Genomic DNA, 225,057 nt, shown 5'->3' with positions numbered 1-225,057 from the left:
CCGGCGCTGCGAAAGCGGCGAGGATCTCGAAGCGGTCTACCGGCTGCGCTACAAGGCCTTTCATACACACGGCCTGCTTGACACCATTACCGAACAGAAGCTCGTCGATCACCTTGACGAAGTGCGCAATTGCTACTGTTTCGGCGTCTTCATGGATGGCGAGCTGGTCAGCACCGTCAGGCTCCACCATTTGACCCGTGAGACCCCCGAAGCGCCGATCATGACCGTTTTCGGCGACCGGCTGCTGCTGCGGCTGGCGCGCGGTGAAACCTTCATCGACCCGAGCCGGTTGGCGATCGATCCGCAAATGTCGTCGGCCAACCGCGCCCTGCCCTATGTCACGCTGCGGCTCGCGGTTATCGCCAACACCTTCTTCAACGCCACCAGCTGCATTTCGATGATCCGCGAGGAGCACACGGCCTTCTACCATCGCATCTTCGGATCGGTGCAGGTCGGCGAGCCGCGCCTCTACCCGCCCTTCACCATGCCGATCTTCTTCTATGAATCGATCTGCGAGCAGAACATGGCCCCGACGCTGGAGCGCTTTCCCTTCTTCCAGTCGACGGCGCTGGAGCGGCGTATGCTGTTTGCCAAGGCGCCGGCCGGCGAGCTCGCGCCGCTGACCATCCTGCCCACCGCTAAATATTTTCGCGAAGCAGCGTAATGTCGGCAAAGCCGGCGCACTTTAGCGCCCGGTGCGAGGAGCTTTCCGGCCGCTTCGGCGTTCTGGACGTCACGACCCCGACGCGGCCATAGAAAGGAACCGACATGCATATTCCCGAGCTAGCACTGACCCCGCTGATCTCGCTGATTGCCGGCGTGCTGATCCTGGTGATGCCGCGGCTGCTCAACTACATCGTCGCGCTCTATCTGATCGTCATTGGGCTGCTCGGGCTGTTTCCGCATCTAGCCGGTTGAAACGCAAAACCCTCAACGTTCGACGTTAGGCCGGCGACAAGAGCCCATACCGCCGGCTTTCAACATTCTTTGAGGCTGTTGTCGCTGGTCGTGCGGCAATAGCGCCATTGCTCTTGGTCCAGCTTTTCGCTATGTGCCTCAAAGATGTCTTCGAAGGGGTATTCCTATGGCTGATCACACGCCGACCGGTCCTGTCGAACTGGGCGCGAAGATGGACTATGCCGAACATGACCGCACCTATCATGGCTTTCTGGCGCTGGCCAAATACGGCTCGCTGTTCTGCGGCGCCCTGCTCCTGGCCATGGCTTTCGGCTTCTTCGCAGGCGGCTTCTTCTCCGCGACCATCCTGTTCGTGCTGATCCTCGCCCTCGGCGCCTTCATTCTCCGATAGTCTCTTCAGACCCTTGCCAAGGGCGTAGCCGGACATCCGGCCGCACTCTTTCGCAAAGCCGCACTCTTGCGCAAACAGGTTCCAGCCGAAAGGATCATGCGGTGGGACAGACGGTTTTCATCCCTCGCGAGCTCGATGCCAGCGAGCCTCGTGTCGCGGCCTCGCCCGATACCGTGAAGCGGCTGGCGGCGCTGGGCTTCGACGTCACCGTCGAGACGGGCGCCGGCACCAGGTCGCGCATTCCCGATGAGGAGTTCGCCAAGGCGGGTGCCGCGATCGGCAAGGCTTCGGATGCGAGACGGGCGGATGTGGTGCTGAAGGTGCGCCGGCCGACCGACGCCGAGCTGAAGGGCTACAAATCGGGTGCGGCGGTCATCGCCATCATGGATCCCTACGGCAATGATGCCGCGGTCGCGGCGCTTGCCGAGGCTGGGGTCACCGCCTTCTCGATGGAATTCATGCCGCGCATCACCCGCGCCCAGTCGATGGATGTGCTGTCGTCGCAGGCCAATCTCGCCGGCTACCAGGCCGTGATTGACGGCGCATCGGAGTATGACCGCGCGCTGCCGATGATGATGACTGCGGCCGGCACCGTGCCGGCGGCGAAGATCTTCATCATGGGCGTCGGCGTTGCCGGCCTGCAGGCGATCGCCACGGCGCGCCGTCTCGGCGCTGTCGTCACCGCCACGGACGTTCGTCCCGCCGCCAAGGAACAGGTGGCGTCGCTTGGCGCAAAGTTCCTCGCCGTCGAGGACGAGGAGTTCAAGGCGGCCGAGACCGCCGGCGGCTACGCCAAGGAAATGTCGAAGGAGTACCAGGCGAAGCAGGCAGCGCTCACCGCTGAGCACATCGCCAAGCAGGACATCGTCATCACCACGGCGCTGATCCCCGGCCGGCCGGCGCCGAAGCTGGTGTCGGCGGCGATGGTCGCCTCGATGAAGCCGGGTTCGGTGATCGTCGACCTCGCCGTCGAGCGCGGCGGCAATGTCGAAGGCGCGGTTGCGGGTCAGGTGGTGACGACGGCCAACAACGTTAAGATCGTCGGCCACCTCAACGTGCCCGGCCGCGTCGCCGCATCGGCCTCGCTGCTCTACGCCAGGAACCTGTTCGCCTTCCTCGAGACGCTGGTCGACAAGACCAGCAAGACGCTCGCCATCAACCGCGAAGACGATCTGGTTAAGGCGACGATGCTGACCGACGCTGGCCGCGTGGTGCATCCGGCCTTCGCCAAGGCGGCGGAACAGCCCCATATCGAACCGGCGGCCATTCCGGCCGAGACCATGGTGGCTGATGCCACGCCGAAGAAGGCTGCACCGAAAAAGGCGTCCGACAAAGCCACTGCCGGCAAGTCCGCCGCCAAGCCGAAGGGGATCGCGTGATGGATCAGACCTTGCAGAAAGCCCTCGATCAGCTCGACCAGGCAAGTGCCGCCGTCCGGCTGGCTGTGCAGAACCTGGCCAACGCGCCCGGTGGCGCCGATGCGGCGGGCGATGCCGCGCACGCACTGTCCGGCGGCGCCATCGATCCCTTCGTCTTCCGCTTCGCCATCTTCGTACTTGCGATATTCGTCGGATACTACGTCGTCTGGTCGGTGACGCCGGCGCTGCACACGCCGCTGATGGCGGTCACCAACGCCATCTCCTCGGTCATCGTCGTCGGCGCGCTGCTGGCCGTCGGCATCTCGGCCTCCGGCATTGCCACCGGCTTCGGCTTCGTCGCGCTGATGCTGGTCTCGGTCAACATCTTTGGCGGCTTCCTGGTCACCCAGCGCATGCTGGCCATGTACAAGAAGAAGGACCGGTAGAGAGCCATGAACGCCAACTTCGCGTCCTTCCTCTACCTGGTCTCCGGCGTCCTGTTCATCATGGCGCTGCGCGGCCTGTCGCATCCGACCACCAGCCGCCAAGGCAATCTCTACGGCATGATCGGCATGGGCATTGCCATTGCCACCACGCTGGCGCTGGCGACTCCGTCCGCCGGGCGCTTCGGCCTGATCGTGCTTGGTCTGGCCATCGGCGGCGGCGTCGGCGCCGTTACAGCGCGCCGCATCGCCATGACTTCGATGCCGCAGCTGGTCGCCGCCTTCCACTCGCTGGTCGGCCTTGCCGCCGTCATGGTAGCGGCAGCCGCCATCTACGCGCCGGAAAGTTTCGGCATCGGCACGAATGGCGACATCCACGCCCAGGCGTTGATCGAGATGAGCCTTGGCGTTGCCATCGGCGCCATCACCTTCACCGGCTCCGTCATCGCCTTCCTCAAGCTCGATGGCCGCATGTCGGGCAAGCCGATCATGATCGGCGGCCGTCACATCATCAACGCGGTCCTCGGCATCGCGCTGATCGTGCTGATCGTGCTTCTGGTCACCACCGAGGCCAAGCTGGTGTTCTGGCTGATCGTCGCGGCTTCGCTGGCGCTCGGCGTCCTCTTGATCATCCCGATCGGCGGCGCCGACATGCCGGTCGTCGTCTCGATGCTGAATTCCTATTCCGGCTGGGCCGCCGCGGCACTCGGCTTCACGCTTGGCAATCTGGCGTTGATCATCACCGGCGCGCTGGTCGGCTCGTCCGGCGCCATCCTGTCCTACATCATGTGCAAGGGCATGAACCGGTCGTTCATCTCGGTCATCCTCGGCGGCTTCGGCGGCGAGACCGCGGCGGTTGCCGATGACGGCATCGAACGCACGGTCAAGCAGGGCTCGGCCGACGACGCTGCCTATCTGATGATGAACGCACAGAAGGTCATCATCGTGCCGGGCTACGGCATGGCGGTCGCCCAGGCCCAGCACGCGCTGCGCGAAATGGCCGACAAGCTCAAGGCCAATGGCGTGGATGTCAAATACGCCATCCACCCCGTGGCCGGCCGCATGCCCGGCCACATGAACGTGCTGCTCGCCGAAGCCAATGTTCCCTATGACGAAGTGTTCGAACTGGAAGACATCAACTCCGAGTTCGCGCAGGCCGATGTCGCCTATGTCATCGGCGCCAATGACGTCACCAATCCGTCCGCCCGCGACGACAAGTCGTCGCCGATCTACGGTATGCCGATCCTCGACGTCGACAAGGCCCGCACCTGCCTGTTCGTCAAGCGCTCGCTCGGCTCGGGCTACGCCGGCATCGACAACACGCTGTTCTACAAGGACGGCACCATGATGCTGCTCGGCGACGCCAAGAAGATGACCGAGGAAATCGTCAAGGCCATGGATCACTAAGCCGCCGCAACCTTCCACTGGAAGGTTGTCGGTCCATCATCGGAAACAAAAAAGCCCGGTTCGACCGGGCTTTTTGATGTTGAAGACCGGTTCAGCGGCTGGTCAGGAAAACCGCTTCCTCGTCGTCGCGCTGCCTGCCGCCCAGGGCTGCCGCAGCGCTGGCGATGAAGGCGCCGATAACCAGCGACAGGGCGCCAAGCAGGGCGAAGGTGGCGCTGCCTTTCCGCGCGGCGTCGGCGGCCTGCTTTGCCTTGACCTTGGCGTCCTCGACCCTGGCCACCAGGGCGTCGACACGCGCCTTGGCGTCGGCCTCGGAAAGCCCGGTGCGGGCGGCGACCAGCTGCGACAGATAGGTCTTGTCGTCAGCCGAAACTTCGCCTGCCGCCGCACTGGCGATGAGGATGCGCGAAGCCTGCCCGGCCGCAGCCGCATCGCTGTCCGGATTGGCCGCCGCGAGCCTGGCGGCATCAGCCGGACGGAACAGCGTATCCACGAGATAGGACGTTGCATTGTCGGCCGGTGCGCTGCCGGCATTGGCGGACGCGCCGGCCGAAGCACCCATGGCGGCGCCTGAGGCAACAGTAGAAGCCGCCTGCACGCCTGAACCAAGCACTGCCGACAGCGCCGACCCGAGAATGCCGACGACCAGCAATGTCGCCAGCGCCCAGGCGAGGAGGCCGTGCGCGGTGTCACGGAAATAGACCTCGTCGGTGTGGATGCCGACCCATTTGGTGCGCAGGCGTCCGGCAAGATAGCCACCGACCCCGGAGGACAGCCATTGCACGATGATGAGCCAGATGGCGCCGGACACCGCGAAGGTGGTCAGCGAGGCACTGGCGCCGGACCACGGCGAGACCATGGTCAGCCCCAGCCCCGAACCGAGCAGCATGAGGATGAAGGTCAGCGTCGAGGCCGCGAAGGCGCCGGCGATGATCGGACCCCAGCTGACGGCCGGGGCGGAGGATTCCGTTGAGGCGGATACGTCGACAGCCGATACGGTGGACTGCATCGACGCCTCCTACCGTACGAACAGCATGATGAGAATGATGATCGGGATCGGAATACCGAGCAACCAGAGCAAAATACCGCGTCCCATAAAGAGCCTCCCTGCGAGAAATTGATCGATGTCGTCACAATGTTCCTGAGCGATTTCCGTTCCGAAGGGCAATGAAATGATTTGCTTGCCGGGAACGGAACTATTTTCCGCGCGGCCCGAGGCACAACTGCGAAACTGTGGATTGGTTCACGGAGTTCCACATGGGCTGCCGTGTATTGTTGGCTCGGTGAGCCGGGGGTAGCATGAGCGATCCCGCCGTCGGATGTCGTCAACGGAGACGCTGATGCCCAAGACTGTCGCATCGCTGGCTTACAAAAAGGCGCAGCCCGGCCAGGCGGTGGTGATCGTGCACGGCATGGGCGAGCAGCGGCCGATGGGTACGCTGAGGGGATTCGTCCAGGCGGTCTGGAGCAGCGATCCCACCCGTGCTCCACCCTACGCCCAGATTCCCGATCCGGCCGTTTCCGGCGCCACGATCAACCAGAGCTGGATCACGCCCGACAGCCGGACCAAGTCACACGAGCTGCGCCGCATCACCACGCCCTACGACGTCGATGGCCGCCGTACCGATTTCTACGAGCTTTATTGGGCCGACATCACGCAAGGCACGACGCGCGGCCGGCTGGCCGCCTGGGTGACGAACCTGTTGTGGCGCAAGCCCGCCGACATTCCGCTCGACGCCCGCAAGCTTTACGTCGCCACACTTCTGATCGTTATCGTCATTCTGGGCGCAGCACTCGTGCTGGCAACATCGGTCTGGCAACAGGCCGTTACCTTGACGACCGGCCTGATGATCACCACCCTCGCTTCTTTTGTCATCTGGGCGGTGGATCAGTTCGCCCTGCCCTATTTCGGTGACGTCGCCGCTTATGTGCGCGCCGAGGCGGCGACGATCGAGAAGCGTGCGCTGATCCGCGACAGAGGCCTGACGTTGCTCAAGACGCTGATGAAGGACGATGCTTACGACCGCATCGTGCTGGTCTCGCACAGCCTTGGGTCGATCATCGCCTATGATTTGCTGCAGATCCTGTGGGCCGAGTTCCGGCCGCGAAGGCTGGAAGCGGTCCGCGACAAGGCCAAACTGGCGGCGGTCGAGGCCGTCGACAAGGCAACGCTCGGCTCTGATGGGTCAGCGTGGCCAAAGAACCTTGAAGACCTCGCCGGATTCCGGCGCGGTCAATGGGCGCTCTACCAGCAGCTTCGGACCAAGGACGCCGACCACCCGCTGCCCTGGAAGATCAGCGATTTCGTCACGCTTGGCAGTCCGCTCTCCCACAGCGAATTCCTGGTGACCTACAATCTCGCGGAATTCAGGCGTGGCCTTGCCGAGCGCCTGTTCTCGGCTTGCCCGCCGATTGCCGATGACGGGCGCCCCGGCGGCACCGTGCTTTACCGGGAAGGACACAGCCAAGGCAAGGCGCAGCGCGCGGTGCATCATGGCGCGGTGTTTGCGGCAACGCGCTGGACGAACGTCTACGACCGCGGCAATGGCTGGGCGACAGGCGATCCGATTTCCGGTCCGATGACGGAAAACTTCGGCCCCGGTGTGGAGAACATCCAGATCGAGCTTCGCAGCTCACTTGGCCGTATCTTCACCCACACGCTTTATTGGTCATCGACGGCAAACGGCGTCGAAATCGCCCTGCCGGCGGGCACCGCGCCGCGCTCGCATCTGCAAGTGCTGCGCGACGCGGTGGACCTTGGTCGGAAGCTGGAGCCAAAGGCCTGACCCGGAGTGGAGCTCCGGCGGCAAGGCCCCCAGCCCTCAAATGTCCAGATTGGCAACTGACAGCGCGTTGTCCTGGATGAATTCGCGCCGCGGTTCGACCTCGTCGCCCATCAGCCGCGAAAACAGCGAATCCGCATCGGTGGCGTCATTGACCTTGACCTGCAGCAGCGAACGCACATTCGGGTCGAGCGTGGTTTCCCAGAGCTGCTCGGCATTCATCTCGCCGAGGCCCTTGTAGCGCTGCATGGTCAGGCCCTTGCGGCCGGTCGCAAACACCGCGTTGAGCAGCGCCAGCGGCCCCGAAATGGTTTCGGAGACATCCTTGCGGCGCAGCACCGGCGGCTCGCCATAGACTTCCATGAGGCGCGGGGCATAGCGGTCGAGCTGGCGTGCGTCGGCCGAATTTATCAGCCCGGCATCGAGCTGCGCGAATTCCTTGACGCTGCGCACCGTGCGTTCGAACACATAGCCGCCGACGCCTTCATTGGAGGTCGACAGCCGGCCGGTCCAGCCGCGCTCGGTGTCCTCGGCAATGATGTCAAGGCGCTGGGCGACGCGTTCGGCCATGGCATTGGCGCGGCCGAGGTCGTTTAGCACATCGGCGTTGAGCGCGCCGGCGATCGCCGCCTGTTCGACCACGCCCCTGTTGTAGCGCGTGTGCAGCCCGTTGATGAGCTGGCGCACGGCCAGTGCATCATCGATCGAGCCGCGCAGATCCTGTCCGGCCCGCGCCTCGCCGGAGGCAAGCGTCAGCGACGCCTCCTCCAGCCCGGAGCCGATCAGGAACTCCTCGAAGGCGCTCTCGTCCTTGATGTATTGCGAGCTTTTTCCGCGCGTCACTTTGTAGAGCGGCGGCTGGGCGATGTAGAGATGGCCGCGCTCGATCAGCTCCGGCATCTGGCGGAAGAAGAAGGTGAGCAGCAAGGTCCTGATATGGGCGCCGTCGACGTCGGCGTCGGTCATCAGGATGATCTTGTGGTAGCGCAATTTGTCGGCGTTGAACTCGTCCTTGCCGATCGAGGTGCCGAGCGCGGTGATCAGCGTGCCGATCATCTCGGAGCCGAGCATGCGGTCGAAGCGCGCCCGCTCGACATTGAGTATCTTGCCGCGCAACGGCAGGATTGCCTGGTTCTGGCGCGAACGGCCGCCCTTGGCAGAGCCGCCGGCCGAGTCACCCTCGACGATGAAGATTTCGGATTTCGCCGGGTCGCGTTCCTGGCAGTCGGCAAGCTTGCCAGGCAGAGAGGTGACGCCGAGCGAGCTTTTGCGGGTGATGTCTCGGGCCTTGCGCGCGGCTTCGCGCGCCGCGGCCGCCTGGATCACCTTGTCGATGACCACCTTGCCCTCGGTCGGGTGTTCTTCCAGCCAGGTGCCAAGCGCCTCGTTGACCAGGCCTTCGACCACCGGGCGGACTTCCGACGAGACCAGCTTGTCCTTGGTCTGGGAGGAGAATTTCGGGTCGGGAACCTTGACCGACAGCACCGCCGTCAGGCCTTCGCGGCAGTCGTCGCCGATCAGCGCCACCTTTTCCTTCTTGGTCAGGCCCGACGATTCGCCATAGCCGGTGATCTGGCGCGTCAGCGCGCCACGGAAGCCGGCCAGATGGGTGCCGCCATCGCGCTGCGGGATGTTGTTGGTGAAGGCCAGCACGTTCTCGTGGTAGCTGTCGTTCCACCACATCGCCACTTCGACGGTGATGCCGTCGCGCTCGGCCTTGATGGCGATCGGCTTGTCGATCAGCGGTTTCTTGACCCGGTCGAGATATTTGACGAACTCTTCCAGGCCGCCATCATAGTGCAACTCGTGGCGCACGAGATCGGCATGGCGGGCATCGGTCAAAATGATGCGCACGCCGGAATTCAGGAAGGCGAGCTCGCGCAGCCGGTGCTCCAGCGTGCCGAAGTCGAACTCGACCATGGTGAAGGTTTCGGACGACGGAAAGAAGGTGATCTCGGAACCGCTGCGGCCCTCATAGGTGCCGGGCTGCTTGTTCTGCTCATAGCTGCCGGTCGCCTTGAGCGGCGCATCGGCATTGCCATGCGTGAAGCTCATCTCGAAAATCTGGCCGTTGCGGCGGATTTTCAGCTTCAGCCAGGCCGACAACGCGTTGACCACCGAGACGCCGACGCCGTGCAGGCCGCCAGACACCTTGTAGGAATTCTGGTCGAATTTGCCGCCGGCATGCAGCTGCGTCATGATCACTTCGGCCGCCGAAATGCCTTCGCCAGTGTGAATATCGGTCGGAATCCCGCGGCCATTGTCGATAACGGTGACCGAACCGTCGGGATTGAGCGTCACCGTGACCAGATCGGCATGGCCGGCCAGCGCCTCGTCGATGGCGTTGTCGACCACCTCATAGACCATGTGATGCAGGCCCGAGCCGTCGTCGGTGTCGCCGATATACATGCCCGGCCGCTTGCGGACAGCGTCCAACCCCTTCAAAACCTTGATGGAATCGGCGCCGTATTCGGCCTCAGCGCCGTTGGCGTTGTCGCTTTGATCGCTCATGAAAACCTGTCTGATTGATGCCGCATGCTCAGCGCGAAAAAATGGCTTCGAATCACGCCGCTTTGATGTCCTAGATATAGGCGCAAAAGGCGGTTTTTCCAAGGTTTGCGGGCATTTCAGGGCTGAATCCCGAGCTGGCAGCCGGCTATTTTTTCGCGGCTTTCAATTTGGCCAGAAGACGGCGCAGATATTTGATCGTGGGTTTGTCCCTCGGCGCCAGTTTGCCTGTGCGGTCAAGCTCCAGCGTCAGGTCTAGCGCCTGCGACAACACAGCCTTCGGATTCTTCGCCACATAGGCATAGTTGATATAGGCCTGTACCAGATCGAATTGCCAGATCGCATTGTCCGGATCGGACAGGGCCAACCGCTGGCGGATGGCCAGGCTGGCTTCGAAGGCCTTCTTCGAGCCCTCATAGTGGCGCTGCTTGGTCTCCAGCAGGCCTATTTCCTCGAACGTGATCGACAGGTCGCGCTGCCAGTCGGAATTGCCCGGGTCGAGATTTGCCAACCGGTCGGCAATGACGAGACTGTCCTGGTAGTTCTGCAAAGCACCGGCGATATCGCCCTGGGCATCAAACACGCCGGCAATTTTTTCCAGACAGACCGACAGGTCGCGCTGCCAATCGGTGTTGCCTGGGTCGCTGGCGGCAAGGTCTCGCGCCGTGGCCAGCGCCTGCTGGTAGGCCTCCAACGCGAATGGCCAGTCCTTCTGGTCGCCGTAAGCATTGCCGATCTTGGCGTAACCGACCGACAGGTCGCGCTTCAAATCGGTGTCGTTTGAGTCGCGGCGCACCAGCGCTTCGGCGATTATTTGGCTCTTGTTGTAGGCGTCGAGCGCGCCCGCAGCGTCGCCACGCTCGCGCAGGACGTCGCCGATCCTGGTGTAGCTGACGGAGACGGCGCGCTGATGCCTGGGGTCGTCGGGGTTGTTCTGCGCCAGCGCCAGCCGAATTCTCAGGCTCTCTTCGAATGCAGTCTGGGCGCCATCCAGCTGGCCGGCGGTACGGGCAAGACCGCCGATTTCGTCGTAGGTAATGGTCAGGTCGCGCAGCAGATAGACGCTGTTCGGCTCGGCATCGGCCAATTGCTGCTTGATGGACAGGCTTTGCTGGTAGGCCTGGGCTGCCGCACCCAGGTCGCCTTGCGTGGCCAGCACATTGCCGATCTTGTCATTGGCCATGGCGAGATCGCCGAGCCAGTCCTTCTTGTCCGGCACGTCTGTGGTCAGGCCCTGCAACATGTCCCTGGCCGCCTCATAGTTTTGCAGGGAGGCCGGCAGATCGCCTTGCGCCATCTTGATGTTGGCGAACTTGATATGGCCGATGGCGAGGTCGCGCTTGACGCTCGGATCGGTTTCCTGGCGCGCTCGCTGCTCAAGATTGGCGACCAGCGCCGCAAAGGCGCGGCCGGCGGCGTCGGTGTTGCCGACCGTTGTGTAGAGGATGCCGAGCTCTTCCAGCGTGCGGCTTTGGCGGTCGGCCTGTTCCAGGCTGAGCGAGGTCTGCCCGGCTTCGCCATAGAGCGCCAGCACCGTTTCATAGTCCTTGATGGCGGTTGCATAGTCCAGGGTGGCACGCGCCGCGCCGCCCGAGAGAAATCGCGTCGCGGCTTCGGACAGGGTGCGGCTGACGAAATTGGCCTTCAACGCCTGGCGCGAGACATTGTCGACGTCGGCGGCCTTGGCGAGGATCACGCGTGCACCATCGAAAGCGCCGAGCGCCAACTGTTCCTCGGCCTGGCGGCGCAGTTCGGTCACCTGCGGGTCGTCGGCGGCCAGCGTCTTCATCTCGCCGCGCACCTTGACGAAGGCGTCGGCCGCCTCGCGCAGCTTGGCGTCCAGGCTTTCGCCGGAGAGATGGCTGGTGTCGGAACTGATCAGCGCGCCATAGAGCGGCGCCAGCGGCATGTCGGCATCGCTGGCGACCCGTTCGACCGCGCCGCGCATTTCCGGCGTCACATCGGCCATGGCAAGCAACAGCCGCTCGCGCTCCGGCAGTTGTTCCTTGGCCGCCGAGGCGAAGAACAGCTTCGGCAGCCCGCTCTCGACGTAGGGCAGCTGTTTTCCGCGCGAAAGGTCGTAGACCTCCTGCTGCACCAGCGTCAGCACCGAGCGGATTTCGAGCCCGTCGGTGCCGAGGTATTTGATCAGCGCCGCTGTAAAGGGCGAATTCGCACCGGTACCGTCGGCAGCCGTCTCGCCGGGCGCCGCCGAAAAGGCGAACAGGATGTTTTCCGCCTTGCCGACGCGTCCGAGGCCCGGCTTGATCTTGTCCACCAGGTCCTTGATCAGCGATGTGGCGCCACGCCCGTCGCCGTTGCCGCCTGTGAACGGATCGCTGCGGCAGGCGTCGAGCACGATCAGCCCGACCTTCGCCGTGGCGGCAACCGCATCGCGCACTTCCTCCAACGGCAGGCTGGTCTTCTCCAGCTGGTCGAGCGAGGAGGCATCGGCATCGACCGGCAGAAGACGGTTGTCGCCGGAGATTTCGACGCCATGGCCGGAGAAATACACCAGCGCCACGTCGGCGCCCATGGCGTCCTCGCGAAAATCGTCGAGAGCCCGGCGCATGCGCCTGAGATCACGATTGGTCTCGACCACGACCTCGAAGCCGAGCTTCTTCAGCGCCACTTCCATCACCTCGCCGTCATTGACAGGATTGGCCAGCGGCCGCACCAGCCGGTAGTCGTCCTCGGCAATGACCAACGCCACGCGCCGCTCCGCCACCGCTGTGGCGGTGGTCGCAAGCATCAACAGCAAGGCAAACAACAGGCGCAAATCGAACCGCCCCCGGCTCAGTCACCTGCCGACCATTCCACCTCTTTATGGCATGAGCAAGCCGGGGCCGGCTGCGTTACGTAGCCCGCATCGGCTTCAGCGCCCCGCTCCAGCGCGAGAGCTCGTCCAGCATGGTCTTGGTCCCACCCTCTACCTGCTCACTAGCCTGGAAGGAGCCGTCGCTCTCCAGCAGTTTCTGATACATCGGCAGCGCGACGCCTTCCGAGATGGGCATGACGCCCACCGCGGTCAGCAGCGGCTTCAGCGCCTGCGCGGCGCGCAGGCCTCCGGAAATGCCGCCATAGCTGAAGATGGCGGCTGGCTTGTATTTCCATTCGCGCGCAAGGTAGTCGATGGCGTTGACGATCGCAGGCGCCACGAAATAATTGTACTCCGGCGCCACGAACACGAAGGCGTCGGCGGCATCAATGACCTTCGACCAGGCTTTGGTGTGGTCGTTCTGGTAATTGCCGAGCCTGGGGTGATGCGGCTCGTCCAGAACCGGCAGATGGAACGTGGCAATGTCGGTCAGCACCGGTTCGAATTTGCCGTGCTCGCGGGCAAAATCCTCCAGCCAGTGGGCGAAGACCGGCCCGGCGCGGCCCGGCCGCGTGCTGCCGATTATGATGTTCAGCTTGTGCTTCAAGCGGACTCTCCTGGGCGATTGGCAGTAGCTGTTGGTAACTGTCACCTATGGCAGAGTGTCCAACCGGACAAGCCGCAACCGTTTCACCGGCGGTCACGATCCGATGAACACACCGTCTGTCGGGCACACCGGGCGCTGCAGCGTTTCAGTTTGCCGTTCGGTCACATGGACGCCCGGATTGCCAGCCACTACATCTGAGCTATCAGCGGAGCACCTCATGGACACGCAGCCCGTCCCCTTCGTGCCGCCGGCGCCCAGGCCGCGCACGACGCCGCCTTCGACGCTGGAGATGATGCGGATCGTCTACCGCAATCCGCTCGAACTGTGGGGCGAGCACACCTACAACGAGCCCTGGATTTCGGCGAATGGCGTCGGCGGGCATCTGATCGTCGCCAACGATCCCGGCCTTATCCGCCACGTGCTGATCGACAACGCCAAGAACTACAAGATGGCGACGGTGCGCCAGATGATCCTGCGACCGATCTTGCGCGACGGGCTGTTGACCGCCGAAGGCGAGGTGTGGAAGCGCTCGCGCAAGGCGATGGCGCCGGTGTTCACGCCGCGGCATATCTTCGGCTTCGCCGAGCCGATGCTGCGCCGCACGATGCAGTTCGTCGCCCGCTATGACGAAGGCGGCATGACCGATGTCGCCCATGACATGACGCTGCTCACCTACGATATCCTGGCCGAGACGCTGTTTTCGGGCGAGATTGCGGGCGAGCCCGGCAGTTTCGCGCAGGAGATCGACCGCCTGTTCGAGACCATGGGCCGCGTCGATCCGCTCGACCTGTTGCGCGCGCCCGAATGGCTGCCGCGGCTGACCCGCATCCGCGGCCGCAAGACCATGGCCTATTTCCGCAAGATCGTCACCGATACGGTCAAGATGCGCGAGGAGCGGCTGAAGCGCGACCCCGACACCGCGCCGCAGGATTTCCTGACGCTTCTGCTGCGCGCCGAAGGCCCCGACGGGCTGACGCGGGCGGAAGTCGAGGACAACATCATCACCTTCATCGGCGCCGGCCACGAGACCACCGCGCGGGCACTGGGCTGGACGATCTACTGCCTCGCCGAAGCGCCGTGGGAGCGCGAAAAGGTCGAGCGCGAGATCGAGGCCGTGCTGGCGCGCGAACCCGACCCAACGAAATGGCTCGAGGCAATGCCGTTCACCCGCGCCGCCTTCGAGGAGGCGCTGCGGCTTTATCCGCCGGCGCCGTCGATCAACCGCGAGCCGATCGAGACGGAGACCTGGAACGATCTGGTGCTCCCCAAGCGCGCGGCCGTACTGGTGATGCCTTGGGTCGTCCACCGCCACAGAAAACTGTGGGACATGCCCGACGCCTTCATGCCCGAACGCTTCCATCCGGGAAACCGCGAGAAGATCGACCGCTTCCAGTATCTGCCGTTCGGCGCCGGTCCGCGCATCTGCATCGGCGCCAGCTTCGCCATGCAGGAGGCGATCATTGCGCTGGCCATCATGCTGTCGCGCTTCCGCTTCGATGTGACCGCCGAGACCAAGCCGTGGCCGGTGCAGAAACTGACGACACAGCCGCAGGGCGGCCTGCCGATGCAGGTCACGCGGCGCGTTTAACGGCGCACGCCTTGTTACGCGATACCGGCGGGCTTGCGCTGGAACTGGCCTGCGGCGCGGAAGCGCCAGAGATAGCTGGGCAGGATGGTGCCGATAGACTGCGGCTGGATGTCGAGGCCGGCAAGGTTCCGGTTGGCCTTGTTGGCCTCCTCCGACACGATGTTGGGCTGGCGCAGCAGCAGCACCTGGTCCTTGGTCAGCAACGGGTTGGGCAGCAGGCCGAGGATCGAGGCCTGCAGATTGGCCATCCACCACGGCACCGGTACCAGGAGCCGCTTGCGCTCGATGACGGTCAGCAGCTCTTCCATGCACTGCTTGAAGGTGAGCACTTGCGGCCCGCCGAGTTCATAGATCTGGCCACCCTTGACCTTGCCCTCGACCGAACGCGCCACGGCTTCGGCGACATCGCCGACATAGACCGGCTGGAACTTGGTCTGGCCGCCGCCGATCAGCGGCAGCACCGGCGAATAGCGCGCCATGTCGGCGAAGCGATTGAAGAAACTGTCCTCCGGTCCGAAATTGATCGACGGACGGAAGATGACGGCGTCCGGGATCGTCTCCAGGACGGCCTTTTCGCCGAGCGCCTTGGTGCGGGCATAGTCGGATTCGGCGTTGAGGTCGGCGCCCAGCGCCGAGATGTGGGTGAGCCCTGCGCCGACCGAGCGTGCGGCTTCGGCGACGGCGCGGGCGCCGAATTCGTGCACGGTGTTGAATTTCTGCCGGCCGCTTTCATGCGGGATGGCGACCAGATTGATGACATGGTCGGCGCCCTGCACGGCGCGGTCGACCGACCAGCGCACGCGCACATTGGCCTGCACCGGCTGGATCTGGCCGACATTGCCGAGCGGCTGCAGATGTCCCGCCAGATCGGGCCGGCGCACCGCCACCCTGATGCGGTAGCCGCGCTTGGCCAGCGCCCGCACGATGTGGCGGCCGACGAAGCCGGAGCCGCCGAAGACGACCACGAGCTTGGGGATCTGCAGGATTTCGGTCATGGCTGGCTCCGGCGCTCGAAAGCTTGGCTGAAGCCGTTTCATAGTCCGTTTTGGGCCAAAGGCAAAGGGTGACGCGTCGTCGCTGCCACCCTCTTATAGACCCTTCAGAACGCCTTGCCGAGGCGCGCGTCGACCGACTGGCGGTTGCCGCCGCGGATAACGAAGAACAGCAGGATCGCCGCCCATAGAAGCGACTTTTCAGCGCCGGAAAAGCCCTGGCCGACAGTGATCCAGTGGAACCAGACGGTGACCAGCAGCACGATCATGCCGGCAAAGGCGGCGGGCCGAGTCAACAGGCCGATGGCGATCAGAATGCCGCCGAAGAATTCGGTGCAGGACAAAAGCAACGACCAGAACGCGCCGGGATAGAAGCCGAGGCCTTCGACCATCTCGGCGGCGCCGAAAGGGTTGGTGATCTTCTGCGAGCCGTGAATGGTGAGAAACCCGCCGGCGACGACGCGCAGAAGGGTTTCGGCGCCGTCATGCAGCGACGAGTACAGGCGGCCAAACACCGGAATGATCAGTCTGCCGCGGGAGGCGTCGGTGGTTGCGGACATCGTAGCTCCTGTTGTTGTGATGACCTCTCGCAAACGCCCGATGGTCCCATCAAGTCAAGTTAACAAAAGTTAACTTTCACCGTCATGTTTATTGCTCACGGAGGGATGAAACGCAGAAAACCCCGCCGAAGCGGCGTTTTCCGGGCAGCATCAGGACGAAGCCAGGGGCCGACGGAGCGGCCTGACCTGAGACGGTATCAGGAGGGCGTGAAGCAAGTACGCCCACCCCAGCCCTGGACATCCGACATGGTGCCGCCGACCTGCTTGCAGGCCGCGATGAAGTCGGCGCTGCAATTGGCAAATTTGGCGTGGCCGTTCTTGCAGTAATGGTCCTCGGTTGCACCGCCGCTCGGAGCCGTGATGACGCCGGCCGAAGATGGCTTGACCGGCGCGGCCTTCAGGGAGGCCGCCTGGGTGGCGCCCATGAAAGAACCGAGCAGAAGGACTGCTATCAGCAGGGTGGTCTTGGTGTTGGTCATGATGATTTCCTTTGATTGCGGTTGATGTTTCCGGAGCGCAAAGGGCACACCCTTCGCGTGAAGCAGGCTTTCGATTTGGTTGGGTGTTTCCTCCGGTCTGGTTCGGGCAAGCTCACCTTGCCCTGGACAAGGATGGGTCGCCGCAAGACGCAAGAAGGTTCAGCAGGCGGCGCAAATGCGCGCCTGCCCGTCGCCAACCGGAAGGTCAGTTTAAATTGTTTGATAAAGAAGGATTCTTCAGCCCGAATAGCGCTCGGCGAATTCGGAAATGCGCTGCACCACGGCTTTGGGGGCGTTGATGCCGCGCGCCTGCGCCTTCTCCGCCGCTTCGGCCCGCGCCCGGCCCGGCACGTGCACGCCAAAGCGCCGGCGCAGCCGGTCGAGCTGGTCCTTCATGCGCTGCTCAAAATCCGGGTCGAGCAGCTTGGGCTCGACGGCGAGCACGAACAGGCCGGTTCCCGGGCTGTCCGGTCCGCCGGAGAACCAGGGCGCGTCGAGCGACCAGTTGGCGCCCGACAGGCCAGCCGCCAGCACTTCGACCATCAGCGCGATGTTGGCGCCGCGCTGGCCGCCGAAGGCCAGCATGGCGCCCTTCATGGCCGCGGCCGGATCGGTGGTCGGGTTGCCGCTGGCGTCCAGCGCCCAGCCTTCGGGGATCTTCTTGCCGTCCTCGGCCGCCTTGCGGATGTTGACGAACGCCGTGGCGCTCGACGACTGGTCGATGACCAGCGGCGCGCCATCGGCGGTGGGTGCCGCAAACGACATCGGGTTGGTGCAATAGACCGGCTTGACCGAGCCCGAGCCTGCCAGCACCGCCGGCCCGTTGGTGGCGGCGAAGGAGACCAATCCCAGCTGCGCCAGACGCCCGGTGAAATAGCCGAGCGCGCCGCAGGTATAAGCGTTCTTCTGCGAGAAGATGGCGACGCCGAACAGCTTTGCCGCCTTGGCAAGGTCATCGATGGTGCGGTCGAACCCGGTATGGGCGAGGCCGCCACGCGCATCGGAGAGATAGACGGCGAGCGCCGGCCTGGTGATCACCGGATCGGCATTGCCGTCGATGCGGCCGGCTTCCAGCGCTTCGAGGTAATCGATGAAATGGGTCAGCCCGACGGTCGAAAGCCCTTCCGCCTCGGCGGCAATGATCGAGGCGGTGAGCGACCGCGCCGCCTCCTCATTGGCGCCGGCGCCGAGCGCCGCCATCCGGCACAGCCCTGTTGCCTGGTCGAGAGAGAGTTGCATGGTGCGGACCCGATTGGTGGTGAGAGTGAGTAGGGAGTAGTCAGTAGGGAGTAGCGAAAGCAAGCGGTTTCCCGGTCATATGCTGACTACTCACTACTGCCTGCTCACTATTCCCTAGCCCACCTTGTTCGGTATGCGCGCTTCGATCTTGCTGAATGCAAACACCAGTATGCCGGTGATGATCATGTAGATCAGCGCCAAAAGCAGCAAGGGTTCGTAGGTGAGGTAGGTGTCCTGCCGGACCTTGGACGAGACTGCGAAGATGTCGATGACGCTGATCGTCGCCACCAGCGGCGTCGACTTCAGCTGCAGCACGGTTTCGCCGGTCAGCGTCGGCAGCGCCCGGTAGATGGCCTGCGGCAGCCAGATGCGGCGGAAAATCTTCCAGCGGCTCATGCCGAAAGCGCGGGCCGCCTCTAACTGCCCCTTCGGCACGCCGGCAAAGGCGCCGCGCATTACTTCGCCCTCATAGCCGGCGAAGGACAAGGTCAGTGCCAGCACGCCATAAGGCCAGGCTTGCCTCAGATACGGCCACATCCAGGATTCGCGGATCCAGGGAAATTGCGGAAACAGCGAGCCCAGCCCGTAATAGAGCAGCCATAGCTGGATCAGCAGCGGCGTGCCCCTGATGACGGTGCAGAATGTCCTGGCGGGCGCGGAAAACCAGAACGGGCCGGCGGCCTGCGCGAGCCCGAGCGGCACGGCGAGCAGGAAGCCGAGAAAGCAGGTGACGGCCAGGATCCACAGCGACCGCCAGATGCCGAGAAGCCCCATTTCATAATATTGCGGCAGCCAATCCCAGCGCATGAAGAAGGCTGCGCCGAAAACCAGCGCGATCGCGACCAGGATCAGCACGATGCGATGCGGCTGCAGCCACAGCGACGTGCGCGCGGCAGCGTTGATGATGGTCGCTTCTCCGGCCATCAGCGCGCATCCTTGAGCGACGGCATACCGCGCCGCGACCAGGCCTCGAGGCGGCCGATGAGCAGGTTGGAGACCAGCGACAAGATGAGATAGAGCACGCCCGCGGCGAAAAAGAAGGTGAAATAGGCTTTGGTGACGCCCGCCGCCTGCCGCGTCGCCAGCGCCAGTTCGTAAAAGCCGACGACCGCCAGAAGGGCCGTATCCTTGGTGGCGATCAGCCACAGATTGGCGAGCCCGGGTATGGCGAAGGGCAGCATTGCCGGCAAGGTGATGCGCCGCAGCATGAGCCCGGGTGACATGCCATAGGCGCGGGCGGCTTCGATCTGGCCCTGCGGTATGGCCAGGATGGCGCCGCGGATCACTTCGGTCGAATAGGCGCCCTGGACAAAGCCGAGCACGGCGATGCCCGCGGCAAGGCCGCTGATGTCGACGCGCTGGTAGCCCATAGCGGTCAGCGCCTGGTTGATCAGGTCTGTTCCGGCATAATAGAGCAGCAGGATCAGCACCAGTTCGGGCACGGCGCGCACGATGGTGGTGTAAACCGCCAGCAGGTCGCGCACGACAGGACCGCCATAGAGCTTGCCAAAGGCGCCACCGGTGCCGATCAGAAGACCGAGGACCGTGGCGCCGAGCGCGATCTCGATCGAATGGAGCAGCCCAAGCAACAGCGTGCCGCCCCAGCCCGGCGGATTGGGCGAGAGAAGTTCTATGATGCCGGCCGCCGAGGCCGAAAGAAGTGCGTCGATCAGCGTCGCCCCCGGATTGCTGGGTCCAACCACCGCCGTCGGCAGCGCGGGCGGCAAGCATGTCTGGGAAAGGTCGGGCAGGAGGGGCATGGCGTTGGCGCCATGCCCCTCAGCTCATGCGAGGATCGTCAGTTCGACTGCGCGCCGCCACCACCGTAAATGTCGAAATCGAAGTATTTCTTCGATATCTCGTCATATTTGCCGTTCGAGCGGATCGCCTTGATGCCGGCGTTGATCTTGGCCTTAAGGTCGGTGTCTTCCTTGCGCACGCCGGCGCCCACGCCCGGTCCGAGCACTTCATCGTCCGGAGCCACCATGCCCTTCAGATCGCAGCAGGCCTTGCCCTGGTCCGACTTCAGGAATGCGTCGAGCGCGATCGAATCCGCCTGGACGGCGTCGAGGCGGCCTGCGGCCAGATCGTTGTTGGCTTCGTCCTGCGTCTGGTATTCCTTGATCTCGGCGGCCGTGGGGCCGAAATGCTTCTTGGCATAGGCCGAATGGGTGGTCGACACCTGCACCCCGAGCACTTTGCCCTTGAGATCGTCCGGCGTGGCGCCGAATTTCTGGTCCTTCGGCCCGATGATGGCGGTCGGCGTGTTGTAGTACTTATCCGAGAAGTCGATGGTCTTCTCGCGTTCGGCGGTGATCGACATCGAACTGGCGATGACGTCGATCTTCTTGGTCGTCAGCGCCGGGATGATGCCGTCCCAGGCGACAGGCGTGATGACGCAGTCGAGCTTCTCCTCGGCGCAGACGGCGTCGATGAACTCGATTTCCCAGCCAACCCATTTGCCGGAAGCGTCCGGCGAGGTGAAGGGCGGATAGGGCTCGGCGGCGACACCGATCTTGACCGGATCGGCCTTGGCCACGCCCATGGCGGCAACGCCGAGCAGCAGCGCTGCGGCGAATGTTTTCAGAACAGTCTTCATGTCACGACTCCCAGTTTGTTGTTGGTTCCCGGTTTTCTTCCGTCCCGGCTTGTCCTAGCCGATGTTGCGGATGAACTGCTTCAGCCTTTCGGATTTCGGTGCGCCGAATATCTGCTCCGGCGGCCCCTCTTCCTCGACCAGCCCGTTGCAGAGGTAGACGACATGGGTCGCGACCTCGCGGGCGAATTTCATTTCATGCGTGACCAGCACCATGGTGCGGCCCTCGCGCGCCAGGTCGCCGATCACCTTCAGCACCTCGCCGACCAGCTCCGGGTCGAGCGCCGAGGTCGGCTCGTCGAACAGCATGACGCGCGGGTTGATGGCCAGGGCGCGGGCGATCGCCGCGCGCTGCTGCTGGCCGCCCGAGAGATAGGCCGGATAGACGTCGCGCTTTTCGGCCAGGCCGACGCGCGCCAAAAGCTTTTCGGCTTCCCTGATCGCCACGTCGCGCCTGACGCCCAGAACATGCACCGGAACCTCGATGACGTTCTCGATCAGCGTCATGTGGCTCCACAGGTTGAAGTTCTGGAACACCATGCCGAGCTTGGCGCGGATGCGTTCGATCTGCCGGCGGTCGGCGGGCATGGTGTGGCCGTGGCTGTCGGCCTTGAGTTTGATCTCCTCGCCATTGACGCGGATGATGCCGCTGGTCGGGTTTTCCAGGCAGTTGATGCAGCGCAGCAGCGTCGACTTGCCGGAACCCGAGCCGCCGATAATGGCGATCACCTCGCCGTCGCGCGCCGACAGCGAAACGCCTTTCAGCACATGCAGATGGCCGAATTTTTTGTGCAGGTTCTCGACATGGATGGCTTCGGCGGCGCCGTCCTGCGCCTTGCCGGATTGGACTGCGGCGGTTCCCGCCGCGCTCACCGGGGAACCTCTGCCACAGGGTCCACGGCAGATCGTCGAACGTCTATCCGGCTAATCAACATACGCTGTAATGCCCACTCCAGACTTCAGCATGGACCCAACAGCGCGAGCCCGTCAATCCCGCTCATTACGGCACTTGCGGCCTTATTGTGCAAGTGTATAAATAGCCTCCGATGAAATTTTTTCCATTTTTTTCACCTTGAACACGGCATTGAAAAGGGCACTGATGAGCGCTTTCGGATCACAATCCATGGCGGCGCCGTTGCGGCGCGTGCTGATGCGGTCGGCGGCCAATGCCATGCGCGGTGCCGACCGGGTTATCTGGCACTATGGCCCGGGTTTCGACCCGGCGAAAGCGGCGGCGCAGCACGCGGCTCTCGCTGAGCTGGTGACGGCGTCCGGCGCCGAAATCGAATGGATCGATGACAAGGCCGATGGGCTGTCGGATTCCGTATTCACCCACGACCCGTCGCTGATGACCGACCGCGGCGCGCTGATCCTGTCCATGGGTAAGCCATTGCGCGCCCGGGAGCCATCGCTGCATGAGGAAACCTACACACGCCTGGGTATTCCCATCCTCGGCCGCGTCCAGGCTCCCGGCCAGGTCGAAGGCGGCGATTGCGTATGGCTGGATGCCAGCACGCTGGTGATCGGACGCGGGGTGCGCTCCAACCAGGAAGGCATACAGCAGGTTTCCAACCTGCTGACGCCGCTCGGCATTTCCGTCTACGGCTTCGATCTGCCGCTGTGGCAGGGCGAGGAGGCGTGCCTGCATCTGATGTCGGTGATCAGCCCGCTGGCCGACGACCTGGCCCTGGTCTATTCACCGCTTTTGCCGGCGCCGTTCTATCAGTTGCTGAAGGCGCGCGGCATCCGGCTGGTGGAAGGCGACGCCGAAGAGTTTGCCGCGTCCAACGGCCTCAGCCTGAACGTGCTGCCGACCAGCCCGCACAAGGTCATTGCCGTCGCCGGCTTTCCCAAGACCAAGGCCGCGATGGAAGCCGCCGGCTGCACGGTTCAAATCTTCGAGGCGGATGCCCTCTGCATCGCCTGCGAAGGTGGGCCGACATGCCTGACGCGGCCCATCCTGCGGCAATGAATGAGCGCCGCAAGTTCCGCCGCGAGGGCGAGGAGCGGCGGCGGCAGGATTTGATCGACGCGACCCTGGACAGCGTGGCCGAACATGGGCTGGAGGGCGCCAGCCTGCGCACCATCGCACTGCGCGCCGGCGTCACCGCGGGGCTGATCCGGCACTATTTCCCCGGCAAGGAAGACTTGCTGCAGGAAGCGTACGCGGCGCTGATGGGCCGTATGACCGAGCAGGCGAAGGCAGCATTGCTCATGGAAGACGCCGCGCCGCGCCAGCGCCTTGCGGCCTTCGTTACCGCCAACCTCAACGCCCCGATCATCGATGCACGCGTGTTTTCGCTCTGGGCAACCTTCATCGGCCGCGCCGGCGCGGATCCGAGCCTGGCTCGCGCCCACCGCGAAGGCTATCTTGGCTTTCGCAACGAGGTGGAAGCAGTCGTTGCTGAAGTGCTCGGCGCCGAGCAGCGCAGGCCAAACGCAAATGAACTGCGCCGCCATGCCATTGCCATCAACGCGATCATCGACGGGCTCTGGATCGAAGGCTGTATGGCCGCAGAGATGTTCTCGCCTGGCGAATTGGCGGCGATCGGCGTCAAAGCCATAGAGGCCGAGCTCGGCCTCGCACCGCAAAAGGGAGAGAAGCCATGACCACCATCGGCGAAGCGCTGATCACGCTGCTCGAAGCGCATGGCGTCGACACCGTTTTCGGCATTCCTGGCGTCCACACTGTCGAGCTTTACCGCGGGCTGGCGCGTTCAAAGATACGCCATGTCACGCCGCGTCACGAACAGGGCGCCGGCTTCATGGCCGACGGCTATGCCCGTGCCAGCGGCCGGCCGGGCGTTGCCTTTGTCATCACCGGACCGGGGCTGACCAACACCATCACCGCAATGGGCCAGGCGCGCGCCGATTCGGTGCCGATGCTGGTGATTTCGGGCGTCAACGCGATGCCGACGCTGGGAAAGGGGCTGGGCTTCCTGCACGAACTGCCGGACCAGCGCGGCATGATGGAGAAGGTGGCGCTGTTTTCGCAGCGTGTCACCGAGGCCAGCGAATTGCCTGGCGCTTTGGCGCGGGCCTTCGCGCTGTTTTCGTCGTCGCGGCCGGGCCCCGTCCATATCGAGATCCCGACCGACGTCATGGTCAAACCGGCCGACGGCATCGCTGCTTCGCTCACCAATGCAGCGCCGCCGGCGCCGGATGGCGCAGCCATTGCCGAGGCAGCCAAACTGATCGCAGCCGCGCGCCGGCCGCTGATCCTTGCCGGTGGCGGCGCCAAGCGCGCCGAACAGCCACTGCAGCGCCTGGCCGAGCGGCTCGGCGCACCTGTCGTCCAGACCGCCAATGCGCGCGGTCTGCTGCACGCGCATCCGCTTTGCGTGCCGGCCAGCCCCAGCCTGAAGGCGGTGCGTGCGCTGATGGCAGACGCCGATCTGGTCATCGCCGCCGGCACCGAATTCGGCCCGACCGACTATGACGGTTACAGCGACGGCGGCTTCGTGCTGCCCGCCAATCTGATCCGCATCGATATCGGCGCCGACCAGCTCGCCCGCCGCCCGGTGAGCGTCGGCATCCAGGCCGATTGCGCGGAGGCGCTTGGTGCACTGCTAGGCGCGCTCCACCCTGATCATGCCGCAGCGAAGGACGGCGAGAGCCGCGCAGCCGCGTCGAGGAAGGCGGCCTTTGCCGAGCTCAGCCCGGCCTATGCCGCGCAGGTGCGTGCGGTGGAAACCATCCGCGACGCACTGCCGGGCGCCATCATCGTCGGCGATTCCACGCAGCCGATCTACGCCGCCAATCTCTATTACGACCATGACCGGCCAGGCGGCTGGTTCAACGCCGCCACCGGTTTCGGCGCGCTCGGCTACGGGCCGCCGGCGGCGATCGGCGCAGCGCTCGCCACGCCCGGCGTGCCGGTGGTTTGCCTGACCGGCGACGGCGGCTTCCAGTTCACCTTGTCGGAGCTAGGCGCGGCGCTCGATGCACCCGCACCGGTCATCTTCGTCGTCTGGAACAACAGAGGCTATCGCGAGATCGAAACGTCGATGCTCGATGTCGGCGTCGAGCCGGTCGGCGTGTCCCCGGCGCCGCCGGATTTCTGCAAGCTGGCCGAGGCCTATGGCATATCAGCCGAACGGGTTGCCGGTACTGCCGGTCTCGCCGATGCGCTCAAACGCGCACGCGCAACGGGCATGCCTCACGTCGTCGAAATCACCATCGACTGACAGCTGGCCGCGCGCCGGATGTCCATGCGCGGGGGTCGGAAGGGGCGGTCGGCGACTTCGAGCGATGCAAAGACGCAACAACTGCCATGTCGAGATGTCGGTTGAGTGATCGTGCAAAAGGCGCGACGCTCTGCGTCGGCGCGGCACGACAAGCGACATAATCACAAGAAACGACAGGAGCGTCCAGGATGACGGAAACAGTTCAGGGCAAGCATATCGTGGTGACCGGTGGCACTGGGGCGCTGGGTGCCGCGGTCGTCGGCAAATTGCTGGCGGACGGCGCGATCTGCCATGTGCCCAATGCCCACGCGTCGGCCCCCTCGCATTTCCCCTTCGCGGCCCATGATCGCGTCCGGCTGGCGCACAATGTCGATCTCGCCGATCCTGCCAAGGTCGATGCCTTCTATGACAGCGTTCCCGAATTGTGGGCCTCCATCCATCTGGCCGGCGGCTTTGCCGCAGCCCCGGTCGAGAAGATCGAATCCGCATCCTTTGCCGAATTGATGGACACCAACGCCCGCACCGCCTTTCTGTGCTGCCGCGCTGCGGTGCGCTCCATGCTGGGCTCGGCCACTGCAGGCCGCATCGTCAATGTCACGGCGCGTGCTGGGCTCGATCCGCGCCGAGGCGCCGGCATGGTCGCCTATGCCGCCAGCAAAGCGGCAGTGGCAGCGATGACCGTGGCGATGGCGGAAGAGCTGAAGCACAAAGGCATACTGGTCAACGCGGTGGCGCCCTCGACGCTCGATACGCCGGCCAACCGCGCCGACATGCCAGACGCCGATTTCGGCAAATGGGTCAGCCTCGAAGCCGCCGCCGAGGCAATCGCCTATCTGGCATCACCGGCCAATCTGGCGATGAACGGCACGCTGGTGCCGCTCTACGGCCGCGCCTGAAGTTCCGCCGCGCAGGCGACTCATTTGGTTTGGCTTCCGATGGCGGTCTTTGCCGACCTCGCCTGAGTCTACAGCGGAGGTTGGCCATTCAATCATGGCGTCCGCCGACGCCTCCACGGCATTAGAAGGCCTGCGACTACGTCAGGTTCGAGACGCCCGCTTCCACGACCTCGACTGCGTCGCCGATGGCGATCGCGCCGGCGTTGTTGGGAATCGCATTCTGGCCGAAGATGATGCCGCCCTTGGCGGAGCGGTGGAGTTTGCCAAGCGTCTGCAACGGCTCGCGCGGGTCCGGCTGCTCGCCGCTCAACGGATCTCGGGTGGTGATGACGCAGCGCGAGCAGGGCTTTGCGATCCGCAACTCCACCGTGCCGATGCGGATCGTCTTCCAGCTGTCTTCAGGCCATGCGCCTTCTGCGTCGACGACGATGTTTGGCCGGAACCGCGCCATCTCGATGGGCCTGGCAAGATGGCTGTTCAGATGGTTCAGCGAGCCTGTCGTGGCGATCAGCAGCGGAAAACCGTCGGCAAAGCCGACGAAATCGCCGGGCTGGCCGAATTCCGCATCGACCGGCCGGTTTTGCGGATCGTCGAAATAGACGAGATCGACAGGCCGGCCAAGAATAGCCGAGAGATAGGCGCCGGCGGCCGGATCGCCCGGCCGCGCGGCAGCCATATCCTTCCAGATCTTGACTTGCCGGAGCGCGGTGCCGGGAGCCGGAGCCTCGACGAAGTGCGAGCCATGCCTGTCATGTTTCAACAGGATGCCCGTTCCGCGATGCTCGACGTCGATCGTCGTCATATCAGGTATCTGGCGAATGGTGAGGAACTGCCCATCCTTGTCGACGACCATCCAGCGGCGGTCGCCTTCCATGCCCATTGTCTCGATGTCGGCGCTCGGCACGGCATGGCCGCGCAGGCTCTTGACCGGATAGCGATAGAGTTCGACGACCTTCATCCCGCATGCTTCTCCGTTGCCCGAAGGGCCGGACTTCCGTGTTTACGTCTGCAACGACGGCCGAGCCTACAACCGCGCGTGCGGAATTGAAGGGGTTGCACAGTCTTAGTCTAGTGCCAATCGCGCAGCCGAGCATGAAAAACCCGCGAGCCTTGCGGCCCGCGGGTTTTCTTGTTCAGGCTGCGCGCGAGGCGCAGCCGAGGCTTACGCTTGCGCGAAGCGGCTTACGCGCTGCGCGCAAAGCGGCTTAGCTGCCCTGCTTCTTCAGCGCGGCGCCAAGGATGTCGCCCAGCGAAGCGCCGGAGTCGGTAGAGCCGTACTGTGCGACGGCTTCCTTCTCTTCGGCGATTTCCAGCGCCTTGATCGAGACCTGCAGCTTGCGGGTCTTCTTGTCGAAGGCGATGACGCGGGCGTCCAGCTTCTGGCCGACCGAGAAGCGCTCGGGGCGCTGCTCGTCACGGTCACGGCTGAGGTCGTTGCGCTTGATGAAGGTCTCTATGCCGCTGTCGACCAGCCGCACTTCCAGGCCGCCATCCTTGATGCCGGTGACTTCGCAGGTGACGACCGCGTTCTTGCGCAGTTCGCCTGAAGTCGCCGCTTCGCCGACCGTATCCTTGGCCAGCTGCTTGATGCCGAGCGAGATGCGCTCCTTGTCGATGTCGACGTCGAGCACCTGCGCCTTGACCATGTCGCCGCGATTGTACTCTTCGATGACCTGCTCGCCCGGACGGGTCCAGTCGAGGTCCGAGAGGTGCACCATGCCGTCCACGTCGCCTTCAAGGCCGATGAACAGGCCGAACTCGGTCTTGTTCTTGACCTCGCCCTCGACCTGGCTGCCGACCGGATGGCTCGCGGCAAAAGCCTGCCACGGATTCTCGAGCGTCTGCTTGAGGCCGAGCGAGATGCGGCGCTTGGCCGGATCGACCTCGAGCACGACCACGTCGACTTCCTGCGTCGTCGACAGGATCTTGCCGGGGTGCACGTTCTTCTTGGTCCACGACATTTCCGAAACGTGGATGAGGCCTTCGATGCCCGGCTCCAGCTCGACGAACGCGCCGTAGTCGGTGATGTTGGTGACGGTACCCTTGATCTTCTTGCCGATCGGGAACTTGGTGCCGATCTCGGACCACGGATCGCTCTCGAGCTGCTTCATGCCGAGCGAGATGCGGTGGGTTTCCTGGTTGATGCGGATGATCTGCACCTTGACCGTCTGACCGATGTTGAGGATCTCGGTCGGGTGGTTGACGCGGCGCCATGCCATGTCGGTGACATGCAGCAGGCCATCGATGCCGCCGAGGTCGACGAACGCACCGTAATCGGTGATGTTCTTGACGACGCCTTCGACAACCTGGCCTTCTTCGAGGTTCTGCACGATTTCCGAACGCTGTTCGGCGCGGCTTTCCTCGAGCACGGTGCGGCGCGACACCACGATGTTGCCGCGGCGGCGATCCATCTTGAGGATCTCGAAGGGCTGCGGGTTGTGCATCAGCGGAGAGACATCGCGGATCGGGCGGATATCGACCTGGCTGCGCGGCAGGAAGGCCACGGCGCCGTCGAGGTCGACGGTGAAGCCGCCCTTGACCTGGTTGAAGATGACGCCTTCGACGCGCTCACCCTTGGTGAACTTCTCTTCGAGCTTGACCCAGCTCTCTTCGCGGCGGGCCTTGTCGCGCGACAGGACGGCTTCGCCCAGCGCGTTTTCGATGCGCTCGACCATGACCTCGACCGTGTCGCCGACCTTGAGCGTCGAGTCCTTGCCCTTGACGCCGAATTCCTTCAGCGGCACGCGGCCTTCGACCTTGAGGCCGACATCGATGATGGCCATGTCTTTTTCGATCGCCAGGATCGTGCCCTTGACGACCTGACCTTCGCCGGAGTGACCGGTGGTAAATGATTCTTCGAGCAGGCTCGCGAAATCGTCGCGAGTGGGATTTGCAGCTGACATATTTTCTCCTGGAGTGCCCCGCATCTGAAGCGGGACGGGCGCCGTGGGTTAGCGTTGCGTTGGCCTGCCGGCGTTCCGGGCTACAAAAGCCCTGGGCCGCCTAAGCGGCAATTCCGGCGCATGAAGAATGTTGGCAGGCTGGTTCGTGCCCGATATGGGTATTTTCTTCGCTTCCGGCAATCGGTGGAGCGGGAAAACCCTGGATCAGGCTTTGTCTCTCTTGGCCAGGGCGTCGTCGATGATCGCTTTGGCCGCCAGAAACGCGGCCTCTATAGCCATTTCGGAGGTATCAAGCAAGTGCGCGTCCGCCGCCGGCTTCAGCGGCGAGTCGGCGCGGCCCATGTCGCGCTCGTCGCGGCGCACAATATCGGCAAGAATTTCGGCGAAATCGGCGGTGCCGCCGATGCTTTCGATCTCGGCCAGCCGGCGCTGCGCCCGCACTTCGGCGCTCGCCGTCACATAGAGCTTTATGTCGGCGTCAGGGCACACAACCGTGCCGATGTCGCGCCCGTCGAGCACCGCGCCTGGCGGTGTCCTGGCGAAATCGCGCTGCTTTTCGACCAGGATGCGCCGGACGGTAGGGTAAATCGCGACCTTCGAGGCCGCCTCGCCAACCGCATGCGCCGACAGCACCGCACGGTCGAGCTTTGCCAGATCGACCTGGCGTGCGGCGGTTTCGGCTGCTGAGACATTGTCGAGTGGCAGCGCGTGCCGGATCAACGCATAGGCGACGGCGCGGTAGGTGAGGCCGGTGTCGAGCAGGTTGAGGCGGTAGTGGTCGGCCAGACGTCGGGCCAGCGTGCCTTTGCCGGCGCCGGCGGGTCCGTCGATGGCTATGGTGAAGGTCATTGGCGGGCCAACACGAAAGACAGACGCCGCGATCCTTCGCGCCCCCCTCTGTCCTGCCGGACATCTCCCCCTCCAGGGGGGAGATCAGAAGCTTCTGCGCCCCACTCTTTCCTGCAATTTCGAAAACTGGCGAAAGCCGCTGTGACGGCCGATCTCCCCCCTTGAGGGGGAGATGTCCGGCAGGACAGAGGGGGGCGCTGTCCCGCCGACATCTCTGCTTGCTTTGCGCTTGGCATCAACCTACCCGATCTCCGCACCGAGCCCCGTCATCAGACCCATGAACTCCGGGAAACTCGTCGCGATCATGGCGGCGTCGTCGATGGTCACCGGCTTTTCCGTTGCCAGCCCCATCACCAGGAAGCTCATGGCGATACGATGGTCGAGATGCGTCTGCACCGTCGTGTCCTGGCCGTTGGGATGGCCGCCCAGCCCCTTGCCGCCGGGCTTTCCGCGCACCGCGAGCGAAGCTTCGCCTTCGGTGCAGTCGACGCCGTTGAGCTTCAGCCCATTGGCAACCGCTGCCAGTCGGTCGGATTCCTTCACCCGCAGCTCTTCCAGCCCCTGCATCAACGTCTCGCCCTCGGCGAAGCTCGCGGCAACTGCCAGCACCGGATATTCGTCGATCATCGACGGCGCCCGCTCGGGCGGCACGGTGACGCCCTTGAGCTCGGAGTAGCGCACGCGCAGATCGGCGACATCCTCGCCGCCGGCATTGCGCGGGTTCAAGATGTCGATCTGGCCGCCCATTTCCTGCAGTGTCAAAAGCAGGCCTGTGCGGGTCGGGTTCATCAGCACGTTCTCGATGAGGATGTCCGAACCCGGCACGATCAGGGCCGCGACCAGCGGGAAGCCGGCCGAGGAGGGGTCGCCGGGCACGGCGATGGTCTGCCCCGTCAATTTGCCCTGGCCCTCGATGAAGATGTGGCGCACGCCGCGCTCGTCGGTCTCGACCGAGAGATTGGCGCCAAATCCCCTAAGCATCTTTTCGGTATGATCGCGCGTCATCACCGGCTCGATCACGGTGGTGATGCCGGGCGTGTTTAGGCCTGCCAGCAGCACGGCCGACTTCACCTGCGCCGAGGCCATCGGCACGCGGTAGGTAATGGGTGCGGCGTGTTTCGGCCCATGCAGCGTGATCGGCATGCGGTCGCCCGGCGTCGCCTTCAGCACCTGCACGCCCATCTGGCGCAAGGGTTCGAGCACGCGGCCCATCGGCCGTCCCGACAGCGATGCGTCGCCGATGAAGGTGGTTTCCATGTCGTAAGTGCCGACAAGGCCCATTGTGAGGCGGGAGCCGGTGCCGGCATTGCCGAAATCGAGCGGGCCTTCCGGCTGCAGCAGCGCGCCATTGCCGGTGCCGCGGATCACCCACTCGGCGCCGCGCTTCTCGATATGCGCGCCCATCGCCTTCATGGCGGCAGCCGTGCGCATCACATCCTCGCCTTCGAGCAGGCCGGTGACGCGGGTTTCGCCGGACGCGAGCCCGCCGAACATCATGGAACGGTGCGAAATCGACTTGTCGCCCGGCACCCGCGCGGTGCCGGAAAGGGCAGATGATTTGCGGGCGGTGGCCGGCTTGGCAGCGGCGGCGTGAGACATGGAATTTCCCTGGACGGAATGCCGGCGCACCGGCGCTTTTCATTTGTTGCGGCGGTCTCGTATCACGGCGGGGGGAAATGGTCATCCCCATGGTCGCCGCTTGGCGCGAGGCCTTTCAGTGCTTGGTTTTGTGACGCCGGCTTTTCGCTTTGACAGCGCGGTAAACTGTGGTTAAGGGGACCACTCTTTTACTGACGAGGCTTGACGTGGCAAAAAACGAACTTGGCACAAAGCGTGTCGACCCTGAAACGGGCCGAAAATTCTACGACCTGAACAAGGACCCTATCGTCTCGCCCTATACGGGCAAGACGTATCCTCGTTCCTATTTCGAGGACGGCAAGATCGCCGCCCTCGAAGAGGAAGAGGAAGTGGCCGAGAAGGAAGTGGACGCCGAGGAAGAAGAAGGCGTTGAAGTCGTCTCGCTTGAAGAGGCCGACGAAGACGTCAAGGCCGGCGACGAGCTTCCCGACCTGGGCGACGACGAGGACGATGTCGATCTAGGCGACGATGAGGACGATACTTTCCTTGCGGACGAAGAGGAAGAAGACGACGATGTCGCCGACATGATCGGCGTCGGCGACGACGACGACGAAGTCTAAGAACGCTTCGAACGCATGCATTTAGCGGCGTTCACGGGCTATGACGAAAAAGCGGCCCTCGAAGGCTTGATCTTCAGGGAAGGCGGGGTTAGAAGCCGCCTGCACTAAACGGCGCGGTCCTGAAACCCGCGCCGGACCTCTCGCCGGCAACGGCGACGGCTGACTGCCGGAGTGGGGCCATAGCTCAGTTGGGAGAGCGCTTGAATGGCATTCAAGAGGTCGTCGGTTCGATCCCGATTGGCTCCACCAAACAGTCTGCAATGTTTCCATGCATTTAGCATCGCGGCTGGCTTAACGCTGTTACTGTGATTAGTTCCGGGGCACCGCAGTGTTTCACGTCGACGGATTCCACTGCGGGCACACTTTGCCGACAGGTGTGGCTTCCTAGCTACATACAAAGTTGCAGGCATATTCTACTAGTTGCCTGACATTCTGCTGGGGATTCCGATGAAAGCCTTTCTTTTCGCTTCACTTATCGCGCTTTCGGTGACCGCGCCGGCAATCGCCGCCGACACCATTACTGCTCCTGTGGACACCCCTGAATGGACCTGGCAAGGACCTTACGCTGGTATCTTCGGCGCGGGAACGCTGGAGCACTACAAGATCCATGAGCCGAACATTGGCGCCGGAGCTACCCACAGCCCCGGCTCGGCAACAATCGGCGGCTTTGCGGGCTATAACTTCCAGTCGGGCAAGATTGTCTACGGCGTCGAAGGCGAGCTTGGGTATCGCTTCAAGAAGAACACCTTCAACGACATTCCTGGCCCAGGCGTCCTCGACGCTTCCACCGGGTTGTTTGGCTCTGTAAAGGGTCGAGTCGGAATGGACATGGGAGCGTACATGCCGTTCGTCACGGCGGGGGTAACCGCCGCAAAGTTGAAGACGTTCTATCCAGGTGGTGACGCGGAGCGCGATGCCACCTTGGTAGGCGGCATCGTTGGAGCAGGTTTAGACGTCGCACTCACCCACAACGTGTTTTTGCGCGGAGAGTATGATTTCTCCTTCTTTGGCAAGAAATCGCTCGAATATTGCGGTGGCGGGTGCACACTCGAACACACGGTTCAGACGCACGACTTCCGCGTCGGCGTCGCGATGAAATTCTAGCTGTTAGCAGCACGAGCCTTGCTGAACTGGTCGCGTGTGCGACTTGCCGCAAAGGTCGACCTTAGCGGAATGGCGATCAGCGGTCTCGAGAACGGATTCAGGAAATCGCGTCCTCACGATATCGCGGCAGTCCGCAAAGCGTTTGAAGAGGCCGGAATCGTCTTCACCGTCGAAGGCACTCCCTCGCTAGCCCGCTCAGAAGGTGATAGCGGCCTCGCCACCGACAACAGACAGTGGCGCCGGCGGCAGAGAAAATAATAAGGGCGAAAAGCACGGGCGACCGATGAAGAACGTCCGGGTGCGACTGAACATCCTCGCTCCAAGGATGTTCTTGGGCCGCACGAAAAAGCCCGCCAGCTTGAGCTGGGGGCAATCGGTCTGGAGTAGCTGGAATGAGCCAGCATAGACGAACGAGCGGCGGGTTGGATGGTCCCTTTACCTGCCTGGCTTACCAGCCACCGCTCTCCAAGGCTCCCATAGACCTACGCCTGCTAAGTCGTCACGTCGAGCGCGTGAGTGGCCGTCACCTTGCCAACCTTGGCAATTGTCACGCAGATCGCCCGGACCAGGCTCGGTAGCGCAAGATAACACGAAATGCCGCCGGTGGCGCGAACGCGAAGGCCAAACCCGATCCGCTCGCTGTCGAATACAGAAGTCCGTGCCGTTCGGCTTCGTAGCGCCCACCACGCGCTTTGTGATTTTGACTGATTTGGCGCCTTCGGACATACTGTGGCACCGCTTGGAGGGTCGGGGCACCGCCAGGGCACCATAAAATAGACAACCCGGCGACACTCACGGAAGCACCGTAGCTGATTTGCGTTGAAACTAATAACTTCCCGGACACTGGCTGCAACGCACGGAAACAGAACGAAAGAAAGGCCCTATGAATGGCATTCAAGAGGTCGTCGGTTCGATCCCGATTGGCTCCACCAAACAGTCTCTTTCCGACGCTCGGTTTCGCGGCATTCATGCTTGTCGCCTGCCAGTCGGCGCCTGAACCATCATCGCCGCCGCCAGCGCCCGCACCTCAGCCCATGGCGCCTGCCGCGATCTCTGCTCCGGATGGTGCGGCGGTCCTCGATCCATCCGTGCGGGTCATGCCCCCGGGCGAAGGCGTCCCGGCCAAATATGTCGCGTTTTCCGGCATATGGGGCGGACAGCTGGACGGGATGTATGACGGCAAGCTCGCCGTGCTGACGATTACGCGCGGCGGCAATGTCACCGCCACCTATGCCTGGGGCAATGTCGGCGACAACAAACCGGGCGTGGCAGATGGCGAAGGCAAGATTTTCGGCAACACGCTGAAACTGCGGCGCCTTCCCAATGGCGCGGACGTCAGCGCGGTCATTCAGGCGGACGGAACGCTGGCCGTCACCTATGGGCTTGCCGACCGCACCTATACGGGCACGTTCACCAAGCAGTAATCGCGAGAGCGAGTGTCAGCCTACGGTTCGCGCCTGCCCCGATCAGTGCAGGCCGAATTCGCGCAGCAGTTCTTCGCGATAGCGCACGAAGCGGCTCTCGCTGCGCTCGCGCGGGCGTGGCAGGTCGATGTCGATCAACCGCGCCGCGCCGCCTTTCTCCTTGGGCAGGATCAGCACGCGGTCAGCCAGATAGATCGCCTCCTCCAGATCGTGGGTGACCATCACCATGGTGACGTTCTCTTCGCTCCAGATGCGCGCCAGTTCCTCCTGCATGCCGATCTTGGTCATGGCGTCCAGCGCCCCGAGCGGCTCGTCGAGCAGAAGGATTTCGGGCTGCACGGTGAGCGCCCGGGCGATGCCGACGCGCTGCGCCATGCCGCCGGAAAGCTGGCTCGGAAAAGCATCCGCGAATTCGGCAAGGCCGACCAGGGCGACGTAGAAGCGGGCGCGTTCCTCGGCCTGCCTCTTGGGAACACCGCGCACTTCGAGGCCGAACGCGACATTGCCGAGCACGCTCAGCCACGGCAGCAGCCGCGGCTCCTGGAAGATCACGGCACGCTCGGCGCCGACGCCATGCACCGGCTGGCCGTCGATCGCGACACCGCCGCTGTCGGCCGCCTCCAGCCCGGCCAGAATACGCAGCAGCGTGGTCTTGCCGGAGCCGCTGGCGCCGACAATGACCAGGCATTCCCCCGAACGAATGTCGAGGTTGAGCGTCCGCAGCACGGCAAGCTGGCGCCCGCCGAGGCTGAAGGATTTGGACAGGTCGCGGATCGAGACCTCCCCGCCGCGGTTGGAACCGGTCATCTCATCTCTCAGCTATTTCAGAGCTCAGTTGATCTTGGTTTCGCCGGGCCGGTACAGAATGTCGGCGGCTTTCAGCTTGCCCTTGGCCAGACGGCCGTCGCGCTCCAGCACGGCGACCCAGAAGTCGATGTCGCGGTCGGTCGCCTGCGCACCTTCGCGCAGACCAAAGCCGGTCCAGTAGCGGGCGAGATCGCCGTTTTCACCGCGCTTGTCGAGGATAGTGGCCAGCACCTTGCGGGCTTCGTCCGGGTTCTGGCGCGACCAGTCCGAGGCGCGCGCCGACTGTTCGACGAAGTTGCGCGCCGCATCCGGGTTGGCGGCAATGAAGTCGCGCCTGAGCACGACGAAGCCGCCGGCGAGTTCGCCGAGCACCTGCGTGTCGTCGAACACGCCGCGCACGCCGCCATTGGCGACCAGCGCGCCGGCAAAGGTCGCCTGCCAGTAGCCGAGGCCGGCAATGTCGACTTGGCGCGAGCGCAGCGTCTGCTCAAGCTGCGGGCCGGGCACGACAATGAGGTTGGCGGCGGTCGGCGGCAGGCCGACGCTGTGCAGGGCCTCACGCACCGTATAGTCGAGATGAGCGCCGAGCGTGTTGACCGAGATGGTCTTGCCGGCAATGTCGGCGATCGATTTGATCGGGCTGTCTTCCAGCACGTAGAAGACGCTCTTCACATCCTTGTTGATGCCGTTGCTCGGATACGCCGCGACGAAGTCGTTGCCGCCCGACATCGAGTTGATCACCGCCGCGGTGGCGGCCGAGCCGATGTCGACGCTGCCGGAAGACAGCGCAAACAGCGATTCCGGTCCACCCGAGGAATAGCCGACATTCTCCAGCTCGACGCCGAGCCCTTTGAAGTAGCCGAGCTCGTCGGCCAGCTCATGCGGGGAGATGCTGCCACGGCTGGCGAGGTAGCGGAACTTGACGGCTGCGGCTTGCGCAAAGGCCAGGCGCGGCAGGCCGGCGGCGATGAGGCCGGCGGCAAGCGGCGCGCCGGCAAGCAGCGAACGGCGGGTGATTTTCATGATCGGGTCCTTGTGAGGTAAACGGTGAGGGGCGGACTGCTCAGTTGACAGGATTGCTCCAGCGACAGAGCCGCCGCTGCAGGGTGACCAATGCCTGATTGGCGATCAGGCCAAGCCCGGCGAGGATGACGATTGCCGCAAACATCAGCGGGATCTGGAAATTGTACTGCGCGTTCATCACCTGGAAGCCGATGCCCTTGTTGGCACCGATCATCTCGGACGCGATCAGCAGCAGCAGCGCCGTGGTGGCGCTCAGCCGCAAGCCGACGAAGATCGACGGCACGGCGCCCGGCAGTACGACGCGGCGAAACACGGTGAGCCGGCTCGCACCATAGACGCGCGCCATTTCAAGCAGCTTGGGATCGACTTCCTTGACGCCGCTGGTGGTGTTGAGCAGCAGCGGAAACAGCGTCGCCCAGAAGATGACGAAGATCTTCGAGGTCTCGCCAAGTCCCAAGAGCAGGATGAACACCGGGTAGAGCGCCAGTGCAGAGGTCTGCCGGAACACCTGCAGGATCGGATCGAGCGCGGTTTCGACCGGGCGCACCTGGCCCATGAACAGGCCGAGCGGAATGGCGACGGCGACGGCTGCGGCAAAGGCGATGCCGGCGCGCTGCAGGCTGATGGCGATGTCGCCGAGCAGGCTGCCGCCGGCAAGCCCCTTCCAGAGCGCTTCGACGATCATGTCGATCGGCGGCAGCACCGCCGCGTTGACCCATCCGACGCTGCTCGCCACCTGCCAGAGCGCCAGGAAGCCGGCAAGCACGCCGTAGCGCTTCAGGAAGCGAAAAGCCGCCTTGCTACCGAGGTTCAGGAAGTCGGTGCCGAGCCCGGTTTCGCCACCACCGCGGCGAACCGTGATTTGCCGATCGATGTGCTGCAACGTCATTGCTTCACCCCTTCGATGCCAAGGTCATTCGGCGGCAAGGACGGTCGAGCGGGCGACGGTCCATGGATTTTCCGGGCGCCTGAGGCCGAGATTCTCGCGCAGCGTGCGGCCTTCGTAAGCCGTGCGGAACAGGCCGCGCCGCTGCAGCTCGGGAATGACCAGGTCGACGAAATCGTCGAGCGCGCCGGGCAGCCAGGGCGGCAGGATGTTGAAGCCGTCGGCCGCGTCGCTGGTGAACCATTCCTCCAGCTGATCGGCGACCTGCCTGACGCTGCCGACGATGGTGTAGTGGCCGCGCGCCGTCGCTACCCATTGGTAAAGCTGGCGGATGCTGAAATTGTGCTCGTCGGCAATCTGCCGGATCAGCGCCTGGCGGCTCTTCATGCCTTCGGTTTCCTTGCTCGGCGGCAACGGGCCGTCGAGCGGATAGCCCCTGATGTCGAGCGTCTGGCCGGCAAGACCGTTGAGGAGCGCAACACCGTCCTCGGGCAGGATAAGGTCGTTGAGCTGTTGGTATTTGGCGCGGGCCTCGTCCTCGGTGCGGCCGACGAAGGGCGCGACGCCCGGCATGATCAGCACCTGGTCGGGATCGCGGCCGACTTCAGCCACGCGCGCCTTGATGTCGCGGTAGAATTCCTGCGCCGTCTCGAGCTTCTGATGGGCCGTGAAGATGACCTCGGCCGAGTGCGCGGCAAGCCCACGGCCGTCTTCCGACTGCCCCGCTTGTACGACAACCGGATGTCCTTGCACCGGGCGCGGCACGTTGAGCGGACCCTTGACGCTGAAATGCTCGCCCTTGTGGTCGATGTCGTGCAATCTGTCCTTGTCGTAGAAACGGCCCGACTGCTTGTCGCGGATGAAGGCGTCATCCTCCCAGCTGTCCCACAGCGCCTTGACCGTCTCGACATGCTCATGCGCCCTGGCATAGCGCTCGGCATGGCTGGGCTGGACGTCGCGGTTGAAATTGCGTGCCGTTTCGTCGCCGGCCGAGGTCACCACGTTCCAGCCGGCGCGGCCGTTCGACAACAGGTCGAGCGAAGCGAATTTGCGCGCCAGCGTGTAAGGCTCCTCATAGGTGGTGGACGCCGTTGCGATGAAGCCGAGATGCGTCGTCAGCGGCGCCAGCGCCGCAAACAGCGTCACCGGCTCGAAGCCGGCGATCTTGGCGTTGCCGCCCTCGCGGGCGCCGAGGCCGACGGTCAGGTTGTCGGCCAGGAAATAGGCGTCGAACAGGCCGCGCTCGGCGGTCAGCGCCAGTTGCTTGTGGACTCGAAATTGGTGGCGCCGTCGGCCGGCGCATCGGGATGACGCCAGGCGGCAATATGCTGTCCGCCGCCGGGCAGGAAGGCGCCGAGCTTGATCTGCCGCGGTTTGCTATCGGACTTGCTGGCTCGAGTCATTTGCAGGCGTCCTTCTGGTCTATGCGGGATGGAATATTGCGTCGCGGATCGTTGGTTTTCAGGCGGCAAGGACGACGCTGTAGGGCACGCCGGCCACCCGGCATGCCTCGGCGACCGCCTGCCGGGCTCGCGCCTTGACTGCCTCTGACACCAGCACGCCATCTGCAAAGTCCTTGTCCGAGGCGTAGATCGCGGTCGGCAGGGTCTGCGCCTCGAAGAAGCCGAACAACGGCCGCAACTGGTGTTCGACGACAAGCGAATGACGCTCGCCGCCGCCTGTTGCCGCCAGGATGATCGGCTTGCCGCGCAGCGACGACGGGTCGAGCAGGTCGAAGAAGTGCTTGAACAGCCCGGTGTAGCTGCCCTTGAAGGTCGGGGAGCCGACCACCAGCACGTCGGCGCCGAGCAGCTGCTCGATAATACCGCGCGCCGCCGGATCGAGATCGCCAAGCTGTCTTGCAGGCGCAAAGGACGGGCCGAGATCCTCGATGTCGAAAACGCTCAAAGCCGAGCCGGCCCGGCTCGCCACCTCACCGGCGATGTGGCTGACGAATGCCTTCGTCTTGGACGGACGGGTCAGGTTGCCGGACCACCCCACCACCAGCTTTTTTGACATCCGAGGCTCCTTCTCGCAAACGCACTATCCGCATTAAGCCTACCGATTTTGTAGAATTAAATGAGCGAGAAGATTTCAAAACCGGGCTCTGAAGCGAATGGAGTTTGCGGTACATCGCCTTTGGTTGGTTCATTTGGCCCCAAAAGCGCCGCGGCAGATGCTGACGCGGTCGCGAAAGGCATCGCCGGGGACCATGGCCTTGGTCCTTTGCGCACTGATGGGTATCGTCGCGAAACCGTCAAGGGCCGGCGGCATTGACACTGCGTTGTGTGAGTGTCGATTGAACCCGATCGCGTGGGCGATGAAGTAGGCAACTGCAATCAAAGAACAGGATGCGCGCATGAAAAAGATCGGCTTTCTTTCCTTCGGCCATTGGTCGCCCTCGTCGCAATCGCAGACGCGCTCGGCGTCCGACGCGCTGCTGCAGTCGATCGACCTGGCCGTCGCCGCCGAGGAGCTGGGCGCGGACGGCGCCTATTTCCGCGTCCATCATTTTGCCCGCCAGCTCGCTTCGCCGTTTCCGCTTCTGGCCGCGGTCGGCGCCCGCACCAGCCGCATCGAGATCGGCACCGCCGTCATCGACATGCTGGCCGAGGATGCGGGTGCTGCCGACCTGATCGCCGGTGGCCGGCTGCAGCTTGGCATCAGCCGCGGTTCGCCGGAGCAGGTGATCGACGGCTGGCGCTACTTCGGCTACGTGCCGCAGGACGGCAAAAGCGATGCCGACATGGCGCGCAACCATGCCGAGGTGTTTCTGGACGTGCTGCGCGGCGAAGGTTTCGCGCAACCCAATCCGCGGCCGATGTTCCCCAATCCTCCGGGAATGCTGCGGCTCGAGCCGTTCTCGGCCGGCCTACGCGACCGGATCTGGTGGGGCGCCGCTACCAACGCCACCGCCGAATGGGCGGGCAAGCTCGGCATGAACCTGCAAAGTTCGACGCTGAAGTTCGATGAGGGCGGCCAGCCGCTCCACATCCAGCAGGCCGAACAGATCCGCGCTTATCGTGCGGCGTGGAAGGAAGCCGGCCATACACGCGAGCCGCGCGTGTCGGTCAGCCGCAGCATCTTTGCGCTGGTGAACGACCGCGACCGCGCTTATTTCGGCGGCGGCAGCAGCGAAGATCATTTCGGCTATATCGAGCCTGAGAAGCTTGCCGTCTTCGGCCGCTCCTATGCCGCCGAGCCCGATGTGCTGGTCAAGCAGCTGAAAGAGGATGAAGCGATCGCCGAGGCCGACACGCTGCTTCTGACCGTCCCCAACCAGCTCGGCGTCGAGTACAACGCCCACGTCATCGAGGCGATCCTGAAGCACGTCGCGCCAGCTCTCGGCTGGCGCTGACAAGAGGCGCCAGCCGCCGGGCAAACAAAGAGATAGACCGTTTCGCCGGCAAACGGTGAAACGCTCTAAGGGAAGAGGCGGCTAGGCATCCGCCTTGAAGGTCTGCTTCTGCTGGCCGAGCCCCTCGATGCCCAGTTCCACCACATCGCCAGCCTTCAAGAACACCGGCGGCTTCATGCCCAGCCCAACGCCGGGTGGCGTGCCGGTGGAGATGATGTCGCCGGGGTGGAGCGACATGAACTGGCTGAGATAGGAAACGAGATAGGCGACGCCGTAGACCATGGTCCTGGTCGAGCCGTTCTGCATCGTCTTGCCGTTGACCGTCAGCCACATTTTGAGGTTCTGCGGATCGGCAACCTCGTCCTTGGTGACAAGCCACGGCCCGGTCGGACCAAACGTGTCGCAGCTCTTGCCCTTGGTCCACTGGCCCTGGCGCTCGGCCTGGAAGGCGCGCTCGGACACGTCATGGGCAACGGCATAGCCGGCGACATAATCCAGCGCATCGGCCTCGCTGACATATTTGGCTTTTCTGCCGATGACCACGGCGAGTTCAACCTCCCAGTCGGTCTTTTCCGAGCCGCGCGGGATCAGCACATCATCGTCGGGGCCGACAATGGCCGAGCTCGCCTTCATGAAGATGATCGGCTCCGGCGGCACGGTGGCGCCGGTTTCGGCGGCATGGTCGGAATAATTCAGGCCGATGCAGATGAACTTGCCCGTGCCGGCGACGCAGGCGCCGAGGCGCGGCTTGCCGGAAACCGCCGGCAGCGAGTTCGGATCGAGCTTCGACAATGTCTCGAGCGACGCCGGATCGAGCGCCTTGCCAGCAATGTCGGTGACATGACCCGAAAGATCGCGGATCGTTCCATCCGCATCGAGCAGGCCGGGGCGTTCGCTCCCTATCTCGCCATAGCGCAGCAGTTTCATCTTGCTCTCCAAATTGCGGCCCAAGGCCGTTTTCAAAACTCGCTCCGCCAAGCGATGACTGGGCGGACTCTGGCTATCGGACCCGACCTGGGGCAAGCCGGACTTTAGAACTGTTCGAGCCTGGACCTGCGGATCGAGGCTATTGCTCAGATCGACCAGCCGCCGTCGATATTATAGGCCTGGCCTGAGGTGTACGTGGCGCCGGCGAGGTAGACGGCAAGGTCGGCGATTTCCTCGGGCGTGCCGAGACGGCCCATCGGCTGGCGGGCAATGAAGGCCGCGCGGGCCGCCTCGTAATCGCCCTGCGCATGCATGCGGTCCTGCAGCGACGGGCTCTCGACGGTGCCGGGGCAGATGGCGTTGCAGCGAATGCCCTTGGCGACATAGTCCGCGGCAACCGCCTTGGTGAGACCGATCACGGCCGCCTTGGAGACGCCATAGGCGAAGCGGTTGGGCACGCCCTTGCCGGCGCCGGCGACGGACGACATGTTGATGATCGAACCATCGCCGCGTTCCAGCATGCCGGGCAGTACGGCCCGAATGGTTCGGATCATGGCGCGGACATTGAGGTTGAAGGCGAAGTCGAGATCGGCATCCTTCATCTCGAGGATCGAGCCGGAATGAACGAAGCCAGCGCAGTTGAACAGCACGTCGACGCGGCCGATTTCAGCGAAGCCCGATGTGACGGCATCATCGTTGAGGACGTCGAGCTTGCGGGTCTTGATGCCGGAGGTCTTGGCGAGTTCGGCCAGCAGCGCCTCGTTGATGTCGGTGGCGTGCACGACGGCGCCTGCCTTGGCGAAGGCCAATGCGCTCGCCCTGCCGATGCCTTGCGCCGCCGCCGTGACGACAACGACCTTGCCTGCCAGATCCGCCATGCGTTTCTCCTCGCCCTCTTTGGCCACTTCTCGGCCCGATTTAATGCCGGCTGACCGGGGCGTCCTGTGCCAGACAGGCGAGACTATGCGGCCTGCACAATCCATCAGTCCAAAATAACAAATGTTTTTTCTGGTTAAAGAACACACGTCCGGGCGTCAAGCCCGAACGCGATCACCTTCACGACGGCCGATGTAATGCACATCGCTTGCTCTGATGCAACAACATGTATGACAACCGGGCAACGAGTGACGCTGCCATGGTTCGCTCAAGCACAGCGCGTTTCAGGCGGCATTAGTCGCCGTATGGCACCCAGACGTTCTTCACTTCGATGGCCCGCCGCAACAGGGCATCGCCGGCGGCCTCGTCGGAGGCCCAGTCGAGGCTGCGGCCGTTTCCGGTCCAGACGCGCTTGAGATTGCCGATGGAATCGGCCTCCGCCCTGGCGCAGGTGTCGGCATCGGCGAACAGCCACAACCCGTCGACATCGTCATGCTTGGCCAGCACGCCGGCAAGCTCCGCCGTGCGGCCGGTGACGATGTTGATGGCGCCTGCCGGAACGTCGGAATATTCGATCACCTGGTAGAGATCGGTGGCGAGCAGCGGGTATTTTTCCGACGGCACGGCCACCACCGTGTTGCCCATGGCAAGCGCAGGTGCGATCAGGGAGATCAAGCCGAGCAGCGGCGCGCTGTCCGGGGCGACGATGCCGACGACGCCGACCGGCTCGTGCAAAGCGAGCGTGACGGCGCGGGCCGGTGGCTGATGCACCCTGCCCTCATACTTGTCGGCAAGGCCGGCATAGAGGAACAGGCGCTCGATCGATTGTTCCACTTCCTCCCGCGCGGCCTTGGCGTTGGCGCCGGTCAGTTCGGTCAAGCGTGCGGTAAACTCGCCGGCACGGCCGGACAGATTTTCGGCGAGATAATATAGCACCTGGGAGCGATTGTAGGCGGTCGCCTCCGGCCAGGCCTTGCAGGCGCGGGCGGCGGCAACGGCGTCGCGGATGTCCTTGCGGCTGCCGAGACCGACTTCGCCGGCGAGCTTGCCCTTGGCAGTGGCTATCGCCAGCGAATAATTGCCGTCGGGCCGCACCTGCTTGCCGCCGATGAACAGCTTTGCGGTACGATCGATGGCGCCGCCATCCGATTGCTCGACCGGCTGCGCCGAAGCCGCCGTCGGCTTGATCACCGGGCCGAGCGGCAGCTTTGCCGAGAGATACTCGAACATGCCCTCGCGCCCGCCCTCGCGGCCAAAGCCGCTTTCGCGATAGCCGCCGAAGCCGCAGGCGGCGTCGAACATGTTGGTGCCGTTGACCCAGACGACGCCGGCCTTCAGCTGCGGCGCGACATGCAGCGTGAGGTTGATGTTTTCGCTCCACACCGAGGCGGCCAGCCCATAGCGCGTGTTGTTGGCGAGTTCGACCGCTTCCTCGGTGTTGCGGAAGGTCATGGTGGCCAGAACCGGGCCGAACACCTCTTCCTGCGCCAATATATTTGCCGGCGAAACACCGGTGGCGAGCGTCGGCAGGTGGTAGTAGCCGGAAGACGGCAGCACCGCGTCGGGCTGCCAGCAGACGGCGCCCTGTCTGGCGCCTTCTGCGACCAGGCCCTTGACGCGGTCGAGCTGTGTGGCGTCGACCAGCGGTCCGATATCGGTGTTCTTGTCGAGCGGGCTGCCGACGCGAAGCCGGCTCATCCTGACCTTGACCTTTGCGATCAACGCGTCGGCAATGCCTTCCTGCACCAGAAGCCGCGAGCCTGCGCAGCAGACCTGGCCCTGGTTGAACCAGATGCCGTCGACCAGTCCTTCGACGGCGCTGTCGAGATCGGCGTCCTCGAAGACGATGAAGGCCGATTTGCCGCCAAGCTCCAATGACAGCTTCTTGCCCGATCCAGCCGTGGCTTTCCTGATGATCTTGCCGACCTCCGAAGAGCCGGTGAAGGCGATCTTCTGGATGCCGGGATGGTTGACGATGGCGACGCCCGCTTCCGGCCCGCCCTGGACGATGTTGACGACGCCCTTGGGCACGCCGGCACGCTCGCAGATCTCGGCAAACAGGATGGCGGTGAGCGGCGTGAACTCGGCCGGCTTCAGCACCACCGTGCAGCCGGCGGCGAGCGCCGGCGCAATCTTCCAGGCCAGCATCAGCAGCGGGAAATTCCATGGGATGATCTGGCCGACGACGCCGACACCCTTGTGGCCTGGGAAATCCTTGTCCAGCGCCTGCGCCCAGCCGGCATGATGGATGAAATGGCGGATGGCCAGCGGCACGTCGATGTCGCGGCTTTCGCGGATCGGCTTGCCGTTGTCGATTGACTCAAGCACTGCGAACAGGCGCTGATGACGCTGCATCGCGCGGCCAATGGCGTAAAGCACTTTTGCGCGCTGGTAGCCCGAGGATGCCGACCATTTCGGCAACGCCCTGGTGGCTGCGGCGACGGCTGCGTCGATATCGGCGGCGCCGGCATCGGAGATCTTGGCCAGCAGCTTGCCGGATGAGGGTTCGCTGGTCTCGAAGGTCTTGCCGCCGCCTGCTGCCTTCCAGCCGCCGTCGATGAACAGCGCCTTGCCGAAATCGCGTCCGGCAAGCCAGGCATCGGCCTCGGTGCGGGCTTCCGGCGCCGGGCCGTATTCCATGGCGTGATAGCGTTCGAGAATGTTCATGACGCGCTCCAGATAATCGTCTTGGCAGGCGCTCTGTGGCGCCCCCCTCTGTCCTGCCGGACATCTCCCCCACAAGGAGGGAGATTAGCCTTCGCGCCTGTCGGCTCTGAAACGTCGACAATTGGCGAAATCGCCGACGTTAGCCAATCTCCCCCCAAGTGGGGGAGATGTCCGGCAGGACAGAGGGAGGCGCGAAGGAACACGACGTTCAAGGCCTTCATCCGCCTCACGCCATTGCGTGGCGGTGATTGGCCGAATAATGCCCGGTCAGATGATGCTCGAGCTGGCGCTCGATATCGGTGAGGAGGCTCGAGGCGCCGAAGCGGAACAGGTCTGGCTCCAGCCAGGGCCGGCCGAGCTCCTCCTTCATCAGCACCAGCCAGTCGAGCGAGGCCTTGGCGGTAGAGATGCCGCCGGCCGGCTTGAAGCCGATGAGAAAGCCGGTCTCCTCGAAATAGGCTCGGATGGCGCGCACCATGGCAAGGCCGACGGGCAGCGTGGCGTTGACGCTTTCCTTGCCGGTCGAGGTCTTGATGAAATCGGCGCCGGCCATCATCGCCACCATCGAGGCTAGCATGACATTTCGCAGCGTGGCGAGGTCGCCGGTGCCGAGAATGACCTTGAGATGCGCATCGCCGCAGGCTTCGCGCATCGAGACGATCTCGTTGTAGAGCTCCTGCCACTTGGCGCCGAAGACCAGGCCGCGCGGGATGACGACGTCGATCTCGTCCGCGCCGTCGCGCACCGATGCCTCGATCTCCTGCAGGCGGGTCGACAGCGGCGCAAGGCCGTGCGGGAAAGCGGTGGAGACGGCGGCGACATGGATGCCGGTGCCGCGCACGGCATCAACAGCCGTCGCGACGAATGGATGATAGACGCAGACCGCCGCCGGGCGGATTTTTTCGCCCTCGATGCCAAGCCCCTCGACGATGTCGCGGCGGAACGGGTTGATCGCCTTGGCGCACAGGCGGCGGACGCGCTCTTCGGTGTCGTTGGAATTCAGCGTCGTCAAATCCATGCAGGAGACGGCGCGCAGCAGCCAGGCGGCCTGGTTGTCGGCCTTGATCGAACGACGCTTGGTCAGGCTGGCGACGCGGCGCTCCAGCGCCGAGCGATTGACCGAGCGCACCGATTCCATGAAGCCGAGATCGAGCCGCATGCCGGTGTTGCGGGCGATGCCATGCGATTGCGGAACGGGCGTGTTGGCTGCGGCACGCGCCGGCAGCGGCGTGACCTTGGACCCGCCGAGATCGGCTTCGCGGATTGTGCTGCTCATCTCCTGCCCTTTCGCTCGACGATTTTACGTCGTGGTGCGTGTCGTTGCTCCCGGACCGCATGGCGGCTTTAGGCGACGCACACCGAAGATAGCTCGTGAAGCATCGCTTCACGAGTCCTTCAAGCGGTCATAGCAGAAAAAGGCGGCGAAAGCAGCTGAATTTTGACCGCATGGTCAAAATTCCAATCGAGAAGCTGGCGCCGAGGCGCCTGCTGATGTCAGCCGACGAAAGCGCGCTCGACGACGAAGGTCGAGGGATGGCTGAGCGAGCCCTCATGGAAGCCGAGGCTTTCGGCCATTTCCTTGACGTCCTTCAGCATATGCATCGAGCCGCAGATCATGATGCGGTCCGTCTCCGGATTGAGCTTCTCGATGCCGAGGTCGGCGTAGAACTTGCCCGAGCCGATCAGCGCCGTGATGCGGCCCATGCGCGCCGATTCTTCGCGGGTCGTCGAATTGTAGAGGGTGACGCGGCCGCCGGTCAGTTCGCCGATCAGGGGATCGTTCTCGAGCGCGGCCACCAGTTCCTGGCCATAGGTCAGTTCGGCATTGTCGCGGCAGGTGTGGGTCAGGATGACCTGATCGAATTTTTCGTAGGTATCGGGGTCGCGCAGAAGGCTGGCGAAGGGCGCAATGCCGGTGCCGGTCGAGATCATGAACAGGCGCTTTGCCGGGGTCAGCGCGTCGACAACCAGCGTGCCGGTCGACTTCTGGCGCATGATGACGGTGTCGCCGACCTGGATCTTCTGCAGTTCGGAGGTCAGCGGACCATCCGGCACCTTGATCGAGAAGAATTCCAGCTCCTCGTCCCAGGCCGGGCTGGCGACCGAATAGGCGCGGTACACCGGCTTTTCGGCATTGGGCAGACCGATCATGACGAACTCGCCGGAGCGGAAGCGCAACGACTGCGGGCGGGTGATGCGGAACGAGAACAGGCGGTCGGTGTAATGCTTCACCGAGACGACGGTTTCGGCATAGACATTGGCCGGAATCGGGAACTGCAGCGGACGGGCGCCGGCGGTGTTGAGTGCGGATGTGGTGTTCATCAATCCAACTCTGTCTTGCCCAAGCCACTACGCGGGCGCCAAACCGTTTCCTGCGCGCCCAGACCCTTCAGGTCCCGGCGCGCCGTCCACACACTCCAAAGCAGTAAGCTCTTGTGTCCCAAATTTATTAGTATACAAACGATATTTGTGTCAAGATACCACGCTAAAACAGCATTCCAAACTGCGGCATATTCATAGTCCTGGCATTTCGGGTTTCGACAATGAAAGAGAATTTTTCGGTGAAGCAGCCGGATTCCGCGGGCGACGTCGTTGCCGGCATCGATGTCGGCGGAACCTTCACCGACCTCATTTTGATCGACGGCAAAGATGGCGGAAAGGTGCATATCGCCAAGACGCCGACGACGGTCGACAATCAGGCGTTCGGCGTGGTTTCAGCGCTGGGCGCCACAGGCTTTGCCATAGACGGCATCGACCTCATCGTGCATGGCACGACCACCACCACCAATGCGGTGCTGGAACGCAGGCTGGCGAAAACCGGCATGATCACCACGCGCGGTTTTCGCGACGTGATCGAGCTTGGCCGCCGCACACGGCCGCAGCCCTACGGCATGACCGGAAGCTTCGTTCCGATCATCCCGCGCGATCTCCGGCTCGAAGTGTCGGAGCGCGTCGAAGCATCCGGCGCGGTGCGCACGCCGCTCGACGAGGCCGAGATGCGCGACGCCGTGAAGACGCTGATCGGGGCCGGCTGCGAGTCCCTCGTCATCCATTTCCTGCATTCCTACGCCAACCCTGGACATGAGCGGCGCGCCGCCGAAATCGCCGCCGAGCTTTGGCCGAACGGCTACATCACGACTGGCCATGCGCTGCTGTCGGAAGCGCGCGAATTCGAGCGCGGTGTGACCGCCGCGGTCAACGCGTCGGTGCAGCCGGTCCTCGAGCGCTATGTCGAGCGGCTGCGCAAGGAATTGGCCGCCAAGGGCTATGCCCGCGACTTCCTGATCATGAACGGCAATGGCGGCATGATCTCGGCCCGTTTCGTCACCAGGGAATCGGCCAAGACCGTGATGTCCGGACCAGCCTCGGGCGTCATTGCCGCGGCCTATACGGGCAAGCGCGCCGGCTTTGAAAACCTCGTCACCTACGACATGGGCGGCACCTCGACCGATGTGGCGCTGATCCGCAATGCGGAGCCCGCCGTCTCCAACGAGATCGAGATCGAATATGCGATGCCGATCCATGTGCCGATGGTGGCGGTGCATACGGTCGGCGCCGGCGGCGGCTCGATCGCCCGCGTCGATGCGGCCGGCCTGATCCAGATCGGCCCGGAAAGTGCCGGCGCCAATCCCGGCCCGATCTGCTACGGCCGCGGCGGCCTGGAGCCGACCATCACCGACGCCAATCTGGTGCTCGGGCGGCTGGCGCCGAAAAAGCTGCTGGCGGTCGAAAATCCGGTCACCGTCGAGCGGGTCACCGGCATTTTCGAAGACAGAATAGGCAAGGCCGCCGGCCTCTCCGGCGTCGAAGCGGCGGGCGCGGTGCTGCGCCTGGGCAACATGAAGATGGCCGGCGCCATCCGCATGGTCTCGGTGTCGCGCGGCCATGATCCGCGTGATTTCGCGCTGTTCGCCTTCGGCGGCGCCGGGCCGTTGCATGCCTCCGCCCTGGCGCGCGAACTCGGCCTGCCCCGTGTGCTGGTGCCGGCCCGTCCGGGCATCACCAACGCGCTCGGCTGCGTCGTCGCCGATCTGCGTCATGACTTCGTCAACACCATCAACCAGCCGGTCGCCGTGCTCGATGAAGCCAGGCTTCGCGAGGTGCTGGAACGTCACCGCGGGGAAGGCGACGAACTGATCGGCAAGGAAGCGGTGAAGCCGGAAACGATCCGCGTCACCCATTCCGCCGACATGCAGTTCGTCGGCCAGACCCACATCATCAACGTGCCGTTGCCGTCTTCATCGGTGACAAGGCAGGAGTTGCAGGCGCTGTTCGAAAAAGCCTATTTCGCCCGCTTCAAGGTCGAGCTGCCGGAGATCCGCGCCAATCTGGTCAACCTCAACACGTCGGTGACGGGCGTGCGGCCGGCGATCGACCTGTCACGGCTGATCGACCCGGCCGGACGTACAAAGACGCTAGACGAGGCGCTGCGCGAAACAAGGCCTGTCTGGTACGCAGGACGCTGGCACGATACGCCGATATACGCACGCGAAAAGCTGCCGCCCGATGCCGTCATCGAAGGGCCGGCGATCCTCGAACAGATGGACGCCACCACCGTGCTCGAACCCGGCGACCGCGCAAGATCGGACGCCGACGGCAACATCATCATCGATATCGGCGAGGCCTGAGATGCAAAAGCTCGACGCCATCACGCTTTCGGTCCTGCAGGCTGCCCTCCAGCAGGTCTGCGACGAGATGGATCTCACTTTCTCCCGCGCGGCCTTCTCGCCTGTCATCGCCGAAGCCAATGACCGCTCCGACGGCATCTACTCGGCCGTCGACGGCTCGCTGATCGCACAAGGCAGCCAGGGCCTGCCGGTGTTCGTCGGCGTCATGCAGTATTCGACCAGGACGGTGATCGAGATGATCGCCGCCGGCCGCTGCCTGCCGCCTGAGCCGGGCGACATCTATATCGTCAACGATCCCTATCTCGGCGGCACGCATCTGATGGATGTGCGCTTCGCCATGCCGGTCTATCGCGACGGCAAGATATTTTGCTGGCTATCGAATACCGGCCACTGGCCCGATATCGGTGGCTCGGTGCCGGGCGGCTTCTCCGCTTCCGCCACAGCCGTCGAGCAGGAAGGCCTGCGGCTGCCGCCGGTCAAGCTGTTCAAGAAGGGCGTGCTGGACACGGAAATCTACGCCATCATCTGCTCCAACATCCGGGTCGCCGACCAGCGCATCGGCGATATAAGGGCGCAGGCCGCGGCACTGCTGATCGGTCAGGACCGGCTCAATGGAATCCTCGATCGTTACGGCAACGAAACTGTTGTCGAGGCGATCGCCGAACTGCGTCGCCGCGCCGCCGAGCAGATGCGCGCCAACATCTCCGCCATTCCCGATGGCACATACAGTTCGAAGGCCTTTGTCGACTCGGACGGCGTGGTCAACGAGCCGCTGACCATCGCGCTCGCCGTCGACAAGCAGGGCGACACGCTGACCTTCGACTTTACCGGCTCGTCAAAACCATGCGCGGGGCCCATGAACAGCGTGCTGGCGACGACCTTGTCGTCGGTCTATCTAGCCATGCGCCATATTTTCCCTGATGTGCCGATCAGCGCCGGCGCTTTCGAGCCGCTGATCGTCAAGCGGCCGGAAGGCACGTTCCTCGACGCCAAATACCCGCGTCCCGTCTCCGGCTGTGCGGCTGAAGTCTCGCAGCGCATCGCCGAGGCGGTGTTCGCGGCGATGGTGCAGGCGCTGCCGGAAAAGGTGACGGCCGCGCCCGCCGGCTCCAGCGGCAATTTCGCGCTCGGCGGCAACGATCCGGCCCGCGGCCGCGACTATGTGATGTATCAGATCTCCGGCGGCGGCTATGGCGGCAATTCCGGCCATGACGGCCTGACCAATGGCTGCTCGACCATCGGCATTTCGAAATCGCCGCCGGTCGAGATCATGGAGCAGGCCTTTCCGGTTCTCTACCGCCACTATGCCTTGCGCGAAGGCTCCGGCGGCGCCGGCAAGCAGCGCGGCGGTTTTGGCCTCGCCTATGAGGTCGAGATATTGCGAGGAGAGGCGCGCGCGTCCTTCGTCATGGACCATGGCCGTTTCGGCCCGCAAGGCGCGCTCGGCGGCAAGGACGGCGCGGTGAACACGGTGACCGTGTTCCGCGACGGCGAGGCACATGTGCCGCCGCATCTGTCCAAGGAACAGGACATCGCGCTCAAGGCCGGCGACCGCGTGAGGGTCGGCACGCCCGGGGGCGGCGGCTATGGTGATCCGCGTGAGCGCGACCCGAAACTGGTCGCCGAAGACATCAGGCTTGGTTACTACACCGTTGAACAAGCCAAAGAGCTGTTCGGAACCTGACAGCCGACAGGCCCGAGCCGCGTCAGGTCTGCAGCTTGGCCTTCAGCGCATCGGCGAATTTTTGCGCGATCTTCTTGAAGCCGGCGGGATCGGGATGCAGTTCGTTGGCCCAGTCGGCCACCTTCAACGTTCCCTGCGTGTCGACCAGATGGAAATTGTTGTTGGGATCGTCGGCCAGGCGCTTCACCACATCGCGGAACGCCGCCAGCGCGTCGTGAACGATGACCGTGCCCTTGCCGACCGTCCAGTTGCAGAAATCGAGCGACGGTTTCAGCCACGGGCCGACACAGGACGGATGCGCTCCGTTCGGGATCGGAAAATCATAGCAATGGCCAAAGATCGGCACGCCTGGCGCGACGCGGTCGCGCAGCGCGAACAAATCGAGATAGCAGGCCTCGACCATGCCGAGCGCCTTGGTGAAGCGGTTCTTGTTCAGCCCGGGGGCGTGGCCGTCATTGAAGTCAAGGAAGATGCAGAACTGGTCGCCGGCAATGTCGTTGCCACCGGCAGAGAACAGGATGGCATCGGGCTTGCCGTCCAGCCAGTTGGCCTTGTTGCGCAGGGCGGCGATCATGCGCTGCTGCTTGGGCAGCGACATCTCGTCGGTCGCCGCATCGCCATGATGGGCAAGGTTGAGGATGGTCGGCGGCATCGAGCCGATGCGTCGCAGCTGCGCGATCACGTCGGTGTCGACGAACGGAAAGCCGTTACCGGTGAGCGGATAGTCGAACCAGGAATCGCCCTGCGCCAGCATCACCAGCGGCCGGTTGGCAACGGCCGCCTCGAGATTGCCGGCGCTTTCCCTTGCGGTTTCGAGCCGCTCGATGTTGGCTTGGTGAACCCTGATGCGCTTGGCGATGTCGTCGTCTATGCGCCGCTGCGCGGCTTCCTGCACGAATTCCTGCTGGTCCATCCCCAGGTCCCTCCCACGACCGTCTACTTCCAGCTGAACATGCGCCCATGTCCATGATCGGTCTGTAATTTAGATCACAGTAAGATTCCTGGGGAAGGACGGCTTGCCGCGCCGTGATCGCCGCAGAGCATGTCGTTTCCGTCTCCGTGGGGCCTGCAAAAGACCATAGACTTCTATCCTTGTTTTCGCGCAATTCCGGACGGGAAACCGCCAACACCTTCCCTGGAATTGCTTAGTCAACGGAGATCAGGAACATGCGTCTTTTCGGTCGTTTCGTGCTTGCCGCTTCCGCCGCCCTGCTGCTTGGGACCGGTGCTGCCTCCGCCGAGAAACTCAGGATCGGGACCGAGGGCGCCTATCCGCCTTTCAACTATGCCAATTCGGACGGCACGCTGGGCGGCTTCGACATCGACCTCGGCAAGGCGCTGTGTGCCGAGATGAAGGCCGAGTGCGAATTCTCCGTACAGGATTTCGATGGTTCCATTCCGGCGCTGCAGGCCGGCAAGTTCGACGCCATCATCAACATCACCATCACGCCGGAACGGGCCGAGAAGGTCGAGTTCACCCACAAATATTACCAGACGCCGCCGGCCATCGCCGTGCCGAAGGATTCGACCATCGCCGGCACATCGCCGGACGATCTGAAGGGCAAGGTGCTGGGCGTGCAGAGCGCAACCATCCACCAGAATTTCGCCGAGCAGAAATACTCCGGCTCGACCGTGAAAGCCTATCCGACGGGCGACGACGCCCGCACCGACATGGCCAATGGCCGGCTCGACGCGATGATGGACGGCTCGATCATCCTGACCGAATGGCTGAAGAAGCCCGATGGCGCCTGCTGCAAATTGCTCGGCACGCTGACCGCCGATCCGGCCATTCACGGCCCCGGCGTCGGCATCGCCCTGCAAAAGGGCAACAAGGAACTTGCCGACAAGTTCAATGCCGCAATCGAGGCGCTGCGCGCCAACGGCAAGTACAAGGAAATCAACGACAAGTACTTCGCCTTCGACGTCTACGGGGGTTAATCCCTCAGCCAACCCGACCTCGGCAGCGCCACCCGGCGCTGCCGTTTTCATGAGATGACGGAGAAGTTTCTTGGTTGAGCGGCGCTCCCCCTTCTACACCAGCATCGTTGGCCTCGGCGCCACGATGGGCCGGGTCGGCGGCGACTTCGTCTCGGCCAAAACTTATTCCGGCATCGCCGACGAGCATCTGAACACGCGCAAGAATGTCGGCGTGCAGGATCTCAGCACCATGGGCAAGATGGACATCAAGGGGCCGGAAGCGGAGGCGCTGGTCAACCACGTTATCGTCAACGATGCGGCCGCGATGAGCCCCGGCCAGGTGCGCTATTCCACCGTCTGCCGCGACGATGGCGGCATCATGGACGACCTCACCGTGTTCCGGCTGGCGCCTGAGCATTTCATGCTGGTGACCGGCTCGGTCAACCGGCTGAAGATGCTGCCCTGGCTGCAGCATCATGCTGAAGCGCGAAAGGCCTATGTCACCGACATCACCGCGGCCGTCGCCTTCCCGACCATACAGGGGCCGCGCTCCCGCGAGCTGCTGAAAGCACTGGTTTCGGATGCCGATCTCGATGAGTTGAAACGCTGGGCGTTCACTTCAGGGCGCGTCGGCGAGACCAAAGTCCTGATCTCACGCACCGGGGTGACCGGCGAGCTCGGCTTCGAACTGTTCGTGCCGGCGGACGAGGCGACTTCCGTCTGGGACGCGCTGGTGCGGACCGGCGGCGATTTCGGCTTGAAGCCATACGGCGTGCTGGCCATGTTCACGCTCGGGCTGGAAAAGGCCTATCCGGCGCATGGCATCGACATGGACGAGAGCCGTACGCCCTTCCATGTCGGGCTCGATCGCTGGATCAAGTTCGACAAGGGCGAGTTCATCGGCCGCGAGGCATTGCTCAAAATTCGCGACAAGGGGCTCGACGAACGCTGGACCGGGCTGATTCTCGACGGTGACAAGCCGGCCGCGACGGATGCCAGGGTTTTCGCCGACGGCGAGGATGCCGGCGTCGTCACCTACAGCGATCACGGCTATTCCTTAGGCAAAGTTCTGGCGACGGCGCATTTGCGGCTGCCGTTCACCGCCATCGGGACCGAACTCAGCATCGACATTGACGGCAAGCCGACCCGCGCGGTGGTGGCGCCGATGCCATTCTTCGATCCTGAAGGCGCTCGGCTGCGGGCCTAAATCAGGCTAACTTCGCTAGCAGCCGCATAAACGTGGCCGCTTCCTTGACCGTCAGCGGCGCCAGTGTCTCCTGGGTGATGGCGCGGGCCAACGGGATCAGCCGTTCGATCGCCTCGCGTCCCTCTGGCGTGAGGTTGACCAGCAGCCGCCTCTTGTCGACCTCGTGTTTGGTCAGATCGACCAGGCCACGCGCCTTCAGCCGGTCGATGACGCCCTTGACCGTCGCCGCATCCATGGCGATCAGCGTGCCCAACTGGTTCTGCGAGGTCTCGCCGACATCGTGCAGCTTGGCAAGTGCAGCGAATTGCGGCGGCGTCAGGTCGCTGATCTGGGCGGCAAAGATCGAGACATGGCGCTGATGCGCCTTGCGCAGGATGAAGCCGACCTGCTCCTGCAGGCGGTAGTCATGTTCGTCGGGCTCTTCGGCCTCGACGAGCTTGAGAAGATTGTCCCCGCCGCTCATCGCAAGCCGTCCCAGGCCTTGATGTCGCCGACCGCCAGGCCGCCCATGCGGTCGTGCACGCGGGGGCCGCAGCTCATGGCGAGGCAGAACAGGATTTCGTCGGCGCGCGGCCCGTCGCTGAGACCGACCTCCATGGCGTCGAAATGGCTACGCACATAGGCGGCGTTGGTGTGGCCGAGCGGCACGTCGAGCCGCGAGCCGAAGGCGCCGACCTTGGTTGCCGACGGCACGATCGCCTTGGCGTCGCCCAGCCGCTCGCGCATGGCGTAACCGCCGGGCACATGCCACAGCGCGCCGTGCTCCAGCTCCCCCGACGAGCCGACAATGGTGCCCTTGCCGTAGGCGTCGATCTGCTTGATGTCGCCGCCCAATGCGGCAATGAGCTTGTCGGTGAGCAGCAGGCCAAGCGGCTTCAGATCGTCCATGGCGCTCTGCAGTTCTTCGACGTAGCGGCCGGCGAACGGGTTCTTCACCAGCGCCACGGCCGCCGCGCGGCGGCGCGGCGCAGCTGCGACCGGGCCGCCATCGTGAAAAATCTCTTCGGTCAGAACCGCAATCTTGCGGATCGGAAACTCAGGCATGGGCAACTTCCTTCCCTGGATTTTTGTTGGGCGCGGCAAGCGCCATGGAACCACTGATGCGGGCTTCCCCACCTAGAAACAGCGCCGATGCGGCAATCAGGCCGCGCCGGCGAAAATCTTCGGCGACGGCAAGGCCATTGTCCAGCGCCCGCTCCACATCGCCACGCGCGAGCATGCCGACGGCTTGTGTCACCAGCCGCGCGCCGAGATCGCTGTCGGGCACCAAGTCCTGCGCGGGAATGCGCTTGATGGCGGGATTGCCGGGCAGGTCGACGGCGTTGGCAATGAGTGTCGCGGCCGCATCGGCCTCGGCGCCGGTGTGCGCCAGCACGGTGACGGCGTCGGCAATGCCAAGCGAGAACGAACGGCCGCGCCAGCCGCTGGTGGCGACGCCGCGCACGCCGTCCGCCGAGCGAATGGTGAGGCGGTCGGCCATGCCGTTGCCGGTGCCGGCGATCGCCAGGTTCATCGACTGGCCCTTGCCGATATGGAGGGCGCTGTCGCCGCCATTGTTGACATAGGCCCGGTCGAGTCTGCGACCGGCAAGCAATGCCGAGAGCATTTCGTCGGCTACCGATCCGGCGACGGCGGCCATCGGCGTGATGAAGCATTCCGCCAAGGGCATGACGGCTGCTTCCATGCGCCGCGCCGTCGGGCCGGCGAAGGTGCGCGGCGCCAGGAAAAATGCCGGCAGCCGCAATTCGGGAAGCTCCTCGACCAACTCGATCAGGATCGTCTGGAAGCGCTCGATCGCCTGATCGTAGGCGGCACGACACTCAGCCGCCTCACCAAAGGCTTCGACGATCAGGTCGATCGGCCCGTGGTTGAGGTGCAGCCGCTTACCGTCCTGCAGCCAGTGGACTTGCGGGCCTTGCATCAGGTGGCCCCGTTCGAGCCGACGCGGCGCAATTGCGCGAGCGGCGGCCATGGGTTTTGAGCCTCGGCGGCTGAGCCGCGACGCGGGTTGAGATACTCGCCGCCTTTGGCAACGATATCCTCGACGCTTCGTATCTCGGCCTCGTAGCCGCCCAGCCGGACATAGTCGTCGCGACGCAGCGTGAATTCGATCGGCGCCACCAGTGCCGGGGTCGGGACATAACCGAACGCGCCTTCCGGCACGCGCATGACGTCGACCATCAGCGTGATGCCGCCGCCCGGCCAGACATAGACCGGCGCGCCGCCAACGGTAACATAGGTCTTCAAGCCCTGCACCGAGCGGGTGAGATTGACCGGGTTTTCGGTGACGCCGGCGCGCAGCGAACCGCCGGCGCCGCCGATGAACAGCACGGTGCAGAGCGCCGGCTCGCAATTGTCCTCGATCAGGCCGACCGATTTCTGCAGCCGCTCGGGGAACGGTTTTTCAACCGGCTTCAACTCGTCGTCGAGTTCGTAATAGGCGAACTGCTCGCCGGTGGTCGACACCATCAGCAGCGACAGGCCGGGGCGGGCGCCCTTCTTGGCGTTCCATCCGCCGAGGATCGACAGCGGGTCGGAAATCGAGGTGCCGCCCCAGCCAAGGCCGGGCTCGGAGACCTTGAAATAGCGGCCCGGCGTCGAGCGGCGGCCGATGATCTTGATGCCGGTGTCCTGCCAGCCCAGCACCTTGCCGGCCTGATGCTCGGAGACAACGCCGGTGATATGGTCGTCGACCACCACCACCTCGTCGACTAGGCCGCGCCATTGCGTGGCGAACATGCCGATCGTGGCCGAGCCGCAGCCGACCCGCATACGGTGTTCCTGCTTGCCGTCGATGACAGGTGGTTTGCCGGTTTCGACGATGATGGTGGCGCCGCCATCGATGGTCAGTTCGACCGGCTTGCGATTGCACAGACTGAGCATCGCGTCACAGGTTGCCCGGCCTTCGGCCTTGGAGCCGCCGGTCAGATGATGCACGCCGCCCAGCGACAGCATCTGCGAGCCATATTCGCCTGTCGTGACGTGGCCGATCGCCTCGCCTTGCGCGCGCACGATTGCCGTTTCGGGGCCGAGATGACGGTCCGTGTCGATCTTCACCTTGACGCCGCAGTACGAAAAAATGCCTTCGGTGACCACGGTCACCAGATCGACGCCCTCGACCTCCTGGCTGACGATGAAGGGGGCTGGCTTGTAGTCGGGATAGGTGGTGCCGGCGCCGATCGCAGTGACGAAGCGGCGGCCGGTGTTGACCAGTTCGCCGTCCCATTGCTCGCCCTCGGCGGTGAAGGGCACGACCGCGGCGCCGCTCTCTGCCGCATGGTCGAGGATGGTCAGCGGGTCCATACGCACGATGCGGCCACCGACATTGCCGTAGCGGTCGCAGGCGCCGGTGCGGCCATCGGCGATGTAGCACATCACCGGACAGGCATCGCAGCGGATCTTTTCCGCCACCAGCTTTTCGCCCGGATCGTGGGTTTCGAAGCGTTCGGCAAGCTCGCTCATCGGCGTGCCTCCTTGTCGCGGATGCCATCTTTTTCGCGGATGGCGGCGCGGATGCGCGCCGGCGTCGCCGGAACCTTGGTGATGAGAACGCCGGTGGCGTGGCGTATGGCGTTGAGGATGGCGGGTGCGGTCGGGATCAGCACATGCTCGCCCAGGCCCTTGGCGCCGAACGGTCCCTCCGGATCGGGAACCTCGATCAATATGTGCTCGATCTCAGGCACATCGCCGATGGTCGGGATGAGATAGTCGTGCAAATTCTCGGTGCGACCGGGGATGTATTCCTCCATCAGCGCCATGCCGATGCCTTGCGCGATGCCGCCTTCGATCTGGCCTTCGACCAGCAGCGGATTGATCGCCTTGCCGACATCGTGTGCGGCGGTGATTTTCAGCAGCTTCACGGTGCCAAGCTTGAGATCGACTTCGAGTTCGGCGATCTGCGCGCCGTAGCCATAGACGGCGTAAGGCTTGCCCTGGCCCTTGGCATCGAGCGGCAGCGTCGGCGGATCGTAGGTCTCCTCGGCGCGAAAGACGAAACTGTCCGCATCGACATCGAGCGCGGCGAGATCGATGCGCCGAGTGGCTTCGCCTTCACGAATGACGATCGCCGGGCCGTCCAATTGCAGGGCAGCGTTCTCCGAGACATTGGCAAAGCGCAGGATTTTTTCGCGCAAGGCGCGGCCGGCCTTCTCGGCCGCCTTGCCGGTGACAAAAGTCTGGCGCGAGGCCGATGTTTTGCCGGCGTCGGGGCTGATCGCAGTGTCGGCGCTCTTCAGCTTGAATTTTTCCAGCGGCAGGCCGAGTGCGTCGGCGCAGATCTGGGCGATGACGGTGTTGGAGCCCTGGCCGATATCGACGGCGCCCTGATGCAGGATGACCTCCCCCTCTGGCGAGATACCGACCCTTATGGTCGACGGATTGGGCAGCGAGGTGTTGCCGCAGCCATACCAGCAGGACGCGATGCCGACGCCGCGCTTTTTGCTCGTATTGGCATTGTTGAATGTATCTGCGTCGGCCGTCGCGCGAGCCCAATGCAGCCGCAAGGAGTCGAGGCACTCGAATATGCCGACGCCCGACTCCAGTCGCTGTCCGGTAACCGTTTCGGATCCGTTCCGAAGGCAGTTCTTCAGCCGAAAATCGAGCCGGTCCATGCCAAGCTTGCCGGCGAGCTCATCATAGAGCGTCTCCTGCATGATCGTCGCCTGCGGCACGCCGAAGCCACGGAAGGCGCCGGAGATCGGCCCGTGGGTGTGGATGGCGCGGCCTTCGGCGCGGTAGTTCGGCGTCGCATAGGGACCGGAGGCATGCACCGGCACGCGGTTGGCGACGGTCGGGCCCCAGCTGGCATAGGCGCCGGTGTTGAAATCGCCTGTGAAGACCATGCCGGTGACATGGCCCTCGGCATCTACGCCGATGGTCGCCTTCATCTCGGACGGATGTCGCTTGGTGGTCGACATCATGGATTCGGTGCGGGTGTAGGCAAGCGCCGCCGGCCGGCCGGTCTTCAGTGCCACAAGCCCGATGAGCGGCTGCAGCGACACGTCGAGCTTCGAGCCGAAGCCGCCGCCGGTCGCGGTCGGCACGATGCGCACCTTGTCGACGGCAAGACCGAGCACCTTTGCCGTTTCGTCACGGTCCATATAGGGGGCCTGGGTGCAGGCGACGACGACCAGCGTGTCGCCGTCCATGTAGGCATGGCCGGCTTCCGGCTCGATGTAGGCGTGCTCGACATAGGAGGTGTCGATGGCACCGGACACCGTGTAAGCAGCCTCGCCAAGCGCCGCCTCGGGGTCGCCGCGCTCGACAAAGCCCTTGGTCAACAAATTGGCCGGGCGGTTCGCGTGGATGAGCGCAGCCCCTTCTGCCTGCGCGTCGCCGGGCTGCAGAAAATGCGGCAGCTCGGTCCAGCGGACCGGGAAATCCTGGAGGTCGAGATCGAGCATGGCCTCGCGCTCGCCGGCGACAAGCGCCACTGCCTCGCCGCGCAGCCGCGCAAAGCCTTCGGCCAGCGCCGGCTGGTCGGCAAACGGACCGATGACGCCGAAACAGTTTTTTCCCGGAATGTCGGCGGCGGTGAAGACGCCGACGATGCCGGGATGCGACTTCACCCAGCCCTCCAGGTCGCCGAAGGCGAAGCCGGCATGATAATGCGGCGAGCGGACCACCAGCACGGCCAGCGCATCGGCGGGAAAGGCATCGGCGCCGAATTTTTCAGCGCCGGTGACTTTTGGCACGCCGTCGAGCCGGACCGGGGAGGCGCCTACAGCATTCCCTGTGGTTGGCATTCTACGTTCAAAGTTGAATTCCAACGAATGACGTTGGCGCTGCCCCTCACCCTTACCCTCTCCCCGTGAAGAACGGGGAGAGGGGAGCGTCGGCGCTGGAGCACTTCCCTTCTCCCCGTCACTATACGGGGTGAAGGTGCCGGCAGGCGGATGAGGGGCAGCGCCGTCGGTCGACGTCTCGAACCGTCCCGCATCCATCACTGCCGCAATGATCTTTCTGTAGCCGGTGCAACGGCACAGGATGCCACCCAGCGCATCCTGCACCTCGGCCTCGGTCGGATTCGGTGTGCCATCCAGCAGCGCCGTTGCCGCGACCAGCAGCGCCGGCGTGCAGATGCCGCATTGCGCGGCGCCATGTGCCAGGAAGGACGCCTGCAGCGCCGAGAGCCGGCCATCGGCGAGGCCTTCGACGGTCGTTACGGACGTCCCGGCTGCGGAGGCCGCCGGCATCAGGCAGGCGCAGACGGCGTCGCCGTCGACCAGCACCGTGCAGGCGCCGCAATCGCCGGCATCGCAGCCAACCTTGGTGCCCGTCAGCTGCAATTCGTCGCGCAAAACCTGCGACAGCCGGCGCAGCGGCGGCACATTGACCGAGACGGCGGCGCCATTGACGGCGAAGGCGATCTCGGCGCGCTCGATGCCGAGGCCCGGCACGAGGTCGGGCAGGGCTTCAATCATCTCAGAGTGGCTCATGCCGCCACCATGCTGTTGTCGTTCGTCAGCCCGCAGGCCCCCAGCACGGCGCGAGCGACAAGCTCGCGCGCTGCGTCGAGCCGGTATTCGGCGCTGCCGCGCACGTCGGCAATCGGCGAGAGCTCGGCCATCGGCGCGGACAGGAGAGCATCGGCGAGTGCCGGGCCGACAGGCTTGCCCACCAGCACGGCTTCGACAGCGGCGAGCCGCCTGGCGACGGCCGAGCAGGACCCGACCGCGACAGCGGCTTCCATGACCATGCCATTCTCGGCAACGAGGCGCGCCGCCACCATGGCGATGGAGATGACGAGGTAGCGCCGCGCACCGAGCTTGACGAAGGCCGACGTGCCGGCAGAGGCCCGCTTCGTGATGCGGATGGCGGTGACCAGTTCGCCCGGCAGCAAAGCGGTGCGGCGGTTGCCGAGAATGAACTCCTGCAGCGGCAGATAACGCGTCGCGGCTGCAGAGCGCAGCTCGACCTCGGCGTCCAGCACCAGCAGTCCCGGAACGCCATCGGCGGCAGGCGAAGCATTGCAGAGATTGCCGGCGATCGAGGCGACATTCTGGATCTGCAGGGAGCCCACTTCGCGCGCGGCCTGCTTCAGCGCATCGAAAGCCGCCGGCAATGGATGGCGGACAAGGTCGGTCCAGGTGGTGCGGGCGCCCAAAACCCAATGGGTTTCGGTCTCGGCAATGCCGCGCAGCGAGACCAGGCCGTTAATATCGAGAACATTGTCGCGGAACGGTTTGGCGCCCTGCGCCGGATAGAAATCGGTGCCGCCGGCAAGCACGCGCCAGGCGCCCTCGCCCAGCAGAGCGAGCGCCTCGTCGAGCGTGGCGGGTTTCGCGTAACGGATCACGCTTTGCCTTCCAAAAAAATAGGCCTTCCCATTGGGACCTTCAAAAGGTGGGGTCTTCCCGAACCCCGCCAATGTCTGATCAGGCCAAATTCATTCGTATGCAAATGATATCAAGCTGGCGGAAATTGTCAAAGCCGGAGTTTAAGGGAACCCGGCCGCCAAGCATTTCTTACGCTTGCAGAGGTTGACGCAGGCGGCCATCCGGTCAAGTTTCAGCATCCGGTCGCATCAGCGGCGTATTTCACTCGATCCCCCGTTCGAGACGTAGAAGAGGAGAGGCGCCATGGCCGACGAAGCGCTTGTTGTCATCGACCTGCAAAACGACTTCTGCCCCGGCGGCGCACTGGCGGTTGCCGGCGGCGACGAAATCGTGCCGCTGGTCAACGATCTGATTCGGCATGCCGAGCATGTCGTGCTGACGCAGGACTGGCACCCGGCCGGACATTCGAGCTTTGCCTCCAGCCATCCGGGGGCGCAGCCCTTCAGCGCGATCGAAATGCCCTATGGGCCGCAGACGCTGTGGCCGGACCATTGCATCCAGGGCAGCCTCGGCTCGGATTTTCACTCGGGGCTCGCCTGGACCAAGGCCGAGCTGGTGATCCGCAAGGGATTTCGCCCTGATATCGACAGCTACTCCGCCTTCTTCGAGAACGACCACAAGACGCCGACGGGGCTCGCCGGCTACCTCAAGGAGCGCAGCATCGACAGTGTGACCCTGGTTGGCCTGGCGACCGACTTCTGCGTTGCCTTTTCGGCCCTCGACGCGGTCAAGCAAGGCTTCAAGACGACGGTTCGCCTCGACGCCTGCCGCGGCATCGATCTCAACGGTTCGGTCGAGGCGATGCTGAAGAGGATGCGCGATGCCGGGGTTAGGCTCGAAGACCCGATCTCGGAGTGACTGGATCGTGAGGCATCGAGGGGGCTGCACACAGTTGGGGAAGGCTTTGGCGGCAGGTGTACTCGCTTCCGCTGTGTCTCCGCAAATGGCCTTCGCGGCCGAGGCCCGCGGCCTGCCCGATGCTACCATGTCGCTGTGGTGGGCGCTGCCTTTCGCCGGCCTGCTGCTCTCGATCGCCACCGGACCGCTGCTGTTCCATCATGTCTGGGAGCATCACTACGGCAAGATCGCAGCCGGCTGGGCAGCGCTGGCGGTCATCCCCCTGATGGTTGCATTCGGCGTTCCGGTAGCCGGTGAAGCCGTGCTGCACACGCTGCTCACCGAATACATGTCGTTCATTATCCTGCTGTTCGCGCTCTACACCATTTCGGGCGGCATCCTTGTCGCCGGCAACATCCATGGCACGCCGCTGGTCAATGCCGGGCTGCTGCTCGTCGGGGCGATGCTGGCCTCGGTGATCGGCACCACCGGCGCCTCGATGATCCTGATCCGGCCGATGCTGCGCGCCAACGACAACCGGCAGTTCAACGCCCATATCGTCATCTTCTTCATCTTCCTGGTGTCTAACATCGGCGGCTCGTTGACGCCCTTGGGCGACCCGCCATTGTTCGTCGGCTTCCTGCGCGGCGTCGACTTCTTCTGGACGTCGGCGAACCTCTGGCGCGAGACGCTGTTTACCGGCGGCCTGGTGCTGCTTGTCTTCCTGGCCATCGACATCATGCTGCATCGCCGTGAAGGCGGCGCGCCGAAGATCAAGGATCCGACGCCGGATACGAAGGTGCGCCTTCGCGGCCTGGCCAATCTGCCGTTGCTGGCCGGCGTCATTGCCGCGATCCTGCTTTCAGCTGCCTGGAAGCCGGGCGTGACTTTCTCCATCCTCGGCGTCGGCCTCGAACTGCAGAACCTGGTGCGCGATGCCATCATCCTGGCGCTCGCCGGGCTGTCGCTTGTCGTTTCCCTCAAGAGCCATCGCGAGGCCAACGGCTTCACCTGGGGCCCGATCGCGGAGGTGGCAAAACTGTTTGCCGGCATCTTCATCTGCATCGTGCCGGTCATTGCCATCCTTCGCGCCGGCCATGACGGCGCGCTGGCGCCGCTGGTGGCGCTGGTGACGTCACCCACCGGCCAGCCCAATGATCTCGCCTATTTCTGGCTGACCGGCGGGCTGTCGTCCTTCCTCGACAATGCGCCGACCTATCTGGTGTTTTTCGAACTCGCAGGCGGCGACGCGCGGCACCTGATGACGGAGGCGGCCTCGACGCTGGCCGCGATCTCGGCCGGCGCGGTGTTCATGGGCGCCAACACCTATATCGGCAATGCACCCAACTTCATGGTCTACGCCATCGCCCGACACCGCGGTGTGAAGATGCCGGGCTTCTTCGGCTACATGGCATGGTCAGGGCTGGTGCTGATCCCGATCTTTTTGATCGCCGGGTTCCTGTTTTTCGGCTGATCAGCCGACGCCGACATAGCGCCTGACTGCCGATGGGTCGGCGCGCAATTGCTCGACATCGACGGTCTCGCGGTTGCGGCCGTTCTCGATGAAGCAGACGCGGTCGGCGACGGACAGCACGGCGTCGACGCGCTGTTCGACCAGAATGGTGGAGACACCTAGCTCACGCAGCTTCACCACCGTCTCGCGGATCTTGGCGATCATCGACGGCATCAGCCCCTCCGTCGGCTCGTCTAGCAACAGCACCTGAGGCTCCAGACAAAGGGCGCGGGCCATGGCCAGCATCTGCTGCTCGCCGCCGGACAAAGTGCCGGAGCGCTGGCGCAGCCGCTGGCGCAGCAGCGGGAAGAGATCGAGCACGCTCTCGCGCGTCGCTCTTCCGTTGCCGCGCGCCATCAGACCGATCTCGATGTTTTCCGCCACCGTCATCTCGGCGAACAGCCGCCTGCCTTGCGGTACATAGGCGACGCCGGCCTTGGGCACCTCATGCGCCGGCAGGCCGGTCAACTCCTTGCCGGCGAGCCGGATCGAACCGGCGCTCGACGGAACCAGCCCCATGATTGCTTTCAGCGCCGTCGTCTTGCCGGCGCCGTTGCGACCGAACAGGCACAGCACCTCGCCCTTGTTGAGCACGAGATCAAGCTCGTAAAGCACCTGAACCTCGCCATAGAAGCATTCGAGCCTGGAGATGGTCAGCGCTTCAGTCTCGTGGGCCTCAGTCTCGTGGGCCTCAGTCTTGTGGGCTTCGCTCATGGCGCCGTCCCCAGATAGGCTTCCTGCACCTGGGTGTTGGCGCGAACCTGTTCGGGCGTGCCTTCGGCCAGGATCTTGCCGGCGTTGAAGACGGTGATGCGGTCGGCCAGCTGCATGACGACCGGCATGTTGTGCTCGATCAGGAGCACGGTGGCGCTCTTGGCAATCTCGCGCACCAGTCCGATGAAATTGTCGATCTCGCTGTCGGCCAGCCCCTGCGTCGGCTCGTCGAGGATCAAAAGCCGCGGCTTCAGCGCCAGGCCCATTGCCACTTCCAGCAGGCGCTGATGGCCGTAGGAAAGCTGGCCGGCCGGCATATGGGCGCGGCCGGCAAGGCCGGTGCGATCGAGCGCGGCCATGACACCGGTGCGCACCGCACCTTTCGAGCGGCCATCGGTCAGCGTGCGCTGCACCGGCAGCGCGACATTGTCGTAAGCGGAAAGGTTGGCAAAGACGCTGGTGATCTGGAAGGTGTAGGCGATGCCCCGGCGAACCCTGAGATAGGCCGGCTGGCTGGTGATGTCGGCGCCGTCGAAGACGATCATGCCGGACGATGGCTGAATGCGGCCGCTGACCAGGCTGACGAAGGTGGTTTTGCCGGCGCCATTGGGGCCGATGACGGCGCGGATCTCGCCCGGCATCAGCTGAAAATCGACACCATCGACGGCGCGCAGGCCGCCGAAATTGCGCGCCAGGCCTTTGGTGGTCAGCAACGGCATCATGGCAGCCACCGGAGCCAGCGCTGGCGGATGGTGCCCAGAATGCCTTTGGGGAAAAACAGCACCAGAAGGATGAGTGCAATACCGACGATCAGGAGATAGGCGGAGGTGTAACCGCTGGCGGTGTCGATGACATAGTACATGAACACAGTGCCAAGCAGCGCGCCCAGCGTCGTGGCGGCGCCGCCGAGCAGCACCCAGAGCAGCGGCAGGATGGAATACTGCACCGAGGCAAAGCTCGAGCCGACATAGCCGAACAGCAGCGCATAGGCCGCACCCGAGGCGGCGCAGATGGTGCCGGAGACGACGACGGCGATCAGCTTGTTGGAGAAGGTGTCGTAGCCCAGCATTTTCGTGCGCTCCTCGTTCTCGCGCACCGCGACCAGCACGCGGCCATAGCGGGAGCGGACGATGGCGAGGGTGATCAGCAGCACGACCGAGAACAGCGCCAGCGCGCTCATGTAGCGCACGGTCGGGTTGGTTAGGTCGAGCGATGTCGCGCCGAAGGCCAGAACCCGCGCGGGCTGCGGCACGACCAGACCCTGGTCGCCGCCGGTCCAGGCGGCGAAATAGAGGATGACGAGGTAAAACACCTGCGCGAACATCATGGTGACGATCATGAAGGCGACGCCGGTGGTGCGCAGCGCCAGCAGGCCGATCACAAGTGCCAGCAGCGCGCCGCAGGCGATGCCGGCGAGGAAAGCCAAAGGCACGCTCCAGCCGAGATGGATGACGGCGAGACCAGCGCCATAGAGCCCGGCGGCGAAGAACATGGCGTGGCCGAGGCTGAGCAGGCCGACATAGCCGAACAGCATGTTGTAGCCCATGGCGAACACCGCCAGCACCATGATGCGGGCGAGCAGGCCGTGATGATAATCCGGCAGGACGAAGCTCAGGGCGAACAGCAGCGCGATGGCGCCGATATGCAGAGCATAGGCTTTTGCCGGCGAAGCTTCGCTCATCGCGGCGCCTGCCCGAACAGGCCTTGCGGCCTGAACACCAGCACCATGGCCACCAGCAGCGTGGCAATGATCTTGGCCAAAGTCGGCGAGAAGAACACCGAGATGATGCCGTCGGACAGCCCGATCAGCACGGCGGCGACGACCGTGCCGCGCAGCGAGCCGAGGCCGCCGATGATGACGACGATGAAGGACAACAGCAGCGGGTCCTGCCCCATCAGGTAGTGCGCCTGACTGATCGGCACGATCAGCACGGCGGCGATGGCCGCCAGCATGGCGCCGAGCGCGAAGACGCCGGCATAGACGCGGGCGACCGGAATGCCGAAGGCCTGCGCCGTCTCGCTGTCATATTGGGTGGCGCGCATGATGAGGCCGATCTTGGTGCGCGTCAGCACCAGCCAGGTGGCGATGAGCAGAAGGGCCGAAGCGGCAATGATCGACAGCTTGTAGCCGGAATAGCCGAACCAGGGCAAAAGGATGCGGTAGCTGAAGGGCGGCTCCACCGGGCGGGCTTCCGGGCCATAGAAGCTCAACGCCAGCTGCTGGATGATGTAGAGCATGCCGATCGTGGCGACGATGGTGGCTTCCGGATTGTAATTGAGCCGCCGCAGCACAAGCCGCTCGGCTACCAGCGCAATGGCGCCGACAATCAGCGGCGCAATCACCAGCGCCGCCAGGAAGCCGAGCGTGGGATGGCCGGGTATCGCCGTCGAGATCGCCCAGGCCAGCACCGCGCCCAGCATGAAGAACTCGCCATGGGCGACGTTGACGACGCGCATGACGCCGAACACCAGCGACAGCCCAAGCGCCGTCAGCGCCAACACGGCTGAGGTGACAAGGCCTTCGAGGGCGGCGAGGAGGAGATGGGGTCCGAAATGCATTCAGGGCGCCCTTACCCTCCCCTTGTGGGGAGGGTGACCGCGCAGCGGTCGGGTTGGGGGTTGGGCACGGGCCGTCGCGACCCCCACCCCGTCTCGCAAGCTTCGAAAAAGTGCGAAGCTTGCGTGCCGACCCTCCCCACAAGGGGGAGGGTAAGGCGCCTCACAGCGCCTGCGTCGTATAATCCCCTTCGGCCTCGTAAAGCCCGTCCTCGATCTTGGTCTTGTGGACGACCTTCATCTTGCCGCCTTCGACCTTGGAGATGTTCTGGATGCCAAAACACTGGTGGATCTTGCCGTTGAAGGTCTTGGGGCCTTGCGGATGCTCCGGGCCTTCGGCGAATTCGGTCAGAGCCTCGGTCGCCTCGACCAGCTTGGCGCGGTCTTCCGGGCCCTTGTAGCCGGCATCTTCCATCGCCTTCTTAACGACATAGAGGGTCTCCCAGCAGCCGAACATGTGGGCGGCGGTGGAGACGTCCTTGGGGTCGCCGACGGCAGCCCCATTGTCGTCGATGCCGACAGCGGCGCGGTAGGCTTTCTGGGCGGCCGAGTCATTGGCCTGCGCATAGCGCGGCGAACCTTCCCAGAAATGGCTGCCGTCCAAAAATTCGAGGCCGGGGCTGTTGATGTCGGTGGCTTCGAGCGAATCGATGAAGCCGAACAGTTGCGGCCGGCTGGAGCCGTAGAACTCGCCGAGTTCCTTGACGAAGGTGAGCACGGCCGGGCCGACCATCACGTGGTAGATGACTTCGGTCTCGGCGGGTATCTGCGGGAAGTATTTCGTAAAAGACGACTCTGTCGGCGGGATGGCGATCTGGGCGATGACCTCGGCGCCTTGCGCCTTCAGCGCCGGCGGCAGGTAGTCGCGATGGTCGTAGCCGAAGGCGAAATCCGGGAAGATCTGCGTCACCTTCTTGCCGGCATTGGCCGCGATCCACGGCGCCATCGACTGGATCTGGCTCTTCACATCGGTGATGCCAGGCTGGAAGACGTAGCGGTTGAGCTTGGTCGAAGCGACGTGGTGGCCTTCGCTGACGACGAAATACGGGATCTTGTTTTCGCCGGCGGCCGGCGCCGAGCCGATCACCACATGCGAGAACAGCGTGCCGAAGACGATGTCGGTCTTGTGCTGGGTGGCGAACTTGCCGACCACCTCGGCGCCACGGCCGGGATCGGTGCCGTCATCCTCGATCACCAGTTCGACAGGCCGGCCGTTGATGCCGCCGGCGTCGTTGATCGCCTTGACCGCGGCGGCACTGGTCTTTTCATACCAGCGGCCATAGGCGGCGCCGATGCCGGTGCGGTGCGACTGGAAGCCGATCTTGATTGGCGCCGAACTCTGCGCCTGGCTGTAGCGGACGAAGCCGGGCGCGAGCGTCAGCCCGGCGCCGGCGGCGAGACCTTTCAGCGCGGTGCGGCGGCTAAGGGTGGATTTGGAGAGATCGAAAAACCCATTCTTGTCAGTCACGGCAGTTCCCCTGTTTTTGAGTTTTGACTGTCTGTAACGAGGCAAGGCCACTCCCTTGCAGGAGGGGCAGAAATTGCATGTGTACAAACTAAATCACCAAAGCACAGAGCTTGCAAGCGGGCTTTCCGCAAAGGCATGTGGATCAGCTTGTCTCATCCGGCCGTCGGCGTGGCAAGCAACCACAGGCCGAAGATCGTGTAGGCAATCATCAGCATGGTGAGCGGCAACTGGCTGAGGGCGGCGCGCGATGGCACCTGGTGCAGTCGCCAGGCCAGTCCATGGGCAACGAGCACCGCCAGCATGTGCCCGGCGATGATGATGCCGGCCTGCAGGTTCCACAGCCACCAGGCGGAGTCGGCCCCGGCGACGATGCCGGCCTCGATCTGCATGTCGGCGGCGCCGAACAGGTCCCATCCCAGCGCGAACGGGTCGGACAAAGCGGCGATCGCATACTGGCCGTCGACCAGCAGCGCCGTCAGATAGTGCGCGACATGATAGGCGAGCGCGATCGGTACGATCGACCAGACCAGCAGCCCGGCGGCCTCGCCGTGGGAATGTCGGCTGCCGGCAAGGCGCTGGCCGAGTATGACGGCCAGCAGGAATGCCGCCGCGAGCAGGACGAAGGTCAGCACGAGGCCGAAGCTGCTAATGCCGATGAGCGCGGTGCGGCCGGGATATTCCAGCGGGTTGATGCCGAACAGGCCGAGCCAGAAGAAGGTTTTCGACAGGCCGTCGAAGGACACCGATGACAGGCTGAGCAGCAGGAAAGCGATGCCGCTTGCCGGCAGGGGTGCCGCGCCGAGCAGTTTTGAGCCCGGCCAGCAGAGAGCGAGCCGCCCGTGTTCATCGCGCTCGACAAGGGCGAAGCGCGCCACCATGGCGAAGAACACCGTCAGGAATTCGCCGCGCCGGCTCCAATCGCGGTAGCCGAAGGCGAGCATGGCGATGAAGGTAAGCAACCAGTAGAGGCCGGCGGCATAGGCCAGCCGCGCCGGGTCGTCGGGCGCCGGGTCGATCAGCTCGAACCAGGCGAAGGCGAAGAACAGGATAACGGCTGGCCAGCAGCCGAGCCATGAAGGCAAACGCGATTCCTGTCCCTCACCGCCACGAAGCTTGAACAGGCGGCTTACGATCCGCCACGGGCCATACCATGGGTTCAGCCACGACCAGAGATCGCCGAACAGGCCTTGCGCGATGGCAAGGCCGACCCAGAGCAGCGTCCAGATGGTTAGCGGCAGCGGATTGGAGAGCGGATCGCGGCTGCCGAACAGGCCGGCGGCGTTGAGCGTTGCGAAGCCGGCAAAGGAGATGAGGCTGATGATTGTGCGAGGGGTGTCGGCGAATGGGAAGAGCGGCAGGCGGCGGCGCCAGAAGCGGTCGAGGGTTGCGGGTGGCAGCAGGGCGAGGACGAGGAAGCTGACGGCGACGGCGAGCGCGCCGCCGGCGATGTAGTAGCCGGTGGGCAGGAGGAGGACGTGGCCGCGGTCGGAGGCGTGGGCGAAGGCAGGGTTGGGGAGGAGTGTGAGGGTGGGGGAGCAGGCGACATATGTCAGCCTGACGCGATCCTTCACACCCCCCTCTGGCCTGCCGGCCATCTCCCCCGCAAGGGGGGAGATTGGATGTCGCCGGGGCTTTCGCCAACTTTCAAGGGTAAAGAAAGAGGCGCGGTACTCGACGCTGCCAATCTCCCCCCTTGCGGGGGAGATGTCCGGCAGGACAGAGGGGGGTGGGCGGGAACTCACGCTATCGCGATTTCCATTTCGTCCAGCAAGGCACCCGCCGACCCTCAAACCTTGACCAGCTGCTCCACGCGGTCCTTCGCCCCAAAAATCCGGAGATAGCGCTCGATCTCCTTCTTGTCGCCCGTCGCTTTCGCCGGATTGTCCGACAGCTTCACCGCCGGCCGGCCATTGGCCTCCGTCACCTTGCAGACCAGCGATATCGCATCCAGGCTGTTGGTTTCGGTCGGCGCGCAGCCTTCGAAATCGTTGGTGAGGTTGGTGCCCCAGCCGAAGGACATGCGCACCTTGCCCTTGAAGTGCCTGTAGGTCTCCTCGATGGTCTCGACCTCGAGACCGTCGGAGAAGATCAGCAGCTTCTGCCTGGGGTCCTTGCCCTTCTCGCGCCACCAGTCGATGATTTTTTCGCCGCCTTCGATCGGCGGCGCGCTGTCGGGGCGGAAGCCGGTCCAGTCGGCGACCCAGTCCGGGGCGTCGCGCAGGAAGGATGCGGTGCCGAAAGCGTCGGGCAGCACGATCAGCAGGTTGCCGCCGTAATAGCGCTGCCAGTCCTGCAGCACCTTGTAGGGTGATTCCTTCAATTCCTTTTCCGACTTGGCAAGGGCGGCAAAAACCATCGGCAATTCATGCGCGTTGGTGCCGAGCGCTTCGAGGTCGTTGTCCATCGCCAGCAGCACGTTCGAGGTGCCGGTGAAGGCTTCGCCAATACCTTCCTTGAGCGCCTCGACGCACCAGCGCTGCCACAGGAAGGAATGGCGGCGGCGGGTGCCGAAATCGGAGATGCGGATGCCGGGCAGCGCCTTCAAGCGTTCGGTCTTGGCCCACATCTTCCCCTTGGCGCGTGCATAGAGCACGTCAAGCGCGAAGGGACCGAAGGCGCGCATGGCGGCGCGGGAGCGAAGCTCGTTGATGATCGCCAGCGCCGGGATTTCCCACAGCGTAGTGTACATCCAGGGGCCACTGAAGGAGAGCTCGTACTGCCCGTCGCGCTTGGAGAGCTCGTAGTCGGGCAGCCGAAAACCTTCCAGCCAGGCGAGGAATTCCGGCTCGAAGATCTGCTTGCGGCCATAGAAATTGTTACCGCCAAGCCAGATCATCTCCTTTTTGGAGAAGCGCAGCGTGCGGGCATGGTCGAGCTGGTCGCGCAATTCGCCTTCGTCGATGTCGTCGGCCAGGCGCACCGAGGTGGTGCGGTTGATCAGCGAAAAGGTGGCGTCGACCTTGGGGTACATGCCCCAGATCATCTGCAGCATCAGAAGCTTGTAGAAATCGGTGTCGAGCAGGCTGCGGACGATCGGGTCCAGCTTCCAGGTGTGGTTATAGACGCGCCGCGCTATATCGGTTCTTGCCATGTCCTGCCGTCGCCTTCGCTGCTCACGTCTGTCTTACGCAATTCCGGACGGGAAACCGCCGCACTCGTTTCCTGGAATTGCCGGGCAAGAGCTTATTAGCATTGAATTTTTGAAAGCGCTTCCCGCTTTCCGGGCTGGCCCGACAAAAAGCAGTCGCTCCCGGTCCAGCCTCAACTCTTGGCGCCCACCACCCGCAGCGCCGGACGCTTCCGGCGGCTGCCGATGCGGCCGGCCACCGGCGCGTCGGCGCGGCTGTCGGCCTGTTCCTTTTCGGCAAACAGCCAGTCGACGAACAATTGCACGATCGGCGCTGAACGCATCTCGTTGCGGCAGACGACATAGAAATCGTCGACCGCCGGCACCGATAGGCTGAACGGCGCCACCAGCAGGCCCCTGGCGAGCAGCATGCTGGCTGTGACGGAATCGCCGAGCGCCACGCCATGGCCATGCACCGCGGCTTCGATCGCGGTGCGGGCGTCGCCGAGATGGTGACGGCGGCCACGTTCGAGGTCGAGCCCATCGGCGGCGGCCAGCCAGGTGTGCCATTCGCGGCCATCATCGCCATGCAGGATGACATGGCCAGCAAGATCCCGGCAGATGCGGAGCGGCCGGTTGTTGATCAGCGTCGGACTGACCACCGGGAACAGTTCGAGGCCCGACCATTTGCGCATCCAGCAATCGGTCCAGCTGCCGTCGCCATAGAGCACGCAGACATCGACCTGCGGGGCGCGGATGTCCTTGGGGTCGTTGGACGGGATCAGCGTCAGCCTGATGTCAGGGTATTGCGCCATGAAACTGCCGAGCCGCGGCGTCATCCATAGAAGCAGCAGCGCCGGCACGCAGGAGACCGACAGCGTACCGGCGCTGGCCGGCCTGGTCATGCGCTGGGTGGCGGCGGCGATGCCGTCGAAGGCGCTCGACACCGCCGGCAGAAGTTCGGCGCCGTGCGGGGTGAGCTTGACCCGCTGTCCGGTGCGCTCGAACAGTTTTACGCCGAGCGATTGCTCGAGCGCCTTGATCTGGTGGCTGATGGCGCCATGGGTGACATTGAGCTCACTCGCCGCCTTGGTCAGGGAGGCGTGACGCGCCGTCGCCTCGAAGGCGCGCAGGGGGTTCAAGGGGGGCAGACGCTTGGCCATGAGCAACCGGATACTCTGTGAGATTTTCTCACAATCAGCACCGTAACAATATCAATTGATTTTTCAATGCGGCTGCCGGACACTTTGGCAGGTCAACAGCATCAATGACGTGAAATCTACAGGCAGCCAGCGGGACAGCGACCCGGCCGGATGATGGTCAGTTCGCAGATGTCGCCACGGCCGCATGCATCAGCCCGCAGGAGGAGACCGATATGGGTTATGACAGAGGCAAGCTGGAAGCCTTGCGCCGCAAGTATGGCGAGAGCCATGGCGGCGAGATGTTCGACCCGAAGTTCCGCAAGGTCGCCGACAAGATCTTCTCCAAGAGCGGCACAAGGCTGGCGCCCTATGCCGGCATCCCCACCTTCCTCGCCGCGCCCTACCGTGAAATCGCTGCCGACAATCCGGATTTCGGCGATTTGCAGGTGGCGATCATCGGCGTGCCGATGGATCTCGGCGTCACCAACCGGCCCGGCTCGCGCTTCGGGCCAAGGGCGCTGCGCGCCATCGAGCGCATCGGCCCTTACAATCATGTGCTGGAATGCGCGCCGACGCATGAGCTGCGCGTCGCCGACATCGGCGATACGCCGTTCCGCAGCCGCTACCGGCTGGAGGTCAGCCACGAAGACATCGAGCGCCGCACCAACCAGATCGTCGATGCCGGCGTGCTGCCGCTCTCGGTCGGCGGCGACCACTCGATCAGCCATCCGATCCTGAAGGCGGTCGGCAAGAAGGCGCCGGTCGGCATGATCCATATCGACGCCCATTGCGACACAAGCGGGCTGTTCGACATGACCAAGTTCCATCATGGCGGACCGTTCCGCAACGCGGTGCTGGACGGCGTGCTCGACCCCACCCGCACCATCCAGATCGGCATCCGCGGCTCGGCCGAGTATCTGTGGGAGTTCACCTACGAATCCGGCATGACGGTCGTGCATGCCGAAGAGGTGACGGGTCTCGGCATCCCCGCCATCATCGAGAAGGCGCGCAAAATCGTCGGCGACGGCCCGACCTACATTTCCTTCGACGTCGACAGTGTCGATCCGGCCTTCGCGCCAGGCACCGGCACGCCGGAAATCGGCGGCCTGACGACGCGCGAAGTGCTCGAACTGCTGCGCGGCTTGAAAGGTCTCAACATTGTCGGCGGCGATGTCGTCGAGGTGGCGCCGCAATATGACGCGACCACCAACACCGCCCATGTCGGCGCCCAGGTCCTGTTCGAGATCCTGAGCCTGATGGTGTTCAGCCCGGCGATCACCGGCAAGGGGGCCTGACGGATTTCACATGCAAAGGCGGCCGCCGCGCTGGAGCCGGCGGCCGTTTCCAAAACAAGCAAGCTTCCAGAAGGGGAATACCAATGACAATCCATATGAAATCAACCATCGCCGCTGCGCTGATGCTCGCCGGCCTCGGCTTCGCCTCCCAGGCCAATGCCGACGCCGTCGACGACATCACCAAGGCCGGCGCCATCAATGTCGGCATCTTCTCCGACTTTCCGCCCTTCTCCTCGGCCAGCGCCGATATGAGCATCAAGGGTTACGACGTCGACGTCGCGCAGGCGATCGCCGATTCACTCAAGGTGAAGCTCAATCTGGTCAGCGTCACCGGCCAGAACCGCATCCCGTATCTCACCGACAAGCGCGTCGATATCCTGATGAGCGTCGGCTATTCCAAGGAGCGCGAGGAGGTGATCGATTTCGCCGCCGCCTATGCGCCCTACTACATCGCCGTCATCGGTCCGGCAGCGCTTTCGATCAAAGGCAAGGAAGATCTCGCCGACAAGTCGATCGCCGTCAATCGCGGCACGCTCGAGGATACGTCGTTGACCGAAGCGGCGCCGGCATCGGCCGACATCAAGCGCTTCGACAACTACAACTCCGTCATCCAGGCCTTCATCTCCGGCCAGACCCAGCTGATGGTGGTCGGCAATGATGTCGGCGCCCAGGTGCTGGCCAAGCAGGACGCGCTGAAGCCGGAGCAGAAGTTCCAGCTCTTGACCTCGCCTTCGCATATCGGCCTCAACAAAAAAGAGGACCGGCTGAAGACGGCGGTCAATGATGCGGTTGCCAAGATGCTGGCCAACGGCAAGCTCGACGAGAGCTCGAAGGTCTGGCTGAAGACGCCGCTCAATCCCGACAACCTCAAGGATTGAGTTCTCGTGGCTTTTGCCTGGCTCCCAGGTGCTGTGGGCGACATCGCGCGCGGCGCGGCCACGACGATCCTGTTGATCGTCGTGACCACGCTCGTGGGCACGCTGCTCAGCGTCCTGGGCGCTGCCGGCCGGCGCAACGGCCCGGTATTCGTGAAGCGCGCCATCGCGGTGTATGTCGAGGTGATGCGCAACACGCCGTTCCTGGTGCAGCTGTTCTTCATCTTCTTCGGACTGCCCAGCCTCGGCATAAGGCTCGATCCGATCCTGGCAGCCATGTTGGCAATGACGCTCAACATGGCGGCCTACACCATTGAAATCGTCGGCGCCGGTCTCGATGCCGTGCCCGGCGGACAAACGGAAGCAGCGCGTGCACTGGGCTTGAGACCGCGCCAGGTGTTCATCAAGATCGTGCTGCCGCAGGCGCTCAAGGTGATCTACCCGGCGCTGACCAGCCAGATCGTCATCATGATGCTGGAATCGGCCGTGGTGTCGCAGATCGCCGTGCGCGAGCTGACCTATGAGGCCGACATGCTGCAAGCCCGCACCTTCCGGTCCTTCGAAACCTATTTCGTCGTGACCCTGGTCTACCTCGTCCTGTCCATGGCCTTGCGCCGGCTGCTGGTCACAGGCGGGCGCCGCGTATTGGGGGCAGGTGTCACATGATCGAATTCACCTTCTGGGACATCGTTCGCAATCTGCTGCTCGCCGCCCGCTGGACGGTGCTGTTGTCGCTGGCGGCCTTTGTCGGCGGGGCGGTGGTAGGGCTGATCGTGCTGTTCTTCCGCATCGCCGAAAATAAATGGAGCCGGCGCATCGCTTCCGGCTACATCGCCCTGTTCCAGGGAACGCCGCTGTTGATGCAGCTGTTCCTGATGTTCTTCGGCCTGCCGATGCTCGGCCTGCGCATCGAGCCATGGACGGCAGCGGTGCTCGGCCTGACCTTCTTCGCCAGCGCCTATCTGGCCGAGATCTGGCGCAGCGGCGTCGATGCGCTGCCGCGCGGGCAGTGGGACGCCGGCGCCAGCCTTGGGCTGCACCGTCTGCAGGAGCTCAGGCTGATCATCCTGCCGCAGGCGTTCTCGATCACAAGGGCGCCGATCGTCGGCTTCCTGGTGCAGTTGATCAAATCGACGGCGCTGACCTCGATCATCGGCTTCGAGGAGCTGGTCAGAACCTCCAACGCCATCAACAACGCCACCTTCGAACCGTTCAAGGTCTACGGGCTGGTGGCGCTGATCTTCTTCGTCATGTGCTTTCCACTGACGCAATACGCCCGTACGCTCGAACAACGAGCGGCGGCCCACTGACGCCAGGCGGCGACAGTGCGTGAAGGGAACCTGCCGGAATAGAACGGCATCAACTGAGGAGAAACCAGATGAACAGACTGATTGGAAAATCCCTGACACGGCGCGGCGTGCTTGGTGCGGGCCTCGCTACAGCCGGCGTGCTCGCCATGCCGTCGATCCTGCGCGCGCAGGACAAGTCGCTGAAGGTCGGCGTCTATGGCGGCTACTTCAAGAAATCCTTCGACGAGCACGTCTTCCCCGACTTTACCAAGGCGACCGGCATTGCGGTCGAGTCGGTCGCCGAGCCGACCGGCGAAGCCTGGCTGGTGCAGCTCGAACAGGCGTCCAAGGCCGGCCAGGCCCCGGCGGACCTTTCGATGATGTCGCAGACCTCGACGCTGAAGGGCCAGTCGACCGAATTGTGGACGCCGCTCGATACGTCGAAGTTCAAGCACTACAACGACCTCTTGCCGCGCTTCGTCAACAAATATCCGGATGGCCGGGTCGCCGGCATCGGCGCCGTCGCCTGGTGGATCACGCTGGTCTCCAACACCGATGTCTACAAGGATGCGCCGACCTCATGGGAGACGCTGTGGGACAAGGCCAATGAGGACAAGCTTGGCCTCCTGGCGCTTGCCTCGAACTCGTTCCTGCTCGAAGTGACAGCCAAGACCTTCATGGGCGGCACCAATGCGCTCGACACCGAGGACGGACTGAACAAGGCGTTCGAAAAGCTCGCCGAGCTCAAGCCGAATGTCCGGCTGTGGTATCGCGACGAGGCGCAGTTCGAGCAGGCGCTGAAGTCGGGCGAGATCCCGATGGGCCAGTATTATCACGACGTCACCGGCCTCGCGGTCGCCGACGGCTTCCATGTCCGCTCGACCTTCCCGAAGGAAGGCGGCATCCAGGATTCCGGCAATTGGGTGCTGTCGCGCGCCTCGACCAAGGTCGACGAGGCGCATGCCTTCATCGACTATATGAGCCAGCCGTCGATGCAGGGCCTGATGTCGCGCAAGGTCGGCACCACGCCGACGCTGAAGAAAGAGGTGCTCGACCTCAAGCCGGAAGAGTTCGCCGCGGTGTCGTCGGATATCGACCCGATCATCCCGCGCTACGACCTCTATACGTCGAAGGCCGACTGGATCAACCAGAAGTGGACCGAGCTGATCGTCGGCTGAGCCGCCCGTTCCGCTTGAAAACTGATCGGCCGCCGGATTTCCTCCGGCGGCCATTTCCTGGAATTGCTCCAGCGCACAGCCTGAGAGGGATGAGCATGTCCGGACTAGACATCAACGCCGTCACCAAAAAATTCGGCAACTTCGCCGCCGTCGACAATGTCCAGCTCAACGTGCCGCATGGCACGTTCGTGTGTCTGCTCGGCCCGTCGGGCTGCGGCAAGACCACGCTGCTGCGCATGATTGCCGGACTGGAGGAGCCGACCAGCGGCGCCATCGTGCTCGACGGCGAGGACATCACGCCTTTGCCGACGCACAAGCGCAATCTCGGCATGGTGTTCCAGTCGCTGGCGCTGTTTCCGCATCTCTCCGTCGGCGACAACATCGCCTATGCGCTGCGCATTCGCGGCGCCTCGAAGGAGGAGCAGAAGAAACGCGTCGACGAGTTGCTGGGCCTCATCCATCTGACCGGCTTTGCCGACCGTCCGGTGGCCAAACTGTCGGGCGGTCAGCGCCAGCGCGTGGCAATTGCGCGGGCCTTGGCGCTGTCGCCGAAACTGTTCCTGCTCGACGAGCCGCTGTCGGCGCTCGACGCCAAATTGCGCGAGGCCATGCAGGTGGAACTGCGCCAGTTGCAGCAGCGGTTGGGCATCACCACCATCGTCGTCACCCACGACCAGCGCGAAGCCATGACCATGGCCGACCTGGTCGTCGTCATGGGCCACGGCAGAATCCTGCAGGCGGCGCCGCCGATCGAGATCTACCGCAAGCCGGCCGACGCCTTCGTCGCCGACTTCATCGGCATCACCAATCTGCTGCCGGCCGAGATCGACAGCACCGGGCGTACCACCATTCTGGGCACAGCCATTCCAGGTCTTGCCATGCCGGCGGGTCAGACCAAAGCGTCTGTTTCGGTCCGCCCGGAGGACGTGCATCTGGGCAGCCCCGGCGGCTCGGCCATTACCGGAGAGGTGAGCTTCGTTCGCGATCTCGGCGGCACCATCGAGACCTTCGTCGACGTCGGCGGCACCAGCATCATTGCCGTGACCACGCCGCGCGAACGGCATGACGTGCCGGTCGGCGCCAAGGTCGGCGTAACGCTGCCGCCCGGCAGCTGCGTGGTGCTCGGCGCATGAGACGCGAGGCTCCGAAGTCGCTAGCCGACTACACGCCGCTGTTCTTTCCGGCGCTGATGCTGATCGTCTTCTTCGTCGTGCCGTTCTCGACGATGATCGCGGTGAGCTTCTTCAAGCGCAATCCGTCCGGTTTCTACACACCGGATTTCGTGTTCGACAATTACGCCCGCTTCCTGTCGGTATTCTTCGGCGGCGTGCTCGGCTTTTCACTGATGCTGGCGGTGCTGGTCGCCGTCTGCTGCGTGGCCATCGCCTTCCCCTTCACCTACCTTTTGACCCGCCGGCCGCGCCGCGTGCAGACGCTATGGCTGGTCGGCCTGTTGTCGGTGCTGTCGCTGTCGGAAGTCATTATCGGCTTTGCCTGGTCGACGCTGTTTTCGCGCACGGCGGGCATCACCAATCTGTTCGTGGCGATCGGGCTGATGGACAAGCCGGTGGCGCTGCTGCCGACCTTCGGCGCGGTGCTCACCGGCATGGTTTACCAGGCGCTGCCCTATACGATCCTGGTGCTTTACCCCGCTTTGGTCCGCCTCGATCCGACTCTGTTAGAGGCCGCGCGCACGCTCGGCGCCTCGCCTATCCGCGCCTTCTTCAACGTCGTCGCGCCGGCGCTGCGCAACACCATCGTGGCGACGCTGATCATGGTCTTCGTGTTTGCGCTCGGCTCCTACCTGCTGCCGCAGATTCTCGGACGGCCGCAACACTGGACGCTGTCCGTGCTGATCACCGACCAGGCGATCTACCAGTCCAACATGCCGTTCGCAGCCGCAATGGCGGTGTTCCTGGTGCTGATCTCGCTGGCGCTGGTCGGACTGACGCTGCTCGTCGGACGCCGGGAGAATGCACTATGACCGCGACCTTGCTGCGCCGTGTCTATTTCACCATCGTCGCTTTGTTCCTGGCGGCGCCGCTGATCGTGGTGGCCGGGGTTTCGGTCAACTCGCGGCAGGAACTCAGCTTCCCGCCGGTCGGCTTCTCGCTCGCCTGGTACGCCCAGATCTTCACCGACCCGGAATGGCGGCTGGCGCTGATCCATTCGGTGACGCTGGCCGTTTGCTCGGCGGCAATTGCGGTTGCTGTTGCGCTGCCGCTGGCCTGGTTCCTGTGGCGGCGCATCGCGCCCTGGGCAAACATTTTCCAGGTGCTGGGGCTTGCCCCCTTCATCCTGCCGCCGGTCATCACCGCGCTCGGCTTCCTCTCCTTCTGGGCGACGGTCGGGCTGTTCGGCCAGTTCTTCACCGCCATCATCAGCCACGCCATCTTCTTCGTGACGCTGCCGCTGGTGACGCTGTCGCTGGGCTTTGCCTCGATCGACCGCTCGCTGGTAGAGGCCGCCGCCACCATGGGCGCCGACGACCGCACGGTGCTGAAGACCGTGGTGCTGCCGCTGATCCTGCCCTACCTCGTCTCGGGCTACGCCTTCGCCTTCGTCTTGTCGCTCAACGAATACATCGTCGCCTACATGACGATCGGCTTCACCACCGAGACGCTGCCCATCAAGATCTTCAACGCGCTGCGCTACGGCTACACACCGACCATGGCTTCGGTGTCGGTGTTCTTCGTCGCGGTGGCGGCACTGGTGTTCGGCTCGATCGCCAGGTTCGGCGATATACGCAGGCTGCTCGGCGCGATGTCGTCGGACGGGAGCTGAGCGCAATCATTCTAAGTAACAGCACCAGTACAACACCCCTCGATCGCTGCTCAGACCACCAATGCCATGAAGGTGCTGAGTGCACCCTATGCACTCGCGCAGGCGGCAGCTTCGCGCCTCATCTCGGACTCAGGGGTGAACTTAAGTGCTCCTCGAAAGCGGACAACTGACTTCTTCGCCCGACTATTCGCCAGGGTCGAACTCACCTTTGAACAAGACTGTCTCCACCGGCCCGAGGGGATTGACGATCCGGCTCTCCAGGACTTCGACAAGTTTGCGTCCGACACCCGCTATGTCCACGAAATGAACGCCGATCTTCGCAGGCAAGAAACGTGACAGCCGCGTGCTGTCCCGAGTGACAATGTGGATGTCACTCCCGGGCGCGAGACCTCTTCTGCCAAGAGCGTGTAGTGCCCCCAGAAGGCCCAGTTCGTTGGCGCAAGCCAAGCCCGTCGGCGGATCTGACCAGGCCAGCATGCGATCGAACCAGGCTGCGCTCGATTCCATGGTGAACATTCCATGACCGATCAGCGACTGGTCGATCGGAATACCAGCCTCGGCCATTGCCCTTCCATACCCGGAAAGACGCATGGCACTCGCCTGGTCGCCCGGAACGAGAAGTTGCAGCGCAATGCGTCGGCAGCCCTTGTCCATGAGCCGCCGGGTCGCCTCGTAGGCAATCTGTTCATTGTCGATGTCGACATAAGGATATGCTGTATCCAGGTCAGTTCTTCCAAACGCGACGAATGGCATGCCTCTATCCAGCAATAGCTTAACTCGTGGATCACCCGAGACCATGCGCGTGATAATCAGTCCGTCTGTGCTGCCCGCCTGAAGCTGTCGCTGCACACTCTCGATGGGGTCATCATCGGGCGTGGTGGAGTAGATGGATAGACTATAACCCGCTTGCCGCGCCGCCAGCGTCATGCCTTCGATTAACGGAAGCTTCAACAGATCGGACAGATGATCTTGTGTTTCCATCGGGTAGATTGCTGTCATCGTCAGCGTGCGGCCAGTTTTGAGCGCGAAGCCATGATGATTTGGCACATAGCCGACCCGCTGCGCCACTTCCTTGACGCGAGCGATGGTGGCGGGATGAACCTCCGGCCCATCCTTCAGCGCGCGGGATACGGTGGTCACCGAAAGGGAAAGTTCCGCCGCGATCTGTTTCAGGTTGGTCATGTCGCCCGACCTCATTTGCGAAAGCGCCGGCTGATTTGCTGACTTCCACTACGTGACCGAATTCCACCTCACGGTCAATCCAAGCTCTCGCTAAAGCAGCTTGACTCTCCTGCAATTGGATGCAATCGTAACGTTACGATTGGCAATAATTGGCCATTTTTAGCGCGTCTCAACAAATTCTAGGGAGGAGAACCTATGTCTTGGTTACGCATTTCCTTGGCGGCATTCGCATTCTCGGCCGCCGTGCCGGTCTATGCCCAATCAGTCACCATCACGACCGCGGGCGGCGATTATGGCAACGCCATGAAGGAAGCCATGTGGGGCCCCGCTGCAAAAGAGCTTGGCTATGATGTCGGCGAGGAGACCCTAAGCGACGGCTTGGCCGCCCTGAAGATGCAGGTTACCTCGGGCGCGGTCACAACCGACGTCATTCACCTGGGCTCACCGGAGGGCGCGCAGGCCGCCGCACAGTCGCTGCTGGAGCCGCTCGACTACACGATCATCGACCCAAAGGCCGTGCCGGACGGCGCAAAGTCCGACTACTGCTATCCATTCGACTCCTATGGCACCGTCTTGTCGTGGAACACCAAGACCTATGGCGAAAACCCGCCGAAGACATGGGCGGAGTTCTGGGACGTTGCCAAATTCCCCGGCCGTCGTGCGCTGCGTGCCAATGCCCAGGACTCGATCGAGATCGCGCTGCTCTCCGATGGCGTAGCACCGGCGGACGTCTATCCCGTTCTCAGCACGCCAGAGGGTCTGGATCGCGCTATCAAGCGGCTCGAAGCACTCAAGCCGAATGTCGCCGTTTGGTGGACCTCGGGAGCGCAGTCGGCGCAGTTGCTGAAAGATGGTGAGGCGGATTTGGTCGTTACCTGGAACGGGCGGGCCCAAACCGTAAAAGCAGATGGCGGCGCGGCCGACTACACGTTCAAGGGTTCCGTCATTGGCACCGACTGTCTTGCGGTGCCGAAAGGGGCGCCGAACAAGGAAGCAGCTATGAAGCTCATCGCAGCGATGACACAGCCCGCGCGCGTGGCGAAGCTGACCGACTTCATAGCCTATGGCCCGGTCAATCCTGCTGGCTATGAGGGTGGCCTTATCCCCGAGGACCGTCTCAAGACGCTGGCGACCGCGCCTGAAAATGCCGGCACTTCGGTGTTTTCGAATTCAGAATGGTGGGTCAGGAATGGCGAGGCTGCCCAAAAAGCCTTCGATGAGATGATGGCCCGCTGAGTCTCAGCTCTAAGGCTTGAGCACATGATGAAGTCGCTCCCGATCACCATCGACAGCGTGCGCAAGACCTATGGATCTTACGTCGCGCTGGACGATGTCTCGCTCGACATTCGGGCTGGCGAATTCCTCACGCTGCTGGGGCCATCGGGATCGGGCAAGACCACGCTGCTCATGGCTCTGGCCGGCTTTGTCCGGCCGGATTCCGGTAGACTTCTGTTGGGCGATCGCGACATTACCCGCCTGGCCCCGAACAGGCGCAACATCGGCATAGTCTTCCAGAACTACGCCCTGTTTCCCCACATGAACGTTCTGGCAAATGTTGAGTATCCGCTGGTGCTGCGCAAGGTACCGAAAGCCGAGGCCCGCCAGCGGGCGCTCGACACTTTGGACCGCGTGAAGCTCGAAGGTTTGGCGGAGCGCAACATTGCCGCATTGTCCGGCGGCCAGCGCCAGCGGGTTGCGTTGGCGCGGGCGATCGTCTTCGAGCCGCGCGTGATGCTGATGGACGAGCCGTTGTCGGCGCTCGACAAGAATTTGCGCGAAACCATGCAGTACGAGATCCGGCGTCTGCACGATGATCTGGGGATCACCACGATTTATGTGACGCATGACCAGCGCGAAGCACTGATCATGTCAGACCGGGTCGCGGTGATGAATTCCGGCCGTATTCAGCAGATCGACACGCCACAGCGGATTTATGATCATCCATCGACCCGCTTTGTCGCGGGGTTCATGGGTGAGGCCAACATTGTGGCCCCGGGCGCGGTGCGCAGAATAGACGGCGCCGATGCATCAAGCGAAGCTCTGATGATCCGCGCCGAAAGCTTCCATCTTGATGCGAAGCTCGTCGGGCGAGACGGGGTGGCGCTCGAGGGAACGCTGCGCGCCAAGGCGTTTCGCGGCGAGAACTGGCTTTTGACGCTGGCGCTTGACGGCGGGCAAGAGATTCTTGTCTGCGTTCCGGCGGCGATGGCCAGCGGCTGCGGCGAGCTTGCGACCGGTCAGCGAGTGACCGCATATGCACCGGCAGCGAAAGTTCACGCGATACCGGGAGCAGGAGCGTGACCGTCATCGCCGATCCTGCGCTGGCGGCAGACGCACGACGCGAGCGGCGGTTCTTCCTGTCGCTTTCAGTGCCCGCGCTTTTGATCGTTGGGCTGGCGGCGATCCTGCCCATCGTCTGGATTATCCGGCAATCCTTCCTCACCACAGCGGGTGAATACACCGTCGGCAACTACGAGAAAGTGCTTTCGAGCGGACTGACATGGTCGGCACTCGTCACCACCCTTGAACTGTCCGTGGGCACGCTGGCGATCTGCATTCTACTCGGTACCCCCTTGGCGCTCGCCCTGGCCAGCACCAGACCAAGGATGGCCAATTTGCTGATGGCCTTCGTCATGCTGCCATTGTGGACCTCCATTCTGGTGCGCACCTATGGCTGGCTCGTTCTGTTGCGACGCGATGGCCTGATCAACGCGGCTTTGACCGGTTCAGGCCTGACAGCTGAGCCATTGCCGCTGGTTTACAATTTCACGGGAACGCTGATCGGCATGGTTCACTACATGCTGCCGCTTTTTCTGCTGCCCGTTTATGCGGCGATGCGCGATATCGATGCAAACCTCGTCCGCGCGTCGGCGAGCATGGGCGCCACTCTCGGGCAAACGATCCGCACGGTCATTCTGCCGCTTTCGGCCGGCGGCATCTTCTCGGGTTCGATCATCGTCTTCATTTACACCATAGGGTTCTTCATCACGCCCGCGGTGCTTGGCGGCGGCAAGGTAAACCCTCTTTCCACCCGGATCGAGCGCACGCTATCGACCTTCCAGGATTGGGGCTCGGCGAGCGTCCTGGGCATCCTGCTCCTCGTACTAATGGCGTTGGTGGGGATGATGTTCCTGGCTGCGCGGCGGCTGATTGCCGGACGCAGCATCGGCACAGCCCATGCTTGAAGCCTATCCAGATAGCAGGCTGGCCCGCATCCTCCTGTGGAGCTTTTGCGCGCTCGTTATGGCGTTCCTGATGCTGCCGACGCTCGTCGTCGTGCCGCTCTCTTTTTCGGCGTCCAATCTTTTGGAGTTCCCGCCGCGCGCATACTCGTTGCGCTGGTACGAGGCTTTCTTCGGTTCGGCGGCATGGATGGCCGCACTCAGGACGAGCCTGATCCTTGGCACATTGACGGCGATGATCGCAGTGCCCCTGGGGCTGCTGGCCTGCATTTCGATAAATCGGCTCGGCGGAAAGGCCGCCATTGCCATTCAGGGTATTCTGCTAACCCCTTCTATCGTGCCGGGAATCCTGCTCGCTATTGGTCTCTTCTTTGTTCTGGCGGCCCAACGTCTGGTCGGAACGCTGTTCGGTGTCCTGGTCGGACATGTGGTGCTGGCCGTTCCGGTCGCCTGCATTGTGTTGTTGCCCGCCTTGGCCCGCTTTGACTGGAACCAGGTTCAGGCGGCGCGCAGCCTGGGCGCAAACTGGGCAAGAGCCATTGGCGGAATAATTGTCCCCCAACTTCGGATAAGTCTGTTGTCGGCCACGCTGATGGCCTTCCTGACCTCGCTCGATGAATCCGTCATTTCGATCTTCGTCGCGAGTGGTCAAAACAGCACGCTGCCGAAGCTCATGTTCCTGTCGCTGCGCGATCAGATCGACCCGACCATTGCGGCGATTTCGACCTTGTGGACCGTCATCGTCGTGGTCGTTGTCCTCGTCGTGACCCTTCGCCAAAAATCCTGACCGAGATTGGAAACATGCCCAACAATCATCATGCAGCCGACGATCTGGCGGATCATTCAACGGACATACCCCAGGTGGGGTTGGCGATCATCACCGGCTCGGCGAATTGGGGTCTCGCCTTTCCGGAAGATGTCGAAGTCGATGGCGTCCGCACCTTGCAACGAGACATGAGTTTCGAAACCCCTTTCGGTCCCAGCGACAATTGGAAACTGCTCGAATTCGATGCATCTATTACCGTCGAGGGCAAAACGAAACGTGCCCTGTGCATGTATTCGCACGGCAATCCCCGAGACCATATCGACCATTCCTGTCATCGCCGCGCGTTCTGGGTCTTGATGAAAGCGGGTGTAAGGCAAGTGCTGGCCTGCTCGACCGTTGGCGCCGTCAACAAGGCGATCCAGCCCGGCGACATAGTCGTAAACGCCGATATCATCGAACTGTCGCAGACCCCGTTTTCACTTCTGCCTGGCCGCCAGAGCTTCGACTGCTCGGGCAAGCAGATCGTATGTCCAAGATGTGCGGCATTGTTGGCCGAGACCGCCCGGCGCCATTGGCCAGCCGAATGCCGCGTCCATGGCATCGAGCAGCAGTTGGTGGCTGCCCACTGCTACGGGCCGCGACTGACAACTCCCGCCGAAGCTCTGGCGTATCGAAACATGGGAGCGGACGTGCTCAACCACTCGATCGCCCCTGAGGCCACCTTATCGCGCGAGATCGGCGCCTGTTTCGTGCCCCTGGCGTTCGTCACGGCCGGCTTCAACGACTATATGGACCGCGAGCGCCAGAAATTGCTGCAGGAGCACGTGCTGCCGAGCCTCTCTATGACAGCCTCGCGGGTTGCGCTGGAGACCGCGGCGCGACTTCCGGCCAATCCGGAATGCTCTTGCCACGGCTTGAAGTCGCCCCAACCGGCAGAGCGTTCTACCCGGTTCTGAAAAGCAGCGAGAGTCTGGGATCGTTCACTCGCAACGATGCTCGCGTCGAACTGAGAGTCCGCTTTTGAAGATCCCACGCCCGAAGCGTTCGGCCGCTTCCGGTCCAAAAGGCGACACCAGACATCTGCTCTGCAGTGACTGCTTCGGGCAGTTGGCGGACCGCTTGGTGCGTCTTCAATGGCTGAAGACGAGCGGCGGCGCAATCTTATCCCGCCGCAGCCAGCGCGCGAGCAGCAGCACCGCCACCACGGCCAGACCTGACGCCAGGCCGATCCAGATGCCGACGCCGTGCAGGCCGAAATGGAAGGCGAGCAGCACGCCGAGCGGCAGGCCGATGCCCCAATAGCCGATCGCGGCATAGATCATCGGCACCTTGGTGTCGTGCAGGCCGCGCAGCATGCCGGCGGCAACGGCTTGCGCACCGTCGAAGATCTGAAACAGCGCGGCAAAGGCCAGGAACGACACGGCCAGCGCGATCACCCTGGCGTTCGCCGGATCGGTCATGTCGATGAAGGCGCTGATCAACAGATGCGGCCACAGCACCATCACCAGCGCCATCAGCGCCATGGACGAGACGCCGATGACGAAGGCGGTCCAGCCGGCGCGCGAAACGCCTGCCGGATTGCCGGCGCCGTGGGCCAGCCCGACGCGCACGGTGACGGCCTGGTTGAGACCGAGCGGCACCATGAAGGAGATCGAGGCGATCTGGATGGCGATGGCGTGCGCGGCCAGCGAATCCGCATCAATCAGGCCCATCAGCAGGGCTGCTGCATTGAAGATCGTCACCTCGAAGGCGAGGATGCCGGCGATCGGCATGCCGAGCCGCAGCAGACCCTTGAAGCGCGGCCAGTCGGAGCGCCAGAAGCGGCCGAACAGGCGATAGCGGCGAAACTTCTTCTCCAGCATCACCACGGCTGCCAGGCCGCAGAACATCAGCGTGCTCGACAGCGTGGTCGCCAGCCCCGAGCCGGCAATGCCCATCGAGGTGACGCCGAGATTGCCGAACATGAACACCCAGTTGAAGAAGGCGTTGCAGGCAACGGCGACGAAGACGATGATCAGCGCCCAGCCCGGCCGCTCCAGCGCCGAGATGAAGGAACGCAGCACGATATAGCCGTAGAAAGGCAGCACCGCCCATTCGAGCCAGCGCAGATAGATGCCGGCCTGACGCGCCAATGCCGGCTCCTGGCCCATGGCCAGCAGAATGGCCTCGCCATGCCACAGCACCATCCAGATCGGGATCGAGATCAGGATCGCCAGCCACAGCCCTTGCCGCACGGTGCGGCGCAAATCGCGCACCGAATAGCGGCGGCGGCCAAGCTCGGTGGCGATCATCGGCGAGGTCGCCAGCATCAGGCCGAGGCCGAAGATCAGCGGCATGAAATAGAGGTTGGCGCCGAGCGCGCCGCTGGCCAGCGTGTCCGCGCCCAGACGCCCCATCATCATGACGTCGGTGGCGGTCATCGCGGTCTGGCCGAGATTGGTGAGCACCATCGGCCAGGCCAGCGCCAGCGTCGCCCTGATTTCCTGACGCCAAAGATTTTCCGGCGCACGAGCGCCGGCTTCGATCGCAGACATTGTCCTGCTCTTTCCGATTGCGGCGCGTCGGCAACGAGGCCGGAAGCCGCACTTCCAAACGGCAAAACCTTCGGTTTCGCAGCGTTTGCGTCGTTCTATTGGACGAAATGCGGCATGAAGGCAAGGGAGGACGGGCAGCCGGCGATTGAGCCAGAAGCGGGAACCCTCCTATCCGGCTGCCCTTGGATCAGCCGATGCTTTCGCCGCCGTCGATCACCAGTGCCTGGCCGGTCATGAAGGATGAGCGGTCGGAGACGAGGAACAGGATCGCTTCTGCGATCTCTTCGGCGCTCGCCCAGCGGCCCATCGGAATCTTGGTGCGGACATAGGTTTCGATCGCCTCGCGTCCGCCCATCTGGGCGATGAACGGCTCGTTGAAAGGCGTGTCGACCCAGCCCGGGCAGAGCGCGTTGACGCGCACATTGTGGCGGGCATAGTCGAGCGACATCTGTCTGGTCATCGCCACCACCGCATGTTTGGACGTGGCATAGGCGATCATCTCGCGGTCGTAGAAGACGCCCGAATTCGAAGCCGTGTTGAGGATGACGCCGCCGCCTTGCGCGACCATCGCCGGCATGGCCAGCCGCGCGGCCAGGAACTGCGCCCGTACATTGATGCGCCAGGACGCATCCATGCCATCGACCTCGACCTCGGTCAGCGTGCCGCCGACCTGGATGCCGGCGTGATTGTGCAGGATGTCGATGCGGCCATACTTGCCGAGCGTGCCTGTGATGAGCTGCCCGACCGCCGCGTCGTCAGAGACGTCGGTGACAATCGCCTCGGCCTGCCCGCCCACTGCCCGGATGTCCGCCGCCGTGGTCTCGCCGCTGGCCAGATCCCGGTCGGCGATGACCACCAGCGCGCCTTCCCTGGCCATGATCATGGCGCCGGCGCGGCCGATGCCGGAACCGGCGCCCGTCACCACGGCGATGCGGTCTTTGAGGAGCATGAATTTGTCTTTCAGCTGGATGGCTTGTTCAGTTTGACGGCTGGCGCTGGCGCAGCTGCCATTGGGCAAGCACCACCAGAAGAACCGAGGCGACGAGCACGATGGTGGCGATGGCGTTGATTTCCGGCGTCACGCCGCGCCGGATCGAGGCGAAGACATAGATCGGCAGCGTCGTCTGCGCGCCGGCGACGAAGAAGGCGACGATGAAATCGTCGAAGGAGAAGGTGAAGGCGAGCAGGAAGCCGGCGATCACCGCCGGCATGATCTGCGGCAGCACGATCGAGCGAAACGTCGTCAGCGGCGTGGCGTAGAGATCGCTCGAGGCCTCGACCAGGTTGCGGTCGAGGCTGGCGAGACGCGTGCCGACGATTATCGTCACCAACGCCATCGAAAACAGGCCGTGGGCGGCGATGATCGATCCATAGCCGAGCGACAGGCGCGGCGGCTGGTCGTTTGGCCAGATCGAGGCGAGGAACGGGTTGAGCACGCCAAACAACTGGACCAGCGCGACGAGCGTCGAGATGCCGATGACGACGCCGGGAACGACGATCGCGGCACCCATCAGCGCGTCGAAGACGGCGCGGGTTCTGAGCCCGACCCGCGCCAGGCCGAGTGCGGCTGCCGTGCCGCACACCGCCGCCAGAAGCGCGCTGGTGGTGGCGATGAACAGGCTGTTCTTCAATGCCTCGACCAGGAACGGGTTCGACAGCGCCGTGCCGTACCACTGCACCGAAAAGCCGGTGAACTCGCTGGCATGGCGGCCGGCGTTGAAGGAAAACAGCACGACCAACGCAATCGGCAGATAGAGGAAGGCGAAGACGGCTGTGACGAAGGCGCGCATCAGATCAGATCCACCCTGCGGGCGCCCGACACCCGCGTCGAGATGCGGTTGGCGGCAATCAGCACCACCACCGAAACCGCCACCAAGGTGATGGCGATGGCCGATCCGAACGGCCAGTTGCGCGACTGCAGGAACAGGTCGACCAGCGCGTTGCCGATGAAGAACACCTTGCCGCCGCCAAGCAGCGTCGGGATCAGGTATTCGCCAAGCAGCAGGATCATGACCAGCGAGAAGCCGGTCATGACGCCCGGCAGCGACAGCTTCAGCGTCACGCCTAGGAAGGTCGAGAGCGGCGTCGCGCCGAGATCGGCAGAGGCTTCCAGCAGCCGTCGGTCGAGCCGCTCGAGACTGACATAGATCGGCAGGATCATGAGCGGCAAATAGCCATAGACGATGCCGAGCAGCACGGCGCCCGGCGTGTTGATCAGCCTGACATCCTCGGTGCCGACAAAGGCCAGCAGTGCGGGAATGCCGCGTCCGCCCAGAATGTACATCCAGGCATAGGTGCGCATCAAAAGGCTGGTCCAGAACGGAATGACCACGAGCGCCAGCAGGATCAGCCGCCAGCGTTGCGGCGCCTTCAGGGCAAGGTAGTAGGCGACAGGGTAGGCGACGAGCAGGCAGGCAAGCGCGCCCACCGGCGCCAGCATCATCGTGTTCCAGAAGGCAGTCGCCCGCGCCGGGAGGTTGGCATATTGCGCCAGCGTGAAGGCGGCCTGGTAGCCGCCCTCCGGCGCCCGCTCGCCGACGCTGAACACGGCAATGGCGACGAACGGCAACACCAGAAACACCACCAGCCACGCTGTAGCCGGAGCGAGCAGCAGCGCTGTCAGGATGTTATACCGAAATCTGTTGCCGTGCATGGAACCCGCCCCGATGCCGGCGGACATAGGCCCGCCGGTTTCCGTTTGCGTCAGGCCAGCCTCAAGCCGACTTGAAGCGCGCCATCAGCTCGGCGCGACCCGGATCGGTCAGTGTTGCCGCCGCGCCGAACTCAAGCGGTGTCAACAGGTCGGCCGCCGGGTAAAGGATCGGATTGTCGAGCACTTCCTTGGGCAGCAGCTTGTTGACGCGTGCGTCGGTCGAGGGCGCGCCGTTGGCGAGATGCTCCTTCACAGCAACCTCCGGGGTCATCAGATAATTGAGCAAGGCATAGCCGGCCGGCTTGTTCGGCGCGTCCTTCGGGATGGCGTAGAAGTCGGTCCAGATCTCGCCGCCCTCCTTACCCAGCACATAGGCGATCTCCGGGATATCGCGATGCAGCTGTGCGCCGTCATTCGTCCAGCACATGGTCATCCAGGCGTCGCCCGCCCGCATGCCCGGCTGGTAGTCCGAAGAGACCGCGAACAGATGCGGCTTGACCTTGAGCAGCAGTTCCTCGGCCTTGGCGAGTTCGTCCTGCTTCAGCGAGTTGAAGGAATAGCCGTAATATTTCAGCGCGTTGCCGATGGTGGTCAGCTGGTAGTCATGCACCATGGTGCGGCCATCACCCTCGGCCATGGCGACGTCCCAGAATTCCTTCCAGCTCGTCATCGGCTTGGCCAGCTTCTTGGTGTTGACGGCAAAGCCCGTGGTGCCCCAGTTCTTCGGCACCGCGTAGGTCGTGCCGTCGATCGTGCCTTCCGAGGTGAAGCGCGGGTCCTCCTGGGAGCCGTCGAAATTCGGCAGCTTGGCCATGTCGAGCGGATCGATGATGCCGAGTTTCTTGTAGGTCGAGATCGTGTAGTTGGTCGGCACGAACAGGCTCCAGCCCGAGGCGCCGGCCTGCAGCTTGGCAAGCATCTCCTCATTGGAGCCGAATACGTTGACCTCGACGGCGACGCCGGTGTCCTTCTTGAAATTCTCGAAGGTCTGCGGGTCGTGATAGTTCGGCCAGGTGGCGATCGACATGCGGTCGCCGAGGTTTTCGGCGGCGAAGGCCGGCGTCGGCATGATGCCGAGCTCGCGCGCCATCACCGCGGTTGCGATGCCCAGGCCGGTGAGGCCGAGGAAATCGCGGCGGCCGATCGAGCCGCGCTTCAAACGCATCAGTTGGTCGACGAAGTTCTCAGGGCTTATCGGCAGTCCGTCACGATATGATTTCGACATTTTTTGCTACCCTCTGGTTGGTCCCGTTGTTCTTGGTCTCCGGAAACGCCAGCGGCGTCCCGGAGGCAAAGCCGATGGCGACGGGTTCACCCGGCTTGAAGAGATTGCCGTGGCCGATCACATGGTCGGCCTTGGCCAGCAGCGTTCCGATGCCCTGGACCTCGATGGCGTATTCCGCGGTCGAGCCCAGAAATATCCGGTTGCGGACGATGCCCTTGAACAGGCTGCCTTCCGTGGCGCCGAGGCTTAGCGATTCAGGGCGCAGGCTGACGGAAACGGCCTCGCCCTGCTGCAAGGCAGTTCGTTTGCGCGCCGCAATGACGGTGCCGTCGGCGAGCGCCACATTCACCAGATCGCCGGTATGCCCGGCGACCTTGCCGCTCAACAGATTGGTCTTGCCGACGAAATCGGCGACGAACAGATCGGCCGGCTCGTCATAGATTTCACTTGGCTGGCCGAGCTGGACGATGCGGCCGCCGTTCATGACGCAGACGAAGTCGCTCATCGACAGCGCTTCCTCCTGGTCGTGGGTGACCAGCACGAAGGTGATGCCGATTTCACGCTGCAGGTTCTGCAACTCGATCTGCATGTCGGTGCGCAGCTTCTTGTCGAGCGCCGCCAACGGCTCGTCGAGCAAAAGCACCGCCGGCTTGTTCACCAGCGCGCGCGCCAGTGCGACGCGCTGCTGCTGGCCGCCGGAGAGTTCGTGGATCTTGCGGCTGCCATAGCCGGCAAGCCGCACCATTTCGAGCGCCTCGCCAGCGCGTCGGCCGATTTCCTGCGACGACAGGCGCGGCCTCGCCTGGCGTAGCCCGTAGGACACATTGGCTTCCACATCGAGATGCGGAAACAGCGCGTATTGCTGGAACACCATGTTGACCGGGCGGCGATAGGGCGGCGTGCCGGCCATGTCCTGGCCGCGGATGAACACCTGGCCTTCGCTCGGCTGTTCGAAGCCGCCGATCATGCGCAGGCATGTCGTCTTGCCGCAGCCGGACGGTCCGAGAAGGGCGACAAAGGCGGAGGGCGGCACAGCCAGATCGATGCCGCTGACAGCGGTCACGGCGCCATAGCGCTTGGTGACGCCGCGAAACTCGATGTCGGGCACTGCGGTCAAAGTGCTGGCTCCAGCAACAGGGCTATTTCAGGACGCTACCAGAGCCAATGGCGGCTAGTATATACCTCGCAGGTGGTATATCTGATCTATTTTCTCGTTTGAGGGGGTATTAGGTTGAGTGCGTCCCGCAGCGACGAATACAGCCGGCTCGCAGCCCTTGTCGCGGCAACGCGAGAGACCAGCGGCGAAATGTTCGGCCAGGCAATGGTCGATTGGCTGAGCCAGCATGTCAGCTTCGACCACTGCGTTATCTTCGGCTATCGCGGCGCATCGCGACCGCCGCTGCTGTTCGAAACCTTCTCGCCGGCCGAGAGCCATGTCTTCGTCACGCTCTATCAGGAAGGACCTTATCTGCTCGACCCATTTCATCACGCGGCGGTGGAGCGCAAGGAGGGGTTCTGGCGCATGCGCGAGCTGGCGCCCGACCGCTTCTATGCCAGCGAGTATTTTCGCACCTACTATAGCCAGACAAGGCTGGCCGAGGAGGTCGGCTTCTTCCTGCCGCTGCCCGGCAAGGATGCGCTGGTGCTGTCGCTGATGCGATTGCACGCCTCGGGTCCCTTCGGCACCGCCGATGCCAGGCTGCTGCGCGACATGGCGCCGGCGGTCATCAACTTCGCCCGGTTGCGCTGGCCCGCACTTGCGGCCGAGGAGCAGGACGAAGCGGAGCAGGGCGAGACGATCGCCGCCGTCAACGAGTTCGACCGCGCCCACATTTGGGAAAGCCTGTCGCTGACCCCGCGCGAAAAGCATGTCGTCGATCTGGTGCTGCAGGGGCATTCCACCGAGTCGATCGCGAGAGCCATGCGCATCGTGCCGGGAACGGTGAAGGTTCATCGCCGCAACATCCATCGCAAACTCGGCATCAAATCCCAGGCCGGGCTGTTCGCCCGCTTCATCGAGATCATCGAGAGCCGGCGTTGAAATCGCTGAGGCAGACATCGTTCACTTGCGGGCGACAGACTGCTACGGATTACCCGAAACCAGTCGCTTCCTCATACGCCCCGGAGAGCAGACGATGGCATTCAGGCGCAGAAAGAACACGGCCGCGATCCCTCGCACGGTGCCGGCTTTCGAGCACATCGTCACCGAGGCGAGCGACAGTTTCCTGTGGCGGCTCGACGACTATCCCTGGGAGCGCAATGTCTGGAATTTTCATCCGGAATACGAGATCCATCTCCTGAGGAAGTCTTCCGGGGTCGCGCTGGTCGGCGATCACATCGGCGAATTCGGGCCGGGCTACCTGAGCATCGTCGGCGGCGGGCTGCCGCATGACTGGGTGACATCGGTGCAACCCGGCGAGCTGATCGAAGGACGCGACATCGTGCTGCAATTCGATCCGCAGCGGCTGCGCGGCTCGGCGGGACTGCTGCCGGAGCTGCGCGAACTGGAACCGTTCCTGGAGCGATCGCTGCGCGGCATCGTCTTCCATGGCCGCGCCGCGCTCGACGGCGCTGCGCTGATGGAAAGGATGGGCACCGTGCACGGGCTCGCCCGGTTTTGCCTCTTCCTCGAACTGGTCGATCTGCTGGCCAGGACAGACGAATACGAGCTTTTGTCCTCGCCGGATTTCTCACCCGCGCTCGACGCAACCTCGCTGGACATCATCCAGCGCACGCTGACCTATCTCTTCCAGCACTTCGCCGAGGACCTGAAGCTGCCGGAGGCGGCGGAGCTGGCGGGGATGAGCGAAAGCACGTTTTCGCGCTTCTTCCAGAAAAACACCGGCAACAGTTTCAGCGACCACATCGCCAAGCTCCGGCTCTGGCAAGCCTGCAAGCTGCTGGCGGACACCGATATTCCGATCACCGACATCTGCTTCCAGGTCGGCTACATGAACATCTCCAACTTCAACCGCGCCTTCCTGCGCAAGCACCGGATGACGCCGTCATCCTACCGCAAGCTGTCGAAGCAGCGGATGACGATGCGCGCCTGAAAACCGGCCTTCCTCACTCCATCGGTACTCATGTGACAGAGGCCGTGCAGGCGAGCCGGATTTTGCAGCGCACAATGCATAAAAGTACAGGTCTGCTGCAACGGGGCTTCTAGCGCGGCCTTTAGCAACTCCTCATTTTGGCGATGGGTGGCTTGTCGCTCGGGCGATGGCGAGGATCGCGCAACCGAAGACTTCCGCTTCCTGCGACTGTTCCTGGAGGAGAAAATCAATGAAACCAATTCGGCTCGCTGCGAGCATAAGCGCAGCTTTCATGCTTACCACGACCCTCTCGACCATGGCGCTGGCGGCGCCGGTCTGCTCGGCACCGGTCAAGGTGCTGGCGCAACCGCGTGACGGGCTGACGCTGCTGGAGGCGTCCAAGGACGAGTTCCAGAAACTGGCCGGCGCCAGCTTCCAGATCGACTATCTCAACGAGAACGACCGCCGGGCAAAGTCGCGCGCCGATGCGTCCACGGTCGGCAACTACAACGTCTACTATGTCGACGAAGCCAATGTCGCGCTGTTCGCCTCGTCGAAATGGATCGTGCCGCTCACCGACTATTACCCGGCTGACTACGACTACGCCGATTTCGACCCGGGCCGGCAGAAGGTCGCCACCTATGACGGCAAGGTGTGGTTCGCGCCGCTGACCGGCGGCGGCGACCTGATGGTCTACCGCAAGGACATTCTGGAAGCCGCCGGCATCCAGCCGCCGAAGACGCTCGACGAGTTGATCGCCGACGTGCCGAAGCTGACCGATCCCGACAAGGGCATGTACGGCATCGCGCTGCGCGGCGCGCGTGGCTCGGGCGCCAATGTCTGGCGCTGGATGCCGTTCTTCAAGGCCTATGGCGGAAAATGGTTCGACGGTGACAAGCCGGCTTTCAACTCCGAGGCCGCGGTCAAAGCGACCGAGACCTATCTTAAACTGTTCAAGGACTCAGCGCCCGGCACGCAGACCGGCAGCTGGGATGAATCGACCGGCGCCTTCCTGTCGGGCCAGGTTGCCATCTTGGTCGAATCGACGCCGCTGTCGGGCATGGCGGTCGACCCGAAGACCTCGCAAGTGGTCGGCAAGATCGGCTTCCTGCCGCCGCCCTCGCCACTGACCGGCGGCGGCTACGGCCACGGCCTCGCCATCGCCGCCAAGGCCAATGCCGATGACGCCGCGAAGCAATGCGCCGGCCTGTTCATCGCCTGGGCGACGTCGAAGGAGAACGAGAAGCGCCGGCTCGACGCGCACCAATTCGGCGAGCTCAACCGCACCAGCGTGCTGTCCAGCAAGGAGTTCGCCGACATCTATGGCGCCGATCTCGGCCAGGCGCTTGCCGATACCGGCAAGGTGACGGCGGTGAACTTCTGGCAGGATCCGCGCTGGCCGGATCTCGGCGACCGCTGGGGCATCATCCTGGAAGAGCTGGTCACCGGCACGCGCACCGACGTCAAGGGCGGCCTCGACGAACTCGAGGCCTACGCCAACGAGCTGGTGAAGAAGAAGTAATCCTCCCGCCCGCGGCGCGCGGTCCACGGCATTCGACCGGATGCCGGGACCTGTGCGCCGCGGGTCTCTCCAAAAAGGCACAGCCCGAGGATAGGCAATGCGCCGACGCTCTTCCCTGCCCGTGACGTTTCTGGTTCCGACGCTCGCCATTCTTCTGGTGCTGTCGATGGTGCCGACGCTGTACGCCATCGTCATTGCGCTGCAGAACCGCGAGCTGAGCTCGTCGGACTATTCCTGGGTCTGGCTGTCGAACTTCATCGACCTGTTCGCCGACCGGCGTTTCCTCAACGCGGTCTGGGTTTCGGTGAAGTGGGAAATCGTCACCGTGGTGGCGACGATGATGGTGGCGATCGGGCTCGGCGTGCTGATGTTCGAAGTAGCGTCGCCGCGGCTGCGCAACATCTACTGCCTGCTGTTCATCATCCCGGTGCTGTTGCCGCGTGTCTCGGCGGCCTTCGTGTGGAAGTTTGCCTATCATCCGCTCTACGGCATCGCCACCTATCCCTATAGGCTGATCACCGGCGGGCTGATCTTCGACCCGCTGTCGAAGCCGTCGACGGCCCTGTTTGCCGTCGCCTCGGTCGATGTCTGGCAGTGGGGACTGTTCTTCGCGGTCATCGTGCTGAAGCTTCTGGAGACCTTGCCGCCGCAGCCGATCGAAGCGGCGCGGCTCGACCACGCCAAACGCTGGCAGATCCATGCCTATGTGACCTTGCCTATGCTGAAGGCGCCGCTGATCAGCCTGATGTTCGTCAAGATGATCGAATCGCTGCGCTCCTTCGACCTGATTTATGTGATGACGCGCGGCGGGCCGGGCGTGGCGACCGAGACGCTCGACATGTACGCCTTCTCGCAAGGCTTCATCGAATCCGGCAAGGTGTCCTATGCCTCGGCCATGGCGGTGCTGATGATGATCGCGACTGTCATCACCTTCACCATGCTGTGGAAGCGGGTGCAGGCATGAGGCCGTATCGCATGAGACCGGGCCGCCTCATCGGCAAGATCATCCTGGCCTTCGCCGGCTTCATGGCGGTGTTTCCGCTCGCCTGGACGGCGGTCAATTCGCTGAAGAACAATGTCGACATCATCACCCGCGTGCCGCGCCTGGTGTTTACCCCGACCTTCGACAATATCAGCTACATCATCGGCCGCGACAGCGTCATGACCGGTCTCTATAACTCGGTCATTTCCTGCGGCGTCGCCGTGCTGATCGGCGTCATGCTCGGCCTTCCGGCAGCCTATGCGGTGGCGCGCTATCCCAATCGCTTCGCTGGCGACATCCAGTTCTTCGTGTTGTCGCTGCGCTTCCTGCCCCCGGTGGCAGTCGCCATTCCGCTGATGGTGATCTGGCTGCAGATCGGGCTCTACGACACCTTGCCGGCGCTGATCGTCACCTATTCGCTGCTCACCATCTCGGTGATCATGTGGCTCGCCATTCCCGCCTTCCAGGCGGTGCCGAAAGAAATCGAGGAAGCCGCTTTCGTCGACGGCTACGGCGCTTACTCGGTGTTCTGGCGCATTGCGCTGCCGGTAGCGGCGCGCTCGCTGATCGGCGCCGTCGCCTTCAGCTTCGTGCTGGTGTGGAACGAATTCCTGATCGCGCTGATGCTGTCCAGTTCCAACGCCAAGACATTGCCGATCGTCGCTTCCGAACTTTCACAGCAAGGCATGAACGTGCCGTGGGGAATCCTCAACGCCTCGGTCGTGCTGTTGTCGCTACCGCCGCTGCTGTTCCTCGGCGTGCTCAGCGGCTTCCTGAATTCCGTTTTCCGGCAAAAAAAGACTTGATGCGAGGACTTACCTATGCGGGCACTGGTGCTTGAGAAAAAAGGCGAACTGTCGCTGCGCGAGATCGCGCTGCCGCTCGACGTCGGACCGGGCGATGTCAAGATCGCCATCCACACGGTCGGCGTCTGCGGCAGCGACGTGCACTATTACACCCATGGCGCCATCGGCAGCTATGTCGTGCGGGCCCCGATGGTGCTCGGCCACGAAGCCGCGGGAACGATCGTCGAGATCGGCGCCAATGTCGGCACGCTGAAGGTCGGCGACCGCGTCTGCATGGAGCCGGGCGTGCCGAACCTGTCGTCGCGCGCGACCAGGCTCGGCATCTACAATGTCGACCCTGACGTCTCCTTCTGGGCGACGCCGCCTGTGCATGGCGTGCTGGCGCCCTATGCCGTGCACCCGGCCGCCTTCACCTACAGACTGCCGGACAATGTCACCTTCGCCGAAGGCGCGATGGTCGAACCCTTTGCCATCGGCATGCAGGCGGCGAGCCGCGCCCGCATCGTGCCTGGCGACGTCGCCGTCGTCGTCGGCTGCGGCCCGATCGGCATCATGATCGCGCTGGCGGCGCTGGCCGGCGGCTGCTCGAAGGTGCTGATCTCCGATTTTTCCGCACCCAAGCTCAAGATTGCCGCGCAATATCCCGGCATCGTGCCGGTTAATATAGGTGAGCAATCGCTGGTCGACGCAGTCTCCGCCGCGACCGACAATTGGGGCGCGGATATCGTGTTCGAGGCGAGCGGCAGCCCGAAGGCATTCGCCGACCTGTTCGATGTCGTGCGGCCGGGCGGCGCGGTGGTGCTGGTCGGACTGCCGGTCGAACCGGTCAGCCTCAACGTTCCGGCGGCGATCTCCAAGGAAGTGCGCATCGAGACGGTGTTCCGTTACGCCAACATCTTCGACCGCGCGCTGCAGCTGATCGCCTCGGGGAAGGTCGACCTCAAGCCGCTGATCACCGGCACTTATGATTTCTCGGACAGCATCGAGGCCTTCGAGCGGGCGGCGCAAGGCAAGCCGCAAGACGTCAAGCTGCAAATCCTTCTTACCGGCGAGAAGGGCTGACCATGTCCGCGATCGTTTGCTCCCATGTCGACAAGGCTTACGGCGCCACCACCGTCATCCGCGACCTCAATCTCTCGATCGAGGAGCACGAATTCGTCGTATTCCTCGGCCCGTCCGGCTGCGGCAAGTCGACCTTGCTCAGGATGCTGGCCGGACTGGAGGATATCAGCGGCGGGGAAGTGTCGATCGGCGGCAAAGTGGTCAACGATCTCGAGCCCGGCGAGCGCGGCATTGCCATGGTTTTCCAGAACTATGCGCTCTACCCGCATATGACGATCTTCGACAACATCGCCTTTGGGCTCAAGCGACAGAAAGTGCCCCCGGCCGAGATCCGGAAGCGGGTCGAGGCGGTGGCAACGACGCTCGGCCTCGAACCTTACCTCGCCCGCAAGCCGACCGAACTTTCCGGCGGCCAGCAGCAGCGCGTGGCGATTGCGCGCGCCATGATCAAGACGCCGAAAGTGTTCCTGTTCGACGAGCCGCTGTCCAATCTAGATGCCAAGCTGCGCAACCACATGCGGGTCGAGATCGCCCGGCTGCATCAGTCGCTGAAGACCACCACCGTCTATGTCACCCACGATCAGTTGGAAGCGATGACGCTGGCCGACCGGATCGTGCTGCTCAGGGATGGCGTTATCGAACAGATCGGCTCGCCTGCGGGGATCTATCGCCAGCCGGGCAATCTGTTCGTCGCCGGCTTCATCGGTACGCCGAACATGAATTTCATCGACGTGGCCGTCGGGCGGAAGGACGAACGCTGGACGCTGACAGGCGGCGGCTCGAGCTTCTCCATAGAAGGCTCGGGCTTCGATCTACGCGGCGTCCAGCGCGCCGTGCTTGGAATCCGACCGCCGGACCTGAAGACCGCCGGCGCTCAGAGCATCAATCTTCTGCAAGGCACCGCCGACCTCATCGAGTTCCATGGCAATGACGCGCTGGTGACGTTCGCCTGCGGCGGCAAGGAGGTCGGCGCGTTGGTATCGGCCCGCGAATGCCCGGCGTTGCGCGCGCCTGTGCGCTATACGTTCGAGGAGGAGAGCGTGCATCTGTTCGACGCGGCGACCGGCGCATCCTTGCGCCGGCGAGAAGCCTAAATCTGTACGCAATTCCGGACGGAAAACCGTTTCACACTTTTCCTGGAATTGCTCTAGCCGATCGCGTCGAGCGCCTGCCGCTGGCGGTGCATTTCGAGGAAGATCCTGTAGTCGCGGTCGAAGCGGCCTGACGCGGTCGGGTTCGAGGTGCGCGCCCTGCCGCCTTGCTGCATGGCGACGCAGGCGGCATTCAGGTCCGGGAACAGGCCAGCGGCAGTGGCGGCGACCATGCCGGTGCCGAGCAGAACGGCTTCGTCGGCCAGCGGCTCGATCACCGCGCAGCCGGTGGCGTCGGCATAGAGCTCCATCAGCAACGGGTTCTTGGTGTGGCCGCCGGTGACATGCAGCGTGTCTATGAGATAGCCGTTCTCGTTCAGCGCCTCCAGCACATGGCGCACGCCGAGCGCGATGCCGACGGCGGTGCGCCAATACAGCTTGCACAGACTGTCGAAGGAGGAATCCAGCGTCAGCCCGCTGACCACACCGACCGCATGCGGATCGGCAAGCGGCGAGCGGTTGCCATGGAAATCCGGCAGCACATGCAGCCTTGCCGCCAGCTTGTCACCTTCGGTGCTGCGCAGTTCGGCGACGCGCCTGGCGATTTTTGCATGCATGGCCGCGTCCGGCTCGCCGCCGGCGCCGTGCCAGCGGATGATATGGTCGAGCAGCGCACCGGTCGCCGACTGGCCGCCTTCCGACAGCCAGAGTTTTGGCAGTGCGGCGCCATAGTATGGACCCCAGACGCCGGCGAAAGGCTGCGGGTCGGGCGACATCGCCATGACGCAGGACGAGGTGCCGGCGATCAATGCCAGATGGCGGCCGATATTCTGCTCGTCGCCAGCAAAGCCGCCGAGCACGCCAAGCGCGCCGGCATAGGCATCGATGACGCCGGCGCCGACCCGACAGTTTTCGCTCAAGCCCAACTCCGCCGCCGCTTCAGGGGTGAGCGTGCCGATGTCTGCGCCGACAGCACTTGCCTTCTCCGGCAGGCTGCCGTGTTCGAACAGATCGCCAAGCCCGACCCTGTCGAAGAAGTCACGGCGCCAGCCGGTTTCCTCATGCGCCAGATAGGTCCATTTGGCGGTCAGCGTGCATTGCGAGCGCGCCAGCGACCCGGTCGCCTTCCAGGTCAGGAAATCGGTGAGGTCGAATAGGTAGCCGGCTTCATGCCAAGTTCCCGGCAGATTGCGCTTCAGCCACATCAGCTTCGGCGTCGCCATTTCCGGCGACATGACGCCACCGATATAGTCGAGTACGGCGTGGCCGCTATCGGTGCATTCATCTGCCTCGGCGATGGCGCGATGGTCGAGCCAGACGATGGTGTCCCAGCGCCGTTCGCCCGTCACCGAGACGCTGAGCTGGCCGGCATTCCTGTCCAGCACCACCAGCGAGCAGGTGGCGTCGAACGACATGCCGACAATATCGTCGGCTGACACACCGGCCTTTTCGCGCGCGGCACGCACCGCGATGCACACAGCCGACCAGATATCCTGCGAATTGTGCTCGGCGTGATCGGCCTGCGGCTGGTTCATGACGATCGGATGCTCGGCGCGGCCGAGCAAGGTGCCTGACGTGTCGAGAATGCCCGCGCGGGCGCTCCCGGTGCCGACATCGACCGCGCAAACGAAGCTTTTCGTCAAGATGCTTTTACTCTCGCTCCCTAGAGCCGGATGATTTCAGGTCTGTTCGACCTGAAATCTGAATCCGTCTCTAAATCAAAGAAGTAGAGCATGATGTCGTCCGAAAACCGCTTCACACTTTTCGGCATCATGCTCTAGCCTGCAATCAGATCGGGCAATTGCAGCATGTCCGCGAATATAAAGTCCGGTTCACTCGACGCAAGCCGCGCTTTCAAGGCCGGGTTGCCGGCGTGCGAACCGCCGGTGAAAGCAAAGACGCGCATACCGGCCGCATGCGCCGCCGCGATGCCGGCAGGGCTGTCCTCGATTACGATGCAATTACCGGGATGCGCGCGCATAGCAGCGGCGGCATGGAGAAAAAGATCCGGCGCCGGCTTGCCGCGCGCGACCATGGCAGCGCTGAACAGATGGGGCTCGAGCAGGCCGAGCAGGCCGGTAACGTCGAGCGCATAGCGAATGCGGTCGAGCGTGCCGGAGGAAGCGACGCAGCAGGGCACGCCCAGCCTCGGCAGGATGTCGCTGATGCCGGGAATCGGCTTCAGCTCCTCGCGGAATTTGCGCATCAGCTCGACGCGCATATCGGTCAGGTGCACGTCGGTGATGTCGATGGTGAAATCGCGAAGAAGTATCTCGCGCACGCTCTTCATGCTCTTGCCGAGGAAATGCTCGTAGGCCGCATCCTCGCTGACCGAGCCCCCGGCGGCAGAGATCATGCCGAGCAGAGCCGAAACCGACAGCGCCTCGCTGTCGACCAGCACGCCGTCACAGTCGAAGATGACCAGTTCGGGCGTCATTGCGGCTGGCGTCAGAGCTTGCCGGAGATGTAGCGCGTCAGCGTCGCGCGCGTGCCATTCGCCCACAAGACGTTGAGCGCATGGGCAAAGGCCTCGGCGAACGCCGCCGAGCGGCCGACATCGCCATAGATGTCCTCCATCGCAAGCCAGGCGCCGGGCGCATCCTTCGCCGCCTTGGCGGTTGCCTGCAGCCGGTCCCAGCTGGGATCGTTGGCTTCGATGTCGGCGCCGCTGTCGGTGGTGCCGAAGCAATAGCGGCACCACAGCGCCGATTCCAGCGCGAGACCCGCAACGCTCTTCCCGGCTTTCAGCCGGTCGGCGATGGTCGGGATGATGAATTTCGGCTGCCGGTTGGAACCGTCGAGGCAAAGCCGGCGGATGGTGTCGCCGATCTTCGGGTTGGAAAAGCGGTGCTCGATGAGCTGGTAATAATCCTCCAGCACGGTGTCCGGCACCGGCGGCACGGTCGGGATGATCTCGTCATGCTCGAGCTTGGCGAGGAAGCCGCGCACCAGCGGCTCCTGCATCGCCTCATGGACGAAATGGATGTCCATCAACCCTGCGGGATAAGCGATCGTGGCATGACCGCCATTGAGGATGCGGATCTTCATCAGCTCATAGGGCGCGACATCCCTCACGAATTGCACACCGACCTTTTCCAGCGGCGGGCGGCCGTCGGTGAAACGGTCTTCCAGCACCCATTGCTTGAACGGCTCGCAGAACACCGGCCAGTTGTCCTCGAGGCCGAACTCGGTGGCGAGAATGCCGCGCTCGCGGTCGGAGGTGGCGGGGGTGATGCGGTCGACCATGCCGTTGGGAAAGGCGACATTGTCGCTGACCCAGTTTGCCAGATCCTCGTCGATCAGCCGGGCGAGGCCGATGACGCCATCCGAGGTGACATGGCCATTGTGAGGGATGTTGTCGCAGGACATGACGGTGAACGGCACGATGCCGTCGGCCCGGCGGCGCATCAGCCCGGCCAGGATGAGGCCGAACACCGTCTTCGGCGTCGTACCTGCCTGCGCGTCGGCAACGATATCAGGATGGGTCGGGTTGAACTTTCCCGAGGCCGGATCGATGAAATACCCGCCTTCGGTGATGGTCAGCGAGACGATCTTGATCGCCGGATCGGCGAGCTGGTCGATGATCGCATCCGCATCGCCGGGCGTCAGGAAATCGATCATGACGCCGGTGACGCGGGCGCTCATATGGTCGGAATCCTGCTCGACCACGGTGGTCAGCCAGTCCTGCTCCTGCAGCTTGGAACGACCGATTTTTTCGCCCTCGAAGACCCCGGCGCCGACCAGCGCCCAGTCATGGCCGATGCCTGCATTGAAGAGATCGTCGAGGTAGACCGCCTGATGCGACCGATGGAAATTGCCGACGCCGAAATGGACGATACCGGGTTTGAGCCTGGAGCGATCATATCTGGGACCGGCGACCTTGGCGGGGAGTTCCGAGAGGATCGAGGAGGAGAGTTTCACGGTCATTTTTCTACCCTTTTGGCCGGGCTGCGGCCTTCGTGATCCCGGCCCATCAACTCATCCATTGGCCGCCATCGACATTGTAGGTCTGGGCGACGATGTATTCGGCGTCGTCGCTGGCCAGGAAGACCGCCATGCCGGTCAGGTCCTCCGGCTTGCCCATGCGGCCATAGGGCACGCCCTCGCCGACCAGCCGCTTCTTCTCGCCCTTCGGCCGGTTCTCATATTTGGCAAACAGCGCATCGACCTCATCCCACATATCGCTGTCGACGACGCCGGGCGCGATGCCATTGACGTTGATGCGGTGCTTGATCAGGTCGAGCCCGGCGGACTGGGTCAGCGAAATCACCGCGGCCTTGGTGGCGCAATAGACGGCGACCAGCGGCTCGCCGCGCCGTCCTGCCTGGCTGGCGATGTTGATGATCTTGCCGCCCTTGCCCCTTGCGATCATCGAACGCGCCGCTGCCTGCAGCATGAACAAAGTGCCGGCGACGTTGACGGAGAACAATTTGTCATAGCTCGCTTCGGTGATCTCGACGATCGGCGCCAGGTCGAACAAGGCAGCATTGTTGATCAGTATGTCGAGGCCGCCGGTCTTTGTTTCGACCGCCTTGACCGACGCCTGGATCGAAGCAAGGTCGCTGACGTCGAGCCTGACCGGATAGGCGTTGGCGCCAATCTCGGCGGCCGTGTTTTCGGCAGCCGCCAGATTGATGTCGGCAATGGCCACCGTGGCACCCTCGCGCGTATAGGCTTCGGCAAAAGCCCTGCCGATGCCGCGCGCGGATCCGGTGATCAGCGCCGATTTGCCTTTCAGTCTCACTGCGTCAGCGCCTTTCCGTCGGGGCCGAAGCGATGCATGCGGACCTTGTCCGGCGTCAAATAGATGGTGTCGCCGTGGCGTACGGCCAGTTCGCCATCGGCGCGTACCGTCAGCGGACCGACGCCGTCGGCCTGGACATGCAGGAAGGTGTCGGAGCCCAGATGCTCGGCGACGCCGACAAGGGCTTTCCAGTCACCCGCGGTGGTCGATATCCCCATATGCTCAGGACGAATGCCGATGGTCTTGGCGTTGTATTTGGCCGCCGGCGCACCTTCGATCAGGTTCATTTTCGGCGAACCGATGAAGCCCGCCACGAACAGGTTCTTCGGCGACTTGTAGAGTTCCATCGGCGAGCCGACCTGTTCGATGTTGCCGGCGTTGAGCACGACGATCTTGTCGGCCATGGTCATAGCTTCGATCTGGTCGTGGGTGACGTAGACCATCGTCGTCTTGAGCTGATGGTGCAGCTCGCTGATTTCGAGCCGCATGGTGCCGCGCAGTGCAGCATCGAGGTTGGACAGCGGCTCGTCGAACAGGAATGCCGAGGGCTGGCGCACGATGGCGCGGCCGATGGCGACGCGTTGCCGCTGGCCGCCGGAGAGCTGGCCGGGCCGGCGTTCGAGATAGTTGGTGAGGTTGAGGACCCGGGCCGCGTCCTTCACCTTCTTGTCGATCGTCGCCACATCCTCGCCCGCCATCTTCAGCGGGAAGCCGATGTTCTTGGCCACCGTCATATGCGGATAGAGCGCATAGGACTGGAACACCATGGCCAGCTTGCGCTTGGCCGGCGCCTCGCCGGTGACGTCACGGCCATCGATGTTGATGGTGCCCCCGCTGGTGTCCTCGAGCCCGGCAATGAGGCGCAGCAACGTGGACTTGCCGCAACCCGACGGCCCGACGAAGACGACGAACTCGCCATTCTCGATGACGAGGTCGAGGCCTGGAATGATGACCGTCGATCCGAAATGCTTGGAGACGTTCTTGAGCGTGATGTTTCCCATGGTTTCCTCCCCGAGGGGTTATTTGGCCGGATTGCTTCAGGCAACGTCCGTTATTTTACCGCACCGAAGGTCAGGCCGCGCACCAGCTGCTTCTGGCTGAACCAGCCCATGATCAGGATGGGCGCGATGGCCAGCGTCGATGCCGCCGAAAGCTTGGCCCAGAACAGGCCTTGCGGGCTTGAGAACGAACTGATGAAGGCCGTCAGCGGCGCCGCCTCGGTGGTGGTCAGGCGGATGGTCCAGAACGCTTCGTTCCACGCCAGGATGATGTTGAGCAGCATGGTCGAGGCGATGCCCGGCACGGCCATGGGGGTCAGCACATAGACGATCTCGCCCCACAGGGTGGCGCCGTCCATGCGTGCCGCTTCCAGGATCTCGCCGGGGATTTCGCGGAAGTAGGTGTAGAGCATCCAGATCACGATCGGCAGGTTGATCAGCATCAGCATGATCATCAGGCCGATGCGGCTGTCGAGCAGTCCGGCATCGCGGAAGATGAGGTAGATCGGGAAAAGCACGGCAACCGCCGGCATCATCTTGGTCGAGAGCATCCACATCAGGATGTCCTTGGTCCACTTGCCCGGCGAGAAGGCCATCGACCAGGCGGCCGGAACCGCGACGATCAGGGCCAGGATGGTCGAGCCGACCGAGAGCAGCACCGAGTTGAAGAAGAACTTGAAGTAGCCGCTCTGCGCCTGGACCTCGGTATAGCTCTCGAACGTCCCCGACGGGATCAGCGCGAAGCCCTGGATGGCCTCCTGCTCCGACTTGAACGAGGTGATGATCGTGTAGAGGATCGGGAAGAAGATCAGCAGCGCGACGATCCAGGCGGCGCCTGTCGCAATGACCTTGTGTTGGGTGGTGACTGCACGTGCCATCGTATCCTCCCTTACTTGTCCAGGTTCTTGCCGACCGCGCGCATGGCGAAGAAGGCGACGATGTTGGCGAGAATGACGGCGATGACACCGCCGGCCGATGCCTGGCCGATTTTGAACTCCAGCAATGCCTTCTGGTAGACGAGGAAGGGCAGGTTGGTGGAGGCATAGCCGGGTCCGCCATTGGTGGTGACCAGGATTTCGGCATAGACCGACAGCAGGAAGATGGTCTGGATCAGGATGACGACGGTGATGGCGCGCGACATGTGCGGCAGCGTCAGATAGATGAAGCGGCTGACGAAGCCGGCGCCGTCCATCTCGGCGGCTTCCTTCTGCTCGCCGTCGAGCGACTGCAATGCGGTCAGCAGGATCAGCGTTGCGAAGGGCAGCCATTGCCAGGCGACGATGATGATGATGGCAAGCATCGGATGCTGCCCGAACCAGTCGATCGGTTGAGCCCCGAAGAAGCGCGCAATGTCGGCAAAGACGCCGTATTGCGGGTGCATGATCATGTTCTTCCAGACAAGTGCAGCCACCGGCGGCATGACGAAGAACGGAGAGATGACGAGGATGCGGACGATCCCCTGTCCCCACATCGGCTGATCGATCAACAGCGCCAGCATGATGCCGCCGATGACGGTGATCAGCAGCACGCTGCCCACCAGGACCAGCGTGTTGAGGATCGACTGCAGGAATGCCGGGTTGGAATAGAACAGCGAGTAATTCGAGAACCAGACAAACCCGTCGCGGATCGGATTGAGCGGATTGTACTGCTGGAAGGAGAACCAGATCGTGAGTGCCAGCGGCACGATCATCCAGACGAACAGCAGCACCACGGATGGCGCCAACATAAAGCGGGCAAGCGAACGGGTCTGCTGAGTAGCCATGACGGTCACCCTTCAAGGTCAGCCAAATTTTCAGGTGTGTGAAAGGGGCCGCCCGAACTGGGATTCGGGCGGCCGTTGCCGGCCAAGGAGGCGACCGGCATTCGGCACCGGGAGGAGCCTTACTTGATATAACCGCCTTCGGTCATGGTCGCCGTGGCGGCGTCCTGCGCCTGCTTGAGCGCGTCGTCTACGCTGGTCTGGCCGGCGAGCGCCGCCGAGAACAGCTGGCCAACGGTTGTGCCGAGGCCCTGGAACTCAGGAATGGCGACGAACTGCACACCGACATAGGGCACCGGCTTGACCGTCGGATGCGCCGGATCGGCGGCATTGATCGAGTCCAGCGTCATCTTGGCGAACGGGGCCGCCTTCTGGTACTCGGGATTGGCGTAGAGCGAGGAACGCGTTCCCGGAGGAACGTTGGCCCAGCCTTCCTTGGAAGCGACCAGTTCGGCATAGTGCTTGCTGGTCGCCCATGAGACGAACTTCTGGGCGGATTCCGCCTTCTGCGTGCCTGCGGGGATCGCCAGCGACCATGCCCAGAGCCAGTTGGCGCGCTTGCCGAGGCCATTGTCCGGCGCCAAAGCATAACCGACCTTGTCGGCCACCTTCGAGGCCTTCGGATCCGAGACGAAGGACGCCGCCACGGTGGCGTCGATCCACATGCCGCACTTGCCTTGCTGGAACAGAGCCAGATTCTCGTTGAAGCCGTTGGACGAAGCGCCTTCCGGACCGTCGGCCTTCATCAGGTCGACATAGAACTGCAGTGTGTTCTTCCATTCCGGTTGGTCGAACTGCGGCTTCCAGTTCTCGTCGAACCAGCGGGCGCCAAACGAGTTGGACATGGCCGTCAGGAACGCCGTGTTCTCGCCCCAGCCGGCCTTGCCGCGCAGGCATACGCCGTTCACGCCATTGGCGCGGTCGGTCATCTTGTCGGCGGCCTGCTTGATGAAGTCCCACGTCGGGGCATCGGGCATGGTCAGCCCGGCCTTCTCGATCAGGTCCTTGCGGTACATGACGAAGGAGCTTTCGCCGTAGAAGGGCGCGGCATAGAGCTTGCCGTCGACCGAGAGGCCGCCGGCGATGGCCGGGATGATGTCCTTGGCGTCATAGTCGTCGCCGAGCTTGTCGAGCGGCAACAGCCAGCTCTGCTTGGCCCAGATCGGAACCTCGTAGGTGCCGATCGTCATCACGTCATACTGGCCGCCCTTGGTTGCGATGTCGGTGGTGACGCGCTCGCGCAGCACGTTCTCTTCGAGCGTGACCCAGTTCAGCTGGATGTCGGGGTTCGCCTTGGTGAAGTCGTCCGTCAGCTTTTGCATGCGGACCATGTCGCCATTGTTGACCGTGGCGATGGTGATGGATTCGGCGTGTGCGGCAAAAGCGAAAGCGCTGGCCGACAACAAGCCCAGGGTGAGCGTGCGCAGTTTCATCAAATTCCTCCCATGAACCAAGATGAGCATTTGCCTTGGTAATGGGCAATTACTCACTTGGCATAAATTATGTCAAGCCAGATTCGATGCTGCAGCGCAGCACGCAAGGCGGAGCGCGGCGTTGCGCGCGTAGAGGATATTGAACGGATTTGGGAAGCTGTTTGCACGGGATGTGAGAGCGGGTAGATGCCGACCCATCGCAACCCAATCATGGCGCCAAGGGAGCGATGGGGCCCAGCCCGTCAGCCGTGGGACGGGTAGCTTCCGACGGAATATTCGAAAACCCTGCCGTCGCGTGTTTGCTTGGCTCTGGTCAGCACTTCCGTCACCTGGATCCAGCTGGGCTCGTCCTTGCGCAGCCTAACTTCCCGGCCGATTGCCTTCACGGCAGCTTGAAACGGCGTAAATGCTTCGATCACCTGCGTCGTGCGCACGGTGTTGTTTTCGATTTCTTCGACGCGATAGACTTTCATCAGCCGGCTGATCGACCCTGTTTCAATCTGCAGACGATTGATCCTGCTCAATTGGGTCGTCACAAGCACAAGCCTATGCCGGGCGAGTGATATCGACAGCGTTTTTGTCAAGCTTGGTTAACCGGGTGGCCCGATCGCAGCTGTTTGTCCGCGAAAGCGAGCATTCGTCGCGGATCCATGGCTCGCTTTGCATCTCGGAAATCAATCCGCGAGTCGCTCGCCCTCAGGCGCAGGCGATCTCGGCCAGGATCCAGTCCCGGAAGGCTTTTATCTTCGGCACGTTGCGACGCGCCGTCGGGTAGACCAGCCAATAGGCGTGGCCGTCGTCGCCGACTAGGTCGAAGGGCTGGATCAGGCGGCCGGCGGCGAGCTCGGTCTTGAACAATGCGGTGGTCAGGATCGCCACACCATGGCCGGCGATGGCCGCGTTCGCCTCATAGGCCTGCGCGCCCATGCTGGTGCCGGTGCGCCTGGCAAGTTCGTCCGCCGGGACGCCGGCAAGGGCGAACCATTCCCGCCACCAGATGTCGCCGGGATCGAGAATGGGCAGCTTGAACAGGTCGGCGGGTTCGTGGACGCCACCTATGGTGGCAGCGAGTGCCGGGCTCAGCACCGGGGTGAAATCGGCCTTGAACAAAAGATGGGTCTCCACTCCAGGCCACTTGCCGCTGCCGGAGCGGATAGCGATGTCCATGTCCTCGCGGGCAAAATCGATCACCCTGTTCGAGGTATCGACGCGCACCGCCAGCGACGGATGCGCGACCTGGAAGGAGCCGAGATGCTGCGCCAGCCAGTTCGAGGCGAAGGTCAGCAGCGTCGAGACACACAGCACACCATCGGCGCCCCCACGCGCGGCGGAATAGGCGCTTGAGAGCAGGCTGAACGCCTCGCTGACGGCGGGCGCCAGGCGCTGGCCGGGTTCCGTCAGCACAATCTGTCGCGGCTGGCGCAGGAACAGCGGCGAACCGATGCGCTCTTCCAGAAGCTTGATCTGATAACTGGCGGCGGCCTGCGTCATGCCGAGTTCCTGCGCGGCCTTGGTGAAGGAGAGATGCCGCGCGACGGCTTCGAACACCCTGATGGCCTGCAGCGGCGGCAACTGGGCGAGCTGTGGTGCCTTGAGATCGGGCATAAGCCCTCCTTATGGGTCGTGATCGACGTTTGATTGGCGGCAAGAGGCAATCAGGCCGATATCTGGTGTCAACGATCAATCAAGTTCAAGCATAGCGGAGGCTGAAGATCATGACCACGGTACAGCAAAAGCTCCATTCGACCCCGGCGCAGAGCTGGTTTTCCCTGCTGGTGCATGAATTTTCCCTGCTTGTGCACCGCCGACGCGGCTACGTCGACGTCCGGGAGTTGTCGCCGCATCTGCAGCGCGACATGGGTTTCCTCGATGGAAATGATGTTTGCGGACGGCACAAATAGCAGTGCCGATTTTATCACCAGATCAGGCGCCGTCGAGTAGGGCCGTGGCGGTCCGCTCGTCGGTGATGAGGCCATTGACCAGCCGGCGGTTCACCGCGGCCAGGATGCCCGGCAATTTGCGTTCGCCCATGGCGAGTGCAATGACCAGCGACTTTTCGCGTGACGGCAAGGCTGCCGACGATACCCGGTCGTTGGTGATGCCCTCGATCATGCGGCCTTCCCGGTCGAACACCCAGCCGACGATCTCGGCGACGCCGCCAGCCTTTTGCAAAGCCTTCAGCTCGCTTTCCGAGATAAAACCGTCCTCGTAGAGCGGCGCCTTCGGGCCGAGATCGCCGATGCCGACAAAGGTGACGTCGGCTTCCGCGGCCAGCGCCAGCGTCGGTTGGATCATCGGCTGGGCAAGCAGCATCTCGCGCTCTTCCGGCGACGAGGCGATGACCGGCAGCGGCATCGGGAACGAGCGGGCCTTGACCCGGTCGGCCATGGTGAAGATGACGTTGTAGAAGGCGGCCGAACCGTCGGGCGAGATGTTGCCGGTCAAGGACACAACCTTGTGCTGCGAGCATTCCATCGGCGGCAATTGCTCGATCGCCGCCTTCAGCGTGCGGCCGGTGCCGATGGCCAAGACGATGGGCGTCGGTGACCGCAGCCGCCGCTCGATCTCGGCCGCGGCCGCCTCGGCAATGCCGATCGTGGTCGAGGATGAGGTTGGATCGCTCGGCACCACTTCGACGAGGTCGAGCGCGAAGCGTGACTTCAGTCTAGCTGCGAGATCAAGGCAATTGGCGATCGGGTGATCGACGCGAACCTTGATCAGCCCCTCCGACACCGCCAGCGACACCAGCCGCTGCGCCGTCTGCCGGGAAATGCCGAGCGTGGCGGCGATCTGGTCCTGGGTGTTGCCGGCAACATAATAAAGCCAGCCGGCGCGCGCTGCCTCGTCCAGCCTGCTGCTGCCGCCATCTTGCCGCGAATTCAAAATGTGCCTCCAGCCCTGCCCCTTTGCGCGCCCTCGGGCGAAGCGTCGTAGTCTTGCAGGGAATGTGTCGGCGCGCAATTGTTCAATCGGGAAGACAATTGCTTGCTGCTTCGATCCGGCCGCCGCGCGGCAACCAACCCAGCGAAAATCGCCAGCGGACGGGCTCGGCGGTTTATCTCCTGATACAAACGCTTTAAGGGGATCGGCAAAGGAGCCTCGCATGACGCCGAAAGCGGTTTTCTGGGATATGGACGGCACGCTGGTCGACAGCGAGCCGCTGCACGAGGCGGCCTTGGTGGCGGCGCTGCGCAGCGTCGGTATCACGCCGCCGGCCGACCTGCATGAGCGGGTGCTGGGCGTCGCCGCCGCACCGGTCTACGAGATGCTGCGCAGCGAGTTCGGCCTCGACCTGCCCTTCGACGACTGGATCGTGCGCAAATACGATCACTACATGCCGATGGCCGAGACGCTGAAGCCGCGCCCCGGCGCGATCGAAGTGTTCAACGAGTTGCGCGCGCTCGGCGTGCAGCAGGCGGTGGTGTCCAATTCCGACCGGGTGATCGTCGATGCAAATCTGAGCGCCGTCGGCCTGATCTATCCCGGCATGCGCACGATCAGCCGAAACGACGTGCGCGAAGGCAAGCCGCATCCCGAACCGTTCCTGCGCGCCGCGTGGCTGGCCGGCGTCGATCCTTCAGACGCGGTGGCCGTCGACGACAGCGTTACCGGCGCCACATCAGGCCTGGCCGCGGGGATGCGGACGATCTTCTGGCCGGAAGCGCCGATGGCAGGACCGAAGGGCGCTGTCGTGATCAACAGTGCGGAAGAGTTGCGGGCTCAGTTGGGACTCTGAGTGAGCCTATGAACGTCGGCGCTGCCCCTCATCCCCCTGCCGGGACCTTCTCCCCGTGAACGGGGAGAAGGGTGAACTCATTCAGCTGCGGTACACCGGCTCCTCCTCGTCGAGGATCGCCTTCAGCTCGGCAAGGTGACGCTCCGCCTGGCCGGGATAGTCGTCCATTTCGCTGGCGGTCTTTTCGGCAATGGCGTCGGAGAGCGTGCGCAGCGGACGGCCGGTCCACAGCGCCTTGATGTAGGTCTCGGCGGCACGCTCGAAATAGAACATGCGGTTGAAGGCGTCGGCAACGGTGTCGCCGATGACCATGACCCCGTGATTGCCCATCACCATCACCTTGACCTTAGGGTCGGTGAGCAGTTGCGAGCAGCGCTCGCCTTCCTCCTCGAAGGCCAGCCCGCCATAGTGGGCATCGACGACGTGGCGGTTGAAGAACATGGCCGAGTTCTGGTCGATCGGCGGCAGAGTCGAGTCGGCCAGCGATGCAAGCACAGTGGCATGAATGGAATGCACATGCATGGCGCAGCGCGCATGCGGCACGTTGCGGTGAATGGCGCCGTGCAGACCCCAGGCGGTCGGGTCGGGCGCATTCGGGCCGGACAATGTCTCGGGATCGTTGGCGTCGATCAGCAAAAGGTCGCTCGCCTTGATGCGCGAGAAATGCACCTGGTTGGGGTTCATCAGGAATTTGCTGCCGGCCTCGTTGACCGACAGCGAGAAGTGGTTGGCCACGGCTTCATGCATGTTGAGCCGCGCCGTCCAGCGGAAGGCGGCGGCAAGGTCGACGCGCTCCTCATAATAGGGCAGGTTGGTCAGCGGCTCTTTCTGCAAACGGGCGATGCTCATCAAAAAATCCTCCATTTCCCCGAGAATGCCGCGCCCAATGCCGACCAGCAACCGGTAAGTACTGGGTCAGGCCGCCGAGCGGGCCGACTGCAGCCCGCCATGTTCGACGATGAAGTCGATGACTTCCTGCAGTCCCTTGCCGCGCGATAGATCGGTGAAGCCGAACGGGCGCTTGCCCCGCATTCGGGCGGCGTCGCTCTCCATGACATCGAGGTTGACGTTTACATAGGGCGCCAGATCGCTCTTGTTGATGACCAGGAAATCGGAACGGGTGATCGCCGGCCCGCCCTTCCTGGGGATTTCCTCGCCCTGGCAAACCGAGATGACATAGAGGGTCAGGTCGGCAAGGTCCGGCGAGAAGGTGGCGGCAAGATTGTCGCCGCCGGATTCGATGAAGACGATGTCGAGATCGGGGAATTTCCTGTTCAGCCCGGCGATCGCCTGCAAATTGATCGAGGCGTCCTCACGGATGGCGGTGTGCGGGCAGCCGCCGGTCTCCACGCCGACGATGCGGTCCTCAGGCAGCGCCTGCAGGCGAGCCAGCATCATGGCGTCTTCCTTGGTGTAGATGTCGTTGGTGACGACGGCGATGGAGAAATCGTCGCGCAGCGCCTTGCAGAGCTTTTCCGTCAATGTCGTCTTGCCGGAGCCGACGGGACCGCCGATGCCGATGCGCAGGGGACCGTTGGCCTGAGTCATAGCGAAAAATCCGTCATGCCGAAAACTCCGTGATGGCGAGGATGGCGAAGCTGAGCCCGATCAACAGGCAGAGCGGCGAATAGAAGCTGACATCGAGCCGCGCAAAAGGCTGTTCCGGCGCAAGACGGCGCCACCACGGCGTGAAGCCGGCAATGCCGCGGCCGAGGAAGACCAGCCCTATGAGCAGCGCTGTGGCGGCAAGGCCTTCCCTTGGAAAGGGGGTGGCGAAGACCCCGGTCAGCGCCAGCGGCCACAGGGTTGCGAGGCACAGGCACGCGGCAACGGCGAGACAGGCAAACGGCGTCGGCATCTCGTCGACGCCGCGAAAGCCGACGACGGCGTGGGCGCAGGAGACGCCGTCCCTGCCCGGCCAGATGCCGCCAAGGCCCCAATAGACATGCAGCGCGGTGATCAGCAGCAGGACGGCCGAGAGGGCGAAGGCGAGGACGATCATGAGCGGAACAGCCTGGAATACTGCGTCTCGTGCTTCATCGCCATGATGTCGGAGATGAAGGCGCAGCCGCCGAGATCGTCCAATGTCGAGCCGGCGGCGCGCGCGGCCGTCGACAGCGCCAACGGCTCGAAGCCGGCGAGCAAGGCCATAGCGTCCGTCTGGCCGACGATTCCGAGTCGGATCGCCGCCTGGACGAGGTTGGAGAAGAAGGCCTGCAGGAAGGCCGACATCGCGTCCTGAAGCGCGATGCCGTTGCCGCCGGCAACGGCGCCGACGGCGACACAGTAGGCGCATTCGGCCGGCAGGCGGCCCAATACCGGATTCGCCCACGCCGCTGCCGCTTTCAGGAAGGCGGCGCCTTGCAGCATGGTTTCGGTGTGGCGCTCACGCGAGCCGGCCAGCGCTTCGGCGAGATCGGCAATTTCATGGAGGTCGCCTTCATGGAGGTCGCCGCCGTCGCGGGCGCGGCGCCAGCTTTCCGCGAAGAGCACGGCGTCGTTCCAGCCCGAGCCCATCTCGACCAGCGTCTCCAGCCAGAAGGCGAGGCTGGCGGTATCGGCAACCAGCCCGTCTTGCCCGGCGCGTTCGAGACCATGGCTGTAGGCAAAGCCGCCGACCGGAAAGGCCGGCGACAGCCACGCCATGAGCCGCAGCAAAGCGATGCCGGACGGCTGGTCAGTCATGATCGTGATGATGCCCGTCATGGGAATGGCTGTGCGAATGCGACTCGCTGTGTGCGTGGGAACGTCCATCATGGGAATGCGCTTCGGCGTGCGCATGCGCATGGCCATGATCATGACCATGCGCACCTTGGGCGGAATAGGCGCCGCGCACCGGCTTGAACGGTTCGGAGACTTCGCGCACCGTGGCGCCCAGCCCTTCCAGCATAGCCTTGATAACATGGTCGCGCAAAATCAGGATGCGGCTGGGCTCAATCGCAGCCGCCAGATGCCGGTTGCCGATATGCCAGGCGAGTTCGGTCAGATGCACGGCGTGGCGGGCGCGGATGTCGTAGACCTCTTCGGGTGCCGCGGTGATCTCGACCTGGCCGCCATCCTCCAGCACCAGCCGGTCGCCATCGTTCAAGGTCACGGGTTCGGGCAGGTCGACCAGCACCTTGCTGCCGTCGGCAAGCTCGATGGCGCGGCGGCGCAAATGACGCTCGTCATGGGGCAGGACGGCACGGCCGGATGGCGGCGTAGTTCCGGCAGTGCCGGCAGGCACCACCGAGACGGCCCGGGGGAACTTGGTGAAGTCGGTGTTCAGGTTGAGTTTCATCGCATGGCTCCACCGTTAGCCTGGGCTCTCGCACGGGCAGGCCGCGCCAGGACGCGGTCGAAATACGCGTTGACGCGCTCGGATTCGATCGGAAATTTTCCGGCGCGGGCCCAGCCGCCCATGTCGCCCAACAGCACGTCGACGGCGGAAAACCGGTCGCCCAGCGCAAACTCCCGATCCCCCAGCCGGCCGTCGAGCGCCTTGGCCTCCGAGGCGAAATCGTAGGCGGCGGCGGGGCCGACATCGACCCGCACGTCCTTCGGCAACAGGAAGCGGTGGCGCAGCTTGTTCCACAGCGGCGCTTCGAACTCGGACTGGGCAAAATGCATCCAGGAATCCATTTCGGCGCGTCCGGCCACACCTGGATTGGCGCCCATGCCTTTGTCGGCGTGCTTGTCGGCGAGATAGACGCAGATTGCCGCCGAATCAGTCACCGTCAGTTCGCCATCGATCAGGATCGGCACCTTGCCCGACGGGTTGAGCGCATAGGCTTCGGGCGAACGCAATTTGACCTCGACGAATTCATAGGGCTGCCCGAGTTCCTCGAGCATCCACAGAACGCGGCTGACGCGGGATCCACGCGATCCGATGGCCTTGTACATGGTTGAACCCTCTTTCCTGCGACCCTAAACCATAGCCACTGTTCAGACGATGGTGTCGAAGAGCCGCAGGATGAACGATATCTGATAGATCAGCGTGCCGGCGACGAAGGCGATGTGGAAGCGGCGGTCACGCACCAGTATGGCGGCGATGCACAACACCACGAAAACCGGCGTTCGGAACAGATATTCATTGCCGTAGCGGGCGAAATGCTCGGGACCCTTCAGCAGCGTGTCGACGACGTCGAGCAGATAGCTCGTCGCCAGCAGGCCGAAGAACCAGCCACGGCGTGAATAGAAGAAATCCTCGTAGCTGGTGTAGTCGAGCATCGAATCCGGAAACAGCAGCGCGCACAGCAGGAACAGCGTGATGGCGTAGAAGATCAGGAACAGGTACTTGCCGAAAGTCCAGACCTCTATGGTGTAGAGGCCGAACTCCCACCACCAGAAGTGCACCAGCAGCAACAGCATGGAGGCGACCCAGCCGAGGTGCACGGGATAGAGCCTGTACTGGCCGGGATGCTGGACGATGCGCGCCACCCCCGACAGCAGGCGAGCGACGCCAAGTCCGATCACCATGCCCATGACGATGCGGATATGCGGGAAGATATCGTGGGCGGAGGCTATTTCGGTGGCCATGACCTGCTACGCGGTTTCTTTGAGCCGCATATTGCGAGGGGCGATTTGATCGACCCGGCAAATTCCGTTGCGAGCCGGTCGGTGCCGCCGCCTCAAAACAGGAAATACCGCTGCGCCATCGGCAGCACGGTTGCCGGCTCGCAAGTCAAGAGTTCGCCATCGGCGCGAACCTCATAGGTTTCGGGATCGACCTCGATATGCGGCGTGGCGTCGTTGAGGATCATCGAGTGCTTGCCGATGCCGCCGCGGGTATTTTCGACCGCGACGAACTGCTTGTCGACGCCGAGCCTGCCATGCAGGCCGGACTCCAGCGCCGCCTTCGAAACGAAGGTCACCGACGAGTTGGTCCTGGCCTTGCCATAGGCGCCGAACATCGGGCGGTAGTGCATCGGCTGCGGTGTCGGGATAGAGGCGTTTGGGTCGCCCATCGGGGCTGCGGCTATCATGCCGCCGATCAGCACCATGTCGGGCTTGACGCCGAAGAAGGCTGGGTTCCACAGCACCAGATCGGCGCGCTTGCCGACCGCGATCGAACCGATGTCCCTGGAAAGGCCATGCGCGATTGCCGGGTTGATGGTGTATTTGGCGATGTAGCGGCGGACGCGGAAATTGTCGTTGTTGCCGGTCTCCTGCGGCAATGACCCGCGCTGGCGCTTCATCTTGTCGGCGGTCTGCCAGGTGCGGATCGCCACCTCGCCGACGCGGCCCATTGCCTGCGAGTCCGACGAGATGATCGAGAAGGCGCCGATGTCATGCAGAATGTCTTCCGCCGCGATGGTTTCCTTGCGGATGCGGCTTTCGGCAAAGGCGATGTCTTCGGGGATCGACGGCGACAGATGATGGCAGACCATCAGCATGTCGAGATGCTCGGCCAGCGTGTTGACGGTGTAGGGCCGGGTCGGGTTGGTCGAGGACGGGATGACGTTGGGCAGGCCGCAAACCTTGATGATGTCAGGCGCATGGCCGCCGCCGGCACCCTCGGTGTGGAAGGCGTGGATGGTGCGGCCCTTGATGGCGGCGACGGTGTTCTCGACGAAGCCGGATTCGTTCAGCGTGTCGGTGTGGATCATCACCTGCACGTCGTAATCGTCGGCAACCGACAGGCAGCAGTCGATGGCCGCCGGCGTCGTGCCCCAGTCCTCGTGCAGCTTCAGCGAGCAGGCGCCGCCCAGCACCATTTCCTCGAGCGCCGCCGGCAGCGAGGCATTGCCCTTGCCGGACAGGCCGATGTTCATCGGGAAAGCGTCGAAGGACTGGATCATGCGCGCCATGTGCCAGGGTCCCGGCGTGCAGGTGGTGGCCAGCGTGCCATGCGCCGGGCCGGTGCCGCCGCCGAGCATGGTGGTGATGCCCGACATCAGCGCTTCGTCGATCTGCTGCGGGCAGATGAAGTGGATGTGCGCGTCGAAGCCGCCGGCGGTCAGGATCTTGCCCTCGCCGGCGATGATCTCGGTACCGGGGCCGATGATGATGGTGACACCGTCCTGCGTGTCGGGATTGCCGGCCTTGCCGATCGCCGCGATGCGGCCGTCCCTGAGACCTATATCGGCCTTGAAGATGCCGGCAGTGGCATCGACCACCAGCGCGTTGGTGATGACCGTGTCGACCGCGCCGCCGGCGCGCGACACCTGGCTCTGGCCCATGCCGTCGCGGATGACCTTGCCGCCGCCGAATTTCACCTCCTCGCCATGGACGGTGAGGTCCTTTTCGACCTCGATAAACAGCTCGGTATCGGCCAGGCGCACTCTGTCGCCGACCGTCGGGCCATACATCTGCGCGTAGGCGGCGCGGGTAATTCTAGCCATCAGTCAATGCTCCCCAAACGAGAGTCCGGCCGCAGCCGAACTCCACATCGTCGCCATCCAATGGTCATGCAATGACCCGCTCGGCGACACCTTCTGATCCCATTTGGCCGTTGAGGTGGCCGTGCCACCCCAAACCGCCCGTTTGCCAAACCCTTGGCCAAATCGATGAAAGGAAAATACATGCGCAAAATCATCGTTCTTGCAGCCGCCGCCACGCTGGCCTCCGCAACCGTAGCCGGCGCCCAGCAGCAGCCCACGCCGCAACCGAAGCCGGCGGCGCCCAGCGCTCAGCCGGCGGCGCCGGCGATCCAGAAGGTCAACATCGTCGATATCAGCGAATTGCCCAAGGCCACCCAGACGCAGGTCAATCAGGTGATCGCCCAGCGTGGCGATGCCGGGCTGCAGAAACTGCGCTCTTCGATCGACGCGACGCCGCAGATCAAGTCGGCGCTCGAAGCCAAGGGGCTCACCTCGGCACAGGTGGTCGCCGCCAGCATGACCACCGATGGCGCGCTGACCCTTGTCACCAAGAAGGCAAGCTGAAAGAAGCGCTTGGCGGGCCGGCACCCGGCCCGCCAGCCCACAGGGAACCTTCGCCCGACAGGAGGCGTTTCGTTCCTTTGGCGCCGAACGGCGTTGCACAGAAAAGTCCACCAGGAGCGAGCAATGCCTGTCTTTGCCGACACCAGATGGCTCCAGAGCCTTGCTGCCTGCACATTTCTCGCAGCTTTCGGCCCGCAAGCCGCGCAAGGTCTTGAAAGCGCTGACGCCGTCAACCGGGCCGACACCGTCAACAGGATCGTCGGCTCCGATGTCCGGCAGGAGGAGGCGCGGACGGAACCACAGACCAACAAGATCATCACCGCGATCGAGCGGACGCGTGAGAACATCGGCGCCGTGCGCAAGACGTCCAAGCTCGATACTGTGGATATCGTCTTCCTCACCGACGCGGCGCGCAGCGAAGGCGGCCCGCCGCCGGCGGTCGAGAGCAAGGTCGAACAGCATCAGGATGACATTGCGGAACTGCGCAAGGAGATCGACGCCAACGCCTTGCTGTTCAACGCCATCGATTCGCGGCGCGTGCTTACGGAAGACGTCCTTGCGGTGGAATTCGACGGCTCGGCAAGAATCGTCATCTACGCGGCGGCCAGGCCGTCGAACTGACCTCAGGGCGCCCGACCCCGTCGATCTCACAGCCTGCCCATGATCTTCTGCTGAAAACCGTAGACCTCGCGTTTTCCTCCGAACGGCACCAGCGTGACGTCCCGCTCTTGTCCCGGTTCGAAGCGCATCGCGGTGCCGGCGGCAATGTCCAGACGCATGCCGCGCGCTTTGTCGCGGTCGAATTTCAACCCCTCATTGGTCTCGAAGAAATGGTAGTGGCTGCCGACCTGGATCGGCCGGTCGCCGCTGTTGGCGACCTTCAGCGTCACCGTCGGCAGCCCCTTGTTGAGCTCGATGTCGCCGCTTGCGGTGATGATTTCGCCGGGAATCATCGTTAGCCTCACAAAACGCCGAAGACCAGGCCGCCGCCGACTGCAGCACAAGCGGCGCCAGCGGCGCGGGCAAGCCCGCGAAAGCGCATGCCGAGGCCAAGGCCGGCAGCGATGCCCATGGCATGGAGAAGTGCGGTGGCAACGGCAAAGCCGGCCATATAGTCAAGCCCACCTGCATTTTCCGGCACTTCGGTGCCGTGGGCATGGCCATGGAACAGCGCGAACAGGCCGATGATGGCGACTCCGGCCGAGACCGGCAGATCGACCGCCAACGCCACCAGCAAGCCAAGCGCGACGACGGAGGCAAGGATGCCCGGTTCGACGAAAGGCACCGGCACGTGGAGCATGCCGAGCGCGCCGCCGACCAGCATGACGCCGACAAAGGCCAGCGGCCAGGCCCAGATCGCCTTGCCGCCCTTGAGCGCCGCCCACAGGCCGACGGCTACCATGACGGTCATATGGTCGAGGCCGGACAGCGGATGCGCGAAGCCCGCCGCGAAGGACGAGGTCGTGCCGATGCCGACATGGGCATAGGCGGGCATCGCCGCCGCCAGCAGCAGGATCGCTGCAAGCGTGGTGCGTTTGGTTGAAGCAGAGATCATCGGTCTTCCCTTCGAAGTCACGAAAACAATCACGCAGCCTTGCGCGGGCCGCAGCCCTCGGCCTTGAGCACGCGTTGGGTCGAGGCCGGATATTTCACCAGTTTCTCCACTGGGCGGATCGGGCGTGCGGAAAAATTGCCGCCGCAGTTCGGGCAGACGCCGCCCAGCACATGTTCAGCGCAGTCAGCGCAGAAGGTGCATTCAAAGGTGCAGATCAGCGCGTCCGCCGCTTCCGGCGGCAGGTCCTTGTCGCAGCATTCGCAATTCGGTCGCAGCTCCAGCATCGTTTTCTCCTCACCTGATCGGTTCGTGAACGGTCACCAGCTTGGTGCCGTCGGGAAAGGTCGCCTCGACCTGCACGTCGTGGATCATCTCGGCGATGCCTTCCATCACCTGCGCGCGGGTGATGACATGGGCGCCGGCCTCCATCAGTTCGGCGACCGGGCGGCCGTCGCGGGCGCCCTCGACGACGAAATCGGTGATCAGCGCGATCGCTTCGGGGTGATTGAGCTTGACGCCGCGTTCCAGCCGCTTGCGCGCCACGATCGCCGCCATGGCGATGAGCAGCTTGTCCTTTTCACGCGGCGTCAGGTTCATGCGCTTTCCTGGATTTGGCCTGTATTTGGCTCAGAGTGACCATAATTTGGGCAGACCCGCCCGCCCGTTGAGCAGTTCGACGAGCGGAACCAGCCGCTTGCGCAGCTGATAGCCGTCCTCGGCAAACAGCCTCGCAAGAAGCTTGCCAGATTTTTTGACGCTCCAGGCGCTGGCATCGCCGTCGGCGCCGACGATGTCGCGGGCCGGATCGAGCAAGGCTTCGGCCTGCGGCGAGACCATCAGCAGCGTCGCAGCGGCAATGGCGCCGCCGGCGACCGCCGGGCGGCCAAGTGCCGCCGCGATAGCCGGCCCGATGCGGAAATCCTCGGCATGAACGAGCGCACCATCCTGGCGGACACGCCAACGGTCGTGGAAATGGCCGTGCGCGGCCTCTTCGCCCATGGCGAGGCGGCCGAATATGGTGGCTTCAAGCAGCAATGCCTCGGCGCCTGCGGCAAGCTCGACCTCGAGCGTGCGGGCAAAGGCCGAGCGGTCGAAGACGATGGTTTCCTGGGGCAGCCAGGCGATACGCCCGCCCGCGCCGACGCTGAGCTTCACCCGAACTTCGGCGCGGTCGCTAGCGGCACGATAGATCTTTTCGCAGGCCTGGGTGGTTATCGAGGCGGAGGCACCTGGCCCGACATCGATTTCCCAGCCGAGCCGATCGCCGCCGGTCAGACCGCCGGCGGTGTTGATGAGCACGGCTTCGAGCGGATCGGCCGCAACGGCCGGCATGCGGATTTTGGCCGAGCCGTCCTGATAGAGGCGCAAAAGCCGGGTGCGTCCATCCCTGACGCCGCACGCAAGCCGGGCCGCCCCGGCCGCGCGCTGGGCCGGAAGAGCTGGGATCAAGACATGCTGCAACGTATCCACGGCGCTAACGTTAAGCACTCCCGGCGCTTTGTCGATATGGTGCTTGTTGATATAGCTTGTTGCTTGACAGCGTTTCCGTTTCTATAGAGGGAGCCTCTTTGGAACGGTCATGCTGCGCCTGGCGGGTTTTTGAAGGCGACGGCGATTTCAGTCCAGGCAACAGGGGCGCCAACCAATCGGCACCGCGACGTTATAAAATTGGGGAAGGAATCGAATGGCTGACGAGCTGGCAACGGAAATCATCGCCAAGATCAGGGCACATGCGGAGCCCGGTGGCGAAGAGATCACCACCAATACGGAATTGACCGCGCTTGGCATCCATTCCCTGGAACTGACCGAGATCATCTTCGATCTCGAGGAGCAGTACGGCATCGAGATCGAGATGAACACGGTCGATGCCTGGAGCAATCTCAAGAATGTCGGCGATATGGTTGAGGCTGTTCGCGCGCTGATTGCGAAAAAAGCCTGAGCTGAATGCAAAAGCGCGTCGTCATTACCGGCATCGGCGGCATATGCGGGCTCGGCGCCAATGCGCCTGCAATCTGGAACGAAATGCGGGCCGGCCGATCGGCCATCGGTCAAATCAGCAATCCCGGTTTGCATGATTTGAAGGTCAAGGTCGGCTGCGAAATCAAGACGCTGCCCGACCATGGCATCAGCCACAAGCAGACCGTGTCGATGGACCGCTTCAGCCTTTTGGCGACGATTGCCGCGCGCGAAGCCATGCAGCATGCCGGCCTGACATCGACTGAAGCAACCACCTACCGGATGGGCGCGGTTGTCGGCGTCGGCGTCTGCGGCTGGGAGGCGATCGAGGAGAACTATCGCGCCATCCTGGTAGACGGCAAGAACCGGGCCGGCATCTTCACCGTGCCGAAAGTGATGCCGAGTGCGGCATCCGGCCATGTCAGCATGAATCTCGGCCTGCGCGGGCCGGTGTTCGGCGTCACTTCGGCCTGCTCCTCGTCCAATCACGCCTTTGCCTCGGCGGTCGACCAGATCCGGCTCGGCCGCGCCGATGTCATGGTCGCCGGCGGCACCGACGCGCCGCTGCTTTGGGGCATCCTGAAGGGCTGGGAGGCCCTGCGGGTGCTGGCGCCCGATACCTGCCGGCCGTTCTCGGCCGATCGCCAAGGCCTGTCGCTCGGCGAAGGTGCTGGAATGGCGGTGCTGGAAACGTATGAACACGCCATGGCGCGCGGCGCGACCATTCTGGCCGAATTTGCCGGAGCCGGCCTTTCCGCCGACGCTTCCGATATCGTCGCGCCGACTGTCGAGGGACCGACGGCGGCGATGCGCGCCTGCCTGGCGGACGCCGGGCTCAATCCCGAGGACGTCGACTATCTCAACGCCCACGGCACCGGCACCAAGGCCAACGACCAGATCGAGACGGCGGCAATCAAGCGCGTCTTCGGCGACCATGCCTATAAGCTGTCGGTGTCGTCGACCAAGTCGATGCATGCCCATTGCCTCGGCGCCTCGGGCGGCCTGGAAATGATCGCCTGCGTGATGGCGATCCGCGAAGGCATCGTGCCGCCGACGGCCAATTTCCGGCAGGCCGACCCCGACTGCGATCTCGACATCACGCCGAATGTGGCGCGCGAGCGCAAGGTGCGCGCGGCGATCAGCAACGGTTTTGCCTTCGGCGGCACCAATGCCGTGGTGGCGTTCAAGGCGGTCTGACGGCAAGCGACTGGCCTGAGCGACTGGCCCTGAATGACTGCGAAGACGGTGTGTGCACCTTCGACCGGTTGATCGGCAAAGAAGCCGAGGATAATCCTTCGCAACTCGCCAGACGGCGCGATACCGCGCCAAATTCCCGACCGGAGCTTTCGATGACCGACCTGTCCGCCTTTCCGATCACCAAGCGCTGGCCGGCCAGCCACCCCGACCGCCTGCAGCTCTATTCCGCGACGACGCCGAATGGGGTGAAAGTCTCGATCGCGCTGGAAGAACTCGGCCTCCCCTACGAGGCGCATCTGGTGGATATCGGCAAGGACCAGAGCTGGACGCCGGAATTCCTGTCGCTGAACCCGAACGGCAAGATACCTGCGATCATCGACCCCGACGGGCCGGGCGGCAGGCCATTCGGCCTGTTCGAATCCGGCGCCATCCTGCTCTACCTCACCGACAAGACCGGCAAGCTGATCCCTGCCGATCCGGCGCGGCGCTACGAGACCATCCAATGGGTGTTCTTCCAGATGGCGGCGATCGGGCCGATTTTCGGACAGGTCGGGTTTTTCAACAAATTCGCCGGACGCGAGATCGCCGACAAGCGGCCGCTGGATCGCTACCGCAATGAATCGCGGCGGCTGATCGGGGTGCTGGAGACGCGGCTGAAGGGTCGAACCTGGATCATGGACGACGACTATACCATCGCCGACATTTCGATGCTGGGCTGGGTGCGCAATCTGATCGGCTTCTACGAGGCGCGCGAACTCGTCGGCTTCGACGACTTCCCCACCGTCGCGGCATGGCTGGAGCGCGGGCTGGCGCGGCCCGCGGTGCAGCGCGGCCTGACCATTCCCGCCAGGAATTGACCTCGGCCAGCCGAAGCAGCCGGGTCTATTTCGCCTTGGCCTTGCTTTTCGAGCCGCCCTTGCCGATGACGGACGCAGCGAGCGACGCAGCGCCCCTGGCTGTCGCCGCCACCGCACCAGCGGCGACATTGGCGGTCGCCTTGACGGTGCGCATCGCGCCGCCGGCCACCGAGCCGCTGCTTGCCGGCTTCTTGGGTTTGGCGGTTTTCGCCGTCACCTTTGCCGTCGCCACCGGTTCTACCTTCTTTGGCGCCGCTTTGCCGAAAGCCGGCTTTGCGTCCTTGGACCGCTCGGCGATCGCCGGGCCGGCGCCTGCCTTCGCCTGCGTGGCCTTTGCCTGCCTGGCTTTGGGTTGAGCGGTCTTGCTCTTGGCGGGTGTTTTTGCCTTGGTTGCCATCTGACGGTTCCCTCACGGCGGCACGATTGCCGATGAGAGATAACGACCTGAAAGTCTTAAGGTTCCCGTTCCGAAGTCCAGCGAACTATGCGGGATCGCCAACAACCAGGTCGGCGGACCTGCGACGGCCGAGCACGCGATCGATGTTGGGCATGTCGTTGGAAGCGATCCAAGCGCGGGCGTCTTCGTCGGAGCGGCCATGCTCGTGCCAGCGCACCAGAAGGCGGCGCTCGAGTTCGGCACGCGGCACATCGACAAAGATGGTGAAGTCGAACAGCGGCGCCAGCCGCGACCACGGCTCCTCGTCCAGCAGGAGGTAATTGCCTTCGACCAGGATGAACTTGGTCTCGGCGGCAACGATGGAGGCGGCGGCGCGCGACAATTCCATGCTGCGGTCGAACACCGGAATGGCGATGTCTGGCTCGCCCGAACGGATGCGCTTCAACAGCGTCTCGAAGCCGGCGAAGTCGAAAGTCTCCGGCGCGCCCTTTCTTGACCGCAGGCCGCGCTGGTCGAGCACGATGTCATCATAGTGGAAGCCGTCCATCGGCACGACTTCAGCCGCGCCCTCCGGCAACAGATCATGCAGGCCGGCCGAGAGCGTCGACTTGCCGGCGCCGGGCGGGCCGGCAATGGCGACGATGAAGCGTTTCGCCTTGCCGGCGCGCTTGAAGATGGTGGCGGCGAGATGGGCGATTTCGGACATTGGGCGCTTCCAGTTATGCTTTGCATCTTGTCGGCAGTTTGAGGAAATTTCAAACCGCGATTTGGGCAATCTCACGACATCCGCCACGTCAGCGCTGCCCCTCGTCGCCCTGCCGGTGTGCAGCCGATAGATGGGTAACACTTCTCCCCCTATGCGTCCGCCGCAGCGCCAAGCAGATTGGTTGGCGCGGCGGTGCGGCGGACAAGCTCCATGTGCCGTGTGTCGAGGATGCCGGCAGGCAGGTGAGGGGCAGGGCCAGCGTTCGAAAATCAGCCGGGCTGGCCGATCCGCAGGAAATCGCTGTCGAATGCGACATCGCGGGTCGAACCATCGGCTCCGGTGAGATGCATGTGACCTGAGGCTGTCCCGATAGCGCGCGGCGGCTCGCCGCTCGCCAGCGGCAGCGTGCCGATGACATGGCGGAAGGAGACTTCGCCGCCGAGGGTAAAAGCGGTCGCGACCCCTTCGCGCTTCAGCCAATTGTCGTCGATCGATGCGGCATGGCCGATGGCGGCGCGGCCGTCCTCGATGCCGAGCACGCCGCGATGGCGGCTGCTCCACGGCGCGTAGTCGCGGCCGCCATTGCTGAACCACAGCATGGTGACCGGAAGCTCCGCCGGGTTCTTCAGCACCAGCACCAGATCCTGTTCGGCCCGGCGCGCCAGCGCCGTCCAGCCCGGACCGTCATGATCGGCTTCGACCAGGGTGATGAAATCCTCGCGCTCATCCTCCATGCGGTAGTCGGTGAGATCGAGCGTGCCGCCGCCAGTGGCTGGAAAGCGCGTCAGATCGGTCGAGCGGGCGGGATAGGAAAGCTTGAAGCGGCCGCGGGCCGGATCGGGCTCCAGCGGTGCGTCCAGTGTCCCGGCAAAGCGCTTCGGCGAAAAGGCCAGCCGGCCGCCATCGCGCATCGCCGCCATCGGATGGTGGGCGGCGGAGACCGCTCCGGAACCGCCGGAAAAGACATGCTCCTGATAGAGAAAGGGATGACTGTTGCGGAGCGTGAAGATCTTGTCGACCGTCGCGCCCATCACCGTGCGGCGCAACCGGAAGACGGCCCGCCAGCCGTCGGATGTCGCTTCGCTGACGGTGACATCCCAGGGGCTGTTGGCCGGCCAGCCATGCAGCGGTGCGGCCTCGATGTCGCTGGCCGAAAACGGTGCGCATAGGAAATCGCCCGACAGCCGCACCGTGCCTTCAGGCAGGTCCGGCGGCAGCGTCTCGCCGGCATCGATCCAGGGCGCGCGGTGCAGCGGCTTCAGCTGGCGGCCATCGCTGTCGACCGTTATGTCGGCGATATGGCCGACAGTGAGATCGAGCGTGACCGAAATGCCCTTTGCCTTGATCGTGACCGTATCCATCCGCGCACCTGCTGATTCTGATGGCAGCGAACAAACCCGCTCCGCGAGGGATGCGCAAGCACAGCGACCGGCATTTTGCATCAGGGCGATTTTTACCCTCCCCCTTGTGGGGAGGGTCGGCGAGCGATCGGAGCGAAGCGGAGATCGATCGACGGGGTGGGGGTAGCGCCCTACGAGGACCCCCACCCCGATCCGCTACGCGGATCGACCCTCCCCACATGGGGGAGGGTGGGCGCCTACTGCCGCTTATACTCGCGCACCGGCGACTTGGTGCCGTCGGTGTAGGTGACCTGCACCGCCATCGACGTCACGTTGTCGGCGACCTTGAAGTAAGGCTGGTAGTCATAAGGAATGGCGTACGGGTCCTTCTTGTCGCAAGGCGGCAGCTTGATCTCCCTGTCGAGCGCCGTGCCGTTCAAGCTGTAGCGCACCTCCTTGATGCCGCAGCGGAACGACAGCATCTGGGAGAAATAGACCAGGCCATGATTGCCGCTGGCGTCGAAGGCGATCCACGACGTCCAGAACTGGTCGAGGATCTGTTTGTTGCCCTGTTGCAGCGCTGCGTCCGGATCGAAACTTATGTTGAACGGCCCGGTCTCGCGGCCCCTGAGATCGAGATACTTGACCCCGATGGTGGTGGCCGTGGTGCTGTCGGGCAATTCGAAGCTCGGATTGGGCATCGGCTTGCCGGTGCGCTGGTCGTTCATCGCCATCAGCCCGGTGTCGGTGAACGGACCTGACACACCCATGCGCCAGGAAATGCCGGTCGCGGCCTCGGGCAGCGAGATGGAGATCGTCCAGCCGGCATTGGAGCGCATCGGCGTCAGCGTCGGGGCAAAGCGTGCTGGGTCGAGCACGTCGCCAAGCGCCGTCAGGCGGGTACGGCTGCGGTCGAGCCAGTCGGCGAGCTGCGTCTGGTCGACGAAATATTTGAGCAGCCCGCCTTCCTTTTCATAGGAGACGAACCTGGTCAGCGCCTCGGCCTCGCTGCGCTTGTCGGACAGCGACTGGACGCCGAGGCGATCCTCGGAAAACTCCTGCGCGAGCAGGTAATAGGCCGGTGCGAAATCCGGATTGGCGGCGATGAAGGCGTTGAGCTTGTCGAGACGCTGGGCATCGTCGAACTGCAGGATATGGACCAGCTTGATCGACAGCGCCTTGGCCTTGTCGGCCAGGGCGCCGAACACTTCGCGGGCGCCGGCCTTGCCGTCCTGCACGCGCAGCAGGGTGGCGAAGCGTGTGTAGGGATCGACGGCGTCGACGTCGAAACCGGCGAAAGCGAGATAGGAGCGCCGCGCATTCAGCATGTCGCCGGAAAGCTCGTAGACGCGGGCATTGTGATAGAATTCGTCCGGCCGCTTCGGCTCGGCGATCGTCCCGCCCTGCGCGGCCAATGCGGCAAAGCCCTTGGCGATGGTGTCGATCGAGGCGGCGATCTGCTCGGTGGTCGCCTGAAGCTTATCCGCCTGCTCGGCCTGTTTCTGCTGGCCGGCAGCGAGCGTTTCGGTCGTCTGCTTGACCGCCTCTACCGACTTTTGCGTCTGCGCGCCCTGCTCAGCCTGCTGCTGCTGGGTCGACGCAATTTCCTCGGTCTTCTTCGCCACCGCGTCGGTCGATTGCTTGACCTGGTCGACCGCCAGCTTCGTCTCGGTTACCGTTTGCTCGATCCTGGCCACCCTGGCCGAGACGATGCCCATCTGCTGCTGCAACTGGGCGATGGCCGGCACCAGGCCGGCGATCACACCGTTCTGCGAATTGGACTGCTGCTGCAGGCCATAGACGCCGCCGGCGACGGCGGCAGCGCTGGTGGCAAAGATCAGCGCCGGCAGCGCCTTGGCGGCCAGCACCAGCCGCAGAACGATGGCAATGGCGATGACGGCGGCGGCAACCGAAGCGACCAGCGCGATATAGGCGGCGAACGGCGCCAGCGGATTGAGGATGTCGGATGCGGCGCCGCCGATGAAAGCGACGCTGCCGGCCCATTTGCCGGTGCGGCTGAGCGAAGCCCTGATAAGAGATGGCGCAGCCGCGCCGATGTCACCGGTCATTGTCAAATCCCCCAAGCAATTGCCGCCTCTATAGCAGCACCGCGACCCCGCAGGCAAAACAGGACAGGAAGCAGGCGATTTCGGGAGGTTGCCGTTTCAGCGCCGATGGTTGGCGAAGCCGAAGCGACATCTGATCTCCCCCCTTGCGGGGGAGATTGGCAGCGTCATCGGCAGCTCCGCCGTTAACCAAATGGACGAACAAAATGGGTTAGGCTAGGTTCCGGCCCTCTCAGCAACGCCGGACTTGACTTGCCAAATTTCCATTTCCCCTCCCCCGCCCAGAAATTTCTCGCAGCCCTCCTGCTGCTTGTCTTCGTGGCCGGCTGCAGCACCACCGCACCGCCCGACAGCGTGCTGGCGGTGCCGGCGCCGCAGGAGAAATATGCGGCCATCGTCGTCGATGCCGGCAGTGGCAAGACGCTGTTCGAAGTCAGTTCGAGGGCGCAACGCTATCCGGCGTCGCTGACCAAGATGATGACGCTGTACCTGCTGTTCGAGGCGCTGGAGTCCGGCCGCGTCTCGAAGGAAACGCAGATTCCGGTCTCCGACAATGCCGCCCGGCAGCCGCCGACCAAATTGCGCTTCAAGCGCGGCGAGAGCATCGATGTCGATTCGGCGATCCGGGCGATCGTGGTCAAGTCGGCCAATGACGTGGCGGTGGCGGTGGGCGAATATCTCGGCGGCTCGGAGGACCAGTTCGCCGCCATGATGACGTCCAAGGCGCGCCAGATCGGCATGAGCAGCACCGTCTTCCGCAATGCCTCCGGCCTGCCCGACGATGGCCAGCACACATCGGCGCGCGACATGGCGACGCTGGGGATGGCGCTGCGCGCCCGCTTCCCGCAGCAGTTCCACTATTTCTCCGAAAGCGACTTCATGTTCCGCGGCCGGCTGGTGCGCGGCCACAACGACATGCTCGGCCGGGTGCGCGGCGTCGACGGCATCAAGACCGGCTATATCAGGGCATCCGGTTACAATATCGTCACGTCCTACAATGCCGACGGCCGGCATCTGATCGTGGTGGTGATGGGCGCCGACAGCGCTAGGCAGCGCAACGACCATGTCGAAGCGCTGATCCAGCGCAGTCTGTCGCCCGCCATGGCCGATACGAAGACGCGGCTGATGTTTGCGGGAGATCAGCCGGCCGCGTCGCCCGGCCTGCCGCCGCCTGGTTTGCCGGCGCAGGGGTCGCAGTTGCCTGGTTTACCGCCGCAATAGAACCCGTCGTTGGGTGGAGGAACTCTGAAACGCCGGCGGGACAGCACCCCCCTCTGGCCTGCCGGCCATCTCCCCCTCAAGTGGGGAGATTAGCAGCTTCGGCGTCTCGCCTCTTTTTCGTGTTTGGCGAAGCCATGGCGACATCTGATCTCCCCCCTTGAGGGGGAGATGTCCGGCAGGACAGAGGGGGGTCGTGAAGGATCGCTGCCTCATCTTAACTCTGCAGCAGGCGCGACCTCCGTCGGCAACAGCACTTCGGCGGTCTGGTTGCCGAGCAGCAGGCGAGCGAGGCCCCGGGGGGCTGCGCTGCCACAGGCAATTGCAGCAGGCATTCATCACAAGCATGCACAAGCCCCCAATCTTCACCGCCACAGTGGCTATGCCGCCTCGCCTTGGCGTATCGTGGGCGCGACAGCAGGAGCCGGCATCATGAGCCCAAAACCATCCGAACAGGCCGACAATGAAAACGACAGCGGCGGCGAGTATTTCGAGGCGCCGCCCGCCCACGACGCCGAACTGGTTGCCGACGAGGCGCTGGAAGCGCCCGATGTGCCGGACTCCGAACCCCATGGCCGCCTGAAGCCGAAGCGAAAACCGTCGGCGATATCAGGTAGAAAGTTTCGCAAGCGTGACCTGGTGCGCATCGACGACCTCAGGCCGAGCCTGGCCGACCGCATCCGCTCCGATCATCCCGACCTGCCGCGCGGCGCCCGCATCAGCCGGGAGGAGCTCGGCCGTTACCGCATGCGCTACATGGAGGAGCTGCTGCAGCAGGAGCATGGCGAATTCTCCGAGCTCGACCGCCAGGTGGTCGAATCGATCGCCAGGCAGGACACGATTTCGGAAAACTCGGAAGAGGAGTTCGAGGAGCACCGCTCGTTCGCCGACCGCGTCTCCGACAACATGGCGGCTTTCGGCGGCAGCTGGTGGTTCCTGATCTCGTTCGGCAGCGTGCTTGCGGTGTGGATCGGCATCAATTTGATCGCGGGCGTGAGCAGCGCCTTCGACCCCTACCCCTTCATCCTGCTCAACCTGCTGCTCTCCTGTATCGCCGCCATCCAGGCGCCGATCATCATGATGAGCCAGAGACGGACGGAGGCCAAGGACCGCCTGCGCTCGTTCAACGACTACCGGGTGAACCTGAAAGCCGAGCTGGAAGTGCGCCATTTGCACGAAAAGCTCGACTATCTGATCTCGCGCCAATGGACGCGGCTGGCCGAAATGCAGCAGATGCAGCTGGATGCGATGCACGAACTGACCGGCGCGAAGAAGGCGAAGCGGGCGCCGCGCAGGGTGCGCAGGCGGGTGGCGAAGGTGGAGGTGGCGGGGTGAGTCCCGGGCTGAGGCTGCAGGGCGGACGCGAAGTTGCCAAGCCGCGCGACGTGGCTTCGAAAATATCGCCACGCCAATTGCCCGTTGAAGCCCGGCGCGGCTTCCGCTAAGAAGCCGTGGCTGGCCGGCCTATCGGCTGGTTCGTTTTCAGGTTCCTTGAAGGCACCCGTAGCTCAGCTGGATAGAGCGCTGCCCTCCGAAGGCAGAGGTCACAGGTTCGAATCCTGTCGGGTGCGCCAATCTACCCATGTATTACAATAGCTCAGATAACCCTAAAGCGCGTCACGCTGAACGGATCCATGCGACCCGCTTGAAGTCTTTGTTTTAATGCATGTCGTTGTCCCAGAACCGCGGCTCACTTCTGGGCGACATGCATGAGTGCCCGGTGTAGGCATGGGCGATCAGTCCATATTCGGCGTCATGGCGCGTCGATTACCACTTCCGCCCGTTCAGTCAGACGCTATGCTGCCGACCATGACACCAAGGCGCGCGTTCCGTTCGTGATGAAGCAAAGTCAACACCGCTTGCATGAGCGGATGACCATTCGCGGCCACCTCGAACCCGCGTCCTTCCTGCCCTGGATCATGCGCCATGCGGCCAAGCTCGGTCTCGCGCACCACATCGCTCATGCAAGCACCGATCGCATCGAACTCGATATTGCCGGTGCGGCGGAACTGATCGACATGATGGAGATGGGATGTTCGCTTGGGCCCATTGAAGTCTGGGTCGAGACGGTCGACCGCGCGCCTGTCGAGCAAAAAAACATATAGCTTTGCGTGTGGTTACCCTCCGTTTGCACTTAATTTAATCAATATTGCAATTGCGAAATAATTATGCATACGTCAGCCGCATCGAGCGGTTCGCCAACTCCTTGCGCCGGCATCTCTCTGGTCGGGAAACAGTAGTATCAGTACGGAAAGTAAGGTCATGCTGTCCGACAAGACGGACACCTGGGTGCCGGTCGCCCTTACCCAGGATCTGCCAACAGGACAGGTAATGCCGGCGCGGACGCCCGCCGGTCCCATTGCCCTCTGGCGAAGCCAATCGGGGCGCTTGGCGGCATCGGCGGATCGCTGTCCGCATCGCGGCATGCGCCTCTCCCATGGCTTCGTGCGCGGCGAGGCGCTCTCCTGCATCTATCACGGCTGGACCTATTCGCAGGCCGGTCAGTGCCTGCGCATTCCTGCCCATCCCAGCCTCACGCCGCCGGAGACGATTCGCGTTGCGACCCGGTTGGTCGAAGAGGCCGGCGGGATCATCTGGGTCGCTGATGGAGAGCCTGATGGCAACCCACCCCTTTTTGAGGGTTACGTGCCGCTCCGTTCATTGACGGCCCGTGCCGGACATTCGGCGCTCTCGGTCGCTGCCGGTACGAAGGCCACCGTTGAAGGATACGTCTGGCAGGCACCCGGCGCGCCGGCAATTCGCCTGCTGCCTATCCCGCGGGAAGCCGGCGAGACGCTGATCCACGTCCTTGTTCCAGCCGATTGCGATGCGTCCGAGCGCATCGCCGCCTCGCGAGCCGCCGAGAGCCTTCGGCGCATGGCCGAAGGGATCGAGGCGAAAGGGGCTGTGCCATGATCGACGATGCGATGCGCGACGAATGGTATCCGGTCGGGCTTTTCAGCCGGCTCGACCGCTATGGGCGCGAGACCACCCTGATGGACGAGCGGATCAAGGTTGCGCTCGACGCCAATGGCGCGGCGAAAGTGACAGGCGAAAACGGGCGCGTGCTGCCGGTTTCGGTGCGCTATGGCCATATCTGGTCGTCGCTCGGCGAACCGAAGAAACCGGTCTTTCCGATTCCCGAGGCAGACCAGCCCGGGCGCCGCTTCGTCGATGTCGGCGTGGTGCGGGTGCGCTGCTCGCCGCTCCGCGCCGTCGAGAACTTCCTCGACATCGCACACTTCCCCTTCGTCCATACCGACATCCTCGGCTCGGAGCCACATACCGAGGTCGAAAACTACAAGGTCGATATCCGCGAGGAAGAGGATGAGGTCTGGGCGACCCAGGTGAAGTTCTACCAGCCGCAGGCGGCGAAATCCGCGAGCGGAGGTATCACGACGGAATACATGTACCGCGTGCCGGCTCCGACCTGCTCAGTCCTCTACAAGACCTGCCCGCCGCGCCCGGGCGAATGGGATGTGATTGCGCTATTCGTCCAGCCGCTTGCCGAGGATCTCTGCGACGTCTGGCCGTGGATGGCGCTTTTTGATGACGAGACGCCACAGACCGACCTCATCCATTTCCAGCAGACGATTTTCCTGCAGGACCGCTCGATCCTCGAAAACCAGATCCCGCGTCTTTTGCCGCTCGATCCCGGCATGGAAATCCCGACGCGCGCCGACCTGACCTCGGTCGCCTATCGCCGCTGGCTGAAGCGCCACAATTATACCTACGGCGCGCAATTGGTGGCACAATGAAGCTTTACGACTACATCCTCTCCCCAAGTTGCTACAAGGTGCGCCTGATGGCGACGCTGTCAGGTGTGAAGCTCGAAATCCGCCCGGTCGACTTCCATCCCGGCGCCGAGCATCGTGGCCCCGAGCTTATGGCGCTTAATCCGGGAGGCTCCATCCCGATCCTTGAAGACGGCGACCTGATCCTGACCGAGTCTTCCGCCATGCTTGGCTATCTCGCCGCGAAGGCAGCACCGGCCTGGCTCGGCAGCGGCGCCCCCGAGGAGACGGCGCGCATCCAGCAATGGCTTTCCTTCTCGCACAGGCTGACCGCCAACCTCGGCGGCGCGCGCCTGCATGAGATGCTGCTGCGTCCCGGTGACATCGGTGCGCTTCAGGCCAATGGCATAGCGGCACTACGTGAGCTGGAAGCCGGCCTCTTCGAACAAAAAATGCGTGGCGATCGGTTTCTCGCATCCGACCGGCCGACGATTGCCGACATTGCTTGCTTTCCCTACGTCGCGCTCGCGCCCGACGGCGGCGTTTCCCTCGATCCGTATCCCACGATCCGGCTCTGGTCGCGAGCGCTCCGCAGCCTCGACAATTTCATCGAAATGCCCGGTATCCACCGGCTGCACGAGTTGAAGCCCGAACCGCGACCCATGCTGGACGAGGCGTGAGGTGACCGGCTATCTCCTGAAGAATTGCGCAGCGGTCATCACCGACGAGGGCAGGGGTCCGAGCGTCCGGCGCAATGTCGATGTGCTGACGAATGGCCCGCAGATCGAGGCAATCGGGCAAGGCCTGCACAGAAGCGAGTTGCCGGCCGGTACTATCGTGCAGGACGCCGACGGCTGGTTCGTCTATCCCGGCCTCGTCAACACGCACCATCACTTCTTTCAGTGCTTTGTGCGCAACCGTGCCGAACTCGACTGGACGAAGCTGTCGGTCATCGAATGGCTCGACCGGATCTATCCGATCTTCTCCCGGCTCAACGAGGATTGTTTCTACCACGCCTCGATCACGGCGATGGCAGAGATGATAAAGCACGGTTGCACGACGGCCTTCGACCACCAGTACAATTTTCCGCGCCATGCCGGAAAACGGCTCATCGACCGGCAGTTCGAAGCGGCCGATCTTCTCGGCATGCGTTTCCATGCCGGCCGCGGCGGCAACACGCTGCCAAAATCGGAAGGCTCGACCATTCCAGACGAGATGCTGGAGACCACGGACGAATTCATTGCCGACTGCGCACGCCTCATCGACACTTATCACGACACCAGTCCCTTCAGCATGCGTCAGGTCGTGGTCGCTCCCTGCCAGCCGGTCAACTGCTACCGCGAGACCTTCGTGGAATCGGTTTCGCTGGCGCGTGATCGCGGGGTGCGGATGCACACCCATGTCGGCGAGGGCGAAAGCCCGATCATCGAGGCCCGCCATGGCATGCGTACGGTGGACTATCTCGAGGACCTCGGATTTGCCGGCCGAGACACTTTCTATGCCCATTGCTGGGAGCTGACGCATGACGAACTGCGGCTGATGGCGGCGAGCGGCACCGGTGTCTCGCATTGCCCTGAGCCGGTCTATCTGGTGGGCGCGGAGGTGACTGATATTCCCGCCATGTCCGCCTTTGGCCTGCGCGTCGGTCTCGGCTGCGACGGTGCTGCCTCGAACGACAATTCCAACCTCATGCACTGCATCCATTCCGCCTACATGCTGCAATGCCTGGCGGCCTCGACGCGCGCTCATCCCGTGCCTGCGCCGGTCGATTTCCTCGGCTATGCGACAACGGGCGGGGCCGCGCTTCTGGGCCGCAATGACATCGGCCGACTGTCGCCCGGCATGGCCGCCGACCTCTTCGCGATCGACACGCGCCGCATGGATTATGTCGGCACGCGCCACGATCCATTGAGCCTGATCGCCAAGGTCGGTATCGGCATGCCCACCGACATGACCATGATCAACGGCCGCATCGTCTGGGAGAAGGGTGCGTTTACCGGGTTGAACGAGGCCCGGCTTGCTGCGGACGCGGAAGCCGCCTTTGCCGCGGTGGAATTCTAACAACTTAAGACAGGGGAACTGACATGCTGAACTATCTGACCCGCAGAACTCTGATGAAGGGCCTTGCCGCGACAGGGCTTGCCGGCGCGCTTGGCAGCCGTCCCGCCTTTGCGGCCGACGAGCCGCTCGGTATCACGCTCGTGCTCCCGTCGCCGGTCGGCGATGTCGGCTGGGGCCATGCGCTCGCCGCCGGCCTCGAGCCGGTCAAGGCCGCCTACGGCGACAAGGTGAAGATCACCGTCATCGAGAACATCGCCGAAGGGCCGGACGCCGACCGGATCATGAACAAGACCGTCGCCGACGGTAACAAGTTCCTGATCGCCGGCTCATTCGGCTACCAGAATGGTGCACTACAGATCGCCCGCCGCGATCCTGGGGTCACCGTGCTGCATGCCTCCGGCTTCCAGACCGCGCCGAATTTCTCGCCCTTCGCGGCGAAGTATTTCCAGGGCACTTACCTGCTCGGCATAGCCGCCGCAGCTCTTTCCAAGACCGGCAAGGTCGGCTCCGTCTCGGCCTTCGCCATTCCGGAGCTGATCACCTCGATCAACGCATTTACGCTCGGCGCACAGACCGTAAATCCCGATATCGAGGTATCGGTCGTCTGGGTGAACTCCTGGTTCGACCCGGCCAAGGAACAGGAAGCCGCCAAGGCGCTGATGGCACAGAACTGCGACGTGATCTTCTCGAACGCGCAGGACACACCCTCCGTGATCTCGGCCTGCGAGGAGGCTGGCGTCTACGCGTTCAACCTCAATTCGTCGATGAAGAAATATGCACCGAAGAAATATCTCGGCTGCATCGCGACGGACTGGTCGCCCTTCTTCAAGGCTTCCGTGGATGCCCATCTCGCCGGAACTTTCAAGGGCGCCAACACCTTCCTCGGCGTCGCCGAAAAGGTGGTGGAGGTCGTGGACTGGAACTCAGATATCCCAGCCGACACGATGACGAAGATCAAGGAAGTGGCGGCGAAGATCGCCGACGGCAGCTTCTCGCCCTTCACAGGTCCAATCACCAAGGCCGACGGCAGCGAAGCCGCCGCCGCCGGTGCGACGATAGCGGATCCCGAGATCGTCGCGATGGACTGGCACGTCAAGGGTGTCACCACACCACTGCCGAAGTAAGTCATGACCCCGCCCCTTCTGTCGCTCCGCGGCATCTCGAAGAGCTACGGCCAGATCCGGGCCAACCAAGCCATCGATCTGGACGTGGCGCCCCAATCGATCCATGCGATCCTCGGGGAGAATGGGGCGGGCAAATCGACGCTGATGAAGCTCATCTATGGCGTTGAACAGCCGGACGAAGGCACCGTCGTCTGGAACGGAGAGCATCTGCGCCTTGCCTCGCCGGCTGAGGCACGGCGCAGGGGCATCGGCATGGTCTTTCAGCATTTCTCGCTGTTCGAGACGCTGACTGTCGTCGAGAACATCCAGCTCGTCGTCCCCGGCGGCAAGGCGGAGCTGGCGGGGCGCATCCGCAGCCTCGGCCAGGATTTCGGCCTTGAAGTGGATCCTCTCGCCGATGTGCACGCGCTCTCGGTCGGCGAACGGCAGCGGGTGGAGATCATCCGCTGCCTGATGACGGACCCGAAGCTGCTCATTCTCGACGAGCCGACCTCGGTCTTGCCGCCGCAGGCGGTGAAGAAGCTGTTCGACACGCTCAGGCGCCTTCGCGACCGCGGCGTGTCCATCCTGTTCATCTCCCACAAACTGGAGGAAATTCGCACGATCTGTGACCAGGCGACGGTCTTGCGTGGAGGGCGCGTTATCGGCACCGTCGACCCGCGCGACTATGATGCGCACGACCTCGCCCGGATGATGATCGGCCGCGACATGCCCGAGGTGATGCCCGCGTTGGCCATGCCCGAGGGGGAGAAGCGGTTGGAAATAATCGACATGGACTACACGCCGGACGACCCCTTTGCCACGCCGCTCTCCGGCATCAGCCTCACGGTACGATCAGGCGAGATCCTTGGCATAGCCGGAATATCGGGCAATGGCCAAGGCGAGCTTGCCGCGCTCATCTCGGGCGAAGCGATGCTGCTGAAGGAACAACGCGACCGGATCTACATGATGGGCCGCGACGTAGGCACACTCGATGCGGCCGCGCGCAGGAGATTTGGCTTCGCCTTCGTGCCCGAAGACCGGCTGGGACGCGGCGCGGTCCCTGAAATGTCGCTCGTGCTCAACACCGTTCTTACCGCCCATCCTTTCGATCTCGTGAGGCGCGGCCTCATCAACAGCGCCGGAGCGACGGCTTTCACCAGCGAATGCATCCGTCGGTACGACGTCCGCGCCTCCGGCCCGGATGCCGAAGCGGGCTCGCTGTCCGGCGGCAACTTGCAGAAATTCATCGTCGGTCGCGAGATGATGCTGTCGCCAAAACTGCTTTTCGTGGCGCAACCGACCTGGGGTGTAGACATTGGCGCTGCATCCGCCATCAGAAGGCGGCTCATCGCGTTGCGCAACCTGGGCGTGGCGATCCTCGTAATTTCCGAGGAACTCGAGGAACTTTTCGAACTCTGCGATTTCATCCAGGTGCTCCATCATGGAATGCTGAGTCCGCCTCTGGTCACGCGGGACACGCGCCCCGAAGACATCGGCAGATACATGATCGGAGCACATGCCTCGCCAGAGAAGGTTCCTGCATGAGCGTTTGGGCCGCGCCGTTCCTCCCCGCGCTCGTCCGCCGGGAGCATGCCTCGCACGTCGCGGCCATGCTGGCCCCGGCTGTCGCGCTTGGCATGGCGATCATCCTCAATCTGGGCCTTTATGTGCTGATAGGCCGAGATCCGGCGGCCGTCCTGTACGCGATGCTTCTCGAGCCGTTCCTCTCCTGGGCATCGTTTGCGGAGGTGCTGCTGAAGGCGGGGCCCCTTCTCCTCATTGCTCAGGGGCTGGCGATCGGTTTCCGCGCAAAAGTGTTCAACATCGGCGCGGAGGGCCAGTTTATCCTGGGCGCTATTTTCGCCTCGGCGATCCCCGTCTGGTTTCCGCAGGCGACCGGGCAGTGGATCTGGCCGCTGATGCTGCTTCTCGGTGCCCTCGGCGGTGCGCTTTGGGCATCTATCACCGCCTTCTGGCGCGTCAGGCTCAATGCGAACGAGATCCTGGTCTCCTTGATGCTGAGCCTCGTTGCGGCGCAAGTCCTCAACTACCTGCTGCTCGGCCCATGGAAGGACCCGGCCGGCTTCAATTTCCCACAATCCGTCATGTTTCAGAACGACGCGATGGTGCCGACCCTGATCACCGGTACCCGCGTCAACGTCTCGCTGCTCATCACACTTGCGCTCTCGCTGGTGGCCTGGGTTTTCATGCAGCGAAGCTTCATGGGGTATAAGCTCAAGGTCGGCGGCCTTGCCCCGCGCGCGGCCGGTTACGCCGGCTTCAGCGAAGGGCGTGCGATTTGGCTGTCGCTTCTGATCGGTGGCATGGCGGCGGGACTGGCAGGCGCGGCGGAAGTCGCGGGTCCGCTCGGCCAGCTGCAGCGCTCGATCTCGACCGGCTACGGTTATGCGGCCATCATTGTCGCCTATCTCGGCGGCTTGCATCCAGTCGGCATCATCTTTTCCGCGCTCTTTATGGCTGTCCTCTATATCGGCGGCGACAATGCGATGGTGTCGGCAAACCTGCCGATCGCCGCCGTCCGCGTCTTCCAAGGCAGCTTGCTGCTCGCCTATCTCGGCGCTGTGGCCTTCGTGCGCTACCGCATCGAGTGGCGCCGCCCCCATCACCTGAGCCAGCCATGAACGCCGTCGAGTTCATTATTTCGGGCATGCTCGCAGCGGCAACCCCCTTTCTCCTTGCCGCACTCGGCGAGTTGGTGGTCGAGCGCGCCGGTGTTCTTAACCTCGGCGTAGAGGGCCTGATGGCCCTCGGCGCGGTGCTCGCGTTCATCGTCGTCTACCACGGCGGTGGACACCTGCTGGGGTTCGTTGCCGCCGGCCTCGGTAGCGCCGTCCTGTCCCTCGTCTTTGCAGTGCTGGCACTCGGATTCCGGGCAAACCAGGTCGCGACAGGCCTTGCGATCGGCATTCTCGGCCAAGGCCTTTCGGCGCTGTTCGGCAAAAGCTACGAGAGCTTGACGGTGAAGGGGCTCCCGAAACTTGTCTTTCCCGGCCTCTCGGAAATCCCGGTAGTCGGCAGGCTGTTTGTCCAGGACGTCGTCGTATGGCTTTCCCTTGCCGTGACGTTTGCGATCTGGGCGATGTTTGCCTATACGAGAGTCGGCCTCGTCGTGAGGGCAATCGGCGAGAATCCCAAGGCAGCCCACGCCATCGGCTATCCGGTCATCGCTATCCGTGTCGCGGCCATAGCTTTTGGTGGCATGATGGCGGGTTTTGCCGGCGCCTATGCGGCGGCGGTGTACACGCCCCTTTGGGCGGACGGTATGATTGCCGGACGTGGCTGGATCGCGATCGCACTCGTTGTCTTTGGTACGTGGCTCGCTGGCCGCATCTTCCTGGGTGCCTGCCTCTTCGGCGCGGTTTCGCTGATGAGCCTCGCCGCCCAGGCGACCGGTCTGGACTTGCCATCGCAACTGCTTTCCAGCCTTCCCTATCTCGTTACGATCGTCGTGCTCGGTGTCATCTCGGCGGACCGCCGCTTGCTCAGGCTGAACGGTGTCGCCTCGCTTGGCGAACCCTTCGAACGTTAGCCGGGATGAAAGTGGATTTGCGAAACTCGGCGTAAGTTGAAGAGATTCGAAACGCCAGCGGACGATCGGCATCCGATCCAAAGGGCAGAAACGCCAAACGGGGCGAAGGTATGCCCGCAAGGGTAGCGCTGACGCCGTCGACTGCGAGCAGCGGAACGATGTGACGCACAACGCGCCCGACATCGGTGGAGATCGTCGCGGGTTTCTTGGGTCGTCCCCTTTCCCCAGCACGAGCCCATTCTCGAGGGTCCATTCTCCACCGCAGCCTAGGGAAGCGGCTTCGCAAGACGGCCTGAGGCATGCGCCCGGCAAATTCCCGCATGCGAGCACTCGTCCTGCCTGTCTAAGGTTCCGAGTCTAACCGCAAATCCTCGATTTTTTCTGCCAATTCCAAAATATATATTCCGATCGCCGCAAGCAGCCATAACAACGATTTCCAATACTACCTATTCTCGCAGAAACTAAAAACGCTACACTCGCGTAATCATATTGGTAACGGATGCTGTTCAACCTGCGTACAGGCAACCAACACGGGGAGCGTCATTATGGATTTCTTTAAAAGTTTAACAAAGGCCTTGGCCGGTGGCGCTGTTGCCGTGGCTTTGTGCTTTCCGGCTGGCGCGGGCGGGCTCAGTGTAGGCATCGGCGGCAGCGGTGGGGTGGGCGTCTCGGTCGGCGGCAGTGGCGGCGGGCTTGGCGTCGGCGTCTCGGTCGGCGGCAGCAAGGGCGCCAATGTCGGCGCAACGGTCGGCGGCACCAGCGGCACCACCGCCAGTGTCGGCGCTACGGTTGGCGGCACCAGCGGCGTTGCGGCCGGCGTCGGCGCATCGGTGGGCACGGGCGTCGGGGTCGGGGTCGGCGCAACCGTCGGCAGCGGTGTCGGGGTCGGCGCCGGTGTCGGGGTGGGCAATGGGGTGACGGCCGGGGTCGGGGTCGGCATTGGCGCACCGACCGCGCCCACCAGCCCTCGGGATCCCAACACGCCGGCGGTGCCGACGCGACCGGCGGTGGTTGCCATCAGCGCCATGTCGGCCGGCCAGATCGCCAAGATGAAGAAACGCTGCGCCAGCGTGCTCAGCGGCAAGGGCACCTACGACCGGGACCTGAAGGAGCTCTGCCGGATATTGGCGCGGCGCTGAGTACCGCAACATCGCATCTGCCGTGGGGCGTCAGTCTCTCAGCCAGCCCCAATGCCGCAAGTGGCGGGCATTCTTAGGGAGAGAGCTTTGCCGAGCGGTTCAGCGTTTCGCGGAAAGGCGGAACCGCTCAGGCTGTGCGCTTTCATCGGCGGCATTCCGCATGGCTTGGTCGCCGAGCCGAAGGAAGCGCGCCGCCCGGTTGCGGCCTTAATCTGACCTCTGCCGTCCGTCCGGTCACCCGTTTGGGCCGGCTCGAAGATTCGCCTCTGGCCTTTTGTATCACCCGCTCTAGCTGCTTTGTGTTAGGCTCGTCATGTTAGCCTTGTCTTGCTGATGGAGGTTTTGATGGATCGGCGATCATTCTTGACAGCATTGTTCGGCGTTGCGGGGGCCGCGGCGCTTGCTACCGCGGTTCGGCCTCTCGAGGCCGTGGCCGGGGTTCCCAATGTCGGCAACGGCATTCTCGATGAACTCGACAAGCAGGATGCCAATTCGTTTGATGACGACGAAGGCCCGGGCGATGTCGAGCAGATATCGCATCGGCGATGGCACCGTCGTCGCCACCACAGGCGGCATGTCTGGAGACGGCACTGCCGCACGTTCTGGCGGCATGGCCGGTTGCGCCGGCGCTGCTATCGCAGGCGCTCCTTTGTCGTCTTGCGGTTCTAACCGCGGCACGTTCCCGGATAGACCCTGCCCTGAGGCGCAAACACCAAACAGACCCATCCCGATTTGCATCGGGATGGGCTGGTTCAACTTTATCCAGCCACAGCTGCCACCGACTCCCGCTGCACCAGCGGGCATTCCAGCTTGGTGATGGGATAGCGGCCGCGGCCGGCAGGCGGCACTTCGAGCTGTTCGATCGCCCATTGGCCCATCGCCATGTGCGGCAGGATCGATGTCGTCAGCGGCGGGAACAGATGGCGGGCGATCTCCTCGTCGTCATAGCCGACGACGGAGATGTCCTGCGGGATGTGCAGGCCCGCCTCCTTCAGCGCTTCGTAGCAGCCGATGGCCGTGCGGTCGTTCTGGCAGAAGATGGCGGTCGGGCGCTCTTTCAGCTCCAAAAGCTCCACGGTCGCGGCATAGCCGGCGCTCGCCGACCAGTCGCCCTCGACCACCAGTTCGGGATCGAACGGGATGTCGGCGGTGGCGAGCGCCCTGCGGTAGCCTTTCAGCCGGTCCTGCGCGGCCTGCATCCACGGCTCGCCGGTGATGGTGGCGATGCGGCGGTGGCCGTGGCCGATCAGATGCCGGGTCGAGTTCTGGCCGCCGGCGATCTCGGACGGCACCACGGCCGGGAAGGCATAATCGGCCGTGTAGCAGTTGAGCAGGATGACCGGGATGTCGAGGCCGTAGAGGAAGTCCGGCGCCGTGATCTCGCGGGTGAAGATGGTCATGTAGATCAGCGCCGAGATGCCGCGCCTGGTGAGCGCCGCAACGGCGCGCGGCTCCATGACGGCGTCGCCCATGGTCTGCGCCACGAGCAACACATTGCCGGCGTTCCACGACGCCTGGCGCGCGCCCTCGATGGCGACAACGGCTTCCGGGCTTGTCGCCAGCTGGTCGACAGCGAAACCGATGACACCGTCAAGTCCATCGAAGGCGGGAACAGGTTTGCGCAGCGCCGAGAAGGCGGGTGCTGCGTAGCCGAGCGAGCGCGCGGCGTCGATCACCCGCTCGCGCGTCTGCTGCGACAGCCGGATGCCGGGCGAATCGTTGAGCACGAAAGAGACGGTCGCCTGCGAGCAACCGGCTGCCCTGGCAATGTCGGTCATGGTGACGCGGCCGCCCTTGGCAGCTCTCGCCGGCGCCTTGCGCCGCTTCGCCGTGTCGTCCGGATCCCTCGTCTCGCTCATGGCATTGCGTCCCAATCCCCAGCCTGTCTAGTCGCAAGCCTGCCACACCGACAAGATGGTGTCGCGCCGTCGACCGATGGAAATAGTCGAAGGCGATTATCTTTATTAGCAGTTTTGAAGTTCCCCGCCATGCCGCTGCGGGCTGCGTGAAATTCAAGGACTGCAAGGCATCTGCTTGCGCGAAGCCGTGCTGCACCTGTTCGGGCAAACTAGACCTAGGGCCACCGCCGAGTGTCCGCGCGAGACCTCTGCTAATAGTGTTTACTAATACAAAACGACGCTGTAACGTCAATCCGCCGTGTCCGGTCAGGTGGGACCCGTGCGGCGAGAAGTGCACGTGAATGGCCCGATGGCGAGCGGGGTTTGCCTCCGCAAGCTTGGTCTCGGACATGTGATATGTCAGACAAATCAGACTATTTACGAGCACGGGATGAGTCTCTAAAGTCCGTGATCGCGACCGACGACGCCATTCTTCAGCGCCGGGAACCCCTGAGGAGGAGGGCGTCCAAATCGCGAGCGGCAAGTCAGTGAATGCAAGATCGGTTCAGTCCGACGACTGAGCCAAAACGGGAGGTTGAACATGAAATCCTTGATACGACATGCATCCGTGGCCACCGCAGCCCTGCTGCTTGGCCTGACCGCGACAGCCATTGCGCGCGCCGACGACAAGCCGACGCTTGCCTTCGTCGTCAACGGCGCTTCCGATTTCTGGAAGGCCGCCGAAGCCGGCGTCAAGAAGGCGCAGGCCGAATTGCCCGACTACAATCTCGAACTTAAATATCCCGAGCAGTCCTCGGTCGCCATCCAGCAGCGGCTGATGGACGATCTGGTGACCGCCGGCGTCAAGGGCATCATGGTCTCGGCCGTCGACCCCAAGACCTCGACCGACGGCCTGAACAAGATCGCGTCGGAAACGGCGCTGTTCACCACCGACTCCGATGCCCCGCAGACCAAGCGCGTCGCCTATATCGGCTCGTCCAATGTCGACGCCGGCAAGCAGGCGGCCGAGATCGCCAAGAAGGCGATGCCGGACGGCGGCAAGTGCCTCGGCTTCGTCGGCCTGCTCGGCGCCGACAATGCCAAGGAACGCATCCAGGGCATGAAGGACGGCCTCGCCGGCAGCAAGATCGAACTGGTGGACGTGCGCGGCGACGACATCGACCAGGCGCGCGCCAAGAAGAATGTCGAGGACGCGCTGGTCGCCAGCCCCGACATCACCTGCATGGTCGGCTTCTATTCCTACAACACGCCGCGCATCTATGAAGCGCTGCGCGACGCCGGCAAGCTCGGCTCGATCACCGTCGTCGGCTTCGATGACGATCCGATCACGCTGGGCGGCGTCAAGGAAGGCACCGTGGCGGCGACCGTCGTGCAGCAGCCCTTCGAGTGGGCCTATCAGGGCATGAAGCTGATGGCCGCCTATCTCAAGGGCGACAAATCAGGCATTCCGGAAGGCGGCCTGATCATCATCCCGACCAAGATCATCGGTAAGGACGATGTCGACACCTATGCCGCCAATCTGAAGGCGATGTCCGGAAACTGAGACCACGAGCAGTTGCGCCGGCTCAGGGTTCGCCTTGAGCCGGCGATCGTGTTGACGGGTCGGCCAAGGCCCGTCAGTCTGTAGCCCACCGGCTGCTGGCAAGCCTGATCAAATATGGCGTGATGAATTATTCCGACCCATCTATCGTCGCAACCACCCCGTTCCTCGGCCTCGAGAACGTGCGCAAGACCTATCCGGGCGTGGTGGCGCTGGACGGCTTTTCCATGGAGGTCAGGCCGGGCGAGGTGATCGGCCTGGTCGGCGAAAACGGCGCCGGCAAATCGACCTTGATGAAGATCCTCGGCGGCGTCACCAGGCCGGACAGCGGCGCCATCACCGTCGACGGCGTTGCGCATGACGGGCTCACCGTCGAAGGCAGCCTGGGGTCGGGCATCGCCTTCGTCCACCAGGAACTCAATCTCTTCGAAAACCTCGATGTTGCCGCCAATATCTTCTTCGGCCGCGAGCCGTTGCGCGGCGGGCCGCTGAGATTGGTCGACCGCGCCAAGCTGCGCGAAATGGTGGCGCCGCTGCTGAAGCGCGTCGGCGCCAATTTCTCCGCCGATACGCCGGTTGCCTCGCTGTCGCTGGCGCAGCAGCAGATGGTCGAGATCGCCAAGGCACTGTCGATCAAGGCGCGGCTGGTGATCCTCGACGAGCCGACGTCGAGCCTGCCGCTCGCCGAAACCGACAAGCTGCTCGACGTCATCAAGGCGCTGAAGGCCGATGGCATCAGCGTCATCTTCATTTCGCACCGGCTGCATGAGGTCGAGCGCGTCGCCGACCGCGTCGTGGTGCTGCGCGACGGCATGCTGGCTGGCACCTTGCCGAAGAGCGCCATCAACCACGACCAGATGGTCAAGCTGATGATCGGCCGCATGCTGAAGGAGCGCGAGAAGGCCTCCGAGGCGGCTCGGGCGCCGGGCGCCACGGCGCTCTCGGCCAAAGCCATCCGCACCCCCGCCTACCCTGCCCGGCCGGTCGACCTCGACATCAGGCGCGGTGAAATCCTCGGCCTCGCCGGCCTTGTCGGCTCCGGCCGCACCGAACTGGCGCGGGTGTTCTTCGGCATAGACAGCACGCTTGGCGGTGGGCTCGAACTCGACGGCAAGCCGCTTGTGCTGGGTTCGGCGGCCGATGCGGTCGCGCATGGCATTTTTCTGGTTCCGGAAGACCGCAAGCTGACCGGCATTTTGCTTGACCTGTCGATCGCGCAGAACATCTCGCTGCCCAACCTGCCGGCGCATGCGAAGCGTCGACTGGTGTCGGCAAGCGCCGAGACCGCCACCGCCGAGAAGCAGAAGACGAATCTCGGCATCAAAGCGCCGTCGGTGCAGACGCGAACCGGCACGCTGTCGGGCGGCAACCAGCAGAAGGTGGTGCTGGGCAAATGGCTGGCGATGAACCCGAAGGTGATGATCCTCGATGAGCCTACGCGCGGCATCGATATCGGCGCCAAGGCCGAGATTTACGGGCTGATGCGAGCCTTGGCCGATGCCGGCGTGGCCGTGCTGATGATCTCCAGCGACATGGAAGAGGTGATCGGCGTGTCCGACCGCATCGCCGTCATGCATGAGGGCCAGATCTCGGGCATTCTCGACAAAGAACAATTCAGCCAGGAAAACGTGCTGTTGCTGGCGGTCGGCAAGCCGGCAAACTAGCGGGCTTCAGGCGATTGCCGGTCCGGCGCATTGGGGAGAAGACGATGAGCAAAAAAGATCTCGGCCTGCTGATCCTGATCCTGGTGGTCGGCGCCGTGGTGACCGCCATCAACCCGCGCTTTCTTTTGCCGATCAACCTCGCCAACACCTCGAACCTGATCGGCCTGTTTGGGATCCTCGCCATCGGCCAGGCCTTCGTCATCATCACCGGCGGCATCGAATTGTCGGTGGGATCGCTGGTGGCGCTGCTCGGCACGCTGTTCATCGATTTCATCGCCGTGCGCGACATGCCATGGCCGGTGGCGCTGCCGCTGATCCTGGTGCTGGGCGGCATCATCGGGCTGGCGCATGGCTGGCTGATCACAAGGCTGAAATTGCAGCCCTTCGTGGTCACGCTGTGCGGCCTTTTGATCTATCGCGGGGTCGCCCGTTTCTATACCGCCGACGGCACCGCCGGCTTCGCCTTCGGCCAGAATTTTCCCGAGCTCGAATTCCTCACCGCGGGCCGCAGCTATGGCGTGCCCAACAGCTTCATCGCACTGATCGTCATTTCGATCGTCATGTGGGTGGTGCTGCACCGCTCGGTGTTCGGACGCTACCTCTATGCCATCGGCAAGAACGAAGAGGCGGCGAAATATTCGGGAATTCGCACCGGCCGTGTCGTCATGGCCGCCTATGTCATCTGCGGCGTGCTGACGGCGCTGTCGGCGATCTATTTCGCCATGTACACGCGCTCGATCTCGCCGGCCAGCCACGGCCAGTTCTACGAGCTCTACGCCATTGCCGCCGCCGTTCTCGGCGGCTTCTCGCTGCGCGGCGGCGAAGGCTCGCTGGTCGGCGTCATCCTGGGCACCGTGCTGCTGCAGGAGTTGCAGAACCTGGTCAATCTGCTCGGCATCCCGTCCTCGCTCAACTTCGCGGTGATGGGCGGCGTGATCCTGATCGGCGTGCTGGTCGACCAGCAATGGGGCGTGTTCCGCGCAAGGCGGCTGATGCTCGATGCCAGCCGGAAGACTGTCGCGGCGGAGTAGCGCTACATCACGCCGGATATATCCGAGAAGGCCATCGCCTTGCGCAGCACCTCGGCGAAGCGTTCTCCGGCGGCTTCGCGCTGGCCGCCATTGTCGATCGAGGTGACGCCGGAGCCGGACAAAGCGATATTGGCGCTGCGGGCGAGCCGAGCCAGCACTTCGCCGCGCGATTCGCGGCCGCGCTGGGCGAGACGCTCGGCGAGGATTTCCGGCGAGGCGGTGATCTCGACGACAGCCAGATTGGCATAGCGCTCCCGCAGCACCGGGATGACTGCGCGCGAGACATTGGCGACCGCGACATAGCCGTTGGCGATGGACGAGTCGACATCGGCCGGAATGCCGTAGCGCAGGCCGTGCGCCTCCCAGGAAATGGCGAAGGCGCCGTCGGCCTCGGCTTCGACAAAGGCCGCGTCGGCCAGCGTGTCGTGATCCTCGCTTGCCGCATCGCTCGGCCTGGTGATGACCCGGCGGACGAACTCCAGCCTCGTCTCGTCGGCAAACAAGGTGCGGGCATAACCGATTACCGTATCCTTGCCGGCGCCGCTCGGGCCGACGACGGCGACGAACACGCCGTTGCGGAGCGGAAAGGCCTCGCTGCTGAGTTCGCGCTCGATCGACGCCGAGACCATCAGGCGACCCGGCGCCCTTGGCGCCAGACGGTGCGCACGACCGGCACATGGTCGTCGACGCGCACACGCACGAGGTCGGCGCGGCGGCCCTGTTCGATGACGCCGCGGTCGTTTAGGCCGATCGCCTCGGCCGGATTCTTCGACACCATCGCAACCGCCTGCGGCAGGGAAATGCCCTCGACGACGTCGCCGAGGAAGAAGGCCGACTGGATCAGGCTGAAGGGAATGTAGTCGGACGACAATATGTCGAGCAGGCCGTCGCCGGCCAGCGTGCGGGCCGAGACGTTGCCCGAATGCGAGGAGCCGCGCATGACGTTGGGCGCGCCCATCAGCACGCCGAGCCCGGCATCCTTCGAGGCCTTGGCGGCTTCCAGCGTGGTCGGGAATTCCGCGACGCGCACGCCCTGCTCGATCGCTTCGTCGACATGGCCCGATGTGGCGTCGTCATGGCTCGCCAGCACAATGCCCCGCTCGTTGCAGGCGGCTGATATCGCCACCCGGTTCGGTCCCGAATTCTTCGCTGATTCCGACATCCGCTTTTCGCAGAACAATTGGAAGTCGCGATCGGTCAGCTTCAGCTTGCGCTGGTAGTAATAGGCGTAGGTCTCGAGATTGACGAACTGGCGCTGTCCCGGCGCATGGTCCATCAGCGAGGCCAGTTTGACCCGCTCGTCGCCATCGAAATTGGCGAAAGCCCGCAAGCAATCCGGCGCCGAGACCTCGCAGCGCAGGTGCAAGAAATGGTCGGCCCGCAACCGGTCTTTCGCGACGCTGTCCTCGATCGCGCCGGCGAGCTTGCGGATGTCGTCGGAGGTAATATCCGCGTCCTCGTCCATGCCGACACGCAAAGCGTCGAGCACGGTGGTGATGCCGGCGGTGGCCACCTGCGCGTCATGGGCAAGGACGGCGGCGATCGGGTTCCAGCGCACTTTCGGGCGCGGCGCATAGTGGCCTTCGAGATGGTCAGTGTGCAGCTCGACCAGGCCGGGAATGATGTAGTCGCCGCCCATGTCCTCGCCGCCCATGCCCCCGCCGGTGTGGCCGGTGCCGGCGTCGACGCCGGAGATAAAACCGTCGCGCAGCACGAGCGACCCTTCGACGATCTCGTCGGCAAGCACGATGCGGGCGTTGTGGAGAACAGTTTCGGCGGTCATTTCAGGCGGTCCCTGGTTACTCGGACGAATTGCGGTTAGGCGGTTTTTCGGGCAGCGCGGCGGCCGAGCGCATGATGCGAAAGCACCATGAACGGAGCGCCCGGTTCGGTTTCGACGAACAGCGTCAGCGCATCCACCAGCACCGGCTGCTGCAGCACATCGGCGAACAGGCTGTCGATTGCCGCGCGCAGACGTTGGCTTTCCTGCGGCCCGGCCCGGCCGGACAGCGTCATGTGGAAGCGAAAGGTCTCGAACACGTAGGGGTAGCCCCACTGACAGAGATTGCGGAACTCGGCCGGTTTCAGCGAATCCGGGCTGCGCCGTTCGATTTCCGCTTCGGTGAGCGGCGCGCGAAAACGGTCGAAGCTAAGCACGACATCATCGGCGAAACGGTTGAGCGGCGGCAGCGGACCTTCCGGCACCAAAGCGAAGAAACCATCGATCTGGCTGACGACCAGGCGCGGGATGGTGACCGTCGGCGTTGCTTTGGCAAAGGCGTCCAGCGCCGCGCGCAACGAGCTTTCGGTTTCGTTGGCGGCCAACCGGAAGGGCGCTTTCAGCGTCGCATGAAAACCGTAGCGCCGCGCCGATGCGGTGTGAAAGGCGACTTCGGCCGCCGACAGCTCGCCCACCGCCTCGACCGGCCTGGTGGCGGCGCCAAAGGGGTCGCGACCCAGCCAGTTGGCGGCGATCCGCGCCAACGGCTCGTCCTGCCTCGGGGTGAAATAGATGGCGTAGCGCATCGAAAAAAATCCTCGTCAGCCCGCTGCCATAGGTGATTTCCATGACGGATTGACGAAGCTTATGCGAGTTTTCGAAGGCAAATCGACCCCATGGATCGTTAGCCGACGATTTTTCTTCCGGCGCAAGCGAAGGCCGATCAGGCCTTCATGAGCCATTCGTGCTCGGGCGCGTTGTGGAACTTCCACGTCCGCTTCGGCCCGGCCATGACGTTAAGGTAATAGAGGTCGTAGCCGTGACAGGCCGCGCACGGATGATAGCCCTTGGGCACCAGCACGACATCGCCGTCCTCGATCGCCATCGCCTCGTCCAGTTCGCGGGCGCCCGACTTGTCGGCGTCGGTGTAGACGCGCTGGAAGGCAAAGCCCTGCGGCGGGTTGAGGCGGTGGTAATAGGTTTCCTCAAGATAGGATTCGGCCGGCAGATTGTCCTGATCGTGCTTGTGCGGCGGGTAGCTCGATGTGTGGCCACCGGGCGTGATGACCTCGACCACCAGCAGCGAGTCGGCGGGCTTGCCCTCGGGCAATATGTTGGTGACGTAGCGCGTGTTGGTGCCTTTGCCCCGAGTCTCCTGGCCGAGGTCGTCGGGTGCGATGACGCGAACGGGCAAGCCGCCGCCCAGGCCCGGCGCCGAGCAGACCGCGAGTTCGAGATCGGTGTCGGCGGTGACCGACCAGTCCGAACCCTCCGGAATATAGACCGACCACGGCTTGCCCTCGAAGGGCGACATGCGCTCGCCGAGCAGGCCGAGTTCCTGGCCGCCGGCCCTTGCCGTGCCCTTGCCGGTGACGAACACCAGGCAGACTTCGCGATCCTGCGTCTTGCCGGATGCGGTCTCGCCCGGCTTCAGGCGGTGCAGGTCGAAGCCGACATAGGTCCATCCGGCGCTTTTGGGCGTGACATGGGCGACGCGGCCATGGCCCTTGTCGGCTTTGACGAGCAGTTTCGACATGTTTTGTCTCTCCTATCGCAAGTCTTCGAGGTCGGCCTCTCAACTTCGTCATCCTAGAGCGAAGCTCCGTCGCGAAGACCCTAGGATGACGAAGCGAGGGACGTTCCGGCCAATCACCGACGTAGGCGATACGCCAGGTGTCGAGTGTCCGACCCGCAAGCCCTTCCGAGCCACGGCCGCTTCATTCCTTCGGTTCGGCGTCCGCCTTCGCTTCGCCGGTCTTCGGTCGATCAGGCGCAGCCTTGCTCTCCTCCACCGGCTTGTAAAGATAGAAGAACTGCCACACCGCGTAGGCGGCAAAGCCGAGCGCAATGATGCCCCAGAATGGGGTGCCGGAGGCGAATTCTATTCCGGCCCAGATCACGCAGACGGCGACGACGGCAACGCGCCGCCACAGCGGCCGGAAGAACGGGTGCTCGTAATCCTTCATCGGACCGGCTTACGCATTGGGAAAGCCTTGCGTCTCGACCGTGTAGCCGGCCGCCGTCATCACCCGCATCAGCTCCTTGTAACCCACGTGGGCCATCTTCAGCGGCGGGTTCTTTTTCGGGTCCTGCTCGGCCTCGACGACGAACCAGCCTTCATAGCCATGGTCGGCGAAGCGCTGCACGATGGCGCCGAAATCGAGCGAACCGTCGCCAGGCACCGTGAAGGCACCGAGCGCCACGGCGTCGAGAAAGGACTGCTTTGTGCGGTCGAGCCCGTCGATCACGCCCATGCGCACATCCTTCACATGGACATGGCTGATGCGCTTGTGGTGGTTGTCGATGGCGCGCAGCACGTCGCCGCCGGCAAAGGCGAGATGCCCTGCATCGAGCAGCAACGGAATGCCTTCGCCGGAATGGCGCATGAAGGCATCGAGCTCCGGCTCGGTCTCGACCACCGCCGCCATGTGATGGTGATAGGACAGCGGCATGCCTTGCTCGGCGCACCATTCGCCGAATTCGGTGAGGCGCCTGGCATAGGCCCTCATCTCGTCGTTGGACAATTTCGGCTTCGTGGCGAGAGGCCTGGAGCGATCGCCCTGGATCGAGCGGCCGACCTCGCCATAGACGATGCAAGGCGCATTCACCGCCTTGAACAGGTCGATCATCGGCTGGATGCGATCCTTGTTCTTGCCCATGTCCTCATCGACCAGCGTGCCGGAGAACCAGCCGCCGCACAGCGTCACGTCGGCCTTTTTCAGGATAGGCAGCATGATTTCGGGGTCATTGGGAAAGCGGCGGCCCATTTCCATGCCGGTGAAGCCGGCCGAGCGCGACTGGCGCAGGCACTCTTCCAGCGAGACGTCGTCGCTGAGTTCGGCAAGATCGTCGTTCCACCACGCAATGGGGGACATGCCCAGTTTGGCTTTCAAGTTTTAGCTCCGGTTTCTTGTTCACCCTCCCCCTTGTGGGGAGGGTCGCTGCGAAGCAGCGAGGTGGGGTGCGGCGCCAGACCCCCACCCGGACCTTCGGTCCGACCTCCCCACAAGGGGGAGGTAGGGGCCGGGTGCATGTACATCAATCGCCGATTGTCTGCATCTGCCGCTTTTCGTCGTAGGCCTTGCGGGCTGCGTTGACCTGCGGCCGTGCGGAGACTTCCGGCACCGCGACATCCCACCAATGGCCGCCGGCATCGGTGGAAATCAGCGGGTCGGTGTCGATGACCAGCACGGTGGTGCGGTCGTTGGTTTTCGACTTTTGCAGCGCGGTCTCCAGGCCGGTGATCGACGGCACCTTCTCGGCAATAGCGCCCATGCTCGCCGCATGCGCGGCGAAGTCGATGTCGGGCAGGATCTCGTGGCGCGCGTCCTTCAGGAGGTTGTTGAAGTTGGCGCCGCCGGTGGCCATCTGCAGCCGGTTGATGCAGCCATAACCCCTGTTGTCGAGCACCACTATGGTCAGCTTCAGGCCGAGCATCACCGACGTGGCGATTTCGGAATTCATCATGAGGTATGAGCCGTCCCCGACCATGACGACGACCTCCTGGTCGGGCTTGGCCATCTTGGCGCCGAGCCCGCCGGCAATCTCGTAGCCCATGGTCGAGAAGCCATATTCGCCATGGTACGAGCCGGGCGCGCCTGCCTGCCAGAGCTTGTGCAACTCGCCCGGCAGGCCGCCCGACGCGTTCAGCAAGGTCACGCCGGATCCCAGCGCGCGCTGCACGGCGCCGATCACCTGCGCGTCCGACGGGAAGGCGGCGTTGGTCGACGCCGTCACCTTGGAGGCTTCGGCCTGCCAAGCCTTCTTGCCTTGGGTCGCATTGTCGGTCCATGTCGCCGGTGCTTTCCAGTTCCCCAGCGCAGCACCGAGTTCGGCGAGCCCTTCGGCCGCATCGGCGACCAGCGGCAGCGCGCGGTGCTTGCCGGCGTCGAAAGGCTGCACGTTGAGGCCGATGATGGTCTTGCCGGAGTTCTTGAACAGCGCCCACGAGCCGGTGGTGAAATCCTGCAGGCGGGTGCCGATGGCGAGCACGACATCGGCTTCCTCGGCCAGCCGGTTGGCCGCGGACGTGCCGGTGACGCCAACCGCCGCCATGTTGAGCGGATGTGTGTCGGGCAGCGAGGACTTGCCGCCTTGCGTCTCGCAGACCGGAATGCCGGCGCTCTCGGCGAATTTCGCCAGTTCGTCCGAAGCCTGCGCATACAGCACGCCGCCGCCGGCGATGATCAGCGGTTTTTTCGCACCCTTCAGCGCGGTGACCGCCGCCGCCAATTCATGCCGGTCCGGACGCGGCCGGCGCTGGTGCCAGACGCGCTCGGCGAAAAAGCTCTCGGGATAGTCATAGGCCTCGGCCTGCACGTCCTGGCAGAGCGACAGCGTCACCGGGCCGCATTCCGCCGGATCGGTCAGCACCTGCATGGTCCGCGCCAATGCCGGGATGATCTGCTCGGGACGGGTGATGCGGTCGAAATAGCGCGACACCGGACGGAAGCAGTCATTGACCGTCGCGGTGCCGTCGGAAAAGTCCTCGGCCTGCTGCAGCACCGGGTCGGGAATGCGGTTGGCGAAGACATCGCCCGGCAAAAACAGGACGGGCAACCTGTTTACATGGGCGAGCGCCGCCGCCGTCACCATGTTGAGCGCACCGGGGCCGATCGAAGAGGTCGCGGCCATGAAGCGGCGGCGGAAATTGGCCTTGCCATAGGCGATCGCCGCATGCGCCATCGCCTGCTCATTGTGAGCGCGGAAGGTCGGCAATTCGTCGCGCAGCTGGTACAGCGCCTCGCCGATGCCGGCGACATTGCCGTGACCGAAGATCGCCCACACACCGCCGAAGATGGGCACTCGTCTGCCGTCGATCTCGGTCATCTGCTTGCTCAGAAAGCGGGTCAGCGCCTGCGCCATCGTCAGGCGGATTGTCTTGCTCATGGTGTTTTCCTCCGCAGTCCTCTTGCCGCGCCTTTATGCTGCTTTACGGCCACGCGCGGCAAGCCACGCTTCGGTCAACTGTTCGAAGCGCGCGGCCATGTCGGCGATAGCCTCGCCATCCGTCATCTTGCCTGCCAGCCATTGTTCGGCGGCGTGGACGAAGATGGTGCGGCCGACGGCAAAGCCCTTGACGATCGGCGCCTTGGCGGTGGCGGCAAAGGCCGCTTCCAGTTCGTCCTGCGGCGCTTCGAGACCCAGCAGCACGACGCCACGACACCAGGGATCGTGCTTCAGGATCACCGCTTCGATCTTGGCCCAGGCGCCGGCCGACGCCTGCGGTTCGAGCTTCCACCAGTCCGGCTTGATGCCAAGCGCATAGAGTTCTTCCAGGGCGCGCGGGATCGTCGTTTCGTCGAGCTTGCCGTGCTTGCCGGCGATGATCTCGACCAGAAGCTCCCGGCCGACCTTCCGCGCGGCTTCGAACAGCGAGCGCAGCTTCTGCTGCTGCTCATCCTTGAGCGCTGCCGGATCGTCGGGGTGATAGAAGCACAGGCATTTGATGCAGTGGTCGACCGGCCATTCCACCAGTTGCGAGCCGATGTCCTGCGAGAACTCGAAGCGCAGCGGCCGCGAGCCCGGCAGTTCGACGGGACGGCCGAGCCAGGCAAAGGGGTGGCGGGCGAATTCGAACATCGCTTCGCGGCCATGCTTCTCGTCGATCAGCATGCCATAGCCGTCGCGGCCGGCGGCGACTTTCGCCGCGGCCTTGACCGCCAGCACCTTGAAATCGCGGATGCGCGCCGGATCGGCGCCAGTCTTTGCCGCGACGTCCTCGAGCTGCACACGGTGGTCGCAGGCGAGCGCCATCATCGAGGGGATATCGCGGCGGCGGGTCGTCGCCCAATGGATGTGGTTGATCGCCTCGTCCTTGCGCAGAGCGAGATGCTTGCTGCCGTTCTTGAGGAAGAACTGCAATTCCTCGAAGGTCGGATATTCCGGCGCGCAGAGCAGTCGCGATACGGCGAAGGCGCCGCAGGCATTGGCCCAGGTCGCCGCCGTCGCGTGGTCTTCGCCACCCAGCCAACCGCGCAGGAAACCGGACATGAAGGCATCGCCGGCGCCGAGCACATTGTATATCTCGATCGGAAAGCCCTTGCCGACGACACCGTCTTCCAGATCGTCGCTGATCGGCCCGTCATAGACGATGCAGCCCATGGCGCCGCGCTTCAGTACGATGGTTGCCTTGGACAGCGCGCGGATCGTCTTCAGCGCGCTCAGGCAATCGTCGGCGCCCGAGGCGATCATGATCTCTTCCTCGGTGCCGACGATGAGGTCGCAATCGGGCAGCACCGTCTTCAGCTGGGCCGAGACGCGGTCGGATTTGACATAGCGCTCAAAACCTTCGGCATGGCCTGCGAGTCCCCAGAGGTTGGGGCGGTAGTCGATGTCGAACACCACCTTGCCGCCCCTGGCCTTGATGATGCGGATCGCCTTGCGCTGGGCGGCGTCGCTGTTGGGTCGGGAAAAATGCGTGCCGGTGACGACGATGGAACGGGCCGAGGCAATGAAAGCCTCGTCGATATCTTCTTCGGCGAGCGCCATGTCGGCGCAGTCGCTGCGATAAAAGATCATCGGCGAGACCCCTTCGCTCTCGACCGAAAGCAGCACCAGAGCCGTCAGCCGTTCCTTGTCGGTCTTCAGCCCGTCGACATTGACGCCTTCGCGCCGCAGCTGCTCGCGGATGAAGCGGCCCATCTGCTCGTCGCCGACACGGGTGAGCAGCGCCGAGCGCAGGCCTAGTCTCGCCGTGCCAACCGAGATGTTGGCCGGGCAGCCGCCGACCGATTTGGCAAAGGAGGTGATGTCCTCCAGCCGCGAGCCGATCTGCTGGCCGTAAAGGTCGACGGAAGCGCGACCGATGGTGATGACATCGAGCGTCGCCTGTTTGGCGTCCACGGCTTCGCTCATTGGAACCTCCCGTCGGTCTTGTTGTCTTGAGCAACGTAGTTGGGGGACACGCGCGAGCGGCAGCGTGGCGCCGGGAATATGAAATAATAATTCCAATCCATAGTCAATATGGAATGAGCATTCCTTCCGGGAATTCGAGCGCCCGGCGCCGGCCTAGGCTTTGCGCTTCTTGCCCGTGCTGCGCCGCTTCTCGCCGACGCCGACGGTGAGCGCCATGGCCAGCGCCATGGTGGCCGACAGCGAGCGGAAGCCGGCAAAATCGGCCTCGGCAACCTCGAACCAGACCTTGGCGAACTGCGCTAGTGGCGAAAACGAACTGTCGGTGATGGCGATGATCGGCACGCCCTGTTCGGAAATGGTGCGGGCCTCCTCGATGGTGGCCGGCGCATAGGGCGAGAAACTGATGGCAATGACGGCGTCCGCCGGGGTGGCGAAGGCGACCATCTCGGCATTGAGGCCGGCGGCGGATTCGATCAGCTGGTTGCGGATCTTCAGCTTGCCCAAGGCATAGGCAATGTAGCTCGCCACCGGGTAGGAGCGGCGCTTGGCCAGGACATAGATGGTCTCGGCCTTGGCCAGCAGCGAGATCGCGTCTTCCAGATGCGCCTCGTCCAGCGAGCGCGAAATGTCGTTGAGCGAAGTGCTGGCGGCGGCGACGAAGCCGTCGAAGATGGCTCGGTGTCCAGCACCCGCATCGGCCTTGGCGCGCAGCGCCTGCAGGCGTTCGTCATAAGAGGAATTGCGCTCGCGCAGCCGCTCGCGAAACACCTGCTGCAGGCTGGTGAAGCCGTCAAAGCCTAGTTGCTGGGCAAAGCGGATCAAGGTGGACGGCTGCACGCCCGCCGAAGCGGCGATGCTGGCGGCGGTGCCGAAGGCGATGTCATCGGGATTGTCGAGCGCATAGGCGGCGATCTGGGCGATGCGCTTGGGCAAGGTTTCACGGCGATCGAGGATCGTGGCGCGCAGCGTCTCGAAGTCGCGAGGTACCCGTTCGTCCATCGTCGCCCCGTCCAAGCTCATCTAGAGCATGATGCCGAAAAGTGTGCAGCGGTTTTCGGACGACATCATGCTCTCTTTAACTCAAGTGACGTCCTCTCTGCCCCATCATAGCGAGCCTGCGCAAGAAGGCCATAAAAAATGAGGCAGACATTCCATTCGGAGAAGAAATGGACTAATTCATCCATCGATCGCTTCAGGTATTGGGAGAAAGAAATGGTCGGCGTTGGTCTTATCGGCACGGGTTTCATGGGCAAATGCCACGCCATTGCGTGGAGCGCCGTCGGCGCCGTCTTTCCCGATGTCGCCAAGCCGAAGCTGGTCCATCTCGGCGAGGTCAACGAGGAGCTGGCCAAGCGCAAGGCCGGTGAGTTCGGCTTCGCCAAGGCGTCGGGCGACTGGCGTGCCGTCGTCAACGACCCCGAGGTCGATATCGTCTCGCTGACCACGCCCAATCAGTTCCATCCGGAGATGGCCATCGCTATTCTCGAAGCCGGCAAGCATCTGTGGTGCGAGAAGCCGATGGCGCCGAGCTTTGCCGAAGCAGCGGCGATGGCGGCCGCGGCGAAGAAGTCCGGCAAGGTCGCAGCGCTTGGCTACAACTACATACAGAGCCCGGCCATCCGCCACATCGGCGCGCTGCTCGAGGAAAAGATCATCGGCGAGGTCAACCATCTGCGCATCGAGATGGACGAGGACTTCATGGCCGACCCCGAAGCGCTGTTCTTCTGGAAGCATGAGGCCGCATCCGGCTATGGCGCGCTCGACGATTTCGCCGTGCATCCGCTGTCGCTGGTCTCGACACTGTTCGGCCGCGTCGCAAAAGTCATCTGCGACATGGCCAAGCCCTATGCCGACCGCAAGCTGGCCGGCGGCGGCCGCCGTGCGGTGGAGACCTACGACATCGCCAGCGTTTTGATGCATCTGGAAAACGGCATTGCCGGCACGCTGCTGGTCAACCGCTCGGCCTGGGGCCGCAAGGGCCGCATCGCCATACAGATTTTCGGCTCCAAGGGATCGATCCTGTTCGACCAGGAGCGGATGAACGAAATCCAGCTCTACGTCACCGCCGATCGCCCGACCGAACAGGGCTACCGCACCATATTGGTGGCGCCGCACCACAAGCCTTACGACGCCTTCCTCCCGGCGCCGGGCCATGGGCTCGGTTTCAACGACCTCAAGATCATCGAGTGCCACGAATTGCTGACGCGGCTTGCCGGCAAGCCGGCACGGGTCATCGAATTTGCCGAAGGGCTGGAGATCGAGCGCACCGTGCACGCGATGGCGAGGTCGTTCGAGGAAAAGCGCTGGGTGGATGTGCGGTAAACCCGCTCGCTTCAGCCGCCAGCGACAGCGTTCGCCTCCCAGCCACTGACCCAGACCTGGCGCAGGCGATCGCCTTCGCCTTTGAAGCGCAGCCCGGTCGCTCGGCAATCGGCGATGCGGTCGCTGCGGAAATTGCGGATCGCCTGGCGCAGTTCACACCAGGCGACGATGTTGGCGGTTTCTGAATAGTAGATCAGCGCGATCGGACGGATCAGCCGCTCGGAGGCGCGGCCGATTTCGTCGCGATAGGACAGGTCGAGCTTTTCCTCGTCGCGGATGGCGCGGCGCACAAGCGCCAGATCGATGGTGCCGATTGCCGGTGCTGCGAACCCCCAGACATGCAGTGCGTTGGCGTCGAACGCCTGGCGCAACGGGCGGCGGCACGGCGCCGGCGATCTTGGCGCTGACGCGCTTGGCCGCCTGCTTGAGTTCGCTGTCTCCCGTGCGCTCCAGCAGGGCGAGCGACAGGACGATCGCTTCCATCTCCTCGATCGAAAACATCAGCGGCGGCAGGTCGAAGCCGGGCCGCAATATATAGCCGATACCGCGCCCGCCTTCGATCGGCACGCGCATCGCCTGCAGTGCGGCGATATCGCGATAGATCGAACGCATCGTGACTTCCAGCTGCCCGGCGATCATGGCCGCCGTCACCGGCTGCCGCGCCAGCCGCAGGATCTGGATGATCTCGAACAGCCGCGACGCCTTGCGCATTTCCTCTCCCTGATGAAACGCTACTGACACATCCCCGTCAGTTGGGATGATTTATTGGACTGCCTATCAGGTTGAAAATCAACAAATTCCTCAACGGCACCCCAGCAGGAAGCGACAGGCAACTGGCATGAGTTACGCGGAAAATCTCTGGCTGTTCTTTATCCTGCTGTCCGGCATCATCATCGTGCCCGGCATGGACATGCTGTTCGTGCTAGCCAACGCGCTCACCGGCGGCCGCGACCGGGGCCTCGCCGCCACCGGCGGCATCATGGTCGGCGGCATCGTGCACACGCTGAACGGCGCCATCGGCGTCGGCCTGCTGATGCATTTCGTGCCGATCCTGTACAAGCCGCTGCTGATAGCCGGCGCCGCCTACATGGCCTTCATCGGCATCTCGCTGGTGCGCAGTTCCATCACCGTCGGCCACGACGGGCCCGCCGGCAGCCGTACGGCCTGGATGGCCTTTCGCCAGGGACTGGTGACCTGCCTGATCAACCCGAAGGCCTATCTCTTCATATTTGCCGTCTATCCGCAGTTCCTGAAGCCGGATTACGGCCCGATCTGGATGCAGGCGACGGTCATGGGCTCGCTGACGATGCTGACGCAGGCCGCCATCTATGGCGGGCTCGCCATCACCGCCGGCCGCAGCCGCAATCTGCTGGTGGCCAATCCGCGGGCGACCGCTTTTGCGGGCCGGGCGGCCGGACTGCTGCTGTTTGCGGTCTCGGTGTTTACGGCATGGGAAGGGTTGAGGGCAGCGTGATCCCGATCAAGCGATGACGCCGCGTATCTTCGTCTCGGCGCTGCGCTTGCGGATCACTGTCCCGGTCTTTTCGTCGTCGAGGGCGGCAGCAACCCCGTCCGCGAGACCGATGACGTCATGACCGCCTCACGCTCTCGCCCAAGACGACGAGAAGCTCGTCCAATTGCTCGAACGTCTCGCCCATCGCATCCGCCGCCCCGGTACCGGCCGCGTCGAGAGCCTCCTTCGAGGGATAGAGTTCGTGCATGACCAGCAGCGTCTTGCCACCCTTTTCCTCGAAGGTCAGCGTGGTGACGGGTCCACCGTCACCACCTTCGTCATTGGTCCAGACGAGGCGTGAGTGGGGTGTCACTTCGATATACCTGCCGAAGAATTCGTGAAGGTCCGAGGCGTCGTGGCCGAACACCAGGCGGTACGTGCCTCCGGTACGAGCATCCATCTCGCAGGAACGCAGGAACATGCCCATCGACTTCGGCACCCACCACTGCTTGAACAGCTCGGGCTTGGTCCACGCCTCGAACACGATGCGCGCCGGACCGTTGACTGTTCGCGTGACGACCAGCTCGCGCTCGGACTTCCGTTCGACCGTGGTGCGGCTGTTCGTGGGCTCACTCTCTGTTCTTTGGCGCATCGGCTTTCTCCTTCCGTTTCAATTCCTCGACAACCTTGTCCAACTCGTTGAAGCGTGCGTCCCAGAGCAGGCGGTGCCGCTCGATCCAGGCCGCCTCTTCCTCCAGTCCGCGCAGGCCGAGCTTGCAGGTCCGCACGCGGCCAACCTTCTGCGTGGTGACGAGCCCCGCCTGCTCCAGGACGCCGACGTGCTTCTTCATGCCCGTGAGGGTCATGTGGAACTTTCCGGCAAGCTCGGTGATCGAAGCGTCTGCGCGTCCGAGCTGCTCCAGAACGCCACGCCGGGTGGCGTCCGAGAGCGCGGCGAACGAGGAATCCAAGTCGGTATACTGAACCATATGGTTCAGTATTTAGCAGACCGGTTGCCGGGGTGCAAGGGGAGCCGCAGCGTCCTTCCCGCGCATCGCCTCGTATCAGGCGGCGCCCGGCCGGTTCTCCATCATGGCGCGGCGGGCTGAGCGGCGCCATTCTACGGCGCCGGCGAGGCCGTGCAGCACCGTCTCTGTGGTCGCCCAGTCGATGCAGCCATCTGTGATGCTCTGGCCATAGACGAGCGGCTTGCCTGATACCACGTCCTGCCGGCCGGCGACGAGATTGCTCTCGATCATGACGCCGATGATACGCTCGTCCCCTGCTGCCACCTGGCCGGCGACATCGGCCGCCACCTTCGGCTGGTTCTCCGGCTTCTTGCTCGAGTTCGCGTGGCTGACGTCGATCATCAGACGGGGGGCGACGCCGATGCGGGCAAGTTCAACCGAGGCCGCCTCGACGCTCGCCGCATCGTAATTCGGCTGAACGCCGCCGCGCAGGATGACGTGGCAGTCCTCATTGCCGGTAGTAGTCGCAATGCCGCTGCGTCCGCCCTTGGTCACCGCCATGAAATGATGCGGCTGGGCGGCGGATTTCACCGCCTCGGCGGCGATCCTGAGATTGCCGTCGGTGCCGTTCTTGAAGCCGACCGGGCAGGACAGGCCGGAAGCCAGTTCGCGGTGGATCTGGCTCTCGGTGGTGCGCGCGCCGATGGCGCCCCAGGCGACGAGGTCGGCAATGTATTGCGGCGTCGTCATGTCGAGAAATTCGGTGGCCGAGGGCAGGCCGAGATTGTTGACCGCCGACAGCACGTTGCGCGCCATCCGCAGCCCCTTGTCGATGTTGAAGCTGCCGTCGAGATCGGGATCGTTGATAAGGCCCTTCCAGCCGACAGTCGTGCGCGGCTTTTCGAAATAGACCCGCATGACGATCTCCAACCGGTCGGACAGGGTCTCGCGCAGCGCCACTAGCCGGCTGGCATAGTCAACGGCCGCGACCGGGTCGTGGATCGAACACGGGCCAACGATGACAAGCAGCCGGTCGTCGGTGCCGTTCAAGATGGCATGGGTGGCGTTGCGTGATGCGCTCACGGTGCGCGTTGCCGTCAGCGTGCGCGGGATCTCCCGCATCACCTCGTCCGGCGTACTCAATTCTCGGATTTCCTTGACCCGAAGATCGTCTGTGGTGGTCAACACGGCTTTCTGCTCCTGTTTTTAGGAGACCTGCCGGCTGATACAAAAAAGCCGCCAGGTCTGGCGGCTGTTCGGACTTGTTGCTGCAATCTTCAGATCGAGCGCAATCCTCCCGCCGCCAGCGAGCTGCTAAAGTACCAATACGAGGCGGTCAGGTTGATCATGAGGCTCATATAGTCGATGCGGAGGCGCTTGTCACGTGGGGTATGCGGAGACAATTCGGGATGGGCCGAATCCTCGCGATTTCGTCATCCCTGGGCGGAGCAGGAGCGAAGCCCCGTCGCGGAGACCCTGGGATCCATTCCGTGACCTGGGCCGTGGAGTGCGGCGGAGCAGAATTCTGGACCGTAGCAGCGCTCTGAAGTCGCGGCATGGATCCTCGGGTCTGCGCTGCGTCGCTACGCTCCTTGCTCCGCCCGTGGATGACGAAGTGCCGGCGGTTTCGCCAATCGCCAACACGTATAACGCGGAGCGGCTCATGCCGTCCATGGATCGAAGAGTTCAAGCCCTAAGCCTTCGAAATGTTCCGTATTGCGCGTTGCCAAGGTGAGCTCGTGCGCAATCGCAGTGGCTGCGATCAGGCCGTCCATCGACGATAGACCACGACCGCGGCGCTTGCCAAAACCCATCAGGTCGCCCCAGGCCAAGGCAACCGCATCGTCCACCGGCAAAACCCGCTGTTCGAAGCGCTGGGGCAGGTCCCGGGCGAGCCATTCGGCCAGCGCCTCGCGTTTGCGGCCCTCATCCATCAGAGAGACGCCGCGCCGGATCTCGGCGATCGACACTACGCTGATGAAGGAGCGGTCCTCATCAAGCTCGTCCAGCCAGCCCAGGACACGTGCGACAGGCGCTGGCCTCGTCACCTCGGACAGGACATTCGTGTCGAGCAGCAGTCTCACCGCGGCAGGTCACGCGGTTCGTCGCGCTGACGTTCAAGGTCGAGATCGGCGCCGCGCAGCGGCGAGTCCAGCAGGAACTCGGCAAGCGTACCCTTGCGTGCGATCTTGCGCTGCCATTCCTCGGCCGAGACGACAACCACGCTTGGTTTGCCGTTCTTGGTGATCGTCTGCGGCGAGGACTGCGCGCGCTCGATGACCTCGGAGAGCCGGGCTTTTGCCCCGGCAACCGTCCAGTTGGTGCCTTTGGATGACGTTAGCATCGCATCCCTCGCGACTATCATGACTATCATGACTATCTGGGAATGGCGATGTTGCTGCAACAGGGTTTGAAGCTACTCCGGCGAGGTCCCCGCGACGTTCTGGTCATAGTCGACCAGCGAGCCGGTCATGACGCCGGATTGCGGGCTGGCCATGTAGCTGATCAGCCGCGCGAGTTGGTCGGGCTTGACCAGTTGGCCCATTGGCTGGCCGGCCTCTGCCTTTGCCAGCCAGTCGTCGGAGGCGCCGTGCCATTTCTTCTGCACGATGTCCTCGCCCTCGGTGTCCATCCAGCCCGGCAGCACGGCGTTGCAGCGGACGCGGTTGAAACGATAGGCGTTGGCGACGTTCTTGGTCAGTGTCGCCAGCGCGCCCTTGCTCGAGGAATAGGGCGCAAGGAACGACTGGCCGCAATGTGCCGACATCGACAGCACGTTGACGATCGAGCCCGGCGCCTTCTTGTCCAGCAGATGCGCCACCACGCCCTGCATCAGGAAGAAGGGACCACGCACATTGGTGTGGAAAATCTGGTCGAACACCTCTTCCGAAGTTTCGACAAGTGAACCACGCGCGGACGTGGCGGCGGCGTTGACCAGCGCGTTGATGGTGCCGAAATGCGAGATCGCGGTTGCCACCGCACGCTTGCAGTCCGCCACTTTCGAGACGTCGGCGCTGATGAAGATCGCATCGACGCCGGCCTTCTTGAAGTGGGCGACCGCCTTGTCGCCCTTCTCCTGCGAGCGGCCGATGAGCGCCAGCGCCTTGCAGCCCTCGTCGGCCAGCGCTTCGGCGACGGCAAAGCCGATGCCTTGCGCACCGCCGGTGACGATGGCGCGCGTGTTCGAATTGCGATCGGCGGATGTGCTCATCGCTCTGCTCCTGTGCCTTGGTTCCGGTTCTTACTTGTCGAGACGGACGGTCTTGCCTGATGTCGCCGACTTCAGCGCGGCATCGGCCAGCTTCAGCGCCACGAGGCCGTCGGCGCCGCTCGGCGATGCCTTCTTGCCCGAGGTTGCAGCAGTGATGAAAGCGGCAATCTCGATGGCGTAGGCGTCGAGATAGCGGGTCATGAAGAAATCGTGCAGCGGCGGGCGCGTATAGCCCTTCTCGTTGGCGACCTCTATCGACACCGGCCGCTGGTTTTCGGCGGCGACCATGCCTTTGGAGCCATGCACCTCGATGCGCTGGTCGTAGCCATAGGTGGCGCGGCGCGAATTGGAGATGACGGCCTGCTTCCCGGACGCGGTTTCGAGGATGACGCTGACCGAATCGAAATCGCCGGCCTCGCCGATCTTCTTGTCGACCAGCACCGAAGCATGGGCGCTGACCGCCGCCACCTCTTCGCCGAGCAGGAAGCGCGCCATGTCGAAATCGTGGATGGTCATGTCGCGAAAAATGCCGCCCGAGCGCTTGATGTAATCGACCGGCGGCGCGCCCGGATCGCGCGAGGTGATGGTGACCATCTCGACAGTACCGATGGCGCCGTCGTCGATCGCCTTGCGCACGGCGGCGAAGTGCGGATCGAAGCGGCGGTTGAAGCCGACCATCAGCGTCGCCTTGGCCTTGTCGACCACGGCCAGGCACTTCTCGACGCGCTTGACGTCGAGGTCGATCGGCTTCTCGCAGAAGATCGCCTTGCCGGCCTTGGCGAAACGCTCGATCAGATCGGCATGGGTGTCGGTCGGCGTGCAGATGACCACGGCGTCGATGTCCTTGGCCTTCTCGATCGCGTCGATGGTGCGCACTTCGGCGCCATAGGCGGTTGCCAACTCGGTCGCCGCCTTTTCAAAAGCGTCGGCAACGGCCACCAGTCTGGCCTGCGGGTTGGAGCCGACGGCGCGGGCATGGACCTTGCCGATGCGGCCGGCACCGAGGAGGGCGAAACGAACAGTCATGGGGTATTTCCTCTAGGGGGATGGGTTCGAGAGAGTTGTGTCTCCACCTTCCTTTTGAGAAAGGTGGCAAGATAATTTTTCGAGCACGCCAGAAAACAGGATGACCATCCTGTTCAGGCCGCGAGTTCCGCCTCCCCGGTCTTGGCGCCGGTGATGTAGGAGACGATGTCGTTGCCGTCGGTGTTTTCCTTGCGCAGGTTGGCGACGATGCGGCCGCGCCGGAAGACGACGATGCGGTCGCACAGGTCGAACACCTGGCGCATGTTGTGGCTGATCAGGATCAGCGGCTCGCCATTGTCCTTCAGCGTGCGGATGATGTTCTCGACCTGCGCCGTCTCCTGCACGCCAAGGGCTGCCGTCGGCTCGTCCATGATGATCAGCTTGGAGGCGAAGGTCGCGGTCCGGGCGATCGCAACGCACTGGCGCTGGCCGCCCGACATGTGGCGAATGGTGTTGGACAAATTGGGGATTTTCACTGCCGTGCGGATCAGCGCCGCCTCGGTCGCCTTGCGCATGTATTTGCGGTCGAGGATCGAGAACGGGCCGAGATTGAAAAGCACCTTTTCGCGGCCGAGGAACAGGTTCGACGGCACGTCGAGATCGTCGGCCAGCGCCAGGTTCTGGAACACGGTCTCGATGCCCGCCGTGCGCGCTTCGATCGGCCCGGCAAAATTCACTTCCCTGCCGTCGAACCAGATCTGGCCGCTGGTGCGCTGCTCGACGGCGGTGATCTGGCGCACGAAGGTGGATTTGCCGGCGCCATTGTCGCCCATGATGGCGACATGCTCGCCCTTGCGCAGCTCGAAATTCGCGCCTTCCAGCGCATGGACGCCGCCATAGCGTTTGGTCAGGTTTTCGGTCTTCAGGACGATGTCTGTCGTGGAGATATCTGGCATGGTCAAGCCCTCAATGCCCGCATGCGCTGGCGCCATTGGTCGAGAACGACCGCGCCGACGATGATCACGCCCTTGACCATCTCCTGATAGTAGGCGTCGAGGCGCAGGAAGGTGAAGCCGGAAATGATGACGCCGAAGATCAGCGAGCCGATCACGGTGCCGACGATCGAGCCGCGGCCGCCCGACAAAGAGACGCCGCCGATGACCGCCATGGCGATGGCGTCGAGCTCGTACATGACGCCCATGCCGGACTGTGCTGTCAGGTTCTTGGAGGAGAGCACGACGGCGGCCAGCGCGGCGAGGATGCCGGCAATGACATAGACGAGGATCTTGTGGTTGGCGATCTTGATGCCCGACATGCGCGCGGCATCCTCGTTGGAGCCGATGGCGTAGCAGTGCTTGCCGTAGCGTGTGTAGGTCATGATCAGCTGGAACAGCACCGCCAGCGACAGGAAGATGATGACCGGCATCAGGCCCTTGCCGATACCAGCGAAACTTTCGGTCGGAAACGAGATCGGCTGACCCTTGGACCACCATTTGGCAATGCCGCGCGCGGTCACCATCATGCCGAGCGTGGCGATGAACGGCGGAATGCGCGTGTATGCAATCAAGGAGCCGTTGACGAGACCGGCGAGCAGACCACAGCCGATGGCGACTAGTACCGGCACGATGACCGGCAGGTCGGTCCAGCCTTGCGCCAGGAACATCGCCTTGGGGTTGGGGTTGCCGTTGACCGTCGCCACCTGGGCAAAACTCATGGCGATCATGGCGGTGGCGCCGACGATCGAGCCCGAGGACAAGTCGATGCCGCCGCAAATGATCACCTGCGTGACGCCGATGGCGATGATGCCGACGATCGACACCTGCAGGATGATGATCTGCAGGCGGGCCTCATTGAAGATCCCGGCGACGTTGTCGCGCGTGTTGAACAGGAAGCTGTCGCCAAGAAAGATGCGGCCGATCATTTCGAAGATGACGACCAGAATGACCAGCGCCAGGAAGACGTTGAATTCGGCCGGCCATGTCCGCCTCTTCGCGTCATAGCTGACCCCGCCGACGCCATGAGATGTCTGTGACATGTCTGTCCTCCGTGAGGCGGCATTTGCCCTCCCGCACGTAAGGGCGGTGAGGGAAACGGGAGCGGCGCGATTGATGCGCCGCTCCGTTAGTCGAACGAGTCGCCGGCTCAGTTCTTCTTCAGGAACTTGTCGATGTTGGCTGGCGTCACGAGTTGGAAGGGCACGTAGACCTTGTGCTCGACCTTCTCGCCCTTGGCGAGCTTCAGCGCTGCGTCCAGAGCGCCGGCGCCCTGGCCGGCCGCATCCTGGAACACGGTGGCATCGAGGTCGCCGGCCTGCATGGCGGCAAGCGCGTCCTGCGTGGCGTCGACACCGCCGACGACGACCGTCTTCATGTCGATGTTGGCGGCCTTCATCGCCTGGATGGCGCCGATGGCGCTTTCGTCATTGTTGGCGATGACGCCGTCGAACGGCTTGCCGGTTGACAGCCAGTTGGTCATCAGGTTCTGCGCTTCGTCGCGGTTCCAGTTCGAAGTCTGCTTGTCGATGATCTTGATGAAGCTGCACTCCGGCGTGGCGATCACCTCTTCGATGTCCTTGGTGCGCTGCACGGCGGCCTGGTTGGAAAGCTCGCCCATGATGACATAGACATTGGCCTCCTTCTTGCCGGCCTCGGTGAACAGGCGGCAGACTTCCTTGGTCTCGAGCGTGCCGGAATCGGCCTCGTTCGACGCGACGAAGGCCTGGTTGTCCGGCAGCGTGTCGACATTGACCGGCTGGCGGTTGACATAGACCAACGGGATCTTGGCGGCTGCGGCGGCGTCCGACATCGCCTGCGTGGCCGAGGTATCGACCGGGTTGACGATGATGGCGTCGACGCCCGAGGCGGCGAAGTTCTTGATCTGGTCGAGTTGCTTGGCGACGTCGTTCTGCGCGTCCTCGACCTGCAGTTCCACGCCGCTCATGCCCTTGGCCTGCTCGATCATGCCGTTGCGCAGCACGGTGAGGAAGTTGTCGTCGAACTTGGCCATCGACACGCCGACCTTGGCGGCAAAAGCGGACGAACTCATCAGCGCCGCAAAGGCGACGCCCAAAATCAGTTTCTTCATTGTGTTTCTCCTCCACATTGGTGTCCGGCTGCACCGATCTACCCGGAATCCCCGATAGCCCGAGGAATCTCTCCCTGATGCCTTCCTGTTCCGTATGGCGTTTTGTCCAAGGGATGGAACGCCAGGCTCCCAGTTTGAAACAGATGTTCCGGAACGAAAGAACCAAAATACCAATCTGATGAAATATTTATTCCATTTTTTCGCGAGACGTCAAGAGCGATTCCTAAGTCGGAAAGCGGATTTTCGGTCGCCGCGCCGCAATTTCACGTCGAATCAAGGCCGACAGCGGCCCAGGCCGAGTCTGAAGGCAGACTCTGATAGATTCTATCATCGCCGGGAGAGCCCACGCCGAACGGGTCGGCGCGGCAACGCGTTAGATATTTTCCGGCAGATAGATGTCGAAGGGCAGAAAGGTCTGGCCCGGCGCGTTGGCGGCGCCGGCCTCGATGGAATGCGCCATCAGGTCGACAAGCTCGCGGCACAAGGCGGCGAGCGGCGTCGAGATCACCATTGTCAGGATGTTGTCGGCGAGTGCCGCGCGCGATTCGGCGTTGATCTCGTTGCAGACGACCACCGGCATGTTTGCGGGCTTCGCTGCGCGCAGCGCCGAGACCGCGCCTTCCATGCCGCCGCCGGCGACATAGCAGCCGGCAATATCCGGATACCGCACCAGGAGATCGATCATCGCATCGTGGGTGACCTGGTTGGCTTCCAGATTGACCAGCGTTTCCATCACCGTGAAGTCCGGCGCATGTTCGCGGAAGAAGGAGCGAAATCCGATCTCGCGCAGTTCATGGCCGTGGAAGCGATGACTGCCGACGAAAAGGGCGACCTTGCCGGGGTTCTTTGCCGCCCTGGCGATCATCCAGGCCGCGGTGCGACCGACCTTCCGATTGTCGAGGCCGACATATCCCTCACGGATGCCAGCGGCAAAGTCGGACAGCAGCGAGAAGACAGGTTGCCCCCTCGCTTTCAGCGACTCCACGACCGCCGTCAGCGTCGGATGGTCCGGACCGACAACGGCGATTGCTCTGGATTTCGCTGCCAGCTTGCGCATCTGGGCGGCGATCTCGTCGGCGGCTAGCGAGCTGGCGAAATCGATGGTGGCGACGCCGCGGAAGCGCTGCGATTGCGAGACCGCCATTTCTAGCTCCCTCGCGAAATCGCCGTAAAAAACATCATTGCCCCGCAGCAGCAGAAAGCCGAGGCGGTATTCCGGCAATTCCTGGCGCATGCGCCGCTTGATCAGCCCGGCGGCGTGGTAGCCGATGCCGGTCGCCGCCTCATAGACGCGGCGCGCGGTTTCCTCGCGCACCGGCAGCCGGTTGTTCAGCACCCTGTCGACAGTGGCGACGCTAACGCCGGAGATGCGCGCCAGATCGGTGATGGTTGGCCGTTTTGCCATGACTGTCCCGCATGAGTGCCTGCAACTGCTTACATCGTTCTGATGGAAAATGATAGAAACTATCTTTGTGATATTGAGACTATCACCGCATGGCGCTATTTTGCGCTCGGACACAGGCGCCTGTAATGGACATATCCGTCCTGACGGATGCTGTGGCCGACGGAGGCAGCCCCTATGGAAGCGACACTATCCACACCACCGTCCCGGCGCGACTACAGCCTGATCGGCCGCGACGCCAAGCTCGCCGTCGAGACCGGCCTGTCGGCGGCCGAGTGGTATCACACCGATATTCCGCGCAAGCAGATGAAGGAGCTGATGCAGCGCTCCGATGGGCCGGCGATCCGCGACACCACGATCTGGCTCGCCGCGCTGATCCTGAGTGCCGCCGGCGGCGCCTGGTTCTGGGGCAGCTGGTGGTGCGTGCCGTTCTTCTTCGTCTATGGCGTCCTCTACGGCTCGTCCACCGATTCACGCTGGCACGAATGCGGCCATGGCACTGCCTTCCGCACGCAGTGGATGAACGACGCGGTCTACCAGATCGCCTGCTTCATGATCATGCGCAATCCGGTGACCTGGCGCTGGAGCCACACCCGCCACCACACCGACACCATCATCGTCGGCCGCGACCCGGAAATCTCCGTTATGCGGCCGCCGGATCTGTTCCGGGTCGCGCTTGGCTTTATCGGCGTGCTGGATGCCTGGCATGCGATGTCGGACATGCTGCGCAATGCCGCCGGAAATATCAGCGCGGCGGAAAAGACTTTTATCCCCGAACAGGAGCAGCCTAAAGCCATTCGCATCGCCCGCATCTGGACGGCGATCTATGCCGTGACGATCGCGCTGGCGCTTTATTTCGGTTCATGGCTGCCGCTGATGCTGGTCGGGCTGCCCCGGCTCTACGGCGCCTGGCATCATGTCATGGTCGGCCTGCTGCAGCATGGCGGGCTCGCGGAAAATGTCATCGACCACCGGCTGAACAGCCGCACCGTCTACATGAACCCGGTCAGCCGCTTCATCTACTGGAACATGAACTATCACGTCGAACACCACATGTTCCCGATGGTGCCCTATCATGCGCTGCCTAAACTGCATGCGCTGATCAAGCACGATCTGCCGGCGCCGACGCCGTCGATCCTGGCCGGCTACCGCGAGATGATCCCGGCCTTTTTGCGCCAGCTGCGCAACGAGGACTATTTCCTCAAGCGCGAACTGCCGCCGACGGCGCGGCCCTATCGCGAGGAACTCCACAACGACGCCGTCACCGCCGCGGCGGAATGATCGCGCGATTAAGCTTTTGTTTTGACGCAACTCCGAACGGAAAACCGCAACGCACTTTCCTGGAATTGCTTTTGGGAGGAACACATGAGCGACTGGATCGAAGCCTGTGCTGCCGGCGACATCGACGAAGAAGATGTGATGCGCTTCGACCATGGCGGCCGCACCTTCGCCATCTATCGCAGCCCCGATGACGACTACTTCGCCACCGATGGCCTGTGCACGCACGAAAAGGTGCATCTGGCCGACGGGCTGGTGATGGATGACATCATCGAGTGCCCCAAGCACAATGGCCGCTTCAATTACAAGACGGGGGCGGCACGCGGCGCGCCGGTTTGCGTCAATCTCGCCACCTATCCGGTAAAGGTCGAGGCCGGCAAAGTGCTGATCCAGATCGGATAGGACCATGCAGGCGGGAATGGTCATCATTGGCGCCGGCGAGTGCGGCGGGCGGGCAGCGCTGACACTGCGCGAGCTGGGTTATGACGGGCCGGTGACGCTGGTGGGTGACGAACCCCATCTGCCCTATGAGCGGCCGCCCCTGTCCAAGGACGCAATGACGAGCGACGCGGCCGAGATCAAGACGATCGCCAGCGACGAAATTCTGGCCGAGAAATCGATCCGGCATATCCATTCCGTTCAAGCGGTGGCGATCGACCGCCCGGCGCATATGGTGCGGCTGTCGGACGGTTCGGCCCTGCCCTACGACAAGCTGCTGCTGGCGACCGGCTCGACACCGCGCAAGCTGCCGATGCCGGGATTGGGGTCGCGCTGCGTCTACCTCCGCACCTTTGCCGACGCGCTGGCCATTCGCGCCCACCTCAGCCCGGCAAACCGCATCGCCATCATTGGTGGTGGCTTTATCGGCCTGGAGCTCGCCGCTTCGGCGCGCAAGGCAGGGGCTGCCGTCTCCGTCATTGAGGCGCAGCCGCGCATCCTCCTGCGCGGGGTGCCGGCGGAGATCGCTGAAATCATCCATCAGGCGCATGAGGCCGAAGGCGTGACCGTGCTCACCGGTCAGGGCATCGCTGATATCGCCGACGACGGCGCTGAGGTGCACATCATGCTCGCCGATGGGCAGGACATCGTCGCCGATCTCGCCGTCATCGGCATCGGCGCCGTGCCGGTGACCGGGCTTGCCGCGGAAGCGGGCCTGACCGTCGATAACGGCATCGCCGTCAATGGCGAACTCCAAACAATCGATCCCGACATCTTCGCCGCCGGCGATTGCTGCTCGTTTCCGCTCGCTGTCTATGCTGGCCGGCGGGTGCGGCTGGAAGCCTGGCGCAATGCGCAGGAACAGGGTGCGCTGGCCGCGAAGAACATGCTGGGCGCCCGCGAAGCGCATGCCGCGGTGCCATGGTTCTGGTCGGATCAGTATGGTTTGTCGCTGCAGGTCGCCGGCCTTTCGGACGAGGGCAAAAGCACGGTCCGCCGCGATCTCGGCGACGGTGCTTTTATTCTGTTTCATCTGGCCGAGGATGGCAGGCTGGTGGCGGCGAGCGGCCTCGGTACGGGCAATGCCGTGGCGCGCGACATCAGGCTGGCCGAGATGCTGATCGCCAAGCGGGCTAGGCCGGCGCCGGAGGCGTTGGGGTCGCCGGATGTGAAGCTGAAGTCGTTGCTGGCAGCGTGAAGGACTGACTTACCCTCCCCTTGTGGGGAGGGTCGCTGCGAAGCAGCGGGGCGGGGGTGCGGCACCGGCCTCCACCCGGACCTGCGGTCCGACCTCCCCACAAAGGGGGAGGTAGACGGCTGAGCTAAGCCCGCTAAAACAGCGCCTTCAGCTCGTCCAGCTTGTCGTTGACCAGCCAGCCGTAATAATTCTCCTCGGGCAGTTTGACCGCCTCACCCGCCGCGCGGCGCTTGTCGTTCTCGGCCTTCAGCGCATAGGCGCGCTGCTCGGGATTGCCGACATTGTAGAGCGTGGCGGTCAGCCCCGGATTGCCTGAGATGTCGAAGCCGGCAATGTTTTTGTAGGCGTCGATCGACTTCCTGATCGTCGCTGCGACGTAGGGCAATGTCAGGTCCGGATCCATGATGGTCTTGTAGACCCCATTGGGATCGCCGACATCGAGCTCGGGCAGCCCCGACACCTTGTGCACGAGATCGCTCATCTGCAGCGCGGTCAGCGGGTTGAGCTGGCCGAGGCCAAAGGTCTGGCCGGCATAGTAGGGCTGGAAGAAGGTTGCGCCGAAGCGGTCGTTGGGAAAGCTTGTGCCGCCGACGGTCTTGCCGCGGAAGGAGCGGTTCCACACCTGCTCGCGGCATTCCCACAGGTCGTAGCTGTCCGACATCGTGCACTTCTTGAATTCCGGCCGCTGCACGAAATCGGTGATGTCCTCTCCGTCATAGGCGAAGGACAGCTTGCTGGAGAGGTAGGAAATCGCCTTGACGTAGTAGGTCTGCAGCCGGTCGTAGGCGTCGACATTGTAGGTGTGCTCGCCGACGATGGCGCCGACGATGTGCAAAGGATTGATGCCGTAGGCAGCGGCGGCCTTCCTGATCTTGGCGCGCAGTTCGACGTCGTTCTGAAGCAAGGCGTAGACCTTGCGGTATTTGGCCTGGAAGGTGGTGTTGGTCGCCTGGGTGCGGCGGCTGGAGGCGCCCGGTATGTCGGGCTGCACGACATTGCGGTTGCCCGCCGGCACCAATGTCGCCGCGTCAGCCGCGAACAGCGTCGCCGCCAGCGTCAAGCCGAGAATGACAAGGATCAGTTTTTTCATGCGCCGCCGCCCAAGCAATTCCAGGAAAGTGTGAAACGGCTTTCCGTCCGGAATTGCGTCTAGAGAATTGCCGCGCAAACTAGGGAGTGCTCCCGGTTGAGTCGAGAGCGCCCTTGCACCCGGCAAGACGAAAGGTGGCCCGATGATACCATCCGGCCACACATCAAGCTGTTAGCCGGATTGTTGCCTAAGCATCGGCCCAAAGATCGAAACCGATTTTTGGAAAGTCCGATGCATCGATTCAATACTGCTAGAGCGACCTTTGCGTGTCCAAAGGACGCGCGGCGCTCTAATACCGGCGCCGGATGAACCGGCGCCCTCGTTTAAAGGATGAATCGCGACAAATCTGTGTTTCGCGAGAGGTCGCCGACATGCTTTTCCACATAGGCGGCATCGATGGCGACGCTGGTGCCGTTGCGGTCCGGCGCGTCGTAGGAGATCTCGTCCAGCACACGCTCCATCACCGTCTGCAGGCGTCTCGCGCCGATGTTCTCGACACTGGCGTTGAGGTCGACGGCAATGCCGGCCAGCGAATCGATGGCGTCGTCGGTGAAGGTGAGATCGACGCCTTCGGTCTTCATCAGTGCGATATACTGCTTGATCAGGCTCGCCTCGGTCTCGGTGAGGATGCGAATGAAATCGTCCTTCTCCAGCGCCCGCAACTCGACACGGATCGGCAGGCGGCCCTGCAATTCCGGCAACAGGTCGGAGGGCTTCGAGACATGGAATGCGCCCGAGGCGATGAACAGTATGTGGTCGGTCTTCAACGGCCCATATTTGGTCGCCACCGTCGTGCCTTCGATCAGCGGCAGCAGGTCGCGCTGCACGCCTTCGCGCGAGACGCCGGCGCCCATGCCACCTTCGCGCGAGGCGATCTTGTCGATCTCGTCGAGGAAGACGATGCCGTCATTTTCGGTCGCGTCGAGCGCCCGGCGCACCACCTCGTCCTGGTCGAGCAGCTTGTCGGACTCGTCGTTGACCAACAGCGCGTAGGACTCCTTGACCGTCGTCTTGCGCGCCTTGGTCTTCTTGCCACCCATCGCCTTCGACAGCATGTCGTTGATGTTGAGCACGCCGATATTAGCGCCCGGCATGCCGGGGATCTCGAAGCCGGGCATGCCGCCGGTGCCGGTGTCGGCAACCTCGATCTCGATCTCCTTTTCGTCGAGCTCGCCGTCGCGCAGCTTCTTGCGGAAGGAATCGCGGGTCGCCGGGCTCGCCGTCTTGCCGACCAGGGCTTCCAGCACGCGCTCCTCGGCATTGAGGTGCGCGCGCGCCTTCACGTCCTCGCGCATCTTCTCGCGCACCAGGCCGATGGCGATCTCGACCAGGTCGCGGATGATCTGCTCGACATCGCGGCCGACATAGCCGACTTCGGTGAACTTGGTGGCCTCGACCTTGACGAAGGGCGCACCGGCGAGTCGCGCCAGGCGGCGCGAGATCTCGGTCTTGCCGACGCCGGTCGGGCCGATCATCAGGATGTTCTTCGGCATCACCTCTTCGCGCATCTGGCCTTCCAGCTGCTGGCGGCGCCAGCGGTTGCGCAAGGCAATGGCCACGGCGCGCTTGGCGTCCTTCTGGCCGATGATGAAGCGGTCGAGTTCCGAAACGATTTCACGGGGAGAGAAGGTGGTCATATCACTAGATTCCACTTTGCCACTGCTTGATGGACTCGAACGGATGCAGCAGCATGATCACGTTGAGCGTCAGATTGTCCCGGATGAGGTAGCCGACACCCAGTTCGAAGATGAGGGCGAGGCCGACGATGCTCCATATAGGTAGCTTTCGCGCCATCACAAATCCCAGCACCATGGCCAGCGTGTCGGACACCGAATTGATGATCGAGTCGCCATAGTAATCCAGCGAGATGGTGCCGGCGCGGTAGCGCTCGATGATGAACGGGCTGTTTTCCAGGAGTTCCCAGCCGCCCTCGATGACGACGGCGAATGCCAGGCGCAGACCGATTGGCGAGCGCGGGAACAGGAACCAGGCCAAGGCGTAGAACAGGAAGCCGTGGATGATGTGCGAGAACGTGTACCAGTCGGAAATATGCTGGGAATTCTCCGAACTGTTCACCACACCGTGCCAGAGTTTGACGTAACCGCAGGTGCAGATCGGCGTGCGGCCCATGCCGTAAAGCGCGCCGGCCTGGAAGATGAGCAGAGCGAGCACGAGCAGAAGCCCCATCCGCCAGCTGTCTTCATAGGCCGAGTAATTTTTGGCAGTGCCCGGTGTCGCCATCAACTCATTCCCCTTCTTCCGCGTCGCTCTCTTCGGCATCGACGGCCATCAGCACGACGTCCCCATATCTAGAGTGTCTGCGATCGATAGCCCTGAAGCCCGCCTTTTCATAGGCGCGGATGGCGCGGCCATTGTCGGGATGCGGATCGATGATGACGCGCGGCGCGCCTTCCTCGAACAGTTGCTCGACGAATTGCCTGACGATAGCCGAGCCATGACCTTTGCCAACCAGGTCCGGCACGCCGATCGACAGGTCGATGCCGAGCGTGCCGAACGGCTGGTCGGCATAGGGATGGCCATCTTCCAGATGCGGATCGTAGCTCTGCAGATAGGCGATCGGCCTGCCGTCGAGCTCGACGATCAGCGGCTCTACAGAAATAGAGTCGATGTGCTCCCCGATTTCGGCGATTTCCGTCTCCCGATCGTCCCACCATTCGGCGACATGCGGCTCGGCCAGCCAGCCGGCGATCATCGGCAGGTCTTTTTCGGTAACCGGTCGAAAATCATAGAGCACCGGCGGGTTAGCCGGCATCGAGCGTTTCGACAACAAAGTTGTTGTTGGTATAGACGCAAATGTCGGAGGCGATCTGCATCGCCTTGCGGGCGATCTCCTCGGCATCCTTGTCGCTGTCCATCAGCGCGCGGGCAGCGGCCAGCGCATAGTTGCCGCCGGAACCGATGGCCATGACGCCGAATTCGGGCTCCAGTACGTCGCCGGTGCCGGTGAGCGCCAGCGAAACCGACTTGTCGGCCACCAGCATCATCGCTTCCAGCCGGCGCAGATAACGGTCGGTGCGCCAGTCCTTGGCGAGCTCGACGCAGGCGCGCGTCAACTGGTCGGGATATTGTTCGAGCTTGGCTTCCAGCCGCTCCAGAAGGGTGAAAGCATCCGCCGTGGCGCCGGCGAAACCCGCAATGACATTGCCGCCTTTGCCGATGCGGCGCACCTTTTTGGCGTTGCCTTTCATGATGGTCTGGCCAAGGCTGACCTGGCCGTCGCCGGCGATCACCACCTTGTTGCCCTTGCGCACCGTCACGATGGTCGTGGCGTGCATGCTCAGTTCATTCGACATTTTTAGCTCCGATTCGCGCGATCCCGATAAGGCGATTGGCGCGCGGTACGAGTGATTTCGATCGGCCATATGTATGCATGGGGCGGGTGATTGCAAACGGCGTCCGCCATGGCCGGTGGCTGTCCGCATCGCAACTGGCAATCGCCGGATCATGCTGCTAGAAGGCTTTCGTTTTCAAGCAAATGACAGCTTGGAACCCCGTCTTGAGTTTCGAACCCCTCAGCCAAGGACAAGGTCATGGCGTCCCGTTCCGCCGAAGTCAGCCGCAAGACCAAGGAAACCGAGATCAGCGTCTCGGTCCATGTCGACGGCACCGGAAAATCCGACATGTCGAGCGGCGTCGGCTTCTTCGACCACATGCTGGACCAGCTGTCGCGCCACTCGCTGATCGACATCACGGTGAAGGCCAAGGGCGACCTGCACATTGACGACCACCACACGGTCGAGGACACCGGCATTGCGATCGGCCAGGCGCTGGCCAAGGCGCTGGGCGAGCGGCGCGGCATCATGCGCTACGCCTCTGTCGACCTTGCCATGGACGAGACGCTGACGCGGGCCGCGATCGACGTGTCGGGCCGTCCGTTCCTGGTCTGGAATGTCGCCTTCTCGTCGCCCAAGATCGGCACGTTCGACACCGAACTGGTGCGTGAATTCTTCCAGGCGCTGGCGCAGAATGCCGGTATCACGCTGCATGTCACCAATCATTATGGCGCCAACAATCACCATATTGCCGAGACCTGCTTCAAGGCGGTGGCGCGCGCGCTGCGTTTCGCACTGGAGCGCGACCCGCGCCAGCCGGAAGCGGTTCCCTCCACCAAGGGATCTCTGAAAGGGTAGGCTGATGGCCATCTATGTCGTGATGGAACCGCCAGGCCGCACCGAGGCGGCCGACGCAACCGTTTTGGTCCGCGACGGTTTTTCCTGGCTGGCTTTCCTGGTGGCGCCGCTGTGGCTCGCCTGGCACAGGCTGTGGATCGAGGCGGCGCTCGCCTTCGTCGCCATGGGGCTCATCTCGGTGCTCGGCCAATGGCTGGGACTGGACTGGGCCGGCTCCGCACTGTCTTTACTGGTCTCGCTCTATATCGGGCTGGAAGGCCAAGGGCTGCGGATCGCAGCGCTGCGCCGCCGCGGCTGGCATGAATGGGGCGTCGTCGAAGCCGACAATCCTGACGATGCCGACATCCGCCAGACACTGGACGCCCAGGCGCTTGCCGACGAGCCGGCGCCGCTGCCGCGCATCGTGCCGGACGCCAGCCTGGCCCGGCCGACGCAGACCGGGCTGACGCTGGGCCTGAGCCATACGCCGGGAAAAGCCTGAGATGCGGGTTGCCATCATCGATTACGGGTCGGGCAATCTGCGCTCGGCCACCAAGGCCTTCGAGCGCGCCGCGCATGAAGCCGGCATTGCCGCTGCCATTGAGCTAACCGCCGACGCCGAGCGGGTGCGCAGCGCCGACCGAATCGTTTTGCCCGGCGTCGGCGCCTATGCCGATTGCGCGGCGGGCCTGCGCGGCGTCGCCGGCATGTGGGAAGCGGTGGAAGAGGTAGCGATCGCCAAGGCGCGGCCGTTCCTCGGCATCTGCGTCGGCATGCAGCTGATGTCGCAGCGCGGCCTGGAAAAGACCGTGACCAAGGGCTTCGGCTGGATTGCCGGCGACGTCAAGGAGATCACGCCCGCCGATCCGGCACTGAAGATCCCGCAAATCGGCTGGAACACCATCGATCTGGAGCGCAAGCACCCGCTGTTTTCGGGTATTGCGACCGGGCCTAAGGGTCTGCACGCCTATTTCGTTCATTCCTACCATCTCGACGCGACAAGGCCGGACGAAGTGCTGGCCGTCGCCGATTATGGCGGCCCGGTAACGGCGGCGGTCGCGCGCGGTAACCTTGCCGGCACGCAATTCCATCCGGAAAAGAGCCAGGCGCTCGGCCTGGCACTGATCACCAACTTCCTGCGCTGGAGGCCTTGAGATGAGCAAGAAGGGCTACTGGATGGCGATGGTCGATGTGACCGATCCGGAAAACTATCCGAAATACATCGCCGCCAACAAAGCGGCGTTCGACAAATACGGCGCGAAATTCCTGACGCGAGGCGGTCAGTCGTCAAGCCCGGAAGGGCCATCCGGCAATCGCCATGTGATCGTCGAGTTCGAAAGCTACGAGGTCGCGCTGGCTTGCTTCCATTCTCCCGAATACCAGGCAGCGCTGAAATTCCGGCGCGCTTATTCGACCTCGCATTTCGCCATTGTGGAAGGGGTCTGAACGGTGATCCTGTTTCCGGCCATCGACCTCAAGGACGGCAAGTGCGTGCGGCTGAAGCACGGCGATATGGCGACCGCGACCATCTACAATGACGACCCTGCGGCCCAGGCCAAGGCCTTCGAAGAGCAAGGGTTTGAATGGCTGCATGTCGTCGACCTCAACGGCGCCTTCAAGGGCCAGAGCGTCAACAGCGCGGCGGTCGGCGCCATCCTCAAGGCGACGAAAAACCCGGTGCAGCTCGGCGGCGGCATCCGCACGCTGGCGCAGATCGAGGACTGGCTCGACCGCGGGCTGGCCCGCGTCATCCTCGGCACGGTGGCGGTGCGCGATCCCGACCTGGTCCGGGAAGCCTGCAAGGAATTTCCTGGAAAGATCGCCGTGGGCATCGACGCCAAGGGCGGCAAGGTGGCGGTCGAAGGCTGGGCCGAGGCTTCCAGCCTCGGCGTCATCGAACTGGCGCAGAAATTCGAAGGCGCCGGCGTTGCCGCCATCATCTACACCGACATCGACCGAGACGGCGTTCTGACCGGCATCAACTGGGATGCCACGATCGATCTCGCCGACGCGGTCTCGATCCCGGTCATCGCCTCGGGCGGGCTGGCTTCGATCGCCGACATCGTGCGCATGACCATGCCCGACGCGAAGAAACTGGAAGGCGCCATCTCCGGCCGCGCGCTCTATGACGGGCGTATCGACCCGGCCGAGGCGCTTGCGGTGCTGCAGGGCAAGGCGATGGAGACCCGGCCGTGAAAATCTCCATCATCCTGGCATCCTATGACAGTGGCCACTATCACGGCGGCATGGGCCGAGGCCCGGATGCACTTATCGCCGGCGGGCTTGTCGACGCGCTGACGCTCTCCGGGCATGACGTCGTCGTCACCGATATCGGCAGGGTTGGCGACGAACAGCAGCGCGAGATCGCCACCGGCTTTGCCGTGTGCGGTGCCCTCTCCGGCGAGGTCCGCATCGCCATAGACCGCGGCCGGTTTCCCATCGTGCTGGCCGGCAATTGCCTGACATCGGCCGGTGCGGTTGCCGGCGAGGATGCCGATGCGATCATCTGGGCCGACCAGCATGGCGATCTCAACACCCCGGAGACGTCCATCTTCGGCTTTCTCGATGGCATGGCGCTGGCCACGGTTCTCGGCCTGTGCTGGAAGCCGATGGCCTCGGCCATCCCCGGCTTCAGGCCGATCGATCCGGCGCGCTGCGTGCTGGTCAACGCGCGCGATCTCGATCCGGCCGAAACGGAGCTGTTGAAGACGTTGCCGGTCATCCGCACCGAATGCCCGGACTGGGCCACGGCGTGCGGCAGGCTGAAGGCGCCGGATGCGAAGCGGGTGCACCTGCATCTCGATCTCGACGTGCACGACCCCGGGGCGCTGCAGGCCAACCGTTACACCACGCCCGGCGGCCCGGAGCCGAAACAGCTGCGCCAGGCTGTCTGCGGCATGGCCGGCCTGCTGCCGATTTCCGGCATCACCATTTCCGCCTACGATCCGGCGTTCGATGCGCAGGCCGAGGTTCCGCCGCTGGTCGGCGAACTGCTCAGCGAGTTGCTGGCGACGATGGAGAAGGGCTGATGCTGAAGGCCCGAGTCATCCCTTGCCTCGACGTCAAGAACGGCCGCGTCGTCAAGGGGGTCAATTTCGTCGACCTCATCGATGCCGGTGATCCGGTCGAGGCGGCCAAAGCCTATGACGCGGCCGGCGCTGACGAGCTTTGCTTTCTCGATATCACCGCGTCGTCCGACAACCGTGAAACCATCTTCGACGTCGTCGCCCGCACCGCCGAACAATGCTTCATGCCGCTGACCGTCGGCGGCGGCGTGCGCCAGGTGGCCGATATTCGCAAACTGTTGCTGGCCGGCGCCGACAAGGTGTCGATCAACACTGCGGCGGTGAAGAACCCCGATTTCGTCGCGGAAGCCGCCGACAAGTTCGGCAACCAGTGCATTGTCGTCGCCATCGACGCCAAGAAGGTGTCGGCACCCAATGAAGCCGACCGCTGGGAGATCTTCACCCATGGCGGCCGTGAAAAGACCGGCATCGATGCGGTCGAGTTTGCGCGAAAAATGGTCGATCGCGGCGCCGGCGAGATTCTTTTGACCTCGATGGACCGTGACGGCACCAAGGCCGGTTACGACATTGCGCTGACCCGCGCGATAGCGGATGCGGTGCGCGCGCCGGTCATCGCGTCGGGCGGCGTCGGCACGCTCGACCATCTGGTCGAGGGCATTCGCGACGGCCACGCCGGCGCCGTGCTCGCGGCCTCGATCTTCCATTTCGGCACTTACACGATTGCGGAAGCCAAGGCGCATATGGCCGAGGCCGGGCTACCGATGCGGCTGGACTACCCGGTTCAATCCACTCCACAAAGGCTGTAGGCTGCGCCATGGCTGAATTTTCGCTGTCCGATCTGGAAACGATCATTGGCGAACGCGCCCGTTCCGGCGACCCGGACTCGTGGACGGCAAAACTGTTCGCCAAAGGCATCGACAAGGCGGCGCAGAAGCTTGGTGAAGAGGCAGTCGAGACCGTCATTGCCGCCGTCAAGGGCGACAAAAATGCCCTCGTTTCCGAAAGTGCCGATCTCATATATCATTGGCTCGTCGTGCTTGGCATGGCCGGCGTTTCGCTGGGCGAGGTGCTGAAGGAGCTTGAGGGCCGTACCGGCCGTTCGGGCGTCACTGAAAAGGCATCCCGGCCGAAAGGCTGACCGCGAGAGCCGGATGATTTCGGGCCGAGGCCTTAAATCTGAATCCGTCTCTAAATTGATAGAGGGAGCATGATGTCGCCCGAAAACCGCTTCACACTTTTCGGCCTCATGCTCTAGAGGGCAGGAAACTCGATGGACCAGCTCGCTCCGACCGAGAAATATTCCCCCTATCGTTTCTTCTCGGCCGAGCAATGGTCGAACTTCCGCGCCGACACGCCGATGACGCTGGGCGAAGACGAGATCAACCGTCTGCGCTCACTGAACGATCCGGTCGACCTGGAAGAAGTCAAGCGCATCTATCTGTCGCTCTCGCGGCTGCTTTCGGCGCATGTCGAGGCCAGCCAGTTGCTGTTTCGCCAGCGCCAGGCCTTCTTCAACGCGCTGGATGTGGTCAAGACACCGTTCATCATCGGCATTGCCGGTTCGGTTGCGGTCGGCAAATCGACCACGGCGCGCGTGCTGAAGGAGCTTCTGGCGCGCTGGCCGTCGAGCCCCAAGGTCGATCTCATCACCACCGACGGTTTTCTCTTACCCAACAAGGTGTTGCGACGCGACAATCTGATGGAGCGCAAGGGCTTTCCCGACAGCTACGATGTCGGTGCGCTGCTGCGTTTCCTCTCGGGCATCAAGTCGGCGCAGCGCAATGTCCGCGCGCCCGTCTATTCGCATTTGACCTATGACGTCATTCCCGGCGAGTTCGTCACCATCGACTGGCCCGACATTCTGATCTTCGAAGGCATCAACGTTCTGCAGCCCGGCAAATTGCCGAAGGACGGCAAGATAGTGCCGTTCCTGTCGGATTTCTTCGATTTCGCCATTTATATCGACGCCGACGAAAAGCTGATCCACCAATGGTACATCGCCCGCTTCATGCGGCTGCGCGAGACGGCCTTCCGCAATCCGGACTCCTTCTTCCACCGCTATTCGCAGCTTTCGGAAGACGCCGCGCGCGCCATTGCGGAAGGCTTGTGGGCCAACATCAACCTGAAAAACCTGCGCGAGAACATCGTGCCGACACGGGCGCGCGCCGACCTCATCCTGCGCAAGGGCGCCAATCATCTGGTCGAGGAAGTGGCGCTCAGGAAACTGTGACGACTGGGTTAACGGCGCCTTAGGCAATCCCGGCTAGTTTTTGCTGCAATTCCAGCGGGTCGGGAGCAAGCGGTGATCAATTCGAGCGATGCCGGGGGCCGCCAAGCCCCGGTCTATTCTCTGGTCATTCCGATCTTTAACGAGGAAGCGGTGCTACCGCTGCTGGTGCGGCGGATCCGCATGCTGCTGGACGCGCTGGACGGCCGTGCCGAAGCGATTTTCATCGACGATGGCAGCCGCGACACCAGCCTCATCTTCCTGCGCGGCATGGTTGCCGAGGACGACCGCTTCCGGCTGATTGAGCTGTCGCGCAATTTCGGCCACCAGATCGCCATCACGGCCGGCATGGATGCTGCCGCCGGGGACGCCGTCATCGTCATGGATGCCGACCTGCAGGACCCGCCGGAGGTGGTGCTCGATCTCGTCGCCAAGTGGAAAGAAGGCTACGAGATCGTCTATGCGCGGCGCATCCGGCGCGAGGGCGAAACCTGGTTCAAGCGGGTCAGCGCCAATCTGTTCTATCGCGCGCTCGAGCAGATGACCTCCGTCAGCATTCCGCGCGATGTCGGCGATTTCCGCCTCGTCGGCCGCAAGGCGCTCGAGACTTTCAAACGCATGCCCGAGCATGACCGCTTCGTGCGCGGCATGTTCGGCTGGATGGGTTTCAAGCAGACCGCCGTGCCGTTCGAGAGGCCGACGCGGGCAGCAGGCGAAACCAAATATCCGTTCTGGAAGATGGTGCGGCTGGCCGTGCACGGTATCATCAGCTTTTCCGACAAGCCGCTGCGGCTGGCGCTGTGGGCGGGTCTGGCCATTTCCGGTCTTGCCGCCCTGCTTGGGCTCTACGCGGTGTTTTCCTGGCTTTTTGTCAGCGGCGTCGTCCATGGCTGGACATCGACGGTGGTGATCATTTCCTTCTTGTCGGGCATCAATCTGCTGATGACCGGCGTCATCGGCCTTTATGTTGGCGGCATTCATGCCGAGGTGAAACGGCGGCCGCTTTACGTCGTCGACCGGCTGACCGGCTTCGAGGAAGCGATCGCCGCCATCAGCAATTCCCAGGCGTCGAAAAAGACGCCGCCCGCGACGCACGAACGCCGGTTCGGTTGACTGTGCGCCAGGCGGTCAACGATCCTTTGCCCGGCTACCGGTTCTGGTCATGGGCCATGGGCCGTTCGGAGCCGGCGCGAATCCTGCGGTTTGCTACAATCGGCGGCGTATCGACCCTGATCTACGCCGTGCTGACCTTGGCCCTTTCGGCTCTGCATGGCTTTGGCAGGCCTGCGACAATCGCCTCGGTCGCTGGCTATGGCGCCGGCGCGGTGTTCTCCTATTGCGGGCATCGCTTCGTGACGTTCATGTCGGACGGCTCGATTGGCTTCGAGATCGTCCGCTTCGCCTGCGCCACGGCGATCGGGTTTCTGCTCTCGGTCGGGCTGGCCATGATCCTTACCGACGTAGCTGGACTGCCGCCACTGGTGCCGGTGGCAATCGCTTCCATCCTGGTTCCGGTCCTGAACTTCATTATCCTGCGCAAATTCGTCTTCGTGGCGGCCCGATGAGTACGGAGATCCGCACTTCGCTCATCGAGAGATCCGCCCTGACTTCGGCCCAGGGCAGCTCGCGAACGCTGCCACCGACCATGGTCATCTGCCTGCTCGTGCTGGTGGCGGCCGTGCCCTGGCAGATGCGCTGGGGCGTCATACCCGACACCAGTTGGGCAATCACCATGTCCGAGAAGGTGCTTGCCGGCTCACGGCTCTATGTGGATCTCTTCGAGGTCAATCCGCCGTTCACGCCGTGGATGTTCATGCCGGCCGTGGCCTTGGCGCACGCTCTCGGCATTTCGCCGGAAGTCGTCATTCATCTCTATGCCTATACGATCTGCCTGCTGGGTCTCGGCATTGCCGCGCGGATCGCTAGATTGGCCGGCTTTGCCGAGAACCATGTGCTGTTCTCGATGCTGCCGCTGTTTCTGGCACTGCTGATCATTCTTCCGGGCAACGCTTTCAGCGAGCGGGAACATCTGGGCATCGCCCTGTTTCTGCCGTTACTGGTGTTAATGGCTTGGCGCGCCGCGCCGACGGAAGGGCGCACGCCGAGCTTGTCGATAGCGGCATTGGCCGGCCTTTGTGGCAGCGTCCTGGTGCTGGTGAAACCCTATTATGCGCTGATGGTGCTGGTTCCGGCGCTGTACGTGGCCTTTCAGCGCCGGTCGATCTGGTCGCTCTTCCGCATCGAATACTGGGTAATCGGCTTGGTCTGCGTCGCCTATCTCGTCGCCGTGCTGTACTTTTATCCAGAGTTCCTCAACACCATCTATCCGGTGCTGACCGACACCTATATGCGGCTGCGGGTGGTGCAAGCGCTGTTGGTCAAGTATGCACCAGCCTATCTCATCGCTCTCTACATGTTGCGCTCGCTTCGGCCGGGCCTCGCCCTGTCGCCGATGATCGTGGTGTTCGTCCTGGCGTCATTGGCCGCCACCGTGCCTCTCGTCTACCAGGCCAAGGGCTGGCCCTATCATGCATTCCCGGCGATCAGCCTGATAGCGGCGGCGTTGCTACTCAGAGCCATCCAGATTGACCCGGCGAGGCAATCGCTATCGGGCATGGGGCTGGCGCGGATGCTTTTGCTTGCCGCCACCATTTTGGCCAATGCTGTCCCCTTCTGGCCCAGCCAGAAGCCCAGCGCCGATTTCGTCGCGACGATAAATGCCGCGGTAGACCATCCGAAGGTCGCGCTCATAGGTTCGGACATTGCGGCGGGCCATCCGCTGACGCGAATGGTCGGCGGGAGCTGGATCTCGACGTACTGCAGCGATTGGCTCGGGGGATTTGCTACCTATTTCGCGAAGGTCGAGGCGCAAAGCGGCAACGAGGCGGGGGCCGAACACTACAAGCGGATCACCGATCGCTACATCGATGACAAGCTTGCCCAACTCGAAACCAACCAGCCATCGCTGGTCATTGTGCAGAAGGAGGACATCTTGTGGCTGACCGAGCTTTCCGGCCGGCAGGATTTCGTCCGCTTCATGCAACACTATCGCCAGATCGCGGAGGACGATACGTTGAGGGTCCTTGTTCGCGACGACTTTAGCCGGGCTCCGTCACCCGCCGCAGCGTCAGATTGATCCGGCCGCCTTTTTTCAGCAGCGCCGAGGTCGACGGATAGATGCGGTCGACGCCGTGGAAGCAGAGCCGGCCTTCGCCGCCGAGCACGACGACGTCGCCGCTTTTCAGGCGGAACGATTTGGTACCGCCGTCGCGTGTGGCCCCCCTGCCCGTCACTTGGCCGACCCGGAACAGGCAATCGTCGCCAAGTGACACCGAGACCACTGGGGCCGAGAAATCGGCTTCGTCGCGATCCTGGTGCAGACCCATTTTGGCGTCCTGCGTATAGAAATTGACCAGGCAGGCCTCCGGCGGATTCGGATAGGCGGCGACCTCCCGCCACAATTGCAGCAGCGCGTCCGGGATCGACGGCCATGGCTCTCCGGTGAGTGGGTGCGTTGGCTGGTAGCGATAGCCCAACTCCTTGTCAGTGACCCAGCCGAGCGTGCCGCAATTGGTCATGCGCACGCTCATCTCCTTGCCGGTCCGCGGCATCGCCGGCACGTACAGCGGCGCCCGCTGTACAATGGTCCTCACCTCTTCGACCAGCGCTTCCTGCGCCGCGCGGGACAGATAACCAGGCATGTGGCGGACGCCTTTGGGCAGAACGAGCATGACTTCGCCTCCGGTTGATACTGAAACCATGCCACCGCCAATCAGAAACGGCGACCCGAAAGCCACCGGCCTCCCTTTCTGTGGCAATGGTAAAACCTTGCGGCTGCGGCAGGGGAGGCCGCTTTATGCACGCAGTCGGCGCGGTCCTTAGTCGTTCTCTACCCGGCCGCGCAGCTTTTTGATCGTGCCGCGCCCTGCCTTGCTTTGCAGCCGCCGCTCCACCGAGCCTTTCGACGGCCTGGTCTTCTTGCGCGGCGGCGGCGGCGGTTCCGCGGCCTTGGCGACCAGCGCCGTCAGCCTTGCCCGGGCATCGGCCCGGTTCTGCTCCTGGGTGCGGAAGCGGCCGGCCTCGATGACGATGACGCCGTCCTTAGTGGCGCGCTGGCCGGCGAGCTTGATCGTGCGCGCGCGCACGCGTTCGGACAGGCCAGCCGCATTGGCGGCGTCGAAGCGCAATTGGACGGCGGTCGCCACCTTGTTGACGTTCTGGCCGCCGGGACCCGACGAGCGGATGAAATCCTCGTGCAGGTCGCCTGGATGGATTACGGCTTCGTCTGATATGATGATGTCGTCGATAGGCATGCCGCAGTCATGGCGCGGCGGACCAAAAAAGAAAAGGCCCGATCGAGATCGCGCCTTTCAAGGATGCTTCGGTGAAGACGCCTCGACTATTCCGCAGCTTCCTGCAGGCGGGGTGCTGCGCCGAGCACGACGGCATCGACATGGCTCTCGAATTTCTCGAAGTTGACGGCGAACATGCCGACCAATCGCGCTGCCTGCCGGTCATAGGCTGCCTTGTCGGCCCAGGTCGAACGCGGGTCGAGAATGGCGCTGTCGACGCCAGGCACAGCAACCGGCACCTCGAAGCCGAAATTGGCGTCGGTGCGGAAACCGGACGCCTTCAACGAACCGTCAAGCGCTGCGGCCAGCAAGGCGCGCGTCGCCTTGATTGGCATGCGCTTGCCGGTGCCGTAGGCGCCGCCGGTCCAGCCGGTGTTGACCAGCCAGCAATCGGCGCCGTGGCGGGCGATCAGCTCGCGCAGCAGATTGCCGTATTCCTTGGGGTGGCGCGGCATGAACGGGGCGCCGAAGCAGGTCGAGAACGTCGCTTCCGGCTCGGTAACGCCCTTCTCGGTGCCGGCCACCTTGGCGGTGTAGCCGGAGAGGAAGTGGTACATCGCCTGCGCCGGGGTCAGCCGGGCGATCGGCGGCATGATGCCGAAGGCATCGGCGGTCAGCATGATGATGTTTTTCGGGTGGCTGGCCCGTCCGCTCTTCGAGGCATTGGGGATGAAATCCAGCGGATAGGCGCAGCGCGTGTTTTCGGTGAGCCGGCCGTCGTTGAAGTCCGGCACGCGGTCGGCGTTGAGCACGACATTTTCCAGCACCGTGCCGAAACGCTGCGTGGTGGCGAAAATCTCCGGCTCGGCCTCGGCCGACAGCCGGATCGTCTTGGCGTAGCAGCCGCCTTCGAAGTTGAAGATGCCGTGCGGTCCCCAGCCGTGCTCGTCGTCGCCGATGAGCGTACGTGACGGATCGGCCGACAGCGTCGTCTTGCCCGTCCCGGAAAGCCCGAAGAAGATCGCTGCGTCGCCGCCCGGGCCCTCATTGGCCGAGCAGTGCATCGGCATGACGCCCTTTTCCGGCAGCAGATAGTTGAGCATGGTGAACACCGATTTCTTCATCTCGCCGGCATAGGAAGTGCCGCCGATGAGCACGATCTTGCGGGTGAGATCGACCGCAATCACCGTTTCGGTGCGGCTGCCGTGGCGGGCCGGATCGGCGCGGAAAGACGGCAGGTCGATGATCGTCATCTCCGGCACGAAATCCTCAAGCTCGGCGGCCTGCGGGCGGATCAAAAGATTGCGGATGAACAGCGAGTGCCAGGCGAATTCGGTGATGACCCGCGTCGGCAGCTTCAGCTCGGCATCGGCGCCGCCGACGAGGTCCTGCACATAGAGATCGCTATTCGCGGCGTGGACAAGGAAATCGGCGAGCAGCATTTCGAACTGGCCCGCCGAAATCGCCTTGTTGTTGTCCCACCAGACATGGGGCTCGGTGGCGCCATCGCGGACGACAAACTTGTCCTTGGGCGAGCGGCCAGTGTGCTGGCCGGTCTCGGCGAGCAGCGCGCCGCCGGCGGTCAACCGGGCCTCGCCACGACGGATCGCTGCCTCATAAAGGGCGGCCGCACCAAAATTATAATGCACCGTGCCGGTGGTTTTCAGGCCGATACGATCGATCGCGCAAGCAGAATTGCGTTTGCCGACTTCCGACATCAAGGGTCCCTTCTTCTGGATTCGCCGCACTTTGCCGGCGCGTTTCCGGCGAGCCCGCGTTAGGGGCTGAGACGGTGAGAACCAGAAAACTCGAATGATATCAAATCATTAATCGATTTAAAAATTTTGAAAGTTGTTTAAATCGTTTATATGTGCAAAAAATCACGGTGGTTGCCCAAAGGATTGGAACACAGTGTTCGTCCAACCCGTGTAGAGGTTCCGATGGGGCCGCCGGCAAGCCGTCCGCGACAGCGGGTGGAGCCTGTGCCACATTTTGTACCTAATTTGTCCTGCAAAAGCCCCTTCTCTAAGACAGAAGGGACAGCTCATGAGGGAGCCGCTTGAAATGGCAACAATCGCGCTTGTCGATGACGACCGCAACATTCTGACATCGGTGTCGATCGCCCTCGAGTCCGAGGGGTATCGCGTCGAGACCTACACGGATGGTGCGTCGGCGCTGGAAGGCCTGGCGGCGCGGCCGCCGAATCTCGCCATCCTCGACATCAAGATGCCGCGCATGGACGGCATGGAGCTGTTGCGCCGGATGCGGCAGAAGTCCGACCTGCCGGTGATCTTCCTGACCTCGAAGGACGATGAGATCGATGAGCTTTTCGGCCTCAAGATGGGCGCCGACGATTTCATCCGCAAACCGTTCTCGCAGCGCCTGCTGGTCGAGCGGGTGCGCGCCGTGCTGCGCCGCGCCAGCGCCCGGGAAGCTGCGGCAAAGGCGCCCAGCCAGCAGGCCCGTTCGCTGGAACGCGGCCAGCTCGTCATGGACCAGGAACGCCATACCTGCACCTGGAAGGGCGAGCCGGTGACGCTGACGGTCACCGAATTTCTCATCCTGCACTCGTTGGCGCAGCGCCCCGGCGTGGTAAAAAGCCGTGATGCGCTGATGGATTCCGCCTATGATGAGCAGGTCTATGTCGACGACCGCACCATCGATAGCCACATCAAGCGGCTGCGCAAGAAGTTCAAGGCCGTCGATGACGACTTCGAAATGATCGAAACCCTTTACGGAGTCGGATACCGGTTCCGCGAAGCTTGAGTTGATGCATGTCGCCCAAAAGTGGTCGCGGTTTTTGGGACGACGACATGCATAAAACCAAAGACTAGGCGGGAGCTGCTATTCGATGGCAGTGGATGTACAGCGGAGCAGACGAACGAGCGCTGTCAGGCGGTCGCGGATTCTGCCCGCATTCCTGTCGAGGTTGACGGTGCCGATGCGCCGCTTCCTCGGCCACCACATCTTTTCCAGCCTGACCCGGCGCATCCTGTTCCTCAACCTGGCCGGCCTCGCCGTGCTGGTCACCGGCATCCTCTATCTCAACACCTTCCGCGACGGGCTGATCGACGCCCGCGTCGAAAGCCTGATGACGCAGGGCGAGATCATCGCCGGCGCCATTGCCGCGTCGGCGACGGTCGAGACCGATTCGATCAGCATCGATCCGGAAAAACTGCTCGAACTGCAGGCCGGTGAAAGCCTGGGGCCGGGCTCCGACCAGCTCGACAATCTGGATTTCCCGATCAATCCCGAGCGCGTCGCGCCGGTGCTGCGGCGGCTGATTTCGCCGACGCGCACCCGGGCCCGCATCTATGACCGCGACGCCAATCTGCTGCTCGATTCGCGCCATCTCTATTCGCGCGGCCAAATCCTGCGCTACGACCTGCCGCCGGTCGAGGACGAGCAGCCGGATATGCTGGAGCGCGTGCAGAAATTCGTCTTCGACTTCTTCCGCAACAAGGACCTGCCCGTCTACCATGAGCAGCCGGGCGGCAACGGTGCGGCCTTCCCGGAAGTGGTCAAGGCGCTGACCGGCAGTCCATCGACGATCGTGCGGGTGAGCGAACAGGGCGAGCAGATCGTTTCGGTGGCGGTGCCGATCCAGCGCTTCCGTGCCGTTCTCGGCGTGCTGATGCTGTCGACGGAAGGCGGCGACATCGACAAGATCGTCGCCGCCGAACGCAAGGCTATTTTGCGCGTGTTCGGCATCGCCGCCCTGGTCACCGCCATCCTGTCGATGCTGCTCGCATCCACCATCGCCAATCCGCTGCGCCGGCTATCGGCGGCGGCAGTGCGGGTGCGGCGCGGCGTCAAGAGCCGCGAGGAGATCCCCGACTTTTCCGACCGCCAGGACGAGATCGGCAATTTGTCGGTCGCGGTGCGCGATATGACCAATGCGCTCTATGCCCGCATCGAGGCGATCGAAAGCTTCGCCGCCGATGTCTCGCACGAACTGAAGAACCCGCTGACGTCGCTGCGCAGCGCGGTGGAGACCTTGCCGCTGGCCAAGAACGACAATTCACGCGGCAGGCTGATGGAGATCATCCAGCACGATGTCCGGCGTCTCGACCGGCTGATCACCGACATTTCCGATGCCTCGCGCCTAGACGCCGAACTGGCGCGTGAGGATGCCGCCACGGTCGATTTGAAGAAATTCATCACCGATCTCGTCGCCGTGTCGCGCGAAGCGACGCGCAACAAAAAGGCTGTCGAGATCGAATTCAAGGCCGCCAAGCTGCCGCAAGGCGTCAAAGGCTATTTCGTCACCGGCCATGATCTGAGGATCGGCCAGGTCATCACCAATCTGATCGAGAATGCCCGCTCCTTCGTGCCGGAGGACCACGGCCATATCGCCATTTCCCTGGCACGCTCCGGCAAGGTCAACATCGTCACCGTCGACGACAACGGCCCCGGAATCCGCGCCGACGCCATCGACCGCATCTTCGAGCGCTTCTACACCGACCGCCCGGCCGGCGAGGCGTTCGGCCAGAATTCGGGGCTTGGCCTGTCGATATCCAGGCAGATCGTCGAAGCCCATGGCGGCACGCTGACCGCCGAGAACATCCCCGGCACCAAGCCCGGCGACATCAAGGGCGCGCGCTTCGTCGTTACGCTGCCGGCCGAAGGCTGATCGCGGCTGCGCATGCCCGATCCCACCGCGGAACCCGAGAACATCCATGCCACCGCAGTCCTGATTGGCGAGCGGGGCGTCCTGATCACCGGGCCGTCCGGCTCGGGCAAGACAACGCTGGCGCTGGCGCTCATCGACCATTTCAGCCGGCTCGGGCTGTTTGCGCGGCTGATCGGCGACGACCAGCTGTTTGTCGCGGCGCGTTTCGGGCGGCTGGTCTGCCATGCGCCCGCCAGCATTGCCGGCCTCGCAGAGGTGCCCGGGCTTGGTCCGAAGCCGCTTTTGTTCCAACCTGTGGGGGTCATCGACCTGGCAATCCGGATGGTTTCCGCAGACGCGATCGCGCGTTTCCAGGAAGAGTCGAGCGCGACCATTGCCGACTGTGTGGTGCCGCGCATCGACCTCGTTCAGCGCAACGTCACTGCGGCTTTGCCGGCGGTAATGGCGCGGCTGGCGATTGCGCCTTTCGTATGATCCGCCGCCGGTTTTTTGCTGCAATGCGTCAAATTGGCCATGGCCGACGCAATTTTGGGCTTGTCAACGCGCCGCGCGTCGACAAGATAGCGCTCCCGCCGCCTGGGATGGCCGGCGAGCATAAAAAGCGCCTGTGAAGCGGCGATGACGGGAGCCACCATAGAATGATCGGACTCGTGCTTGTAACGCACGGTCAACTGGCCGCCGAGTTCCGCCATGCCGTGGAACATGTCGTGGGGCCACAAGACAATTTCGAAACCGTGGCAATCGGCGCCGACGACGATATGGAGCAGCGTCGGCGCGATATCGTCGACGCCGTCGGCCGCGTCGACACCGGGACCGGCGTCATCGTTCTGACCGATATGTTCGGCGGCACGCCTTCCAACCTCGCCATTTCGGTGATGGAATCCGGTCGCACCGAGGTCATCGCCGGCATGAACCTGCCGATGCTGATCAAGCTGTCGTCGATCCGCAAGGGCGACAACATGGCGACCGCGCTCGACGAGGCGCAGGCCGCGGGGCGCAAATACATCAACGTCGCAAGTCAGCTGCTGAGCAGCAAATGAACGCGCTGTCGCCCGGTGAGATCGTGCGCGAGTTCCCGATCGTCAACCAGCGCGGCCTGCATGCGCGCGCCTCGGCGAAGTTCGTCCAGGTCGCCAGCGGCTTCGACGCCACCGTCCATGTCGAGAAGGATGGTCTCAAGGTCGGCGGCACCTCGATCATGGGGCTGATGATGCTGGCGGCGAGCCCCGGTTATTCGATCCGCGTCACAGCCAGCGGCGCTGAAGCCGCAGCGGCGATGGACGCGCTGGAGCAGCTGGTCGCCTCGCGCTTCGGCGAAGAGTGCTGAAGCTCTTTTTTGTTTGAGCATGATCTTGTCCGAAACCGGCTTCCACTTTTCGGGATCATGCTCCGCAAACACATGCGCGCATAAAGATTTCTTTATATCCCATTGTCGTCTTGGCGGCGATCTGCTAGTCAGGCCGGCATTCCGCGCCCTTCGACGCGCCGTGTGGCGCAGGCGCATTCTGAAGACAAATCGCACCGGAGCACTGCCATGACAGGTAGCAAGGACTATGTGGTTGCCGACATCTCGCTTGCCGGCTGGGGCCGCAAGGAACTCGATATCGCCGAAACCGAAATGCCGGGCCTGATGGCCTGCCGCGAAGAATTCGGCGACAAGAAGCCGTTGAAAGGTGCGCGCATCACCGGCTCGCTGCACATGACCATCCAGACGGCGGTGCTGATCGAGACGCTGAAGGCGCTTGGCGCCGATATCCGCTGGGCCTCGTGCAACATCTTCTCGACCCAGGACCATGCGGCCGCGGCCATCGCCGAGGCCGGTATCCCGGTGTTCGCCGTCAAGGGCGAGTCGCTCGAGAAGTACTGGGACTATACCGACAGGATCTTCCAGTGGGCCGATGGCGGCCTCTCCAACATGATCCTCGACGATGGCGGCGACGCCACCATGTACATACTGATCGGCGCCCGCGCCGAAGCCGGCGAGGACGTGCTGTCCAACCCGCAGAGCGAGGAAGAGGAATACTTCTACGCCCAGGTCAAGAAGCGCCTGAAGGCCTCGCCCGGCTTCTTCACCAAGCAGAAGGAAGCCATTCGCGGCGTCACCGAAGAGACGACCACGGGTGTCAACCGGCTATACCAGCTGCAGAAGAAGGGTCTGCTGCCGTTCCCGGCGATCAACGTCAACGACTCGGTCACCAAGTCGAAGTTCGACAACAAATATGGCTGCAAGGAATCGCTGGTCGACGGCATCCGCCGCGGCACCGACACCATGATGGCCGGCAAGGTTGCGGTCGTCTGCGGCTATGGCGACGTCGGCAAGGGCTCGTCGGCTTCGCTCAAGGGCGCCGGCGCCCGCGTCAAGGTCACGGAAGTCGATCCGATCTGCGCGCTGCAGGCGGCGATGGACGGCTTTGAAGTCGTCACGCTGGAAGATGCCGCACCGACCGCCGACATCGTCATCACCACCACCGGCAACAAGGATGTCGTCACCCTCGACCACATGCGCTCGATGAAGGACATGGTGATCGTCGGCAATATCGGCCACTTCGACAATGAGATCCAGGTCGCGTCGCTGCGCAACCTGCAATGGACCAACGTCAAGCCGCAGGTCGACATGATAACCTTCCCGGACGGCAAGCGGATGATCCTGCTGTCCGAGGGGCGCCTGCTCAACCTCGGCAACGCGACCGGTCATCCGAGCTTCGTGATGTCGGCCTCGTTCACCAATCAGGTGCTGGCGCAGATCGAACTCTACACCAAGCCCGGCCAGTACCAGAACCAGGTCTATGTGCTGCCCAAGCACCTCGACGAGAAGGTGGCGCGTCTGCATCTCGACAAGCTCGGAGCCCGCCTGACCGAACTGTCCGGCGAACAGGCCGCCTATATCGGCGTGACCCCGCAGGGTCCGTTCAAGCCGGAACACTACCGCTATTAACAGAAGCGGCATTTATCACTAGATATTGAAGCCGGGCGATTGACTTTTCGCCCGGCTTCTTTTTTGCGCGGATGATTCTTCACGCCGATTCCAGCACGCGCTATTGTGCTGATTCGTGGGCCGGGGACGAGGGCCGGCGTACGCATCGAGAGCATGATTCGAACCGAAGGACCGCGTCAGCGAAAAGTGGGAAGCGGTTTTCGGAAAAGATCATGCTCTTCAAGAGAGAGTTAGGTCAGAAGGGCGTTTCTACCAAACGTGATCCTGATCTGGGCGGTCTTGCATTCAGGCGGCGAAGAGGACCAAGACATGCCGGGGGAAAACCCGCCTCGCGCGGGATCGGCCGTTTCCGGCGGCCATGACGATTCCGATAGCACTGGCTCCGTCACGACAGGCGGTGGCCTGAAGAGGCGCGTCGGCGCCCGCACCGCCGGCTTTCTTGCCACCTCAGCTCTTGCCGGCCATCTCACCTCGTTTGCAGCCCATGCCGAGCCGGCCATTGCGCAGAAGGCCGGACTGTCGGTCAGCGCGGTCGAAGTCATCCAGCTCGCCATGTTCGTCGGCGTCATGGGCGCGGCACTGGTCTCGGCCATCTTCCTGATCCGCGAAAGAGCCCGCACCTCGGCGCAGAATGTCGAACTCAGAGCCCGCATTGCCGACATCAATGCGGCGCTGCAGCGCTCCGAGGCGCTGCTCAATCTGCGTGACCAGCGCGTCATCGTCTGGGCGTCGGAGAACAAGAAGCCGGAGCTGATCGGCACGCTGCCGCTGGAAAGCGGTGCGCCGGACGACCGTGCAGCCTTCCTCGCCTTCGGCCGCTGGCTGATGCCGCGCTCGGCGGCGGCGCTCGAAAATGCCGTCGCTGGTCTGCGCGAGAAAGCGAAACCCTTTGATCTCGTGATCGAATCGCAGGCCGGGGCGCCGCTTGAAGTGCATGGCCGCAAGAGCGCCGCGCATGTGCTGGTGCGCTTCGTCTCGCTGTCGGAAACTCAGAGGAGCCAAGCCAGGCTGAAGATCGAGAACCAGCGGCTGGCCGCCGACTACGAGACCATGATCGGCCTGCTCGACGCCTTGCCGATGCCGGCCTGGCTGCGCGCCACCGACGGGCGGCTGAAATGGGTCAACCGTGCCTATGCCGGAGCGGTCGAGGCACCGAACGCCGAGACCGCGGTGCGCGAAGCCAAGGAATTCCTCGGCGCCCAGGCGCGCGAACAGATCGCCGCGCAGCACAAATCGCGCCCGATCTTCGAACAGACGCTGTCGACGGTGATCGAGGGCGACCGCCGGGTGTTCGCCGTCACCGACTTCGCCGGTGCCGACGGCTCGGCCGGTCTTGCCTGCGACACCAGCGCCACCGAAACCATTCGCGGCGAATATGAGCGCACGGTGCGCAGCCATGCCGACACGCTCGACCAGCTCAACACGGCGGTGGCGATCTTCGATGCCAACGAGAAGTTGCGCTTCTTCAACCAGGCGTTCCAGAAACTGTGGGGGCTGGACCCGGGCTTCCTGCACAGCGCGCCCGACAATGCGCTGCTGCTCGACCGGCTGCGCAGCGAAGGCAAGATCGCCGAGCAGCCGGAATGGCGGCGTTGGAAAGAAGGCCTGCTTGGCGCCTACCGCGCGGTGGAATCGCAAGAGCATTGGTGGCATTTGCCCGACGGCAAGACCATCCGCGTGGTCGCCAACCCCCAGCCGAAGGGCGGCGTGACCTGGGTGTTTGAGAACCTGACCGAGAAGATGGACCTCGAAAGCCGCTACCAGACGGCGGTGCGGGTCCAGGGCGAAACGCTCGACAATCTGGCCGAAGGCGTCGCCGTGTTCGGTCCCGACGGGCGGCTGCGCCTGTCGAACCCGGCCTTTGTCGCGCTGTGGGGACTGAGCCAGGATGTGATCAAGCCCAACGTCCATGTCTCGGCGATCCGCGATCTCAGCGACCAGCGCGCCGTCGACAGCCCGTGGGGCGGGTTCGTCGCCGCCATCACCGGTTTCGACGACGAGCGCCGCGACCGCCATGGCCAGACCGAACTGAAGAACGGCACAGTGCTCAGCTACGCCGTCATCCCGCTGCCCAACGGCCAGGTGATGATGACCTTTGTGGACGTCACCGACAGCGTCAATGTCGAGCGCGCGCTGAAGGACAAGAACGAAGCGCTGCAGAAATCCGACCAGCTGAAGAACGAGTTCGTGCAGCATGTCTCCTACGAGCTGCGCTCGCCGCTGACCAACATCATCGGCTTCACCGAGCTTCTGTCGCTGCCGGCGACCGGGCCGCTCAGCCCAAAGCAGCGCGAATATGTCGAGCATGTCGGCTCGTCATCCTCGGTGCTGCTCACCATCGTCAACGACATACTCGACCTCGCCACCGTCGACGCCGGCATCATGCAGCTCGACATTTCGGAAGTAAGCGTCGAGCGCACCATCGAGGCCGCGGCCGAACTGGTCGCCGACCGGCTGCAAGAGCATTCGATCAAGCTCCGGATCGACGCCGCTGCGGCGCCGAAGAGTTTTCACGGCGACGAGACCCGGGTTCGCCAGATCCTCTACAATCTGCTCAGCAACGCCGCCAATTACGCGCCGGAGGCGAGCACTATCACGCTTGCCTGCCGGCATTTGGAGCAAGGTGTGGAATTCTCCGTCCATGACAACGGCCCCGGCATGCCGCCGGACCTGCTCGATTCGGTGTTCCGCCGCTTCGAGCCGCGCACCAATGGCGGGCGCCGGCGCGGTGCGGGCTTAGGCCTGTCGATCGTCAAGAGCTTTGTCGAGCTGCACGGCGGCAGCGTGCGCATCGAAACCGGCAAGGACAAGGGCACCACCGTCATCTGCACCTTCCCCGATGCACCGTCGGGCATCCGCGCCGCGGCCGAGTAGCGCGCTCGATGACTGTTGTTGTGCTGGAGCGTTTTCTCGCCGACGAGGCTGCGACCGCAAGGCTCGGCGAGGACCTGGCCATGGCGCTGCGGCCGGGCGACGTGCTGGCGCTCAAGGGCGATCTCGGCGCCGGCAAGTCGACGCTGGCGCGGGCCCTGATCAGGGCGCTGGCCGACGATGCCGGCCTCGATGTGCCGAGCCCTACCTTCACCTTGGTGCAAAGCTACGACACGCGCATCCCCGTGCACCATTTCGATCTCTATCGCCTGTCCTCGGCCGGCGAGATGGACGAACTGGGTTTCGACGAGGCGCTGCTGCAGGGCGCTACCCTTGTCGAGTGGCCGGAACGGGCGGAGGCCGCTCTGCCCAGGACGTCGATCTGGATCGAACTCGTCCATCAGGGCGAAGGCCGCCTGGCGAAACTATCGGGCCAAGGCGTTGCCTTCGAACGCGTGGCGCGATCGCTGGCGATGCGCGATTTCCTCAATACGGCCGGTTGGGGCGACGCCGCGCGGCGCCATTTCGTCGGCGACGCCTCGGCGCGCTCCTATGAGATCGTCTCGCGCGCCGGCCTTGCGCCGCGCGTGCTGATGAATTCGCCGCGGCTGGTGCTGGGGCCGCCGGTGCGCGACGGCAAGCCCTATGCCGTGATCGCCCACACCGCGCAGTCGGTCACCGCCTTCGTCGCCATCGACAAGGCGCTGCTGGCGCAAGGTGTCAGTGTCCCAAAAATCCATGCCGAGGATCTCGAGCAAGGGTTTCTGCTGCTGGAGCATCTGGGCTCGGAAGGTTTTCTCGACGGCAATGGTGAGCCGGCGGCCGAGCGCTACACGGCAGCAGCCGAATTGCTGGCCATGATGCATGGCAAGACCTGGCTGCAGCGCATGGAAGCCGTCCCAGGCGTCTTCCACGAGGTGCCGCCCTTCGATCGCGACGCCATGCTGATCGAAGCCGATCTCTTGGTCGATTGGTATGTGCCGATGGTCACCGGCAGCCCGGCAAGCGAGGCTTTACGCGCCGGCTATCACAGGGAATGGAACGCGGTTCTCGATCGGCTGGACACACAGGAATACACGCTGATGCTGCGCGACTTCCATTCGCCCAACATCATCTGGCGCGGTGACCGCAAAGGCCACGACCGGCTGGGCATCGTCGATGTCCAGGACGCGCTGATGGGTCCTGGGGCCTATGACGTTGCCTCGCTGGCCATGGATGCCCGCGTCACCGTTTCGCCCGATATCGAGCAGCGGACCGTGGACGCCTATGTCGCTGCGCGCCACGCCGCCGGCGGCTTCGATGAAGACGCCTTCCGCGCGGCCTATGCGATCATGGCGGCGCAGCGCAATTCGAAGATCCTCGGCATTTTCGTGCGGCTCGAAAAGCGCGACGGCAAGCCCTATTATCTCCGACACCTGCCGCGCATCCGCGATTATCTCAGGCGGGCGCTGGCGCACCCGGCGCTGGCTCAGCTGAAGGAGTTTTACATGGCACATGGCCTGCTGGAGGAACGGCTCCCGTGACCTTGACCACAGCGATGGTGCTGGCGGCGGGTCTGGGCAAGCGCATGCGGCCGATCACGGACACCATGCCGAAGCCGCTGGTGCGGATCGCCGGCAGGACCTTGCTCGACTGGGGGCTGGACAGTCTCGAAGCGGCCGGCGTCGAGAAAGCCATCGTCAACGTGCATTATCTGCCGGACCAGATCGTGGACCATGTCGCCAACAGGCAGGCGCCGAAAATCGTCATTTCCGACGAGCGCGACGCACTGCTGAATTCGGCGGGTGGCATCGTCAAGGCATTGCCGCTGCTGGGCAGCGACCCCTTCTACATCATCAACGCCGATACGTTCTGGATCGACAGCGGCCAGCCCAGCCTCGAGCGCCTTGCCCTTGCATGGGACGGCGCGAAAATGGATATTCTGCTGATGCTTACCGATCTCGACTCGGCCACCGGACACGGTGTCGGCACGGATTTCCTGATGGCGCCGGATGGCGGCCTGCGGCGCTCGAAAGGCGATCCGGCCGGGTTGATCTATGCCGGAGCGGCAATCGTCAATCCCGCCATCTTCAGGGATGCGCCGGCCGGGGCGCATTCGCTCAACACCCATTTCGACAAGGCAATCGCCTCTGGCCGTCTGTTCGGCATGCAGATGCGCGGAAGCTGGATCACCGTCGGCACTCCCGACGCCATTCCGCAGGCGGAAGCGGCCGCCGCCGAAGCTCTCGCGAAGGTGGTATGAGCGGCGCGCGCCGCGTTCTTTCGATCCCGCCCGGAGCGCCATTCCTGCCGACTCTGGCCGAGGCCTTGCTGGCCGGACGGCTGGTGCCCGGCTTCCGGTTCGACGGCGATCCGCTGGCGCTGGCTGATGTCACCATCTATGTGCCGACACGGCGCGCGGCCCGTGCGCTGCGCGGCGCTTTTGTCGACGCGCTTTCGGGACCGGGGGGGAGCCGCCGTTCGGCGATCCTGCCGGTCATCCGCCCGCTCGGAGAGTTCGACGAGGACGAAGCCGCCTTCGACGCCGGCACGCCGACCGAGCTTGAAATGGCGCCGCCGATCGCAGCCATCGAACGCCTGCTGCTACTGGCGCCGCTGGTGCGGGCCTGGAAGCGCACCTTGCCGGCGCATGTCCTTGATATGTTCAACGAAGAGATCGTCGTGCCGGCCTCCGCCGCCGATGCGACCTGGCTAGCGCGTGACCTCGCCCGGCTGATGGACGAGATCGAAACCGAAGGCACGGACTGGACCAGGCTTGCCGATCTGGTCACCGGCAATCTTGCCGGTTGGTGGCTGGTGACGCTCGATTTCCTCCGTATCGTCACCGAGGCCTGGCCGAAATTGCTGGAGGAGCGCGACCGCTCCAACCCGGCCGCGCACCGCAATGCGCTGATCCGGCGCGAGGCGAAGCGGCTGGAACGCAACCCGCCCAAAGGCCCGGTGATCGCCGCCGGCTCGACGGGCTCTATTCCGGCCACGGCTGAACTGCTTGCCACGGTCGCCAGCCTGCCTAACGGCGCCGTGGTGCTGCCCGGGCTCGATGGGATGCTGGACGAACCGTCTTTTGCCGCGATTGCGGCGCCCGGTGCGCGGCCGGCACTGCTCGGCCACCCACAATACGGCATGGCCAAGCTGATCGGCAAGGTTGGCGTGCTGCGTGGCGATGTCGAGGAAGTGGTCGCCGCCGAGCCCGCACTGGTGCTCCGCGCGGCCCTTGTCGGCGAGGCGCTGCGTCCGGCCGAGACCACGGAACTATGGGCCGAGACCCGCATACGCTTCAACGCCCTGGATATCGCCGAGGCCTTCGCCGATGTGACGCTAGTCGAAGCCGCCAGCGAACGCGACGAGGCGGCGGCGATCGCCATCGCGCTGAAAACCGCCGTGGAACAGCCGGGGCACAGGGCAGCGCTCGTTACCGGCGACCGCGGGCTGGCGCGGCGCGTCTCGGCCGAGCTGTTGCGCTTCGGTGTGATCGCTGACGATTCCGGCGGCACGCCGCTCGCCAACACGCCTGCCGCCAGCCTGCTGCGGCTCACACTTCAAGCGGTATTCCGGCCCGGCGATCCCGTCGGCCTTTTGTCGCTGCTCAAGCATCCGCTGCTCGGGCTCGGACTTGAGCGCACCGGCGTGCGCCATGCCGCCGAGCTCATCGAACTCGTGGCGCTGCGCGGCGGCACCGGACGCCCCGACATCGCCGCCTTGCCAGCACTGTTCGAGGAGCGTCTCGCCGGGCTGAGCGGGGACAAGCGCCAGCCCTTCTGGTTTTCGCGCCTGAGCGTGCGCGGCATCGACGATGCCCGCGATATGCTGAGCCGGCTTGTGACGGCACTGGCGCCGCTGACCGCCTTTCGCGGTGAAGAGAATGCCGATCTTGTCGCGTTGACCAGAGCGAGCGTCGCCGCGCTGGAAAATCTCGGCCGCACGGCGGAGCGCAGCCTGGCTGAATTTTATGCCGGCGACGCCGGCGAGAAACTCGCCGAGCTGCTGCGCGGTGTGGTCGCGGCCTCGGCCTCGTTCGACTTCCCGGCCGACGAATGGCCTGATGTGATGGACGCGCTGGTAGCACCGGAAACGGTCAAGCCCGGGCAAGGCACCGACCGCAACATCGCCATTTGGGGGGCGCTGGAAGCGCGGCTGCAGAATGTCGACACGCTGGTCATTGGCGGGCTGAACGAGGGCGTGTGGCCACGCAAGCCGGAAAGCGATCGCTTCATGTCGCGGTTGATGAAGACCGGCATCGATCTCGAGCCGCCGGAGCGCCGTATCGGCCTTGCCGCCCACGACTTCCAGATGGCGATGGGGGCGAAAAAGGTGGTGCTGACGCGCTCCGCCCGAGCCGGCGACGCACCGGCGGTGCCGTCGCGCTGGCTGCAGCGCATCCTCACCTTCATCGGCAAGGATCCGGCGGCCGCATTGCGCGGGCGCGGCGACGAATTGCTTGCCTGGGCGCGCGCGCTCGATGCCGGCGAGCGGCAGCATTTCGCGCCGCGACCGCAGCCGAAACCGCCGCTGAGCATGCGGCCCACCCACTTCTCGGTGACCGAGATCGAGACGCTGCGCCGCGACCCCTATGCGGTCTATGCCAAGCGTATTCTGAGCCTTCTGCCGCTCGAGCCGGTGATCCGCGATCCCGGTGCGGCCGAGCGCGGCACGCTGTTTCATGACATCCTGCATCTGTTCTCGACAGAGGTGGCGGATCCCCGCGCGCCCGAAGCTCTGGAACGCCTCATCGCTGCCGGCCGGACCTGCTTCGCCGACATTGCCCTACCCGCCGATGTCGAGGCGGTGTGGTGGCCGCGCTTCGAAAAGCTCGCCGCCAACATCATCGAATGGGAGCGCGGCCGCGCCCCTGCCGTCGCCCGGCGGCATGCCGAGGAGCGCGCCGAAAAGACGGCTGTCGGCCGTACCGGTGTGACGCTGTCCGGCTATGCCGACCGCGTCGACCTTTTGGCCGGTGGCATGGCCGACATTCTCGATTACAAGACCGGCTCCTCGCCGTCCAAGGCGCAGGCGCACACGCTGCTGGCGCCACAGCTGGCGCTCGAAGGGGCGCTGCTCCGGCGCGGCGCCTTCAAGGGGCTTGGCGCGCGCGAACCCTCGCAGCTTGCATTCGTGCGGCTGAAGCCGAATGGCGAAGTGTTCGAGGAATCCATCCTCGACTACAACCGCCAGCCCCGGACCGCAGAAGACCTCGCCGAAGAGGCCTGGGCGCGGCTGGAAAAACTGCTCATTCACTATGCCGATCCGGCGACCGGCTATCTGTCGCGGGCGCTGCCGTTTCGCGAAGGCGAGAGCGATGGCGACTACGACCACCTGGCGCGCGTGCTCGAATGGTCGGCCGGCGGCGACAGCGATGACGAGGCGGGGGAGGCATGAAGAAAGCCTATCCCATTCCCGGCGAAACCGCCGCCAGCCAGACGCGCGCTTCCGACCCGAAGAACTCGGCCTGGGTGTCGGCCAATGCCGGATCCGGCAAGACGCATGTGCTGGCCCAGCGCGTCATCCGGCTGTTGCTCAACGGCACCGATCCGTCGAAGATCCTGTGCCTGACCTATACGCGGGCGGCCGCCGCCAACATGTCGAACCGCGTGTTCTCGACCCTGTCGGAATGGACGGCGCTCGGCGATGCCGAGCTTGCCACAAAGATTGAGGCGGTGGACGGCCGCCGACCCGACCGCGACACGATGCGGCGGGCGCGCCGGCTGTTTGCCGAAGCGCTGGAAACGCCGGGCGGGCTGAAGATCCAGACCATCCACGCCTTCTGCGAATCGGTGCTGCACCAGTTTCCGCTGGAGGCCAACATCCCGGCGCATTTCGAAATGCTCGATCCGCAGATGGAGGCCTCGCTGTTTGCTGGCGCCCGCCGCGACATGATTTCGGGCACGTCAGCCGGAGACGCCGGACTGGCCGAGGCCTTTGCCACCGTGCTGGAGCGCGGCGGAGAACACGGGCTCGATGCGCTGCTCGCCGAAATCGTGCGCAAGCGCGACGGGCTGCGCGGCTTCATCGATGCGGTCCGGCGCGACGGCGGCGGCTTTCAGGCCCTGTTCGACGAATTCCATTTTCGCCCCGGGCGGAGCGCCGAAGACATAGCGGCATCGGTATGGCCGCTGCCGGGTTTCCTGCCGGACTTCTTTGCAGTGTTCGCCAGTGCCGCCGAGGCCGCCGACGCCCGCACCGTGCTCAACAATCTCTTGCCCTATGCCCGGTTGGCCTTTGCCGAGACGGACCCGACCCGCCGGCTGCAGATGCTCGGCAAAGCCTTTCTCAAGGCCGATGGCGATCCCTATGATCCCTCAAAGGCGTTCAAGAAGGCGCTGCTCGGCCGGCTGCCCGACCTTCCCGAGCGCTATGTGGCGGCCGTCGAGGCGATAACAGAGGTCTCCGACCGGCTGGCGCTGTTCCGGATGCTGGAAGGCACGGTCGCGGCGCTGACCATCGCCGACTGGCTGATCGTGCGGTACGAGCGGCTGAAACGCGGCCGCGGCTTCCTCGACTTCAACGACCTCATCACCCGCACCGTCAACCTTCTGGCGCGGCCCGATGCCGGCCCCTGGGTGCAGTACAAGCTCGACCAGGGTATCGACCATATCCTGCTCGACGAGGCGCAGGACACCAGCCCGGACCAATGGGAGGTGGTAAAGCGGCTGGCGGAGGAGTTCTTTGCCGGCCACGGCCAGCGCGGCACGGCCAATCGCACGGTGTTCGCCGTCGGCGACGAAAAGCAGTCGATCTATTCCTTTCAAGGTGCCGCACCGGATTCCTTTGCCGACAGCCGGCTCTTGTTTTCCGGACGCGTGAACGCCGCCAATGCTTCGTTTGCCGACCTGAAATTGACCTGGTCGTTCCGGTCGACCGACGACGTGCTTGCCGCCGTCGACCGCGTCTTTGCCGATCCGGGCGTGCGGCGCGGCATCAGCCATGACCCCGATCCGCTCGGCCACAAGGCGATCCGCAACGACGCGCCTGGCTATGTCGAGGTCTGGCCGTCGCTCGGCGCTGACGCCGTCGAGGAGCCCGACGACTGGACGTTGCCGGTCAATCATGCCAGCGCGCCGGCTGTGCGGGTGGCCGAGCATGTGGCTGCGACCATCCAGACCTGGCTCAAGGACCGCGAGATCATCGAGGGCAAGGGACGCAGGCTGAGGGCCGGCGACATTCTTGTGCTGGTGCGCAAGCGCGACCGCTTCGTCCATGCGCTGTCGCGCGCGCTGAAGGACCGCGATATTCCCGTTGCCGGCGCCGACCGGCTGAGCCTGCCCGGCCACATCGCGGTCAAGGACCTGATCGCACTCGGCCATTTCCTCATCCAGCCGCAGGATGACCTGTCGCTCGCCGCCGTGCTGCGCAGCCCGGTTTTCGACGTGTCGGAGGAGACGCTTTTTACGCTTGGCGCCGGACGGCCAGCCGGAACATCGCTGATCGCCTCACTACGCCAGCATGCTGGCGACAATACCGCGCTGACCGATGTCGTTGCCCGGCTCGACGGCTGGGCCAACGAGGCGGCGTTCCGGCCGGTGTTCGAATTCTACGCCGGGGTGCTGGCGCGCGACGGCCTGCGCAAGAAGATGATCGCCCGGCTTGGACCGGAAGCCGGCGACATCCTCGACGAATTCCTGAGTTTCTGCCTGGCCGAGGAACGCACCGGACTGCCGGGGCTGGAAGCCTTTCTGGCGACGCTGGAGAACACCGGTCCGGAGATCAAGCGCGAGATGGACCAGTTGCGCGACGAGGTCCGCGTCATGACCGTGCATGCCGCCAAGGGCCTGGAAGCGCCTGTTGTCTTCCTGGTCGATGGCGGTTCGGCGCCGTTCAGCGACCAGCATCTGCCGCGGCTCATGCCGTTCGACGCTTCGGGCCGCAATTTCGACGGCAAGGGCTATCTCTGGCGCTCAGCCGCCGATGTCGCCAACGGCTTCTCAAAGGCAGCCTCGGCCAGGGCGCGGGAGCTTGCCGACGACGAATACCGGCGGCTGCTCTATGTCGGCATGACGCGCGCCGAGGACCGGCTGATCGTCTGCGGCTATCACGGCAAGCGTCAGCCCAGCACCGGCACCTGGCATTCGATTGTCAGCCGCGCGCTGCTTGCCGCGCCGGAAAGCACGGAGCGCCGCCACCCCGCCAGCAGCGAGCCGGTGCACCGTTTCGTCATGACCAAGCTTCCGCCGGTGGCGCAAGCGGCAGCCGACGAGTCGCGGCTGCCGCAACAGGTGCCGCCGCTGCCGGTGGGCTTGTTCCGGCCCTTGCCGCCTTATGAGGAGCTGCCGCGCCCGCTGTCGCCTTCCGGCGCGGCGGCGCTGATCGACGAGGCCAAGGAAGCTGTTGTCGATACCCGCTCGCCGGTGCTGGACAGCGAGGCGGAGCCGGGCTTTGCGGTGATGCGCGGGCTGGCGCTGCACAAGCTGCTGCAGATGCTGCCCGGTTTTGCCGAAGACGAACGGCAAGGCGCGGCGGCGCAGTATCTCATTCGAGCCGGCGCCGACTGGCCGGAGGCCGAGCGCAACAAGGCGCTGGCTTCGGTGATGGCGATCCTCAGAGATTCGCGTTTTGCCGGGCTGTTTTCGCCCTCGTCCCGCGCCGAAGTGGCCGTCATGGGCAGTATCGAGGTCAAGGGCAGGCTGCGCTCGATCTCCGGCAAGATCGACCGGCTGGCGGTGACGCCCGGGCGCGTATCGATCGTCGACTACAAGACCAACCGGCCGGCGCCCGCAGGCCTGGCCCAGGTGCCGCCGGCCTATATACTGCAGCTGGCGCTCTACCGCGCGCTGCTCAAGCCGCTTTACCCCGGCCGCGCAGTGACGGCGGCGCTGCTGTTTACCGAGGCGCCGAGGCTGATCGAACTGCCGGCGCAGGCGATGGATGACGCCCTTGCCCGACTCACGGGAGCGTGACACAAGTTCTGCTTGAAGAAGGGCTGCTCAACCACCACATTTGGTGCGAGATAAATTTCGAAAGGATTTTCGTATGGCCACCGTCAAGGTCGACAAGAGCAATTTCCAGGCCGATGTGCTCAACGCCTCGCAGCCCGTCGTCGTGGATTTCTGGGCCGAATGGTGCGGCCCCTGCAAGATGATCGGTCCGTCGCTGGAAGAGATCGCCAACGAACTCGGCGACAAGATCAAGATCGCCAAGCTGAACATCGACGAGAACCCCGAGCTTGCCGCCCAGTTCGGCGTGCGCTCGATCCCGACGCTGATGATCTTCAAGGGCGGCGAAGTCGCCGACATGAAGGTCGGCGCCGCGCCGAAGACCGCGCTGTCGCACTGGATCAATGGCAGCCTCGCCTGATCTGGCTTTGTTTTGATGCATGTCGTCCTCCCAAAACCGGGACCACTTTTGGGCGACCTGCATTAGTTCCCGAGATCGAAGCCCGGCCCTCGCGCCGGGCTTTTTCTTTGGCGTCATCGCCCGGCCGCCTCTGGCCCTCGCATCGGCGCACTCCATGTCATCTGCTTGAGGCAGGACAGGGAGAAACAGAATGACCGGATCCGCCAAGGCCACCGTCTTCATCGACAATGAGCGCGTCATCGTCACCGAATACCGCTTCCAGCCCGGCGACAACACCGGCTGGCACCGGCATGGCCATGACTACGTCGTGGTGCCGCTGATGGACGGCAAGGTGAAGCTGGTGACCAAGGACGGCGAGAGTTTTGCTGAAATGAAGAAGGGCGCGCCCTACTTCCGCAAGGAAGGCGTCGAGCACGACGTCATCAGCGCCAATGACGGCGAATACGCCTTCATCGAGATCGAGCTGAAATAGGCCTCAGACTGGTGCCGCGGCCGCCGATGTCTATTTAGTTTGAGCCACGGTTTTTTTGGCCTGCCTAGGCTTGCCGGGCTTCCGTCCGGTCGCGGGCTTCAGGACCTGCCCATATCCCTCTATAGCGCCCGTATACACACGATAGAGAAACGTCTCTCGGCTTACGAAATACGCGACACTGGGCTGGCCGGATGCATCATTGGGGCGCGTCGGTCTGTGGGCCACTCGAACAATTGGGTGCGGTGGCTCGATGGCTCCCGGTAACATCACATGATCGCCGACCCGCGGAGCATATTCAAATATCAGCTCCTCCGGCGGGTCGTTGTCGACGGTAACAAGACACTTCACAACCATTCGAGCTTGCCTCCATGCTTCGCCAAGCATATCGGGGCTTCTGCCCGAGGGGCAACCGCCCGATAGATTCCCCGGGCCAAAATACTACCAGTCGGCGATGCGATCCCCGCCGGTGAATTGCGCGCTTTTTGCGGTGTATTCGAACAGCTCGATCTTCACGCCGTTGGGGTCGCGGATCCAGGCCTGAAACGTGTCGTCGCAGGCATGCTTCTTGGCCGTGATATCAATGCCTTTCGACTTGATGTGGGCGATCGCCGCATCGATGTTTTCCACCTCAAGGCAGAAATGGTTGATCTGGTTGAGCTCGCTATGGCTGGTGCCGTCCTTCTGGAACACCTCGACATGGCTGCGATCGCCGCAATTGAGGTAGAAGCCGAACACCTTTCCGTCGCGCAGGAAGTTGAACTGCGTGTCGAGGCCGAGCACGTCGCGGTAGAAGGCCCGCGTCGCTTCCAGATCATGCGCGAAGATGCAGACATGGGCGAGTTGCTTCACCTTGATCATCACCGGCTCCCTCGCGAAAGTGTGGATTCAGGTCGGTGGCGTGCCGTTTTCGGTCAGCACCGCACCGGCGAGATACAGCGAACCACCGATCAGGATGCGCGGCGCCGGGCCGTCCCAGGTGTCGCGCAGCAGCATCAGCGCGCTGGCGACGGAGCTGACCGGCTCGGCGGTGAGGCCGGCCTCGGTCGCCCGGATCGCCAGTTCGTCATTCGGCACACCGGCGTCGCTCATGCTCACCGGCACGGTGTAGACATGGCGGACCAGGCCCTTGAAGGCGCGGAAATAGCCGCTCTGGTCCTTGGTGTTGATCATGCCGGCAATCAAAAACAGCGGCCGCGGGTTCTTTTCCTCCTGCTCGGCCAAGGCTTCCGCCACCACCACGCCGGCGCCCGGATTGTGACCGCCATCGAGCCAGATGTCGGCGCCCTTGGGAGCGAGGTCCGCCAGCCGGCCCTGTGCCAATTTCTGCATGCGGCCCGGCCATGCGACTTTTGCCATCGCCTTTTCAGCGGCGCGATGGCTGATCTCGAAGCCGGCGGCCTTGACCGCGGCAATCGCCGCCGCCGCATTGGCGAACTGGTGGCGCCCGGGCAGGCGCGGTGGCGGCAGGTCCATCAGCCCGTCCTCATCCTGATAGACCATGCGGCCGTTTTCCTCGAAGGCGAGAAAATCCTGGCCGTAGACGAAGGTCGGGCAATCCAGCCGCTCGGCGGTTTCGATCAGCACTTGCAGCGCCGTCTCGCTCTCCTGCGCGCCGATGACCACCGGGCAGCCGCGCTTCATGATGCCGGCCTTTTCGGCGGCGATCAGTTCGACCCGGTCGCCGAGATAGGCTTCGTGATCCATCGACACCGGCATGATCACCGACACCGCCGGCCGGGCAACGACATTGGTGGCGTCGAAGCGGCCGCCAAGGCCGACCTCGATGATGGCGGCGGCAGCCGGATGTTCGGAAAACAGGATGAAGGTGACGGCGGTTAGGATTTCGAAGACGGTGATCTTCTGGCCTTGATTGGCCCGGGCGACGCGGGCGATGGCCTCGGCGAAGGTCTCGTCGTCGACCAGCCGGCCGCCGCCCTCGGCCGCCAGTCGGTAGCGCTCGGCCCAGTTCACCAGATGCGGCGAAGTGTGGACATGGACAAGGTGGCCGCCGGCTTCGAGCAGCGCGCGCGAAAAGGCCGCGCACGAGCCCTTACCGTTGGTGCCGGCGATATGGATGACCGGCGGCAGCCGCTCCTGCGGATTGCCGAGGCGTTCGAGCAGCCTTGTGATGCGGTCGAGCGAAAGGTCGAAGCCTTTCGGATGCAGCGCCATCAGGGCTTCGATTTCACGATCTGCGGCAAGCGTTGTCATGAGCGAATCCTACGCATGCGCGCAGGTGCACGCAATCGCGGTTTGCGGCCAGAAATGTCGCGTCAGGCCTGCGGGCGGGCTTCCGTCGGGATGACCGACGGCGGCAGGATTTCCGGCTCCAGCGGCTTTTGCTCCTGCGGCAGTTTGAGCAGGATTTTCAACAGCCGTGAAATCGTCTCGCGCAGTTCCAGCCGCGACACCACCATATCGACCATGCCGTGCTCCATCAGATATTCGGAGCGCTGGAAACCGTCCGGCAGTTTCTCCCGGATGGTCTGCTCGATGACGCGCGGGCCGGCAAAGCCGATCAGCGCGCCGGGCTCGGCAATGTGGACGTCTCCCAGCATGGCGTAGGAGGCGGTAACGCCGCCGGTGGTCGGGTTGGTCAAGACGACGATGTATGGCAGGCCGGCTTCCTTCAGCCGGTCGACGCCGATCGTGGTGCGCGGTAACTGCATCAGGGACAGAATGCCTTCCTGCATGCGCGCGCCACCGGAGGCGGCAAACAGGATCAGCGGCCGCTTGCGCTGCAAGGCGACCTCGAAACCGTGCACAATGGCGTCACCCGCGGCCATGCCGAGCGAGCCGCCCATGAAGGCGAAATCCTGCACCGTCACCACCACCGGCAGGCCTTTGACCGTGCCCAGCGCGTTGATGATGGCGTCTTCCAGGCCGGTCTTGGCCTTGGCGTCCTTCAGCCGGTCCGTGTAGCGCTTCTCGTCGCGGAACTTGAGCGGGTCCTGCATGACCTTGGGGTTCTCAAGCTGCTCGTATTTGCCGTCGTCGAGGAAGAATTTCAGCCGTTCCTTGGCCGAAATCTTCATGTGATGGCCCGATGACGGGATGACGAACTGGTTGGATTCCAGGTCCTTGTGAAACACCATCTCGCCGGTCTCGGGATCCTTGATCCAGAGATTCTCGGGCATGTCGGTGCGCCGGCCGAGCATCGAATTGATCCTCGGGCGAACGTAATTGGTGATCCAGTTCATCGCTTCGGCTCCTGTCCTGACGAAGAGTTGGCTCGTGCATGTCGCCCAAAAGTGGAACCGGTTTTGGGATAACGACTTGCACAAGGCCTAAGTAGGGAAACTATTCGGCAGCAGCAAGGCGGGCCGAACGCACGCCCTGAGACAGTCCGCTGACCAGGGTGGCGACGGCCTCGGCCGGGTCGGCGGTCTTCTCGCCCTTCGGTCCCAACACATTGGCGACCGCGTTGACGATCGCGGTGCCGACGACGACGCCATCGGCATTGGCGCCGATAATGCGCGCCTGCTCGGCGGTCTTGACGCCGAAGCCGACGCAGACCGGCAGATTGGTGTGGCCCTTGATGCGCTTGACCGCGGCGGCAACCTTGCCGGTGTCGGCCAAAGCCGAGCCGGTGATGCCGGTCATCGACACGTAATAGACGAAGCCCGACGTATTCTGCAGCACCTTGGGCAGGCGCTTGTCGTCGGTGGTCGGCGTTGCCAAGCGGATGAAGTTGATGCCGGCCTTCAGCGCCGGAATGCAGAGTTCTTCGTCCATCTCCGGTGGCAGGTCGACGACGATCAGCCCGTCAATGCCGCTGGCGATGGCGTCCTTGAGGAAGCGATCGACACCGTAGATGTAGATCGGGTTGTAGTAGCCCATCAGCACGATCGGCGTTTCATTGTCGGTGGCGCGGAAATCAGCCGCCGTCTTCAGCGTCTTGACCAGGGTCTGGCCACCTTTCAGCGCCCGCAGGCCAGCGGCCTGGATCGCCGGTCCATCGGCCATCGGATCGGAAAACGGCATGCCCATTTCAATGATGTCGGCGCCGGCCTTGGGCAGCGCCTTCATGATCGACAAAGCGGTGTCATAGTCGGGGTCGCCGCTCATGAAATAGGTGACGAGCGCCGGGCGGCCCTCGGCTTTCAGTTTTGCCATGCGGCGGTCGATGCGGGTCACCATGATCAGATCTCCATGCCCAGCATCGAGGCCACTGTGTGCACATCCTTGTCGCCGCGTCCCGACAGGTTGACGATGACGATCTGGTCCTTGTCCATATCCGGCACGATCTTGACCGCATGCGCGATGGCGTGCGCGGATTCCAGCGCCGGGATGATGCCTTCGACGCGTGTCGTCAGCTTGAAGGCTTCCAGCGCCTCGTCGTCGAGGATCGGCACATATTCGACGCGGCCGGAATCGCGCAGCCAGGAATGTTCGGGGCCGACGCCGGGATAGTCGAGGCCGGCTGAGATCGAATGGCCGTCGAGGATCTGGCCGTCGGCGTTCTGCAAGAGATAGGTGCGGTTGCCGTGCAGCACGCCGGGCGCGCCGGCATTCATCGAGGCGCAATGCTCGATGCCGTCAAGGCCGCGGCCGCCGGCTTCGATGCCGATGATGCGGACTTCTTTGTCATCCAGGAACGGATGGAACAGGCCGATGGCGTTCGAGCCGCCGCCGACAGCGGCGATGATGGTGTCGGGTAGCCGGCCTTCCTGTTCGAGGATCTGGGCGCGCGCCTCGATGCCGATCACCGACTGGAAGTCGCGCACCAGCTCCGGATAGGGATGCGGACCTGCGGCGGTGCCGATCAGATAATAAGTGTCCTCGACATTGGTGACCCAGTCGCGCAACGCTTCGTTCATGGCGTCCTTCAGCGTGCCGTGACCGGCGGTCACCGGCCGCACTTCGGCGCCGAGCAGCTTCATGCGGAACACGTTGGGGCTTTGGCGGGCGACATCGGTGGCGCCCATATAAACGACGCAGGGAAAGCCGAAGCGCGCCGCGACCGTGGCCGCGGCAACGCCGTGCTGACCAGCGCCCGTCTCGGCGATGATGCGCTTCTTGCCCATGCGCTTGGCCAGCAGGATCTGGCCGAGGCAGTTGTTGATCTTGTGCGAACCGGTGTGGTTCAAATCCTCGCGCTTGAAGTAGACTTTGGCGCCGCCCCCGAGGCCCTTCGCCGAGGAGACCTCACGAAGATGCTTGGTCAGGCCTTCGGCGAAATAGAGCTTTGACGGCCGCCCGGCATAGTGGGTCGACAAATTGGTCAGCTCAGCCTTGAAGTCCGGATCGTTCTTGACCTCGTTCCAGTGCCGCTCCAGGTCGAGGATCAGCGGCATCAGCGTCTCGGCCACGAAGCGGCCCCCGAAGATGCCGAACATGCCCTGTTCGTCGGGTCCCGTGCGGAAGGAATTGGGTGTCGCCGGCTTGTTCATCGCCGATCTCCTGGTCTTGGTTCTGAGCATGTCTTATCGGAAAACCGGTTCCCACTTCTCCGGAACATGCTCGGGTTCGAAAGAAGTGCCTCAGGCAGCGCGGTCGTCGCGCGCGGCCCTGACGGCCCGGAAGAACTGCTCGATCAGCGCCGGATCCTTGACGCCCGGGCCGCTTTCCACCCCCGACGAAATGTCTATCGCGGGCGGATTGGCTGATATCAGGGCGTCGCCGATATTGGCGGCGTTGAGCCCACCGGAAAGCATGTAATCGAGCCCGGCGTCAAGGCCGGCCAGGATGCGCCAGTCAAAGGCGACGCCATTGCCGCCCGGAAGTTGCGAGCCCTTTGGTGGCTTGGCATCGAACATGAAGCGATCGGCAACGCCGATGAACGGCTTTAGCCGCTCGAGATCGGCTACCTCACTGACGGAGAACACCTTCATGACAGGCAGGCCGTAGCGAGCTTTCACCTCGGCCACCCGCTCGGGCGTCTCCGTGCCGTGCAACTGCAGCATGTCGGGGCGCATTTTGGCGACGATCTCATCCAGGAACGCGTCATCGGCATCGACCGTCACGGCGACCGCCCTGGCCTTGCCGATTGCCGCCTCGCGCAGGCGGCCGGCTGCCGCAGGCTCGACATAGCGCGGGCTTTTAGCAAAGAAGATGAAGCCGACATGGCTGGCGCCGCCGGCCAGGGCCGCGGCCATTGCCTCATCGGTCTTCAATCCACAGATCTTGATATCGAGCGCCATGGCGCGGGGCTTGGCACGAAACCGGCCAAGAGTCGAGAAAAAGCATGCTGTTTGCCGGCAACGCCAAAGGCGCTACCTATTGATGGGAGAAGCAAGGCGGAGCAGACGAATGGCCGACCAGAGCATAGCCGAACTCAGGCAGAAGATTGCGCAAGCCCGCGACGTCATCGCCCATCTGATGCAAAAGGCCGCCTTCGACGGGGCAGAAGCGCACCGGGTCCTGGATTATTTCGGCAGCGATGCGTTCGAGCAGAATTTCCTGCCATGGCCGCGCCATGGCGACGAAGGGCTGCGGCCTGAAGAGCTTAATGCGGCCAATGATGATTGAGCGCGGCGCTGGCGCAGGCTAATCGAACACAATCGCCTGCAATGCCCCACCATTCCGCTTCAGCCAGTCCTTGCAGCGGTCGGTGTCGGGGCAGAGCTGCTCGCACAGTTTCCAGAATTTCGGGCCGTGGTTCATCTCCTTGAGATGCGCCACCTCATGCGCGACCAAGTAGTTTATCACCGGCGTCGGCGCCATCATGATGCGCCATGAGAAGGACAAATTGCCGTCGGAAGTGCAGGAGCCCCAGCGGCTCGACGTGTCCTTGAAGCGGATCGCCTTGGCGCGCTTGCCGATGGCCTCGGTATGCTTGACCACCAGCTTCTCGATGTCCTTCTTGGCCTCACGCCTGAGGAAATCGGCGATGCGGCGCGGCAAATGTATCCGCTCGCCATGGACGATCAGCAGCGGACCGCGCTCGTCGCGCGACACGGTGACGGTGCCGCGTTTCGACGGTTCGTGGACGATGCGATGCGCGACGCCGCGTATCGGGATCTTGATGCCGGGGCGCACTTGCGGCCGTGTCGGCACCTTGGCCAGACGCTGCTCCAGCCAGTCCTGGTGGCGGTGAAGGAATTTCTCCACCTCGCCGCGGCGCAAGCCCGGCGGCACGGTGATGCGCAGCCCCTGGCCGCCCGAATCGATGCGCAGCGTCAGCCGCCGTGCGCGGGCGCTCTCGACGATCCTGAGCGGCAGTGTGCGGCCGGCAACGACGTGCTCTCGCTCTTCGACAGGCGAGGGTTTTGGTTTGGTCAGGTTGCGGAAAAAGCCGAAGGACATGGCTGAACGATACGCGATTCGAGGAAAACGACCAGAACAAAAAAGAAACGGCGCCGCTCGCGCGACGCCGTCCATCATGCCAAGGCCTGTCTTAGAGCGCCGCGCGTCTCTGACGCGCAAAGGACGCTGTAGCACTCTAATTCGGCGCATGAACCTTTCCGAAAATCGGTTTCGATTTTCGGGGTCATGCGCGCAGCCTCAGTCGTCAAGCAGGTTCGGGCCCTTGCGCTTGGGCGTCGCGGGCTTGGCCGTTTCGGCCGAGCCTGTCTTTGCAGGCGCTGTCGACTTGTTGCGGTTGGCCATGAAGCGGTCGAACTCGTCCTGGTCCTTGGCGCGGCGCAATTCGCGGGCGTACTCATCGAACTCGCTCAGCATCTCATCGAGCTTGCGACGCTCTTCGGCGAGGCGTTCGAGTTCCTTCTCGCGCCAGTCGTCGAAAGCGACATTGCCGGTGCGGGCCGAACCGTGGCCCCAGCGCGCGGCCTTGTCGGAACCGCGACGGCAGCCGGCGAAGATGCCGTCGGTGGCCCGGTTGACGTCGCGCTTGAAGCCGTCAAGCCGGTCGCCCCAGATGATGTAGGCGAGCATGGCGAAGCCAAGCGGCCAGAACACCATGAAGCCGATCACCATCAGCGCGATGGTCGCCGGCGTCCAGGCCGGGCGGATCAATGCGGATGTGTTCATTTTCTCCCATTCCTTCGGTTGGAGACAGCCAAGAGCGGCTGCGTGGATTCGAAATGGGATGAGAAAAACGGCGATTCAAGACAACGTCCGCCAAAACCGGACAAGGTCCTGAATTGATTATCGCTTTTTGACCGCTTCGAGGAAAAGCACGACCAGGCCGGCGACCAAGCCCCAGAAGGCGGCGCCAACGCCGAACAAAGTCAGCCCCGACGCGGTGACAACGAAGGTGACAGTAGCCGCCATGCGCTGGTCCTCGTCCTTGAGCGCGATCGCCAGCGCGTTGGCCAGCGACCCCATCAACGCCAGGCCGGCCACCAGCGCGATCAGGCTTTGCGGCAGCACTGCGAAGATCGCCACCAGCGAGGCGCCGAAAACCGCGAAGATCAGATAGGCAAGTGCATAGAAGGGTCCGGTCTTCCAGCGCTCGGCCGGGTCGGGATGGACGTCCGGCCCGGTGCAGATCGCCGCAGAGATCGCGGCCAGATTGGTGGTCGAGCCGCCAAACGGCGCCGACAGCAGCGAGAACAGGCCGGTGACGCCGATCAGCGGGCCGGGTTCGGGGTGATAGCCGGCGGCGCGCAAGACGGCGAGACCCGACAGGTTCTGCGACGCCATGGTGACGAGGTAGAGCGGCAGCGCCAGGCCGATGACAGCTGCGGCGCTGAAATGCGGAGCAATCAGCGTCAGCGTCGACAGTTCCGGCGCCGGCAGTCCGCCGACGCGGCCTGTCAGGAAGGCGGCGATGCCGCCGCCGATCAGCACCGCCAGCACCGACAGCGCCGGGTTGAACAGGCGAATGACGAAGAAGGCCGCGATCAGCGGCAGGATCAGCCAGGGGTCGACCGGAATGGTCTTGACGGCATTGAGCGCGAAGGTGACGACGATGCCGGCCAGCATGCCGGACGCGACCGACGTCGGTATCCTTGATATAAGCTGGGTCAGCGGCTTGAACAGGCCGGTGGCGATCAACATCAAGCCGGTGACGATGAAGGCGCCGACCGCATCGGCCATGGTAAAGCCGCTCGATGCCGCCATCAGCGCCAGGCCTGGTGTCGACCAGGCGGTGATGATGGGCATTTTCGTGCGCCAGGACAGCCACAGGCATTCGATCGCCATCGCCACGCACACTGCCGTCACCCAGCTCGCGGTTTCGGCTTGCGTGGCGCCAACCGCCTTGGCGGCGGCAATGACGACGGCCAGCGTGCCGCCGAAGCCGACGATTGCCGCGACAAAGGCGGATATCGGGATGGAAATGCGCATTCTTGCCTACCCCGCCCGCCGAACCATGTCGGCCACCGCCCTCAGCAGCATGTCGAGATCCTGCGGCCGCGACAGGCGGTGGTCGCCGTCGGGAATGAGCGACAAAGTGACGTCGTCGGCTGGCAGCAGCGAGACCAGCTTCAGCGCATGGCTTGCCGGCACGTCGGCATCGGCCAAGCCCTGCAGGATGTGGACCGGGCAATGGGTATCGATCGGCCCGATCATGACCCGGTTCGCTCTGCCGTCCTCGATCAGCGCGCTTGTGTAGATGTAAGGCTCGGCGGAATAGTCCGAAGGTTCTTCGAAAAAGCCTTTCTCCCGAAGTTCGCGCCTCTGTGCCTCCGTCAGAGCCGGCTCGACCAGCTCGGCGGTGAAATCCGGCGCCGGCGCGAGCAGCACCAGGCCAACCACATTGCTGTCGCCCGCCTTGCGCAGCTCCTGCACCATGCGCAGCGCGATCCAGGCGCCCATCGACGAGCCGACCAGGATTTGCTTGCCCTCGGTGAAATGCCGGAAGGCGGCGAGGCTCTCGCCAAGCCATTTCGAGATAGTACCGTCGGCAAAGGCGCCGCCGGATTCGCCATGGCCGGAATAGTCGTGGCGCAGATATGCGCGGCCTTCCCTGGCCGCCCAATCCGACAGCGTTTGCGCCTTCGTGCCCAGCATGTCGGATTTGTAGCCGCCGAGCCAGACGACGCCGGGCGTTGCGCCCGAGGAATGGCGAACCGCGATATCGATGCCGTCGACATCCAGCAGGGTTGGGGTGGTCGCGGTCATGGCTGTGGATCAATCCTGGTTCTGGGGACCTGATTGTGGGAGCCTGATTTTACTCGCTGGTCTTTTGACACAGGCACAGGCGAGGCGGAAAGTGCTCGCGACATCCTTTGTTTGGTGCAGGCCTGCGATCAGGGTGATTTTCTGTCAGCGCTGTGCTATTGACTCCGCCCGCGCGCTCACCACATTGGCGCGTCCTGAACATTCTAGATTGAAACCCTGAACGAAACGGCCAAGGAGACCACGACCATTCGCAGACCTTTCAAAGCAGCGGCGCCCACCAAGGATGGCCCGCGCTCAAACCGTGATATCCGGGTTCCCCGGGTCCAGCTGATCGACGCCGATGGCCAGAACCGCGGCGATATTTCCATCAACGACGCATTGCTGCTCGCCGAAGAGGCAGGGCTCGATCTGGTCGAGATCTCGCCCAATGCAGTGCCGCCTGTCGTCAAAATTCTCGATCTCGGCAAATTGAAATACGCCAACCAGAAGAAGGCGGCCGAGGCGCGCAAGAACCAGAAGGTCATCGAGATCAAGGAGATCAAGATGCGCCCGAACATCGACAGCCATGACTACGAAACCAAGATGAAGGCCGTGCGGCGCTTCTTCGAGGAAGGTGACAAGGTCAAGCTGACGCTGCGCTTCCGCGGCCGCGAGATGGCGCATATGGAACTCGGCATGCAGCTCCTGAACAAGGTGCGCGAGGAGACGGCTACCATCGCCAAGGTCGAAGCCGAGCCGAAGCTGGAAGGCCGCCAGATGATGATGGTGCTGGCGCCGCGCTAGATCAGTTCGGGCGTTGCGCTCTAAATCCGCCTGAATCCTGTCTCATGGCGTCCCGGCGATCGGCGGGACGCCGATTCTCCTGTCCAGACGCCGCGATCGCCGGCAAAGCTTCTCGACAATCGGATTCCCGACATGGCCAATGAAATCAACCCTGCGCCCATCAAGGAGCTGGGCGGCTACCAGCACATGCGTCGCATGGTGCTTGCGGTGCTGGTGGTGGTGCTGTTTGCGGCACTGCTGTTCGGCCAGTCGACCTTCCCGCCCGATACCCCGGTGCATGAAACGATCGAGATGGTCGGCGTGCTGCTGATCTTCCTTGGCGTCGTCGGCCGCTTGTGGTCGACACTCTATATCGGGGGGCGCAAATCCTCCGAAGTGGTCACCGGCGGCCCCTATTCGATCACCCGCAATCCTCTCTACGTGTTCTCGACCGTTGCCGCCGCCGGCGTCGGGGCGCAGATCGGCTCGTTCTCCGGCATCGTCCTGTTTGCGCTTTTGTGCGCCGGCGCCTTCCACATCGTCATCCTGCGCGAGGAAAGGTATCTCAAGGAGGTTCTCGGCGCGCCCTACACAGCCTATCTGGCGCGGGTGCCGCGTTTCTTCCCCCAGCTGTCGCTCTACCAGGAAGGCGACACCGGCAGCTTCAAGCCGCGCCTCTTGCTGACCACCTTGCTCGACGGGCTGGTGTTTCTGGTGGCGTTGCCGGTGTTCGAGACCATCGATGGCGCCCAGCAATCGGGCATTCTGCCGGTGCTGTTCAGGCTGCCCTGATCGCGGACAGAGCGTCGCAGCCGCTCGGGTGTTGCGCGCCAGCCCGCTTTGACGTATAGGACCGCCGTTCCAAGAAAACCGCCCGGCAGGGCATGCCGTGGCGGTTTCATTTGCTTTTCGGGCTTTTGGTCCGCCCGAAGCGAACAAGAAGCGCGATTGTGCGCCACCAATACGGAGTAGCAAAATGCCCAAGATGAAGACCAAATCGGCCGCCAAGAAGCGGTTCAAGATCACAGGTACGGGTAAAGTCCTGTCGGCTGCGGCCGGCAAGCGTCACGGCATGATCAAGCGTTCCAACAAGTTCATTCGAAATGCCCGCGGCACGATGGTTCTGGCTGAACCGGATGGCAAGAAGGTCATCAAGAATTTTCTGCCGAACGGCCTCTGAGCATTCGGTTTCAGGAACAGCGTTTAAGGAGATCATGACATGGCACGCGTAAAAAGAGGCGTCACCTCGCACGCCAAGCACAAGAAGGTCCTGAAAGCCGCGAAAGGCTTCTACGGCCGCCGCAAGAACACCATTCGCATCGCCAAGCAGGCGGTCGAAAAGTCGATGCAGTATGCGTATCGCGACCGCAAGAACCGCAAGCGCTCGTTCCGCGCGCTGTGGATCCAGCGCATCAACGCCGCGACGCACGAGCATGGCCTGACCTATGGCCGCTTCATCGACGGCCTCAACAAGTCCGGTATCGAGATCGATCGCAAGATCCTGTCCGACATGGCCATCCATGAACCGCAGGCGTTCGCCGCACTCGTGGCCAAGGCCAAGGTCGCGCTCGAATATCTGAAGAACACCACCCCGAATGCTTTTGAAAGCGATGTCGCCTAGAGCATGATGCCAAAAAGTTGCTGACTTTTTGGACAACATCATGCTCAGGGAAATTTAGCGAGGAGCGCGATCTTTCCGAAAAGTCTGCAACTTTTCGGGATCGGGCTCCGAGCCCAGCGCTTCCCAGCATTCGCAATTCTGATTGGGGAACCCGCGCTGGCACGGCTGGCGCGGGTTTTTCTTATGGCTGAACTTTCAACTTGAAAGTGACTTTCACCTCAAAGTTGACTCCCAACACAGCGAGTTTGACCGTGAACGACATAGCTACCGGCTTGGATACTCTCGAAAACTCCCTGATGGCCGACGTCGCGTCGGCCGCCGATGAGGCTGCTATCGAAGCCGTGCGCGTCGCGGCTCTCGGCAAAAAGGGGTCGATCTCGGAATTGCTGAAGACACTGGGCGCGATGAGCGCCGAGGAGCGCCAGGTCAAGGGCCCCGCGATCAACGGCCTGAAGAACCGCGTCACCGAAGCGCTGACGACACGCAAGGTCGAGCTGAAGGATGTGGCGGTCACGGCGCGCCTTGCCGCCGAGACGGTCGACGTGACGCTGCCGGTGCGGCAATCGCCGGCCGAGCGCGGCCGCATCCATCCGATCAGCCAGGTCATCGACGAGATCGCGGCGATCTTCGGCGATCTCGGCTTTGCCATCGCAGAAGGTCCCGATGTCGAGAGCGACTATTACAATTTCACCGCGCTGAATTTCCCCGAAGGGCATCCGGCGCGCGAGATGCACGATACCTTCTTTTTCCAGCCGGACGAAAAGGGCGAGCGCAAGCTGTTGCGCACGCACACCTCGCCGGTACAGATCCGCACCATGGAGAAGCAGAAGCCGCCGATCCGCATCGTCATTCCCGGCAAGACCTACCGGCAGGATTCCGACGCTACCCACTCGCCGATGTTCCATCAGGTCGAGGGGCTGGTGATCGACAAATCGGCCAATGTCGCCAACATGAAGTGGGTGCTGGAAGAATTCTGCAAGGCTTTCTTCGAGGTGCCGCAGGTCAAGATGCGCTTCCGGCCGTCCTTTTTCCCGTTCACCGAGCCCAGCCTCGAGGTCGACATCCAGTGCGACCGCTCGCGGCCCGGCGAAGTGCGATTCGGCGAAGGCTCCGACTGGATGGAGATCCTCGGCTGCGGCATGGTCCACCCCAATGTGCTGCGCGCCGGCGGGCTCGATCCCGACGAATATCAGGGCTTTGCCTGGGGCATGGGCATCGACCGCATCGCCATGCTGAAATACGGCATGCCGGACCTGCGCGCCTTCTTCGACGCCGATGTGCGCTGGCTGTCGCATTACGGTTTCAGGCCGCTCGACATGCCGACGCTGTTCGGAGGTCTTTCCGCATGACGGCGCCGCACACGGGTGGCTGCCGCTGCGGCGCGGTACGGTTCGAGGCATCAGTCGAACCGCACCATATCAGCTATTGCCATTGCGGCGATTGCCGGCGCGCCAGCGGCGCGCCGGTGTCGGCCTTTGTCGGCTTCCTGACCGAGCAGGTGGCTTTCACCGGCAAGGCGCTGAAGATGTACGAGAACGGGCCGGTGACGCGCTCGTTCTGCGGCATTTGCGGCTCGCCTATCGCCTATGTCGACGAGCGGCTGGAAGACCACATCTATTTCATGCTGGGCGCCATGGACATGCCGGCCTATTTCCGGCCGACGCACCATGCCTATGTGCGCGAGCAGCTGCCCTTCGTGCATATGCCCGACGACTTGCCGCGCCATTTGAAGACAAGCGTACCCAGACCCGATGGACAAGGTCCGGGCGGGTACAGACAAAACGGAACATAGTGATGAAACTCACCCTTTCCTGGCTCAAGGATCATCTCGACACCGACGCCACGCTCGACGAGATCGTCGAGAGGCTGACCTCGATCGGCCTCGAAGTCGAGCATGTCGACGACAAGGCCGGCCTGAAGCCGTTCGTCATCGCCAAGGTGCTGACGGCGGTGCAGCATCCCGACGCCGACCGGCTGCGGGTGCTGACCGTCGACACCGGCAATGGCGCAGCCCCTGTCCAGGTGGTGTGCGGTGCGCCGAATGCCCGCGCCGGCTTGATCGGCGCCTTCGCCGCGCCCGGCGCCTATGTGCCCGGTATCGACGTGACGCTGACCGTCGGCAAGATCCGGGGCGTCGAGAGCCATGGCATGATGTGTTCCGAGCGCGAGCTGGAGCTGTCGGATGAGCACAATGGCATTATCGACCTGCCGGCCGATGCGCCTGTCGGCACCAGCTTCGCGGCTTACGCGCATCTCGACGATCCGGTGATCGAGATCAATCTGACGCCGAACCGGCCGGATGCGACCAGCATTTACGGCGTCGCCCGGGACCTGGCGGCAAGCGGGCTTGGCCGGCTCAAGACCGCGCCGGTCGAAGCGGTCCTTGGCAAAGGTGAAACGCCGGTCAAGGTGACCATCGAGGCGCCGGAGCTCTGCCCCGGTTTCGCGCTGCGCCTGGTGAAAGGCGTGAAGAACGGGCCGTCGCCGAAATGGCTGCAGCAAAGGCTGATCGCCATCGGCTTGCGCCCGATCAGCGCGCTGGTCGACATCACCAACTACGTCACCTTCGACCGTGGCCGGCCGCTGCATGTGTTCGATGCCAAGAAGGTCGCCGGCAATCTCGTCGTGCGCCGCGCACGCGACGACGAGAAGGTGCTGGCGCTTGACGGGCGCGAATACACGCTGACGCCGCAGATGTGCGTGATCGCCGACGACAATGGCGTCGAATCGATCGCCGGTGTCATGGGCGGCGAGCATTCCGGCTGCGACGAGAACACCACGGACGTGCTGATCGAATCCGCTCTTTGGGATCCGATCACCACGGCCCGCACTGGCCGTACGCTCGGCATCATCACCGATGCCCGTTACCGTTTCGAGCGTGGCGTCGACCCGGAATTCATGGTGCCCGGCGTCGAGCTGGCGACAAAGCTTGTGCTGGAGTTCTGCGGCGGCGAGCCGACGGAAACCGAGGTCGTTGGCTATGCCGGCTACAAGCCTAAGATCGTTTCCTTCCCGATCTCGGAAGTAAAGCGGCTGACCGGCACCGAAGTGCCAAAGGCGGAAAGCCTCGACATCCTTTCGCGCCTCGGCTTCGAGCCGCAGGGCTCGGACGACATCGTCGATGTGGCGGTGCCGTCCTGGCGGCCCGATGTCGATGGCAAAGCCGACCTGGTCGAGGAAGTCATGCGCATTCACGGCGTCGACAACATCGCGCCGCAGCCGCTCGGCGCTCATGAAGCGGTCAATTCCAAGATCCTGACGACGCTGCAGGTGCGCACCCGCATTGCTAAGCGCTCGCTCGCCGTGCGGGGCATGCTGGAGGTTCTCACCTGGTCGTTCATCCCGGCCAAACACGCCGAACTGTTCGGCGGCGGCCAGACGGCGCTGAAGCTCGCCAATCCGATTGCAGCCGACATGTCCGATATGCGGCCCTCGCTGTTGCCCGGCCTGATCGTCGCCGCGCAGCGCAATGCCGACAAGGGCATCGGCGATGTCGCGCTGTTCGAGGTCTCCGGTACCTATGAGGGCGACGGCCCCGACCAGCAGCGGCGCGTTGCGGCCGGTGTGCGCCGCGGCACCGCCAAGCTCGACGGCTCCGGCCGCAGTTGGGCCGGCAATTCCGGTCCGGTCGGCGTATTCGACGCCAAGGCCGACGCGATTGCAGCGCTGGAAGCCTGCGGCGCCCCGGTCGACAGGCTGCAGATCGAGCCAGGCGGTCCGGCCTGGTACCATCCCGGCCGCTCCGGCACGATCAAGCTCGGCCCGAAGACCGTGCTCGGCACGTTCGGCGAA

At 63.7% G+C, this 225,057-nt stretch carries 219 protein-coding genes, 2 tRNA genes and 2 pseudogenes (2 of these 223 running past the window's edge); 105 read left to right on the top strand and 118 right to left on the bottom strand.

From position 1 onward, the window contains the following. The 6 genes from NKI05_RS08970 to NKI05_RS08945 form a co-directional block, all read left to right on the top strand. Positions 1-664, top strand: partial view of an N-acyl amino acid synthase FeeM domain-containing protein gene (locus tag NKI05_RS08970; RefSeq protein ID WP_023671342.1) — the 3' portion only. It extends 104 nt beyond the left edge of the window; 664 of the gene's 768 nt are visible here — the last part of the coding sequence; its start codon lies off the left edge, out of view; it ends in the stop codon at positions 662-664. A 104-nt stretch (positions 665-768) separates the two neighbouring features. Continuing rightward, positions 769-918: a DUF3096 domain-containing protein gene (locus NKI05_RS08965; RefSeq protein WP_023671341.1), complete on the top strand. Its 150-nt coding sequence runs from the start codon at positions 769-771 to the stop codon at positions 916-918. 166 nt (positions 919-1,084) lie between these two features. Beyond that, the gene (locus NKI05_RS08960) at positions 1,085-1,309 is read left to right on the top strand and encodes an aa3-type cytochrome c oxidase subunit IV (protein WP_023671340.1); all 225 of its coding nucleotides are present in this window, start codon (positions 1,085-1,087) and stop codon (positions 1,307-1,309) included. Between the two features lie 101 nt (positions 1,310-1,410). Next, positions 1,411-2,688 carry a Re/Si-specific NAD(P)(+) transhydrogenase subunit alpha gene (locus NKI05_RS08955; protein WP_023671339.1) on the top strand — a complete coding sequence of 426 codons (1,278 nt, stop codon included), beginning with the start codon at positions 1,411-1,413 and terminating at the stop codon, positions 2,686-2,688. Beyond that, a complete protein-coding gene (locus NKI05_RS08950; RefSeq protein WP_032885960.1) occupies positions 2,688-3,113 on the top strand; it encodes a proton-translocating transhydrogenase family protein in 426 nt (141 codons plus the stop codon). The genes NKI05_RS08955 and NKI05_RS08950 overlap by 1 nt, the downstream gene beginning before the upstream one ends. 6 nt (positions 3,114-3,119) lie before the next feature. Next, entirely contained in the window at positions 3,120-4,517 is a 1,398-nt protein-coding gene (locus NKI05_RS08945) for an NAD(P)(+) transhydrogenase (Re/Si-specific) subunit beta (RefSeq protein ID WP_023671337.1), read from the top strand. A gap of 91 nt (positions 4,518-4,608) precedes the next feature. Here the strand turns inward: NKI05_RS08945 and NKI05_RS08940 are convergent, their stop codons facing one another. Then, the gene (locus NKI05_RS08940; RefSeq protein WP_023700421.1) at positions 4,609-5,526 is read right to left on the bottom strand and encodes a membrane protein; all 918 of its coding nucleotides are present in this window, start codon (positions 5,524-5,526) and stop codon (positions 4,609-4,611) included. Between the two features lie 331 nt (positions 5,527-5,857). Here NKI05_RS08940 and NKI05_RS08935 point away from each other — a divergent pair, with 331 nt between their 5' ends. Continuing rightward, positions 5,858-7,303: a hypothetical protein gene (locus NKI05_RS08935; protein ID WP_023703663.1), complete on the top strand. Its 1,446-nt coding sequence runs from the start codon at positions 5,858-5,860 to the stop codon at positions 7,301-7,303. A 36-nt stretch (positions 7,304-7,339) separates the two neighbouring features. Here NKI05_RS08935 and gyrB read toward each other — a convergent pair whose 3' ends face one another. The 3 genes from gyrB to NKI05_RS08920 form a co-directional block, all read right to left on the bottom strand. Continuing rightward, positions 7,340-9,811 (bottom strand): DNA topoisomerase (ATP-hydrolyzing) subunit B, encoded by a 2,472-nt coding sequence (gene gyrB, locus NKI05_RS08930; RefSeq protein ID WP_023671333.1) that lies wholly within the window; start codon positions 9,809-9,811, stop codon positions 7,340-7,342. A 145-nt stretch (positions 9,812-9,956) separates the two neighbouring features. After that, complete coding sequence (locus NKI05_RS08925) at positions 9,957-12,587, bottom strand: caspase family protein (protein WP_023683525.1); 2,631 nt, start codon at positions 12,585-12,587, stop codon at positions 9,957-9,959. 76 nt (positions 12,588-12,663) lie between these two features. Next, positions 12,664-13,233, bottom strand: coding sequence for an NADPH-dependent FMN reductase (locus NKI05_RS08920; RefSeq protein ID WP_023683526.1), 570 nt, complete (start codon positions 13,231-13,233; stop codon positions 12,664-12,666). A gap of 217 nt (positions 13,234-13,450) precedes the next feature. On the opposite strand from NKI05_RS08920, the gene NKI05_RS08915 reads away from it, so the two are divergent. Then, on the top strand, positions 13,451-14,821 hold the full coding sequence (locus NKI05_RS08915) for a cytochrome P450 (RefSeq protein ID WP_023671330.1): 1,371 nt from the start codon (positions 13,451-13,453) through the stop codon (positions 14,819-14,821). A 14-nt stretch (positions 14,822-14,835) separates the two neighbouring features. On the opposite strand, the gene NKI05_RS08910 is transcribed toward NKI05_RS08915, so the two are convergent. From NKI05_RS08910 to NKI05_RS08870, 9 genes are all read right to left on the bottom strand, one after another. Then, the gene (locus tag NKI05_RS08910; RefSeq protein WP_023671329.1) at positions 14,836-15,816 is read right to left on the bottom strand and encodes a complex I NDUFA9 subunit family protein; all 981 of its coding nucleotides are present in this window, start codon (positions 15,814-15,816) and stop codon (positions 14,836-14,838) included. A gap of 104 nt (positions 15,817-15,920) precedes the next feature. Continuing rightward, positions 15,921-16,373: a DoxX family protein gene (locus NKI05_RS08905; protein WP_023671328.1), complete on the bottom strand. Its 453-nt coding sequence runs from the start codon at positions 16,371-16,373 to the stop codon at positions 15,921-15,923. A 197-nt stretch (positions 16,374-16,570) separates the two neighbouring features. Beyond that, positions 16,571-16,852 (bottom strand): hypothetical protein, encoded by a 282-nt coding sequence (locus NKI05_RS08900; RefSeq protein WP_023671327.1) that lies wholly within the window; start codon positions 16,850-16,852, stop codon positions 16,571-16,573. A 237-nt stretch (positions 16,853-17,089) separates the two neighbouring features. Further along, complete coding sequence (locus NKI05_RS08895) at positions 17,090-18,091, bottom strand: Ldh family oxidoreductase (RefSeq protein ID WP_352792303.1); 1,002 nt, start codon at positions 18,089-18,091, stop codon at positions 17,090-17,092. A 114-nt stretch (positions 18,092-18,205) separates the two neighbouring features. Further along, a complete protein-coding gene (locus NKI05_RS08890; RefSeq protein ID WP_023815970.1) occupies positions 18,206-19,015 on the bottom strand; it encodes an ABC transporter permease in 810 nt (269 codons plus the stop codon). Further along, positions 19,015-19,728: an ABC transporter permease gene (locus tag NKI05_RS08885; RefSeq protein WP_196813869.1), complete on the bottom strand. Its 714-nt coding sequence runs from the start codon at positions 19,726-19,728 to the stop codon at positions 19,015-19,017. The genes NKI05_RS08890 and NKI05_RS08885 overlap by 1 nt, the downstream gene beginning before the upstream one ends. A 161-nt stretch (positions 19,729-19,889) precedes the next feature. Continuing rightward, entirely contained in the window at positions 19,890-20,690 is an 801-nt protein-coding gene (locus tag NKI05_RS08880) for a transporter substrate-binding domain-containing protein (protein WP_023671323.1), read from the bottom strand. 54 nt (positions 20,691-20,744) lie between these two features. Next, positions 20,745-21,560: an ABC transporter ATP-binding protein gene (locus tag NKI05_RS08875; RefSeq protein ID WP_352792302.1), complete on the bottom strand. Its 816-nt coding sequence runs from the start codon at positions 21,558-21,560 to the stop codon at positions 20,745-20,747. A gap of 144 nt (positions 21,561-21,704) precedes the next feature. Further along, positions 21,705-21,860, bottom strand: a complete 156-nt coding sequence (locus NKI05_RS08870) for a hypothetical protein (protein ID WP_196813600.1) — start codon at positions 21,858-21,860, stop codon at positions 21,705-21,707. Between NKI05_RS08870 and NKI05_RS08865 the strand changes: the two genes are divergently transcribed. The 4 genes from NKI05_RS08865 to NKI05_RS08850 all read left to right on the top strand — a co-directional run bounded on the left by NKI05_RS08865 (position 21,787) and on the right by NKI05_RS08850 (position 25,770). Continuing rightward, positions 21,787-22,659: a dimethylarginine dimethylaminohydrolase family protein gene (locus NKI05_RS08865; protein WP_023815971.1), complete on the top strand. Its 873-nt coding sequence runs from the start codon at positions 21,787-21,789 to the stop codon at positions 22,657-22,659. The two genes, NKI05_RS08870 and NKI05_RS08865, sit on opposite strands and share 74 nt — an antisense overlap. Continuing rightward, entirely contained in the window at positions 22,629-23,297 is a 669-nt protein-coding gene (locus NKI05_RS08860) for a TetR family transcriptional regulator C-terminal domain-containing protein (RefSeq protein WP_023745831.1), read from the top strand. The genes NKI05_RS08865 and NKI05_RS08860 overlap by 31 nt, the downstream gene beginning before the upstream one ends. Next, positions 23,294-24,874: a 5-guanidino-2-oxopentanoate decarboxylase gene (locus NKI05_RS08855; RefSeq protein ID WP_023815972.1), complete on the top strand. Its 1,581-nt coding sequence runs from the start codon at positions 23,294-23,296 to the stop codon at positions 24,872-24,874. Before NKI05_RS08860 ends, NKI05_RS08855 begins: the two co-directional genes overlap by 4 nt. A gap of 188 nt (positions 24,875-25,062) precedes the next feature. Beyond that, positions 25,063-25,770, top strand: a complete 708-nt coding sequence (locus tag NKI05_RS08850) for an SDR family NAD(P)-dependent oxidoreductase (RefSeq protein WP_023815973.1) — start codon at positions 25,063-25,065, stop codon at positions 25,768-25,770. A gap of 136 nt (positions 25,771-25,906) precedes the next feature. Here the strand turns inward: NKI05_RS08850 and NKI05_RS08845 are convergent, their stop codons facing one another. The 4 genes from NKI05_RS08845 to aroA all read right to left on the bottom strand — a co-directional run bounded on the left by NKI05_RS08845 (position 25,907) and on the right by aroA (position 31,121). Beyond that, positions 25,907-26,728: an MOSC domain-containing protein gene (locus tag NKI05_RS08845; RefSeq protein WP_023689216.1), complete on the bottom strand. Its 822-nt coding sequence runs from the start codon at positions 26,726-26,728 to the stop codon at positions 25,907-25,909. A gap of 247 nt (positions 26,729-26,975) precedes the next feature. Then, positions 26,976-28,673, bottom strand: coding sequence for a 30S ribosomal protein S1 (gene rpsA / locus NKI05_RS08840; RefSeq protein ID WP_023671316.1), 1,698 nt, complete (start codon positions 28,671-28,673; stop codon positions 26,976-26,978). Positions 28,674-28,877: 204 nt separating this feature from the next. Further along, positions 28,878-29,522 carry a (d)CMP kinase gene (cmk, locus tag NKI05_RS08835; RefSeq protein ID WP_023671315.1) on the bottom strand — a complete coding sequence of 215 codons (645 nt, stop codon included), beginning with the start codon at positions 29,520-29,522 and terminating at the stop codon, positions 28,878-28,880. 240 nt (positions 29,523-29,762) lie between these two features. Next, the gene (gene aroA / locus NKI05_RS08830) at positions 29,763-31,121 is read right to left on the bottom strand and encodes a 3-phosphoshikimate 1-carboxyvinyltransferase (RefSeq protein WP_023815974.1); all 1,359 of its coding nucleotides are present in this window, start codon (positions 31,119-31,121) and stop codon (positions 29,763-29,765) included. Between the two features lie 206 nt (positions 31,122-31,327). Between aroA and NKI05_RS08825 the strand changes: the two genes are divergently transcribed. The 4 genes from NKI05_RS08825 (at position 31,328) to NKI05_RS08810 (ending at position 34,248) form a co-directional block, all read left to right on the top strand. Beyond that, complete coding sequence (locus tag NKI05_RS08825; protein WP_023683538.1) at positions 31,328-31,720, top strand: TIGR02300 family protein; 393 nt, start codon at positions 31,328-31,330, stop codon at positions 31,718-31,720. Between the two features lie 173 nt (positions 31,721-31,893). Next, positions 31,894-31,969: transfer RNA gene (locus tag NKI05_RS08820), tRNA-Ala, on the top strand. Positions 31,970-32,167: 198 nt separating this feature from the next. Beyond that, a complete protein-coding gene (locus NKI05_RS08815) occupies positions 32,168-32,824 on the top strand; it encodes an outer membrane protein (protein ID WP_023688264.1) in 657 nt (218 codons plus the stop codon). A gap of 1,088 nt (positions 32,825-33,912) precedes the next feature. Then, positions 33,913-34,248, top strand: coding sequence for a hypothetical protein (locus NKI05_RS08810; RefSeq protein ID WP_245261929.1), 336 nt, complete (start codon positions 33,913-33,915; stop codon positions 34,246-34,248). Positions 34,249-34,290: 42 nt separating this feature from the next. On the opposite strand, the gene NKI05_RS08805 is transcribed toward NKI05_RS08810, so the two are convergent. From NKI05_RS08805 to msuE, 5 genes and pseudogenes are all read right to left on the bottom strand, one after another. Continuing rightward, positions 34,291-35,055: an ABC transporter ATP-binding protein gene (locus tag NKI05_RS08805; protein ID WP_023683542.1), complete on the bottom strand. Its 765-nt coding sequence runs from the start codon at positions 35,053-35,055 to the stop codon at positions 34,291-34,293. Positions 35,056-35,079: 24 nt separating this feature from the next. After that, entirely contained in the window at positions 35,080-36,078 is a 999-nt protein-coding gene (locus NKI05_RS08800; RefSeq protein WP_023746533.1) for an ABC transporter substrate-binding protein, read from the bottom strand. 40 nt (positions 36,079-36,118) lie between these two features. Next, positions 36,119-36,967: an ABC transporter permease gene (locus tag NKI05_RS08795; RefSeq protein ID WP_023746532.1), complete on the bottom strand. Its 849-nt coding sequence runs from the start codon at positions 36,965-36,967 to the stop codon at positions 36,119-36,121. Positions 36,968-36,991: 24 nt separating this feature from the next. Beyond that, positions 36,992-38,367 (bottom strand): annotated as a pseudogene (locus NKI05_RS08790) (LLM class flavin-dependent oxidoreductase). Between the two features lie 58 nt (positions 38,368-38,425). Beyond that, on the bottom strand, positions 38,426-38,983 hold the full coding sequence (gene msuE / locus NKI05_RS08785) for an FMN reductase (protein ID WP_023671307.1): 558 nt from the start codon (positions 38,981-38,983) through the stop codon (positions 38,426-38,428). 60 nt (positions 38,984-39,043) lie between these two features. Here msuE and NKI05_RS08780 point away from each other — a divergent pair, with 60 nt between their 5' ends. Next, on the top strand, positions 39,044-39,241 hold the full coding sequence (locus NKI05_RS08780) for a hypothetical protein (RefSeq protein WP_155929689.1): 198 nt from the start codon (positions 39,044-39,046) through the stop codon (positions 39,239-39,241). 82 nt (positions 39,242-39,323) lie between these two features. Then, the gene (locus NKI05_RS08775) at positions 39,324-40,322 is read left to right on the top strand and encodes an LLM class flavin-dependent oxidoreductase (RefSeq protein WP_352792301.1); all 999 of its coding nucleotides are present in this window, start codon (positions 39,324-39,326) and stop codon (positions 40,320-40,322) included. Positions 40,323-40,403: 81 nt separating this feature from the next. Here the strand turns inward: NKI05_RS08775 and NKI05_RS08770 are convergent, their stop codons facing one another. The 5 genes from NKI05_RS08770 to NKI05_RS08750 form a co-directional block, all read right to left on the bottom strand. Continuing rightward, positions 40,404-41,249, bottom strand: a complete 846-nt coding sequence (locus NKI05_RS08770) for a fumarylacetoacetate hydrolase family protein (protein WP_023693126.1) — start codon at positions 41,247-41,249, stop codon at positions 40,404-40,406. A gap of 146 nt (positions 41,250-41,395) precedes the next feature. Next, the gene (locus NKI05_RS08765) at positions 41,396-42,127 is read right to left on the bottom strand and encodes an SDR family oxidoreductase (RefSeq protein ID WP_023693125.1); all 732 of its coding nucleotides are present in this window, start codon (positions 42,125-42,127) and stop codon (positions 41,396-41,398) included. Between the two features lie 292 nt (positions 42,128-42,419). Continuing rightward, positions 42,420-44,792, bottom strand: coding sequence for an aldehyde dehydrogenase family protein (locus NKI05_RS08760; protein WP_023742296.1), 2,373 nt, complete (start codon positions 44,790-44,792; stop codon positions 42,420-42,422). A 226-nt stretch (positions 44,793-45,018) separates the two neighbouring features. After that, entirely contained in the window at positions 45,019-46,068 is a 1,050-nt protein-coding gene (deoC, locus tag NKI05_RS08755; protein ID WP_023689207.1) for a deoxyribose-phosphate aldolase, read from the bottom strand. Between the two features lie 218 nt (positions 46,069-46,286). After that, positions 46,287-47,114 carry a ferredoxin--NADP reductase gene (locus NKI05_RS08750; protein WP_023683551.1) on the bottom strand — a complete coding sequence of 276 codons (828 nt, stop codon included), beginning with the start codon at positions 47,112-47,114 and terminating at the stop codon, positions 46,287-46,289. A 221-nt stretch (positions 47,115-47,335) separates the two neighbouring features. Between NKI05_RS08750 and NKI05_RS08745 the strand changes: the two genes are divergently transcribed. Both NKI05_RS08745 and NKI05_RS08740 read left to right on the top strand, forming a co-directional pair. Beyond that, a complete protein-coding gene (locus tag NKI05_RS08745) occupies positions 47,336-49,420 on the top strand; it encodes a hydantoinase/oxoprolinase family protein (protein ID WP_352792300.1) in 2,085 nt (694 codons plus the stop codon). Position 49,421: 1 nt separating this feature from the next. Next, positions 49,422-51,104 carry a hydantoinase B/oxoprolinase family protein gene (locus NKI05_RS08740; protein ID WP_023815980.1) on the top strand — a complete coding sequence of 561 codons (1,683 nt, stop codon included), beginning with the start codon at positions 49,422-49,424 and terminating at the stop codon, positions 51,102-51,104. Between the two features lie 22 nt (positions 51,105-51,126). Here NKI05_RS08740 and NKI05_RS08735 read toward each other — a convergent pair whose 3' ends face one another. Further along, a complete protein-coding gene (locus NKI05_RS08735; protein ID WP_023815981.1) occupies positions 51,127-52,017 on the bottom strand; it encodes an SGNH/GDSL hydrolase family protein in 891 nt (296 codons plus the stop codon). Positions 52,018-52,271: 254 nt separating this feature from the next. Between NKI05_RS08735 and NKI05_RS08730 the strand changes: the two genes are divergently transcribed. Next, positions 52,272-53,042: an ABC transporter substrate-binding protein gene (locus NKI05_RS08730; protein WP_023671296.1), complete on the top strand. Its 771-nt coding sequence runs from the start codon at positions 52,272-52,274 to the stop codon at positions 53,040-53,042. A gap of 70 nt (positions 53,043-53,112) precedes the next feature. Beyond that, entirely contained in the window at positions 53,113-54,228 is a 1,116-nt protein-coding gene (locus NKI05_RS08725) for an aminomethyl transferase family protein (RefSeq protein ID WP_023736892.1), read from the top strand. Between the two features lies 1 nt (position 54,229). On the opposite strand, the gene NKI05_RS08720 is transcribed toward NKI05_RS08725, so the two are convergent. From NKI05_RS08720 to NKI05_RS08695, 6 genes are read right to left on the bottom strand one after another with little or no spacing between them, the layout of a single operon-like run. Continuing rightward, the gene (locus NKI05_RS08720; RefSeq protein WP_023736893.1) at positions 54,230-54,691 is read right to left on the bottom strand and encodes a MarR family winged helix-turn-helix transcriptional regulator; all 462 of its coding nucleotides are present in this window, start codon (positions 54,689-54,691) and stop codon (positions 54,230-54,232) included. Beyond that, on the bottom strand, positions 54,688-55,272 hold the full coding sequence (locus tag NKI05_RS08715; protein WP_023806235.1) for an amino acid synthesis family protein: 585 nt from the start codon (positions 55,270-55,272) through the stop codon (positions 54,688-54,690). The genes NKI05_RS08720 and NKI05_RS08715 overlap by 4 nt, the downstream gene beginning before the upstream one ends. After that, positions 55,265-56,149: a UPF0280 family protein gene (locus NKI05_RS08710; RefSeq protein ID WP_023815982.1), complete on the bottom strand. Its 885-nt coding sequence runs from the start codon at positions 56,147-56,149 to the stop codon at positions 55,265-55,267. The genes NKI05_RS08715 and NKI05_RS08710 overlap by 8 nt, the downstream gene beginning before the upstream one ends. After that, positions 56,149-57,690: a hypothetical protein gene (locus tag NKI05_RS08705; protein ID WP_023815983.1), complete on the bottom strand. Its 1,542-nt coding sequence runs from the start codon at positions 57,688-57,690 to the stop codon at positions 56,149-56,151. The genes NKI05_RS08710 and NKI05_RS08705 overlap by 1 nt, the downstream gene beginning before the upstream one ends. Beyond that, on the bottom strand, positions 57,687-60,650 hold the full coding sequence (locus NKI05_RS08700; RefSeq protein WP_352671017.1) for a molybdopterin-dependent oxidoreductase: 2,964 nt from the start codon (positions 60,648-60,650) through the stop codon (positions 57,687-57,689). The genes NKI05_RS08705 and NKI05_RS08700 overlap by 4 nt, the downstream gene beginning before the upstream one ends. Before the next feature lie 11 nt (positions 60,651-60,661). Further along, positions 60,662-61,525, bottom strand: a complete 864-nt coding sequence (locus tag NKI05_RS08695) for an FAD binding domain-containing protein (protein WP_023815985.1) — start codon at positions 61,523-61,525, stop codon at positions 60,662-60,664. 283 nt (positions 61,526-61,808) lie between these two features. Here NKI05_RS08695 and pncA point away from each other — a divergent pair, with 283 nt between their 5' ends. Both pncA and NKI05_RS08685 read left to right on the top strand, forming a co-directional pair. Then, entirely contained in the window at positions 61,809-62,423 is a 615-nt protein-coding gene (gene pncA / locus NKI05_RS08690; RefSeq protein WP_023815986.1) for a bifunctional nicotinamidase/pyrazinamidase, read from the top strand. 85 nt (positions 62,424-62,508) lie between these two features. Continuing rightward, complete coding sequence (locus NKI05_RS08685) at positions 62,509-63,876, top strand: sodium:proton antiporter (RefSeq protein WP_245261930.1); 1,368 nt, start codon at positions 62,509-62,511, stop codon at positions 63,874-63,876. On the opposite strand, the gene NKI05_RS08680 is transcribed toward NKI05_RS08685, so the two are convergent. The 8 genes from NKI05_RS08680 to gcvA form a co-directional block, all read right to left on the bottom strand. After that, the gene (locus NKI05_RS08680) at positions 63,877-64,629 is read right to left on the bottom strand and encodes an ABC transporter ATP-binding protein (RefSeq protein WP_352792299.1); all 753 of its coding nucleotides are present in this window, start codon (positions 64,627-64,629) and stop codon (positions 63,877-63,879) included. Beyond that, positions 64,626-65,351 carry an ABC transporter ATP-binding protein gene (locus NKI05_RS08675; RefSeq protein WP_023815989.1) on the bottom strand — a complete coding sequence of 242 codons (726 nt, stop codon included), beginning with the start codon at positions 65,349-65,351 and terminating at the stop codon, positions 64,626-64,628. The genes NKI05_RS08680 and NKI05_RS08675 overlap by 4 nt, the downstream gene beginning before the upstream one ends. Next, entirely contained in the window at positions 65,348-66,310 is a 963-nt protein-coding gene (locus NKI05_RS08670) for a branched-chain amino acid ABC transporter permease (protein ID WP_023815990.1), read from the bottom strand. The genes NKI05_RS08675 and NKI05_RS08670 overlap by 4 nt, the downstream gene beginning before the upstream one ends. Next, positions 66,307-67,188, bottom strand: a complete 882-nt coding sequence (locus NKI05_RS08665; protein ID WP_023683565.1) for a branched-chain amino acid ABC transporter permease — start codon at positions 67,186-67,188, stop codon at positions 66,307-66,309. Before NKI05_RS08665 ends, NKI05_RS08670 begins: the two co-directional genes overlap by 4 nt. Before the next feature lie 160 nt (positions 67,189-67,348). Then, the gene (locus NKI05_RS08660) at positions 67,349-68,653 is read right to left on the bottom strand and encodes an ABC transporter substrate-binding protein (protein ID WP_023815991.1); all 1,305 of its coding nucleotides are present in this window, start codon (positions 68,651-68,653) and stop codon (positions 67,349-67,351) included. A gap of 152 nt (positions 68,654-68,805) precedes the next feature. Beyond that, positions 68,806-70,248: a hypothetical protein gene (locus NKI05_RS08655; RefSeq protein ID WP_023815992.1), complete on the bottom strand. Its 1,443-nt coding sequence runs from the start codon at positions 70,246-70,248 to the stop codon at positions 68,806-68,808. Between the two features lie 191 nt (positions 70,249-70,439). Continuing rightward, complete coding sequence (gene pncB, locus NKI05_RS08650; RefSeq protein ID WP_023683568.1) at positions 70,440-71,744, bottom strand: nicotinate phosphoribosyltransferase; 1,305 nt, start codon at positions 71,742-71,744, stop codon at positions 70,440-70,442. Positions 71,745-71,914: 170 nt separating this feature from the next. After that, a complete protein-coding gene (gene gcvA, locus NKI05_RS08645; RefSeq protein ID WP_023755452.1) occupies positions 71,915-72,883 on the bottom strand; it encodes a transcriptional regulator GcvA in 969 nt (322 codons plus the stop codon). A gap of 212 nt (positions 72,884-73,095) precedes the next feature. Between gcvA and speB the strand changes: the two genes are divergently transcribed. The 8 genes from speB (at position 73,096) to NKI05_RS08605 (ending at position 80,283) form a co-directional block, all read left to right on the top strand. Continuing rightward, positions 73,096-74,157 (top strand): agmatinase, encoded by a 1,062-nt coding sequence (speB, locus tag NKI05_RS08640; protein ID WP_023683569.1) that lies wholly within the window; start codon positions 73,096-73,098, stop codon positions 74,155-74,157. Between the two features lie 83 nt (positions 74,158-74,240). Continuing rightward, positions 74,241-75,035: a transporter substrate-binding domain-containing protein gene (locus NKI05_RS08635; protein WP_023815993.1), complete on the top strand. Its 795-nt coding sequence runs from the start codon at positions 74,241-74,243 to the stop codon at positions 75,033-75,035. A gap of 6 nt (positions 75,036-75,041) precedes the next feature. Continuing rightward, a complete protein-coding gene (locus NKI05_RS08630) occupies positions 75,042-75,698 on the top strand; it encodes an amino acid ABC transporter permease (RefSeq protein ID WP_023815994.1) in 657 nt (218 codons plus the stop codon). Beyond that, the gene (locus tag NKI05_RS08625; RefSeq protein WP_023671276.1) at positions 75,695-76,342 is read left to right on the top strand and encodes an amino acid ABC transporter permease; all 648 of its coding nucleotides are present in this window, start codon (positions 75,695-75,697) and stop codon (positions 76,340-76,342) included. The genes NKI05_RS08630 and NKI05_RS08625 overlap by 4 nt, the downstream gene beginning before the upstream one ends. A 68-nt stretch (positions 76,343-76,410) precedes the next feature. Beyond that, positions 76,411-77,499 (top strand): ABC transporter substrate-binding protein, encoded by a 1,089-nt coding sequence (locus NKI05_RS08620; protein WP_023671275.1) that lies wholly within the window; start codon positions 76,411-76,413, stop codon positions 77,497-77,499. A gap of 95 nt (positions 77,500-77,594) precedes the next feature. After that, the gene (locus NKI05_RS08615) at positions 77,595-78,632 is read left to right on the top strand and encodes an ABC transporter ATP-binding protein (RefSeq protein ID WP_023695892.1); all 1,038 of its coding nucleotides are present in this window, start codon (positions 77,595-77,597) and stop codon (positions 78,630-78,632) included. Beyond that, positions 78,629-79,483 (top strand): ABC transporter permease, encoded by an 855-nt coding sequence (locus NKI05_RS08610; protein WP_023695891.1) that lies wholly within the window; start codon positions 78,629-78,631, stop codon positions 79,481-79,483. Before NKI05_RS08615 ends, NKI05_RS08610 begins: the two co-directional genes overlap by 4 nt. Continuing rightward, positions 79,480-80,283: an ABC transporter permease gene (locus tag NKI05_RS08605; protein ID WP_023671272.1), complete on the top strand. Its 804-nt coding sequence runs from the start codon at positions 79,480-79,482 to the stop codon at positions 80,281-80,283. Before NKI05_RS08610 ends, NKI05_RS08605 begins: the two co-directional genes overlap by 4 nt. A gap of 183 nt (positions 80,284-80,466) precedes the next feature. Here NKI05_RS08605 and NKI05_RS08600 read toward each other — a convergent pair whose 3' ends face one another. Next, positions 80,467-81,465 (bottom strand): LacI family DNA-binding transcriptional regulator, encoded by a 999-nt coding sequence (locus NKI05_RS08600; RefSeq protein WP_023815995.1) that lies wholly within the window; start codon positions 81,463-81,465, stop codon positions 80,467-80,469. A 195-nt stretch (positions 81,466-81,660) separates the two neighbouring features. On the opposite strand from NKI05_RS08600, the gene NKI05_RS08595 reads away from it, so the two are divergent. Genes NKI05_RS08595 through NKI05_RS08575 form a run of 5 tightly spaced genes read left to right on the top strand, consistent with a single transcriptional unit; the run spans position 81,661 to position 86,369 of the window. After that, positions 81,661-82,701: an ABC transporter substrate-binding protein gene (locus tag NKI05_RS08595; RefSeq protein WP_023815996.1), complete on the top strand. Its 1,041-nt coding sequence runs from the start codon at positions 81,661-81,663 to the stop codon at positions 82,699-82,701. Positions 82,702-82,728: 27 nt separating this feature from the next. Next, entirely contained in the window at positions 82,729-83,766 is a 1,038-nt protein-coding gene (locus tag NKI05_RS08590) for an ABC transporter ATP-binding protein (protein ID WP_023815997.1), read from the top strand. Continuing rightward, positions 83,763-84,650, top strand: a complete 888-nt coding sequence (locus NKI05_RS08585) for an ABC transporter permease (RefSeq protein WP_023815998.1) — start codon at positions 83,763-83,765, stop codon at positions 84,648-84,650. Before NKI05_RS08590 ends, NKI05_RS08585 begins: the two co-directional genes overlap by 4 nt. Beyond that, the gene (locus tag NKI05_RS08580) at positions 84,643-85,434 is read left to right on the top strand and encodes an ABC transporter permease (protein WP_023815999.1); all 792 of its coding nucleotides are present in this window, start codon (positions 84,643-84,645) and stop codon (positions 85,432-85,434) included. Before NKI05_RS08585 ends, NKI05_RS08580 begins: the two co-directional genes overlap by 8 nt. A 14-nt stretch (positions 85,435-85,448) precedes the next feature. Beyond that, complete coding sequence (locus NKI05_RS08575; RefSeq protein ID WP_023700447.1) at positions 85,449-86,369, top strand: phosphorylase family protein; 921 nt, start codon at positions 85,449-85,451, stop codon at positions 86,367-86,369. Positions 86,370-86,543: 174 nt separating this feature from the next. Here NKI05_RS08575 and NKI05_RS08570 read toward each other — a convergent pair whose 3' ends face one another. From NKI05_RS08570 to NKI05_RS08545, 6 genes are all read right to left on the bottom strand, one after another. Next, positions 86,544-87,947, bottom strand: coding sequence for an MATE family efflux transporter (locus NKI05_RS08570; RefSeq protein ID WP_023816000.1), 1,404 nt, complete (start codon positions 87,945-87,947; stop codon positions 86,544-86,546). 187 nt (positions 87,948-88,134) lie between these two features. Further along, entirely contained in the window at positions 88,135-88,896 is a 762-nt protein-coding gene (locus NKI05_RS08565; RefSeq protein ID WP_023816001.1) for an SDR family NAD(P)-dependent oxidoreductase, read from the bottom strand. Positions 88,897-88,924: 28 nt separating this feature from the next. Further along, the gene (locus tag NKI05_RS08560; RefSeq protein ID WP_023683576.1) at positions 88,925-89,737 is read right to left on the bottom strand and encodes an ABC transporter permease; all 813 of its coding nucleotides are present in this window, start codon (positions 89,735-89,737) and stop codon (positions 88,925-88,927) included. Continuing rightward, on the bottom strand, positions 89,737-90,600 hold the full coding sequence (locus tag NKI05_RS08555) for an ABC transporter permease (protein ID WP_023816002.1): 864 nt from the start codon (positions 90,598-90,600) through the stop codon (positions 89,737-89,739). Before NKI05_RS08555 ends, NKI05_RS08560 begins: the two co-directional genes overlap by 1 nt. Positions 90,601-90,661: 61 nt before the next feature. Continuing rightward, entirely contained in the window at positions 90,662-91,825 is a 1,164-nt protein-coding gene (locus tag NKI05_RS08550) for an ABC transporter substrate-binding protein (protein WP_023683578.1), read from the bottom strand. Continuing rightward, positions 91,806-92,942 (bottom strand): ABC transporter ATP-binding protein, encoded by a 1,137-nt coding sequence (locus tag NKI05_RS08545; RefSeq protein WP_023755456.1) that lies wholly within the window; start codon positions 92,940-92,942, stop codon positions 91,806-91,808. The genes NKI05_RS08550 and NKI05_RS08545 overlap by 20 nt, the downstream gene beginning before the upstream one ends. A 114-nt stretch (positions 92,943-93,056) precedes the next feature. Here NKI05_RS08545 and NKI05_RS08540 point away from each other — a divergent pair, with 114 nt between their 5' ends. The 7 genes from NKI05_RS08540 (at position 93,057) to NKI05_RS08510 (ending at position 100,323) form a co-directional block, all read left to right on the top strand. Further along, positions 93,057-93,866, top strand: a complete 810-nt coding sequence (locus NKI05_RS08540) for a helix-turn-helix transcriptional regulator (protein ID WP_352792298.1) — start codon at positions 93,057-93,059, stop codon at positions 93,864-93,866. 94 nt (positions 93,867-93,960) lie between these two features. Beyond that, positions 93,961-94,878 (top strand): AraC family transcriptional regulator, encoded by a 918-nt coding sequence (locus NKI05_RS08535; RefSeq protein ID WP_023671262.1) that lies wholly within the window; start codon positions 93,961-93,963, stop codon positions 94,876-94,878. Between the two features lie 229 nt (positions 94,879-95,107). Beyond that, positions 95,108-96,379 (top strand): ABC transporter substrate-binding protein, encoded by a 1,272-nt coding sequence (locus NKI05_RS08530; RefSeq protein ID WP_023693095.1) that lies wholly within the window; start codon positions 95,108-95,110, stop codon positions 96,377-96,379. A gap of 97 nt (positions 96,380-96,476) precedes the next feature. Further along, complete coding sequence (locus tag NKI05_RS08525) at positions 96,477-97,343, top strand: carbohydrate ABC transporter permease (RefSeq protein WP_023683583.1); 867 nt, start codon at positions 96,477-96,479, stop codon at positions 97,341-97,343. An 11-nt stretch (positions 97,344-97,354) separates the two neighbouring features. Further along, on the top strand, positions 97,355-98,167 hold the full coding sequence (locus NKI05_RS08520; RefSeq protein ID WP_023671259.1) for a carbohydrate ABC transporter permease: 813 nt from the start codon (positions 97,355-97,357) through the stop codon (positions 98,165-98,167). 15 nt (positions 98,168-98,182) lie between these two features. After that, on the top strand, positions 98,183-99,229 hold the full coding sequence (locus NKI05_RS08515) for an NAD(P)-dependent alcohol dehydrogenase (RefSeq protein WP_023683584.1): 1,047 nt from the start codon (positions 98,183-98,185) through the stop codon (positions 99,227-99,229). A gap of 2 nt (positions 99,230-99,231) precedes the next feature. Further along, positions 99,232-100,323: an ABC transporter ATP-binding protein gene (locus tag NKI05_RS08510; protein ID WP_023816004.1), complete on the top strand. Its 1,092-nt coding sequence runs from the start codon at positions 99,232-99,234 to the stop codon at positions 100,321-100,323. Between the two features lie 53 nt (positions 100,324-100,376). On the opposite strand, the gene NKI05_RS08505 is transcribed toward NKI05_RS08510, so the two are convergent. The 10 genes from NKI05_RS08505 to NKI05_RS08460 form a co-directional block, all read right to left on the bottom strand. Next, positions 100,377-101,963, bottom strand: coding sequence for an FGGY-family carbohydrate kinase (locus tag NKI05_RS08505; protein WP_023816005.1), 1,587 nt, complete (start codon positions 101,961-101,963; stop codon positions 100,377-100,379). 134 nt (positions 101,964-102,097) lie between these two features. Continuing rightward, complete coding sequence (locus NKI05_RS08500; protein ID WP_023816006.1) at positions 102,098-102,757, bottom strand: HAD family hydrolase; 660 nt, start codon at positions 102,755-102,757, stop codon at positions 102,098-102,100. An 11-nt stretch (positions 102,758-102,768) separates the two neighbouring features. Then, positions 102,769-104,247, bottom strand: a complete 1,479-nt coding sequence (locus NKI05_RS08495) for a mannitol dehydrogenase family protein (RefSeq protein ID WP_023689169.1) — start codon at positions 104,245-104,247, stop codon at positions 102,769-102,771. A 46-nt stretch (positions 104,248-104,293) separates the two neighbouring features. Further along, positions 104,294-105,064, bottom strand: coding sequence for an L-iditol 2-dehydrogenase (locus NKI05_RS08490; RefSeq protein WP_023683590.1), 771 nt, complete (start codon positions 105,062-105,064; stop codon positions 104,294-104,296). Continuing rightward, positions 105,061-106,065, bottom strand: a complete 1,005-nt coding sequence (locus NKI05_RS08485; RefSeq protein ID WP_023689168.1) for an ABC transporter ATP-binding protein — start codon at positions 106,063-106,065, stop codon at positions 105,061-105,063. The genes NKI05_RS08490 and NKI05_RS08485 overlap by 4 nt, the downstream gene beginning before the upstream one ends. A gap of 50 nt (positions 106,066-106,115) precedes the next feature. Further along, positions 106,116-106,940, bottom strand: coding sequence for a carbohydrate ABC transporter permease (locus NKI05_RS08480; protein WP_023671250.1), 825 nt, complete (start codon positions 106,938-106,940; stop codon positions 106,116-106,118). Positions 106,941-106,951: 11 nt separating this feature from the next. Next, on the bottom strand, positions 106,952-107,824 hold the full coding sequence (locus NKI05_RS08475; RefSeq protein ID WP_023671249.1) for a carbohydrate ABC transporter permease: 873 nt from the start codon (positions 107,822-107,824) through the stop codon (positions 106,952-106,954). Positions 107,825-107,943: 119 nt separating this feature from the next. After that, positions 107,944-109,254, bottom strand: a complete 1,311-nt coding sequence (locus NKI05_RS08470) for an ABC transporter substrate-binding protein (RefSeq protein WP_023746514.1) — start codon at positions 109,252-109,254, stop codon at positions 107,944-107,946. 242 nt (positions 109,255-109,496) lie between these two features. Continuing rightward, positions 109,497-109,838, bottom strand: coding sequence for a hypothetical protein (locus tag NKI05_RS08465; RefSeq protein WP_155923262.1), 342 nt, complete (start codon positions 109,836-109,838; stop codon positions 109,497-109,499). A gap of 112 nt (positions 109,839-109,950) precedes the next feature. Next, the gene (locus NKI05_RS08460) at positions 109,951-110,859 is read right to left on the bottom strand and encodes a LysR substrate-binding domain-containing protein (protein ID WP_023671245.1); all 909 of its coding nucleotides are present in this window, start codon (positions 110,857-110,859) and stop codon (positions 109,951-109,953) included. 110 nt (positions 110,860-110,969) lie between these two features. On the opposite strand from NKI05_RS08460, the gene NKI05_RS08455 reads away from it, so the two are divergent. Further along, positions 110,970-111,155, top strand: a complete 186-nt coding sequence (locus NKI05_RS08455; RefSeq protein WP_023689164.1) for a hypothetical protein — start codon at positions 110,970-110,972, stop codon at positions 111,153-111,155. A gap of 22 nt (positions 111,156-111,177) precedes the next feature. Here the strand turns inward: NKI05_RS08455 and NKI05_RS08450 are convergent, their stop codons facing one another. Beyond that, positions 111,178-112,137: a sugar-binding transcriptional regulator gene (locus NKI05_RS08450; protein WP_023689163.1), complete on the bottom strand. Its 960-nt coding sequence runs from the start codon at positions 112,135-112,137 to the stop codon at positions 111,178-111,180. A 220-nt stretch (positions 112,138-112,357) separates the two neighbouring features. On the opposite strand from NKI05_RS08450, the gene NKI05_RS08445 reads away from it, so the two are divergent. Next, complete coding sequence (locus tag NKI05_RS08445) at positions 112,358-112,990, top strand: HAD family hydrolase (RefSeq protein WP_023671242.1); 633 nt, start codon at positions 112,358-112,360, stop codon at positions 112,988-112,990. Positions 112,991-113,071: 81 nt separating this feature from the next. Here NKI05_RS08445 and NKI05_RS08440 read toward each other — a convergent pair whose 3' ends face one another. The 8 genes from NKI05_RS08440 to ureC form a co-directional block, all read right to left on the bottom strand. Further along, entirely contained in the window at positions 113,072-113,839 is a 768-nt protein-coding gene (locus NKI05_RS08440) for a class II aldolase and adducin N-terminal domain-containing protein (protein WP_023711372.1), read from the bottom strand. Between the two features lie 66 nt (positions 113,840-113,905). After that, on the bottom strand, positions 113,906-114,538 hold the full coding sequence (gene ureG, locus NKI05_RS08435) for an urease accessory protein UreG (RefSeq protein ID WP_023671240.1): 633 nt from the start codon (positions 114,536-114,538) through the stop codon (positions 113,906-113,908). Positions 114,539-114,551: 13 nt separating this feature from the next. Then, positions 114,552-114,992, bottom strand: coding sequence for a DUF3995 domain-containing protein (locus NKI05_RS08430; protein WP_023683597.1), 441 nt, complete (start codon positions 114,990-114,992; stop codon positions 114,552-114,554). Further along, the gene (locus NKI05_RS08425; RefSeq protein ID WP_023689159.1) at positions 114,989-115,675 is read right to left on the bottom strand and encodes an urease accessory protein UreF; all 687 of its coding nucleotides are present in this window, start codon (positions 115,673-115,675) and stop codon (positions 114,989-114,991) included. The genes NKI05_RS08430 and NKI05_RS08425 overlap by 4 nt, the downstream gene beginning before the upstream one ends. Next, on the bottom strand, positions 115,668-116,270 hold the full coding sequence (gene ureE / locus NKI05_RS08420; protein WP_023689158.1) for an urease accessory protein UreE: 603 nt from the start codon (positions 116,268-116,270) through the stop codon (positions 115,668-115,670). Before ureE ends, NKI05_RS08425 begins: the two co-directional genes overlap by 8 nt. Continuing rightward, entirely contained in the window at positions 116,267-116,872 is a 606-nt protein-coding gene (locus tag NKI05_RS08415; protein ID WP_023683600.1) for a glutathione S-transferase family protein, read from the bottom strand. The genes ureE and NKI05_RS08415 overlap by 4 nt, the downstream gene beginning before the upstream one ends. Positions 116,873-116,914: 42 nt before the next feature. After that, a complete protein-coding gene (locus NKI05_RS08410; RefSeq protein ID WP_023816007.1) occupies positions 116,915-117,508 on the bottom strand; it encodes a hypothetical protein in 594 nt (197 codons plus the stop codon). A gap of 92 nt (positions 117,509-117,600) precedes the next feature. After that, entirely contained in the window at positions 117,601-119,313 is a 1,713-nt protein-coding gene (ureC, locus tag NKI05_RS08405; protein WP_031195771.1) for an urease subunit alpha, read from the bottom strand. Positions 119,314-119,493: 180 nt separating this feature from the next. Here ureC and NKI05_RS08400 point away from each other — a divergent pair, with 180 nt between their 5' ends. Further along, positions 119,494-119,856, top strand: coding sequence for a hypothetical protein (locus NKI05_RS08400; protein ID WP_023671233.1), 363 nt, complete (start codon positions 119,494-119,496; stop codon positions 119,854-119,856). A gap of 123 nt (positions 119,857-119,979) precedes the next feature. Then, entirely contained in the window at positions 119,980-120,477 is a 498-nt protein-coding gene (locus NKI05_RS08395; protein ID WP_023689155.1) for a hypothetical protein, read from the top strand. A 26-nt stretch (positions 120,478-120,503) separates the two neighbouring features. Here NKI05_RS08395 and NKI05_RS08390 read toward each other — a convergent pair whose 3' ends face one another. Genes NKI05_RS08390 through NKI05_RS08370 form a run of 5 tightly spaced genes read right to left on the bottom strand, consistent with a single transcriptional unit; the run spans position 120,504 to position 122,860 of the window. Then, entirely contained in the window at positions 120,504-120,809 is a 306-nt protein-coding gene (locus tag NKI05_RS08390; RefSeq protein ID WP_023671231.1) for an urease subunit beta, read from the bottom strand. An 8-nt stretch (positions 120,810-120,817) separates the two neighbouring features. Then, the gene (locus NKI05_RS08385) at positions 120,818-121,411 is read right to left on the bottom strand and encodes a HupE/UreJ family protein (RefSeq protein ID WP_023671230.1); all 594 of its coding nucleotides are present in this window, start codon (positions 121,409-121,411) and stop codon (positions 120,818-120,820) included. A 29-nt stretch (positions 121,412-121,440) separates the two neighbouring features. Next, complete coding sequence (locus NKI05_RS08380; protein ID WP_023671229.1) at positions 121,441-121,695, bottom strand: DUF1272 domain-containing protein; 255 nt, start codon at positions 121,693-121,695, stop codon at positions 121,441-121,443. Between the two features lie 10 nt (positions 121,696-121,705). Continuing rightward, positions 121,706-122,008, bottom strand: a complete 303-nt coding sequence (locus tag NKI05_RS08375) for an urease subunit gamma (RefSeq protein ID WP_023671228.1) — start codon at positions 122,006-122,008, stop codon at positions 121,706-121,708. 30 nt (positions 122,009-122,038) lie between these two features. Beyond that, entirely contained in the window at positions 122,039-122,860 is an 822-nt protein-coding gene (locus tag NKI05_RS08370; RefSeq protein WP_081726189.1) for an urease accessory protein UreD, read from the bottom strand. Positions 122,861-123,095: 235 nt separating this feature from the next. On the opposite strand from NKI05_RS08370, the gene NKI05_RS08365 reads away from it, so the two are divergent. The 3 genes from NKI05_RS08365 (at position 123,096) to NKI05_RS08355 (ending at position 125,421) form a co-directional block, all read left to right on the top strand. After that, positions 123,096-123,350 carry an acyl carrier protein gene (locus NKI05_RS08365; RefSeq protein ID WP_023671226.1) on the top strand — a complete coding sequence of 85 codons (255 nt, stop codon included), beginning with the start codon at positions 123,096-123,098 and terminating at the stop codon, positions 123,348-123,350. 5 nt (positions 123,351-123,355) lie between these two features. Beyond that, positions 123,356-124,564 carry a beta-ketoacyl-[acyl-carrier-protein] synthase family protein gene (locus tag NKI05_RS08360; RefSeq protein WP_023671225.1) on the top strand — a complete coding sequence of 403 codons (1,209 nt, stop codon included), beginning with the start codon at positions 123,356-123,358 and terminating at the stop codon, positions 124,562-124,564. 152 nt (positions 124,565-124,716) lie between these two features. Next, positions 124,717-125,421 (top strand): glutathione S-transferase family protein, encoded by a 705-nt coding sequence (locus NKI05_RS08355; protein WP_023671224.1) that lies wholly within the window; start codon positions 124,717-124,719, stop codon positions 125,419-125,421. Between the two features lie 25 nt (positions 125,422-125,446). Here NKI05_RS08355 and NKI05_RS08350 read toward each other — a convergent pair whose 3' ends face one another. From NKI05_RS08350 to NKI05_RS08335, 4 genes are all read right to left on the bottom strand, one after another. Then, positions 125,447-125,818 (bottom strand): hypothetical protein, encoded by a 372-nt coding sequence (locus NKI05_RS08350; RefSeq protein WP_023683605.1) that lies wholly within the window; start codon positions 125,816-125,818, stop codon positions 125,447-125,449. Positions 125,819-125,903: 85 nt separating this feature from the next. Further along, positions 125,904-126,524: a nucleoside triphosphate hydrolase gene (locus tag NKI05_RS08345; protein WP_023671222.1), complete on the bottom strand. Its 621-nt coding sequence runs from the start codon at positions 126,522-126,524 to the stop codon at positions 125,904-125,906. Between the two features lie 269 nt (positions 126,525-126,793). Continuing rightward, entirely contained in the window at positions 126,794-127,885 is a 1,092-nt protein-coding gene (locus NKI05_RS08340) for a hypothetical protein (protein ID WP_023755467.1), read from the bottom strand. A gap of 236 nt (positions 127,886-128,121) precedes the next feature. Beyond that, entirely contained in the window at positions 128,122-129,933 is a 1,812-nt protein-coding gene (locus tag NKI05_RS08335) for a methyl-accepting chemotaxis protein (RefSeq protein WP_023714517.1), read from the bottom strand. A 249-nt stretch (positions 129,934-130,182) separates the two neighbouring features. Between NKI05_RS08335 and NKI05_RS08330 the strand changes: the two genes are divergently transcribed. The 13 genes from NKI05_RS08330 (at position 130,183) to NKI05_RS08270 (ending at position 142,738) form a co-directional block, all read left to right on the top strand. Next, entirely contained in the window at positions 130,183-131,151 is a 969-nt protein-coding gene (locus tag NKI05_RS08330) for a D-alanyl-D-alanine carboxypeptidase family protein (protein ID WP_023689149.1), read from the top strand. Between the two features lie 429 nt (positions 131,152-131,580). Then, positions 131,581-132,483: a DUF1003 domain-containing protein gene (locus NKI05_RS08325; RefSeq protein ID WP_023703727.1), complete on the top strand. Its 903-nt coding sequence runs from the start codon at positions 131,581-131,583 to the stop codon at positions 132,481-132,483. A gap of 162 nt (positions 132,484-132,645) precedes the next feature. After that, positions 132,646-132,722 (top strand) — tRNA-Arg (locus NKI05_RS08320). Between the two features lie 264 nt (positions 132,723-132,986). Further along, a complete protein-coding gene (locus tag NKI05_RS08315; protein WP_023714515.1) occupies positions 132,987-133,253 on the top strand; it encodes an acylphosphatase in 267 nt (88 codons plus the stop codon). A gap of 157 nt (positions 133,254-133,410) precedes the next feature. Beyond that, positions 133,411-134,064 carry a Rieske 2Fe-2S domain-containing protein gene (locus tag NKI05_RS08310; RefSeq protein ID WP_023714514.1) on the top strand — a complete coding sequence of 218 codons (654 nt, stop codon included), beginning with the start codon at positions 133,411-133,413 and terminating at the stop codon, positions 134,062-134,064. Beyond that, entirely contained in the window at positions 134,061-134,906 is an 846-nt protein-coding gene (locus NKI05_RS08305) for an aromatic ring-hydroxylating oxygenase subunit alpha (RefSeq protein ID WP_023699367.1), read from the top strand. The genes NKI05_RS08310 and NKI05_RS08305 overlap by 4 nt, the downstream gene beginning before the upstream one ends. After that, the gene (locus NKI05_RS08300; RefSeq protein ID WP_023699368.1) at positions 134,903-135,562 is read left to right on the top strand and encodes a glutathione S-transferase family protein; all 660 of its coding nucleotides are present in this window, start codon (positions 134,903-134,905) and stop codon (positions 135,560-135,562) included. The genes NKI05_RS08305 and NKI05_RS08300 overlap by 4 nt, the downstream gene beginning before the upstream one ends. Position 135,563: 1 nt before the next feature. Then, positions 135,564-136,943, top strand: coding sequence for an amidohydrolase (locus tag NKI05_RS08295; RefSeq protein ID WP_023689144.1), 1,380 nt, complete (start codon positions 135,564-135,566; stop codon positions 136,941-136,943). 26 nt (positions 136,944-136,969) lie between these two features. Continuing rightward, positions 136,970-138,067 (top strand): BMP family ABC transporter substrate-binding protein, encoded by a 1,098-nt coding sequence (locus tag NKI05_RS08290; RefSeq protein ID WP_196814915.1) that lies wholly within the window; start codon positions 136,970-136,972, stop codon positions 138,065-138,067. 3 nt (positions 138,068-138,070) lie between these two features. After that, positions 138,071-139,594 carry an ABC transporter ATP-binding protein gene (locus tag NKI05_RS08285; RefSeq protein WP_023739727.1) on the top strand — a complete coding sequence of 508 codons (1,524 nt, stop codon included), beginning with the start codon at positions 138,071-138,073 and terminating at the stop codon, positions 139,592-139,594. Beyond that, the gene (locus NKI05_RS08280; RefSeq protein WP_023816009.1) at positions 139,591-140,691 is read left to right on the top strand and encodes an ABC transporter permease; all 1,101 of its coding nucleotides are present in this window, start codon (positions 139,591-139,593) and stop codon (positions 140,689-140,691) included. The genes NKI05_RS08285 and NKI05_RS08280 overlap by 4 nt, the downstream gene beginning before the upstream one ends. Next, positions 140,688-141,599 carry an ABC transporter permease gene (locus NKI05_RS08275; RefSeq protein ID WP_023734807.1) on the top strand — a complete coding sequence of 304 codons (912 nt, stop codon included), beginning with the start codon at positions 140,688-140,690 and terminating at the stop codon, positions 141,597-141,599. Before NKI05_RS08280 ends, NKI05_RS08275 begins: the two co-directional genes overlap by 4 nt. A gap of 545 nt (positions 141,600-142,144) precedes the next feature. After that, positions 142,145-142,738 (top strand): hypothetical protein, encoded by a 594-nt coding sequence (locus NKI05_RS08270; RefSeq protein ID WP_286461242.1) that lies wholly within the window; start codon positions 142,145-142,147, stop codon positions 142,736-142,738. 357 nt (positions 142,739-143,095) lie between these two features. On the opposite strand, the gene NKI05_RS08265 is transcribed toward NKI05_RS08270, so the two are convergent. Together NKI05_RS08265 and NKI05_RS08260 are read right to left on the bottom strand one after the other, a co-directional pair. Continuing rightward, complete coding sequence (locus NKI05_RS08265; RefSeq protein ID WP_031205052.1) at positions 143,096-143,278, bottom strand: hypothetical protein; 183 nt, start codon at positions 143,276-143,278, stop codon at positions 143,096-143,098. Between the two features lie 218 nt (positions 143,279-143,496). Beyond that, positions 143,497-144,597, bottom strand: a complete 1,101-nt coding sequence (locus NKI05_RS08260; protein ID WP_027049100.1) for a LacI family DNA-binding transcriptional regulator — start codon at positions 144,595-144,597, stop codon at positions 143,497-143,499. A gap of 580 nt (positions 144,598-145,177) precedes the next feature. Here NKI05_RS08260 and NKI05_RS08255 point away from each other — a divergent pair. The 3 genes from NKI05_RS08255 to NKI05_RS08245 all read left to right on the top strand — a co-directional run bounded on the left by NKI05_RS08255 (position 145,178) and on the right by NKI05_RS08245 (position 148,832). Then, entirely contained in the window at positions 145,178-146,140 is a 963-nt protein-coding gene (locus tag NKI05_RS08255; RefSeq protein ID WP_023672352.1) for a sugar-binding protein, read from the top strand. A 122-nt stretch (positions 146,141-146,262) separates the two neighbouring features. Continuing rightward, positions 146,263-147,801 (top strand): sugar ABC transporter ATP-binding protein, encoded by a 1,539-nt coding sequence (locus NKI05_RS08250; protein ID WP_023814492.1) that lies wholly within the window; start codon positions 146,263-146,265, stop codon positions 147,799-147,801. A 44-nt stretch (positions 147,802-147,845) separates the two neighbouring features. Then, positions 147,846-148,832 (top strand): ABC transporter permease, encoded by a 987-nt coding sequence (locus tag NKI05_RS08245; protein WP_023684050.1) that lies wholly within the window; start codon positions 147,846-147,848, stop codon positions 148,830-148,832. A gap of 2 nt (positions 148,833-148,834) precedes the next feature. Here NKI05_RS08245 and phnN read toward each other — a convergent pair whose 3' ends face one another. The 9 genes from phnN to NKI05_RS08200 form a co-directional block, all read right to left on the bottom strand. Then, positions 148,835-149,464, bottom strand: a complete 630-nt coding sequence (phnN, locus tag NKI05_RS08240; protein ID WP_023827374.1) for a phosphonate metabolism protein/1,5-bisphosphokinase (PRPP-forming) PhnN — start codon at positions 149,462-149,464, stop codon at positions 148,835-148,837. Beyond that, the gene (locus NKI05_RS08235; protein ID WP_023814494.1) at positions 149,461-150,615 is read right to left on the bottom strand and encodes an alpha-D-ribose 1-methylphosphonate 5-triphosphate diphosphatase; all 1,155 of its coding nucleotides are present in this window, start codon (positions 150,613-150,615) and stop codon (positions 149,461-149,463) included. Before NKI05_RS08235 ends, phnN begins: the two co-directional genes overlap by 4 nt. A gap of 35 nt (positions 150,616-150,650) precedes the next feature. Further along, positions 150,651-151,358 carry a DUF1045 domain-containing protein gene (locus NKI05_RS08230; protein WP_023739734.1) on the bottom strand — a complete coding sequence of 236 codons (708 nt, stop codon included), beginning with the start codon at positions 151,356-151,358 and terminating at the stop codon, positions 150,651-150,653. 137 nt (positions 151,359-151,495) lie between these two features. Further along, on the bottom strand, positions 151,496-152,308 hold the full coding sequence (gene iolB / locus NKI05_RS08225) for a 5-deoxy-glucuronate isomerase (RefSeq protein WP_023672346.1): 813 nt from the start codon (positions 152,306-152,308) through the stop codon (positions 151,496-151,498). Positions 152,309-152,489: 181 nt separating this feature from the next. Next, positions 152,490-152,738, bottom strand: a complete 249-nt coding sequence (locus NKI05_RS08220) for a hypothetical protein (protein ID WP_023672345.1) — start codon at positions 152,736-152,738, stop codon at positions 152,490-152,492. A 9-nt stretch (positions 152,739-152,747) separates the two neighbouring features. After that, a complete protein-coding gene (iolE, locus tag NKI05_RS08215) occupies positions 152,748-153,665 on the bottom strand; it encodes a myo-inosose-2 dehydratase (RefSeq protein ID WP_023814495.1) in 918 nt (305 codons plus the stop codon). A 145-nt stretch (positions 153,666-153,810) separates the two neighbouring features. Then, complete coding sequence (gene iolD / locus NKI05_RS08210; RefSeq protein WP_286455401.1) at positions 153,811-155,661, bottom strand: 3D-(3,5/4)-trihydroxycyclohexane-1,2-dione acylhydrolase (decyclizing); 1,851 nt, start codon at positions 155,659-155,661, stop codon at positions 153,811-153,813. Positions 155,662-155,694: 33 nt separating this feature from the next. Next, positions 155,695-157,629: a bifunctional 5-dehydro-2-deoxygluconokinase/5-dehydro-2-deoxyphosphogluconate aldolase gene (locus tag NKI05_RS08205; protein ID WP_352792297.1), complete on the bottom strand. Its 1,935-nt coding sequence runs from the start codon at positions 157,627-157,629 to the stop codon at positions 155,695-155,697. 153 nt (positions 157,630-157,782) lie between these two features. Beyond that, positions 157,783-158,628, bottom strand: coding sequence for a MurR/RpiR family transcriptional regulator (locus tag NKI05_RS08200; RefSeq protein ID WP_023703746.1), 846 nt, complete (start codon positions 158,626-158,628; stop codon positions 157,783-157,785). A gap of 213 nt (positions 158,629-158,841) precedes the next feature. Here NKI05_RS08200 and NKI05_RS08195 point away from each other — a divergent pair, with 213 nt between their 5' ends. Beyond that, complete coding sequence (locus NKI05_RS08195; RefSeq protein ID WP_023814498.1) at positions 158,842-159,951, top strand: Gfo/Idh/MocA family protein; 1,110 nt, start codon at positions 158,842-158,844, stop codon at positions 159,949-159,951. An 11-nt stretch (positions 159,952-159,962) separates the two neighbouring features. Here NKI05_RS08195 and NKI05_RS08190 read toward each other — a convergent pair. After that, a pseudogene (locus tag NKI05_RS08190) lies at positions 159,963-160,662 on the bottom strand (helix-turn-helix transcriptional regulator). 127 nt (positions 160,663-160,789) lie between these two features. Here NKI05_RS08190 and NKI05_RS08185 point away from each other — a divergent pair. Further along, positions 160,790-161,425, top strand: a complete 636-nt coding sequence (locus NKI05_RS08185) for a LysE family translocator (RefSeq protein WP_023748281.1) — start codon at positions 160,790-160,792, stop codon at positions 161,423-161,425. Positions 161,426-161,540: 115 nt separating this feature from the next. Here the strand turns inward: NKI05_RS08185 and NKI05_RS08180 are convergent, their stop codons facing one another. The 11 genes from NKI05_RS08180 to NKI05_RS08130 form a co-directional block, all read right to left on the bottom strand. Continuing rightward, positions 161,541-162,056, bottom strand: a complete 516-nt coding sequence (locus NKI05_RS08180) for an SRPBCC domain-containing protein (RefSeq protein ID WP_023814499.1) — start codon at positions 162,054-162,056, stop codon at positions 161,541-161,543. Continuing rightward, entirely contained in the window at positions 162,034-162,393 is a 360-nt protein-coding gene (locus tag NKI05_RS08175) for an ArsR/SmtB family transcription factor (protein WP_023672338.1), read from the bottom strand. The genes NKI05_RS08180 and NKI05_RS08175 overlap by 23 nt, the downstream gene beginning before the upstream one ends. Before the next feature lie 75 nt (positions 162,394-162,468). Next, the gene (locus NKI05_RS08170) at positions 162,469-163,560 is read right to left on the bottom strand and encodes a 3-deoxy-7-phosphoheptulonate synthase (protein WP_023695981.1); all 1,092 of its coding nucleotides are present in this window, start codon (positions 163,558-163,560) and stop codon (positions 162,469-162,471) included. 473 nt (positions 163,561-164,033) lie between these two features. After that, positions 164,034-164,456 (bottom strand): type II toxin-antitoxin system VapC family toxin, encoded by a 423-nt coding sequence (locus NKI05_RS08165; RefSeq protein ID WP_023814500.1) that lies wholly within the window; start codon positions 164,454-164,456, stop codon positions 164,034-164,036. Continuing rightward, positions 164,453-164,716, bottom strand: coding sequence for a type II toxin-antitoxin system Phd/YefM family antitoxin (locus NKI05_RS08160; protein WP_023702090.1), 264 nt, complete (start codon positions 164,714-164,716; stop codon positions 164,453-164,455). The genes NKI05_RS08165 and NKI05_RS08160 overlap by 4 nt, the downstream gene beginning before the upstream one ends. A gap of 72 nt (positions 164,717-164,788) precedes the next feature. Continuing rightward, complete coding sequence (locus tag NKI05_RS08155) at positions 164,789-165,583, bottom strand: SDR family oxidoreductase (protein ID WP_023814501.1); 795 nt, start codon at positions 165,581-165,583, stop codon at positions 164,789-164,791. Positions 165,584-165,613: 30 nt separating this feature from the next. Then, positions 165,614-166,609, bottom strand: coding sequence for an inositol 2-dehydrogenase (gene iolG / locus NKI05_RS08150; protein WP_023672333.1), 996 nt, complete (start codon positions 166,607-166,609; stop codon positions 165,614-165,616). A gap of 113 nt (positions 166,610-166,722) precedes the next feature. Continuing rightward, positions 166,723-167,505 (bottom strand): ATP-binding cassette domain-containing protein, encoded by a 783-nt coding sequence (locus NKI05_RS08145; protein WP_027049093.1) that lies wholly within the window; start codon positions 167,503-167,505, stop codon positions 166,723-166,725. 2 nt (positions 167,506-167,507) lie between these two features. Then, positions 167,508-168,584 (bottom strand): ABC transporter permease, encoded by a 1,077-nt coding sequence (locus tag NKI05_RS08140; RefSeq protein WP_023687413.1) that lies wholly within the window; start codon positions 168,582-168,584, stop codon positions 167,508-167,510. 107 nt (positions 168,585-168,691) lie between these two features. Beyond that, positions 168,692-169,633, bottom strand: a complete 942-nt coding sequence (locus NKI05_RS08135; RefSeq protein ID WP_023684065.1) for a sugar ABC transporter substrate-binding protein — start codon at positions 169,631-169,633, stop codon at positions 168,692-168,694. Positions 169,634-170,006: 373 nt separating this feature from the next. Next, positions 170,007-171,038: a LacI family DNA-binding transcriptional regulator gene (locus NKI05_RS08130; RefSeq protein ID WP_023695982.1), complete on the bottom strand. Its 1,032-nt coding sequence runs from the start codon at positions 171,036-171,038 to the stop codon at positions 170,007-170,009. A gap of 174 nt (positions 171,039-171,212) precedes the next feature. Here NKI05_RS08130 and NKI05_RS08125 point away from each other — a divergent pair, with 174 nt between their 5' ends. From NKI05_RS08125 to NKI05_RS08115, 3 genes are all read left to right on the top strand, one after another. Further along, a complete protein-coding gene (locus tag NKI05_RS08125) occupies positions 171,213-172,316 on the top strand; it encodes a fatty acid desaturase family protein (protein ID WP_023695983.1) in 1,104 nt (367 codons plus the stop codon). 84 nt (positions 172,317-172,400) lie between these two features. Continuing rightward, a complete protein-coding gene (locus tag NKI05_RS08120; RefSeq protein WP_023672328.1) occupies positions 172,401-172,715 on the top strand; it encodes a MocE family 2Fe-2S type ferredoxin in 315 nt (104 codons plus the stop codon). 4 nt (positions 172,716-172,719) lie between these two features. Then, positions 172,720-173,949, top strand: coding sequence for an NAD(P)/FAD-dependent oxidoreductase (locus NKI05_RS08115; protein WP_031201364.1), 1,230 nt, complete (start codon positions 172,720-172,722; stop codon positions 173,947-173,949). Between the two features lie 133 nt (positions 173,950-174,082). Here the strand turns inward: NKI05_RS08115 and NKI05_RS08110 are convergent, their stop codons facing one another. The 5 genes from NKI05_RS08110 to hslV all read right to left on the bottom strand — a co-directional run bounded on the left by NKI05_RS08110 (position 174,083) and on the right by hslV (position 178,353). Continuing rightward, entirely contained in the window at positions 174,083-175,039 is a 957-nt protein-coding gene (locus tag NKI05_RS08110; RefSeq protein ID WP_023732726.1) for a DUF1402 family protein, read from the bottom strand. A 323-nt stretch (positions 175,040-175,362) separates the two neighbouring features. Further along, positions 175,363-176,676, bottom strand: a complete 1,314-nt coding sequence (gene hslU / locus NKI05_RS08105; RefSeq protein ID WP_023703756.1) for an ATP-dependent protease ATPase subunit HslU — start codon at positions 176,674-176,676, stop codon at positions 175,363-175,365. 4 nt (positions 176,677-176,680) lie between these two features. Continuing rightward, positions 176,681-177,280, bottom strand: coding sequence for a DUF2585 domain-containing protein (locus NKI05_RS08100; RefSeq protein ID WP_023695986.1), 600 nt, complete (start codon positions 177,278-177,280; stop codon positions 176,681-176,683). A 4-nt stretch (positions 177,281-177,284) separates the two neighbouring features. Then, on the bottom strand, positions 177,285-177,812 hold the full coding sequence (locus NKI05_RS08095) for a GNAT family N-acetyltransferase (protein WP_023814502.1): 528 nt from the start codon (positions 177,810-177,812) through the stop codon (positions 177,285-177,287). Beyond that, positions 177,802-178,353: an ATP-dependent protease subunit HslV gene (gene hslV, locus NKI05_RS08090; protein ID WP_023672322.1), complete on the bottom strand. Its 552-nt coding sequence runs from the start codon at positions 178,351-178,353 to the stop codon at positions 177,802-177,804. Before hslV ends, NKI05_RS08095 begins: the two co-directional genes overlap by 11 nt. Positions 178,354-178,590: 237 nt before the next feature. On the opposite strand from hslV, the gene hisB reads away from it, so the two are divergent. The 12 genes from hisB (at position 178,591) to NKI05_RS08030 (ending at position 187,558) form a co-directional block, all read left to right on the top strand. Further along, on the top strand, positions 178,591-179,190 hold the full coding sequence (gene hisB, locus NKI05_RS08085; RefSeq protein WP_023672321.1) for an imidazoleglycerol-phosphate dehydratase HisB: 600 nt from the start codon (positions 178,591-178,593) through the stop codon (positions 179,188-179,190). Between the two features lie 4 nt (positions 179,191-179,194). Continuing rightward, the gene (locus NKI05_RS08080) at positions 179,195-179,671 is read left to right on the top strand and encodes a DUF2628 domain-containing protein (protein WP_023672320.1); all 477 of its coding nucleotides are present in this window, start codon (positions 179,195-179,197) and stop codon (positions 179,669-179,671) included. A gap of 1 nt (position 179,672) precedes the next feature. After that, complete coding sequence (hisH, locus tag NKI05_RS08075) at positions 179,673-180,323, top strand: imidazole glycerol phosphate synthase subunit HisH (RefSeq protein ID WP_023672319.1); 651 nt, start codon at positions 179,673-179,675, stop codon at positions 180,321-180,323. A 1-nt stretch (position 180,324) separates the two neighbouring features. After that, entirely contained in the window at positions 180,325-180,615 is a 291-nt protein-coding gene (locus NKI05_RS08070) for a DUF1330 domain-containing protein (RefSeq protein WP_023672318.1), read from the top strand. Positions 180,616-180,618: 3 nt separating this feature from the next. Beyond that, the gene (hisA, locus tag NKI05_RS08065) at positions 180,619-181,365 is read left to right on the top strand and encodes a 1-(5-phosphoribosyl)-5-[(5-phosphoribosylamino)methylideneamino]imidazole-4-carboxamide isomerase (RefSeq protein ID WP_023672317.1); all 747 of its coding nucleotides are present in this window, start codon (positions 180,619-180,621) and stop codon (positions 181,363-181,365) included. Next, positions 181,362-182,198: an arginase family protein gene (locus NKI05_RS08060; protein WP_023672316.1), complete on the top strand. Its 837-nt coding sequence runs from the start codon at positions 181,362-181,364 to the stop codon at positions 182,196-182,198. Before hisA ends, NKI05_RS08060 begins: the two co-directional genes overlap by 4 nt. Then, the gene (gene hisF / locus NKI05_RS08055; protein ID WP_023695992.1) at positions 182,195-183,001 is read left to right on the top strand and encodes an imidazole glycerol phosphate synthase subunit HisF; all 807 of its coding nucleotides are present in this window, start codon (positions 182,195-182,197) and stop codon (positions 182,999-183,001) included. Before NKI05_RS08060 ends, hisF begins: the two co-directional genes overlap by 4 nt. A gap of 8 nt (positions 183,002-183,009) precedes the next feature. Further along, on the top strand, positions 183,010-183,333 hold the full coding sequence (locus NKI05_RS08050; RefSeq protein ID WP_023672314.1) for a phosphoribosyl-ATP diphosphatase: 324 nt from the start codon (positions 183,010-183,012) through the stop codon (positions 183,331-183,333). A 132-nt stretch (positions 183,334-183,465) separates the two neighbouring features. After that, positions 183,466-184,425, top strand: a complete 960-nt coding sequence (gene coaA, locus NKI05_RS08045; RefSeq protein ID WP_023814503.1) for a type I pantothenate kinase — start codon at positions 183,466-183,468, stop codon at positions 184,423-184,425. Positions 184,426-184,497: 72 nt separating this feature from the next. Continuing rightward, positions 184,498-185,535, top strand: a complete 1,038-nt coding sequence (locus NKI05_RS08040; RefSeq protein WP_023814504.1) for a glycosyltransferase family 2 protein — start codon at positions 184,498-184,500, stop codon at positions 185,533-185,535. A 2-nt stretch (positions 185,536-185,537) separates the two neighbouring features. Further along, on the top strand, positions 185,538-185,987 hold the full coding sequence (locus tag NKI05_RS08035; protein ID WP_050588575.1) for a GtrA family protein: 450 nt from the start codon (positions 185,538-185,540) through the stop codon (positions 185,985-185,987). Then, positions 185,984-187,558, top strand: coding sequence for a hypothetical protein (locus NKI05_RS08030; protein ID WP_023814505.1), 1,575 nt, complete (start codon positions 185,984-185,986; stop codon positions 187,556-187,558). Before NKI05_RS08035 ends, NKI05_RS08030 begins: the two co-directional genes overlap by 4 nt. On the opposite strand, the gene NKI05_RS08025 is transcribed toward NKI05_RS08030, so the two are convergent. The 3 genes from NKI05_RS08025 to NKI05_RS08015 all read right to left on the bottom strand — a co-directional run bounded on the left by NKI05_RS08025 (position 187,521) and on the right by NKI05_RS08015 (position 190,432). Then, positions 187,521-188,153, bottom strand: a complete 633-nt coding sequence (locus NKI05_RS08025) for an alpha-ketoglutarate-dependent dioxygenase AlkB family protein (RefSeq protein ID WP_023814506.1) — start codon at positions 188,151-188,153, stop codon at positions 187,521-187,523. The two genes, NKI05_RS08030 and NKI05_RS08025, sit on opposite strands and share 38 nt — an antisense overlap. Positions 188,154-188,300: 147 nt before the next feature. Continuing rightward, complete coding sequence (arfB, locus tag NKI05_RS08020; RefSeq protein ID WP_023672309.1) at positions 188,301-188,735, bottom strand: alternative ribosome rescue aminoacyl-tRNA hydrolase ArfB; 435 nt, start codon at positions 188,733-188,735, stop codon at positions 188,301-188,303. Positions 188,736-188,821: 86 nt separating this feature from the next. Then, positions 188,822-190,432, bottom strand: a complete 1,611-nt coding sequence (locus NKI05_RS08015; RefSeq protein WP_023695997.1) for a phosphoenolpyruvate carboxykinase — start codon at positions 190,430-190,432, stop codon at positions 188,822-188,824. 346 nt (positions 190,433-190,778) lie between these two features. Between NKI05_RS08015 and NKI05_RS08010 the strand changes: the two genes are divergently transcribed. The 13 genes from NKI05_RS08010 (at position 190,779) to NKI05_RS07950 (ending at position 208,913) form a co-directional block, all read left to right on the top strand. Beyond that, positions 190,779-191,480: a response regulator transcription factor gene (locus NKI05_RS08010; protein WP_010912942.1), complete on the top strand. Its 702-nt coding sequence runs from the start codon at positions 190,779-190,781 to the stop codon at positions 191,478-191,480. 85 nt (positions 191,481-191,565) lie between these two features. Beyond that, positions 191,566-193,347: a sensor histidine kinase gene (locus NKI05_RS08005; protein WP_023672307.1), complete on the top strand. Its 1,782-nt coding sequence runs from the start codon at positions 191,566-191,568 to the stop codon at positions 193,345-193,347. Positions 193,348-193,359: 12 nt separating this feature from the next. Then, entirely contained in the window at positions 193,360-193,821 is a 462-nt protein-coding gene (locus NKI05_RS08000) for an HPr kinase/phosphorylase (protein ID WP_023814507.1), read from the top strand. Between the two features lie 164 nt (positions 193,822-193,985). Next, on the top strand, positions 193,986-194,387 hold the full coding sequence (locus NKI05_RS07995) for a PTS sugar transporter subunit IIA (protein ID WP_023672304.1): 402 nt from the start codon (positions 193,986-193,988) through the stop codon (positions 194,385-194,387). Continuing rightward, a complete protein-coding gene (locus NKI05_RS07990) occupies positions 194,384-194,674 on the top strand; it encodes an HPr family phosphocarrier protein (RefSeq protein WP_023672303.1) in 291 nt (96 codons plus the stop codon). Before NKI05_RS07995 ends, NKI05_RS07990 begins: the two co-directional genes overlap by 4 nt. A gap of 207 nt (positions 194,675-194,881) precedes the next feature. Next, complete coding sequence (gene ahcY, locus NKI05_RS07985; RefSeq protein WP_023814508.1) at positions 194,882-196,282, top strand: adenosylhomocysteinase; 1,401 nt, start codon at positions 194,882-194,884, stop codon at positions 196,280-196,282. Between the two features lie 309 nt (positions 196,283-196,591). Beyond that, positions 196,592-199,156, top strand: coding sequence for a sensor histidine kinase (locus tag NKI05_RS07980; RefSeq protein WP_023814509.1), 2,565 nt, complete (start codon positions 196,592-196,594; stop codon positions 199,154-199,156). 8 nt (positions 199,157-199,164) lie between these two features. Next, complete coding sequence (gene tsaE / locus NKI05_RS07975) at positions 199,165-200,676, top strand: tRNA (adenosine(37)-N6)-threonylcarbamoyltransferase complex ATPase subunit type 1 TsaE (RefSeq protein ID WP_023814510.1); 1,512 nt, start codon at positions 199,165-199,167, stop codon at positions 200,674-200,676. Positions 200,677-200,690: 14 nt separating this feature from the next. Beyond that, positions 200,691-201,395, top strand: coding sequence for a nucleotidyltransferase family protein (locus tag NKI05_RS07970; protein WP_031205056.1), 705 nt, complete (start codon positions 200,691-200,693; stop codon positions 201,393-201,395). Continuing rightward, entirely contained in the window at positions 201,392-204,529 is a 3,138-nt protein-coding gene (gene addB / locus NKI05_RS07965) for a double-strand break repair protein AddB (RefSeq protein WP_352792296.1), read from the top strand. The genes NKI05_RS07970 and addB overlap by 4 nt, the downstream gene beginning before the upstream one ends. Next, entirely contained in the window at positions 204,526-208,044 is a 3,519-nt protein-coding gene (gene addA, locus NKI05_RS07960) for a double-strand break repair helicase AddA (RefSeq protein WP_023834605.1), read from the top strand. The genes addB and addA overlap by 4 nt, the downstream gene beginning before the upstream one ends. Before the next feature lie 73 nt (positions 208,045-208,117). Next, a complete protein-coding gene (gene trxA / locus NKI05_RS07955; protein ID WP_023672297.1) occupies positions 208,118-208,441 on the top strand; it encodes a thioredoxin in 324 nt (107 codons plus the stop codon). 190 nt (positions 208,442-208,631) lie between these two features. After that, positions 208,632-208,913, top strand: a complete 282-nt coding sequence (locus NKI05_RS07950) for a cupin domain-containing protein (protein ID WP_023681396.1) — start codon at positions 208,632-208,634, stop codon at positions 208,911-208,913. A 438-nt stretch (positions 208,914-209,351) separates the two neighbouring features. Here the strand turns inward: NKI05_RS07950 and NKI05_RS07945 are convergent, their stop codons facing one another. The 6 genes from NKI05_RS07945 to NKI05_RS07920 form a co-directional block, all read right to left on the bottom strand. Continuing rightward, entirely contained in the window at positions 209,352-209,771 is a 420-nt protein-coding gene (locus NKI05_RS07945; RefSeq protein ID WP_023687435.1) for a VOC family protein, read from the bottom strand. Positions 209,772-209,798: 27 nt separating this feature from the next. Then, complete coding sequence (locus NKI05_RS07940) at positions 209,799-211,124, bottom strand: bifunctional folylpolyglutamate synthase/dihydrofolate synthase (RefSeq protein WP_352792295.1); 1,326 nt, start codon at positions 211,122-211,124, stop codon at positions 209,799-209,801. A 62-nt stretch (positions 211,125-211,186) separates the two neighbouring features. Further along, positions 211,187-212,113 (bottom strand): acetyl-CoA carboxylase, carboxyltransferase subunit beta, encoded by a 927-nt coding sequence (gene accD, locus NKI05_RS07935; protein WP_023672292.1) that lies wholly within the window; start codon positions 212,111-212,113, stop codon positions 211,187-211,189. Positions 212,114-212,213: 100 nt separating this feature from the next. Beyond that, a complete protein-coding gene (gene trpA, locus NKI05_RS07930; protein ID WP_023693067.1) occupies positions 212,214-213,053 on the bottom strand; it encodes a tryptophan synthase subunit alpha in 840 nt (279 codons plus the stop codon). Between the two features lie 2 nt (positions 213,054-213,055). Then, positions 213,056-214,306: a tryptophan synthase subunit beta gene (gene trpB / locus NKI05_RS07925; RefSeq protein ID WP_023672290.1), complete on the bottom strand. Its 1,251-nt coding sequence runs from the start codon at positions 214,304-214,306 to the stop codon at positions 213,056-213,058. A gap of 90 nt (positions 214,307-214,396) precedes the next feature. Beyond that, positions 214,397-215,056: a phosphoribosylanthranilate isomerase gene (locus NKI05_RS07920; RefSeq protein WP_023681392.1), complete on the bottom strand. Its 660-nt coding sequence runs from the start codon at positions 215,054-215,056 to the stop codon at positions 214,397-214,399. A 109-nt stretch (positions 215,057-215,165) separates the two neighbouring features. Between NKI05_RS07920 and NKI05_RS07915 the strand changes: the two genes are divergently transcribed. Further along, a complete protein-coding gene (locus tag NKI05_RS07915; protein WP_023672288.1) occupies positions 215,166-215,384 on the top strand; it encodes a hypothetical protein in 219 nt (72 codons plus the stop codon). Between the two features lie 18 nt (positions 215,385-215,402). On the opposite strand, the gene NKI05_RS07910 is transcribed toward NKI05_RS07915, so the two are convergent. The 4 genes from NKI05_RS07910 to NKI05_RS07895 form a co-directional block, all read right to left on the bottom strand. Beyond that, positions 215,403-216,161, bottom strand: a complete 759-nt coding sequence (locus NKI05_RS07910; RefSeq protein WP_023672287.1) for a M48 family metallopeptidase — start codon at positions 216,159-216,161, stop codon at positions 215,403-215,405. 198 nt (positions 216,162-216,359) lie between these two features. Further along, positions 216,360-216,845: a DUF2852 domain-containing protein gene (locus tag NKI05_RS07905; RefSeq protein ID WP_023672286.1), complete on the bottom strand. Its 486-nt coding sequence runs from the start codon at positions 216,843-216,845 to the stop codon at positions 216,360-216,362. Between the two features lie 117 nt (positions 216,846-216,962). Further along, entirely contained in the window at positions 216,963-218,105 is a 1,143-nt protein-coding gene (locus NKI05_RS07900; RefSeq protein WP_023814513.1) for a benzoate/H(+) symporter BenE family transporter, read from the bottom strand. Between the two features lie 6 nt (positions 218,106-218,111). Further along, the gene (locus tag NKI05_RS07895; RefSeq protein ID WP_023672284.1) at positions 218,112-218,882 is read right to left on the bottom strand and encodes an alpha/beta hydrolase; all 771 of its coding nucleotides are present in this window, start codon (positions 218,880-218,882) and stop codon (positions 218,112-218,114) included. Between the two features lie 246 nt (positions 218,883-219,128). On the opposite strand from NKI05_RS07895, the gene infC reads away from it, so the two are divergent. The 7 genes from infC to pheT form a co-directional block, all read left to right on the top strand. Continuing rightward, on the top strand, positions 219,129-219,665 hold the full coding sequence (infC, locus tag NKI05_RS07890) for a translation initiation factor IF-3 (protein WP_023744911.1): 537 nt from the start codon (positions 219,129-219,131) through the stop codon (positions 219,663-219,665). A 132-nt stretch (positions 219,666-219,797) separates the two neighbouring features. After that, positions 219,798-220,436, top strand: coding sequence for a methyltransferase family protein (locus tag NKI05_RS07885; protein ID WP_023681388.1), 639 nt, complete (start codon positions 219,798-219,800; stop codon positions 220,434-220,436). A gap of 184 nt (positions 220,437-220,620) precedes the next feature. Beyond that, the gene (gene rpmI / locus NKI05_RS07880) at positions 220,621-220,824 is read left to right on the top strand and encodes a 50S ribosomal protein L35 (RefSeq protein WP_006201248.1); all 204 of its coding nucleotides are present in this window, start codon (positions 220,621-220,623) and stop codon (positions 220,822-220,824) included. 39 nt (positions 220,825-220,863) lie between these two features. Beyond that, complete coding sequence (gene rplT, locus NKI05_RS07875) at positions 220,864-221,265, top strand: 50S ribosomal protein L20 (RefSeq protein ID WP_023814515.1); 402 nt, start codon at positions 220,864-220,866, stop codon at positions 221,263-221,265. Positions 221,266-221,561: 296 nt separating this feature from the next. Continuing rightward, the gene (pheS, locus tag NKI05_RS07870) at positions 221,562-222,614 is read left to right on the top strand and encodes a phenylalanine--tRNA ligase subunit alpha (RefSeq protein ID WP_032885996.1); all 1,053 of its coding nucleotides are present in this window, start codon (positions 221,562-221,564) and stop codon (positions 222,612-222,614) included. Further along, a complete protein-coding gene (locus NKI05_RS07865) occupies positions 222,611-223,057 on the top strand; it encodes a GFA family protein (RefSeq protein WP_023696009.1) in 447 nt (148 codons plus the stop codon). Before pheS ends, NKI05_RS07865 begins: the two co-directional genes overlap by 4 nt. A gap of 2 nt (positions 223,058-223,059) precedes the next feature. After that, a protein-coding gene (pheT, locus tag NKI05_RS07860) for a phenylalanine--tRNA ligase subunit beta (RefSeq protein ID WP_023814518.1) crosses the window boundary here: on the top strand, positions 223,060-225,057 show its 5' portion. 411 nt of this gene lie beyond the right edge of the window; the window shows 1,998 of its 2,409 coding nt (coding positions 1-1,998); it begins with the start codon at positions 223,060-223,062; the stop codon falls past the right edge of the window.

Source organism: Mesorhizobium sp. M0771, from assembly GCF_040320155.1.
Lineage (GTDB): Bacteria > Pseudomonadota > Alphaproteobacteria > Rhizobiales > Rhizobiaceae > Mesorhizobium.
The sequence above is the reverse complement of the archived record's forward strand: the minus strand, read 5'-3'. Positions and strand labels throughout refer to the sequence as shown.

Excerpts from the sequence above, each read along its gene's own strand:
- NKI05_RS08700 (WP_352671017.1), bottom strand. The coding sequence starts at position 60,650 with ATGATTGAAGCCCTGCCCGACCTCGTGCCGGGCCTCGGCATCGAGCGC.
- NKI05_RS08015 (WP_023695997.1), bottom strand. The coding sequence starts at position 190,432 with ATGTCGGAAGTCGGCAAACGCAATTCTGCTTGCGCGATCGATCGTATC.
- NKI05_RS08100 (WP_023695986.1), bottom strand. The coding sequence starts at position 177,280 with ATGGCGACACCGGGCACTGCCAAAAATTACTCGGCCTATGAAGACAGC.
- NKI05_RS07945 (WP_023687435.1), bottom strand. The coding sequence starts at position 209,771 with ATGATCAAGGTGAAGCAACTCGCCCATGTCTGCATCTTCGCGCATGAT.
- iolD (WP_286455401.1), bottom strand. The coding sequence starts at position 155,661 with ATGAGCAAGACAATCCGCCTGACGATGGCGCAGGCGCTGACCCGCTTT.
- NKI05_RS08655 (WP_023815992.1), bottom strand. The coding sequence starts at position 70,248 with ATGGCCGGCAGGCCAGAGGGGGGTGTGAAGGATCGCGTCAGGCTGACA.
- NKI05_RS08905 (WP_023671328.1), bottom strand. The coding sequence starts at position 16,373 with ATGTCCGCAACCACCGACGCCTCCCGCGGCAGACTGATCATTCCGGTG.
- NKI05_RS08070 (WP_023672318.1), top strand. The coding sequence starts at position 180,325 with ATGAGCAAGAAGGGCTACTGGATGGCGATGGTCGATGTGACCGATCCG.
- NKI05_RS08805 (WP_023683542.1), bottom strand. The coding sequence starts at position 35,055 with ATGACCGGTTCCAACCGCGGCGGGGAGGTCTCGATCCGCGACCTGTCC.
- NKI05_RS08140 (WP_023687413.1), bottom strand. The coding sequence starts at position 168,584 with ATGTCACAGACATCTCATGGCGTCGGCGGGGTCAGCTATGACGCGAAG.
- NKI05_RS08935 (WP_023703663.1), top strand. The coding sequence starts at position 5,858 with ATGCCCAAGACTGTCGCATCGCTGGCTTACAAAAAGGCGCAGCCCGGC.
- NKI05_RS08495 (WP_023689169.1), bottom strand. The coding sequence starts at position 104,247 with ATGACCGTGAAACTCTCCTCCTCGATCCTCTCGGAACTCCCCGCCAAG.
- NKI05_RS08515 (WP_023683584.1), top strand. The coding sequence starts at position 98,183 with ATGCGGGCACTGGTGCTTGAGAAAAAAGGCGAACTGTCGCTGCGCGAG.
- deoC (WP_023689207.1), bottom strand. The coding sequence starts at position 46,068 with ATGAGCAGCACAATCCGCGAAGCCGATCTCGGCGGGTCCAAGGTCACG.
- NKI05_RS08605 (WP_023671272.1), top strand. The coding sequence starts at position 79,480 with ATGACCGCGACCTTGCTGCGCCGTGTCTATTTCACCATCGTCGCTTTG.
- NKI05_RS08560 (WP_023683576.1), bottom strand. The coding sequence starts at position 89,737 with ATGCGCGCCTTCGTCACAGCCGTCTTCGCCTTCCTCTATCTGCCGATT.
- NKI05_RS08195 (WP_023814498.1), top strand. The coding sequence starts at position 158,842 with ATGGTCGGCGTTGGTCTTATCGGCACGGGTTTCATGGGCAAATGCCAC.
- NKI05_RS08530 (WP_023693095.1), top strand. The coding sequence starts at position 95,108 with ATGAAACCAATTCGGCTCGCTGCGAGCATAAGCGCAGCTTTCATGCTT.
- NKI05_RS07885 (WP_023681388.1), top strand. The coding sequence starts at position 219,798 with ATGGCCAATGAAATCAACCCTGCGCCCATCAAGGAGCTGGGCGGCTAC.
- NKI05_RS08360 (WP_023671225.1), top strand. The coding sequence starts at position 123,356 with ATGCAAAAGCGCGTCGTCATTACCGGCATCGGCGGCATATGCGGGCTC.
- ureC (WP_031195771.1), bottom strand. The coding sequence starts at position 119,313 with ATGGCTAGAATTACCCGCGCCGCCTACGCGCAGATGTATGGCCCGACG.
- NKI05_RS08590 (WP_023815997.1), top strand. The coding sequence starts at position 82,729 with ATGAAGTCGCTCCCGATCACCATCGACAGCGTGCGCAAGACCTATGGA.
- NKI05_RS08890 (WP_023815970.1), bottom strand. The coding sequence starts at position 19,015 with ATGGCCGGAGAAGCGACCATCATCAACGCTGCCGCGCGCACGTCGCTG.
- NKI05_RS07990 (WP_023672303.1), top strand. The coding sequence starts at position 194,384 with ATGAACGCGCTGTCGCCCGGTGAGATCGTGCGCGAGTTCCCGATCGTC.
- NKI05_RS08460 (WP_023671245.1), bottom strand. The coding sequence starts at position 110,859 with ATGCCCGATCTCAAGGCACCACAGCTCGCCCAGTTGCCGCCGCTGCAG.
- NKI05_RS08485 (WP_023689168.1), bottom strand. The coding sequence starts at position 106,065 with ATGGGAAACATCACGCTCAAGAACGTCTCCAAGCATTTCGGATCGACG.
- NKI05_RS08050 (WP_023672314.1), top strand. The coding sequence starts at position 183,010 with ATGGCTGAATTTTCGCTGTCCGATCTGGAAACGATCATTGGCGAACGC.
- NKI05_RS08615 (WP_023695892.1), top strand. The coding sequence starts at position 77,595 with ATGTCCGGACTAGACATCAACGCCGTCACCAAAAAATTCGGCAACTTC.
- tsaE (WP_023814510.1), top strand. The coding sequence starts at position 199,165 with ATGACTGTTGTTGTGCTGGAGCGTTTTCTCGCCGACGAGGCTGCGACC.
- NKI05_RS08410 (WP_023816007.1), bottom strand. The coding sequence starts at position 117,508 with ATGGCCACCGAAATAGCCTCCGCCCACGATATCTTCCCGCATATCCGC.
- NKI05_RS08705 (WP_023815983.1), bottom strand. The coding sequence starts at position 57,690 with ATGAGCGAGCTTGCCGAACGCTTCGAAACCCACGATCCGGGCGAAAAG.
- NKI05_RS08400 (WP_023671233.1), top strand. The coding sequence starts at position 119,494 with ATGCGCAAAATCATCGTTCTTGCAGCCGCCGCCACGCTGGCCTCCGCA.
- NKI05_RS08260 (WP_027049100.1), bottom strand. The coding sequence starts at position 144,597 with ATGAGCGAGACGAGGGATCCGGACGACACGGCGAAGCGGCGCAAGGCG.
- trpB (WP_023672290.1), bottom strand. The coding sequence starts at position 214,306 with ATGAACAAGCCGGCGACACCCAATTCCTTCCGCACGGGACCCGACGAA.
- NKI05_RS08880 (WP_023671323.1), bottom strand. The coding sequence starts at position 20,690 with ATGAAGACTGTTCTGAAAACATTCGCCGCAGCGCTGCTGCTCGGCGTT.
- NKI05_RS08095 (WP_023814502.1), bottom strand. The coding sequence starts at position 177,812 with ATGCCGGCTAACCCGCCGGTGCTCTATGATTTTCGACCGGTTACCGAA.
- gcvA (WP_023755452.1), bottom strand. The coding sequence starts at position 72,883 with ATGGCCAAGCGTCTGCCCCCCTTGAACCCCCTGCGCGCCTTCGAGGCG.
- NKI05_RS08445 (WP_023671242.1), top strand. The coding sequence starts at position 112,358 with ATGACGCCGAAAGCGGTTTTCTGGGATATGGACGGCACGCTGGTCGAC.
- addB (WP_352792296.1), top strand. The coding sequence starts at position 201,392 with ATGAGCGGCGCGCGCCGCGTTCTTTCGATCCCGCCCGGAGCGCCATTC.
- NKI05_RS08900 (WP_023671327.1), bottom strand. The coding sequence starts at position 16,852 with ATGACCAACACCAAGACCACCCTGCTGATAGCAGTCCTTCTGCTCGGT.
- speB (WP_023683569.1), top strand. The coding sequence starts at position 73,096 with ATGGGTTATGACAGAGGCAAGCTGGAAGCCTTGCGCCGCAAGTATGGC.
- NKI05_RS08710 (WP_023815982.1), bottom strand. The coding sequence starts at position 56,149 with ATGCAAGGCCCGCAAGTCCACTGGCTGCAGGACGGTAAGCGGCTGCAC.
- NKI05_RS08735 (WP_023815981.1), bottom strand. The coding sequence starts at position 52,017 with ATGGACCAGCAGGAATTCGTGCAGGAAGCCGCGCAGCGGCGCATAGAC.
- NKI05_RS08775 (WP_352792301.1), top strand. The coding sequence starts at position 39,324 with ATGAAAAAGATCGGCTTTCTTTCCTTCGGCCATTGGTCGCCCTCGTCG.
- NKI05_RS08850 (WP_023815973.1), top strand. The coding sequence starts at position 25,063 with ATGACGGAAACAGTTCAGGGCAAGCATATCGTGGTGACCGGTGGCACT.
- NKI05_RS08555 (WP_023816002.1), bottom strand. The coding sequence starts at position 90,600 with ATGCACGGCAACAGATTTCGGTATAACATCCTGACAGCGCTGCTGCTC.
- NKI05_RS08570 (WP_023816000.1), bottom strand. The coding sequence starts at position 87,947 with ATGTCTGCGATCGAAGCCGGCGCTCGTGCGCCGGAAAATCTTTGGCGT.
- NKI05_RS08845 (WP_023689216.1), bottom strand. The coding sequence starts at position 26,728 with ATGAAGGTCGTCGAACTCTATCGCTATCCGGTCAAGAGCCTGCGCGGC.
- NKI05_RS08315 (WP_023714515.1), top strand. The coding sequence starts at position 132,987 with ATGAAGCAAAGTCAACACCGCTTGCATGAGCGGATGACCATTCGCGGC.
- NKI05_RS08285 (WP_023739727.1), top strand. The coding sequence starts at position 138,071 with ATGACCCCGCCCCTTCTGTCGCTCCGCGGCATCTCGAAGAGCTACGGC.
- NKI05_RS07970 (WP_031205056.1), top strand. The coding sequence starts at position 200,691 with ATGGTGCTGGCGGCGGGTCTGGGCAAGCGCATGCGGCCGATCACGGAC.
- trpA (WP_023693067.1), bottom strand. The coding sequence starts at position 213,053 with ATGGTGACCCGCATCGACCGCCGCATGGCAAAACTGAAAGCCGAGGGC.
- NKI05_RS08960 (WP_023671340.1), top strand. The coding sequence starts at position 1,085 with ATGGCTGATCACACGCCGACCGGTCCTGTCGAACTGGGCGCGAAGATG.
- NKI05_RS08565 (WP_023816001.1), bottom strand. The coding sequence starts at position 88,896 with ATGCTCCTCAAAGACCGCATCGCCGTGGTGACGGGCGCCGGTTCCGGC.
- NKI05_RS08300 (WP_023699368.1), top strand. The coding sequence starts at position 134,903 with ATGAAGCTTTACGACTACATCCTCTCCCCAAGTTGCTACAAGGTGCGC.
- NKI05_RS08480 (WP_023671250.1), bottom strand. The coding sequence starts at position 106,940 with ATGGCACGTGCAGTCACCACCCAACACAAGGTCATTGCGACAGGCGCC.
- hisB (WP_023672321.1), top strand. The coding sequence starts at position 178,591 with ATGGCGTCCCGTTCCGCCGAAGTCAGCCGCAAGACCAAGGAAACCGAG.
- NKI05_RS07940 (WP_352792295.1), bottom strand. The coding sequence starts at position 211,124 with ATGACAACGCTTGCCGCAGATCGTGAAATCGAAGCCCTGATGGCGCTG.
- NKI05_RS07900 (WP_023814513.1), bottom strand. The coding sequence starts at position 218,105 with ATGCGCATTTCCATCCCGATATCCGCCTTTGTCGCGGCAATCGTCGGC.
- NKI05_RS08110 (WP_023732726.1), bottom strand. The coding sequence starts at position 175,039 with ATGAAAAAACTGATCCTTGTCATTCTCGGCTTGACGCTGGCGGCGACG.
- NKI05_RS08675 (WP_023815989.1), bottom strand. The coding sequence starts at position 65,351 with ATGATGCCGTTGCTGACCACCAAAGGCCTGGCGCGCAATTTCGGCGGC.
- NKI05_RS08525 (WP_023683583.1), top strand. The coding sequence starts at position 96,477 with ATGCGCCGACGCTCTTCCCTGCCCGTGACGTTTCTGGTTCCGACGCTC.
- NKI05_RS08250 (WP_023814492.1), top strand. The coding sequence starts at position 146,263 with ATGAATTATTCCGACCCATCTATCGTCGCAACCACCCCGTTCCTCGGC.
- NKI05_RS08265 (WP_031205052.1), bottom strand. The coding sequence starts at position 143,278 with ATGCGATATCTGCTCGACATCGCCCGGGCCTTCGTCGTCATCAAACGA.
- aroA (WP_023815974.1), bottom strand. The coding sequence starts at position 31,121 with ATGTCTCACGCCGCCGCTGCCAAGCCGGCCACCGCCCGCAAATCATCT.
- NKI05_RS08715 (WP_023806235.1), bottom strand. The coding sequence starts at position 55,272 with ATGCCTGAGTTTCCGATCCGCAAGATTGCGGTTCTGACCGAAGAGATT.
- NKI05_RS07980 (WP_023814509.1), top strand. The coding sequence starts at position 196,592 with ATGCCGGGGGAAAACCCGCCTCGCGCGGGATCGGCCGTTTCCGGCGGC.
- NKI05_RS08580 (WP_023815999.1), top strand. The coding sequence starts at position 84,643 with ATGCTTGAAGCCTATCCAGATAGCAGGCTGGCCCGCATCCTCCTGTGG.
- NKI05_RS08125 (WP_023695983.1), top strand. The coding sequence starts at position 171,213 with ATGGAAGCGACACTATCCACACCACCGTCCCGGCGCGACTACAGCCTG.
- NKI05_RS08430 (WP_023683597.1), bottom strand. The coding sequence starts at position 114,992 with ATGATCGTCCTCGCCTTCGCCCTCTCGGCCGTCCTGCTGCTGATCACC.
- NKI05_RS08355 (WP_023671224.1), top strand. The coding sequence starts at position 124,717 with ATGACCGACCTGTCCGCCTTTCCGATCACCAAGCGCTGGCCGGCCAGC.
- ureG (WP_023671240.1), bottom strand. The coding sequence starts at position 114,538 with ATGACTCAGGCCAACGGTCCCCTGCGCATCGGCATCGGCGGTCCCGTC.
- NKI05_RS08475 (WP_023671249.1), bottom strand. The coding sequence starts at position 107,824 with ATGGCTACTCAGCAGACCCGTTCGCTTGCCCGCTTTATGTTGGCGCCA.
- cmk (WP_023671315.1), bottom strand. The coding sequence starts at position 29,522 with ATGACCTTCACCATAGCCATCGACGGACCCGCCGGCGCCGGCAAAGGC.
- NKI05_RS07865 (WP_023696009.1), top strand. The coding sequence starts at position 222,611 with ATGACGGCGCCGCACACGGGTGGCTGCCGCTGCGGCGCGGTACGGTTC.
- NKI05_RS08860 (WP_023745831.1), top strand. The coding sequence starts at position 22,629 with ATGCCTGACGCGGCCCATCCTGCGGCAATGAATGAGCGCCGCAAGTTC.
- NKI05_RS07920 (WP_023681392.1), bottom strand. The coding sequence starts at position 215,056 with ATGGCGCTCGATATCAAGATCTGTGGATTGAAGACCGATGAGGCAATG.
- NKI05_RS08670 (WP_023815990.1), bottom strand. The coding sequence starts at position 66,310 with ATGAGCGAAGCTTCGCCGGCAAAAGCCTATGCTCTGCATATCGGCGCC.
- NKI05_RS08270 (WP_286461242.1), top strand. The coding sequence starts at position 142,145 with ATGGATTTCTTTAAAAGTTTAACAAAGGCCTTGGCCGGTGGCGCTGTT.
- NKI05_RS08255 (WP_023672352.1), top strand. The coding sequence starts at position 145,178 with ATGAAATCCTTGATACGACATGCATCCGTGGCCACCGCAGCCCTGCTG.
- NKI05_RS08025 (WP_023814506.1), bottom strand. The coding sequence starts at position 188,153 with ATGCTCGTTCTGCCCAAAGGCGTCCGCCACATGCCTGGTTATCTGTCC.
- NKI05_RS08365 (WP_023671226.1), top strand. The coding sequence starts at position 123,096 with ATGGCTGACGAGCTGGCAACGGAAATCATCGCCAAGATCAGGGCACAT.
- NKI05_RS08030 (WP_023814505.1), top strand. The coding sequence starts at position 185,984 with ATGAGTACGGAGATCCGCACTTCGCTCATCGAGAGATCCGCCCTGACT.
- NKI05_RS08535 (WP_023671262.1), top strand. The coding sequence starts at position 93,961 with ATGGCATTCAGGCGCAGAAAGAACACGGCCGCGATCCCTCGCACGGTG.
- NKI05_RS08305 (WP_023699367.1), top strand. The coding sequence starts at position 134,061 with ATGATCGACGATGCGATGCGCGACGAATGGTATCCGGTCGGGCTTTTC.
- pncB (WP_023683568.1), bottom strand. The coding sequence starts at position 71,744 with ATGGCAAGAACCGATATAGCGCGGCGCGTCTATAACCACACCTGGAAG.
- rpsA (WP_023671316.1), bottom strand. The coding sequence starts at position 28,673 with ATGTCAGCTGCAAATCCCACTCGCGACGATTTCGCGAGCCTGCTCGAA.
- NKI05_RS08750 (WP_023683551.1), bottom strand. The coding sequence starts at position 47,114 with ATGAACACCACATCCGCACTCAACACCGCCGGCGCCCGTCCGCTGCAG.
- NKI05_RS07910 (WP_023672287.1), bottom strand. The coding sequence starts at position 216,161 with ATGTCCTTCGGCTTTTTCCGCAACCTGACCAAACCAAAACCCTCGCCT.
- NKI05_RS08510 (WP_023816004.1), top strand. The coding sequence starts at position 99,232 with ATGTCCGCGATCGTTTGCTCCCATGTCGACAAGGCTTACGGCGCCACC.
- NKI05_RS08550 (WP_023683578.1), bottom strand. The coding sequence starts at position 91,825 with ATGTCGAAATCATATCGTGACGGACTGCCGATAAGCCCTGAGAACTTC.
- NKI05_RS07895 (WP_023672284.1), bottom strand. The coding sequence starts at position 218,882 with ATGACCGCGACCACCCCAACCCTGCTGGATGTCGACGGCATCGATATC.
- NKI05_RS08235 (WP_023814494.1), bottom strand. The coding sequence starts at position 150,615 with ATGACCGCCGAAACTGTTCTCCACAACGCCCGCATCGTGCTTGCCGAC.
- NKI05_RS08855 (WP_023815972.1), top strand. The coding sequence starts at position 23,294 with ATGACCACCATCGGCGAAGCGCTGATCACGCTGCTCGAAGCGCATGGC.
- NKI05_RS08130 (WP_023695982.1), bottom strand. The coding sequence starts at position 171,038 with ATGGCAAAACGGCCAACCATCACCGATCTGGCGCGCATCTCCGGCGTT.
- NKI05_RS08340 (WP_023755467.1), bottom strand. The coding sequence starts at position 127,885 with ATGGATACGGTCACGATCAAGGCAAAGGGCATTTCGGTCACGCTCGAT.
- NKI05_RS08185 (WP_023748281.1), top strand. The coding sequence starts at position 160,790 with ATGAGTTACGCGGAAAATCTCTGGCTGTTCTTTATCCTGCTGTCCGGC.
- NKI05_RS08160 (WP_023702090.1), bottom strand. The coding sequence starts at position 164,716 with ATGCTAACGTCATCCAAAGGCACCAACTGGACGGTTGCCGGGGCAAAA.
- NKI05_RS08770 (WP_023693126.1), bottom strand. The coding sequence starts at position 41,249 with ATGAAACTGCTGCGCTATGGCGAGATAGGGAGCGAACGCCCCGGCCTG.
- NKI05_RS08230 (WP_023739734.1), bottom strand. The coding sequence starts at position 151,358 with ATGCGCTACGCCATCTATTTCACCCCGAGGCAGGACGAGCCGTTGGCG.
- hslV (WP_023672322.1), bottom strand. The coding sequence starts at position 178,353 with ATGTCGAATGAACTGAGCATGCACGCCACGACCATCGTGACGGTGCGC.
- NKI05_RS08375 (WP_023671228.1), bottom strand. The coding sequence starts at position 122,008 with ATGAACCTGACGCCGCGTGAAAAGGACAAGCTGCTCATCGCCATGGCG.
- NKI05_RS08010 (WP_010912942.1), top strand. The coding sequence starts at position 190,779 with ATGGCAACAATCGCGCTTGTCGATGACGACCGCAACATTCTGACATCG.
- gyrB (WP_023671333.1), bottom strand. The coding sequence starts at position 9,811 with ATGAGCGATCAAAGCGACAACGCCAACGGCGCTGAGGCCGAATACGGC.
- NKI05_RS08940 (WP_023700421.1), bottom strand. The coding sequence starts at position 5,526 with ATGCAGTCCACCGTATCGGCTGTCGACGTATCCGCCTCAACGGAATCC.
- NKI05_RS08325 (WP_023703727.1), top strand. The coding sequence starts at position 131,581 with ATGAGCCCAAAACCATCCGAACAGGCCGACAATGAAAACGACAGCGGC.
- NKI05_RS08120 (WP_023672328.1), top strand. The coding sequence starts at position 172,401 with ATGAGCGACTGGATCGAAGCCTGTGCTGCCGGCGACATCGACGAAGAA.
- NKI05_RS08795 (WP_023746532.1), bottom strand. The coding sequence starts at position 36,967 with ATGACGTTGCAGCACATCGATCGGCAAATCACGGTTCGCCGCGGTGGT.
- coaA (WP_023814503.1), top strand. The coding sequence starts at position 183,466 with ATGGACCAGCTCGCTCCGACCGAGAAATATTCCCCCTATCGTTTCTTC.
- NKI05_RS08745 (WP_352792300.1), top strand. The coding sequence starts at position 47,336 with ATGAAAGAGAATTTTTCGGTGAAGCAGCCGGATTCCGCGGGCGACGTC.
- ahcY (WP_023814508.1), top strand. The coding sequence starts at position 194,882 with ATGACAGGTAGCAAGGACTATGTGGTTGCCGACATCTCGCTTGCCGGC.
- NKI05_RS08815 (WP_023688264.1), top strand. The coding sequence starts at position 32,168 with ATGAAAGCCTTTCTTTTCGCTTCACTTATCGCGCTTTCGGTGACCGCG.
- NKI05_RS08280 (WP_023816009.1), top strand. The coding sequence starts at position 139,591 with ATGAGCGTTTGGGCCGCGCCGTTCCTCCCCGCGCTCGTCCGCCGGGAG.
- NKI05_RS08575 (WP_023700447.1), top strand. The coding sequence starts at position 85,449 with ATGCCCAACAATCATCATGCAGCCGACGATCTGGCGGATCATTCAACG.
- NKI05_RS08945 (WP_023671337.1), top strand. The coding sequence starts at position 3,120 with ATGAACGCCAACTTCGCGTCCTTCCTCTACCTGGTCTCCGGCGTCCTG.
- iolG (WP_023672333.1), bottom strand. The coding sequence starts at position 166,609 with ATGACTGTTCGTTTCGCCCTCCTCGGTGCCGGCCGCATCGGCAAGGTC.
- NKI05_RS08915 (WP_023671330.1), top strand. The coding sequence starts at position 13,451 with ATGGACACGCAGCCCGTCCCCTTCGTGCCGCCGGCGCCCAGGCCGCGC.
- NKI05_RS08135 (WP_023684065.1), bottom strand. The coding sequence starts at position 169,633 with ATGAAGAAACTGATTTTGGGCGTCGCCTTTGCGGCGCTGATGAGTTCG.
- arfB (WP_023672309.1), bottom strand. The coding sequence starts at position 188,735 with ATGCCTATCGACGACATCATCATATCAGACGAAGCCGTAATCCATCCA.
- NKI05_RS08595 (WP_023815996.1), top strand. The coding sequence starts at position 81,661 with ATGTCTTGGTTACGCATTTCCTTGGCGGCATTCGCATTCTCGGCCGCC.
- NKI05_RS08635 (WP_023815993.1), top strand. The coding sequence starts at position 74,241 with ATGACAATCCATATGAAATCAACCATCGCCGCTGCGCTGATGCTCGCC.
- addA (WP_023834605.1), top strand. The coding sequence starts at position 204,526 with ATGAAGAAAGCCTATCCCATTCCCGGCGAAACCGCCGCCAGCCAGACG.
- NKI05_RS08610 (WP_023695891.1), top strand. The coding sequence starts at position 78,629 with ATGAGACGCGAGGCTCCGAAGTCGCTAGCCGACTACACGCCGCTGTTC.
- NKI05_RS08345 (WP_023671222.1), bottom strand. The coding sequence starts at position 126,524 with ATGTCCGAAATCGCCCATCTCGCCGCCACCATCTTCAAGCGCGCCGGC.
- NKI05_RS07995 (WP_023672304.1), top strand. The coding sequence starts at position 193,986 with ATGATCGGACTCGTGCTTGTAACGCACGGTCAACTGGCCGCCGAGTTC.
- NKI05_RS08470 (WP_023746514.1), bottom strand. The coding sequence starts at position 109,254 with ATGAAACTGCGCACGCTCACCCTGGGCTTGTTGTCGGCCAGCGCTTTC.
- NKI05_RS08780 (WP_155929689.1), top strand. The coding sequence starts at position 39,044 with ATGAGCGAGAAGATTTCAAAACCGGGCTCTGAAGCGAATGGAGTTTGC.
- NKI05_RS08175 (WP_023672338.1), bottom strand. The coding sequence starts at position 162,393 with ATGGTTCAGTATACCGACTTGGATTCCTCGTTCGCCGCGCTCTCGGAC.
- NKI05_RS08385 (WP_023671230.1), bottom strand. The coding sequence starts at position 121,411 with ATGATCTCTGCTTCAACCAAACGCACCACGCTTGCAGCGATCCTGCTG.
- NKI05_RS08380 (WP_023671229.1), bottom strand. The coding sequence starts at position 121,695 with ATGCTGGAGCTGCGACCGAATTGCGAATGCTGCGACAAGGACCTGCCG.
- NKI05_RS07915 (WP_023672288.1), top strand. The coding sequence starts at position 215,166 with ATGGCCGACCAGAGCATAGCCGAACTCAGGCAGAAGATTGCGCAAGCC.
- NKI05_RS08665 (WP_023683565.1), bottom strand. The coding sequence starts at position 67,188 with ATGCATTTCGGACCCCATCTCCTCCTCGCCGCCCTCGAAGGCCTTGTC.
- NKI05_RS08390 (WP_023671231.1), bottom strand. The coding sequence starts at position 120,809 with ATGATTCCCGGCGAAATCATCACCGCAAGCGGCGACATCGAGCTCAAC.
- NKI05_RS07950 (WP_023681396.1), top strand. The coding sequence starts at position 208,632 with ATGACCGGATCCGCCAAGGCCACCGTCTTCATCGACAATGAGCGCGTC.
- iolB (WP_023672346.1), bottom strand. The coding sequence starts at position 152,308 with ATGTCGAAACTGCTCGTCAAAGCCGACAAGGGCCATGGCCGCGTCGCC.
- NKI05_RS07905 (WP_023672286.1), bottom strand. The coding sequence starts at position 216,845 with ATGAACACATCCGCATTGATCCGCCCGGCCTGGACGCCGGCGACCATC.
- NKI05_RS08765 (WP_023693125.1), bottom strand. The coding sequence starts at position 42,127 with ATGGCGGATCTGGCAGGCAAGGTCGTTGTCGTCACGGCGGCGGCGCAA.
- NKI05_RS08720 (WP_023736893.1), bottom strand. The coding sequence starts at position 54,691 with ATGAGCGGCGGGGACAATCTTCTCAAGCTCGTCGAGGCCGAAGAGCCC.
- NKI05_RS08620 (WP_023671275.1), top strand. The coding sequence starts at position 76,411 with ATGAACAGACTGATTGGAAAATCCCTGACACGGCGCGGCGTGCTTGGT.
- NKI05_RS08180 (WP_023814499.1), bottom strand. The coding sequence starts at position 162,056 with ATGCGCCAAAGAACAGAGAGTGAGCCCACGAACAGCCGCACCACGGTC.
- rplT (WP_023814515.1), top strand. The coding sequence starts at position 220,864 with ATGGCACGCGTAAAAAGAGGCGTCACCTCGCACGCCAAGCACAAGAAG.
- NKI05_RS08740 (WP_023815980.1), top strand. The coding sequence starts at position 49,422 with ATGCAAAAGCTCGACGCCATCACGCTTTCGGTCCTGCAGGCTGCCCTC.
- msuE (WP_023671307.1), bottom strand. The coding sequence starts at position 38,983 with ATGTCAAAAAAGCTGGTGGTGGGGTGGTCCGGCAACCTGACCCGTCCG.
- NKI05_RS08680 (WP_352792299.1), bottom strand. The coding sequence starts at position 64,629 with ATGAGCGAAGCCCACAAGACTGAGGCCCACGAGACTGAGGCCCACGAG.
- NKI05_RS08220 (WP_023672345.1), bottom strand. The coding sequence starts at position 152,738 with ATGAAGGATTACGAGCACCCGTTCTTCCGGCCGCTGTGGCGGCGCGTT.
- NKI05_RS08115 (WP_031201364.1), top strand. The coding sequence starts at position 172,720 with ATGCAGGCGGGAATGGTCATCATTGGCGCCGGCGAGTGCGGCGGGCGG.
- NKI05_RS08145 (WP_027049093.1), bottom strand. The coding sequence starts at position 167,505 with ATGCCAGATATCTCCACGACAGACATCGTCCTGAAGACCGAAAACCTG.
- NKI05_RS08425 (WP_023689159.1), bottom strand. The coding sequence starts at position 115,675 with ATGACTGACCAGCCGTCCGGCATCGCTTTGCTGCGGCTCATGGCGTGG.
- NKI05_RS08865 (WP_023815971.1), top strand. The coding sequence starts at position 21,787 with ATGAGCGCTTTCGGATCACAATCCATGGCGGCGCCGTTGCGGCGCGTG.
- NKI05_RS08500 (WP_023816006.1), bottom strand. The coding sequence starts at position 102,757 with ATGACGCCCGAACTGGTCATCTTCGACTGTGACGGCGTGCTGGTCGAC.
- NKI05_RS08520 (WP_023671259.1), top strand. The coding sequence starts at position 97,355 with ATGAGACCGGGCCGCCTCATCGGCAAGATCATCCTGGCCTTCGCCGGC.
- trxA (WP_023672297.1), top strand. The coding sequence starts at position 208,118 with ATGGCCACCGTCAAGGTCGACAAGAGCAATTTCCAGGCCGATGTGCTC.
- NKI05_RS08205 (WP_352792297.1), bottom strand. The coding sequence starts at position 157,629 with ATGAGCGAAGCCGTGGACGCCAAACAGGCGACGCTCGATGTCATCACC.
- NKI05_RS08080 (WP_023672320.1), top strand. The coding sequence starts at position 179,195 with ATGGCCATCTATGTCGTGATGGAACCGCCAGGCCGCACCGAGGCGGCC.
- NKI05_RS08335 (WP_023714517.1), bottom strand. The coding sequence starts at position 129,933 with ATGACCGGTGACATCGGCGCGGCTGCGCCATCTCTTATCAGGGCTTCG.
- NKI05_RS08310 (WP_023714514.1), top strand. The coding sequence starts at position 133,411 with ATGCTGTCCGACAAGACGGACACCTGGGTGCCGGTCGCCCTTACCCAG.
- NKI05_RS08950 (WP_032885960.1), top strand. The coding sequence starts at position 2,688 with ATGGATCAGACCTTGCAGAAAGCCCTCGATCAGCTCGACCAGGCAAGT.
- NKI05_RS08005 (WP_023672307.1), top strand. The coding sequence starts at position 191,566 with ATGGCAGTGGATGTACAGCGGAGCAGACGAACGAGCGCTGTCAGGCGG.
- NKI05_RS08455 (WP_023689164.1), top strand. The coding sequence starts at position 110,970 with ATGACCACGGTACAGCAAAAGCTCCATTCGACCCCGGCGCAGAGCTGG.
- NKI05_RS08200 (WP_023703746.1), bottom strand. The coding sequence starts at position 158,628 with ATGGACGAACGGGTACCTCGCGACTTCGAGACGCTGCGCGCCACGATC.
- hisH (WP_023672319.1), top strand. The coding sequence starts at position 179,673 with ATGCGGGTTGCCATCATCGATTACGGGTCGGGCAATCTGCGCTCGGCC.
- NKI05_RS08000 (WP_023814507.1), top strand. The coding sequence starts at position 193,360 with ATGCCCGATCCCACCGCGGAACCCGAGAACATCCATGCCACCGCAGTC.
- NKI05_RS08395 (WP_023689155.1), top strand. The coding sequence starts at position 119,980 with ATGCCTGTCTTTGCCGACACCAGATGGCTCCAGAGCCTTGCTGCCTGC.
- rpmI (WP_006201248.1), top strand. The coding sequence starts at position 220,621 with ATGCCCAAGATGAAGACCAAATCGGCCGCCAAGAAGCGGTTCAAGATC.
- NKI05_RS08800 (WP_023746533.1), bottom strand. The coding sequence starts at position 36,078 with ATGAAAATCACCCGCCGTTCGCTGCTTGCCGGCGCGCCGCTTGCCGCC.
- NKI05_RS08350 (WP_023683605.1), bottom strand. The coding sequence starts at position 125,818 with ATGGCAACCAAGGCAAAAACACCCGCCAAGAGCAAGACCGCTCAACCC.
- NKI05_RS08870 (WP_196813600.1), bottom strand. The coding sequence starts at position 21,860 with ATGGCATTGGCCGCCGACCGCATCAGCACGCGCCGCAACGGCGCCGCC.
- NKI05_RS08625 (WP_023671276.1), top strand. The coding sequence starts at position 75,695 with ATGATCGAATTCACCTTCTGGGACATCGTTCGCAATCTGCTGCTCGCC.
- NKI05_RS08415 (WP_023683600.1), bottom strand. The coding sequence starts at position 116,872 with ATGTACAAGGCCATCGGATCGCGTGGATCCCGCGTCAGCCGCGTTCTG.
- pheS (WP_032885996.1), top strand. The coding sequence starts at position 221,562 with ATGGCCGACGTCGCGTCGGCCGCCGATGAGGCTGCTATCGAAGCCGTG.
- accD (WP_023672292.1), bottom strand. The coding sequence starts at position 212,113 with ATGAACTGGATCACCAATTACGTTCGCCCGAGGATCAATTCGATGCTC.
- NKI05_RS08440 (WP_023711372.1), bottom strand. The coding sequence starts at position 113,839 with ATGAGCATCGCCCGTTTGCAGAAAGAGCCGCTGACCAACCTGCCCTAT.
- ureE (WP_023689158.1), bottom strand. The coding sequence starts at position 116,270 with ATGAAACTCAACCTGAACACCGACTTCACCAAGTTCCCCCGGGCCGTC.
- NKI05_RS08910 (WP_023671329.1), bottom strand. The coding sequence starts at position 15,816 with ATGACCGAAATCCTGCAGATCCCCAAGCTCGTGGTCGTCTTCGGCGGC.
- NKI05_RS08275 (WP_023734807.1), top strand. The coding sequence starts at position 140,688 with ATGAACGCCGTCGAGTTCATTATTTCGGGCATGCTCGCAGCGGCAACC.
- NKI05_RS08730 (WP_023671296.1), top strand. The coding sequence starts at position 52,272 with ATGCGTCTTTTCGGTCGTTTCGTGCTTGCCGCTTCCGCCGCCCTGCTG.
- NKI05_RS08245 (WP_023684050.1), top strand. The coding sequence starts at position 147,846 with ATGAGCAAAAAAGATCTCGGCCTGCTGATCCTGATCCTGGTGGTCGGC.
- NKI05_RS08155 (WP_023814501.1), bottom strand. The coding sequence starts at position 165,583 with ATGAGCACATCCGCCGATCGCAATTCGAACACGCGCGCCATCGTCACC.
- hslU (WP_023703756.1), bottom strand. The coding sequence starts at position 176,676 with ATGACCACCTTCTCTCCCCGTGAAATCGTTTCGGAACTCGACCGCTTC.
- pncA (WP_023815986.1), top strand. The coding sequence starts at position 61,809 with ATGGCCGACGAAGCGCTTGTTGTCATCGACCTGCAAAACGACTTCTGC.
- NKI05_RS08760 (WP_023742296.1), bottom strand. The coding sequence starts at position 44,792 with ATGAACATTCTCGAACGCTATCACGCCATGGAATACGGCCCGGCGCCG.
- NKI05_RS08895 (WP_352792303.1), bottom strand. The coding sequence starts at position 18,091 with ATGCAACTCTCTCTCGACCAGGCAACAGGGCTGTGCCGGATGGCGGCG.
- NKI05_RS08685 (WP_245261930.1), top strand. The coding sequence starts at position 62,509 with ATGGCCTTCGCGGCCGAGGCCCGCGGCCTGCCCGATGCTACCATGTCG.
- NKI05_RS08600 (WP_023815995.1), bottom strand. The coding sequence starts at position 81,465 with ATGACCAACCTGAAACAGATCGCGGCGGAACTTTCCCTTTCGGTGACC.
- NKI05_RS08965 (WP_023671341.1), top strand. The coding sequence starts at position 769 with ATGCATATTCCCGAGCTAGCACTGACCCCGCTGATCTCGCTGATTGCC.